The organism is Profundibacter sp. (assembly GCF_965277155.1).
GTDB lineage: Bacteria > Pseudomonadota > Alphaproteobacteria > Rhodobacterales > Rhodobacteraceae > Profundibacter.
Window position 1 is genome coordinate 461,374 of sequence record NZ_CBDIBV010000010.1, and the last position, 222,122, is coordinate 683,495.

The 222,122-nt window shown below is 57.9% G+C and carries 219 protein-coding genes, 3 tRNA genes and 16 pseudogenes (2 of these 238 only partly in view); 95 read left to right on the forward strand and 143 right to left on the reverse strand.

The annotated features are described in order from the left end of the window. From ACQY4M_RS10160 to ACQY4M_RS10175, 4 genes are all read left to right on the forward strand, one after another. Positions 1–742, forward strand: the 3' portion of a protein-coding gene (locus tag ACQY4M_RS10160; RefSeq protein ID WP_428543638.1) for a tetratricopeptide repeat protein. Its footprint begins 611 nt before the window's first position; 742 of the gene's 1,353 nt are visible here — the last part of the coding sequence; the start codon falls outside the window, past its left edge; its stop codon occupies positions 740–742. 113 nt (positions 743–855) lie between these two features. After that, positions 856–2,082, forward strand: coding sequence for an IS256 family transposase (locus ACQY4M_RS10165; protein ID WP_428539582.1), 1,227 nt, complete (start codon positions 856–858; stop codon positions 2,080–2,082). Between the two features lie 125 nt (positions 2,083–2,207). Beyond that, positions 2,208–2,735, forward strand: a complete 528-nt coding sequence (locus tag ACQY4M_RS10170) for a plasmid pRiA4b ORF-3 family protein (RefSeq protein ID WP_428541861.1) — start codon at positions 2,208–2,210, stop codon at positions 2,733–2,735. A 15-nt stretch (positions 2,736–2,750) separates the two neighbouring features. Further along, a protein-coding gene (locus tag ACQY4M_RS10175; RefSeq protein WP_428539245.1) for an IS3 family transposase occupies positions 2,751–3,883 on the forward strand; the annotation gives its coding sequence in 2 pieces (ribosomal slippage) (positions 2,751–3,003 and positions 3,003–3,883; 1,134 coding nt in all). Between the two features lie 61 nt (positions 3,884–3,944). Here the strand turns inward: ACQY4M_RS10175 and ACQY4M_RS10180 are convergent. Next, positions 3,945–4,376 (reverse strand): annotated as a pseudogene (locus ACQY4M_RS10180) (transposase); the annotation flags it as partial. A gap of 45 nt (positions 4,377–4,421) precedes the next feature. On the opposite strand from ACQY4M_RS10180, the gene ACQY4M_RS10185 reads away from it, so the two are divergent. Next, positions 4,422–6,209: an acyltransferase family protein gene (locus ACQY4M_RS10185; RefSeq protein ID WP_428543640.1), complete on the forward strand. Its 1,788-nt coding sequence runs from the start codon at positions 4,422–4,424 to the stop codon at positions 6,207–6,209. Between the two features lie 9 nt (positions 6,210–6,218). Here ACQY4M_RS10185 and ACQY4M_RS10190 read toward each other — a convergent pair whose 3' ends face one another. Both ACQY4M_RS10190 and ACQY4M_RS10195 read right to left on the reverse strand, forming a co-directional pair. After that, the gene (locus ACQY4M_RS10190; protein WP_428543642.1) at positions 6,219–7,247 is read right to left on the reverse strand and encodes an ACP S-malonyltransferase; all 1,029 of its coding nucleotides are present in this window, start codon (positions 7,245–7,247) and stop codon (positions 6,219–6,221) included. Continuing rightward, on the reverse strand, positions 7,244–9,433 hold the full coding sequence (locus ACQY4M_RS10195) for a dehydrogenase E1 component subunit alpha/beta (RefSeq protein ID WP_428543644.1): 2,190 nt from the start codon (positions 9,431–9,433) through the stop codon (positions 7,244–7,246). Before ACQY4M_RS10195 ends, ACQY4M_RS10190 begins: the two co-directional genes overlap by 4 nt. A gap of 105 nt (positions 9,434–9,538) precedes the next feature. On the opposite strand from ACQY4M_RS10195, the gene ACQY4M_RS10200 reads away from it, so the two are divergent. The 3 genes from ACQY4M_RS10200 to amaB all read left to right on the forward strand — a co-directional run bounded on the left by ACQY4M_RS10200 (position 9,539) and on the right by amaB (position 12,776). Continuing rightward, entirely contained in the window at positions 9,539–10,057 is a 519-nt protein-coding gene (locus ACQY4M_RS10200; protein WP_428543646.1) for an Lrp/AsnC family transcriptional regulator, read from the forward strand. A gap of 101 nt (positions 10,058–10,158) precedes the next feature. Beyond that, positions 10,159–11,268, forward strand: coding sequence for a saccharopine dehydrogenase C-terminal domain-containing protein (locus tag ACQY4M_RS10205; protein WP_428543648.1), 1,110 nt, complete (start codon positions 10,159–10,161; stop codon positions 11,266–11,268). Beyond that, positions 11,265–12,776: an L-piperidine-6-carboxylate dehydrogenase gene (amaB, locus tag ACQY4M_RS10210; protein WP_428543650.1), complete on the forward strand. Its 1,512-nt coding sequence runs from the start codon at positions 11,265–11,267 to the stop codon at positions 12,774–12,776. The genes ACQY4M_RS10205 and amaB overlap by 4 nt, the downstream gene beginning before the upstream one ends. Positions 12,777–12,790: 14 nt before the next feature. On the opposite strand, the gene ACQY4M_RS10215 is transcribed toward amaB, so the two are convergent. The 4 genes from ACQY4M_RS10215 to ACQY4M_RS10230 form a co-directional block, all read right to left on the reverse strand. After that, on the reverse strand, positions 12,791–14,749 hold the full coding sequence (locus ACQY4M_RS10215) for a 3-hydroxyacyl-CoA dehydrogenase NAD-binding domain-containing protein (protein WP_428543652.1): 1,959 nt from the start codon (positions 14,747–14,749) through the stop codon (positions 12,791–12,793). A gap of 135 nt (positions 14,750–14,884) precedes the next feature. Next, positions 14,885–14,961: transfer RNA gene (locus ACQY4M_RS10220), tRNA-Arg, on the reverse strand. Between the two features lie 62 nt (positions 14,962–15,023). Continuing rightward, a complete protein-coding gene (locus ACQY4M_RS10225; RefSeq protein WP_428543654.1) occupies positions 15,024–15,155 on the reverse strand; it encodes a hypothetical protein in 132 nt (43 codons plus the stop codon). A 156-nt stretch (positions 15,156–15,311) separates the two neighbouring features. Continuing rightward, positions 15,312–16,355: an IS5 family transposase gene (locus ACQY4M_RS10230; RefSeq protein WP_428539227.1), complete on the reverse strand. Its 1,044-nt coding sequence runs from the start codon at positions 16,353–16,355 to the stop codon at positions 15,312–15,314. A 275-nt stretch (positions 16,356–16,630) separates the two neighbouring features. On the opposite strand from ACQY4M_RS10230, the gene ACQY4M_RS10235 reads away from it, so the two are divergent. Continuing rightward, the gene (locus tag ACQY4M_RS10235; RefSeq protein WP_428539221.1) at positions 16,631–17,674 is read left to right on the forward strand and encodes an IS5 family transposase; all 1,044 of its coding nucleotides are present in this window, start codon (positions 16,631–16,633) and stop codon (positions 17,672–17,674) included. A gap of 69 nt (positions 17,675–17,743) precedes the next feature. Here the strand turns inward: ACQY4M_RS10235 and ACQY4M_RS10240 are convergent, their stop codons facing one another. Both ACQY4M_RS10240 and ACQY4M_RS10245 read right to left on the reverse strand, forming a co-directional pair. After that, positions 17,744–18,199: a cytochrome b/b6 domain-containing protein gene (locus ACQY4M_RS10240; RefSeq protein ID WP_428543656.1), complete on the reverse strand. Its 456-nt coding sequence runs from the start codon at positions 18,197–18,199 to the stop codon at positions 17,744–17,746. Further along, positions 18,192–18,662, reverse strand: a pseudogene (locus ACQY4M_RS10245) (tetrathionate reductase family octaheme c-type cytochrome); the annotation flags it as partial. The pseudogene ACQY4M_RS10245 and the gene ACQY4M_RS10240, both read right to left, overlap by 8 nt. 87 nt (positions 18,663–18,749) lie before the next feature. On the opposite strand from ACQY4M_RS10245, the gene ACQY4M_RS10250 reads away from it, so the two are divergent. Further along, on the forward strand, positions 18,750–19,793 hold the full coding sequence (locus ACQY4M_RS10250) for an IS5 family transposase (protein WP_428539227.1): 1,044 nt from the start codon (positions 18,750–18,752) through the stop codon (positions 19,791–19,793). A gap of 137 nt (positions 19,794–19,930) precedes the next feature. Here the strand turns inward: ACQY4M_RS10250 and ACQY4M_RS10255 are convergent, their stop codons facing one another. The 13 genes and pseudogenes from ACQY4M_RS10255 to ACQY4M_RS10315 all read right to left on the reverse strand — a co-directional run bounded on the left by ACQY4M_RS10255 (position 19,931) and on the right by ACQY4M_RS10315 (position 29,542). Beyond that, the gene (locus ACQY4M_RS10255; RefSeq protein WP_428543658.1) at positions 19,931–20,662 is read right to left on the reverse strand and encodes a hypothetical protein; all 732 of its coding nucleotides are present in this window, start codon (positions 20,660–20,662) and stop codon (positions 19,931–19,933) included. Between the two features lie 93 nt (positions 20,663–20,755). Beyond that, positions 20,756–21,217 (reverse strand): hypothetical protein, encoded by a 462-nt coding sequence (locus tag ACQY4M_RS10260; RefSeq protein WP_428543660.1) that lies wholly within the window; start codon positions 21,215–21,217, stop codon positions 20,756–20,758. 135 nt (positions 21,218–21,352) lie between these two features. After that, positions 21,353–22,576 carry a cysteine desulfurase gene (locus ACQY4M_RS10265; protein ID WP_428543662.1) on the reverse strand — a complete coding sequence of 408 codons (1,224 nt, stop codon included), beginning with the start codon at positions 22,574–22,576 and terminating at the stop codon, positions 21,353–21,355. Further along, on the reverse strand, positions 22,573–23,064 hold the full coding sequence (locus tag ACQY4M_RS10270; protein ID WP_428543664.1) for a YIP1 family protein: 492 nt from the start codon (positions 23,062–23,064) through the stop codon (positions 22,573–22,575). Before ACQY4M_RS10270 ends, ACQY4M_RS10265 begins: the two co-directional genes overlap by 4 nt. Positions 23,065–23,068: 4 nt before the next feature. Continuing rightward, positions 23,069–24,274 (reverse strand): annotated as a pseudogene (locus tag ACQY4M_RS10275) (SufB/SufD family protein); the annotation flags it as partial. Beyond that, a complete protein-coding gene (gene sufC, locus ACQY4M_RS10280) occupies positions 24,265–25,020 on the reverse strand; it encodes a Fe-S cluster assembly ATPase SufC (RefSeq protein ID WP_428543666.1) in 756 nt (251 codons plus the stop codon). The gene sufC and the pseudogene ACQY4M_RS10275, both read right to left, overlap by 10 nt. Before the next feature lie 37 nt (positions 25,021–25,057). Continuing rightward, a complete protein-coding gene (locus ACQY4M_RS10285; RefSeq protein WP_428543668.1) occupies positions 25,058–25,378 on the reverse strand; it encodes a heavy metal-binding domain-containing protein in 321 nt (106 codons plus the stop codon). Further along, positions 25,375–25,635: a hypothetical protein gene (locus ACQY4M_RS10290; RefSeq protein ID WP_428543670.1), complete on the reverse strand. Its 261-nt coding sequence runs from the start codon at positions 25,633–25,635 to the stop codon at positions 25,375–25,377. The genes ACQY4M_RS10285 and ACQY4M_RS10290 overlap by 4 nt, the downstream gene beginning before the upstream one ends. After that, positions 25,632–25,943: a hypothetical protein gene (locus ACQY4M_RS10295; protein ID WP_428543672.1), complete on the reverse strand. Its 312-nt coding sequence runs from the start codon at positions 25,941–25,943 to the stop codon at positions 25,632–25,634. The genes ACQY4M_RS10290 and ACQY4M_RS10295 overlap by 4 nt, the downstream gene beginning before the upstream one ends. A gap of 97 nt (positions 25,944–26,040) precedes the next feature. After that, positions 26,041–26,397 carry a hypothetical protein gene (locus ACQY4M_RS10300; protein ID WP_428543674.1) on the reverse strand — a complete coding sequence of 119 codons (357 nt, stop codon included), beginning with the start codon at positions 26,395–26,397 and terminating at the stop codon, positions 26,041–26,043. Continuing rightward, entirely contained in the window at positions 26,397–27,920 is a 1,524-nt protein-coding gene (sufB, locus tag ACQY4M_RS10305) for a Fe-S cluster assembly protein SufB (RefSeq protein ID WP_428543676.1), read from the reverse strand. The genes ACQY4M_RS10300 and sufB overlap by 1 nt, the downstream gene beginning before the upstream one ends. A gap of 10 nt (positions 27,921–27,930) precedes the next feature. Further along, positions 27,931–28,980: a cysteine desulfurase family protein gene (locus tag ACQY4M_RS10310; RefSeq protein ID WP_428543678.1), complete on the reverse strand. Its 1,050-nt coding sequence runs from the start codon at positions 28,978–28,980 to the stop codon at positions 27,931–27,933. Positions 28,981–29,080: 100 nt separating this feature from the next. Beyond that, the gene (locus ACQY4M_RS10315; protein ID WP_428543680.1) at positions 29,081–29,542 is read right to left on the reverse strand and encodes an Rrf2 family transcriptional regulator; all 462 of its coding nucleotides are present in this window, start codon (positions 29,540–29,542) and stop codon (positions 29,081–29,083) included. 149 nt (positions 29,543–29,691) lie between these two features. On the opposite strand from ACQY4M_RS10315, the gene ACQY4M_RS10320 reads away from it, so the two are divergent. From ACQY4M_RS10320 to typA, 4 genes are all read left to right on the forward strand, one after another. Continuing rightward, positions 29,692–30,345 carry an alpha/beta hydrolase gene (locus tag ACQY4M_RS10320; protein ID WP_428543682.1) on the forward strand — a complete coding sequence of 218 codons (654 nt, stop codon included), beginning with the start codon at positions 29,692–29,694 and terminating at the stop codon, positions 30,343–30,345. Between the two features lie 7 nt (positions 30,346–30,352). Then, complete coding sequence (locus ACQY4M_RS10325; RefSeq protein WP_428543684.1) at positions 30,353–30,568, forward strand: hypothetical protein; 216 nt, start codon at positions 30,353–30,355, stop codon at positions 30,566–30,568. A gap of 133 nt (positions 30,569–30,701) precedes the next feature. Continuing rightward, positions 30,702–31,916, forward strand: coding sequence for an NADP-dependent isocitrate dehydrogenase (locus ACQY4M_RS10330; protein ID WP_428543686.1), 1,215 nt, complete (start codon positions 30,702–30,704; stop codon positions 31,914–31,916). A 138-nt stretch (positions 31,917–32,054) separates the two neighbouring features. Next, positions 32,055–33,875 carry a translational GTPase TypA gene (gene typA, locus ACQY4M_RS10335; protein ID WP_428543688.1) on the forward strand — a complete coding sequence of 607 codons (1,821 nt, stop codon included), beginning with the start codon at positions 32,055–32,057 and terminating at the stop codon, positions 33,873–33,875. A gap of 317 nt (positions 33,876–34,192) precedes the next feature. Here the strand turns inward: typA and ACQY4M_RS10340 are convergent, their stop codons facing one another. Beyond that, positions 34,193–35,419: an IS256 family transposase gene (locus tag ACQY4M_RS10340; protein ID WP_428539582.1), complete on the reverse strand. Its 1,227-nt coding sequence runs from the start codon at positions 35,417–35,419 to the stop codon at positions 34,193–34,195. 190 nt (positions 35,420–35,609) lie between these two features. Here ACQY4M_RS10340 and ACQY4M_RS10345 point away from each other — a divergent pair, with 190 nt between their 5' ends. From ACQY4M_RS10345 to ACQY4M_RS10355, 3 genes are all read left to right on the forward strand, one after another. Continuing rightward, positions 35,610–35,852 (forward strand): hypothetical protein, encoded by a 243-nt coding sequence (locus ACQY4M_RS10345; protein WP_428543690.1) that lies wholly within the window; start codon positions 35,610–35,612, stop codon positions 35,850–35,852. 137 nt (positions 35,853–35,989) lie between these two features. Next, on the forward strand, positions 35,990–36,391 hold the full coding sequence (locus tag ACQY4M_RS10350; RefSeq protein ID WP_428543692.1) for a hypothetical protein: 402 nt from the start codon (positions 35,990–35,992) through the stop codon (positions 36,389–36,391). A gap of 57 nt (positions 36,392–36,448) precedes the next feature. Continuing rightward, complete coding sequence (locus ACQY4M_RS10355; RefSeq protein WP_428543694.1) at positions 36,449–36,928, forward strand: helix-turn-helix transcriptional regulator; 480 nt, start codon at positions 36,449–36,451, stop codon at positions 36,926–36,928. Positions 36,929–36,942: 14 nt separating this feature from the next. Here ACQY4M_RS10355 and ACQY4M_RS10360 read toward each other — a convergent pair whose 3' ends face one another. Further along, positions 36,943–38,262 carry an ATP-binding protein gene (locus ACQY4M_RS10360; RefSeq protein WP_428544485.1) on the reverse strand — a complete coding sequence of 440 codons (1,320 nt, stop codon included), beginning with the start codon at positions 38,260–38,262 and terminating at the stop codon, positions 36,943–36,945. A 43-nt stretch (positions 38,263–38,305) separates the two neighbouring features. On the opposite strand from ACQY4M_RS10360, the pseudogene ACQY4M_RS10365 reads away from it, so the two are divergent. Together ACQY4M_RS10365 and ACQY4M_RS10370 are read left to right on the forward strand one after the other, a co-directional pair. Next, positions 38,306–39,214 (forward strand): annotated as a pseudogene (locus tag ACQY4M_RS10365) (MBL fold metallo-hydrolase). Positions 39,215–39,281: 67 nt separating this feature from the next. After that, positions 39,282–39,356, forward strand: a tRNA-Asn gene (locus ACQY4M_RS10370). 29 nt (positions 39,357–39,385) lie between these two features. Here ACQY4M_RS10370 and ACQY4M_RS10375 read toward each other — a convergent pair. After that, positions 39,386–39,856, reverse strand: a complete 471-nt coding sequence (locus ACQY4M_RS10375) for an Lrp/AsnC family transcriptional regulator (protein ID WP_428543696.1) — start codon at positions 39,854–39,856, stop codon at positions 39,386–39,388. Positions 39,857–40,003: 147 nt separating this feature from the next. Between ACQY4M_RS10375 and ACQY4M_RS10380 the strand changes: the two genes are divergently transcribed. The 3 genes from ACQY4M_RS10380 to ACQY4M_RS10390 all read left to right on the forward strand — a co-directional run bounded on the left by ACQY4M_RS10380 (position 40,004) and on the right by ACQY4M_RS10390 (position 41,022). After that, complete coding sequence (locus ACQY4M_RS10380) at positions 40,004–40,231, forward strand: DUF2849 domain-containing protein (RefSeq protein ID WP_428543698.1); 228 nt, start codon at positions 40,004–40,006, stop codon at positions 40,229–40,231. Between the two features lie 237 nt (positions 40,232–40,468). After that, positions 40,469–40,630: a hypothetical protein gene (locus ACQY4M_RS10385; RefSeq protein ID WP_428543700.1), complete on the forward strand. Its 162-nt coding sequence runs from the start codon at positions 40,469–40,471 to the stop codon at positions 40,628–40,630. A 38-nt stretch (positions 40,631–40,668) separates the two neighbouring features. Further along, entirely contained in the window at positions 40,669–41,022 is a 354-nt protein-coding gene (locus tag ACQY4M_RS10390; RefSeq protein WP_428543702.1) for a TfoX/Sxy family DNA transformation protein, read from the forward strand. A gap of 48 nt (positions 41,023–41,070) precedes the next feature. Here the strand turns inward: ACQY4M_RS10390 and ndk are convergent, their stop codons facing one another. After that, the gene (ndk, locus tag ACQY4M_RS10395; protein ID WP_428543704.1) at positions 41,071–41,493 is read right to left on the reverse strand and encodes a nucleoside-diphosphate kinase; all 423 of its coding nucleotides are present in this window, start codon (positions 41,491–41,493) and stop codon (positions 41,071–41,073) included. Between the two features lie 130 nt (positions 41,494–41,623). On the opposite strand from ndk, the gene ACQY4M_RS10400 reads away from it, so the two are divergent. The 4 genes from ACQY4M_RS10400 (at position 41,624) to ACQY4M_RS10415 (ending at position 46,127) form a co-directional block, all read left to right on the forward strand. Then, positions 41,624–43,471: an ABC-F family ATP-binding cassette domain-containing protein gene (locus ACQY4M_RS10400; protein WP_428543706.1), complete on the forward strand. Its 1,848-nt coding sequence runs from the start codon at positions 41,624–41,626 to the stop codon at positions 43,469–43,471. 112 nt (positions 43,472–43,583) lie between these two features. Next, a complete protein-coding gene (locus ACQY4M_RS10405; protein WP_428543708.1) occupies positions 43,584–44,201 on the forward strand; it encodes a MarC family protein in 618 nt (205 codons plus the stop codon). Between the two features lie 61 nt (positions 44,202–44,262). After that, complete coding sequence (locus tag ACQY4M_RS10410; protein ID WP_428543710.1) at positions 44,263–44,844, forward strand: retropepsin-like aspartic protease family protein; 582 nt, start codon at positions 44,263–44,265, stop codon at positions 44,842–44,844. Positions 44,845–45,083: 239 nt separating this feature from the next. Beyond that, a complete protein-coding gene (locus ACQY4M_RS10415; RefSeq protein ID WP_428539227.1) occupies positions 45,084–46,127 on the forward strand; it encodes an IS5 family transposase in 1,044 nt (347 codons plus the stop codon). A 137-nt stretch (positions 46,128–46,264) separates the two neighbouring features. Here ACQY4M_RS10415 and ACQY4M_RS10420 read toward each other — a convergent pair whose 3' ends face one another. The 3 genes from ACQY4M_RS10420 to ACQY4M_RS10430 form a co-directional block, all read right to left on the reverse strand. Beyond that, complete coding sequence (locus ACQY4M_RS10420) at positions 46,265–46,597, reverse strand: c-type cytochrome (protein WP_428543712.1); 333 nt, start codon at positions 46,595–46,597, stop codon at positions 46,265–46,267. Between the two features lie 168 nt (positions 46,598–46,765). After that, complete coding sequence (locus ACQY4M_RS10425; RefSeq protein WP_428543714.1) at positions 46,766–47,224, reverse strand: DNA polymerase III subunit chi; 459 nt, start codon at positions 47,222–47,224, stop codon at positions 46,766–46,768. Next, entirely contained in the window at positions 47,224–48,693 is a 1,470-nt protein-coding gene (locus tag ACQY4M_RS10430) for a leucyl aminopeptidase (RefSeq protein ID WP_428543716.1), read from the reverse strand. Before ACQY4M_RS10430 ends, ACQY4M_RS10425 begins: the two co-directional genes overlap by 1 nt. A gap of 145 nt (positions 48,694–48,838) precedes the next feature. Between ACQY4M_RS10430 and lptF the strand changes: the two genes are divergently transcribed. The 6 genes and pseudogenes from lptF (at position 48,839) to rsmA (ending at position 56,313) form a co-directional block, all read left to right on the forward strand. Next, positions 48,839–49,972 (forward strand): LPS export ABC transporter permease LptF, encoded by a 1,134-nt coding sequence (gene lptF, locus ACQY4M_RS10435; protein WP_428543718.1) that lies wholly within the window; start codon positions 48,839–48,841, stop codon positions 49,970–49,972. Beyond that, the gene (gene lptG / locus ACQY4M_RS10440; protein WP_428543720.1) at positions 49,969–51,066 is read left to right on the forward strand and encodes an LPS export ABC transporter permease LptG; all 1,098 of its coding nucleotides are present in this window, start codon (positions 49,969–49,971) and stop codon (positions 51,064–51,066) included. Before lptF ends, lptG begins: the two co-directional genes overlap by 4 nt. Continuing rightward, the gene (locus tag ACQY4M_RS10445; protein ID WP_428543722.1) at positions 51,063–53,204 is read left to right on the forward strand and encodes an LPS-assembly protein LptD; all 2,142 of its coding nucleotides are present in this window, start codon (positions 51,063–51,065) and stop codon (positions 53,202–53,204) included. The genes lptG and ACQY4M_RS10445 overlap by 4 nt, the downstream gene beginning before the upstream one ends. Before the next feature lie 23 nt (positions 53,205–53,227). Continuing rightward, positions 53,228–54,448: a peptidylprolyl isomerase gene (locus tag ACQY4M_RS10450; RefSeq protein ID WP_428543724.1), complete on the forward strand. Its 1,221-nt coding sequence runs from the start codon at positions 53,228–53,230 to the stop codon at positions 54,446–54,448. Further along, a complete protein-coding gene (gene pdxA / locus ACQY4M_RS10455; protein ID WP_428543726.1) occupies positions 54,445–55,425 on the forward strand; it encodes a 4-hydroxythreonine-4-phosphate dehydrogenase PdxA in 981 nt (326 codons plus the stop codon). The genes ACQY4M_RS10450 and pdxA overlap by 4 nt, the downstream gene beginning before the upstream one ends. A gap of 56 nt (positions 55,426–55,481) precedes the next feature. After that, positions 55,482–56,313, forward strand: a pseudogene (rsmA, locus tag ACQY4M_RS10460) (16S rRNA (adenine(1518)-N(6)/adenine(1519)-N(6))-dimethyltransferase RsmA). 30 nt (positions 56,314–56,343) lie between these two features. Here the strand turns inward: rsmA and ACQY4M_RS10465 are convergent. The 3 genes from ACQY4M_RS10465 to prfA form a co-directional block, all read right to left on the reverse strand. Next, on the reverse strand, positions 56,344–56,898 hold the full coding sequence (locus ACQY4M_RS10465) for a DUF4167 domain-containing protein (protein ID WP_428543728.1): 555 nt from the start codon (positions 56,896–56,898) through the stop codon (positions 56,344–56,346). 245 nt (positions 56,899–57,143) lie between these two features. Then, positions 57,144–57,974 (reverse strand): peptide chain release factor N(5)-glutamine methyltransferase, encoded by an 831-nt coding sequence (gene prmC, locus ACQY4M_RS10470; protein WP_428543730.1) that lies wholly within the window; start codon positions 57,972–57,974, stop codon positions 57,144–57,146. After that, a complete protein-coding gene (gene prfA, locus ACQY4M_RS10475) occupies positions 57,971–59,026 on the reverse strand; it encodes a peptide chain release factor 1 (protein WP_428543732.1) in 1,056 nt (351 codons plus the stop codon). Before prfA ends, prmC begins: the two co-directional genes overlap by 4 nt. Positions 59,027–59,088: 62 nt before the next feature. Between prfA and ACQY4M_RS10480 the strand changes: the two genes are divergently transcribed. Beyond that, positions 59,089–59,388, forward strand: coding sequence for a hypothetical protein (locus ACQY4M_RS10480; protein ID WP_428543734.1), 300 nt, complete (start codon positions 59,089–59,091; stop codon positions 59,386–59,388). Here the strand turns inward: ACQY4M_RS10480 and ACQY4M_RS10485 are convergent. The 3 genes and pseudogenes from ACQY4M_RS10485 to ACQY4M_RS10495 form a co-directional block, all read right to left on the reverse strand. Continuing rightward, a complete protein-coding gene (locus tag ACQY4M_RS10485; RefSeq protein ID WP_428543736.1) occupies positions 59,314–59,814 on the reverse strand; it encodes a DUF1499 domain-containing protein in 501 nt (166 codons plus the stop codon). The genes ACQY4M_RS10480 and ACQY4M_RS10485 overlap by 75 nt on opposite strands. Beyond that, a pseudogene (speB, locus tag ACQY4M_RS10490) lies at positions 59,778–60,745 on the reverse strand (agmatinase). Before speB ends, ACQY4M_RS10485 begins: the two are co-directional and overlap by 37 nt. A gap of 1 nt (position 60,746) precedes the next feature. Further along, positions 60,747–61,916: a M20 aminoacylase family protein gene (locus ACQY4M_RS10495; protein WP_428543738.1), complete on the reverse strand. Its 1,170-nt coding sequence runs from the start codon at positions 61,914–61,916 to the stop codon at positions 60,747–60,749. Positions 61,917–61,983: 67 nt separating this feature from the next. Here ACQY4M_RS10495 and mazG point away from each other — a divergent pair, with 67 nt between their 5' ends. The 5 genes from mazG to ACQY4M_RS10520 all read left to right on the forward strand — a co-directional run bounded on the left by mazG (position 61,984) and on the right by ACQY4M_RS10520 (position 66,764). After that, positions 61,984–62,793, forward strand: coding sequence for a nucleoside triphosphate pyrophosphohydrolase (gene mazG / locus ACQY4M_RS10500; protein ID WP_428543740.1), 810 nt, complete (start codon positions 61,984–61,986; stop codon positions 62,791–62,793). 126 nt (positions 62,794–62,919) lie between these two features. After that, positions 62,920–63,921, forward strand: a complete 1,002-nt coding sequence (locus ACQY4M_RS10505; RefSeq protein WP_428543742.1) for a Fe(3+) ABC transporter substrate-binding protein — start codon at positions 62,920–62,922, stop codon at positions 63,919–63,921. A 167-nt stretch (positions 63,922–64,088) separates the two neighbouring features. Then, a complete protein-coding gene (locus ACQY4M_RS10510; protein WP_428543744.1) occupies positions 64,089–65,033 on the forward strand; it encodes a nucleoside hydrolase in 945 nt (314 codons plus the stop codon). A 367-nt stretch (positions 65,034–65,400) separates the two neighbouring features. Further along, complete coding sequence (locus tag ACQY4M_RS10515) at positions 65,401–65,829, forward strand: hypothetical protein (RefSeq protein ID WP_428543746.1); 429 nt, start codon at positions 65,401–65,403, stop codon at positions 65,827–65,829. Positions 65,830–65,870: 41 nt separating this feature from the next. Then, positions 65,871–66,764, forward strand: coding sequence for a LysR family transcriptional regulator (locus ACQY4M_RS10520; RefSeq protein ID WP_428543748.1), 894 nt, complete (start codon positions 65,871–65,873; stop codon positions 66,762–66,764). Here the strand turns inward: ACQY4M_RS10520 and ACQY4M_RS10525 are convergent. Then, entirely contained in the window at positions 66,701–66,856 is a 156-nt protein-coding gene (locus ACQY4M_RS10525) for a hypothetical protein (RefSeq protein ID WP_428543750.1), read from the reverse strand. The two genes, ACQY4M_RS10520 and ACQY4M_RS10525, sit on opposite strands and share 64 nt — an antisense overlap. An 81-nt stretch (positions 66,857–66,937) precedes the next feature. On the opposite strand from ACQY4M_RS10525, the gene ACQY4M_RS10530 reads away from it, so the two are divergent. After that, positions 66,938–68,086, forward strand: a complete 1,149-nt coding sequence (locus ACQY4M_RS10530; protein WP_428543752.1) for an IS5 family transposase — start codon at positions 66,938–66,940, stop codon at positions 68,084–68,086. Positions 68,087–68,149: 63 nt separating this feature from the next. Here ACQY4M_RS10530 and ACQY4M_RS10535 read toward each other — a convergent pair whose 3' ends face one another. Next, complete coding sequence (locus ACQY4M_RS10535) at positions 68,150–69,193, reverse strand: IS5 family transposase (RefSeq protein WP_428539227.1); 1,044 nt, start codon at positions 69,191–69,193, stop codon at positions 68,150–68,152. Between the two features lie 35 nt (positions 69,194–69,228). On the opposite strand from ACQY4M_RS10535, the gene ACQY4M_RS10540 reads away from it, so the two are divergent. The 7 genes from ACQY4M_RS10540 to ACQY4M_RS10570 all read left to right on the forward strand — a co-directional run bounded on the left by ACQY4M_RS10540 (position 69,229) and on the right by ACQY4M_RS10570 (position 75,572). After that, complete coding sequence (locus ACQY4M_RS10540) at positions 69,229–70,410, forward strand: hypothetical protein (RefSeq protein WP_428543754.1); 1,182 nt, start codon at positions 69,229–69,231, stop codon at positions 70,408–70,410. Between the two features lie 86 nt (positions 70,411–70,496). Next, a complete protein-coding gene (locus ACQY4M_RS10545; protein WP_428539227.1) occupies positions 70,497–71,540 on the forward strand; it encodes an IS5 family transposase in 1,044 nt (347 codons plus the stop codon). 314 nt (positions 71,541–71,854) lie between these two features. Further along, positions 71,855–72,241: a TadE/TadG family type IV pilus assembly protein gene (locus ACQY4M_RS10550; RefSeq protein WP_428543756.1), complete on the forward strand. Its 387-nt coding sequence runs from the start codon at positions 71,855–71,857 to the stop codon at positions 72,239–72,241. A 15-nt stretch (positions 72,242–72,256) separates the two neighbouring features. Continuing rightward, positions 72,257–73,389, forward strand: a protein-coding gene (locus tag ACQY4M_RS10555) for an IS3 family transposase (RefSeq protein ID WP_428539245.1) whose coding sequence is annotated in 2 segments (ribosomal slippage) — positions 72,257–72,509 and positions 72,509–73,389 — 1,134 coding nt in all. Because the reading frame shifts where the segments join, the coding sequence is not laid out codon by codon here. 284 nt (positions 73,390–73,673) lie between these two features. Continuing rightward, the gene (locus tag ACQY4M_RS10560; RefSeq protein WP_428543758.1) at positions 73,674–74,243 is read left to right on the forward strand and encodes a TadE/TadG family type IV pilus assembly protein; all 570 of its coding nucleotides are present in this window, start codon (positions 73,674–73,676) and stop codon (positions 74,241–74,243) included. 88 nt (positions 74,244–74,331) lie between these two features. Continuing rightward, positions 74,332–75,375, forward strand: a complete 1,044-nt coding sequence (locus ACQY4M_RS10565) for an IS5 family transposase (RefSeq protein ID WP_428539227.1) — start codon at positions 74,332–74,334, stop codon at positions 75,373–75,375. A gap of 65 nt (positions 75,376–75,440) precedes the next feature. Further along, the gene (locus ACQY4M_RS10570) at positions 75,441–75,572 is read left to right on the forward strand and encodes a hypothetical protein (RefSeq protein WP_428543760.1); all 132 of its coding nucleotides are present in this window, start codon (positions 75,441–75,443) and stop codon (positions 75,570–75,572) included. On the opposite strand, the gene ACQY4M_RS10575 is transcribed toward ACQY4M_RS10570, so the two are convergent. Both ACQY4M_RS10575 and ACQY4M_RS10580 read right to left on the reverse strand, forming a co-directional pair. Continuing rightward, complete coding sequence (locus ACQY4M_RS10575; protein WP_428543762.1) at positions 75,563–76,051, reverse strand: hypothetical protein; 489 nt, start codon at positions 76,049–76,051, stop codon at positions 75,563–75,565. The genes ACQY4M_RS10570 and ACQY4M_RS10575 overlap by 10 nt on opposite strands. 61 nt (positions 76,052–76,112) lie before the next feature. Next, complete coding sequence (locus ACQY4M_RS10580; protein WP_428543764.1) at positions 76,113–76,700, reverse strand: TetR/AcrR family transcriptional regulator; 588 nt, start codon at positions 76,698–76,700, stop codon at positions 76,113–76,115. A gap of 97 nt (positions 76,701–76,797) precedes the next feature. Here ACQY4M_RS10580 and ACQY4M_RS10585 point away from each other — a divergent pair, with 97 nt between their 5' ends. The 7 genes from ACQY4M_RS10585 (at position 76,798) to ACQY4M_RS10615 (ending at position 83,309) form a co-directional block, all read left to right on the forward strand. Continuing rightward, positions 76,798–77,091 (forward strand): hypothetical protein, encoded by a 294-nt coding sequence (locus ACQY4M_RS10585; RefSeq protein WP_428543766.1) that lies wholly within the window; start codon positions 76,798–76,800, stop codon positions 77,089–77,091. Positions 77,092–77,169: 78 nt separating this feature from the next. Then, positions 77,170–78,456: a homoserine dehydrogenase gene (locus ACQY4M_RS10590; RefSeq protein ID WP_428543768.1), complete on the forward strand. Its 1,287-nt coding sequence runs from the start codon at positions 77,170–77,172 to the stop codon at positions 78,454–78,456. Between the two features lie 18 nt (positions 78,457–78,474). Beyond that, positions 78,475–79,440, forward strand: coding sequence for a class II fructose-bisphosphatase (gene glpX / locus ACQY4M_RS10595; protein WP_428543770.1), 966 nt, complete (start codon positions 78,475–78,477; stop codon positions 79,438–79,440). A gap of 5 nt (positions 79,441–79,445) precedes the next feature. Then, positions 79,446–80,009: a cysteine hydrolase family protein gene (locus tag ACQY4M_RS10600; protein WP_428543772.1), complete on the forward strand. Its 564-nt coding sequence runs from the start codon at positions 79,446–79,448 to the stop codon at positions 80,007–80,009. Continuing rightward, entirely contained in the window at positions 80,006–81,748 is a 1,743-nt protein-coding gene (gene recJ / locus ACQY4M_RS10605) for a single-stranded-DNA-specific exonuclease RecJ (protein WP_428543774.1), read from the forward strand. The genes ACQY4M_RS10600 and recJ overlap by 4 nt, the downstream gene beginning before the upstream one ends. A 91-nt stretch (positions 81,749–81,839) precedes the next feature. Then, positions 81,840–81,914, forward strand: a tRNA-Glu gene (locus ACQY4M_RS10610). 351 nt (positions 81,915–82,265) lie between these two features. Beyond that, a complete protein-coding gene (locus ACQY4M_RS10615) occupies positions 82,266–83,309 on the forward strand; it encodes an IS5 family transposase (protein ID WP_428539221.1) in 1,044 nt (347 codons plus the stop codon). Between the two features lie 284 nt (positions 83,310–83,593). Here the strand turns inward: ACQY4M_RS10615 and ACQY4M_RS10620 are convergent, their stop codons facing one another. The 3 genes from ACQY4M_RS10620 to ACQY4M_RS10630 all read right to left on the reverse strand — a co-directional run bounded on the left by ACQY4M_RS10620 (position 83,594) and on the right by ACQY4M_RS10630 (position 86,043). Next, the gene (locus ACQY4M_RS10620) at positions 83,594–84,625 is read right to left on the reverse strand and encodes a diguanylate cyclase domain-containing protein (protein ID WP_428543776.1); all 1,032 of its coding nucleotides are present in this window, start codon (positions 84,623–84,625) and stop codon (positions 83,594–83,596) included. Continuing rightward, positions 84,622–85,215 carry a heme NO-binding domain-containing protein gene (locus ACQY4M_RS10625; RefSeq protein WP_428543778.1) on the reverse strand — a complete coding sequence of 198 codons (594 nt, stop codon included), beginning with the start codon at positions 85,213–85,215 and terminating at the stop codon, positions 84,622–84,624. The genes ACQY4M_RS10620 and ACQY4M_RS10625 overlap by 4 nt, the downstream gene beginning before the upstream one ends. Before the next feature lie 141 nt (positions 85,216–85,356). Beyond that, the gene (locus ACQY4M_RS10630) at positions 85,357–86,043 is read right to left on the reverse strand and encodes an HAD family hydrolase (RefSeq protein ID WP_428543780.1); all 687 of its coding nucleotides are present in this window, start codon (positions 86,041–86,043) and stop codon (positions 85,357–85,359) included. A gap of 101 nt (positions 86,044–86,144) precedes the next feature. Here ACQY4M_RS10630 and ACQY4M_RS10635 point away from each other — a divergent pair, with 101 nt between their 5' ends. Together ACQY4M_RS10635 and ACQY4M_RS10640 are read left to right on the forward strand one after the other, a co-directional pair. Continuing rightward, entirely contained in the window at positions 86,145–86,600 is a 456-nt protein-coding gene (locus ACQY4M_RS10635; protein WP_428543782.1) for a MarR family winged helix-turn-helix transcriptional regulator, read from the forward strand. Positions 86,601–86,724: 124 nt separating this feature from the next. Further along, the gene (locus tag ACQY4M_RS10640; protein WP_428543784.1) at positions 86,725–87,942 is read left to right on the forward strand and encodes a SulP family inorganic anion transporter; all 1,218 of its coding nucleotides are present in this window, start codon (positions 86,725–86,727) and stop codon (positions 87,940–87,942) included. Here ACQY4M_RS10640 and ACQY4M_RS10645 read toward each other — a convergent pair. The 5 genes from ACQY4M_RS10645 to ACQY4M_RS10665 all read right to left on the reverse strand — a co-directional run bounded on the left by ACQY4M_RS10645 (position 87,939) and on the right by ACQY4M_RS10665 (position 93,245). Then, entirely contained in the window at positions 87,939–88,373 is a 435-nt protein-coding gene (locus ACQY4M_RS10645) for a sulfotransferase (protein WP_428543786.1), read from the reverse strand. The two genes, ACQY4M_RS10640 and ACQY4M_RS10645, sit on opposite strands and share 4 nt — an antisense overlap. 65 nt (positions 88,374–88,438) lie before the next feature. Continuing rightward, a complete protein-coding gene (locus ACQY4M_RS10650; RefSeq protein WP_428539227.1) occupies positions 88,439–89,482 on the reverse strand; it encodes an IS5 family transposase in 1,044 nt (347 codons plus the stop codon). A gap of 253 nt (positions 89,483–89,735) precedes the next feature. Next, on the reverse strand, positions 89,736–90,692 hold the full coding sequence (locus tag ACQY4M_RS10655; protein ID WP_428543788.1) for a proline dehydrogenase family protein: 957 nt from the start codon (positions 90,690–90,692) through the stop codon (positions 89,736–89,738). Between the two features lie 21 nt (positions 90,693–90,713). Beyond that, entirely contained in the window at positions 90,714–91,019 is a 306-nt protein-coding gene (locus ACQY4M_RS10660) for a hypothetical protein (RefSeq protein ID WP_428543790.1), read from the reverse strand. Positions 91,020–91,049: 30 nt separating this feature from the next. Next, positions 91,050–93,245, reverse strand: a complete 2,196-nt coding sequence (locus tag ACQY4M_RS10665; RefSeq protein WP_428543792.1) for a primosomal protein N' — start codon at positions 93,243–93,245, stop codon at positions 91,050–91,052. Between the two features lie 89 nt (positions 93,246–93,334). Here ACQY4M_RS10665 and fsa point away from each other — a divergent pair, with 89 nt between their 5' ends. Continuing rightward, positions 93,335–93,988, forward strand: coding sequence for a fructose-6-phosphate aldolase (gene fsa / locus ACQY4M_RS10670; protein ID WP_428543794.1), 654 nt, complete (start codon positions 93,335–93,337; stop codon positions 93,986–93,988). A gap of 85 nt (positions 93,989–94,073) precedes the next feature. Here fsa and ACQY4M_RS10675 read toward each other — a convergent pair whose 3' ends face one another. Next, on the reverse strand, positions 94,074–95,117 hold the full coding sequence (locus ACQY4M_RS10675; RefSeq protein ID WP_428543796.1) for a hypothetical protein: 1,044 nt from the start codon (positions 95,115–95,117) through the stop codon (positions 94,074–94,076). Between the two features lie 300 nt (positions 95,118–95,417). Between ACQY4M_RS10675 and ACQY4M_RS10680 the strand changes: the two genes are divergently transcribed. The 4 genes from ACQY4M_RS10680 to ACQY4M_RS10695 all read left to right on the forward strand — a co-directional run bounded on the left by ACQY4M_RS10680 (position 95,418) and on the right by ACQY4M_RS10695 (position 98,464). Beyond that, entirely contained in the window at positions 95,418–96,125 is a 708-nt protein-coding gene (locus ACQY4M_RS10680) for a DUF484 family protein (RefSeq protein WP_428543798.1), read from the forward strand. 2 nt (positions 96,126–96,127) lie between these two features. Continuing rightward, positions 96,128–97,051 (forward strand): tyrosine recombinase XerC, encoded by a 924-nt coding sequence (locus ACQY4M_RS10685; protein WP_428544488.1) that lies wholly within the window; start codon positions 96,128–96,130, stop codon positions 97,049–97,051. Between the two features lie 183 nt (positions 97,052–97,234). Further along, a complete protein-coding gene (locus tag ACQY4M_RS10690; RefSeq protein ID WP_428543800.1) occupies positions 97,235–97,723 on the forward strand; it encodes an N-acetyltransferase family protein in 489 nt (162 codons plus the stop codon). A gap of 39 nt (positions 97,724–97,762) precedes the next feature. Beyond that, positions 97,763–98,464: a CDP-alcohol phosphatidyltransferase family protein gene (locus ACQY4M_RS10695; protein ID WP_428543802.1), complete on the forward strand. Its 702-nt coding sequence runs from the start codon at positions 97,763–97,765 to the stop codon at positions 98,462–98,464. Here the strand turns inward: ACQY4M_RS10695 and ACQY4M_RS10700 are convergent. The 3 genes from ACQY4M_RS10700 to ileS are packed head-to-tail and all read right to left on the reverse strand — an operon-like array spanning position 98,445 to position 102,693. After that, a complete protein-coding gene (locus ACQY4M_RS10700; protein WP_428543804.1) occupies positions 98,445–99,281 on the reverse strand; it encodes an EamA family transporter in 837 nt (278 codons plus the stop codon). The two genes, ACQY4M_RS10695 and ACQY4M_RS10700, sit on opposite strands and share 20 nt — an antisense overlap. Continuing rightward, on the reverse strand, positions 99,278–99,745 hold the full coding sequence (locus tag ACQY4M_RS10705; RefSeq protein ID WP_428543806.1) for a methylated-DNA--[protein]-cysteine S-methyltransferase: 468 nt from the start codon (positions 99,743–99,745) through the stop codon (positions 99,278–99,280). The genes ACQY4M_RS10700 and ACQY4M_RS10705 overlap by 4 nt, the downstream gene beginning before the upstream one ends. Before the next feature lie 53 nt (positions 99,746–99,798). Continuing rightward, positions 99,799–102,693 carry an isoleucine--tRNA ligase gene (gene ileS / locus ACQY4M_RS10710; protein ID WP_428543808.1) on the reverse strand — a complete coding sequence of 965 codons (2,895 nt, stop codon included), beginning with the start codon at positions 102,691–102,693 and terminating at the stop codon, positions 99,799–99,801. A gap of 266 nt (positions 102,694–102,959) precedes the next feature. Between ileS and ACQY4M_RS10715 the strand changes: the two genes are divergently transcribed. Next, on the forward strand, positions 102,960–103,367 hold the full coding sequence (locus ACQY4M_RS10715) for a group III truncated hemoglobin (protein ID WP_428543810.1): 408 nt from the start codon (positions 102,960–102,962) through the stop codon (positions 103,365–103,367). Between the two features lie 61 nt (positions 103,368–103,428). Here the strand turns inward: ACQY4M_RS10715 and ACQY4M_RS10720 are convergent, their stop codons facing one another. Next, positions 103,429–106,110 (reverse strand): DUF2339 domain-containing protein, encoded by a 2,682-nt coding sequence (locus tag ACQY4M_RS10720; RefSeq protein ID WP_428543812.1) that lies wholly within the window; start codon positions 106,108–106,110, stop codon positions 103,429–103,431. Between the two features lie 151 nt (positions 106,111–106,261). Then, a complete protein-coding gene (locus tag ACQY4M_RS10725) occupies positions 106,262–107,587 on the reverse strand; it encodes a hypothetical protein (RefSeq protein WP_428543814.1) in 1,326 nt (441 codons plus the stop codon). A gap of 107 nt (positions 107,588–107,694) precedes the next feature. Here ACQY4M_RS10725 and ACQY4M_RS10730 point away from each other — a divergent pair, with 107 nt between their 5' ends. Continuing rightward, a complete protein-coding gene (locus tag ACQY4M_RS10730; protein ID WP_428539227.1) occupies positions 107,695–108,738 on the forward strand; it encodes an IS5 family transposase in 1,044 nt (347 codons plus the stop codon). Positions 108,739–108,992: 254 nt separating this feature from the next. On the opposite strand, the gene ACQY4M_RS10735 is transcribed toward ACQY4M_RS10730, so the two are convergent. Then, positions 108,993–109,991 carry a YcjF family protein gene (locus ACQY4M_RS10735; protein ID WP_428543816.1) on the reverse strand — a complete coding sequence of 333 codons (999 nt, stop codon included), beginning with the start codon at positions 109,989–109,991 and terminating at the stop codon, positions 108,993–108,995. Beyond that, a complete protein-coding gene (locus ACQY4M_RS10740; protein WP_428543818.1) occupies positions 109,988–111,373 on the reverse strand; it encodes a YcjX family protein in 1,386 nt (461 codons plus the stop codon). Before ACQY4M_RS10740 ends, ACQY4M_RS10735 begins: the two co-directional genes overlap by 4 nt. Positions 111,374–111,555: 182 nt before the next feature. Here ACQY4M_RS10740 and truA point away from each other — a divergent pair, with 182 nt between their 5' ends. Continuing rightward, positions 111,556–112,326, forward strand: a complete 771-nt coding sequence (gene truA / locus ACQY4M_RS10745; protein ID WP_428543820.1) for a tRNA pseudouridine(38-40) synthase TruA — start codon at positions 111,556–111,558, stop codon at positions 112,324–112,326. Here truA and ACQY4M_RS10750 read toward each other — a convergent pair. Both ACQY4M_RS10750 and ACQY4M_RS10755 read right to left on the reverse strand, forming a co-directional pair. Then, complete coding sequence (locus tag ACQY4M_RS10750; RefSeq protein ID WP_428543822.1) at positions 112,299–113,597, reverse strand: amidohydrolase family protein; 1,299 nt, start codon at positions 113,595–113,597, stop codon at positions 112,299–112,301. The two genes, truA and ACQY4M_RS10750, sit on opposite strands and share 28 nt — an antisense overlap. Positions 113,598–113,611: 14 nt before the next feature. Beyond that, positions 113,612–114,208 (reverse strand): annotated as a pseudogene (locus ACQY4M_RS10755) (ABC transporter permease); the annotation flags it as partial. Between the two features lie 105 nt (positions 114,209–114,313). On the opposite strand from ACQY4M_RS10755, the gene ACQY4M_RS10760 reads away from it, so the two are divergent. After that, positions 114,314–115,540: an IS256 family transposase gene (locus tag ACQY4M_RS10760; RefSeq protein WP_428539582.1), complete on the forward strand. Its 1,227-nt coding sequence runs from the start codon at positions 114,314–114,316 to the stop codon at positions 115,538–115,540. Positions 115,541–115,577: 37 nt separating this feature from the next. Here the strand turns inward: ACQY4M_RS10760 and ACQY4M_RS10765 are convergent, their stop codons facing one another. Genes ACQY4M_RS10765 through ACQY4M_RS10775 form a run of 3 tightly spaced genes read right to left on the reverse strand, consistent with a single transcriptional unit; the run spans position 115,578 to position 118,400 of the window. Continuing rightward, positions 115,578–115,847, reverse strand: coding sequence for a hypothetical protein (locus ACQY4M_RS10765; RefSeq protein ID WP_428543824.1), 270 nt, complete (start codon positions 115,845–115,847; stop codon positions 115,578–115,580). Continuing rightward, complete coding sequence (locus ACQY4M_RS10770) at positions 115,844–117,361, reverse strand: ABC transporter ATP-binding protein (RefSeq protein WP_428543826.1); 1,518 nt, start codon at positions 117,359–117,361, stop codon at positions 115,844–115,846. The genes ACQY4M_RS10765 and ACQY4M_RS10770 overlap by 4 nt, the downstream gene beginning before the upstream one ends. Before the next feature lie 46 nt (positions 117,362–117,407). Then, positions 117,408–118,400 (reverse strand): BMP family protein, encoded by a 993-nt coding sequence (locus ACQY4M_RS10775; RefSeq protein ID WP_428543828.1) that lies wholly within the window; start codon positions 118,398–118,400, stop codon positions 117,408–117,410. A 210-nt stretch (positions 118,401–118,610) separates the two neighbouring features. Here ACQY4M_RS10775 and ACQY4M_RS10780 point away from each other — a divergent pair. Next, positions 118,611–119,183 (forward strand): annotated as a pseudogene (locus tag ACQY4M_RS10780) (L,D-transpeptidase). A gap of 154 nt (positions 119,184–119,337) precedes the next feature. Here ACQY4M_RS10780 and ACQY4M_RS10785 read toward each other — a convergent pair. From ACQY4M_RS10785 to ACQY4M_RS10805, 5 genes and pseudogenes are all read right to left on the reverse strand, one after another. Further along, the gene (locus ACQY4M_RS10785) at positions 119,338–120,336 is read right to left on the reverse strand and encodes an ABC transporter ATP-binding protein (RefSeq protein WP_428543830.1); all 999 of its coding nucleotides are present in this window, start codon (positions 120,334–120,336) and stop codon (positions 119,338–119,340) included. 40 nt (positions 120,337–120,376) lie between these two features. Then, positions 120,377–121,216, reverse strand: a complete 840-nt coding sequence (locus ACQY4M_RS10790; RefSeq protein ID WP_428543832.1) for a carbohydrate ABC transporter permease — start codon at positions 121,214–121,216, stop codon at positions 120,377–120,379. Positions 121,217–121,228: 12 nt separating this feature from the next. After that, complete coding sequence (locus tag ACQY4M_RS10795; RefSeq protein WP_428543834.1) at positions 121,229–122,155, reverse strand: carbohydrate ABC transporter permease; 927 nt, start codon at positions 122,153–122,155, stop codon at positions 121,229–121,231. Positions 122,156–122,219: 64 nt separating this feature from the next. Further along, positions 122,220–123,477 (reverse strand): annotated as a pseudogene (locus ACQY4M_RS10800) (ABC transporter substrate-binding protein). A gap of 35 nt (positions 123,478–123,512) precedes the next feature. Continuing rightward, positions 123,513–124,409, reverse strand: coding sequence for an N-acetylmuramic acid 6-phosphate etherase (locus ACQY4M_RS10805; RefSeq protein ID WP_428543836.1), 897 nt, complete (start codon positions 124,407–124,409; stop codon positions 123,513–123,515). A 159-nt stretch (positions 124,410–124,568) separates the two neighbouring features. On the opposite strand from ACQY4M_RS10805, the gene ACQY4M_RS10810 reads away from it, so the two are divergent. From ACQY4M_RS10810 to nagA, 4 genes are read left to right on the forward strand one after another with little or no spacing between them, the layout of a single operon-like run. Next, positions 124,569–125,450 (forward strand): BadF/BadG/BcrA/BcrD ATPase family protein, encoded by an 882-nt coding sequence (locus tag ACQY4M_RS10810; RefSeq protein WP_428543838.1) that lies wholly within the window; start codon positions 124,569–124,571, stop codon positions 125,448–125,450. Beyond that, entirely contained in the window at positions 125,447–126,214 is a 768-nt protein-coding gene (locus tag ACQY4M_RS10815) for a GntR family transcriptional regulator (RefSeq protein ID WP_428543840.1), read from the forward strand. Before ACQY4M_RS10810 ends, ACQY4M_RS10815 begins: the two co-directional genes overlap by 4 nt. Continuing rightward, the gene (locus ACQY4M_RS10820; RefSeq protein ID WP_428543842.1) at positions 126,214–127,245 is read left to right on the forward strand and encodes an SIS domain-containing protein; all 1,032 of its coding nucleotides are present in this window, start codon (positions 126,214–126,216) and stop codon (positions 127,243–127,245) included. Before ACQY4M_RS10815 ends, ACQY4M_RS10820 begins: the two co-directional genes overlap by 1 nt. Further along, positions 127,242–128,408 (forward strand): N-acetylglucosamine-6-phosphate deacetylase, encoded by a 1,167-nt coding sequence (gene nagA, locus ACQY4M_RS10825; RefSeq protein ID WP_428543844.1) that lies wholly within the window; start codon positions 127,242–127,244, stop codon positions 128,406–128,408. Before ACQY4M_RS10820 ends, nagA begins: the two co-directional genes overlap by 4 nt. Here the strand turns inward: nagA and ACQY4M_RS10830 are convergent. From ACQY4M_RS10830 to ACQY4M_RS10845, 4 genes are all read right to left on the reverse strand, one after another. Further along, positions 128,392–129,360 (reverse strand): LysR family transcriptional regulator, encoded by a 969-nt coding sequence (locus tag ACQY4M_RS10830; protein WP_428543846.1) that lies wholly within the window; start codon positions 129,358–129,360, stop codon positions 128,392–128,394. The genes nagA and ACQY4M_RS10830 overlap by 17 nt on opposite strands. A gap of 50 nt (positions 129,361–129,410) precedes the next feature. Continuing rightward, positions 129,411–130,121: an alpha/beta fold hydrolase gene (locus ACQY4M_RS10835; protein WP_428543848.1), complete on the reverse strand. Its 711-nt coding sequence runs from the start codon at positions 130,119–130,121 to the stop codon at positions 129,411–129,413. A 94-nt stretch (positions 130,122–130,215) separates the two neighbouring features. After that, a complete protein-coding gene (locus tag ACQY4M_RS10840; RefSeq protein ID WP_428543850.1) occupies positions 130,216–130,968 on the reverse strand; it encodes an alpha/beta hydrolase in 753 nt (250 codons plus the stop codon). A gap of 43 nt (positions 130,969–131,011) precedes the next feature. Then, a complete protein-coding gene (locus ACQY4M_RS10845; RefSeq protein ID WP_428543852.1) occupies positions 131,012–131,566 on the reverse strand; it encodes a cysteine hydrolase family protein in 555 nt (184 codons plus the stop codon). A 169-nt stretch (positions 131,567–131,735) separates the two neighbouring features. On the opposite strand from ACQY4M_RS10845, the gene ACQY4M_RS10850 reads away from it, so the two are divergent. From ACQY4M_RS10850 to ACQY4M_RS10875, 6 genes are all read left to right on the forward strand, one after another. After that, positions 131,736–132,566: a GlxA family transcriptional regulator gene (locus ACQY4M_RS10850; RefSeq protein ID WP_428543854.1), complete on the forward strand. Its 831-nt coding sequence runs from the start codon at positions 131,736–131,738 to the stop codon at positions 132,564–132,566. Between the two features lie 188 nt (positions 132,567–132,754). Continuing rightward, positions 132,755–134,701, forward strand: a complete 1,947-nt coding sequence (thrS, locus tag ACQY4M_RS10855) for a threonine--tRNA ligase (RefSeq protein WP_428543856.1) — start codon at positions 132,755–132,757, stop codon at positions 134,699–134,701. Positions 134,702–134,908: 207 nt separating this feature from the next. Beyond that, on the forward strand, positions 134,909–135,199 hold the full coding sequence (locus ACQY4M_RS10860; protein ID WP_428543858.1) for a DUF2282 domain-containing protein: 291 nt from the start codon (positions 134,909–134,911) through the stop codon (positions 135,197–135,199). Positions 135,200–135,279: 80 nt separating this feature from the next. Next, positions 135,280–136,140 (forward strand): DUF692 domain-containing protein, encoded by an 861-nt coding sequence (locus ACQY4M_RS10865; RefSeq protein WP_428543860.1) that lies wholly within the window; start codon positions 135,280–135,282, stop codon positions 136,138–136,140. Then, a complete protein-coding gene (locus ACQY4M_RS10870; RefSeq protein ID WP_428543862.1) occupies positions 136,137–136,889 on the forward strand; it encodes a DNA-binding domain-containing protein in 753 nt (250 codons plus the stop codon). The genes ACQY4M_RS10865 and ACQY4M_RS10870 overlap by 4 nt, the downstream gene beginning before the upstream one ends. 2 nt (positions 136,890–136,891) lie before the next feature. Next, positions 136,892–137,431 (forward strand): DoxX family protein, encoded by a 540-nt coding sequence (locus ACQY4M_RS10875; RefSeq protein ID WP_428543864.1) that lies wholly within the window; start codon positions 136,892–136,894, stop codon positions 137,429–137,431. Positions 137,432–137,533: 102 nt separating this feature from the next. On the opposite strand, the gene ACQY4M_RS10880 is transcribed toward ACQY4M_RS10875, so the two are convergent. Both ACQY4M_RS10880 and ACQY4M_RS10885 read right to left on the reverse strand, forming a co-directional pair. Next, positions 137,534–137,908, reverse strand: a complete 375-nt coding sequence (locus ACQY4M_RS10880; protein ID WP_428543866.1) for a hypothetical protein — start codon at positions 137,906–137,908, stop codon at positions 137,534–137,536. After that, positions 137,901–138,239 carry an ArsC/Spx/MgsR family protein gene (locus tag ACQY4M_RS10885; RefSeq protein WP_428543868.1) on the reverse strand — a complete coding sequence of 113 codons (339 nt, stop codon included), beginning with the start codon at positions 138,237–138,239 and terminating at the stop codon, positions 137,901–137,903. Before ACQY4M_RS10885 ends, ACQY4M_RS10880 begins: the two co-directional genes overlap by 8 nt. Before the next feature lie 217 nt (positions 138,240–138,456). Between ACQY4M_RS10885 and ACQY4M_RS10890 the strand changes: the two genes are divergently transcribed. The 3 genes from ACQY4M_RS10890 to ACQY4M_RS10900 all read left to right on the forward strand — a co-directional run bounded on the left by ACQY4M_RS10890 (position 138,457) and on the right by ACQY4M_RS10900 (position 140,651). Beyond that, complete coding sequence (locus tag ACQY4M_RS10890) at positions 138,457–138,666, forward strand: cold-shock protein (protein ID WP_118943196.1); 210 nt, start codon at positions 138,457–138,459, stop codon at positions 138,664–138,666. Between the two features lie 253 nt (positions 138,667–138,919). Further along, positions 138,920–139,129 (forward strand): cold-shock protein, encoded by a 210-nt coding sequence (locus ACQY4M_RS10895; protein WP_118943197.1) that lies wholly within the window; start codon positions 138,920–138,922, stop codon positions 139,127–139,129. A 389-nt stretch (positions 139,130–139,518) separates the two neighbouring features. Next, positions 139,519–140,651 (forward strand): IS3 family transposase gene (locus tag ACQY4M_RS10900; protein WP_428539245.1). Its coding sequence is split into 2 segments (ribosomal slippage): positions 139,519–139,771 and positions 139,771–140,651, totalling 1,134 coding nucleotides; the frame shifts between segments, so codons are not numbered across the junction. 270 nt (positions 140,652–140,921) lie between these two features. Here ACQY4M_RS10900 and ACQY4M_RS10905 read toward each other — a convergent pair. The 6 genes and pseudogenes from ACQY4M_RS10905 to thyX form a co-directional block, all read right to left on the reverse strand. After that, positions 140,922–141,275 (reverse strand): annotated as a pseudogene (locus tag ACQY4M_RS10905) (IS1595 family transposase); the annotation flags it as partial. A 103-nt stretch (positions 141,276–141,378) separates the two neighbouring features. Beyond that, the gene (locus ACQY4M_RS10910; RefSeq protein ID WP_428539221.1) at positions 141,379–142,422 is read right to left on the reverse strand and encodes an IS5 family transposase; all 1,044 of its coding nucleotides are present in this window, start codon (positions 142,420–142,422) and stop codon (positions 141,379–141,381) included. Between the two features lie 63 nt (positions 142,423–142,485). Next, the gene (locus ACQY4M_RS10915; protein ID WP_428543871.1) at positions 142,486–142,620 is read right to left on the reverse strand and encodes a hypothetical protein; all 135 of its coding nucleotides are present in this window, start codon (positions 142,618–142,620) and stop codon (positions 142,486–142,488) included. Positions 142,621–142,685: 65 nt separating this feature from the next. Continuing rightward, on the reverse strand, positions 142,686–143,729 hold the full coding sequence (locus ACQY4M_RS10920) for an IS5 family transposase (protein WP_428543873.1): 1,044 nt from the start codon (positions 143,727–143,729) through the stop codon (positions 142,686–142,688). Between the two features lie 86 nt (positions 143,730–143,815). Continuing rightward, positions 143,816–144,094 (reverse strand): annotated as a pseudogene (locus tag ACQY4M_RS10925) (IS1595 family transposase); the annotation flags it as partial. A 21-nt stretch (positions 144,095–144,115) separates the two neighbouring features. Further along, entirely contained in the window at positions 144,116–145,042 is a 927-nt protein-coding gene (gene thyX, locus ACQY4M_RS10930) for an FAD-dependent thymidylate synthase (RefSeq protein ID WP_428543875.1), read from the reverse strand. A 198-nt stretch (positions 145,043–145,240) separates the two neighbouring features. On the opposite strand from thyX, the gene ACQY4M_RS10935 reads away from it, so the two are divergent. Then, complete coding sequence (locus tag ACQY4M_RS10935; RefSeq protein WP_428543877.1) at positions 145,241–145,669, forward strand: VOC family protein; 429 nt, start codon at positions 145,241–145,243, stop codon at positions 145,667–145,669. Between the two features lie 54 nt (positions 145,670–145,723). On the opposite strand, the gene ACQY4M_RS10940 is transcribed toward ACQY4M_RS10935, so the two are convergent. The 3 genes from ACQY4M_RS10940 to ACQY4M_RS10950 all read right to left on the reverse strand — a co-directional run bounded on the left by ACQY4M_RS10940 (position 145,724) and on the right by ACQY4M_RS10950 (position 147,829). Further along, on the reverse strand, positions 145,724–146,221 hold the full coding sequence (locus ACQY4M_RS10940; RefSeq protein WP_428543879.1) for a MarR family winged helix-turn-helix transcriptional regulator: 498 nt from the start codon (positions 146,219–146,221) through the stop codon (positions 145,724–145,726). A gap of 100 nt (positions 146,222–146,321) precedes the next feature. After that, positions 146,322–147,454 (reverse strand): IS3 family transposase gene (locus ACQY4M_RS10945; protein WP_428539245.1). Its coding sequence is split into 2 segments (ribosomal slippage): positions 146,322–147,202 and positions 147,202–147,454, totalling 1,134 coding nucleotides; the frame shifts between segments, so codons are not numbered across the junction. Positions 147,455–147,568: 114 nt separating this feature from the next. After that, positions 147,569–147,829 carry a succinate dehydrogenase assembly factor 2 gene (locus ACQY4M_RS10950; protein ID WP_428543881.1) on the reverse strand — a complete coding sequence of 87 codons (261 nt, stop codon included), beginning with the start codon at positions 147,827–147,829 and terminating at the stop codon, positions 147,569–147,571. Positions 147,830–147,930: 101 nt separating this feature from the next. Here ACQY4M_RS10950 and ACQY4M_RS10955 point away from each other — a divergent pair, with 101 nt between their 5' ends. The 3 genes from ACQY4M_RS10955 to ACQY4M_RS10965 are packed head-to-tail and all read left to right on the forward strand — an operon-like array spanning position 147,931 to position 149,975. Beyond that, positions 147,931–149,133 carry a pyridoxal phosphate-dependent aminotransferase gene (locus tag ACQY4M_RS10955; RefSeq protein ID WP_428543883.1) on the forward strand — a complete coding sequence of 401 codons (1,203 nt, stop codon included), beginning with the start codon at positions 147,931–147,933 and terminating at the stop codon, positions 149,131–149,133. 11 nt (positions 149,134–149,144) lie between these two features. Then, positions 149,145–149,558, forward strand: a complete 414-nt coding sequence (locus ACQY4M_RS10960) for a hypothetical protein (RefSeq protein WP_428543885.1) — start codon at positions 149,145–149,147, stop codon at positions 149,556–149,558. A gap of 6 nt (positions 149,559–149,564) precedes the next feature. Then, complete coding sequence (locus ACQY4M_RS10965) at positions 149,565–149,975, forward strand: rhodanese-like domain-containing protein (protein ID WP_428543887.1); 411 nt, start codon at positions 149,565–149,567, stop codon at positions 149,973–149,975. Between the two features lie 64 nt (positions 149,976–150,039). On the opposite strand, the gene ACQY4M_RS10970 is transcribed toward ACQY4M_RS10965, so the two are convergent. Further along, positions 150,040–151,386, reverse strand: a complete 1,347-nt coding sequence (locus ACQY4M_RS10970; protein WP_428543889.1) for an MATE family efflux transporter — start codon at positions 151,384–151,386, stop codon at positions 150,040–150,042. Between the two features lie 141 nt (positions 151,387–151,527). Between ACQY4M_RS10970 and ACQY4M_RS10975 the strand changes: the two genes are divergently transcribed. After that, entirely contained in the window at positions 151,528–151,986 is a 459-nt protein-coding gene (locus ACQY4M_RS10975; protein ID WP_428543891.1) for an LIC_13387 family protein, read from the forward strand. A gap of 32 nt (positions 151,987–152,018) precedes the next feature. On the opposite strand, the gene ACQY4M_RS10980 is transcribed toward ACQY4M_RS10975, so the two are convergent. Continuing rightward, on the reverse strand, positions 152,019–152,615 hold the full coding sequence (locus ACQY4M_RS10980) for an SAM-dependent methyltransferase (RefSeq protein ID WP_428543893.1): 597 nt from the start codon (positions 152,613–152,615) through the stop codon (positions 152,019–152,021). 121 nt (positions 152,616–152,736) lie between these two features. On the opposite strand from ACQY4M_RS10980, the gene ACQY4M_RS10985 reads away from it, so the two are divergent. Then, positions 152,737–153,963 carry an IS256 family transposase gene (locus tag ACQY4M_RS10985; RefSeq protein WP_428544491.1) on the forward strand — a complete coding sequence of 409 codons (1,227 nt, stop codon included), beginning with the start codon at positions 152,737–152,739 and terminating at the stop codon, positions 153,961–153,963. Positions 153,964–154,094: 131 nt separating this feature from the next. On the opposite strand, the gene ppk2 is transcribed toward ACQY4M_RS10985, so the two are convergent. Both ppk2 and ACQY4M_RS10995 read right to left on the reverse strand, forming a co-directional pair. Continuing rightward, positions 154,095–155,054 (reverse strand): polyphosphate kinase 2, encoded by a 960-nt coding sequence (gene ppk2 / locus ACQY4M_RS10990; RefSeq protein ID WP_428543895.1) that lies wholly within the window; start codon positions 155,052–155,054, stop codon positions 154,095–154,097. 122 nt (positions 155,055–155,176) lie between these two features. After that, positions 155,177–155,857, reverse strand: a complete 681-nt coding sequence (locus ACQY4M_RS10995; RefSeq protein ID WP_428543897.1) for a D-lyxose/D-mannose family sugar isomerase — start codon at positions 155,855–155,857, stop codon at positions 155,177–155,179. 198 nt (positions 155,858–156,055) lie between these two features. Here ACQY4M_RS10995 and rfbC point away from each other — a divergent pair, with 198 nt between their 5' ends. From rfbC to rfbA, 4 genes are all read left to right on the forward strand, one after another. Further along, entirely contained in the window at positions 156,056–156,625 is a 570-nt protein-coding gene (rfbC, locus tag ACQY4M_RS11000; protein ID WP_428543899.1) for a dTDP-4-dehydrorhamnose 3,5-epimerase, read from the forward strand. Then, complete coding sequence (rfbB, locus tag ACQY4M_RS11005; RefSeq protein WP_428543901.1) at positions 156,622–157,695, forward strand: dTDP-glucose 4,6-dehydratase; 1,074 nt, start codon at positions 156,622–156,624, stop codon at positions 157,693–157,695. The genes rfbC and rfbB overlap by 4 nt, the downstream gene beginning before the upstream one ends. 73 nt (positions 157,696–157,768) lie before the next feature. After that, positions 157,769–158,626: a dTDP-4-dehydrorhamnose reductase gene (gene rfbD, locus ACQY4M_RS11010; RefSeq protein WP_428543903.1), complete on the forward strand. Its 858-nt coding sequence runs from the start codon at positions 157,769–157,771 to the stop codon at positions 158,624–158,626. Next, positions 158,619–159,566, forward strand: coding sequence for a glucose-1-phosphate thymidylyltransferase RfbA (rfbA, locus tag ACQY4M_RS11015; protein WP_428543905.1), 948 nt, complete (start codon positions 158,619–158,621; stop codon positions 159,564–159,566). Before rfbD ends, rfbA begins: the two co-directional genes overlap by 8 nt. Here the strand turns inward: rfbA and ACQY4M_RS11020 are convergent. Genes ACQY4M_RS11020 through ACQY4M_RS11055 form a run of 8 tightly spaced genes read right to left on the reverse strand, consistent with a single transcriptional unit; the run spans position 159,531 to position 168,178 of the window. Next, entirely contained in the window at positions 159,531–160,028 is a 498-nt protein-coding gene (locus ACQY4M_RS11020) for a ferritin family protein (protein WP_428543907.1), read from the reverse strand. The genes rfbA and ACQY4M_RS11020 overlap by 36 nt on opposite strands. After that, positions 160,015–161,022 carry an FAD-dependent oxidoreductase gene (locus ACQY4M_RS11025; protein WP_428543909.1) on the reverse strand — a complete coding sequence of 336 codons (1,008 nt, stop codon included), beginning with the start codon at positions 161,020–161,022 and terminating at the stop codon, positions 160,015–160,017. The genes ACQY4M_RS11020 and ACQY4M_RS11025 overlap by 14 nt, the downstream gene beginning before the upstream one ends. After that, positions 160,947–161,825, reverse strand: coding sequence for a 4Fe-4S binding protein (locus ACQY4M_RS11030; RefSeq protein WP_428543911.1), 879 nt, complete (start codon positions 161,823–161,825; stop codon positions 160,947–160,949). Before ACQY4M_RS11030 ends, ACQY4M_RS11025 begins: the two co-directional genes overlap by 76 nt. A 7-nt stretch (positions 161,826–161,832) precedes the next feature. Beyond that, a complete protein-coding gene (locus tag ACQY4M_RS11035; protein WP_428543913.1) occupies positions 161,833–163,008 on the reverse strand; it encodes an NADH-quinone oxidoreductase subunit D in 1,176 nt (391 codons plus the stop codon). A gap of 1 nt (position 163,009) precedes the next feature. After that, positions 163,010–163,495: an NADH-quinone oxidoreductase subunit C gene (locus ACQY4M_RS11040; RefSeq protein ID WP_428543915.1), complete on the reverse strand. Its 486-nt coding sequence runs from the start codon at positions 163,493–163,495 to the stop codon at positions 163,010–163,012. Positions 163,496–163,549: 54 nt separating this feature from the next. Next, on the reverse strand, positions 163,550–164,191 hold the full coding sequence (gene nuoB, locus ACQY4M_RS11045) for an NADH-quinone oxidoreductase subunit NuoB (protein ID WP_428543917.1): 642 nt from the start codon (positions 164,189–164,191) through the stop codon (positions 163,550–163,552). Between the two features lie 7 nt (positions 164,192–164,198). Continuing rightward, complete coding sequence (locus ACQY4M_RS11050; protein WP_428543919.1) at positions 164,199–165,020, reverse strand: respiratory chain complex I subunit 1 family protein; 822 nt, start codon at positions 165,018–165,020, stop codon at positions 164,199–164,201. Then, positions 165,020–168,178 carry a proton-conducting transporter membrane subunit gene (locus ACQY4M_RS11055; RefSeq protein ID WP_428543921.1) on the reverse strand — a complete coding sequence of 1,053 codons (3,159 nt, stop codon included), beginning with the start codon at positions 168,176–168,178 and terminating at the stop codon, positions 165,020–165,022. The genes ACQY4M_RS11050 and ACQY4M_RS11055 overlap by 1 nt, the downstream gene beginning before the upstream one ends. A gap of 136 nt (positions 168,179–168,314) precedes the next feature. Between ACQY4M_RS11055 and ACQY4M_RS11060 the strand changes: the two genes are divergently transcribed. Further along, on the forward strand, positions 168,315–169,541 hold the full coding sequence (locus tag ACQY4M_RS11060) for an IS256 family transposase (RefSeq protein ID WP_428539582.1): 1,227 nt from the start codon (positions 168,315–168,317) through the stop codon (positions 169,539–169,541). A gap of 12 nt (positions 169,542–169,553) precedes the next feature. Here ACQY4M_RS11060 and ACQY4M_RS11065 read toward each other — a convergent pair whose 3' ends face one another. From ACQY4M_RS11065 to ACQY4M_RS11155, 19 genes are all read right to left on the reverse strand, one after another. Then, complete coding sequence (locus ACQY4M_RS11065) at positions 169,554–169,934, reverse strand: sodium:proton antiporter (protein WP_428543923.1); 381 nt, start codon at positions 169,932–169,934, stop codon at positions 169,554–169,556. Beyond that, the gene (mbhE, locus tag ACQY4M_RS11070) at positions 169,931–170,638 is read right to left on the reverse strand and encodes a hydrogen gas-evolving membrane-bound hydrogenase subunit E (protein WP_428543925.1); all 708 of its coding nucleotides are present in this window, start codon (positions 170,636–170,638) and stop codon (positions 169,931–169,933) included. The genes ACQY4M_RS11065 and mbhE overlap by 4 nt, the downstream gene beginning before the upstream one ends. Continuing rightward, positions 170,628–170,885: a Na(+)/H(+) antiporter subunit B gene (locus ACQY4M_RS11075; protein WP_428543927.1), complete on the reverse strand. Its 258-nt coding sequence runs from the start codon at positions 170,883–170,885 to the stop codon at positions 170,628–170,630. The genes mbhE and ACQY4M_RS11075 overlap by 11 nt, the downstream gene beginning before the upstream one ends. Further along, a complete protein-coding gene (gene mnhG, locus ACQY4M_RS11080) occupies positions 170,882–171,226 on the reverse strand; it encodes a monovalent cation/H(+) antiporter subunit G (RefSeq protein ID WP_428543929.1) in 345 nt (114 codons plus the stop codon). The genes ACQY4M_RS11075 and mnhG overlap by 4 nt, the downstream gene beginning before the upstream one ends. Then, entirely contained in the window at positions 171,226–171,486 is a 261-nt protein-coding gene (locus ACQY4M_RS11085) for a monovalent cation/H+ antiporter complex subunit F (RefSeq protein WP_118943227.1), read from the reverse strand. Before ACQY4M_RS11085 ends, mnhG begins: the two co-directional genes overlap by 1 nt. A gap of 163 nt (positions 171,487–171,649) precedes the next feature. Continuing rightward, positions 171,650–172,693: an IS5 family transposase gene (locus ACQY4M_RS11090; protein ID WP_428539227.1), complete on the reverse strand. Its 1,044-nt coding sequence runs from the start codon at positions 172,691–172,693 to the stop codon at positions 171,650–171,652. A 44-nt stretch (positions 172,694–172,737) separates the two neighbouring features. Then, positions 172,738–173,262, reverse strand: a complete 525-nt coding sequence (locus ACQY4M_RS11095) for a Na+/H+ antiporter subunit E (RefSeq protein ID WP_428543931.1) — start codon at positions 173,260–173,262, stop codon at positions 172,738–172,740. Positions 173,263–173,665: 403 nt separating this feature from the next. Further along, positions 173,666–174,463, reverse strand: coding sequence for a 2-oxo-hept-4-ene-1,7-dioate hydratase (gene hpaH, locus ACQY4M_RS11100; protein WP_428543933.1), 798 nt, complete (start codon positions 174,461–174,463; stop codon positions 173,666–173,668). Further along, a complete protein-coding gene (locus ACQY4M_RS11105; RefSeq protein ID WP_428544494.1) occupies positions 174,460–175,323 on the reverse strand; it encodes a fumarylacetoacetate hydrolase family protein in 864 nt (287 codons plus the stop codon). Before ACQY4M_RS11105 ends, hpaH begins: the two co-directional genes overlap by 4 nt. Positions 175,324–175,325: 2 nt before the next feature. Further along, positions 175,326–176,180 (reverse strand): 3,4-dihydroxyphenylacetate 2,3-dioxygenase, encoded by an 855-nt coding sequence (gene hpaD, locus ACQY4M_RS11110; RefSeq protein WP_428543935.1) that lies wholly within the window; start codon positions 176,178–176,180, stop codon positions 175,326–175,328. Positions 176,181–176,198: 18 nt separating this feature from the next. After that, positions 176,199–177,710, reverse strand: coding sequence for a 5-carboxymethyl-2-hydroxymuconate semialdehyde dehydrogenase (gene hpaE, locus ACQY4M_RS11115; protein WP_428543937.1), 1,512 nt, complete (start codon positions 177,708–177,710; stop codon positions 176,199–176,201). A 67-nt stretch (positions 177,711–177,777) separates the two neighbouring features. Further along, entirely contained in the window at positions 177,778–178,209 is a 432-nt protein-coding gene (hpaR, locus tag ACQY4M_RS11120; RefSeq protein ID WP_428543939.1) for a homoprotocatechuate degradation operon regulator HpaR, read from the reverse strand. After that, positions 178,206–178,619, reverse strand: coding sequence for a 5-carboxymethyl-2-hydroxymuconate Delta-isomerase (locus ACQY4M_RS11125; RefSeq protein WP_428543941.1), 414 nt, complete (start codon positions 178,617–178,619; stop codon positions 178,206–178,208). The genes hpaR and ACQY4M_RS11125 overlap by 4 nt, the downstream gene beginning before the upstream one ends. Before the next feature lie 30 nt (positions 178,620–178,649). Further along, complete coding sequence (locus ACQY4M_RS11130; RefSeq protein ID WP_428543943.1) at positions 178,650–179,885, reverse strand: Tm-1-like ATP-binding domain-containing protein; 1,236 nt, start codon at positions 179,883–179,885, stop codon at positions 178,650–178,652. An 11-nt stretch (positions 179,886–179,896) separates the two neighbouring features. Continuing rightward, positions 179,897–181,381, reverse strand: coding sequence for an aldehyde dehydrogenase (locus ACQY4M_RS11135; protein ID WP_428544497.1), 1,485 nt, complete (start codon positions 181,379–181,381; stop codon positions 179,897–179,899). Between the two features lie 167 nt (positions 181,382–181,548). Further along, entirely contained in the window at positions 181,549–182,592 is a 1,044-nt protein-coding gene (locus ACQY4M_RS11140; protein ID WP_428539227.1) for an IS5 family transposase, read from the reverse strand. Positions 182,593–182,636: 44 nt separating this feature from the next. Further along, positions 182,637–184,151: a tripartite tricarboxylate transporter permease gene (locus tag ACQY4M_RS11145; protein WP_428543945.1), complete on the reverse strand. Its 1,515-nt coding sequence runs from the start codon at positions 184,149–184,151 to the stop codon at positions 182,637–182,639. A 9-nt stretch (positions 184,152–184,160) separates the two neighbouring features. Continuing rightward, positions 184,161–184,691, reverse strand: a complete 531-nt coding sequence (locus ACQY4M_RS11150; RefSeq protein ID WP_428543947.1) for a tripartite tricarboxylate transporter TctB family protein — start codon at positions 184,689–184,691, stop codon at positions 184,161–184,163. A gap of 60 nt (positions 184,692–184,751) precedes the next feature. Then, a complete protein-coding gene (locus tag ACQY4M_RS11155) occupies positions 184,752–185,693 on the reverse strand; it encodes a tripartite tricarboxylate transporter substrate-binding protein (RefSeq protein ID WP_428543949.1) in 942 nt (313 codons plus the stop codon). 170 nt (positions 185,694–185,863) lie between these two features. Here ACQY4M_RS11155 and ACQY4M_RS11160 point away from each other — a divergent pair, with 170 nt between their 5' ends. Further along, positions 185,864–186,637 carry an IclR family transcriptional regulator gene (locus tag ACQY4M_RS11160; protein WP_428543951.1) on the forward strand — a complete coding sequence of 258 codons (774 nt, stop codon included), beginning with the start codon at positions 185,864–185,866 and terminating at the stop codon, positions 186,635–186,637. Positions 186,638–186,668: 31 nt separating this feature from the next. Further along, entirely contained in the window at positions 186,669–188,021 is a 1,353-nt protein-coding gene (locus tag ACQY4M_RS11165; protein WP_428543953.1) for an aspartate aminotransferase family protein, read from the forward strand. Here the strand turns inward: ACQY4M_RS11165 and ACQY4M_RS11170 are convergent. Genes ACQY4M_RS11170 through ACQY4M_RS11180 form a run of 3 tightly spaced genes read right to left on the reverse strand, consistent with a single transcriptional unit; the run spans position 188,018 to position 190,909 of the window. Further along, positions 188,018–188,332, reverse strand: coding sequence for a 2Fe-2S iron-sulfur cluster-binding protein (locus tag ACQY4M_RS11170; RefSeq protein WP_428543955.1), 315 nt, complete (start codon positions 188,330–188,332; stop codon positions 188,018–188,020). The two genes, ACQY4M_RS11165 and ACQY4M_RS11170, sit on opposite strands and share 4 nt — an antisense overlap. 9 nt (positions 188,333–188,341) lie before the next feature. Next, positions 188,342–189,634, reverse strand: a complete 1,293-nt coding sequence (locus ACQY4M_RS11175) for a glutamine synthetase (protein ID WP_428543957.1) — start codon at positions 189,632–189,634, stop codon at positions 188,342–188,344. Between the two features lie 15 nt (positions 189,635–189,649). Beyond that, the gene (locus ACQY4M_RS11180) at positions 189,650–190,909 is read right to left on the reverse strand and encodes a cytochrome P450 (protein WP_428543959.1); all 1,260 of its coding nucleotides are present in this window, start codon (positions 190,907–190,909) and stop codon (positions 189,650–189,652) included. A gap of 82 nt (positions 190,910–190,991) precedes the next feature. On the opposite strand from ACQY4M_RS11180, the gene ACQY4M_RS11185 reads away from it, so the two are divergent. Continuing rightward, on the forward strand, positions 190,992–191,711 hold the full coding sequence (locus tag ACQY4M_RS11185; protein ID WP_428543961.1) for a type 1 glutamine amidotransferase: 720 nt from the start codon (positions 190,992–190,994) through the stop codon (positions 191,709–191,711). 39 nt (positions 191,712–191,750) lie between these two features. Here the strand turns inward: ACQY4M_RS11185 and ACQY4M_RS11190 are convergent, their stop codons facing one another. The 7 genes and pseudogenes from ACQY4M_RS11190 to ACQY4M_RS11220 all read right to left on the reverse strand — a co-directional run bounded on the left by ACQY4M_RS11190 (position 191,751) and on the right by ACQY4M_RS11220 (position 201,736). Further along, on the reverse strand, positions 191,751–195,191 hold the full coding sequence (locus tag ACQY4M_RS11190) for a hypothetical protein (RefSeq protein WP_428543963.1): 3,441 nt from the start codon (positions 195,189–195,191) through the stop codon (positions 191,751–191,753). Positions 195,192–195,238: 47 nt separating this feature from the next. Continuing rightward, positions 195,239–196,363 (reverse strand): annotated as a pseudogene (locus ACQY4M_RS11195) (IS256 family transposase); the annotation flags it as partial. A gap of 129 nt (positions 196,364–196,492) precedes the next feature. Next, a pseudogene (locus tag ACQY4M_RS11200) lies at positions 196,493–196,621 on the reverse strand (ATP-binding protein); the annotation flags it as partial. 54 nt (positions 196,622–196,675) lie between these two features. Next, a protein-coding gene (locus ACQY4M_RS11205; RefSeq protein WP_428539245.1) for an IS3 family transposase occupies positions 196,676–197,808 on the reverse strand; the annotation gives its coding sequence in 2 pieces (ribosomal slippage) (positions 196,676–197,556 and positions 197,556–197,808; 1,134 coding nt in all). 15 nt (positions 197,809–197,823) lie between these two features. Beyond that, on the reverse strand, positions 197,824–198,486 hold the full coding sequence (locus ACQY4M_RS11210) for an ATP-binding protein (RefSeq protein WP_428543965.1): 663 nt from the start codon (positions 198,484–198,486) through the stop codon (positions 197,824–197,826). Next, on the reverse strand, positions 198,483–199,982 hold the full coding sequence (istA, locus tag ACQY4M_RS11215; protein WP_428539289.1) for an IS21 family transposase: 1,500 nt from the start codon (positions 199,980–199,982) through the stop codon (positions 198,483–198,485). Before istA ends, ACQY4M_RS11210 begins: the two co-directional genes overlap by 4 nt. Positions 199,983–200,047: 65 nt before the next feature. Then, positions 200,048–201,736, reverse strand: coding sequence for a hypothetical protein (locus ACQY4M_RS11220; protein WP_428543967.1), 1,689 nt, complete (start codon positions 201,734–201,736; stop codon positions 200,048–200,050). Between the two features lie 60 nt (positions 201,737–201,796). Here ACQY4M_RS11220 and ACQY4M_RS11225 point away from each other — a divergent pair, with 60 nt between their 5' ends. Next, the gene (locus ACQY4M_RS11225) at positions 201,797–202,840 is read left to right on the forward strand and encodes an IS5 family transposase (protein ID WP_428539221.1); all 1,044 of its coding nucleotides are present in this window, start codon (positions 201,797–201,799) and stop codon (positions 202,838–202,840) included. Between the two features lie 151 nt (positions 202,841–202,991). Here the strand turns inward: ACQY4M_RS11225 and nrfD are convergent, their stop codons facing one another. The 10 genes and pseudogenes from nrfD to ACQY4M_RS11275 form a co-directional block, all read right to left on the reverse strand. Next, positions 202,992–204,080 (reverse strand): NrfD/PsrC family molybdoenzyme membrane anchor subunit, encoded by a 1,089-nt coding sequence (gene nrfD / locus ACQY4M_RS11230; RefSeq protein WP_428543969.1) that lies wholly within the window; start codon positions 204,078–204,080, stop codon positions 202,992–202,994. Then, positions 204,077–204,853: a sulfate reduction electron transfer complex DsrMKJOP subunit DsrO gene (dsrO, locus tag ACQY4M_RS11235; protein ID WP_428543971.1), complete on the reverse strand. Its 777-nt coding sequence runs from the start codon at positions 204,851–204,853 to the stop codon at positions 204,077–204,079. The genes nrfD and dsrO overlap by 4 nt, the downstream gene beginning before the upstream one ends. A 363-nt stretch (positions 204,854–205,216) precedes the next feature. After that, complete coding sequence (locus ACQY4M_RS11240) at positions 205,217–205,834, reverse strand: response regulator transcription factor (protein WP_428543973.1); 618 nt, start codon at positions 205,832–205,834, stop codon at positions 205,217–205,219. Next, a complete protein-coding gene (locus ACQY4M_RS11245; RefSeq protein ID WP_428543975.1) occupies positions 205,831–205,998 on the reverse strand; it encodes an ATP-binding protein in 168 nt (55 codons plus the stop codon). The genes ACQY4M_RS11240 and ACQY4M_RS11245 overlap by 4 nt, the downstream gene beginning before the upstream one ends. Beyond that, positions 205,925–206,086 carry a hypothetical protein gene (locus ACQY4M_RS11250; protein WP_428544534.1) on the reverse strand — a complete coding sequence of 54 codons (162 nt, stop codon included), beginning with the start codon at positions 206,084–206,086 and terminating at the stop codon, positions 205,925–205,927. Before ACQY4M_RS11250 ends, ACQY4M_RS11245 begins: the two co-directional genes overlap by 74 nt. 65 nt (positions 206,087–206,151) lie before the next feature. Continuing rightward, complete coding sequence (locus ACQY4M_RS11255) at positions 206,152–207,195, reverse strand: IS5 family transposase (protein ID WP_428539227.1); 1,044 nt, start codon at positions 207,193–207,195, stop codon at positions 206,152–206,154. 44 nt (positions 207,196–207,239) lie between these two features. Further along, on the reverse strand, positions 207,240–208,898 hold the full coding sequence (locus ACQY4M_RS11260; protein ID WP_428543977.1) for a sensor histidine kinase: 1,659 nt from the start codon (positions 208,896–208,898) through the stop codon (positions 207,240–207,242). Between the two features lie 286 nt (positions 208,899–209,184). Further along, positions 209,185–209,523 (reverse strand): hypothetical protein, encoded by a 339-nt coding sequence (locus ACQY4M_RS11265; protein WP_428543979.1) that lies wholly within the window; start codon positions 209,521–209,523, stop codon positions 209,185–209,187. A gap of 198 nt (positions 209,524–209,721) precedes the next feature. Next, positions 209,722–210,045, reverse strand: coding sequence for a hypothetical protein (locus tag ACQY4M_RS11270; protein WP_428543981.1), 324 nt, complete (start codon positions 210,043–210,045; stop codon positions 209,722–209,724). A 2-nt stretch (positions 210,046–210,047) separates the two neighbouring features. Further along, a pseudogene (locus ACQY4M_RS11275) lies at positions 210,048–210,653 on the reverse strand (fumarylacetoacetate hydrolase family protein); the annotation flags it as partial. A gap of 86 nt (positions 210,654–210,739) precedes the next feature. Here ACQY4M_RS11275 and ACQY4M_RS11280 point away from each other — a divergent pair. Beyond that, positions 210,740–211,966 carry an IS256 family transposase gene (locus tag ACQY4M_RS11280; protein ID WP_428539582.1) on the forward strand — a complete coding sequence of 409 codons (1,227 nt, stop codon included), beginning with the start codon at positions 210,740–210,742 and terminating at the stop codon, positions 211,964–211,966. A 68-nt stretch (positions 211,967–212,034) separates the two neighbouring features. Here the strand turns inward: ACQY4M_RS11280 and ACQY4M_RS11285 are convergent. The 10 genes and pseudogenes from ACQY4M_RS11285 to ACQY4M_RS11330 form a co-directional block, all read right to left on the reverse strand. Next, positions 212,035–212,286: pseudogene (locus ACQY4M_RS11285) on the reverse strand (2-hydroxyhepta-2,4-diene-1,7-dioate isomerase); the annotation flags it as partial. A 10-nt stretch (positions 212,287–212,296) separates the two neighbouring features. Continuing rightward, positions 212,297–213,025, reverse strand: coding sequence for an SDR family oxidoreductase (locus ACQY4M_RS11290; RefSeq protein WP_428543983.1), 729 nt, complete (start codon positions 213,023–213,025; stop codon positions 212,297–212,299). 12 nt (positions 213,026–213,037) lie between these two features. Further along, positions 213,038–214,225, reverse strand: a complete 1,188-nt coding sequence (locus ACQY4M_RS11295) for a UxaA family hydrolase (protein ID WP_428543985.1) — start codon at positions 214,223–214,225, stop codon at positions 213,038–213,040. Beyond that, on the reverse strand, positions 214,222–214,536 hold the full coding sequence (locus ACQY4M_RS11300) for a UxaA family hydrolase (RefSeq protein WP_428543987.1): 315 nt from the start codon (positions 214,534–214,536) through the stop codon (positions 214,222–214,224). Before ACQY4M_RS11300 ends, ACQY4M_RS11295 begins: the two co-directional genes overlap by 4 nt. 1 nt (position 214,537) lies before the next feature. After that, positions 214,538–215,587, reverse strand: coding sequence for a Gfo/Idh/MocA family protein (locus tag ACQY4M_RS11305; RefSeq protein ID WP_428543989.1), 1,050 nt, complete (start codon positions 215,585–215,587; stop codon positions 214,538–214,540). After that, positions 215,580–215,909, reverse strand: a complete 330-nt coding sequence (locus ACQY4M_RS11310; protein WP_428543991.1) for an L-rhamnose mutarotase — start codon at positions 215,907–215,909, stop codon at positions 215,580–215,582. Before ACQY4M_RS11310 ends, ACQY4M_RS11305 begins: the two co-directional genes overlap by 8 nt. Next, positions 215,906–217,018, reverse strand: a complete 1,113-nt coding sequence (locus ACQY4M_RS11315) for a mandelate racemase/muconate lactonizing enzyme family protein (RefSeq protein ID WP_428543993.1) — start codon at positions 217,016–217,018, stop codon at positions 215,906–215,908. The genes ACQY4M_RS11310 and ACQY4M_RS11315 overlap by 4 nt, the downstream gene beginning before the upstream one ends. A gap of 4 nt (positions 217,019–217,022) precedes the next feature. Further along, the gene (locus tag ACQY4M_RS11320) at positions 217,023–217,949 is read right to left on the reverse strand and encodes an ABC transporter ATP-binding protein (RefSeq protein ID WP_428543995.1); all 927 of its coding nucleotides are present in this window, start codon (positions 217,947–217,949) and stop codon (positions 217,023–217,025) included. Between the two features lie 65 nt (positions 217,950–218,014). Next, a complete protein-coding gene (locus tag ACQY4M_RS11325; RefSeq protein ID WP_428539227.1) occupies positions 218,015–219,058 on the reverse strand; it encodes an IS5 family transposase in 1,044 nt (347 codons plus the stop codon). 87 nt (positions 219,059–219,145) lie between these two features. Beyond that, a pseudogene (locus ACQY4M_RS11330) lies at positions 219,146–219,334 on the reverse strand (ATP-binding cassette domain-containing protein); the annotation flags it as partial. Between the two features lie 60 nt (positions 219,335–219,394). Here ACQY4M_RS11330 and ACQY4M_RS11335 point away from each other — a divergent pair. After that, positions 219,395–220,438: an IS5 family transposase gene (locus ACQY4M_RS11335; RefSeq protein WP_428539221.1), complete on the forward strand. Its 1,044-nt coding sequence runs from the start codon at positions 219,395–219,397 to the stop codon at positions 220,436–220,438. Positions 220,439–220,630: 192 nt separating this feature from the next. Here ACQY4M_RS11335 and ACQY4M_RS11340 read toward each other — a convergent pair whose 3' ends face one another. Both ACQY4M_RS11340 and ACQY4M_RS11345 read right to left on the reverse strand, forming a co-directional pair. Further along, positions 220,631–221,500, reverse strand: a complete 870-nt coding sequence (locus ACQY4M_RS11340) for a carbohydrate ABC transporter permease (protein ID WP_428543997.1) — start codon at positions 221,498–221,500, stop codon at positions 220,631–220,633. Then, a protein-coding gene (locus tag ACQY4M_RS11345; protein WP_428543999.1) for a carbohydrate ABC transporter permease crosses the window boundary here: on the reverse strand, positions 221,497–222,122 show its 3' portion. The gene runs 271 nt beyond the window's last position; only the last 626 of its 897 coding nucleotides appear in the window; its start codon lies off the right edge, out of view; its stop codon occupies positions 221,497–221,499. Before ACQY4M_RS11345 ends, ACQY4M_RS11340 begins: the two co-directional genes overlap by 4 nt.

Below are 222,122 nucleotides of genomic sequence, written 5' to 3' on the forward strand. Positions count from 1 at the left end.
GGCCCGGCAGATCAAGGATGCCAAGTTGTTTGAAAAGACCCGCATAGCGTCTTGGGAAAAGTTGAATTCTGCCGCACTTGTCGACATTGCCCGTGTTTATCTGGAAAGCGGTGATGTGGAAACCGCCCATTCCTGGCTAAAAAAGATTCCAGAAGGCGAGACCTTTCAAGCATATGAACGGGATAAGCTGTTGGAAGAAATCTACCACAAGCAGGGTGATTCTGAAAAATTGACGGAGCTCCTGTCCCAGAAATTCAAATCCTATCATTCCACCGACACCCTACAGACGCTTCTGGATGTCATCGGTCATGATAAGCGGGATGAAGTTGTTTCTGATGAGGTTGAACAAATTCTGAAAGCAGACAGACTTTGGGAGTCTGATGCTGAATTTCTGATTGCAATCGGAAAGATAAATGAGGCCGAAGTCTATCTTCTGGCACGTGCTGACCAGCTTGATGGAAACCATTATGGCTGTTTGCTTTCACTGGCTGAGGCCATGGAATCGGAAAACCGACATCTCGCTGCCAGCCTGCTGTATCGTAGCCTGCTTGTCTCCATTCTGGAGCGTGGTTACACCAAAGCCTATCCCCATGGCATCCGGTATCTGAAGAAGCTGGACAAGCTGGCGGCAGGTATTTCTGACTGGAAAGAATTTAACCCACACGAAGTTTTCAAAAAGCAGATCATTGAGGCACATGGTCGCAAACGAAGCTTCTGGTCAAAATATGAGGTAAAGAAATGAAGGAACGATTTTATGGTAGTGTCGCGAGTTTGGTGGAAATTCGAGGACGGCGTAATCTCCGGGTGCATCGAAGCCACCCAACCGGCGGCTGGAACCGCCAAGGAGATCACGCCATGACAAAGAATACAGCAACATCGACATCCGCGCTACTGGCCAATGAAGCAGGCTATGACCCGATTGAAGACCGGCTGCGCCAGAACATCCGCGCGACGATCGAGGCGGTTTTCGAAGAGGAGCTGGAGCAGTTTCTGGGCCGTTGCCGGTATGGCCGCAGCGGCGGGGCAAAGGCCGGATACCGCCACGGGCATCGCGAGCGGCAACTGGTCGGAACATTTGGAACCGAAACGGTGCGCGTGCCGCGTGCGCGGATCACAGGCGAGGCCGGCAAGGCCAGAGAATGGCGCTCGAAGGCATTGCCCCGCTACCAGCGGCTGACGAAGAAGGCCGAGGCGCTGATCGCTGCTGTCTACCTTTCGGGCACCAACACACGGCGGGTAAAACGCGCCCTGTTCGGCCTGTTTCAGGGGGCGGTCAGCAAGGATGTGGTGAGCCGCGCCTGGCGCAAGGTGAAGGTGGACTGGCAGGCGTGGTGCGCCCGCAGCCTTGCGGATGAAGACATCGTGCGGCTGATCCTGGACGGCACCGTGATCAAAACGCGGATTGACAGGAAGGCCACCAATATCTCGGTTCTGGCCGCGATTGGCGTGCGCCGGGATGGGCAGAAGGTCTTGTTATCACTGATGAACATGGGCGGCGAAAGCACCTCCGCCTGGCGTCAGTTCATCAACGATCTGGATGCGCGCGGGTTGAAACGGCCCGAATTTGTCATCGTGGACGGGGCACCGGGACTTGAGGTCGCTCTCATTGCCCTCTGGGGTGAAGATCTGCCGATCCAGAGGTGCACGGTGCACAAGCACCGCAACCTTCTGGCCAAGGCACCCAAGCGTATGCATGATGAGTTGACAGAAGATTACCGCGACATGATCTACGCCAAAACACCCGAGGAAATCGCCACCCGCCGCAAGGCATTTCTGCGAAAATGGCGGCTGAAATGCAAGGCCGTCGCTGACAGCTTGGAAGAAGCAGGAGATAAGCTTTTCACCTTCACGCGTCTGCCACAAGGCCAGTGGAAATCGGCCAGAACGACAAATGCGATCGAACGCCTGAACGAGGAATTCCGCCGCCGCATCAAGACCCAGACCGTGCTGCCATGCGCCGAGACCGTGCCGATGCTGCTTTGGGCTCTGATGGCCTCGGGGCAGATCGTCATGCGAAAGGTCGATGGCTGGGAAACGCTCGCTCAGCCCGTCGCCGACGCAACCCTTGACCAAGCCGCCTGACCGGCGCATAACTCAACCCGCTCGGAGGTGCCTGAAATCAATTTCCACCACTTTCGAGACACAACCGATTTTATCTACTGAAAATACAACTGCTTGATATCGAACCGGCAATATGGCGTCGCTTTGTGGTGCCAGCCAGCATCACGCTGGATCGGCTGCACGATGTGATTCAGATTGTCATGGGCTGGACCGACAGTCACCTGCACGAATTTACCATTGGGAAAAAACGCTACACCGAATATCCGGAATCCAAAGAAGACGGGTTGGTATGTGGAAAATACCGGCTTGGAGATTTGATCAAACAGAAAGGCCGAACATTCAGTTATCTGTATGATTTCGGGGACAGCTGGGAACATGAACTTCTCTTGGAGGAGAACCGCTATTTCAATCCTGAATTGAGAACGGAGCTGGCCTGTCTTGAGGGTGAACGGGCTTGTCCACCTGAGGATGTGGGTGGTGTACCCGGTTACTTTGAATTCTGCAACGCCCTGAAGGATCCGAGCCATGAAGAGCACGAAAGCTATATGGAGTGGTCCGGAGGCGATTACGATAGTGAACAATTTGATTCCGACTCGGTAAATTGGGAATTGATGAAATACCTCAGAGGTGGTCGCGGAAATTCGGACCAGTTGTTAAGGTGGATCGACTTATGAGAAAGACGATTCAAAATGACGAAACGAAAGAACCATTCTCCCGAATTCAAAGCCCGCGTTGCGCTTGAAGCAATCCGCGAGGAAATGACGATGGCGGAGCTGTCGAAGAAGTATGGTGTGCATCCAACCCAGATTGGCACATGGAAACGAGCAGCGATTGAAAACATGGCCACGGCATTTTCCAGACGGGGCCGTGATCCTGATCGGGTTGATGAAGCCCAGATTGAGAAGCTGCACTCCAAGATTGGTCAGCTGGTCGTGGAACGGGATTTTTTAGCCAACGCCTCGCAACAGTTGCTCGGGAAGCGAGGCAAAAAATGGTGAGCCGTGAGCATGATCTGAGTGTGCGACGACAATGCGGGCTACTTTCTCTGGCGCGCTCGAACCTGTATTACCAGCCAAAAGGCGAAAGTGCTGAAAATTTGCGGTTCATGACAATAATCGACAAGCAATTCTTGCAGACGCCGTGGTATGGATCACGGCAAATGGCCCGGCACATGCAGCGCCAAGGTTACAAGTGTGGTCGCCACAGGGTCCGCCGTTTGATGCGGCTGATGCGGTTGGTTCCGATCTACCAGACGCCCAACACGAGCAAGAAACATCCGCAGCATAAGATCTACCCGTATCTGCTGCGAGACCTGACGATTGATCGTCCAAACCATGTGTGGTGCGTAGATATCACCTACATTCCGATGCAGCGCGGGTTCCTCTATTTGGTCGCGATCATGGACTGGCACAGCCGCAAGGTTTTGAGCTGGAGATTGTCAAACAGCATGGAGGCAGATTTTTGCGTTGAAGCCCTGAAAGAGGCTATGGCCAAATACGGCAAGCCCGATATCATGAACAGCGACCAGGGCAGCCAGTTCACCGGGTTTGAATGGACGCAGGCGCTGAAAGAAGCCGACGTGAAAATCTCGATGGATGGCAAAGGTCGCTGGGTCGATAACCGGATGATCGAGCGGCTTTGGCGATCCTTGAAATACGAATGCATTTACCTCAACGCATTTGAAACGGGTTCGCAGACCCGCGCCGGGATCGGGAAATGGTTGGCTTACTACAACACCGAGCGCCCGCATTCCACCCACGGAATATTGACCCCGGATGAAGCCTATGACAGAAAAACAAAACCAATGAGTTTGGCAGCCTAAATGAAACCCTGATCCATCTTAAACTGGCTGCTGACTGGTCAAAAAAGTGGGACCACCTCTCCACATCCTTGCTGACCGCCCCCTGAAACAGGCCGAACAGGGCGCGTTTTACCCGCCGTGTGTTGGTGCCCGAAAGGTAGACAGCAGCGATCAGCGCCTCGGCCTTCTTCGTCAGCCGCTGGTAGCGGGGCAATGCCTTCGAGCGCCATTCTCTGGCCTTGCCGGCCTCGCCTGTGATCCGCGCACGCGGCACGCGCACCGTTTCGGTTCCAAATGTTCCGACCAGTTGCCGCTCGCGATGCCCGTGGCGGTATCCGGCCTTTGCCCCGCCGCTGCGGCCATACCGGCAACGGCCCAGAAACTGCTCCAGCTCCTCTTCGAAAACCGCCTCGATCGTCGCGCGGATGTTCTGGCGCAGCCGGTCTTCAATCGGGTCATAGCCTGCTTCATTGGCCAGTAGCGCGGATGTCGATGTTGCTGTATTCTTTGTCATGGCGTGATCTCCTTGGCGGTTCCAGCCGCCGGTTGGGTGGCTTCGATGCACCCGGAGATTACGCCGTCCTCGAATTTCCACCAAACTCGCGACACTACCTCCGTATTTGCCTCCAATATTCTGTTCTATCGCGAAGGTGGTTACTTTGATTTGACTGCAAATGAAAAACCGCTTTTGCATACCTGGAGCCTGGCAGTCGAAGAACAATATTACCTGATTTTACCGATCCTGCTGTTTATCCTTTGGCGGTACGGGCGCAATCGGGCATTTTTCGGCATTACCGTACTTGCACTCCTTAGCCTTGCCCTAAGCGAATGGGGTTGGCGCACCCACCCGACCGCAAATTTCTATCTTGCACCAACGCGGGCCTGGGAATTTTTAGCGGGATCAATGGTTGCCTTCCTAAACACCAACAAGCCTCGGCTACCGGGTAATTTTGCCGCCCTGCTGGGGTTCATTCTGATCCTGTTTTCCGTGTTCTACTTTGATGAAAATACCCCCTTCCCCTCAATCTATGCAATGGCACCTGTCGGGGGGACTGTGCTGATCCTGTTATATGCAAGCCAGGGTACATGGGTTGCACAGCTGTTGTCATTGCGTGCATTTACAACCATCGGTCTGATCAGCTATAGCGCCTATTTATGGCACCAGCCCCTGTTCGCCTTTGCCCGTCTTCATAATCTGCGCCAACCGACCCAATGGGAAATGCTGCCCCTTGCGGGCCTGTCTTTGCCCCTTGCCTATCTTACTTGGCGGTTTGTCGAACAACCGTTTCGGAAAGGCAACTTCGCCAAATCACTTTCCCAAGGTACCATCTTTATGCTGGCCGCAACCACTGGCAGCGCCTTAATTGCTTTTGGTATTTACGGACATTTGAAAAATGGCGTACCCCAAAGATTGAATGACACAGCCCGCTATTATGCCAATTTCTCGCAAAGCAGAAACCCCTATGAGACCTGCCTGCTTAAAATCAGGGACGATTACAGCACCCAGCCCCGCAAAGGGTGTCAGGAATTCACCAACGGCGACAAGATTGACGTCATGTTTATTGGTGACAGCCATTCCCACGCGATTTCCTATCAGGCGCAATTGGCGTTGCAAAAGGTAAATATCTCATCCTATTCAGTGGCTTATGCCGGGTGTATCGGCCTGGAAGGGTATTTCAGGGCCAATACTCCGGACAGTTACCAGTGCAGCAAATATAATCAACACATGTTGGAATACGCCCGCAAGGCAGGCGTAAAAACTCTGGTTATTACGTCCCGTTTCACGCTTTATTGGAACGGTGCAAGGTTTGACAACGGCGAAGGCGGCGTCGAAAGCGGCAAAGGTGCCTATATCGATCTGCTGGAATATCGCGATGAAAACGCTGGCCCCAAGGATCCAGACCGCCGCAACAGGGTTTTGCAATCCTTTCCAGAAAACATTCTTGAACTGACCAAGGAATTCAATGTCGTTCTGGTCTATCCCATCCCCGAAGCAGGCTGGAATGTACCCGAACTGGCAGTAAAAAGAATTCTGGTCGGTCACGAGCAGAATATAGACAATATATCCACTTCGTATCAGGTTTTCGCCCAACGCAACGGGCCGGTTATTGCGGCGTTTGATACATTGAACAGCCCGAACCTTTATCGGGTAAAACCGCATGAATTACTATGCAATACGTTTATCAAACAGCGCTGCATCAATCTGGTTGACGGTATTTCCTATTATTTTGACGATGATCACCTGTCACATGCCGGTGCCCGCCTGCTGGCGCCCTATATTCTGGAACAGGTCAAGCTTGCCCAGGCAAATGAAATCGCCAAGGCAGAAAGCAACCGGTCACGATAGCAGGCAACCTTATCTGGTAGCAAGTTTTCGCTGATCATCACGCCCCATTGCTATCAAAACGGGGTTTTCCAGCTGCCGTTTCTGAAACGCCGCCTTGCTGTCCATCCCGTCCCAGTCAATCGCGATCAGGGATTGCGCAATCGCCCCGCCCAGTGTCGCCCCAGGTCCGGTAACGATAAACACATCCGGCGCAAATTCGCGGGCGGCCACCTGAATAGCGCGGGTAAAATCATAGGTTTCAGTGACTTGCGCCCCAAGGGTATAGGCCCGCAACGCCGCCGCGTCGGTTGCATGGGGCCACCAGATCGCCCCGCGCCCGTCAATCAGCGGGGTTTTCGGGGGGCCGAACAGATCTGCCCCCAACCGCGCACGGCCCTCGGCGGCAACCGGTTCCTGCAAATCCGTATGAAACGCCGCGTGATTTGGCAGGAGCAACGGGTAGCGGTCATAGGCAGGCACGGCGGCCTTAAACGCCTTTAGCCCCGCGTCATTTCCCGCCAGCACCAGCATCCCACCCAGCCGGATCGACACCGCCAGCACGGCCCCGCCTCGTCCGTCGATATCCGCCACAAGCGCCAGCAATTCATTGCGCTTGCCGGGAATTTCCTGCCAGTTGTCGTCAACAAACGGATACAGCACCTGCCCGCCAATAAGATGTTCCTGCATCAGCGTGCCCATGGTGTTGACCACCGCAAACCCCGCCATCGGATCCAGCGCCCCGCCCGCCGCCAGCGCAATATACCAGCCCATCGAATTTCCGGTGACAGCAACGATATCGTAATCCGCCGAAATCGCCTGTGCATCCAGCAGGGACGCAGCATAGATCAAAGGTGAGGCATTATCCCCGCGCGTATGCAGCCGCGCCGAAAATTTTTCCGCCCCGTCCAGCGCCGAAACTGTTTCCTGCCCTTGTGCCGCTCGATAGGCATCAAATTCGGCCAGCAAGGCAGGTGCACCAAAGTGCCGCGAGATATAGCCCAGCTCCGGTGCATTATAGGTGCCGCGTCCGGGGCAGATCAGAACCGCTGTTTTCCTCATTTCGCGCCCTCCAGCAATTCAAGCGCCGCTTGCGCGATACCGTCTGCCGTGGGCAAGGTCGCGCCATAGGCCGGACCCGTAGCGATAAAACAATCCGTCGCTGTGGCCCGCGCGATATTTTCGCGGCCCGCCTCAGTAAACATCGCCATCAAGCCTTCTGACTGGCTGCCGGTTTCGCGGCACTCGTCTACTATCAACACCGATCCGCAAGCCTTTGTTTGTTTTAACAATTCCTCTTTCGGCAACGGGGCCAGCCAGCGCATATCGATCACCCGCAGCTTCACCCCCTTGCCCTTCAGAACCTTCGCCGCCTGTTGCGACAGGTAGAACCCGTTCCCATAGGTCACCATCGCCAGATCCGTGCCCCGCCCCGAAACGCCGACCTGCCCCAGCAGGATGCGTTTATCGGGCGACGGGTAAAGGTGCATCCAGCCCTTGTCGCCCTCGCCATGCAAATCCCGCATCGGATACAGTGCGATCGGTTCCAGAAACACCACCACCCGCTGTTCCTCGCGTGCCAACCGCACGGCTTCGCGCAGCATACATGCCGCATCCGCGCCATTAGACGGGCAGGCAATGATCACGCCGGGAATATCGCGCAGCACGGCCAGCGAATTGTCATTGTGAAAATGCCCGCCAAAGCCGCGCTGGTAACCCAGACCGGCAATCCGCAACACCATCGGGTTGCTGTACTGACCGTTCGAGAAAAACGACAACGTGGCGGCTTCGCCCCTGATCTGGTCCTCGGCGTTGTGCAGATAGGCCAGAAACTGGATTTCCGGCATCGGAATGAAACCGTTATGCGCCATGCCGATGGCAAGGCCTAGAATGGATTGTTCATCCAGCAGCGTATCAATCACCCGATCCGGCCCGAAACGGGTTTGCAGTTTTTGCGTCACGCCGTAAACCCCGCCTTTGCGCCCCACATCCTCGCCCATCACCGCGATTTCGCCATGCTCCAGCATCAGATCGGTCAGCGCCCAGTTGATCAGCCGGTTCATCGCCTGTGGTTCGTCCATTGCCCGCATGTCGCTGCCGAACACTTTGGCACGGTCCGCAGGCGTTGGGCCGTTCGTCGGGGCGCAGTCCCGTTTGGGCGGTATCAGTGACGCCACCACATCGGACGCGGTTTTCAGATGCGGCCGCTTGACGGCACGGGCGGCGATACGGGTGCAGCGGGCTTCGGTTTCGTGATAGATATCAAGGGCTTCGTCACGGGAACAGGCGCCCGTCTCTTGCAATATCCGCACGCTGTGCAGCAGCGGATCATTGGCTTCATCCGCCGCAATCGCCTGTTTGGCGCGATAGGTCGCCTCGACGTCCGATCCCGCATGGCCGTATAGCCGCACGGTTTTCACATGCAGAAAGGCCGGTTTGCGGTGGCGGCGCACATAATCGGCAGCCTGCGCGGCAACACGGTGGGTTTCGGTGATATCCAGCCCGTTGCAATGGAAATAGCGCATTCCCGGCCGGTGCATGAAATTCGCCGCGACCCAACCCTGCGGCGTGGGGGTGGAAATGCCGATGCCGTTGTCCTCGCAGACGAACAGCACAGGCAGGGGAACCGATTGAAAACTTGTCCAGCAGGCAGTGTTGAAGGCCCCCTGCGCGGTGGAATGGTTCGAGGATGCATCGCCAAACGACGCCATCACAATCGCATCTTCGGGCAAGGCGCAGTGTTCGGGCGCATGACGGCGGGCAAGGCCGATGGAATAGGCCGCACCAACAGCCTTGGGCAGGTGGCTGGCGATGGTCGAGGATTGCGGCGGGATGAAAAGCGCCTTTGATCCCAATACCTTGTGACGCCCGCCAGATGTGGGATCATCAGAAGAGGCCGCAAAGCTCAGCAGCATATCCCAGGCGATATTCTGCCCCGGCACCTGCTGGCTGCGCTGTATCTGGAACGCCGCATCGCGGTAATGCAGGAACGCCATATCGGTGGGGCGCAAGGCCTCGGCCACCGCCGCCATGCCCTCGTGCCCGCTGGAGCCGATGGTGTAAAACCCCTGCCCCGCCTTTTGCATCATGCGGCTGGTGCGATCCAATTGCCGCGACAACACCTGACTGCGGAACAGCTCGACCAGTTTTGTGTTTGGCAGGTCGGTAACAACCGGCGCCCCGTGGGGCAAATCATTGGCCGCCACCCGATCCAGAAAATTCTGATGAACAATTGCTGCGCGATCCATATCGTCCCCGTATTGCCGGAATCACCCCTGTTTTGCCCACCCTGGCCTGTTTTCCATCATAAGGCCACTTGCCATTCTACCGGAAATCCCTGCATAATCGACATTATGACGGAAAGATCATCAAAATGGCTAAAGGACGATCTGGACCGGCGGATCGTGCGGGAATTGCAGCGCAACGCGCGGGAATCCACCACCAATATCGCCGCCCGCCTGAATGTGGCGCGCTCTACCGTGCATGAGCGGATCATGCGGATGGAAAAGGACGGTGTGATTGCCGGATATTCCGTTGTTCTAAGTAAAAACCCGTCCGAGGAAAGCATCCAAGTCCTTGTTTTAATGGAAGTTAAACAGCAGGAAACCCGTAAAATCCTGCGTCGCCTTGGCCAATATGCCGAAATCCGTCTGTGCCTGTCGATCAACGGCGAATTCGATCTGTTCCTAAGCATCGAAGCCCCGCGGATCGAGGATCTGGACGTGGTTGTCGATGAAATCGCCGAAATACCGGGGGTGATGCGCACCAAGACGTTTGTGGTGTTCGGCCGTCGTTTTGATCGCGGATATAATGAAACCGCACAGCGAATTGCGGCGCAGTTCATGGATGTGAACACACAATCTGACGGGTAATCCGCCTATTTGACGGCATCCAACCACTTTCCCGCCGGTTTTATCCCTGCCTTTCTCCACAATCAGCCTCCACATTTACCTAAACAGGCAAAACAGGAGAAATGCCCATGTGGAAGGTTTGCATCATCGGTGGCGGCAAGATCGGCCAGACCATCGCCGCGTTTTTGGCGGAATCCCCAAATTACAGCGTGACGGTCGCCGACCGTGATCTGGAGGCGCTGAAAGCCATCGACATGCCCGATGTGGCCATCACCCAGATGGACGCGGGCGACGCGGATGCGGTGGCCAAGGCGCTGGACGGGTTCGACGCAGTGATTTCCGCCGCTCCATTTTTCCTGACCCCCACAATTGCGGCGGGCGCCAAACGCGCCGGTGCGCATTATTTCGATCTGACCGAGGACGTGGCCTCGACCAACGTGGTGCGTGAACTGGCCGAAGGGGCCAACACCGTGTTCATGCCGCAATGCGGTCTTGCGCCGGGTTTCGTCGGCATCGCGGGCGCGCATCTGGCGGCAGAGTTTGACGACATCGACACGCTGTCCTTGCGGGTCGGGGCATTGCCGCTCTATCCCACCAACGCGCTGAAATATAACCTGACCTGGTCAACCGACGGGTTGATCAACGAATATTGCAACCCTTGCGATGCGCTGGTGGATGGCAAGCTGGTAAAAACCGCACCGCTGGAAGATCTGGAAATCCTGTCGGTGGACGGCGTGGATTACGAATGTTTCAACACCTCGGGCGGTTTGGGCACACTGGCCGAAAAACTGCAGGGTAAGGCGCGCTCTGTGTCATACCGCACCATCCGCTATCCGGGTCACCGCGACATCATCAAACTGATGCTGCATGATCTGGGCTTGATCCGCAAACGCGACGTGATGAAGGACATTTTTGAATCCGCCCTGCCCCGCACCGATCAGGACGTTGTGCTGGTCTATTGCACCGCCACCGGCCGGATCAACGGCGAATTGCGTGAACGCTCGCTGATCAACAAAACCGTGGCCCGCAAGGTGAACGGCACCCATTGGGGCGCGATCCAGATCACCACAGCCGCCGGTGTGACCGGCGTGGTCGATATGGTGCGCCACGGGATGCTGCCACAAGCAGGGTTTATCGCACAGGAAGAAGTAAGGTTGCCCGATTTCCTAAGCACCGAATTTGGCCAGCTTTACACCCCCGGCGACATGACAGCATTGGAGAGCGCAGCATGAACAAGCATGTAAACACAGCCGAAACCATTCTGGCCCGCCTTGGGCTGACTGCCGATGTTTTGCAAGGCGGCAACCTGACCGTGACCTCGCCTGTGGACGGGGCCGAGCTGGCGCATCTGGCCGAAACCACGGATATGGACGCAGTGATTGCCCGCGCCAAATCGGCATTCAAACAATGGCGCTATGTGCCCGCCCCGCGCCGTGGGGAACTGGTGCGCCTGCTGGGCGAGGAACTGCGCGCGGCCAAGGATGATCTGGGCGCGCTGGTGTCGCTGGAAGCGGGCAAAATCCTGTCCGAAGGTCAGGGCGAAGTGCAGGAAATGATCGACATCTGCGATTTCGCCGTGGGCCAGTCGCGGATGCTGTATGGCCTGACCATCGCATCCGAGCGCCCCGGCCACCGGATGATGGAAACATGGCATCCCGTTGGCCCTGTCGGCGTGATCAGCGCCTTCAACTTCCCCGTGGCGGTCTGGTGCTGGAACACAGCACTGGCGCTGGTGTGCGGCGATCCGGTGATCTGGAAGCCGTCCGAAAAGGCGCCCCTGTCGGCGCTGGCCTGTCAGGTGATATTCGAGCGCGCGGCCAAACGCTTTGGCGAAGATGCCCCCGAAGGTCTGTCGCAAGTGGTGATCGGCGGGGCGGATGTTGGCGCGGCGATGGTGGCGTCCAGGGACGTTCCGGTGATCTCGGCTACCGGCTCGACCCGCATGGGCCGCGCTGTCGGGCCGGTGGTGGCCGAACGGTTTGGCCGCAGCATTCTGGAACTGGGCGGTAATAACGCGATGATCGTCGCCCCCTCGGCCGATCTGGACATGGCAGTGCGCGCGATCGTGTTTTCCGCGGTCGGCACGGCGGGGCAACGCTGCACATCGCTACGCCGCCTGATCGTGCATGAAAGCATCCGCACTGAACTTGTGGCCAAATTGGTCAAGGCATATGCCAGCCTTCCCGTCGGCTCGCCGCTTGATCCCGCCACGCTGGTCGGCCCGTTGGTGGACATGGAGGCGCTGAAAAACATGCAAGCCGCACTGGCCACCGCCCGTGCCCAGGGTGGTGTGGTGCATGGCGGTGAACAAGTCACGAAAGGCGTGCCCGCCGGTGGCGCCTATGTGCGCCCTGCCATCGTCGATATGCCCGAGCAAAGCGCCATCGTGCAAACCGAAACCTTTGCGCCGATCCTTTATGTGATGGGCTATAGCGATCTGGATCAGGCGATTGAAACGCAGAACGCGGTGCCGCAGGGGCTGTCGTCCTGCATCTTTACCCTGAACATGCGCGAGGCCGAACGCTTTGTTTCGGACACCGGTTCGGACTGCGGCATTGCCAATGTCAATATCGGCCCCTCGGGTGCTGAAATCGGCGGGGCGTTTGGCGGTGAAAAGGAAACCGGCGGCGGACGTGAAAGTGGTTCGGACGCGTGGAAAGCCTATATGCGCCGGCAGACCAACACGATGAATTTCAGTGACGAGCTGCCATTGGCGCAGGGTGTTAAATTTGAAATCTAGGATAACGGCGGGGGCTATTTATCCCCCGCCATAAACATCGGCCCGCCGCGCCAGCGCGGAAAGCCATAGCCGTTGACCATCACCACATCTATCGCCTCGGGTGATTGCGCGATGCCCTCTGCCAAAATTTTGCGCCCCTCGGACTGCATCACGCCGATGATCCGGCCCATGATTTCATCTGCGGATAACGGCACCCGCGTGATCCCCTTGTCCGCGCTGGCCTTGGTGATAATACCTTCCACCAACGGGTCCGGCGCGCCCTTGGGATCGGATGTATAATCATACCACCCCGCCCCCGTCTTGCGCCCGAACCGGCCCAGTTCGCACAGCTGATCGGGAATATCGACATAGCGCATATCGGCAGGGCGCGTCGCCGCCTGACGTTTGCGCATTGCCCAGGCAATATCCAGACCCGCCATATCCTGCATTGCGAATATCCCCATCGCAAATCCGAAATCGCGCATCGCAACGTCCACGTCCTGAGGCAGTGCGCCATCCTCGAGCATATAATCACATTCGCGCCGATAGGCCGACATGATCCGGTTGCCGATAAACCCGTCACAAACACCGGCAGGCACCGCGATTTTGCCCAGACGTTTGGCCAATGCAAAGCCCGTTGCCAGCACATCGTCCGCCACCTTGGGCGGGTGCACAATTTCCAGCAGTTTCATGATATAGGCGGGTGAAAAGAAGTGCAGACCCAGTACACGGAACGGATCCGCCACCGCCTCGGCGATTTCGGCGATATCCAGATAGGATGTGTTGGTGGCCAGCACCGCATCGGGTTTGGTGGACACGTCCAGACGGGTAAACACGTCCTTCTTTACCGTCATATCCTCGAACACCGCCTCGATCACCAGATCGGCATCGCCAAGGGCGGCGTAATCGGTCGCGCCGCTGAAATTGTCCTGCATCCGCGCCAAAGCACCCGCATCAATTAACCCGCGTTTATGGCTTTGGGTCAAGGTATTTTGCACCCGTTCCTGCCCCGCGCTCAGGCTGTCCTGATCGCGTTCTAACATCACCACACGCAGGCCCGCCAGCAAACAGGCTGCTACGATCCCCGCGCCCATCGTGCCGCCGCCAATCACGCCGACCTCATCGAAGGGGCGCGGTTTAACCCCCTTTAATCGCGGCATTTTTCCGGCGGATCGTTCGGCAAAAAAGATATGGCGCAAGGCCAGTGATTGCGGATCATCCTTTAGCTGGAAAAACAATTCACGCTCTTTCGCCAGCGCCTCACCAGCAGGCAAAGCAAGCGCGTTTTCCAGCGCCGTGATGGCCGCCAGCGGCGAATTCTGCCCGCGCGCCCGTTTGGCAATCGCCGCTTTCTGCGCCTCCCAAGCGTCGCTGTCTGGCTGTGCCACCCCCCGCGCCATCAAAGGCTCGACAGTCGCTTCCAGCGCTTCACCCTTGGCAAATTCCAGCGTGGCCTGCGTCAGATCCCCGTCCACAATCCGGTCCACCAGCCCCAGCGATAACGCCTTGTCCGCCGAAACCATTTTACCACCCGCGATCATCTCAAGCGCCGCCGATGCCCCCACCAGACGCGGCAGACGCACGGTGCCACCGGCACCGGGGATCAGGCCCAGATTGACCTCGGGCAGGCCCAGTCTGGCGGATGGAACCGCCAGCCGGAACCGGCATCCCAAAGCCACCTCAAGACCGCCGCCCAAGGCGGTGCCATGCAGTGCCGCGATCCACGGCTTGGAAGCCCCCTCGATCATATCGATCACATCCGGCAAATGCGGCTCCTGCGGCGCTTGCCCGAATTCCCGCACATCCGCCCCTGCAATGAACGTCCGCCCCGCACACAGCAGCACAACGGCCTTCACATCCGCATCCGCTTCTGTCTGCCGAACCGCATCCGCCAACCCCTGTCGAACCGCCTGCGACAGCGCATTTACCGGCGGATTATCGATGGTGACGGTGGCAATGCCATCCTGTTTGCTGATTGTTACCGGCTGTGTCATGCGCGTTCCCCCTGCTTTTGCCAAAGGGGTAGCCAAGGACCGATGACTAATCAAGCATCAAAGAGCTGAGGCCGCGTCACCGGCAATGGACAACTGCGCTTTTGCGCCATTCGCCTATGTCACGCGTAAAGGGAATGGTGCACCCGTCGCGATTCGAACGCGAGACCTCTGCCTTCGGAGGGCAGCGCTCTATCCAGCTGAGCTACGGGTGCCTGTGGCGCGGTTTACGGCAAAGTTGCGAGGGGTGCAAATAGTTTTGCACATCCCGTCTGCTTTAACTGTCTTTCAGCCGCCAAGGCTCGTCATTTTGTAGATAGGCCTCTTCTTCGGGGGACAGATCTATCTCGTCATAACCTGTGATCATCGGTTTTACATGGGCGCGGAAGCCATGACCGATGGTCAGCATATAGAGGGAACCTCTGTAAATTCCCGTTTTCGCCTTCTTCGCGGCGGGGTGGACGGTTTTTCGCCTGTCCCGCCTGATTGCTTCGGATCATAAACCCATTTTCACCGGTTTCAAGCCGGTTTTGGGTATTTCAGGCACACCTCACCCCATGAACCCTTATCCCGGCGCCGCCAGGCCGCATTCGAACTGGACGAAGCGCTTCATGTTGTAGACCAGGTTCATCATCCCGATGCGAAATCGCGCCCGCTTCAGGCCGATGGAGCGGATCAGCTTGCCGCCCATGGAGCGCTCCTGAAAAGCGAATACATGCTCGACCCGGACCCGCACTTTCGAGCGCCTCCGGTTGGCCTTTTGCTGGCGCTCGCCAAGCGGCTTGCCGCGCCTGCCCTTGTGATGGATATGGCTGTGAAGCCCCCGCTCTTCCAGCTCGCTTTCGATCTTTTGCGAGCGATAGGCGCTGTCGGCCCACAGGTCCGATGAGGTGTTGCTCGCATCAATCAGACCGGCAAGCGCCTGGCTGTCATGCACGGCGGCATCGGTGACATCATAAGCGCGGATGAATTTGTGCCGCCGGTCGACATTGATGTGGTTCTTGTAGCCGTAATAGCTCTTGCCGTGCTTCTTCGTCCAGCGCGCATCCACGTCCTTCTGGCGCTTCTTGTGGGGTTTTTCCTCCCACTCTTCAGGCGTTTCGCCCGCCTTGATTTTCTCGTTCTCGTCCCTTTTGTTGTGCTGGCGCGGCGCCGGAACGATGCTCGCATCAACAATCTGCCCGCCCATCGCCAGATAGCCCTTTTCGCGCAGAAAGGCATCGAACTTGTCAAACAGCTCCTTCATCTTCCCGGCCCCGGCCAGCCTTTCACGGTAGGCCCAGATGGTCTTGGCGTCAGGTACGCTGTCTTCAATGCCAAGGCCGAGAAACCGCATGAACGACAGGCGGTCGCGGATCTGATACTCGATCTGATCGTCAGAGAGGTTGTAGAGCTGCTGCAAAACCATCGTCTTGAATATCAGCACCTCATCCCAAGGCGGGCGGCCAGCGTTGGATTTGCGCTGTTCGGGCGGCGTGCGCCATATGGCCTTCAGCTCGTCCCGGTAATCCTCGAACGGCACCATGTCGTTGAGCAACACCAGCGGATCACCAGATTTGTCCAGTCCCGCGTATCGGCTGGAAAGATCAAAAAATCCCATCTGACCCATGACAAAACCCCGTCGGTCGAATCATTTTCATCCTGATGACGATTCTACCCCGTCAGGCCGGATTTTGGGGGATTTTTAGAGGTTCCCTAGAGATGGATAACAACAAAAGCCGTAACAATATAGGCCGCCAGAAGGTGCAAGTTGGCAACGATATTCAGGTAGAAACCGGCATCCGGAATATAGTCCCATAAATTATAAAGACCTCTGCATAACATCGGGATTCCCCCGGGTTGGCCGTTTTGGTAAGCTAGCCGGGAAATCTCTGGGGTGAATAGATGGACCTTTTCCTGCACGAAGCGGCGGCACGGATCGGCGCGGATGACGTTCTGTCGAAGATCGACGCGCTGATGGATTGGAACTCGTTTTTGCCGATCCTGCGGCGCGGTCTGGGGCGCTCGGGGATCGGGCCTCAGGGCTATGATCCGCTGGTTCTGTTCAAGTGTCTTCTGGTTGGCCAGTGGCACGGGCTGAGCGACCCGAAGCTGGAGCGGGCCTTGAAGGTGCGGCTGGATTTCATGCTGTTCTGCGGGCTCGATCTGCACGCGTCGGTGCCGGATGAGACGACCCACTGCCGGTTCCGCAATGCGCTGGTCCGGGGTGGCGTTTACGATGAGCTGCTGGCCGAGGTCTGCCGCCAGATCGAGGCGCATGGGCTGAAGCTGAAAGAGGCTGAGGCGGCGATCATTGATGCGACCCTGATCGCGGCGGCGGCGCGCCCGCGCACCCATATCGACGCCCCGCAGGACCGGGCAGAGGACGGGGCAAGGGAAGGGACGCCGGATGATCCGCCCGAGGTCTCACCCGACGGGGCACAGCTGCATTTCAGCGCCGACCCTGATGCCCGCTGGGTCAAGAAGGGCCGCAAGAGCACGCTCGGCTACAAGGGCTTTGCCCGCTGCGACGAAGAGGGCTTTATCGACAAGGTGCACACCACGCCCGCCAATGCCGCCGAAAGCCCCGAATTCGCCACCATGATCGCGGGCGCAAAGGCGCAGCGGGTGCTGGCCGACAAGGCCTATGCGAGCAAGGCCAACCGCCAGATGCTGCGCGGCAAATACCGCGACGGCATCCTGCGCAAGGCAGCGCGCGGCCGCCCCCTGCGGCAATCGGAGAAACGCTTCAACCGGCTGATTTCGAAACGCCGCTTCCGCATCGAGCAGACTTTCGGCACGATGAAACGCCTCTTCGGCCTGCAGCGGGCGAGATATTTCGGGCGCGCCAGGGTGCATGCCCAGATGGTCATGGCCGCCATCGCGCAAAACCTGCTCAAGGCCGCAAACAGGATCACCCTCAACCCGCAAACCCCCGCAATCGCATAGCCCCAAACCCCGCCACCCGTCTGTCCGCCGGACCCGCAGGGGCGCAAGGTGGGCGGCCGAAATCTTGCTTCAACCGAAAGCCATGGCCTCATGCAGAGGTCTTTTATAGGTCAAATAGAGGATGCCCGTGCTCCAGACCAAAGGGAACACAGCCACTTTCAGGCCGAAATATGACAGACTTTGTAAAGGGTTATACTTGCGCCAGATCATTTTCCGATAAGGGGGTTGTTCGCCTTTGAACACACCATACGCATAGAACCGGACGACCTTGAGCAAACCATCCAGTGTTGGAACAAACTGACGCCAATTGCCTGTTGTAAACAGCCAGAAGGTGGCGAATATCCAAAGGATTAGCAGCAGGATGGCGGCGGCACTGTGGATCATCGCCGCCGGACCGAATGGCAGGATATGATGCAGCCCGTTCAATCCAAGGCCGGTGAATAGCAGGATGAAGATCAACAGGGCTTGCGTCCAATGCCACAACCGTTCAAAGCGCGGGTAAATTTTGACCTGACGTTTACTCATGGCTATCTCCCCTGCTTTTCTTGCTGAACATGCGGATCAACCCGTGGCCGACAACCCCCAGAAAGGCAGCCAGAACCATCAGTATCCCCAGTATCCCCGCCGTCGAATACGGCGCGCGCCATGGCATATAGAATCCGTTCAACCCGTCCAGACGCCCGTCTTCGGCATGGCAGTCCTTGCATTCCAGGGCCTTTTCCGCCGGGGCCACCATATGGGCAATCGGCCAATACATGCGCGTATCGACAAAACCGTATTTGCCGGAATAGTCCGATCCGGCGGCTTTCATACCTGCCTTGATCGCCTTGGCCCAATCGAAATTGGTCCAGAAGGCGGTGTCGGTATCAGGCCCCCAGACGTGGCTATAAGCCAGTTTGTTAAAGCCTGCGTCATAGGCTTGGCGCCCTATCATCCGTTTGAAAGGCCAGATGCGGGAATCCGGATCATCGGCAGAACCGTAAATATGGGGAACCTCTAAAAATCCCCCAAAATCCGGCCTGACGGGGTAGAATCGTCATCAGGATGAAAATGATTCGACCGACGGGGTTTTGTCATGGGTCAGATGGGATTTTTTGATCTTTCCAGCCGATACGCGGGACTGGACAAATCTGGTGATCCGCTGGTGTTGCTCAACGACATGGTGCCGTTCGAGGATTACCGGGACGAGCTGAAGGCCATATGGCGCACGCCGCCCGAACAGCGCAAATCCAACGCTGGCCGCCCGCCTTGGGATGAGGTGCTGATATTCAAGACGATGGTTTTGCAGCAGCTCTACAACCTCTCTGACGATCAGATCGAGTATCAGATCCGCGACCGCCTGTCGTTCATGCGGTTTCTCGGCCTTGGCATTGAAGACAGCGTACCTGACGCCAAGACCATCTGGGCCTACCGTGAAAGGCTGGCCGGGGCCGGGAAGATGAAGGAGCTGTTTGACAAGTTCGATGCCTTTCTGCGCGAAAAGGGCTATCTGGCGATGGGCGGGCAGATTGTTGATGCGAGCATCGTTCCGGCGCCGCGCCAGCACAACAAAAGGGACGAGAACGAGAAAATCAAGGCGGGCGAAACGCCTGAAGAGTGGGAGGAAAAACCCCACAAGAAGCGCCAGAAGGACGTGGATGCGCGCTGGACGAAGAAGCACGGCAAGAGCTATTACGGCTACAAGAACCACATCAATGTCGACCGGCGGCACAAATTCATCCGCGCTTATGATGTCACCGATGCCGCCGTGCATGACAGCCAGGCGCTTGCCGGTCTGATTGATGCGAGCAACACCTCATCGGACCTGTGGGCCGACAGCGCCTATCGCTCGCAAAAGATCGAAAGCGAGCTGGAAGAGCGGGGGCTTCACAGCCATATCCATCACAAGGGCAGGCGCGGCAAGCCGCTTGGCGAGCGCCAGCAAAAGGCCAACCGGAGGCGCTCGAAAGTGCGGGTCCGGGTCGAGCATGTATTCGCTTTTCAGGAGCGCTCCATGGGCGGCAAGCTGATCCGCTCCATCGGCCTGAAGCGGGCGCGATTTCGCATCGGGATGATGAACCTGGTCTACAACATGAAGCGCTTCGTCCAGTTCGAATGCGGCCTGGCGGCGCCGGGATAAGGGTTCATGGGGTGAGGTGTGCCTGAAATACCCAAAACCGGCTTGAAACCGGTGAAAATGGGTTTATGATCCGAAGCAATCAGGCGGGACAGGCGAAAAACCGTCCACCCCGCCGCGAAGAAGGCGAAAACGGGAATTTACAGAGGTTCCCTATGGTTGATCTCGACCGGTTTGGTTGGATCAATCGTGGTTTCCGGCAATGTGTATTCAACCGTGCCGTTGAACCAGCTATAGTAAGGGACAACATTTTCCCCCCACTCGAAATCCCCTTTGGTCGACAGATAGGTGTGTAATTCCTTGCCGTCCCCCTGGGTATACTCCTCGCGTTTGATGATCTTGCCGTTGTCCAGCTGACCGGCGGTTGACCAGTCCCACAGGGTTTTTGTTGCCACCCCGCCACGGGCAAATTCGGGGATGTGGCAGGTCTGACAGGCAACACGGTTGGTGTGGTCATTCAGCTTGATCCCGCGCAGCACCGCCAGCGGGTTCGAAGCGGCAATCGGGTGTGGCCGGTCCGAATGGCAGCTTTCACAGGTGGCGGTTGTGCGGGCCTCGCCGGGTTTGCCTGTGCCGTGAGGATCAATGGCCATCGGATCATACCGGCTGCCCGCGATCTGGTGCTGATCGGCAACATGGCAGGTGGAACAGGTAAAGTTCAACCCGTCCACCGCCATATGCACATCGACGTCTTTTGTTGGCTTATACAACACCGAAGACAGATCGCCGTGCTTTACATTATCGCCGCCCCCGCCGTAAAAGTGGCAGTTGCCGCAGTTATCGCGCCCTGTCGGGCCAACGCTTTGGGCGGCGCGCTTCAGGTCCACAGCCCATGCATTGGCACCGGTGATGGTTTTCAAACCCGCAGGCACAGGGTTCAGCGGCGGATGACCCGCCAGTGTGGCGGCTTTGGTGTATTGGCCTGACCGGTCATGACAGGCCAGACAATCGACTGCGTTGCTCTGTCAGCTGGCCGGTGTAGGCCGTGGCAGGGTTTCATCCCAGCCGGTGCCAACCGTGGATTGGCGCGGCGGCGGGTTCGACATATCGTCCCAGCCATAACCGGCGTGGCAGGATGTACAGCGCGGCTCATTCCCGGCGACATTGCCGCAAAAGGAATTGATCACATGGCGTTTGCCCAGCAGTTGGCCGGTTTTGGGGTTCTCGAATTCCCATTTGAAATGGATCGAGTGTATCATCTGGTCGTCTGCCTCGTTATGGCAGGTCAGACAGGCCGAGGTTACCTCGGGCCCAGATGTGAAATCGCGTTGCAAAATTGCAAATTTGCTATGGTCGGCGGTGCTGGTTGCCCCGATCGGAATTCCCGGTGCATCCGGTGCCGTAGATTGCTGTGCGTGCGCGCCAAAGGTCATTGCCAACAGCATCGCCCCTGCCGTCACACCTTTTTGCCAATCCAGAAAATGCATATCATCCCCTCCCTGCACACCCGAAGGAATCGAGTCAGGTTATAATGCTATCACATTCAGTGTAGCGAATGTGATACATGCAATTCTTTGATGCAGGTCAAATCTAGAATGGTTTTAATTTTAAACTGATAGTTTTTATGCAAACAGCTCGTGACACAGCTCCAGCGCGTCCACCAATATGTCCACCTCGTCGGGGGTGTTATATAGTCCGAAAGACGCCCGCGCTGTGGCCGGAACCCCCAGAAACTCCATCAACGGTTGGGCGCAGTGATGCCCTGCCCGCACAGCCACGCCTTTTTTGTCCAGCACCGTCGACAGGTCGTGCGCATGCGCCGCCCCTTCCATGGTGAACGAGAAAATCGCCCCCTTGCCGGCGGATTGCCCCTGGACGTTCAGCCAGTTCAGCCCATCCAGTCGCGCCCGCGCATAATCGCGCAAATGGCGCTCATGGGCGGCAATGTTGTCCATCCCCAGCGCCATCATGTATTCCAGCGCCACGCCCAGACCGATGGTCTGCACGATACCCGGCGTGCCGGCCTCGAACATCATCGGCGGGTCATTATAGCTGACACAATCACGGGTCACTTCGCGGATCATGTCCCCGCCCCCCATGAAAGGCTGCATTTCGGCCATCCGTTCCTTGCGCACATAAATCGCGCCGGATCCCGATGGGCCATACAGTTTATGCCCCGTAATCGGGTAGAAGTCGCATCCAATATCGGCCAGATCCACCGGCATATGCACCGTGGCTTGCGAGCCATCCACCAGCACCGGAATCCCGCGTGCGCGCGCCTCGTGACAGATGGTTTTCACATCCACCACCGTGCCCAGAACATTCGACATGTGGGTGACGGCAATCAGGCGGGTTTTGTCGCTGATGGCGTCGATCACCTTTTGCGGGTCCAGATCGCCAACCGCATCAATATCGACCCATTTCAGCACCACGCCCATGCGTTCGCGCAGGAAATGCCATGGCACGATATTGGCGTGGTGTTCCATCACCGACAGGATGATTTCATCACCTGCCTTCAGGTTCTTCATCGCCCAGCCGTAGGCGACCATATTGATCCCCTCGGTGGTGCCCGAATTCAGCACGATTTCGCGTTCATCCGCCACATTCAGGAACCGCGCAATGATGCCGCGCACGGCCTCGTATTTGTCGGTGGCCAGATTGGAAAGGTAGTGCAAGCCCCTGTGGACATTGGCATATTCTTCGGAATAACTGCGCGTTACGGCGTCAATCACCACCTGCGGTTTCTGGGCGGACGCGCCATTGTCCAGATAGACCAGCGGCTTGCCGTTGACCTGCCGCGACAGAATAGGAAAATCTTTGCGGATCTCGTTTACATCATATGTCATTTCATTCCCCATTCCGCCTGTCGCAACCCTGCAATCCAGAACCAGACAAATGCCGCAAACCACAGAAACCCGACAATGGTTTGCTGCTGTCCCGGCCCGATAAAACCAGCAACCATACCATGAAACAAGAACAACGGGGCCGAGGCCAGAAAGGCCCAGAACACCGCAATCCGCGCGCCATATCCACTGCCCTGCCCGCCCAGCAGACGCGACACCAGATGCGACACGGCCGCCAGCACATAGAGGATCACCGGCATGATGAACACCAGCGCGATAAAGGCCGAGTAATAGGACAGCGCGCCCTCGCTCTCGGCCCCTTGCAGGTAGGATTCCCGCGATATGCGCGGCCATTGCGCGACAAAGGCCACCACACAGCCCGCCATCGCGATTGACAGCGCAAATGGCTCGCTGCGGCCTTTTTCCAGCAGGCGTTTCACCACCCTGCCCGGCCCGCGATAGGTTGCGACGATGTCCCCCGTCAGCGCCATGACGCTAACCCCTGTGACGGGCCAGCCAGCCCTCGAGACGGGCGCGGATGTCGTCGGCGATTGCCTCGTCCTCGATCTCGTCTATCGCGTCGGCCATGAAGGCGAGCACCAGCATATCCTGCGCGTCCACCTTGGGCACGCCACGCGAGCGCAGGTAATACATTGCCTCGTCGTCAATCGCGCCGGTGGTCGAGCCGTGGCTACACATCACATCATCGGCATAGATTTCCAGCTCGGGCTTGCCAAAAAACTGTGCTTCATCATCCAGCAACAACGATTGGCTCATTTGATAGCCATCGGTTTTCTGGGCGCCCGGTTTTACCAGAATTTTGCCCTGAAACACGCCAGTTGCGCCATTGCGCAGCACCTTTTTGAACACCTGGCGGCTTTCGCAATTCTGGCTGTCATGGGTGATGAACACGGTATCGTCATGCAGAAAATCACCATCCCCCATCGCCGCACCGGCGATATGGGCGATGGCGTCATTACCGATCAGTTCCAGCACAACTTCATTGCGGGTCAGCTTGCCGTTGATCGTCATGGTAAAGCTTTTGAATTTGCTTTCATGCCCAAGGCGGCCAAAAATATGCGTGGCCGCGCGGCGTTCATGGTCGCGCCCCATAGCACGGACATGGTGGAAAGCGCCCTTGTCGGCAATGTCCACTTCCATCACCGAATTGAACCGCGCACCAGCGGGGCCGTTTTCCAGAATGGTCAGATCAGCGCCCTCTTCCACGCGGATAACGTGATGCAGCATCACATCAGAAGCCTCTGATTTACGGACATAAATCATGCTGACAGGTTTTGCCGCCTTGCCTGTGGCACGGATCACCACGCCTTCACGAGCATTGGCGCTGTTCAAGGCGGCCAGCGGGCGGGCAACGGGTTTTTGGCCCGCAGCCTCAAGCGTGCCATAAAGCGCATCAGCCCAGTCTGGCGCGTCTTTCAGCAGGGTAATCTCGATCCCTGCCATCGACAGATCGTCAGAGGCTTGCGCATCAAACACCCCGTCGACAAACACGATTTTCAGCCGGTCGATCGCGTCAAACAACGGGGCTTCGTCCAGATTTAGGATCGCGGCCGGTGCCACATCATCCGTGGTCAGCAGATCGGGGCGGGTGTATTTCCAGTATTCATCGCGGCGCTGCGGCAGGCCCATTGCGTCCAGCCGTTCCTGCGCCTGTTTGCGGGCGGATTCCATCAGGCAACCTCCGCCAGAATATCGGCATAACCGTTGTGTTCAACCTCGAGCGCCAGTTCGGGGCCACCGGATTTGATGATCCGCCCATCAGCCATGATATGCACCACGTCAGGTTTGATATGGTCCAGAAGCCGTTGATAATGCGTGATAACCAGGAACGACCGCTTGCCATCCCGCAGGGCGTTCACCCCTTCGGAAACCAGCTTCATCGCATCCACATCTAGACCGGAATCGGTTTCATCCAAGATGCACATCTTGGGCTCCAGCATCGCCATTTGCAGGATTTCGTTGCGCTTCTTCTCGCCACCAGAAAAGCCCACATTGACGGGACGTTTCAACATATCGGCGTCGATTTTCAGCGTCTTGGCCTTGGCGCGGATCACCTTCAGGAATTCCCCTGCCGACAGCTCCTCCTCGCCCCGCGCCTTGCGCTGTGCATTTACGGCCGTGCGCAGGAAGGTCATGTTGCCAACACCGGGAATTTCCACAGGATACTGGAATGCCAGAAACAGCCCCATTGCGGCGCGTTCTTCGGGGTCCAGCCCCAGCAGGTCAACCCCGTCCAGCGTGGCGGACCCTTCGGTCACCTCATAGCCATCTCGACCCGACAGCACATAAGACATCGTCGATTTGCCCGACCCGTTCGGCCCCATGATCGCATGCACCTGACCAGGCCCGACTTCCAGATCGACCCCTTTCAGGATTTGCTTGTCCTCGTCTTCAAGTTTGACGTGCAGGTTCTTGATTTTCAGCATTTTATTTCCTCAAAGCGCGCTTCGTTTTTGTCCAAAGCTATTCAACGGTTACAGCAGTGCCGGTCGCCGATACCATCAGCATCGAACCGGCCTTGCCCAGTACTTCATAATCCAGATCGACCCCGACAACGGCGTTGCCGCCGGCCGCGGTGGCACGTTGCTGCATTTCCCGCAGGGCGATCTCGCGCCCCTCTTGCAGCTTGGCCTCGTAGGTGCCCGAACGGCCCCCGACAATATCGGTGATCGAGGCGACAATATCGCGCATGATATTGGCCCCCATGATTGTCTCGCCGGTGACGATCCCGTGGTAGGCGGTGATTTTACGGCCCTCGATTGTGGGCGTGGTGGTTGTGATCATTCCTGCACCTCCGGATTGTTCGTATCAGCGGGTTTTTTACGCTCGACCAACCCCACACCCGGCCCCTTTTTATGGGCCAGCCAGACGCAGAATGTGGTGAAAGCCAGCGACGTGCCCTCCGCCGCCCAAATCCCCAGAAACGGCGCAATCACGATGGCCGATATAACCGCCCCTTTGATGAAGGCCATGAAAGCGGTCATCATCAGGCGGATCGGCTCGGGGGGTGGCGGGCGTTTGAGGGTGGGGGCTTCGGTCATTTCGTCACCTTCGGTATTTTCGAGCTTTCCCGCAACATTGCGTCGATCTGTTGTTGCGTCTTGGCCTCGCGTTCTTCAAGCCGCCTTTTTCTTTCGGCTTCTTTGGCTTGACGCATTTTCTTTTCTACATAATTCCCCGCAAGGCGCGATCCGGCGGCAGCAAAAATACCACCAATAATTAGGCTTTGCAGGATTGGCGCATCAAACACCCGTATCAGAATATTCGGCACCACAATCAACGGCACGAGAAAACCGGCGACCCCCGCAAGTTGCAGCCCGGCAGGCGCATTATATTGACCAAAGAACATAACTATTCCATAGCCCCCGCAATCAGACGGGTTTTGTCACAACAGATACTGTCAGTGAAAAGAACCAACTTACCTAGGAATGGCACGCCGAAAATCCTCATTTCGTCACCTTCGGGATATCAGAGTTTTCCCGCAACATTGCGTCAATCTGTTTTTGTTTTTCAGCTTCTTTGACTCTGCGCATTTCCTCGGTTTTTGGAACCAGATGTTTCTGGCGATTGCGAATGATAGACTTCAGCACCATCAGCCCGCTTACCAATCCGGCACCAATGGCAATCAACATGATGGGAACAGGATTCAGATAGTCTGATGCATAGATAAACCCCAATACACCAACCAGAATCGTAACCAACACAAATGCGGGCATGAAAAATGCCCGAACCACACCTACGTGCTCCATATGCAATGGATCATTCGCACGCTGGGGACTGTTATGTTGGTTGCGAAACTGCACTACCCCACCGACCCCTCAAGCGAAATCGCCACCAGCGCCTGCGCTTCCATCGCAAATTCCATTGGCAGGGCCTGCAACACTTCCTTGGCAAAGCCGTTGACGATCAGCGCCACCGCTTCTTCCTCGTCCATGCCGCGCTGGCGGCAATAGAACATTTGCTCGTCATCCACTTTACTGGTCGTGGCCTCGTGCTCCACCCGCGATGAATTGTTCTTCACCTCGATATAAGGCACCGTATGCGCGCCGCATTTATCGCCGATCAGCAGGCTGTCGCACTGGGTATAGTTGCGCGAGTTTTTCGCCTTTGGATGCATCGACACCAGCCCGCGATAGGTGTTCTGCGCCTTACCCGCAGAAATCCCTTTGGATACGATTCGCGATTTTGAATTCTTGCCCAGATGCACTATTTTGGTGCCGGTATCGGCCTGCTGGTAATTGTTTGTAATGGCGATCGAGTAGAATTCGCCCTGCGTGTTATCGCCTCGCAAAATGCAGCTTGGGTATTTCCACGTCACGGCGGATCCGGTTTCAACCTGCGTCCACATCACCTTGGCATTGTCGCCACGGCAATCGGCCCGCTTGGTGACGAAATTGTAAATCCCGCCCTTGCCGTCCTCGTCCCCAGGATACCAGTTTTGCACGGTGGAATATTTCACCTCGGCGTCTTCCTCGATGATGATCTCGACCACCGCGGCATGCAATTGCGCCACATCGCGTTTGGGCGCGGTACAGCCCTCAAGATAGCTGACATAGCTGCCCTTGTCGGCAATGATCAGGGTGCGTTCAAACTGGCCGGTATTTTCGGCGTTGATGCGGAAATAGGTGGACAGCTCCATTGGGCAGCGCACGCCAGGCGGGATGTAAACAAAGGACCCGTCGGAAAATACCGCGCTGTTCAGAGTGGCGTAGAAGTTGTCTGAAACCGGCACCACGGACCCCAGATATTTCTTCACCAGTTCGGGATGCTCGCGGATCGCTTCCGAGATCGAGCAGAAAATTACGCCCGCTTCGGCCAGCTCTTTCTGGAACGTTGTGCCCACGGAAACGGAATCAAACACCGCATCCACCGCCACCTTGCGCCCGTCGGCAGGGGTGGCCTCGGCGCCTTCGACACCGGCCAAAATCATCTGCTCCTGCAGCGGGATGCCCAGTTTTTCATAGGTCGCCAGCAGTTTCGGGTCCACCTCGTCCAGCGATTTCGGTTTGACCTCCATCGACTTGGGGCGGGCGTAATAATAAATGTCCTGAAAATCGATATCGGGATAGTTCACCATCGCCCATTTGGGCTCGACCAGCTTCTCCCACCGCTCGAACGCGGCCAGACGCCATTCCAGCATCCATTCCGGTTCTTCATTCTTTTTTGAAATCAGCCGCACGATGTCGCGGTTCACGCCTTTGGGGGCGTAATCCATCTCGATATCGGTTTCCCAGCCATATTTGTAATTGTCGGCAAGGGTGCGCACCGCATCAACGGTTTCTTCCTCGACGCCCTCTTTCGCAATCATATCGCCTGTTGCAGCCATTTTGTTTCCTTCATCCCGCGCCATGACGCGCCTTAAACTTTTTCGCCGCAGCGCCCCATGCTTTTGCAAAGCGCTGCACATCTTCCTTTGTCGTCGCCGCCCCGATCGAGACCCGGATCGCGCTGGCAGCAATGGTGTCGCCAAACCCCATCGCCTGTAAAACACGACTGGCCCGCACCTTGCCGCTTGAGCAGGCCGAACCGGCAGAAACCGCGAAACCGGCCAGATCCATCTGCATCACCTGTGTCTCGCCTTTCCAACCCGGCAGGGCGAAACAAGAGGTGTTCGGAAGCCGCGCGACACCATTCCCGACAAAAATAGTATCTTTTTCCGATTCTGCCAGCGAAATTTCTAGAATCTTTCTAATTTCCGCAACTTCGTCCCAGATTCCGCGCGCCAAATCTGCCGCTGCGGCCTCGGCTGCCGCGCCAAAACCCGCTATTCCTATGACATTTTCGGTGCCCGCGCGCCGCCCCATTTCCTGACCGCCGCCCTTAACCTGCGCGCTTACGTCGCTGCCCCGTTTCACCACCAAGGCGCCAACCCCTTTGGGCCCGCCCAGCTTGTGCGCGGAAATCAGCGCCATTTCGGCCCCGCACCAGTTGAACGCAAATGGCAGCTTGCCAAAGGCCTGCGTCGCGTCGGTCAACGCCAACCCTTCGGGTAAATCCTGCAACACGCCGGTTTCGCTGTTGGCCACCTGCAACGCTGCCTTGGCCGGATCAGCCACCGTCACCCGACCGTCTGCATCCACCGGCAAATCCGCCGTGCACCATGCCGCCACCGCGTCATGCTCCACCGCGCCGCAATGCATCCCCTTGCCCGCCAGCCCCAGCGCCGCCGCCTCGGTCGCGCTGGCGGTGAAAATCACATCCGCCCCGTCCGCCCCGAACGCCGCCGCCACCTGCGCCCGCGCCCGCGCCACAATCCCCAGCGCCGCACGCCCCTCGAAATGCACGCTGGACGGATTGCCCACCACATCCATCGCCGCAATCATCGCCGCGCGCGCATCGTCCCGCAAAGGCGTTGTCGCGTTCCAATCCAGATATGTCCGCTTCATACGACGGCCCCTCTCTTCTGCTTTTCATAAATACCTCTGCCGGAGGCACCCGCCCCCCGTCAGGGGCGCCCGGGGTGACGCGCGTAGCGCGGCACAAACCCTATTTGTCGTCCACCACCTCGAACAGGTTCGGCACCGCCGGACAGGGTGCCAGTTCGTTGGCAATCACATCCGACAGGCGCGTCTGGTGCAAAAACACGTAAACATGTGCCGACAGCCCTTCCCACAACCGGTTGGTCATCGACTGCGCCTTTGAACCCGACGCCGCCCCCTTGGCCCCCGCCCCTGTGTGCATCGCCGAAACCGTTTCATCCACGGCCACCATCACGTCCGAAATCCGGATCTCGGACGGGTTACGCGTCAGCCGGTACCCGCCGCCTGGCCCGCGTACAGATTCCACCAATTCGGCGCGGCGCAGTTTCACGAACAGCTGTTCCAGATAGGGTAGCGAAATATCCTGCCGTGCCGAAATTTCGGCCAGTGACACCAGCCCGCCATCGGGCTGAATCGCCAGATCGGCCAGTGCAACCATTGCATATCTGCCCTTTGTGCTGAGTTTCATCGCCATTCACCCCCAAATATATTGACCTTCGCCGCCACGACGCTTACTTCCCAATAAACCCCCTGACCGCACTAACCGGTTATGGAAAAGGTCTAAGGTGCCATTGATATACAGTCAACGCGCCCACGCCAGATAAGAGGACGACAAGAATGCCCGAAGTCATATTTCCCGGCCCCGAAGGCCGCCTGGAAGGCCGCTATCACCCGCAAAAGGCCAAAGACGCCCCGATCGCCATCGTTTTGCACCCGCATCCGCAGTTCGGCGGCACAATGAACAACCGGCTGGTCTATAATCTGCATTACACCTTCTACAACATGGGTTTTACCGTGTTGCGGTTCAATTTCCGCGGTGTGGGCCGTAGCCAAGGCGAATATGACCAAGGCGTTGGTGAATTGTCCGATGCGGCCTCGGCGCTGGATTATCTGCAAACCCTGAACCCCAATTCCAAACATTGCTGGGTCGCCGGATTTTCCTTCGGTGCGTGGATCGGTATGCAACTTTTGATGCGCCGCCCCGAAATCACCGGCTTTATCAGCGTATCACCTCCGGCCAACATGTATGACTTCAGCTTCCTTGCGCCCTGCCCGGCCTCGGGTCTGATCATCAACGGCACCGCCGATCGCGTGGCGCCACCGCAGGACACTCAGCTTCTGGTCGAAAAACTGCACGAACAAAAGGGCATCACAATTACCCACCAGGAAATCGAGGGTTCGGGCCATTTCTTTGAGGACGAGCATATGGACACGTTGCAGAACAACGTTGAAACATACGTTCGCCGCCGTCTGACCGAAACCACAAGGTAGCCAAAACATGGGAATTGTCGAAGATCTGGCCGATCAACTGGCCCAGGAGGCCCTGAAAGCGGTCGAGGAACACGATGATGACATGATCATCGACCGTGTTGCCGAAATTCTGGGGGCGGATTCCATCACCACACAAGAGGCCTTTATGACCGCCATTCGCGTTCGCAAGGCTGACAGGCGCGCGCGGGTTTATCTTTCGAAACTGAACAAGCCAAAACCGTGAACCGGAGACATAACTCCCGTTAATGGGTGTGTGGATATAAATATTCGGTATACGACCGCATACAGACTTTCCCCCTGCCCGTCTTTACGCTAGAAGGCCATCAAGCGAATCCATATCAAAACCGGAGCACCCTATGACCAAGATCAAGGTAGAAAACCCCGTCGTCGAACTCGACGGCGACGAAATGACCCGCATCATCTGGGATTTCATCAAGAAAAAGCTGATCCTGCCCTATCTGGACATTGATCTGAAATATTACGATCTGGGCATGGAAGAGCGCGACCGCACGAATGACCAGGTCACCATCGACGCCGCCCACGCGATCCAGAAATACGGCGTCGGCGTAAAATGCGCCACCATTACGCCGGATGAGGCCCGCGTTGAAGAATTCGGCCTGAAGAAAATGTGGAAATCGCCAAACGGCACCTTGCGAAACATTCTGGGCGGTACGATTTTTCGCGCCCCTATCATTTGTAAAAACGTTCCCCGCCTTGTGCCCGGCTGGACCCATCCGATCGTGATTGGTCGCCACGCCTTTGGCGACCAATACAAAGCCACCGATTTCCGCTTTCCCGGTGCTGGCAAACTGACGATGAAATTCGTTGGTGAAGACGGCACCGTGATCGAAGAGGAAATCTATGACGCCCCGTCCGCCGGTGTTGCCATGGGCATGTACAACCGCGATGACAGCATCCGCGATTTTGCCCGTGCATCGCTAAACTACGGACTGAATTTGGGCTGGCCGGTTTATCTGTCGACCAAAAACACCATCCTCAAGGCCTATGACGGCCGCTTCAAGGATTTGTTCCAAGAGGTCTTCGAGCAGGAATTCGAAGATAAATTCAAAAAGGCCGGCATCACCTATGAACACCGCCTGATTGACGACATGGTCGCCTGCGCCATGAAATGGCACGGAAAATTTGTCTGGGCTTGCAAGAACTACGATGGCGACGTGCAGTCGGACACCGTGGCGCAGGGCTTTGGCAGCCTTGGCCTGATGACCTCGATCCTGATGACACCGGATGGAAAAACCGTCGAGGCCGAAGCGGCCCATGGCACCGTTACCCGCCATTATCGCCAGCACCAGAAGGGCGAGGCGACCTCGACCAATTCGATCGCCTCGATCTATGCCTGGACCGGTGGTCTGAAGCACCGCGCCAAGCTGGACGGTAATGACGCCCTGAAGACCTTTGCCGAAACACTGGAAAAAGTGGTTGTCGATACGGTTGAAAGCGGCCAGATGACCAAGGATCTGGCCCTGCTGGTTGGCCCAGAACAGAAATGGCTGACCACCGAAGGCTTCCTTGAGGCCATCGATACAAACCTGAACAAGGCGCTGGCGGGCTAACCCTTACCAAGCTGCAAAAAACAGGGGCGAAGGTGCAATATCCTTCGCCCTTTTTCGTGCTTTCCTACCCATAAGGGCTTTCCTTTGGGGCAAAGGCAGGTTATGCGCGCCCCAAACATCCCTAAAAGGCTTATTCTTATGGACATGCGAAATATCGCTATCATCGCTCACGTTGACCACGGCAAAACCACGCTGGTGGATGAAATGCTGAAGCAATCCGGTATCTACCGTGATAACGAAACCACCGTCGAGCGCGCAATGGACAGCAACGATCTGGAACGCGAGCGCGGCATCACCATCCTTGCCAAGGCCACTTCGGTGGAATGGAACGGCATCCGCATCAATATCGTCGATACCCCCGGCCACGCCGATTTCGGCGGCGAGGTGGAACGCATCCTGTCGATGGTGGACGGGGTTGTGTTGCTGGTGGACGCAGCCGAAGGTCCGATGCCCCAGACCAAATTCGTGACCGCCAAGGCGCTGGCCCTGGGCCTGCGCCCGATTGTGGTTCTGAACAAGGTCGACAAACCCGACGCCGAACCCGACCGCGCGCTGGACGAGGTGTTCGACCTGATCGCCAATCTGGACGCCACGGACGAGCAGCTCGATTTCCCTGCCATGTATGCCTCGGGCCGGTCTGGCTGGGCCGATATGGAACTGGACGGACCCCGCGAAAATCTGGATGCGCTGTTTGATCTGATTATCAAACACGTCCCCGCCCCCGCACAGATCGCCCGTCGGGACGAGCCGTTCTCGATGCTGGCCACCACTTTGGGCGCCGATCCGTTCATCGGCCGCCTTTTGACCGGTCGCGTTGAAAGCGGCACATTGAAGGTAGGCGAGACCATCAAGGCCCTGTCGCGCGAAGGCGAAAAGATAGAACAGTTCCGCGTCACCAAAATTCTGGCCTTCCGCGGGCTGGACCAGAAACCGATTGATGTGGCCGAAGCCGGCGATATCGTTTCCATTGCCGGCATGTCGGCCGCCACTGTGGCCGACACATTATGCGCGCTGGATGTCGATACCGCCATTCCGGCCCAGCCGATTGATCCGCCCACCATCACCGTGACCTTTGGCATCAACGACAGCCCGCTGGCCGGTCGTGACGGCAAAAAGGTGCAGTCGCGCGTGATCCGTGACCGTCTGATGAAAGAGGCCGAAACAAACGTTGCCATTCGTGTCACCGACACGCCGGGCGGCGAGGCCTTCGAGGTTGCAGGCCGTGGCGAATTGCAAATGGGTGTTTTGATCGAAAACATGCGCCGTGAAGGGTTCGAGCTGTCAATCTCGCGCCCGCAGGTTCTGTTTCAGGAAATCGACGGGCAGCGCTGCGAGCCGATCGAGGAAGTCACCATCGATGTCGACGACGAATATTCCGGCGTCGTGATCGAGAAGCTGACCGGCCCGCGCAAAGGCGCGCTGGCGGAAATGAAACCTGCCGGTGTTGGCAAAACCCGCATCATCGCGCATGTGCCATCACGCGGATTGATCGGCTATCACGGTGAATTCATGACCGACACGCGCGGCACCGGTGTGCTGAACCGTGTGTTCCACGAATGGGCGCCGCACAAGGGGTCGATCCCGGGCCGCCGGGCGGGCGTTCTGATCTCGATGGAAAGCGGAGTTTCGGTGGCTTATGCACTGTTCAATCTGGAAGATCGCGGTCGTATGTTTATCGGTGCGCAGGAACAGGTTTATACCGGCATGATCATCGGCCAGCACAGTCGTGAAAATGATCTGGAAGTGAACCCGCTGAAAGGCAAGAAACTGACCAACGTGCGGGCCTCGGGTACGGACGAGGCCGTGCGCCTGACCACCCCGATCACCCTGTCGCTGGAAGAGGCCATTGCCTATATCGACAACGACGAACTGGTCGAGGTCACACCGAATGCGATTCGTATGCGCAAGCGTCATCTGGACCCCCACGAGCGCAAACGCGCCGCCCGTTCCGAAGGCTAAACGCCTGTTCAAAATATGATTTACGGGTTTTGCCCGATTTATAAGCCCCGCAAGTCAATTTGCGGGGCTTTTTTGCGTTTATTCATAAGACACAGGTCTAAACAGCATAAGACCTTTGCTTATGCGGGCCAAAACAGGACCCCGGCGCAATAGAGGATGGCAGCGAAAACCCTTTCATTGACGGCAGTGGCGATCCTGCCGCAGCAAATATTTAACGAGGTTTACCATGAACAAGCTATCACTCACATTCGGGTTGTGTCTCGAAAGTGGTGGAAATTGATTTCAGGCACCTCCGAGCGGGTTGAGTTATGCGCCGGTCAGGCGGCTTGGTCAAGGGTTGCGTCGGCGACGGGCTGAGCGAGCGTTTCCCAGCCATCGACCTTTCGCATGACGATCTGCCCCGAGGCCATCAGAGCCCAAAGCAGCATCGGCACGGTCTCGGCGCATGGCAGCACGGTCTGGGTCTTGATGCGGCGGCGGAATTCCTCGTTCAGGCGTTCGATCGCATTTGTCGTTCTGGCCGATTTCCACTGGCCTTGTGGCAGACGCGTGAAGGTGAAAAGCTTATCTCCTGCTTCTTCCAAGCTGTCAGCGACGGCCTTGCATTTCAGCCGCCATTTTCGCAGAAATGCCTTGCGGCGGGTGGCGATTTCCTCGGGTGTTTTGGCGTAGATCATGTCGCGGTAATCTTCTGTCAACTCATCATGCATACGCTTGGGTGCCTTGGCCAGAAGGTTGCGGTGCTTGTGCACCGTGCACCTCTGGATCGGCAGATCTTCACCCCAGAGGGCAATGAGAGCGACCTCAAGTCCCGGTGCCCCGTCCACGATGACAAATTCGGGCCGTTTCAACCCGCGCGCATCCAGATCGTTGATGAACTGACGCCAGGCGGAGGTGCTTTCGCCGCCCATGTTCATCAGTGATAACAAGACCTTCTGCCCATCCCGGCGCACGCCAATCGCGGCCAGAACCGAGATATTGGTGGCCTTCCTGTCAATCCGCGTTTTGATCACGGTGCCGTCCAGGATCAGCCGCACGATGTCTTCATCCGCAAGGCTGCGGGCGCACCACGCCTGCCAGTCCACCTTCACCTTGCGCCAGGCGCGGCTCACCACATCCTTGCTGACCGCCCCCTGAAACAGGCCGAACAGGGCGCGTTTTACCCGCCGTGTGTTGGTGCCCGAAAGGTAGACAGCAGCGATCAGCGCCTCGGCCTTCTTCGTCAGCCGCTGGTAGCGGGGCAATGCCTTCGAGCGCCATTCTCTGGCCTTGCCGGCCTCGCCTGTGATCCGCGCACGCGGCACGCGCACCGTTTCGGTTCCAAATGTTCCGACCAGTTGCCGCTCGCGATGCCCGTGGCGGTATCCGGCCTTTGCCCCGCCGCTGCGGCCATACCGGCAACGGCCCAGAAACTGCTCCAGCTCCTCTTCGAAAACCGCCTCGATCGTCGCGCGGATGTTCTGGCGCAGCCGGTCTTCAATCGGGTCATAGCCTGCTTCATTGGCCAGTAGCGCGGATGTCGATGTTGCTGTATTCTTTGTCATGGCGTGATCTCCTTGGCGGTTCCAGCCGCCGGTTGGGTGGCTTCGATGCACCCGGAGATTACGCCGTCCTCGAATTTCCACCAAACTCGCGACACTACCCACATTCGTCGCACTGGCCTTCTCGGCTTTCCCCGCACTGGCACAGGACGTGCCTGTCGTAACCAACCCTGCCACAGGCGAGGAAGTTGCCGTGACAGACATTGACATGTCCACACTGACAGACGAGCAAATCGCCGATATTCAGGAACAGGTTGCAGCCATTCGCGAAGATCGTCAGACCTCTATGGAACAGACACGCGAACGTGCCCGTGAGCGCGCTGGCGATATGGGCGCAACGGCTTCAAGCGCCGCTGGTGGCATGGGCGGCGGTGTTGGTGGTGGTGGCATGGGCGGCGGTGCTGGTGGTGGCGCCGGCGGCCCGGGGCGCCCCTAATCTCTTTGCCAAGGGAATGGGTGTCACCTGATTGTCCCATCCCCAGTTGACACCTGCACCCCCCTGCGTGATCTTATCGCATTGCGCAGGGGGAATAGACGCGGGACAACGCAACACTTAACCTCGGGATTCTTGTTATGAAACACGCAATGGTCTGGACATTCATTCTGCTATTGGGCTGGGCCGCTCCGGCCCTTGCACAAAACGATGTCTCCGCACCGGTCGTGCAGATGTTGCAAGACGAGGGCTATAAGGTTTCGGAAGTGCGCCGAACATGGCTTGGACGAATACTGATCGTTGCCAAAAAAGGCCAAACCCTGCGCGAAGTGGTGTTGAACCGCCGCTCGGGGGCGGTCCTGAATGATCAGGTTTTCAACGAGAACTCCGATTCCAATATGCCGTCAAGCCCGACCGGTCCCGGCACACCCGACCCTGGGGGCATGGGAGGGCCGGGTAGCGGCAGTGGTCCGGGTAGCGGCAGTGGTCCGGGCGGCGGCAGTGGTCCGGGTGGCGGCGGTAGCGGCCCCGGAGGGTTCTAGAAAAATGCGCACTCGCACACATAATATCGCCCTCATTCGTCAACAAAGGTTCAGGCGATGTTGAAACACCCCCTGATCGTCTGGCTTCTGGTGGCGCTGCAAATGATTTGCGGCGCCTATTTCCTGTGGGAAATTCTGGCGTCGGTTCTGGGCCTGCCTGTTATCCCCTTGCGTTGGGAACAACGTGAAATCGTTGAAATCGGCGCGACACTGGGGCTGATACTGGGAAGTCTGATGGGGGTCGCACTGGCGATCACCGCGCGGCGTGAAATGCAGCGGGCGAAAACCGCACACCGGCTGACGTCGGGGCAGTTCACCGATGTGGTTCGCGAATATTTTGCCAAACTGGGCCTGACACCGGCCGAAACCGAAGTGGCGTGGTATATCCTGAAAGGCATGTCGATTTCCGAGATTGCCGAGTTGCGCAACACCCGCGAAGGCACGGTCAAAACCCAGGGCACGGCGATTTACAAAAAGGCCGGCGTAAACGGCAAATCGCAATTGATGTCGTTGCTGGTCGAGGATCTGTTGCTCTAGGGCGTAGACACCAGCTAGCGCGCCAGCACCAGATCAACTTTTAGCCCGCCCAGCATTTCGCTTTCCCCCAACCGCAAGGACCCGCCATGTGCCCGTGCAACATCCAGCGCAATCGACAGGCCCAGACCCACACCTGACCCTTTGTTCTGGTTGCGCGCCGGTTCCAGCCGTGAAAACGGTTTCATCGCTTCGTCGCGGTCAGCAGCGGCAATACCCGGCCCGTCATCCTCGACACTGATCACCAGTGTTCGGTCCGTCATCATCACCGACACCACCGCGCGGCTGCCGTAACGCACCGCATTGCCGATCAGGTTTTCCACCGCGCGTAGCACCACCTTGGGACGCAGCATCATTGTGCCTTTGCCACTGACCTTGCCCAGTTCTACAGCCTTGCCGCCCCTGTGCGCATTGCTTATGGCATGCCGGACCAGTTCCAGCGGATCGACCTCCTGCGGCTCTTCCCCGGCGTCGCCTCGGGCGAAATCCAGAAACCCGTCCAGCAGCCCTTCCATATCTGCCACATCCTGTTGCAGATCAGCTATATCATCGCTTTCTTCCATCATCGACAGGCCCAGCTTCAGCCGCGTCAAAGGCGTCCGCAAATCATGGCTGACACCGGACAGCATCATCGTGCGCTGTTCTATCTGCCGGTCAATCCGCGCCCGCATGGCCAAAAAAGCATTGCCCGCCGCCCGCACTTCGGTCGCACCTGTTGGATGAAATGGCACCACCTGCCCCTTGCCGAACGCCTCGGATGCCGCCGCAAGACGTTTGATCGGGCGCAACTGGTTGCGCAGGAAAATAATGGCAATCAGGGTCATCAGGATGCCGGTAAACACCATCAGCACCAGCAGTTGGTGCGGATTGCGAGCCGAAACACGCAACCGGTCAAACACCACTTTCAGGTCGCCAAATCGGGTCTCGATCCAGATCTGAACCAGATCATCATTGCTGAGCAGGTCAACCGCTTTCACCCCTTCGACCCCGCCACGCAGGGTTTTGATCATCGCCCGCCCCGACAGATCGGCAAAGGCGCGGCGCTCTTGCCCGACCTCCGGGGCAGGCAGGGCAATCTCCATCGCCAGCGGTTCTTGCAACTCGGCCAGCCGGTCCACCGCCGTTTCAACATCCGGCGCAGCATTAATCTGGCGCAGCAGATACTCCAGCTCGTGCACCACGCTGGTGGTCATCTGCACCGTCACCGCCTCGTAATACCGCTGGACAAACACAACCGAGACAACCAGTTGCGTCGTCACGATCGGCACCAGAAGGATCAGCGCGGCACGGCCATAAAGGCTGCGGGGCATATAGCGTTTGAGCCATTTAAAGTTCATAAAGGAAACGTAACGGGGCACAGCCACGAGGGGAAGCCGGATTATGACGATGGATGCAGATTTCAACCCGCCTGCCGGTGTGGCCGAGCAACTGGCCCCAAACCTGCGCCGCATCCTTGCGCCCAACCCGTCCCCGATGACATGGCGCGGCACCAACACCTATATCGTCGGACACGGACAAGTGGCGCTGATTGATCCCGGCCCCGCCATCCCCGCCCATCTCGACGCCATCATGGACGCCATCAAAGGCGAGGTGATCACCGCCATCCTTATCACCCACAGCCACACCGACCACTCCCCCCTTGCCCGCCCGCTGGCCGAGGCTACAGGTGCCCCCGTCATGGCCTATGGCGACAGTTCTGCGGGCCGTAGCGACGTGATGGCCGATCTGGTGGCCCGTGGCCTGACCGGCGGTGGCGAAGGCATCGACGCCAATTTTAGCCCCGACCACATCTTGCAGGACAAGGAGGACATCACCGGCCCCGACTGGAGCCTGCAAGCGCTCTGGACCCCCGGCCATATCGGCAACCATCTGTGCTTTGCATGGGGGGATGCGCTGTTTACGGGCGATCATGTGATGGGCTGGGCCAGTTCACTGGTTTAGCCGCCTGACGGGGATCTGACACAGTTCATGGCCTCTTGCGCGCGACTGGCAGCGCGGGATGATGCGGTTTTTCATTCGGGCCACGGCGCCCCGATCACCCAACCTGCAAAGCGCATCCAATGGCTGATCACCCACCGCCAATCTCGCGAAGCGCAAATTCTGGCGGCATTGGGGGACAGACCCGCAACTGTCGCCACCCTGACCAAACAGGTTTATACCGACACCCCCCCCGCCCTTTTCCCGGCAGCCGAAAGAAATGTTTTCGCCCATCTGATCGACCTGACAACGCGCGGGCGCATCAAGCCTTTGAAAACCCTGTCGCAGGATGCGGAATTCATCCGCCTATAGAAAAATGCGTTTTGTTGAAAATCCCTCTGGACGCGCCCCAAACCCGTTGCTATATCCGCCGACATGTTCCGACGTAGCTCAGTGGTAGAGCAGTTGACTGTTAATCAATTGGTCGTAGGTTCGATCCCTACCGTCGGAGCCATCCACCCTTAGAAATCAGGCCACCGCCGCTTATTCGTCACCAACCGGCAGCACCGTCGTCGATTTGATCTCTTCCATCGACAACAACGCCGTGACATTGAAAATTTTCACCTCGGCAATCAGCGCCTGATAAAAATCGTCATAGGCTTTGGCATTCTTCACCCGCACTTTCAGGATGTAATCAATGTCGCCGGCCAGACGATGGGCCTCCATCACTTCGGGACGGGCCTTGAGGGTGGCCAAAAACCGCGCCTGCCAATCCGCATCATGTTCACTGGTGCGCACCAGCACAAAGAAACAGGCCTCAAGCCCCAGCGACAGCGGGTCCAGCAGCACTGTTTGCCGGCCGATCACCCCCGCGGCCTTCAGTTTGCGAATCCGGTTCCACACCGGTGTCTTTGATGACCCCACTTTGCGGGCGATTTCGTCCAAAGACAGCGAAGCATCCTCTTGCAGTTGCGCAAGGATTTTCCGGTCCAGCCCGTCAAGTTGTGCGTTCATTCCAAATCCCCTCTCGAAACGGAACATACGTTCCATATTATTAGCCACACAACCGATATCACCCTTAATTTGTTTGAGATATAGCTGTTTAATAGAACAATATTCTATACTGACATCAAAGCACAACCCCTATTCAAGGAGCCTATGATGACACATCCCAAAGTAATCTCGGCCGTTTCCGTATCTGACGGCGAAACCGTTTACCTGACCTCTTGCGATGCCTGGACCGGCGATATCGCTGTGGCCGAATTGCTGGGGGCCGAGGATTTTGACTGGCGTCTGGCCTTTGCGCGGCGCTTGCGCGAAGTCACTGGGGCAACGTTGGTTGACGCGGTTGTGGGCGAATTCGGTTTTGCCCAACTGGCTGCGGCATAAATCGCACATTCCATCAATAAAACTCTGTCCAGTTTGATCAAACGCCCCGCTGCACACAAGATGTAGCGGGGCGCAATTTTGCCCACACAACGCCGCCACATTCTTGCCCCATTTCATCCCACGAATACCCACAGTGACGTGATCCCCTCTTATCAAACAGCGCCCGAACAACGAGGTGCTTAGGGAGGAGAGAACAGAGGCAACCGGACCCCACTGGTCCCTATCAGGAGCAAGACCATGGCAAGCTATCAGCCAAGTGATGATCAGGCACAATCCAAGCCCGAGCCGCAACCGCGCAAAATCGGCTATGTGACCGAACGTCTGGAAGGGGTGCAAGCCGCCCCGAAGACCGAGGAAAAGCCCAAAGTTCAGCTGATCACAGACTGGGCCAGCATCTAGGGTTTAATTATTGGAACCGAAAAGCTAGGCTTTGGCCTATGCCTGATCCCGTTTCCAGTATCCGCAACCTTTGCCCTGCCTCCGACGCTGTTTATGCGCGGGCGGGGATAACCACGGCGGAGCAATTGCGCGACCTTGGGCCGGATGCGGCCTACACCAAGCTGCTGCAATCGGGCGGCAAACCGCATTTCATCGGCTATTACGCGATGGTGATGGGGCTGCAGGGGCGTCCCTGGAATGATTGTCAGCGGGACGAGAAAAAGGCCCTGCGCGTTCGCTTTGACGCAATCAAGGCCAGTATTTCAGACAATGCACATGACAAAGGCCGCTCCGAACTGGAAGCGGCCCTTGATATGATAGGGGTGATTGATCGGGGCGCTCATCAGCCCTGACGGACTTCTTCGCAGGCAAAGAGCGCCCGACAGGGAGCGATGTGCCGCCTATCCTACGATTTCAAGACCCGAAAAAAAGTATGCAATTTCAACAGCCGCAGTTTCCGGTGCGTCCGAGCCGTGAACCGAGTTTTCGCCGATTGACAGGGCAAATTCCTTGCGGATGGTGCCGTCAGCCGCATCGGCAGGGTTTGTGGCGCCCATAACTTCGCGGTTTTTCGCAATCGCGTCTTCGCCTTCCAGAACCTGCACAACGATCGGCTCGGAGATCATGAATTCGCACAGCTCGTCAAAGAAGGGGCGTTCCTTGTGCACGCCATAGAATTCCTGCGCCTGCGCCAGTGTCAGCTGGATGCGCTTACTGGCAACAACCCGCAGGCCGGCCTCTTCGAATTTGGCAACGATTTTGCCGGTCAGGTTGCGTTTGGTGGCATCGGGTTTGATGATGCTGAATGTGCGTTGAATGGCCATGATGGTCTCTTTCCTGTTTGCGGCAGGCACCTGCCCGCCCCGTGATAATTTCGCCGCCCTGCTAACATGCCAACCGCCCCTTGAAAAGTGGTGATTGACCTTCGCTCAAGCTTTGGTCAATCCGCCCCCCATGTTACGCATCAATGATCTGAACTACGCAATCCAGGGCCGTCCCCTTTTCGAAGGGGCCAATGCCGTGATTCCAACGGGCCACAAGGTGGGCCTGATCGGGCGCAATGGCGCGGGTAAAACCACGCTGTTCAACCTGATCCGTGGCGATATCCCGTCGGAAACCGGCACCATCACCCTGCCCGCCCGTGCCCGCATTGGCGGCGTCAGTCAGGAAGTGCCCGGCAACGAGGTATCCCTGCTGAACACCGTTCTGGCCGCCGATGTGGAACGCGCCGAACTGATGGCCGAATCCGAAACCGCACAGGATCCGCATCGCATTGCCGACATCCACACCCGTCTGGCCGATATCGACGCCTATTCCGCCGAGGCCCGCGCGTCCTCGATCCTCAAGGGTCTGGGGTTTGACGCCGAGGAACAGCATATGCCCTGCTCTGCCTTTTCCGGCGGCTGGCGAATGCGGGTGGCTTTGGCCGCTGTGTTGTTTTCCCAGCCCGATTATCTGCTGCTAGACGAGCCGACCAACTATCTGGATCTGGAAGGCGCGCTGTGGCTCGAGGCCTATCTGGTGAAATATCCGCACACCGTGCTGATCATTTCCCACGACCGCGAATTGCTGAACCGTGCGGTCGGCGCAATCCTGCATCTGGAAAACCGCCAGTTGACCTATTACACCGGCCCCTACGACCAATTCGTGCGCCAGCGCAAGGCACAACGCGAGGTGCAGGCGGCGGCCGCCAAGAAACAGGAAGCCCACCGCGCCCATTTGCAAAGCTTTGTGGACCGCTTCAAGGCCAAGGCATCCAAGGCCAAACAGGCGCAAAGCCGTGTGAAGATGCTGGAAAAGATGGAAACCATCCGCGCACCCGAAGACGCAGCGCGCACCGTGTTCAGCTTTCCGGAACCCGAAGAACTGTCGCCCCCCATCATCGCCACCGAAGGTGTGTCTGTGGGTTACGGTGGCAAAGCGGTTCTGAAAAACCTGAACCTGCGCATAGATCAGGACGACCGCATCGCGTTGCTGGGCAAGAACGGTCAGGGAAAATCCACTCTTGCCAAGCTGTTATCAGACAGACTTCAACCAATGTCGGGCAAAATGCAGACCTCGCGCAAGCTGCGGATCGGCTTTTTCGCCCAGCATCAGGTGGACGAATTGTTCATTGACGAAACCCCGATCCAGCACCTGCGCCGTGAACGCCCGGACGAGGGCGAAGCGCGGCTGCGGGCCCGTCTGGCCGGTTTCGGCCTTGGCCCAGATCAGGCAGAAACCGAGGTCGGGCGCCTGTCCGGCGGGCAAAAGGCGCGGCTATCGCTGTTGCTGGCCACCCTGCCCGCGCCGCATCTGCTGATCTTGGACGAGCCAACCAACCACCTTGATATCGAAAGCCGTGAAGCATTGGTCGAGGCATTGACCGCCTATTCCGGCGCGGTGATCCTGATCAGCCACGATATGCACCTGTTGTCGATGGTAGCGGATCGTTTGTGGCTGGTGAAAGATGGCCATGTCAGTGTCTGGCAGGAAGATCTGGAAGCCTACCGCAAGGATCTGTTGACCAAGGAGGCACCCGACAAGCCCAAAAAGCCCAAAGCCGCCCCCAAACGCGCCAGCCGCGACGCGATCCTTGCCTTGCGCGCCGATGTGCGCAAATGTGAGGAACGGGTCAGTAAACTGAACGAAATGCGCGACAAGCTGGCGAAAAAGCTGGCCGATCCGGCGCTCTATGACGAAGACGCGGGCAACCGCGCCGAGCCGTGGCAGCGTAAATATTCCGAGGTGATGAATGCTTTGGATCGCGCGGACGATATGTGGATTAAGGCATTGGAAAAGCTGGAAAAAGCCGAGAAATGAGCATGTCTCGTTTAAATGAATTCGACAGGCAGCCCGAACGCGGTTGCAATGCAACCGCTGCCTCGGGCTGCCTGCCGAATACTCCTATCCAGTTGCCTCGAGACACGCTCTGATGGATCAAGCCGCCCTGAGAACCGCCTTTATCACCCTGTTCGTGATCATTGATCCGATCGGGCTGGCGCCGCTGTTTGTGGCCCTGACCAAAGGCGAAACCCACAGCCATCGGCGTGGCATTGCCATTCGGGCAACGCTGATCGCGGGTGGGTTGCTGGTGCTGTTCGGCCTGTTTGGCGAGGCGGTTCTGGGCTTTGCCGGTATTTCCATGCCCGCCTTTCGCATCGCGGGCGGTATTTTGTTGTTCCTGACCGCGCTGGACATGCTGTTTGAACGACGCACCAAACGGCGCAAGGGGCAGGCAAGTGCTGCCGATGATCCATCGGTGTTTCCACTGGCCACCCCGCTGATTGCCGGCCCCGGTTCGATCGCCACGATCATCCTGCTGACCGGCGAGGCTGAAGGAAACTGGACCGCCATCGGGGCTGTGATGCTCGTATTGCTGGCCGTGTTGCTGCTGGTGTTTCTGTTTTTCCTGTCAGCCACCCTGCTGGAACGGGCCTTGGGCGATACCGGCACCAATGTTGTCACCCGCCTGCTGGGCATGTTGCTGGCCGCCCTATCGGTCCAATTCGTGATCGACGGGATCACTGCGGTGAATTGGCTTGGAACCTAGCCCTTTTAGAAACGCGCCAGAACACCTATATCTTGACGGTATTCATTTAGAAGGTGTCCACATGGACGGCGATAATCTGGCTCGATTGATCTACCTCGTGCTGCTGGGCAGCGTGATTGGCGGGTATTTCCTAATGGAAAATCGTAAGAATCTGGGGAAAACCGCCCAACAGGCCGCCGTCTGGGGGTTGATTTTTGTCGGTGCTGTGGCCGTGATCGGCCTGTGGGGCGACATCCGCAATTCGGTTGTGCCAACCCAAAGCTATATCGACGGGCAAGCAACGGTGATCGTGCCCCGCGCAAATGACGGGCATTATTACGTCACGCTGGAAATTGATGGCACACCTGTGCGGTTTGTCATAGATACCGGCGCATCCGACGTGGTGCTGACACAGGATGACGCCCGCAATATCGGCATTGATGTCGACAACCTGTTTTTTGGCGGGATCGCCAATACAGCCAACGGCGAAATGCGCACCGCGCGGGTCAAACTGCATAACGTCCGGCTAGGAGAAATCACCGATCTGGTTGTTTCGGCCTCGGTCAATGCGGGAGAAATGGATACATCACTTCTGGGGATGAGTTATCTGCAACGCTATAACAAGATCGAACTGGGTGGCGGCAAGATGATACTGCGGCGTTAGGGTCAGTTCGTCAATTCAACCGGGTTTTCTGACTGTTCCGGTTCGGACTGCGGACCAACACTGGCCAGATAGGCGGCCACATCCGCCCCGCCCTTGCGTTCGCGGAATGTCATGGCGCTGTGGGCTTTGGGATCATTCAGGTATTCCCTTAGGGGAACCTCTAAAAATCCCCCAAAATCCGGCCTGACGGGGTAGAATCGTCATCAGGATGAAAATGATTCGACCGACGGGGTTTTGTCATGGGTCAGATGGGATTTTTTGATCTTTCCAGCCGATACGCGGGACTGGACAAATCTGGTGATCCGCTGGTGTTGCTCAACGACATGGTGCCGTTCGAGGATTACCGGGACGAGCTGAAGGCCATATGGCGCACGCCGCCCGAACAGCGCAAATCCAACGCTGGCCGCCCGCCTTGGGATGAGGTGCTGATATTCAAGACGATGGTTTTGCAGCAGCTCTACAACCTCTCTGACGATCAGATCGAGTATCAGATCCGCGACCGCCTGTCGTTCATGCGGTTTCTCGGCCTTGGCATTGAAGACAGCGTACCTGACGCCAAGACCATCTGGGCCTACCGTGAAAGGCTGGCCGGGGCCGGGAAGATGAAGGAGCTGTTTGACAAGTTCGATGCCTTTCTGCGCGAAAAGGGCTATCTGGCGATGGGCGGGCAGATTGTTGATGCGAGCATCGTTCCGGCGCCGCGCCAGCACAACAAAAGGGACGAGAACGAGAAAATCAAGGCGGGCGAAACGCCTGAAGAGTGGGAGGAAAAACCCCACAAGAAGCGCCAGAAGGACGTGGATGCGCGCTGGACGAAGAAGCACGGCAAGAGCTATTACGGCTACAAGAACCACATCAATGTCGACCGGCGGCACAAATTCATCCGCGCTTATGATGTCACCGATGCCGCCGTGCATGACAGCCAGGCGCTTGCCGGTCTGATTGATGCGAGCAACACCTCATCGGACCTGTGGGCCGACAGCGCCTATCGCTCGCAAAAGATCGAAAGCGAGCTGGAAGAGCGGGGGCTTCACAGCCATATCCATCACAAGGGCAGGCGCGGCAAGCCGCTTGGCGAGCGCCAGCAAAAGGCCAACCGGAGGCGCTCGAAAGTGCGGGTCCGGGTCGAGCATGTATTCGCTTTTCAGGAGCGCTCCATGGGCGGCAAGCTGATCCGCTCCATCGGCCTGAAGCGGGCGCGATTTCGCATCGGGATGATGAACCTGGTCTACAACATGAAGCGCTTCGTCCAGTTCGAATGCGGCCTGGCGGCGCCGGGATAAGGGTTCATGGGGTGAGGTGTGCCTGAAATACCCAAAACCGGCTTGAAACCGGTGAAAATGGGTTTATGATCCGAAGCAATCAGGCGGGACAGGCGAAAAACCGTCCACCCCGCCGCGAAGAAGGCGAAAACGGGAATTTACAGAGGTTCCCTTAGAAAGGCTTTGGGGTTTTGCACCCATTGCGCAATCTTTTCTTCATCCCAGACCAGACCGGCCTGACCGGCAGCAACAACGGAATCGGAATAGGAAAACCCCTCATAGGTTCCGGCCTGACGGCCAACCACCCCATAGAGGTTCGGGCCAACCTTGCCGCCTTTGACAATCACTTCATCCCCGGTGGAAATGCTGTGACAGGATTTGCATTTGTTAAACACTTTTTGACCCGCAGAAACGTCCCCATCCGCAAGGGCAGGCATACCAAAGGCAATGGACAAGATCACGATCATGGTGGGTAGGTTGACAGGTTTCATAACAGACTCGGTTCTGTTGTTGCTGGGCTCAGAGGCTATTTGTTCGCCACAAGGGCGAATGTAAACAGCGATGGATACACAAACCCGTGAGTGATAGATAACTTATTTGTGAAGATATTATCTTGAAATAACAATATGTTACATAATATTTACAAACGGCAATATTTTCTACCGCTCAGCCTTCTTTTCCCAATGTCCGCTTTCTTGGGACCAGTATTGTGCGGAACAACCTGCTTCGGTTAATGCCTTCCATTGCTCGCGCGCCCGCGCAAGGGCCGCTTCGTCATTGCCATCAAACAGGATACTGACCCTTTCCAGCAGGGCCACTTCTTCGGGGGCAATTTCGACCCCGTCAATCGCCAAAACCGCCGTGGGGTTATTGGCTGCCGCCGGATCGGTTGTCAGCAAAACCGGCTGCATCGCGTCATGTTCGCCACCAGTCAAACCGTGCGGCAAAAATCCGTCCTCGCGCCCAAGCCACAGCTTTTCATCAAGCCATTCCATCCGCCTTGAATCCCCCCCCCGCACCGCACAGCGCCAACCGGCAGCCAGCGATTTTTCCAGCAACATCGGCAGCACCACCTCAAGTGGCTGGCGGGTCAGGTGATAGAAGTAAACCGCGCCCATCAGCCCTCCTGCATGTCACGGATCAGCCGGTCCAGCGCCATCACACCCCAGCCGGTTGCACCCTTGGGGGCAAATGTGCTTTCGGTTTTCAGGGAAGCAGTGCCAGCGATGTCCAGATGGATCCACGGCATGTCGTCCTGAACAAACCGTTGCAGGAATTTCGCGGCAGTGATCGACCCCGCAGGACGCCCCGCGCTGTTTTTCATATCGGCAATGCGGGAATCGATCATCTTGTCATAGCTGTCATCAATCGGCATCCGCCATGCGCCCTCGCCTTCGGTTTTGGCGGCCTTCAGAAAGGCGTTGCACAGCGCATCATCGTTGGAGAACACGCCGGCATTGTCATGGCCAAGGCCGACAATAATCGCGCCGGTCAGGGTGGCCAGATTGATCACACCGGCCGGTTTGAACCGGTCTTGCGCGTACCACAGCACATCGGACAGAACCAAGCGCCCTTCGGCGTCTGTATTGATCACCTCGATCGTATCACCCTTCATCGAGCGCACCACATCGCCGGGACGGGTGGCCGCGCCATCTGGCATGTTTTCAACCAGCCCGACCAGACCGACAACATTCGCCTTGGCCTTGCGCATGGCCAACGTGCGCATCACGCCCGACACCACACCAGCGCCGCCCATGTCCATGGTCATATCTTCCATGCCTGCGGCCGGTTTCAGGGAAATGCCGCCAGTGTCAAACACCACGCCCTTGCCGACCAGCGCAAGCGGGGCATCGCCTTTTTTGCCGCCGTTCCATTGCATCACCACCACCTTGGAAGGGCTGCGCGACCCCTGCCCGACCGAAAGCAAAGCGCCCATGCCCAGCTTTTCCAGCTCGGTTTCTTCAAGGATTTCAACCTCTAGCCCCAACTCGTGCATCGCCGCTAGACGCGCGGCGAAATCATCGGTGGTCAGGAAATTGGCAGGCTCGTTCACCAGATCACGAGTGAAAAACACACCTTCGGCCACGGCGGCCATCGGCCCGGCCACGGCGGCCACTTCTTCAGGTTTGGAGACCATAAAGGTGGCCGCGCCGCGTGGGTCGCTTTCCTTGCTTTTATGGATATTGAAATCATATCCGCGCAGGGCGAGGCCCAGTGAAACCTCGGCCGCCTGCCCCAAATTACCGGCCAGAACCAGCACCGTAGATGTGCCTGCTGCCTTGGCAATCACGGCACCGGCCTTGCGGGCGTCCGCTGCCGTCGGGCGGCGTTTCAGTTTCACCACCTGCACCGCATCACAGGCCATGCCCGCCGGATAGGCCAGATCGCGGGCCTCGGCGGTTCTCAGTTTTTCAAACCCTTCCGATTCGACAAACCGTTTCAACGCCCCCTTACACAGCCGGTTCACACGGCGGGCACATTGATCCAGCTGCCCCTCGGGGGTGACAAACACCACCACGCGGCCCTCAGCGGTGCCGATACTATCCAGATCAATTTCCTTGAAGTCTATGTGACGGGGATGGGTCATACTGTTTCTCCTGCTTGCGCGCAAATGGCGGGGTTTTGCCATACATAGCCTTTGCGCACAGATATTGCCAGATAGCAGTTTCACCCGCCGGTTTTATCGGCTAATCTGCGCAGGATTTGAAATGTTCCCGGGGGGGATTTAACGCGTGGCCAGATTCGACAGATATTTACTGTCGCAACTGATGGTGTATTTCGGCTTTTTCGCCCTTGTTCTGGTCATGGTCTATTGGGTCAACCGGGCGGTATTGCTGTTTGACCAACTGATTGCCGATGGCCAGTCGGCAACGGTATTTTTGGAATTCACCGCCCTGACCCTGCCAAATGTAATCCGCATTGTTCTGCCGGTCGCCGCCTTTGCCGGATCGGTCTATGCCACCAACCGCCTTAGTTCGGAAAGCGAATTGGTGGTGGTGCAGGCAATGGGGTTCAGCGGGTTTCGTCTGGCACGGCCTGTTCTGGTGTTCGGGATGATCGTGGCACTACTAACGGGCATCCTATCGCATATCCTTGTGCCGATTTCTGCCGGTTTGCTGGCCGAACGCAGCGCCGAAATACGCGAAAACATCACTGCGCGGTTCCTAACCGAGGGCGAATTCCTTCATCCGACCGATGGCATCACCTTTTATATCCGCGAGATCAGCCCCGAAGGTGAATTACTGGATGTGTTCATGTCCGACAGTCGTGACCCTGATAGTCAGGTCATATACACCGCCAAGAACGCCTTCTTGGTACGCGAGGAAACAGGGCCAAAACTGGTGATGTTTGACGGGATGGCGCAAACTCTTGATACAAAAGGCAATCGGTTGTTTACCACTCGTTTCTCGGATTTTTCCTATGATATCGGCGCCTTGATCAATATTGGCAATCGGGATGGCCGTTCCGTTGGTGAATTATCGACACGCGAACTGCTTTGGCCCACACCGGAATTGGCGAAAGAGGTCAAAGCAAGCCGCGCGTATCTTCTATACTCCGGCCATGAAAGGTTCGCCCAACCACTGCTTGCTGTTGTGACCGCTTTGATCGGGTTTGCGACATTGCTTGTCGGAAACTACAGCCGCTTTGGAGTTATGCGCCAGATATTGGTGGCGATCGTCATTCTGGTTTTGATCAAAGCACTCGATAGTACAATGATCCAGCTGGCCCAACGCGATGATAAACTGTGGGGGTTAGTCTATGTCCCTGTTCTGGTTGGTCTATTAATATCTGCTTTTTTGTTGTGGTTGTCGGAACGACCCGGGCGGTTAAAGCGCATGTTCACCCGTAGCGGGGTAACGGCATGATCCTGTATCGTTATTTCGCTTTTCGCTACCTGAAAGCCTTTGCCGGTGTTTTCGGTGTGTTTGGCGGCATTATGCTGATGATCGACGTGGTTGAACAAATCAACCGTTTTGACAGTGAAGAGGTGGGGATGCCCGAAGTGATACAACTGTCACTGCTGCACCTGCCCTCGTTGATGTATCCAATCTTGCCGCTGGTAACAATTTTGGCCACGCTGGTTCTGTTCCTTGGATTGGCCCGCAGTTCGGAACTGGTTGTAACACGCGCAGCTGGCTGGTCTGGATTGCGCGCGCTTGTTGCGCCGGTCGGGGTTGCATTGGTGTTGGGGATTTTGTCGGTGTCAATATTCAATCCGATTGTTGCCGCGACATCCAAGCAATATGAATCAACAGTCAGCCGCTATGCCACCGGCAAGGAAAGCGTTTTGTCGATCTCGCAAGAAGGGTTGTGGCTGCGCCAGGGCAGCCCCGATGGGCAAACTGTGATCCGCGCAAGCGGGACCAATCTGGATGGTACCAAACTGGTTGATGTCAGTTTCCTGACGTTCACGGCAAACGGCACGCCCATGACACGAATCGAGGCGGGCTCGGCCGAGCTGACCCCCGGCGCCTGGGTGCTAAAAGACGCAAAAAAATGGCCGCTTCTAAGCAGCGCCAACCCCGAACGCGACGCCAAGCTGTTCGATGAAATGGAAATCCCCAGTGATCTGACCCGCGAAGAAATCCGCGACAGTTTCGGCACGCCCAGCTCCATTCCGATCTGGGAATTACCTGCTTTCATTGACCGGTTGGACCGCGCCGGATTTTCCGCCCGTCAACATCGCGTCTGGCTTCAAAGCGAACTGGCCTTGCCGCTGCTGCTGGTTGCGATGGTACTGGTGGGCGCCGGTTTCACCATGCGGCACACCCGTTTCGGCGGCACCGGCCCGATGGTTCTGGGGGCGCTGCTGATGGGGTTCTCGCTGTTTTTCATCCGTAACTTTGCACAGGTGCTGGGCGAAAACGGACAACTCCCCGTCTATTTGGCGGCTTGGAGTCCGCCAATTGCGGCAACCCTATTGGCCTTGGCGTTGATCCTGCATATGGAGGATGGATGACACTACGCGCATTTATCCTTTTGCTACTGGCGGCTCTTACCTTTGGGTCCGCACCGGCTGGTGCACAAACTCCGGATTCGGGGGCCGCAACATTGGTGGCAGACAAGGTCTGGGTTGATGGCAAAGACACGCTGACCGCCGAAGGGCATGTTGAAATCCTCTATGGGGTAACTCGCATCAAAGCCAGCCGCATCATTTATTCCGGCACGGACGGCAGCCTGCAAATTGACGGCCCGATCACCCTGATTGATGGCGATGATATCCTGATACTGGCCAATAGCGCCCAGATGGATGGTGATCTGCGCAACGGTATTTTGCGCGGCGCGCGAATGGTGCTGAACCAGCAAGTGCAACTGGCAGCCGCTGAAATCAACCGTGTCGACGGGCGCTATACCCAGCTTTACAAAACCGTGGCCTCCAGCTGTCAGGTTTGCGCCAACAACCCTGTGCCACTGTGGCAGATCAGGGCGCGGCGGATCATCCATGACCAGCAGGAACGCCAGCTGTATTTCGATGACGCGGTGCTGCAGATCGCCGGTGTGCCGGTTTTCTATCTACCCCGCCTGCGTCTGCCCGACCCGACGCTTAAACGGGCAACGGGATTCTTGGTGCCGACCTTTAAAAGCACATCGCAACTGGGCTGGGGCATCAAAGTCCCCTATTTCATCAAACTTGGGGATCACGCGGATATCACCCTGACCCCTTACCTGAGTGCCGCAACCACAACGATGGAACTGCGGTTCCGACACGCCTTTCGCACCGGGGACATTTCCTTTTATAGCGCCTTTACCCATGATGATATCCGCCCCGGCCAGGACCGCGGGTATTTCTTTGGCCAGGGGCGGTTCGATCTGCCCCGCGATTTCGTGCTGAAATTCAGCCTCGAAACCAGCTCGGATCGAGATTACTTGCTGGACTATGGCTATTCCAACAAGGACCGGCTGGAAAGCGGCATTGAAATCAGCCGCGCCCGCCGTGACGAACTAATTGTCGCCGAGGCACTGCATTATCATTCCCTGCGCGGCACTGAAAACAACGACACCTTGCCGACCGTGGTTGGCAATCTGGTCTATCACCGCCGGTATCATCCGGACAGCATTGGAGGCGAACTGGGCCTGCGGTTTGATGCCCATAGCCATTACCGCACCTCGTCGCTTGCCGGTGACAGCGGGCGCGATTTGACACGGGCCAGTTTCAGGCTGGACTGGAAACGGGGCTGGACCCTGCGCAACGGCATGGTCGCCAGCGTTCTGGGCGAGGTAAATGCGGATTATTACAATATCGAACAAGGGCTGCCCGGTGAATTCAACGGCACCCACATCACCCCCGCCGCAATGGTTGAACTGCGCTGGCCCTTTGTCAAAATCACACGTCTGGGGGCGTCCCATGTGATCGAGCCGGTGGTGCAGCTGGTCTGGACCGACACCAACTCCGTCAATATTCCGGACGAAGACAGCCGTCTGGTGGAATTTGATCAGGCCAACCTGTTTTCCCTGTCCCGTTTTCCCGGCGCTGACCGCTACGAGCGCGGATTTCGCGCCAATGTCGGGGTTACTTGGACCCGTTATGATCCAACCGGCTGGTCACTGGGCCTGACGGTCGGACGGATATTTCGGGAAAAGGATCTGGGCCAGTTTCAGGCAAGCACCGGTCTGTCGGGGCAGAACTCGGACTGGCTTGCGGCTGTTCAATTACAACTGCGTAACAATCTGACACTGACAAACCGCTCGATTTTCGACAACAAATTCAACTTTGCCAAAAATGAAACCCGCCTGACATGGCAGACCGCAAAACTGGGGCTGGACACCAGTTACATCTGGATGGAAGCCGAACCCTATGAAGACCGGCCCAACGACACCTCGGAATGGACCTTTGATGCGGCTTATAAACTGGCCCCGAACTGGACCGGAAAGATGGATTGGCGTTATGATTTCATCGCAGGTGAAGCCGCCTATGCCGGTGTGGGTCTGGAATACCGCAGCGAATGTGTGAAGATTGATCTTTCTCTCTCGCGTCGGTTCACATCATCAGGTAGTCTAACCCCGACAACCGACTTCGGGTTGACGGTTTCGCTGACCGGTTTTGGTTCCGGAAACAGCGGCCGGACATCGGCCCGGCGTTGCCAGACGTATAAATAGGAAGCACGACGGAAATAATGATGATGCGCATATTGACCCTTTGCCTGACATTCACAGGCCTTGTCCTGACCGGATTAGCGGCGCCTGTTTCGGCGCAAAACCTGTTTTCACCGGCTGTAAAAGTCAACGATCAGGTTGTCACCAATTACGAGGTGCAGCAACGGGCGCGGTTCATGACCCTGTTGCGTGCACCGGGCAATGCACTAGAGCAGGCCCTGAAAGGGCTGATTGATGAGCGGTTGCAATCCGCCGCTGCCGCCGCTGCCGGTATCACACCGACGGAAGAAGAAGTGCAGGGCGGAATGGAAGAATTCGCTGCGCGCGCCAATCTGACGGCCGAGCAGTTTGTCAAAGCGCTGGCCAGTGGCGGAGTTGCCGCTGAAACATTCCGTGATTTTGTCAAATCCGGTCTGGCTTGGCGCAGCCTTGTGCGGGCCAAATTCGGCCCTCGTGTTCAGGTTAGTGAAGACGAAATTGATCGCGCCATCGCCCAGACCTCGGGTAAAGGCGGGCTGCGGGTTTTGCTAAGCGAAATTATCCTGCCGGCCAACACCCCGCAGGCCACGGCCGCCAGCCAGAAACGGGCGGAAAAGATTGCGCAAACCACATCGCTTTCGGTGTTTTCAGCCAATGCGCGGCGCTATTCGGCCTCGCCCTCGGCACGGCAAGGGGGGCGTTTGCAGTGGATGCCCCTGTCCAACCTGCCTGCGGCTATTCGCGGCCAGATCCTTGCCTTGTCCCCCGGTCAGGTGACCGCGCCGATTTCGATCACCAACGTGATTGTATTGTTCCAGTTGCGCGCGATCGAGGAAACGGATGTGGCAGAGCCCAAGGATTTGTCTCTGGAATATGCCCAGTATTTCATCGCCGGTGGCCACTCGGACGCTGCCGTGAAAGAGGCCGCGCGGATCAAAGCCAAGGTTGATACATGTGATGATCTATACGGCATCAACAAGGGCAAGCCGGAAGAGTTGTTGCAGATCGATACCCAACCCGTTTCACAAGTACCACAGGACATCGCGCTGGAACTGGCCAAGCTGGACCCGGGCGAGGTTTCAACCCGTCTGACCCGCAACAACGGCCAGACGCTGGTGTTCCTGATGATGTGCGGGCGCACGCCTGAACTGGGCGAAGACGTGTCACGTGATACGATCCGCGCGCAACTTGTGAACCAGCGGCTGCAATCCTATGCGGACGGATACTTGTCCGAGTTGAAAGCCGACGCAACCATCGTTTACCCATGAGCCGCACCCCGATTGCGCTGACCTGTGGCGAACCTGCAGGGGTCGGACCGGAACTGGCCGTGGCCGCATGGCAGCGGTTGGGCGCCGAATTACCATTTTTTCTAATCGGTGATCCGCGGCATTTGCCCGATGGAGTTTCGGCAATTGAAATTGCCGACCCGGCCGAGACCGCTGACGCGGCTCGGCATGGATTGCCCCTGCTGGTGCATGAATTTGCAGCCCCTGCCGTTGCGGGCCAACCTGCACCGGAAAATGCCCAAGGGGTGATCGACGTGATCACACGCGGGGTGGATCTGGTGCAATCGGGAGCGGCTTCGGCGCTGTGCACAGGGCCGATCCACAAAAAAGCGCTAAAGGACGGGGCCGGATTTGCCTTTCCGGGGCACACCGAATTCCAGGCCCATCTGGCAGGGGTGAAACGCGTGGTGATGATGCTGGCCTGTGATCAGTTGCGCGTGGTGCCGGTAACGATCCATATCGCGATCAAAGATGTACCAGCGGCGCTGACGCCCGAATTGCTGGCTGAAAATCTCCGCATCACCGATGCTGCACTGCGGCGGGATTTCGGGCTAAAGGCACCGCGCATCGCTGTGGCTGGCCTTAACCCGCATGCCGGTGAAGGCGGGGCAATGGGGATGGAAGAGATCGAGATGATCTCGCCTTTGCTGGAAAAGTTGCGCGATGAGGGGCTGAAAATAGCCGGCCCCCTGCCCGCCGATACCATGTTCCATGCGCGCGCGCGCAAAAGCTATGACGTGGCGATATGCATGTATCACGATCAGGCGCTGATCCCGATCAAGACGCTGGATTTTGACCGCGGGGTGAATGTGACGCTGGGCCTGCCGTTTATCCGCACCTCGCCTGATCATGGCACGGCATTTGATATTGCAGGCCAAGGGATTGCCAAGCCCGACAGTGTGATTGAAGCGCTGAAGATGGCGGACCGGATGGCGCGGATACGGGCCGATGGACAATAGATTCCATGCGCTCCGCGCGGGGGATATTTATGGAACGATAATGGGGAAACCACGCGATGATTGATAGCCTGCCGCCCCTGCGTGACATCATTGCCACCCATGATCTGCAACCGAAAAAGGCGCTGGGGCAGAATTTTCTGCTGGATCTGAACCTGACCGCCAAGATTGCCCGCCAAGCGGGGGATCTGTCGGGCTGTGATGTGCTGGAGATCGGGCCCGGCCCTGGCGGGTTGACCCGCGGCTTGCTGGCCGAAGGGGCGCGGCGTGTTGGCAGTGGAAAAGGATGCCCGCTGTTTGCCGGCGCTTGAGGAGGTCGCTGCGGCCTATCCTGACCGGTTACAGGTGATCAATGCGGATGCGCTGGAACTGGACGTGCTGGCGCATTTGACACCACCGGTGCGGGTGGTGGCGAACCTGCCTTATAATGTTGGCACGGAATTGCTGGTACGCTGGCTGACGCCGAAAGAATGGCCACCCTATTGGGACAGCCTGACATTGATGTTCCAAAAAGAAGTGGCGCAGCGGATTGTGGCACAGCCGGGCGGCAAGGCCTATGGGCGGTTGGCGATCCTGTCGCAATGGCGCTGTGATGCGCGGATTGTGATGCACCTGCCGCCCGAGGCCTTTACCCCGCCGCCCAAGGTCCATTCGGCGGTGGTGCATATGCAACGGCTGGAGCAACCACGGTATGAGGCGGATGCAGCGGTGTTGTCACGGGTGGTGGCGGCAGCGTTCAACCAGCGGCGCAAGATGTTGCGATCTTCGTTGAAAGGCATATCGCCGGACATCGAGGTGCATCTGGTAGCGGCAGGAATCAAGCCGACCGAACGGGCCGAACAGGTGTCAATCGAAGGGTTCTGTGCCCTGGCCCGCGAAGTGGCAAAATAAACCCCGCTCATTTGAGCGGGGCTTTTGAATTCATTCAGCAGCTTCAGGCGATTCCGGCGGGTTGTCCAGCGGATTGACCTTTGGCTTGCGGGTGCGTTTGCGCGGCTTTGGCTTGCTTTCCGGCGTTTCCACCAGACCGCTGTCCGGTTGCTCGATCGCGGCCATATCGGGCTGCGGGGCCGAGGCCGGATCATTAGGCTGCCCGATTTCCTGATCACGACGGGGCGGGTTTACCTCGCGCTCGGCACGGTTTGCTTCACGCTCGGCGCGCTCGGCGTCGCGTTGGGCTTGCCGTTCGCGTTGCTGGGCCTCATGCGCTTCACGGCGCGCTTCGGCTTCGCGCATCGCTTCGGTCAGCAGACGGGTGTAATGTTCGGCATGTTGCTGGAAATTTTCAGCCGCCACACGGTCATTGGACAAGGTGGCATCGCGGGCCAGCTGATTATATTTATCGATAATCTGCTGCGGGGTGCCGCGCACTTTGCCTTCGGGACCGGAACTGTCAAAGACGCGGTTCTGGTTGTTGCCGTTATTCTGGCGGTTGCGGTTTTTGTTGCCCCGCGAACGTGATTTGGATGATCTCATGGTTAAATTGTATCCAGCCTAATTTGGGCTATTTCGTTAAGGTCTCTGCCGCGCCTCTTGCGTGGGGTTATTCAAACCGGACCCTTGACGATTTATGGTTACTTGCAAAGGGGGAAGCCGATGTATATCCGCCACTTTGCAATTTATTGACTAAACATGCCAACGCCCGATGACAAGTGAAAATTGCGAAACTCTGCATTAATCGGTGTGTTTTCGCCTTATAACAGGCGAATCTTGGCGAAATGTTACGTTAAAACACCAATGACCACACGGTCGCGCCCGTCAATGTCTTGCAGGGTGGTGATTCCATCAAAACCGCCCGCTAATAACAGATCGGAAACGGCACTGGCCTGTGTCGGGCCGATCTCGACCAGCAGGCGTCCTTGCGGGTTCAGATGCTGTGCAGCGCCCGCTGTGATCTCGCGGTAAGCGTCCAGCCCGTCCCCGCCCGGGGTCAGCGCGATCAGCGGTTCCCAGTTGCGGACCTCGGGGGACAAAGCAGCCATTTCATCCGCTGCAATATAGGGCGGATTCGAGACAATAAGGTCAAAACGCCCTTCAATATTATCGAACCAGTCGGAGCGTATATACTGACTGCGTTTTTCCAACCCCAACCGTGCGGCATTCTGTTCGGCGATGTTCAGGGCGGCGGGGCTGGTATCACTGCCCTGCCCTGTGGCTGATCTATTTTCGGCCAATAGCGATAGCAGAATACAGCCCGAGCCGGTCCCCATATCCAGCACCGTTTCAAAGGGAGTGGTTAGCGCGGTTTCCACCAGCAATTCTGTATCGGGGCGCGGGTCCAGAACGTCGGGGGTGACGATAAAGTCGCGGCCGTAAAATTCACGGGTGCCAATGATGTGTGAAACAGGTTTGCGGGCACAACGTTCATCGATTGCCATTGAAAACCGGATCATTGCGTCGTTTGAAACTTCGTCGGGTAAAAGCAGTGCCAGTCGCCCGCGTTCAATACCCAAGATATGCGCCATCAGGATACGGGCATCATTGGCGGCATCGGGCACCTCGGCAGCGCGCAGGGCCTGAATGGCGGCGGCTAGGGCCTCGTTAACCGTCATTGCTCCATCTCGGCCAATAGGGTGGCCTGCGCGTCGGCCTGAAGCGCGTCGATGATTTCGTCCAGATCGCCCTGCATCACCTGATCCAGCTTGTAAAGCGTCAGGTTGATGCGGTGGTCCGACACGCGCCCTTGCGGGAAATTATAGGTGCGGATCCGTTCCGAGCGATCGCCCGATCCCACCTGGCTTTTGCGGTCGGCCGAGCGTTCATCATCGACCCGCTGGCGTTCCAGATCATAGAGCCGTGTTTTCATCACCTGCATGGCGATTTCGCGGTTGCGGTGCTGGGATTTTTCGGAACTGACCACGATCATTCCAGTCGGGATATGCAAGATACGCACGGCGGAATCCGTGGTGTTGACGTGCTGGCCACCGGCGCCAGAGGCCCGCATGGTGTCGATCCGCAGATCATTAGGATCGATCTGGATATCCACATCCTCGGCCTCGGGCAGCACAGCCACGGTGGCGGCCGAGGTATGCACCCGTCCGCCGCTTTCCGTGGTCGGCACACGCTGCACGCGGTGCACGCCGGATTCGTATTTCAGGCGGGCGAACACGCCGTCGCCCTGCACATGGGCGATCACCTCCTTGATGCCGCCCAGTTCGGTGATGTTCTGCTCAATGATCTCGAACTTCCAGCCCTTATTGGTAGCGTAATTCTGATACATCCGCAGCAAATCACCGGCAAACAATGCGGCTTCGTCCCCACCGGTGCCGGGGCGGATTTCGATCATCGCGGGTCGGGCGTCGGCGGCGTCTTTGGGCAGTAGGGACAGTTGCAACGCCTGTTCGACCACCGGCAGGCGTTCGCGCAGGGCGGGCAGTTCTTCCTCGGCCAGCTCTTTCATTTCGGGGTCGGCCAGCATCGCTTCGGCCTCTTCCAGATCGGACAAAAGCTGGCGATACTCCACAACCTGTTCGACCACCGGCTTCAGGTCGGAATATTCACGCGCCAGCGTGGCAATATCAGCCCCCGCATCGCCTTGGGCCATCTGCGCTTCCAGAAATTCGAACCGCTGGGTGATTTGCATTAGTTTGTCTAAAGGAACCATGCGGCTGTCTTGCCTGCCGGATGTGATTTGGTCAAGAGGCGGTTTTGTGATATAATGGTGTTATGAAAAAAATTGCCTTTATTATGGCGGTTTTAGCCGCCCCCACCTTTGCCGACGTGGTTGGTCCCGGAGGCAAGGTGATCGATTGTTACTGCACGGATCAAAAGGGCGAACGGGTTGAACTGGGTCAGACCATATGCCTTGACGTCGGTGGCCGCCGGTTTACCGCCCGTTGCGAAATGTCCCTGAACAACCCGATGTGGCGCGAACAGCAAGAGGGCTGTGACTCATCCAGCCTGATCGAGCGTTTTCAGCGCCTTGACCCAACTGCGCAGCCGCTTGGCGTTAACCCCAAAATCTGACCGGCCATAGCGCAGGCGGCCAAACAGGGTAACGCGGCTGCCCTGTTCGTTCTGCGTCACTGTCACCGTGGTATAATCGGGAAAGCCGAATACCAATGAGCGGGTCACATAAGTAATCATCCCTTCCTCGGCACTGCCCGCCAGATATTTGGTGCGCGGAGTTGACAAGATAACCTGTTGTACCATTTGCCACATCTGCGGCGGCCGCATGTTAAAATCGGCCACAAACAGCGCAGCCCCTGTACCGATCACCGGCGCATCCGGTGTGGCCCCTGTTGGCGGGGTCACATGCACCTGTGCCACATCATCAGGGGCCAGCCGGATATAAACCAGCCCCGAAACGGCAATCAACAACAACAACCAAGCAGTATTCACAACGGCCTTGCGGATCATCCCCTTGCCCTCTTGTTCCAGGCCCACAGGCACATCAGTTCCGTGGCCACATGCGCCCCCGCAATCGCGGTCGCCCCTGTGGTGTCATAGGGCGGCGATACTTCGACCACATCACCGCCCACCATGTTGATCCCCGCCAGATCGCGCAGGATGATAGATGCCTGCGCACTGCTCAGACCACCCCAGACGGGCGTGCCTGTTCCCGGCGCAAAGGCAGGGTCCAGACAGTCGATATCAAAGGTAAGGTATGTCTGGTAATCCCCTAATATTGTTCTGATTTTCTGCGCTGCGGCTTGTGGTCCAATGCTATGCACCTCGCGCGCATCTATGATGTTCACGCCCAAGGTATCCTCGTTGGTGGTGCGGATGCCCACCTGAACCGACCGCTTGGGGTCCACCAGCCCTTCTTTCACCGTCTTGTAGAACATCGTGCCATGATCGACACGGGACATGTCGTCATCTTTCCATGTGTCGGTATGGGCATCGAATTGCAGCAACGAAAGCGGCCCGAACTTCGCCGCATAAGCCCTTAATATCGGGAAGGAAATATAGTGATCCCCGCCCAGACAGAGCGACGCGGCGCCAGCCTCGAGTATCCCGTGACATGCGCGGTCAGGGCCGCCGGAAACGCCGGAATATTGGCATAGTCAAACGCCAGATCGCCGCAATCGACCACATTGTATTCGCTGACCGGATCAATATCCCAGCCATAGGGCGAATCGGGGGCCTGCAAGGCGCTGGCCTCGCGGATCGCCCGTGGCCCCAGCCGTGTGCCGGGCCGGTTGGTGACGGCCTGATCAAACGGCACACCGGTGACGGCCAGATCAACCCCCGTCAGATCCTTGGTATAGCTGCGGCGCAGAAACGATGTGACCCCGCCAAAGGTGTTTTCAAACGACGGCCCCTTGTGCCGCCCCGGCGCAATCGCCGTATCCACCTGATGTTTCGCGTCTTCCAATGCCATGTTACGCCCCCTTTACCGGCTGGCGTGTCTCCACCATGCGGGCAAAGAATGACGCACCAATCGGGGAAATCTCGTCGTTGAAATTATAACCGGTGTTATGCACCCCCGGCCCCTCGCCCTGCCCTAAAAACAGATAGGCCCCGGGACGACGTTCCAGCATATAGGAAAAATCCTCGGCCCCCATTTCAGGCTGCTGGTCGGCCACCACATTGTCGACACCCGATATTTCCGTCGCCACCTTTGCCGCCACAGCCACCTTTTCGGCATCATTCACCGTGGCGGGATAGCCGATGTTATAGGTCAGCGAAACCTCGACATCATAAGCCGCCGCCACGCCTGCGCAAATCGCCTTCAGGCGCTTTTGCACCATCGCCTGCACATCCTTTTCAAAAGTGCGTACCGTGCCGCCGACAAAGGCCACCTCGTGGATGATATTATCCGCACTGCCGGTGTGAATTTGCGTCACCGACACCACCAGTTCCTTGCGGGTATCCAGATTGCGGCTGACGATGGTCTGGATCGCATTCGCCACCGCCACAGCCGCCACCACCGGATCGCGCGTGTCCTGCGGATAGGCACCATGCCCGCCCAATCCCTTGATATTAATCTCGAAATCATCCACCGCCGCCATGATCGGACCGGGCGTGGTGGAAAACTGTCCCAGCGGCAGTTCGGGGATATTGTGCAGGGCGTAAACCTCGCCAATCTCGAATTTCTCCATGATGCCTTCGTCACACATCACCTCGCCGCCGCCGCCGCCCTCTTCGGCAGGCTGGAAAATCAGTGCCACGCGACCAGAAAAATTGCGTGTCTCGGCCAGATAGCGCGCCGCGCCCAGCAACATCGTGGTGTGCCCGTCATGGCCACAGGCGTGCATCCGGCCATCGACCTTCGAGGCATAGTCCAGCCCCGTTTCCTCGGGCATCGGCAGCGCATCCATATCGGCCCGCAGACCAATCGTCGGCCCCTCTCCCTGCCCGTTGATGATCGCCACAAGACCCGTGGTCGCGATCCCCTCGTGAACCTCGTCCACCCCGAATTCGCGCAGCCGCTCGACCACAAAGCGCGCCGTTTCATGGCATTCAAACCCCAGTTCGGGGTTTTCATGCAGATGCCGCCGCCAGCCTTGCATGTCCTTGGTAAATTCCGCGATCCGGTTGACGATGGGCATTGCTGGACTCCTTGCCATTCCTGGTGTGTAACTGACGCACAGTTTCCCCAGATTTGGCGACAGCGCAATGAAAAACGATGACCTGATCCATAACCCCGATGGCGGCCTGCCCCGCCTGCTGGAAATCATGCGCCGGTTGCGTGATCCGAAAACCGGCTGCCCGTGGGATATTGAACAGGATTTCGCCTCTATCGCCCCCTATACGATTGAAGAAGCCTATGAGGTCGCCGATGCAATCGAACGCGGCGACATGGCCGATCTTGAGGGCGAGTTGGGCGATCTGCTGCTGCAAACGGTCTATCACACAGCGATGGGCGAAGAAGCGGGGCATTTCACCTTTGAAACTGTCACCCGCGCCATTGCCGACAAAATGGTCGCCCGCCATCCGCATGTGTTTGGCGATGAAAGCCGCGATAAATCCGCCGAACAGCAAACCGCTGACTGGGAGGCAATCAAAGCCAAAGAGCGCGCCGGAAAGGCCGAAGGTGGCACGCTGGACGGTGTTGCCATCGGCCTGCCCGCCCTGTTGCGTGCGCTGAAACTGCAAAAACGCGCCGCCCGTGTCGGGTTCGACTGGCCCAGCACCACCGAAGTGCTGGACAAAATCGTTGAAGAATCCCGTGAATTGGTCGAAGCCAAGGAAACTCTGCCCCAGGACAAGATCGAGGAAGAATACGGCGATCTGTTGTTCGTGATGGCCAACCTTGGCCGCCATTTGGGCCTTGACCCCGAAGCCGCCTTGCGCGCCGCCAATGCCAAATTCACCCGCCGATTCGAGGCGGTCGAATCTAAACTGGCCGAACGCGGCAAAACCCTGTCCCAATCCGATCTGGCCGAAATGGACGCGCTGTGGGATCAGGTCAAAACCGAAGAATAACCTCATTATCGTTCTTTAAATATCCCCCGCGCGGCAGCGCATGAAAGTTATCTTACTTTTTTAATCAGGTATTGACCTGACGGTTTTACTCGGGTTTATAGACACCATCAACCAACGGAGATTCCCATGTTCAAAACCCTGCGCACCGCCCTGCTGGCCTCCCTTGCTCTGACAACGCCCGCCCTGGCCGAGGTCAACATCTATTCCTACCGCCAGCCAGAACTGATCCAGCCGCTGATGGACAGGTTCACCCAAGAAACCGGCATCCCCGTCAACATCGCCTTTCTGAAAAAGGGCATGATCGAAAAACTGCGGGCAGAGGGCAAACGCTCGCCCGCCGATCTGATCTTTACCGTCGATATCGCCCGCCTCTCGGCTGTGGTAAATGCCGACCTGACCCAGCCGGTAACCTCCGACACCCTGACCGCCAACATCCCTGCCGACCTGCGCGACCCAGATAACCAGTGGTTCGGCCTGACCACCCGCGCCCGCGTGGTGTTCGCCTCGAAAGACCGCGCACCAGAAGGGGTTGCCACCTATGACGAACTGGCCGATCCCAAATGGAATGGCCGCATCTGCACCCGTTCGGGCACCCACGCCTATACCGTAGCGCTGGTCTCGGCCGCGATCTATCACATGGGCGAAGAGGGTGCGAAAACCTGGCTGCAAGGGGTCAAGGCCAACCTGGCCCGCAAACCCCAGGGTAACGACCGCGCACAGGTCAAGGCGGTCTGGGCCGGTGAATGCGACATCGCCCTTGGCAACACCTATTACATGGGCAAAATGCTGAACAATCCCGAACAGGTACCGTGGGCCGAAAGCGTCAATGTAGTCTTTCCGGTGTTCAAGAATGGCGGCACCCATGTGAATGTCTCGGGCATGGCACTGGCCAAATTCGCCCCACACAGGGACGACGCGATCAGGTTGATGGAATTCCTTGCCAGCCCCGAAGCGCAGGAAATCTATGCCGAACAGAACTTCGAATACCCCGTAGCACCCGGCACCAAGCCCAGCGAACTGGTTGCCAGCTGGGGCACCTTCACCCCCGATCCCGTCAACCTTATGGAAATCGCCAAACTGCGCCCCGCAGCTCTGCGGATCATCCAAGAAGTCGATTTCGACGGCTAATTTCCCCCTTCTTCTTTTCTAAAATACCTGCGCCGCAGGCCCACGCCGTCCCCGTCAGGGGGCGGCACTTTGGGTGACGCACCAAAGGCGCGGCACAACCGCATTGCAGGGCTGGACAAGCCGTCAATCCCCCAGCATTGTGCCCCTGAACGACAGGAGCCTTCACCATGACCACCCCGCGCAAAATCATCATCGACACCGACCCCGGACAGGACGACGCCGTCGCCATCCTGTTAGCCCTTGCCAGCCCCGGGGACATCGAGGTGATCGGCATCACCGCCGTTGCCGGCAATGTGCCCCTGCCTCTGACCCACAAAAACGCCCGTATCATCTGCGAACTGGCGGGCAAAACCGATATCCCCGTCTATGCCGGATGCGACCGCCCGCTGGCGCACACTCTGGTCACCGCTGAACACGTGCACGGCAAAACCGGCCTTGACGGTCCAAACCTGCCCGACCCGCAAATGCCGCTCACCGATGGCCACGCAGTGGACTACATCATAGACACCCTGCGCCGTGAACCCGCCGGCACCATCACCCTCTGCCCGATCGGCCCGCTGACCAACATCGCCACGGCCTTTCAAAAGTCCCCCGACATCGTTGAAAAGGTGCAGGAAATCATCCTGATGGGCGGCGCTTATTTCGAAGTGGGCAACGTCACCCCGGCCGCCGAATTCAACATCTATGTCGATCCCGAGGCCGCCGACATTGTATTCAAGTCAGGCGCCCCCATCGTCGTGATGCCGCTGGACGTCACCCACAAGGCGCTAGTCACAAAGGAACGCAACGACGCCTTTCGCGACATCGGCACCCCCGTCGGCATTGCCGTGGCCAAAATGACCGAATTCTTCGAGCGGTTCGACAAGGAAAAATACGGCTCGGAAGGGGCCCCGCTGCATGACCCCTGCGTCACTGCCTATCTGATCAAACCCGAGCTGTTCAAAGGCCGCCATGTGAACGTGGAAATCGAAACCACCTCGACCCTGACCCGCGGCATGACCGTGGCCGACTGGTGGGACGTCACCGATCGCCCTGCAAACGCATTATTCATTGGCGATGTGGATGCCGACGGTTTCTTTACCCTGCTGACCGAAAGGTTGGCGCGACTCTAACCAAGGCTGTATCCGGCGCTGCGCACTGTTAGTAGCTGTCAAATTGCATTCCAATAGTTTTCCGGAAACTGCTTCCGATTAATGAAAATTTACAAGCCAACACCGCATACCTAATAGTGAAAACAGGTGTGCGGTGGAGCCTTTTTTGCACCTTCCGACGTGTGGTTCGGAAAACGGGTTTTGGGTTATCAAATAGGTGTTGTGACGTAGTATGCTTAAAGAGAGCTGCCAGTGTGGTTTGTGCAGTGACACCGACTTCCCGCTACGGGCCTGCTTTCTATCCACATTAAGCAAATCCAAATGTTCCACCGCCACCGCCCCTCCCCTTTCCCGTGCCGTATTAATTGCGTAAACAAGGGTAAAGCCAATGTTTTCACAAGCATCCCTACAACAGGTTTTCTCGCAATTACCCGATGCGCTTTCATATTTCCTGCTGGCCGTTTTGATCCTGGCCTTTCTGCTGCTTATCCTTAAGAGAACCGGCAACAGGCATAAATTTGTCATTCAGCGAAAACGCATCACCTCACCACTTCACGACGGCCTGATCATTGCAAAAGTGAAATACAAACGCCGCAGCGCGCGTTTTCCCTTTCGAATTCTGCTTTTGGCAATCATTGCATTCTGGATCTTCAAAGGTGCCATGCTTTCTTTTCTTGGCCCAACGACATATCAATTGCGTATTGACAAACTGGCGAATGGAACGTCCTTTGAACGCTTCGGGGCCTTGTTTATGGCTGATGATGCGCTAACACGCTTTATCGCCAAACAAATCCCGACAGGCAAAAATAGTAAGTAGTTGGACGCGCAAGATTAACTTAGTAACCAAACTGTCACCCCATGCTTGATAAACGGGTTCTTACATTTATCAGGATTTACGAATGTGGCTCCCTTACTGCCGCAGCCACGTCTTTGCGCCTGTCAGTCTCGGTTGTCGGAAACCACCTGCAACATCTGGAAAATGAATTGGGGATCAAATTGATCCTGCGCACAACCCGCAAGTTGATGCCGACCAGTGCTGGGGCCACCTTTTACCAAGCCTGCAAACGGCTAGAAAAAGAGGCCAGCCATGCCCTTGAAGAACTGTCCAAGGAGGCAATCGAGCCTTCGGGCCGGATCACCATTTCCGCCCCCAGCGGTTTGCTGGAACAGGCGGTAACTCCAATCATCAGCAATCTGGCCGAAAAGCACCCGAAACTGAAACCCGCCTTCATCACACAGGACAACAGTTCAAAGATACTTCAGGATGACGTTGATATCGCGATTTCGGTTTGCGAGCTGAAAGACAGCGATCTGAAATCCTTCCGGATCGGTTCATTCCGCCGGATCCTTTGTGTTTCCCCGAACTACATAAAATCCCGCAAACACATGGATATGAACAACATCCCCCTTGAGGTTTTCCGAAATTGGGACCACTTGGCTCCGACATGGAAAGATCCGGTTTTCAACTATAATATGACCCATATTGAAACCGGCGATCCGTTGCAGTTCACGATTGAATCCACACGATTCACCAATACAACCCTTAGCGCCCATGCTTTGATCCTGAACAATGGCGGCATCGCCGCTTTGCCCGACTATGTTGTGAAGGACGACCTGAAAACCGGAAAACTTGTCCGGTTGCTGCCTGATTACCAGCTTACAAAAACGCCGGTCTATGCCTGCCACCCTTACGGCAACCAGATCCCCGCCCGTGTGCGGCTGTGTCTGGTGGCGCTGACGGGGTTGGTATAGATTCTAGGGAACCTCTGTAAATTCCCGTTTTCGCCTTCTTCGCGGCGGGGTGGACGGTTTTTCGCCTGTCCCGCCTGATTGCTTCGGATCATAAAAAGACCTCTGCATAACATCGGGATTCCCCCGGGTTGGCCGTTTTGGTAAGCTAGCCGGGAAATCTCTGGGGTGAATAGATGGACCTTTTCCTGCACGAAGCGGCGGCACGGATCGGCGCGGATGACGTTCTGTCGAAGATCGACGCGCTGATGGATTGGAACTCGTTTTTGCCGATCCTGCGGCGCGGTCTGGGGCGCTCGGGGATCGGGCCTCAGGGCTATGATCCGCTGGTTCTGTTCAAGTGTCTTCTGGTTGGCCAGTGGCACGGGCTGAGCGACCCGAAGCTGGAGCGGGCCTTGAAGGTGCGGCTGGATTTCATGCTGTTCTGCGGGCTCGATCTGCACGCGTCGGTGCCGGATGAGACGACCCACTGCCGGTTCCGCAATGCGCTGGTCCGGGGTGGCGTTTACGATGAGCTGCTGGCCGAGGTCTGCCGCCAGATCGAGGCGCATGGGCTGAAGCTGAAAGAGGCTGAGGCGGCGATCATTGATGCGACCCTGATCGCGGCGGCGGCGCGCCCGCGCACCCATATCGACGCCCCGCAGGACCGGGCAGAGGACGGGGCAAGGGAAGGGACGCCGGATGATCCGCCCGAGGTCTCACCCGACGGGGCACAGCTGCATTTCAGCGCCGACCCTGATGCCCGCTGGGTCAAGAAGGGCCGCAAGAGCACGCTCGGCTACAAGGGCTTTGCCCGCTGCGACGAAGAGGGCTTTATCGACAAGGTGCACACCACGCCCGCCAATGCCGCCGAAAGCCCCGAATTCGCCACCATGATCGCGGGCGCAAAGGCGCAGCGGGTGCTGGCCGACAAGGCCTATGCGAGCAAGGCCAACCGCCAGATGCTGCGCGGCAAATACCGCGACGGCATCCTGCGCAAGGCAGCGCGCGGCCGCCCCCTGCGGCAATCGGAGAAACGCTTCAACCGGCTGATTTCGAAACGCCGCTTCCGCATCGAGCAGACTTTCGGCACGATGAAACGCCTCTTCGGCCTGCAGCGGGCGAGATATTTCGGGCGCGCCAGGGTGCATGCCCAGATGGTCATGGCCGCCATCGCGCAAACCTGCTCAAGGCCGCAAACAGGATCACCCTCAACCCGCAAACCCCCGCAATCGCATAGCCCCAAACCCCGCCACCCGTCTGTCCGCCGGACCCGCAGGGGCGCAAGGTGGGCGGCCGAAATCTTGCTTCAACCGAAAGCCATGGCCTCATGCAGAGGTCTTTAAACCCATTTTCACCGGTTTCAAGCCGGTTTTGGGTATTTCAGGCACACCTCACCCCATGAACCCTTATCCCGGCGCCGCCAGGCCGCATTCGAACTGGACGAAGCGCTTCATGTTGTAGACCAGGTTCATCATCCCGATGCGAAATCGCGCCCGCTTCAGGCCGATGGAGCGGATCAGCTTGCCGCCCATGGAGCGCTCCTGAAAAGCGAATACATGCTCGACCCGGACCCGCACTTTCGAGCGCCTCCGGTTGGCCTTTTGCTGGCGCTCGCCAAGCGGCTTGCCGCGCCTGCCCTTGTGATGGATATGGCTGTGAAGCCCCCGCTCTTCCAGCTCGCTTTCGATCTTTTGCGAGCGATAGGCGCTGTCGGCCCACAGGTCCGATGAGGTGTTGCTCGCATCAATCAGACCGGCAAGCGCCTGGCTGTCATGCACGGCGGCATCGGTGACATCATAAGCGCGGATGAATTTGTGCCGCCGGTCGACATTGATGTGGTTCTTGTAGCCGTAATAGCTCTTGCCGTGCTTCTTCGTCCAGCGCGCATCCACGTCCTTCTGGCGCTTCTTGTGGGGTTTTTCCTCCCACTCTTCAGGCGTTTCGCCCGCCTTGATTTTCTCGTTCTCGTCCCTTTTGTTGTGCTGGCGCGGCGCCGGAACGATGCTCGCATCAACAATCTGCCCGCCCATCGCCAGATAGCCCTTTTCGCGCAGAAAGGCATCGAACTTGTCAAACAGCTCCTTCATCTTCCCGGCCCCGGCCAGCCTTTCACGGTAGGCCCAGATGGTCTTGGCGTCAGGTACGCTGTCTTCAATGCCAAGGCCGAGAAACCGCATGAACGACAGGCGGTCGCGGATCTGATACTCGATCTGATCGTCAGAGAGGTTGTAGAGCTGCTGCAAAACCATCGTCTTGAATATCAGCACCTCATCCCAAGGCGGGCGGCCAGCGTTGGATTTGCGCTGTTCGGGCGGCGTGCGCCATATGGCCTTCAGCTCGTCCCGGTAATCCTCGAACGGCACCATGTCGTTGAGCAACACCAGCGGATCACCAGATTTGTCCAGTCCCGCGTATCGGCTGGAAAGATCAAAAAATCCCATCTGACCCATGACAAAACCCCGTCGGTCGAATCATTTTCATCCTGATGACGATTCTACCCCGTCAGGCCGGATTTTGGGGGATTTTTAGAGGTTCCCCAAAGATTTTCAACGTTGCCGGCGGTAGTGCTGTTGAGTATCTGACCACGCCTGCGGTTGCTGCAGCAATTGACGGTGTTCAGAAGGTCGAGGTTTCACTGGTGCTCGACGTGTCGGGGTCCATGGGTAATCCATCTGCATCGGGTCGCGACAAGATCGAGGATTTGCAGATTGCTGCGAAGCAGTTTGTCGATGCACTTCTGCTAGACGCCCCGCATGCGGACACATATTCAATCTCGATTGTTCCTTATTCCTTCCAGGTAAGTGCCGGTTCAGCCCTGTTGAACAATATGAATGTATCCAACGAACACAACTATTCATATTGCGTGGACTGGACGACCTCCGATTATAACACCACCGAGGTAAATCAATCTGTGGAACAACGGCGGGCCGGTTTTATCGCTGTTCGTGACTATAGCCGTCATCACTATCAAAACCTGTCTGCTAGCCATTGGTTGTGGAGCTGCCCAACAGCCTCTGATCGTCAAATTCTTCCATTATCCGGCAACCGGACAGCCCTGCGGAACTATATTGATGCTCTTACACCAAGGGGCAACACCTCGACCGAGATGGGGATCAAATGGGGTGCTGCCCTGCTTGACCCAAGCATGCGGCCCGTTGTTGACGATATGATCACCGATGGAACAGTTGACCCGATGTTCTCTGGTCGTCCGAACACCTATGGTGAAGAGGGCATTTTAAAAGTCATCGTTGCCATGACGGATGGTGCCAATACCTATAGCTACGAATTGTTGGATCCTTACCGCACGGGTATGTCCAATGTCTGGCGCCAAGACACGTCAGGTACCGACAGCCGTATCAGGTACTGGGTTTACAATCCCAGCCACAGCGGAAGTAATAAGTACCGGTATTTGAAATACAGTACAGGTGGTAGCCTTAAAATTTCCCAATGGGTCGCTGCCCCCAGCACGGATGCTGAACATCTGTCGATGGCAAAACTGTGGCGCGTTGCAACAACATATTTTGTTGCGGACAGATTGGAATATAAAGCGGGTCTAAGCAAATACGACTGGGGCACAGGAACATACCGCAAATACGGGCCAACCGTAAAAGACCAACGCATGGCTGCGATCTGTGCCGCTGCGAAGGCTAACAATATCCTACTTTAGGGAACCTCTAAAAATCCCCCAAAATCCGGCCTGACGGGGTAGAATCGTCATCAGGATGAAAATGATTCGACCGACGGGGTTTTGTCATGGGTCAGATGGGATTTTTTGATCTTTCCAGCCGATACGCGGGACTGGACAAATCTGGTGATCCGCTGGTGTTGCTCAACGACATGGTGCCGTTCGAGGATTACCGGGACGAGCTGAAGGCCATATGGCGCACGCCGCCCGAACAGCGCAAATCCAACGCTGGCCGCCCGCCTTGGGATGAGGTGCTGATATTCAAGACGATGGTTTTGCAGCAGCTCTACAACCTCTCTGACGATCAGATCGAGTATCAGATCCGCGACCGCCTGTCGTTCATGCGGTTTCTCGGCCTTGGCATTGAAGACAGCGTACCTGACGCCAAGACCATCTGGGCCTACCGTGAAAGGCTGGCCGGGGCCGGGAAGATGAAGGAGCTGTTTGACAAGTTCGATGCCTTTCTGCGCGAAAAGGGCTATCTGGCGATGGGCGGGCAGATTGTTGATGCGAGCATCGTTCCGGCGCCGCGCCAGCACAACAAAAGGGACGAGAACGAGAAAATCAAGGCGGGCGAAACGCCTGAAGAGTGGGAGGAAAAACCCCACAAGAAGCGCCAGAAGGACGTGGATGCGCGCTGGACGAAGAAGCACGGCAAGAGCTATTACGGCTACAAGAACCACATCAATGTCGACCGGCGGCACAAATTCATCCGCGCTTATGATGTCACCGATGCCGCCGTGCATGACAGCCAGGCGCTTGCCGGTCTGATTGATGCGAGCAACACCTCATCGGACCTGTGGGCCGACAGCGCCTATCGCTCGCAAAAGATCGAAAGCGAGCTGGAAGAGCGGGGGCTTCACAGCCATATCCATCACAAGGGCAGGCGCGGCAAGCCGCTTGGCGAGCGCCAGCAAAAGGCCAACCGGAGGCGCTCGAAAGTGCGGGTCCGGGTCGAGCATGTATTCGCTTTTCAGGAGCGCTCCATGGGCGGCAAGCTGATCCGCTCCATCGGCCTGAAGCGGGCGCGATTTCGCATCGGGATGATGAACCTGGTCTACAACATGAAGCGCTTCGTCCAGTTCGAATGCGGCCTGGCGGCGCCGGGATAAGGGTTCATGGGGTGAGGTGTGCCTGAAATACCCAAAACCGGCTTGAAACCGGTGAAAATGGGTTTATGATCCGAAGCAATCAGGCGGGACAGGCGAAAAACCGTCCACCCCGCCGCGAAGAAGGCGAAAACGGGAATTTACAGAGGTTCCCTTTATACAATCGGTTTTGAAGTTTCCAATGATAATGCCCTGAAACTGCAAAGCTGCGCAACAACCTCCGCACACTTCTTCCGCGTGGATGGCGTTAACATTGCCGATGCATTTGCCGAAATCGCGGCTCAGTTGAAAAGCTTGAGACTGGTAAGATGACACATATGTTACGCAACTTGCGGCTTCAGGCACAGCGTCTGCGAGATAGCGAGAGCGGGAACGCGACGATCCAGTTCGTGATTATGTTCCCGATTTTCCTGACGCTGTTTCTGTCATCTTTCGAGTTTAGCATATTGATGCTGCGCCAAACGTTTCTGGAACGATCTGTTGATAAAGTGGTACGGAAATTACGGTTGGGGCAGCTTCCAAACCCCACACATGAAACAATCCGGACCGCGATTTGTGATGGCGCCCCTATTCTGCCGGATTGCATGGATACCCTGCTGGTCGAAATGCGTGTTGTTAGCACGGTAACATGGGCACCGCTGGCAACCGATGTCAGAGGTGGTCGCGGAAATTCGGACCAGTTGTTAAGGTGGATCGACTTATGAGAAAGACGATTCAAAATGACGAAACGAAAGAACCATTCTCCCGAATTCAAAGCCCGCGTTGCGCTTGAAGCAATCCGCGAGGAAATGACGATGGCGGAGCTGTCGAAGAAGTATGGTGTGCATCCAACCCAGATTGGCACATGGAAACGAGCAGCGATTGAAAACATGGCCACGGCATTTTCCAGACGGGGCCGTGATCCTGATCGGGTTGATGAAGCCCAGATTGAGAAGCTGCACTCCAAGATTGGTCAGCTGGTCGTGGAACGGGATTTTTTAGCCAACGCCTCGCAACAGTTGCTCGGGAAGCGAGGCAAAAAATGGTGAGCCGTGAGCATGATCTGAGTGTGCGACGACAATGCGGGCTACTTTCTCTGGCGCGCTCGAACCTGTATTACCAGCCAAAAGGCGAAAGTGCTGAAAATTTGCGGTTCATGACAATAATCGACAAGCAATTCTTGCAGACGCCGTGGTATGGATCACGGCAAATGGCCCGGCACATGCAGCGCCAAGGTTACAAGTGTGGTCGCCACAGGGTCCGCCGTTTGATGCGGCTGATGCGGTTGGTTCCGATCTACCAGACGCCCAACACGAGCAAGAAACATCCGCAGCATAAGATCTACCCGTATCTGCTGCGAGACCTGACGATTGATCGTCCAAACCATGTGTGGTGCGTAGATATCACCTACATTCCGATGCAGCGCGGGTTCCTCTATTTGGTCGCGATCATGGACTGGCACAGCCGCAAGGTTTTGAGCTGGAGATTGTCAAACAGCATGGAGGCAGATTTTTGCGTTGAAGCCCTGAAAGAGGCTATGGCCAAATACGGCAAGCCCGATATCATGAACAGCGACCAGGGCAGCCAGTTCACCGGGTTTGAATGGACGCAGGCGCTGAAAGAAGCCGACGTGAAAATCTCGATGGATGGCAAAGGTCGCTGGGTCGATAACCGGATGATCGAGCGGCTTTGGCGATCCTTGAAATACGAATGCATTTACCTCAACGCATTTGAAACGGGTTCGCAGACCCGCGCCGGGATCGGGAAATGGTTGGCTTACTACAACACCGAGCGCCCGCATTCCACCCACGGAATATTGACCCCGGATGAAGCCTATGACAGAAAAACAAAACCAATGAGTTTGGCAGCCTAAATGAAACCCTGATCCATCTTAAACTGGCTGCTGACTGGTCAAAAAAGTGGGACCACCTCTGTCGTCTGCAAGGATAAAAGCATTGATATCAACGTTACGCCGCCCGGCCCCGGATTTGTCAATGCCGGTGCGGCAAATGAAATGGTACTGGTTCGTGCGTGCTCAGTGTTCAAACCTATATTCCCAACAACACAATTAGGAATGAGCCTGAAACGGACTGATCTTGGCGGTTATGCTTTGGCAGCCAATTCTGCATTTGTGAACGAGCCGAGGTGAGGATGTAAATGTCGTATTTAACGAAAAATATCCGCAATTTCTGGGATGACGAAGCCGGAACGGCCGTCATTGAAACGGCCATCATCTTTCCAATGCTGATGACGACGCTTGTCGCCATGAGTGTCTATTTTAACGCGTTTCGTGTTAAAAGCGTCAACCTGAAAGCGGCCTATACAATCAGCGATATGGTCTCTCGCGTTGTTCCCATTCTGACTCCGGATTTTGTTGATGGCCTGGGGACAATGTACCAGTTCCTTAGCGGGAGCGGAAATCCAACCTGGATCCGTCTTACATTGGTCCGGTTCAAAGACAACGACCCTGCACTCACCTCGGACGACGAATATATTATCGAATATTCCTACGGCACAAATGGCCAACCACCTCATACAGACGCAACTCTGGTTAATATAAAAGACAAAATACCCAAAATGGTGGATGGCGATACTACGTATGTTATGGAAACCCACATGCGTTTTATACCGATGTTCAGTATTGGTTTGAATGAATATGATCTGGACCATGTGATCATGACACGTCCACGGTCGGTCCCGGCATGCTGGCAAACCTGCATTAACTAAAGGGAACCTCTAAAAATCCCCCAAAATCCGGCCTGACGGGGTAGAATCGTCATCAGGATGAAAATGATTCGACCGACGGGGTTTTGTCATGGGTCAGATGGGATTTTTTGATCTTTCCAGCCGATACGCGGGACTGGACAAATCTGGTGATCCGCTGGTGTTGCTCAACGACATGGTGCCGTTCGAGGATTACCGGGACGAGCTGAAGGCCATATGGCGCACGCCGCCCGAACAGCGCAAATCCAACGCTGGCCGCCCGCCTTGGGATGAGGTGCTGATATTCAAGACGATGGTTTTGCAGCAGCTCTACAACCTCTCTGACGATCAGATCGAGTATCAGATCCGCGACCGCCTGTCGTTCATGCGGTTTCTCGGCCTTGGCATTGAAGACAGCGTACCTGACGCCAAGACCATCTGGGCCTACCGTGAAAGGCTGGCCGGGGCCGGGAAGATGAAGGAGCTGTTTGACAAGTTCGATGCCTTTCTGCGCGAAAAGGGCTATCTGGCGATGGGCGGGCAGATTGTTGATGCGAGCATCGTTCCGGCGCCGCGCCAGCACAACAAAAGGGACGAGAACGAGAAAATCAAGGCGGGCGAAACGCCTGAAGAGTGGGAGGAAAAACCCCACAAGAAGCGCCAGAAGGACGTGGATGCGCGCTGGACGAAGAAGCACGGCAAGAGCTATTACGGCTACAAGAACCACATCAATGTCGACCGGCGGCACAAATTCATCCGCGCTTATGATGTCACCGATGCCGCCGTGCATGACAGCCAGGCGCTTGCCGGTCTGATTGATGCGAGCAACACCTCATCGGACCTGTGGGCCGACAGCGCCTATCGCTCGCAAAAGATCGAAAGCGAGCTGGAAGAGCGGGGGCTTCACAGCCATATCCATCACAAGGGCAGGCGCGGCAAGCCGCTTGGCGAGCGCCAGCAAAAGGCCAACCGGAGGCGCTCGAAAGTGCGGGTCCGGGTCGAGCATGTATTCGCTTTTCAGGAGCGCTCCATGGGCGGCAAGCTGATCCGCTCCATCGGCCTGAAGCGGGCGCGATTTCGCATCGGGATGATGAACCTGGTCTACAACATGAAGCGCTTCGTCCAGTTCGAATGCGGCCTGGCGGCGCCGGGATAAGGGTTCATGGGGTGAGGTGTGCCTGAAATACCCAAAACCGGCTTGAAACCGGTGAAAATGGGTTTATGATCCGAAGCAATCAGGCGGGACAGGCGAAAAACCGTCCACCCCGCCGCGAAGAAGGCGAAAACGGGAATTTACAGAGGTTCCCTAAACTCAAAGGCGCCGGAAGTTTCCAGCGCCTTTTTTATTGGTGATTATTTTCTTTTTCAGCCAGCATTGCCGCCAGAATTTCCGACATATACTTGGCCTGTGACGCTGCCGTCACTCCACCAACACCAACCCGTTTGCCAAAGCGCCACCAGATGCCGGGGGCCCAGGCCTTTTGCTGTGAAGTTTTGGTTAGAACGGAAAACCCGTTTGAGGGCTTCAAGGAAAACGAGCCCCGCACAACCCCTGTCATATCCTCGACCCGTGCCAGAACCCGCCCGTTTGTTGTGCGCAATTCGTCCCGTGTCAGCACCACCCCGTGCAGCGTTGCCCGCCGCATCAGTTCGGCTGCCCACAACACCAACCCTCCGATCCCGAGCATTAGAACACGCAAAAACAATGATGAAGGTGGCGTCGCCAAAGCGATATAAACCAATATACCCCCAAGCAAGGCCAGTACAGCCAATCCGGAATAACGTCGGATAGTCGATGGCATAACAGTTGCAATCACTTCAGTATTCGGCATTCCCAACTCCTATGTGGTTGCGTCGGATGTATTGGTTCCATTTACAAATTACGAGAGCCAATCACCCGGCCACAGCCTTGCGCGCCATATCCCAGTATATTTCTTCCACTTTGTCCCGCGACAGGCGTCCGCCCTCGCGATACCATGTGTTCACGCCCGTCAACATCGCAATCAGTGCCATCATTGCCAGTTTGGTATCGGGCACGGCAAATATCCCCGCCTGCTGGCCCTCCCGCAAAATACCTTCCAGCACATCTTCATAGCGCTTGCGTAACCCTTCGATCACCGCGAAATTTTCCTCGGACAGGTTGCGTAACTCCATATAGGCAATGAACACCGCATCCGGTCGATCCAGGTGAAACCCGATGTGGAACCGCACAAAAGCCTCGAGCTGTTCCAATGGCCCCCTGCCCTTTTCCTGCGCCTCCCATGCGGTCAGCAAATCTTGCATATGCCCCTGCATCAGATCAAACAGCAGGCTTTGCTTGTCTGGCGTATAAAGATACAGCGCACCGGCCTGTACTCCGACTTCGGATGCGATCTGGCGCATGGAAACGGCGGCAAACCCGTGACGCGCAAACAGCTTGGACGCCGCTTGCTGTACCCTGGGGCCGGTGATCTGGGAATGGGAACCTGTTTTACGTGCCATAGGCGATGTTTATCTGAACATGCGTTCATTTCAAAGCCCTGCTTGTGCCCACACCACAGAACGCCCTATTATCGGGCAAACATTTCGGGAATCCTCTATGCTGCGTCTTTCACTTGCATTTACACTTGCTGCCCTGCTGGGGGCATGCAGTGATTTCCCGCAACTGGATAATGCGGTTTCCCCCGCTGCCAAAAATGCGCCCTACCCGTCGCTTATCCCAATGGATCAGGCCCTTGCCAATGCACAGGATGTGCAAATCACCGATGAAACCGTCAGCACCCTGAGCGGCCGGATGAACGGGTTGAAGAATCGCGCCACCCGCGCCAAGCGCCCGGTGATCGACACTAAAACCCGCAAGCGCCTGCAAGACGCCATAGATCGCCACAGTTAAGGCCACCTGCCGCGTTGCACAGCACCGCGTTTGCCGCTACAGAATTCAGCAACACAAATTCAGCCGGAGACCCGCAACATGACCGAACCTTTACGCCTTGGAATTGCAGGTCTGGGCACCGTTGGCGCAGGCGTGGTGAAAATCGTGCGTCAAAAGGCCAATCTGCTGGCAACCCGCACCGGCCGCCCTGTGGTGATCACCGCCGTTTCCGCCCGCTCCCGCGATAAGGATCGCGGCGTGAACCTGTCGCAATACGCGTGGGAGGATGACCCCGTCGCGCTGGCCAAACGCGATGACGTCGATGTTTTCGTTGAACTGATGGGCGGTTCGGACGGCTCGGCCAAGGCCGCCACCGAAGCCGCCATTGCGGCGGGCAAGGATGTGGTCACCGCCAACAAGGCGATGCTGGCAATCCACGGTCAGGAACTGGCTGAAGTAGCCGAGGCCGCAGGCCGTGTGATCCGTTTTGAAGCCGCCGTGGCGGGTGGTATTCCGGTGATCAAAACCCTGACCGAAGGTCTGGCCGGCAATCAGGTGGAACGGGTGATGGGTGTGATGAATGGCACCTGTAACTATATCTTGACCCGCATGGAAAACGCCGGTCTGCCCTATGACGAAGTGTTCGAGGAAGCCAATCAACTGGGTTACCTCGAGGCCGATCCGACACTGGATGTTGGTGGCATTGATGCGGCCCACAAACTGGCGCTGCTGGCTTCTGTGGCTTACGGCACTAAAGTTGCCTTTGACGCGGTGGAAATCGAAGGCATCGAACGCATCACCATCGAGGACATCGAACAGGCCGCAGACATGGGCTATCGCATCAAACTGCTGGGCATGGCACAAATGACAGGCCGCGGGTTGGAGCAGCGCATGTCGCCCTGCCTTGTCCCGGCCAACAGTCCGCTGGGCCAGTTGGAAGGCGGCACCAATATGGTGGTGCTGGAGGGCGACCACGTCGGCCAGATCGTGCTGCGTGGCGCGGGGGCTGGCGAAGGCCCCACCGCATCGGCCGTGATGTCCGATGTGCTGGACATTGCCCGTGACATCCGCGTGCCGACATTTGGCCAACCGGCCACCACCCTGTCGGCCGCCAAACCCGCCAAATCCGCCGCCCCTGCGCCTTATTACCTGCGCATGACGCTGCACGATAAACCCGGCGCGCTGGCCAAAATCGCCACAGCCCTTGGCGAAGCAGGCGTATCGGTTGACCGCATGCGCCAATACGGCCACGAAGAATCCACAGCCCCCGTGCTGATTGTCACCCACAAAACAACCCGCGATGCGCTGGACAGTGCGATCCGCAGCTTTGACGCCACCGGCGTGCTGGCCTCGGACCCCGTCGCGATCCGTATCGAAACAGTTTAGCCAACAGGACCCGAACACATGACCAAACAATCCGAATTCCAAGACCGTATGCTTTCGCTGGGTCTGGCCCGCGTTTCCGAAGCCGCCGCCCTTGCCTCGGCCAAACTGATCGGGCGAGGCGATGAAAAAGCCGCCGATCAGGCCGCCGTGGACGCCATGCGCACCCAGTTGAACATGCTGGACATCAACGGCGTGATCGTGATCGGCGAAGGCGAACGGGACGAAGCCCCGATGCTGTTCATCGGCGAAGAAGTGGGCACCGGCAACGGCCCGGGCGTCGACATTGCGCTGGACCCGCTTGAGGGCACAACGCTGACGGCCAAGGACATGCCCAACGCCCTGACCGTGATTGCGATGGGTCCACGCGGCTCGATGTTGCACGCACCCGATGTGTATATGGACAAGCTGGCGATCGGCCCGGGCTACCCCACCGATGTGGTCACCCTTGATATGTCACCTTCTGAGCGCATTGCGGCACTGGCCAAGGCCAAAGGGTGCGAGATAACAGACATCACCGTCTGCGTTCTGGAACGTCCCCGTCATGAGGACATGATCAACGAATTGCGCACAACAGGCGCCGCCATCCGCCTGATCACCGATGGCGATGTGGCCGGTGTAATGCACTGCGCTGAATCCGAAATTACCGGCATCGACATTTACATGGGGTCCGGTGGCGCCCCCGAAGGCGTACTGGCTGCCGCCGCGCTGAAATGCATGGGCGGGCAGATGTATGGCCGCCTGCTGTTTCGCAACGATGACGAACGGGGCCGCGCCGCCAAGGCCGGCATCACCGATCTGGACCGGATCTATTCCCGCGACGAGCTGGTGACCGAGGACGTGATCTTTGCCGCCACAGGCGTGACCGACGGATCAATCGTGCATGGCATCAAACGCGAGCCCGGCTATCTGACCACCGAAACCATCCTGATGCGCAGTAAAACCGGCTCGGTCCGGCGCATGTCATACCGGATCAAAACAAAGTAGAACAAATGGCACAGGCACTGATCCTGATTGATATCCAGACGGGCTTTGACAGCCCGTTCTGGGGGACGCGGAACAATCCGGACGCCGAGGCAAATGCTGCACGCCTGCTTACCCACTGGCGCGCCAAAGGGTGGCCCCTGTTTCATATCCGCCATCTAAGCACCACTGCCGGCAGCCCGCTGGCCAATGGCGCACCGGGGGCCGAATTCAAACATCAAGTGATGCCACGGGGCGGCGAGCCGGTGATCAGCAAACACGTCAATGCCGCCTTTATCGGCACCGATCTGGAGGAACGCCTGCACGGCGTATTTGCCACCGATCTGGTCATCTGCGGGCTGACCACGCCGCATTGTGTATCCACAACCACCCGCATGGCCGCCAATCTGGGGTTCGGGGTGACACTGGCCCATGATGCCTGCGCCGCCTTCGTCAATAATGCGGACATGTCATGGAAACCGGGCGCACCCGCGCTAACCGCCGAGCAAATCCATGACACGGCCATCGCCAACATCCACGGCGAATTCTGCACTGCCATTGATACACAAACCATCCTTGGCGCCCTCGAATGAACGATTTCCTCGGCGTATCCTCCTCGCTGAACGGACGCCGCTGGGTCGGCCCCACATCCGAGGACGACCGGCTGGCCGAGGCGATGAGCCAACAAACCACCCTGCCCCTGCCGCTGTGCCGCATCCTTGTGCGACGCGGGGTGTCCCCCGAGCAGGCAGAAACTTTCCTTGAGCCAACGCTCAAAGACCTGCTGCCCGACCCGCTGACCCTAAAGGATATGGGCCCCGCCGCAGCGCGTTTTCTAAAGGCTCTGCAATCGGGCGAACGCATCGCCATCTTTGCCGATTACGACGTAGACGGCGGCACATCCGCCGCCCTGCTGCTGGATTACCTGCGCCGGATGGGGCGCGATGCAACGCTCTATATCCCTGACCGGATCAAGGAAGGTTACGGGCCGAATGTGCCCGCCATGGAAAAACTGGCACAGGATCACTCGCTGATCGTCTGTGTCGATTGCGGCACCCTTTCACATGAACCGATCGCGGCGGCCAAAGGGGCGGATGTGGTGGTGCTGGATCACCACCTAGGCGGCGAGGTCCTGCCCCCCGCTGTGGCCGTGGTGAACCCGAACCGGCAGGACGAAAGCGGCGATTACGGCCAGCTGTGCGCCGCCGGCGTTGTGTTCCTGATGCTTGTCGAGGTGAACCGCCAGATGCGCAGCACCGGCAAATCCGGCCCTGATCTGATGGCGATGCTGGACCTTGTGGCACTGGGAACGGTGGCCGATGTGGCCCCGCTGACCGGCGTGAACCGTGCGCTGGTGCGTCAGGGATTAAAGGTGATGGCGCAACGCCAACGCATCGGCCTTGTGGCGCTGGGTGATGTGGCACGGATGAACAGCGCGCCAACCCCCTATCACCTTGGCTTTCTGCTGGGGCCGCGCATCAATGCGGGCGGGCGGATCGGACAGGCCGATCTGGGCGCGCGCCTACTGGCCTGCACCGATATGAACGAGGCCCGCGCTATGGCCGACCGACTGGACCAACTAAACACCGAACGCCGCGAGGTCGAGGCACAGGTGCGCGATGTGGCGATGGATCAGGCCGAAACCCGCGGGTTGGACGCGCCACTGGTCTGGGCGGCGGGCGAAGGCTGGCATCCGGGGGTGGTGGGCATCGTTGCCTCGCGCCTGAAAGAGGCCACCAACCGCCCCGCCATCGTGATCGGGCTGGACGGGGACGAGGGCAAAGGCTCGGGCCGCTCCATATCCGGCGTCGATCTGGGCGCGTCAATCCAGCGGCTGGTGGCCGAGGGGCTGTTGCTAAAGGGCGGCGGGCACAAAATGGCGGCGGGACTGATCGTAGCACGCGACCAGTTGGAACCGGCCATGGCGCGGCTTTACGAATTGCTGGACAAACAGGGCGCGGGCGCGGCCGGCCCTGCAGACCTGAAACTGGACGGCATCCTGATGCCAGGCGCCGCCACGGTTGATCTGATCGAGCAGCTGGACGGGGCTGGCCCGTTTGGCGCAGGCGCCCCTGCCCCGCGTTTCGCCTTTCCCGATGTGGAAATCAATTTCGCCAAACGGGTGGGTGACAGTCACCTGAAAGTCACCTTTGGCGATGGTCTGGGCGCGCGGATCGAGGCGATTGCCTTTGGCGCCTTTGACGGGCCGATGGGGGATGCCTTGCTAAATCACGGTGGCGCGCGGTTCCATCTGGCAGGGCGGCTGGAAATCAACACATGGGGCGGACGTCAACGGGTGCAATTGCGGCTTGAGGATGCAATGCGTGTCTAGCCGACAGCGCGCGAATAAAATGCACAATTATCGCAAAAACCCTCTTGCGCCTTGGCGTGACTTTGCCTAGATACGCCTCACGTCACAAAGTGGCCCGTTCGTCTATCGGTTAGGACGCCAGGTTTTCAACCTGGAAAGAGGGGTTCAATTCCCCTACGGGCTACCAGTGATGTGTCTCCCCAGATTTTCGATGCTTTTTCGGGCCAATGGCTTTTGCATTTTTTCGACCCCGCAAAAATATAGGGCCGCCCTGCAGGCAGCCCTCTTCTCACTGGAATATGGTAAGGGTTAGAATACCAAAAAACCCTTAATATTCGCAGTCAGGACATTCCGTATCAATCAACCAACCGCTCGGTCCGGCAATCGTGTCAGGCAGCGTGAAAATCATTGCTTCACGAATAACGAAAACCGCCAGAAAGCTAAGCCCGATCTGATCAAAAAGACCTCTGCATAACATCGGGATTCCCCCGGGTTGGCCGTTTTGGTAAGCTAGCCGGGAAATCTCTGGGGTGAATAGATGGACCTTTTCCTGCACGAAGCGGCGGCACGGATCGGCGCGGATGACGTTCTGTCGAAGATCGACGCGCTGATGGATTGGAACTCGTTTTTGCCGATCCTGCGGCGCGGTCTGGGGCGCTCGGGGATCGGGCCTCAGGGCTATGATCCGCTGGTTCTGTTCAAGTGTCTTCTGGTTGGCCAGTGGCACGGGCTGAGCGACCCGAAGCTGGAGCGGGCCTTGAAGGTGCGGCTGGATTTCATGCTGTTCTGCGGGCTCGATCTGCACGCGTCGGTGCCGGATGAGACGACCCACTGCCGGTTCCGCAATGCGCTGGTCCGGGGTGGCGTTTACGATGAGCTGCTGGCCGAGGTCTGCCGCCAGATCGAGGCGCATGGGCTGAAGCTGAAAGAGGCTGAGGCGGCGATCATTGATGCGACCCTGATCGCGGCGGCGGCGCGCCCGCGCACCCATATCGACGCCCCGCAGGACCGGGCAGAGGACGGGGCAAGGGAAGGGACGCCGGATGATCCGCCCGAGGTCTCACCCGACGGGGCACAGCTGCATTTCAGCGCCGACCCTGATGCCCGCTGGGTCAAGAAGGGCCGCAAGAGCACGCTCGGCTACAAGGGCTTTGCCCGCTGCGACGAAGAGGGCTTTATCGACAAGGTGCACACCACGCCCGCCAATGCCGCCGAAAGCCCCGAATTCGCCACCATGATCGCGGGCGCAAAGGCGCAGCGGGTGCTGGCCGACAAGGCCTATGCGAGCAAGGCCAACCGCCAGATGCTGCGCGGCAAATACCGCGACGGCATCCTGCGCAAGGCAGCGCGCGGCCGCCCCCTGCGGCAATCGGAGAAACGCTTCAACCGGCTGATTTCGAAACGCCGCTTCCGCATCGAGCAGACTTTCGGCACGATGAAACGCCTCTTCGGCCTGCAGCGGGCGAGATATTTCGGGCGCGCCAGGGTGCATGCCCAGATGGTCATGGCCGCCATCGCGCAAAACCTGCTCAAGGCCGCAAACAGGATCACCCTCAACCCGCAAACCCCCGCAATCGCATAGCCCCAAACCCCGCCACCCGTCTGTCCGCCGGACCCGCAGGGGCGCAAGGTGGGCGGCCGATATCTTGCTTCAACCGAAAGCCATGGCCTCATGCAGAGGTCTTTCAAATGTAATTTGTTGCAGTAATTCCATAATACCCTCCGAATCTCTGTTGAAACAGTTTTGCCAAAAATTCGGGGCTTAAAAATGACTGAAACAGGCCGAAATATGTTCATTTTCCTGCGAATAAGGCAATCCCGTGACGAGGGTATTCAACAGAGCACCACAACCACCCTTTTGCCGAATTAACCGGACACAACACCTTCCCCTGGGTCAACTATAACGTTATTTGAAGAAAGCTCTTCGGAGTATACGGTGTAACACGCACGACCTTTGTTTTTTGACGCATATAATGCCAGATCGGCATTCATCAGGATTTTGTCAGCCGTTATCGCCTGATAGCCGTCAGAAACAGCCGTGCCGATACTTGCCGAAATCAGGCAGGGTTTTCCGCCATATTCTATCGGTTCTTCCAATCGCTGGATAATCCGTGCGGCAATTTCATTCAGTTTTCCAATATCCGTCATCCGGTGAAAGACCAGCACGAATTCATCCCCGCCGATGCGCGCCACCAGATCTTCCTTGCGGGTTTCATCAAGCAGGACTTTGGCCACCTGCTGCAACACCCGATCCCCCGCCGCATGGCCCAGCGTATCATTCACCCTTTTGAAATAATCCAGATCCACCTGCATCAGGCCGAATTTCTCACCTGCCTCGACAAAGCGGATCAATACATGGTCCATCGCGCGCCGGTTTTTCAACCCGGTCAACGTGTCGGTAAAGGCCTGTTCCTCGGCCGCGACCTTGGCCCCTTGCAAGCGTGTGTTCAGTTTTCGGGATTCGGCCATCGCTGCCGATTTTGCCTCGAGCAGGTAAAGCATTTCCACCGCCAGATCGGTCGCGGCAAAATCGCTGATGGTCAGATCATAATCGCGGATCGCATCCACAACCGAAATTCCGAACGACATGTCCAGCAGCACCCCGTCGCCCGCGTCAACAGACACCGCTACCGCCTTTAGCGTTGTATTCCGACCGTTTTGAACCACCAGATGCAGCTTTACCCCCTGATTGTTCAGAATATCGGCCACGGCCCCGACATTGCAGGGGCGTCGCACTGTAAAACAGTCAAAGAACAACTGCCCGGCCAAATCGCGCCCGGGAAACAGTTTGGCAACTGTCGCGCCGCATTGCCGGATTGCCCCGTCCGGTGACAACAGCAGGTGCATCGGCATCAACTGCGCCAGATCCGCTGTGGTGATACAGATTTGTCCCATCATACCCCCACTGGTCCGGCCAACCGGAAATCCCGCCCGCCTGAAAAGCTGCTCTGGATCAAGGTGATCGCAATTTCCTCGCATCCGGTTTCGCCATCAATATCCTTCAACAAAACCAGCGCCCCGTAATCATCCGCCATAGCGCGCAGCACCCCGCGCATAACCCGTCCGAACCCTCGGGGTGGCCCTGTGCACACCAGTCGGAAATCATTCCCGTCCCGCCCGCCGTGCAGTGTCATCCTTGGAAGTTCCAGTTCCGGCAAGGCCAGTTTTGCCCGCCCGTTCAGATCATCCAGAGAATGCAGGAATTCGATATAGGTTTCCCCGCCAAACCGCAGTAAACGGCGTAAGGATTCATTGTTGGGGTTGGATACCAGATAGGTGCCCAGATCCTCGAGCAGGGTTTCGCGGGATTTTGACAAACAGTCGGACGCTGCCAACAGCACCACATAGGTCAGCCTGTCATCATAGTCGAGCATCGCCTCGAACCGGTCGAACGGCAAATCAGCACGACTTGCCACGTCCTGCCAGACGGTATTTCCATAAGTGTCGCGCAAGAAACATTCTAGCGAGCGGTTGATCAACCCGTGCATTCATCTCATCCTTGTCTACCGCCCACATTCCTAGAGCAAGATTATTAACAAAACTCCAAGGGGAAATGATCTGCCGGTTTGGCAGGCAAATGACCCGACCGTTATGCCGGGACGACAGGTTCACAATGAAAATTGTGGAGATTACCCCAGCCATGCCGGCAAATGCCCGATGTCCGGCAACACCACTTCGGCGTGCGGGGCCAGTTCATTATGACCGGCAACCCCGGTCAGTACCGCAACCGGCACCATGCCTGCGGCCCGTCCGGCCACCAAATCATGCACCGAGTCCCCGACCATCGCAATGCGGCCCCCCGCCATACCGATATGATCGGCAAAGGCCTGCATCATACCCGCCTCGGGTTTGCCGCCAAAGCCGCTGTCGGATCCAACGATGAAATCGAACATGCCGGAAATCCCCGAGGCCTCGAGATGCGCCCGCGCGGGGGCCTCGCCGTCATTGGTCGCCACACCCAGCTTCAGCCCGCGCGCCTGCAATTCCAGCAGCAGCGGGATCAGCGGCGTTGCCTCGACCATCGGCACCTGTGCCGCAGCTGCATTCAGGCGCACGGTGAGGGTTTCCACGGTCTCGCCCTCAAAGAACGGCAGCAAAGCGGCGGCGATATCGGGCGGGGTGTCGAAAATCACCATCGAGTCGGGGGCGAATTTACTTGTGCGGATGTCATAGCCGATGGCATCCCCCATCCGGGCAGCCAGATCCGTATCTCCTCCGGCTTCGTCCAGCAGCAGGGTTTTGGCCCAGATGCCCCATGTGGCATAGAAATCGAACAGGGTTCCGTCCTTGTCGAACAATATTGCCTGAATATCCATAAATCTTGCGTCCCGTATTGTCCCGCCTGCACCCTGCCCGCAGAGGCGCGGCTTGGCAACAGGAATTGACAGGGTCGCGCCACTGGTTGACAGTGTCAACTATGAAGACAGACACATCATACCGCCTGCACCGATCAATGGGCTATCAACTGACCCTGACCGCCCGAATGCAGGAACGCCGGCTGGACGAGCAGTTGAAAACCATTGGCCTGACCCGGATCACATGGTGCATCCTGCTGGCGGTGCTGAACGAAGGCCTGCCCAACCCGTCCGACATTGCCCGATTTGTCGGCATTGACCGCACCGCCACCTCGCGCGCCCTGCGCCAGATGGAAGCCGACGGGATGATCCGGCGCACCACCGGCAAAGGCGACGGACGCACCACTTTGGTCGTTGTGACAGATAAAGGGTATGATATGCACCGGCAGGCCACCCCGATGGCGCGGGACAATGCGGACCATTGGCTGGGAAAACTAACAGATGCCGAAACATTGGAATTCTGTCGCCTGATGGCCAAATTGCGCGCAGACGAAGATGCTTCGTTAAAACGGTTATGACATTGACTCTGGTTATGTAACAGCTATAGAGGCACCTCGGCAGTTTCTGCCGACCCACCCATAAAATCCGGCAGTTCTTATGCTTCCAAAGATAGTTACGACTCTGCGAGCCTATACTTGGGCTTTGTTCCGCTCCGACCTGATGGCCGGTTTTACCGTTGCCATGGTAGCAATCCCGCTTAGCCTTGCCATCGCCATCGCCTCGGGGGCCGGACCGGAACAGGGGCTGGTGACCGCCATTATAGGTGGTTTTTTTATCTCGCTTCTGGGCGGGAGCCGTGTCCAGATCGGCGGGCCGACCGGCGCGTTTATCGTTGTGATTTACGGAGTGATTGCCGAGCATGGATACGAAGGGCTGGTGTTGGCGACTTTAATGGCTGGCGGGATCATGTTGGTGGCCGGATATCTGAAAATCGGAAATCTGGTGGCTTATGTACCCGGGGCCGTGGTTAACGGGTTTACCATCGGCATCGGTATTATCATCGCCACAAGCCAGATTAAGGATATTCTAGGGTTGCAAATGGGCAAGGTGCCAGCCGATTTTATGGACAAGGTGCCAGCCATATGGGCAGCACGGGACAGTTTCAACACTTCGGCCCTGTTGATCGGCGTTGCCACGATGGTGCTGATTGTTCTGCTACGCCGCGCCGCGCCAAAATATCCCGGTTTAATTGTTGCGGTAGCCATAACCTCGGCTGTTGTGATCTTTGCCAAATTGCCGGTTGATACCATCGCCAGCCGGTTCGGGGAACTTCCACATCACCTGCCAATGCCCCGCTTGCCTGCGATCACCTGGGACAAGGTAAGCGAGCTGTTCCCGTCCGCGATGGTAATTGCTTTTCTGGCCGGTATTGAATCCCTGCTTTCGGCGATGGTTGCAGACCGCATGATCGGTGGATCACACCGCCCCAACGCCGAAGTGGTGGCGCAGGGCGTGGCGAATGTGGCTTCGTCCCTATTTGGCGGCATGCCAGCCACTGGCGCCATCGCACGCACCGCAACCAATGTGCGCGCGGGCGGACGGACCCCCGTGGCCGGTTTGGTCCACGCGTTGGTGATCCTAATATTGATGTTGTTCTTTGCCAATGTCGCGGGGTATCTGGCAATGCCCACAATGGCGGCCCTGCTGATCCTGACGGCATGGAATATGACCGAGCCGCACAAATGGCGTGACCACATGAACGCACGACATTCCGACAAAATAATGCTGCTGACAACCTTGATTCTGACCGTTCTGGTCGATTTAACAACAGCCATCGGTGTCGGGGTCTCGATGGGTCTTGCCATGCGCCTGCGGCGCCGCAAGACCGGGCGGGCAAAATGGTCAGATCCCGAACGCTAGTCGCGTGCCTGCAAATCCGGCCACAACCCTTTGTCCAGCCCGTCAGAAAACGGCTGCAACTGATCCTTCAGCCTTTCCCAACCACCGACCGAACGCCGATGCACCCCTTCGCGCACTTGCCCGACACTTGCGGTGCGCACAGCCGAGGTATTACGCTCGGGGTGGGCCATATCCTTGACCCAGCCAACCCCGCAAAAATCGGCCAGTTTACGACTGGCGGCCTCGACATCGGCCACGATGTCCTCGTAGCCGATTGTCAGGATGCGGTCGGGGAACAGCGCCTGCCAATGTGCCATATACTTCTGGTGCATATTGGCAATCTGCGCCATTGCTTCCAGATCAAAGGGGAACCTCTGTAAATTCCCGTTTTCGCCTTCTTCGCGGCGGGGTGGACGGTTTTTCGCCTGTCCCGCCTGATTGCTTCGGATCATAAACCCATTTTCACCGGTTTCAAGCCGGTTTTGGGTATTTCAGGCACACCTCACCCCATGAACCCTTATCCCGGCGCCGCCAGGCCGCATTCGAACTGGACGAAGCGCTTCATGTTGTAGACCAGGTTCATCATCCCGATGCGAAATCGCGCCCGCTTCAGGCCGATGGAGCGGATCAGCTTGCCGCCCATGGAGCGCTCCTGAAAAGCGAATACATGCTCGACCCGGACCCGCACTTTCGAGCGCCTCCGGTTGGCCTTTTGCTGGCGCTCGCCAAGCGGCTTGCCGCGCCTGCCCTTGTGATGGATATGGCTGTGAAGCCCCCGCTCTTCCAGCTCGCTTTCGATCTTTTGCGAGCGATAGGCGCTGTCGGCCCACAGGTCCGATGAGGTGTTGCTCGCATCAATCAGACCGGCAAGCGCCTGGCTGTCATGCACGGCGGCATCGGTGACATCATAAGCGCGGATGAATTTGTGCCGCCGGTCGACATTGATGTGGTTCTTGTAGCCGTAATAGCTCTTGCCGTGCTTCTTCGTCCAGCGCGCATCCACGTCCTTCTGGCGCTTCTTGTGGGGTTTTTCCTCCCACTCTTCAGGCGTTTCGCCCGCCTTGATTTTCTCGTTCTCGTCCCTTTTGTTGTGCTGGCGCGGCGCCGGAACGATGCTCGCATCAACAATCTGCCCGCCCATCGCCAGATAGCCCTTTTCGCGCAGAAAGGCATCGAACTTGTCAAACAGCTCCTTCATCTTCCCGGCCCCGGCCAGCCTTTCACGGTAGGCCCAGATGGTCTTGGCGTCAGGTACGCTGTCTTCAATGCCAAGGCCGAGAAACCGCATGAACGACAGGCGGTCGCGGATCTGATACTCGATCTGATCGTCAGAGAGGTTGTAGAGCTGCTGCAAAACCATCGTCTTGAATATCAGCACCTCATCCCAAGGCGGGCGGCCAGCGTTGGATTTGCGCTGTTCGGGCGGCGTGCGCCATATGGCCTTCAGCTCGTCCCGGTAATCCTCGAACGGCACCATGTCGTTGAGCAACACCAGCGGATCACCAGATTTGTCCAGTCCCGCGTATCGGCTGGAAAGATCAAAAAATCCCATCTGACCCATGACAAAACCCCGTCGGTCGAATCATTTTCATCCTGATGACGATTCTACCCCGTCAGGCCGGATTTTGGGGGATTTTTAGAGGTTCCCTTAATTTTCATTGCCCTACCCTTACCAACTACACGATCCTATCTGTATACTTTGGCGTGTTCGGGGTAAATATAATAGCGCACAGGCAACCTATGTCTTGCACTGTGATTGCAAAAAACGCGTGGCTGATACTGGTGGCCATTTGGCGGGGCCATGGCCGCCGAAATCAGGAAAACAGCGACCGCATCAACAGCATTGCATTGGCCGGATTTTCCCCGATCCGCCGTGCGGCATGCGGCCACCAGTCACGCCCGAAGGGCACATACAGGCGCACCCGTTCACCTTTGGCAGCCAGCGCCTTGGCCACATCCTCGCGCACGCCCAGCAGCATTTCAAATTCGTATTCTCCGGCTTTCCAGCCATTGGCCCGCGCGGTTTCAATGGTGAAATCCTGCAATGCCGTGTCATGGGTGGCAATGATCGGGTAAAACCCGTTTTCCCGCGCCTGCCGGGACAGCATATCACCAATCAAGGCCCGCGAATTGGCCTTTACGTCGGCCCGTTTGGTAAAGGCAATATCGGACGACGCCGCAAACGCCCCCTTGACCAGCCGCACCCGACTGCCACGTGCGATCTGTGCCTGCAAATCCTGCCGTGTGCGCCGCAGGTAAGCCTGCAGAGTCAGCGCAACGGGCAGGCCCATATCCTGCATCCGGTTGTGCACGGCAATGGTCGGATCATTCAGGCTGGCGTCCTCCATATCGAACATCAGACAGTTCACGCCATCCTTGTTGCCAACCGCCGCCTGCACCGCCTTGGCGATCCGTTCGGCATGGCCCGCCACCACGTCGGGGTCCAGGTGGTGGCCGATCTGGGTGGGGTCAACCGACACATGCACATCCAGCCCCGCCTGCCCCAGTTTGGCGGCAACCTTAAGCTTGTTGTCGATGTTCTGTGTGACCAGATCCCAGTCATCCACATATTCGCCCATGTAGAACAATGAACTGCGGATGCCGTTTTCCGCCAGCAATTCCTGCGCCCGTTCAATTCCGGCGTCAGAACTGTCCCCCGACACATATTTGCCGGACAAAAAACTGGTTGCGCGCGAATGCTGGGCGAAATTCTGAACCCGCTTGGAGCGTGCCAAAGCGATCATCCCCGACTGCCACATTTTACGAAACATCAAAACGCCCCTTTTGCGCGGTTACTTTTTACCCAAACGCCAGCCCGCAAGCAAAACATAGAAAAACAGCACCCCGAACACCACGGTCCCGACAACGCCAATCGCAACCATCGTATCGGCCACCGCCGCCTGTTGCGGCGAGGCGGGGTTGTCGTAGCGGCCAAAGGTCAGCACCTCGAGCGTGCCACGCCCGATCATGCCAAAGGCATCGCGCACACGCCACCAGAAGGCAAACAGGCCCGACCCCAAAGAGCCGCAGAACGTCACCCCCAGCAGGGTGGATCTGTTACGGGCAATAAACCCCTTGGATTGCAGTTTCATCGGCACATCACCCACGCCGGAATGGCGCTGCGCGGATCATAAGAAGCTTTGCGGATCAATATCAATAGCCAGCCGCACGGAATTCGGCACCCGCAATTGCCCGACCCACGCCTTCAATGCCGCCTGCAACGGCACCCCTTTGGCGGCCTTCACCAACAGGCGCACCCGATGCCGCCCCCTGATCCGCGCAATCGGTGCCGGTGCGGGGCCGAAAACCTGCGCCGACACCTGCCGCAAAGGATCGTCGCGGCGGGCCAGCTCGGCAGCAAAATCGAATACCTCGGCGGCATTTTCCGAACTCAGGATAATCCCCGCCATCCGCCCGTAGGGTGGCACGCCTGCCGCCTCGCGTTCGCGGGCTTCGGCTTGCCAGAATGCCTCCTCGTCCCCCGACAGAATGGCGCGGATCACCGGGTGTTCGGGCTGTGTGGTCTGCAACAGGGCCAGCCCCTTCTTTTCCACCCGACCGGCCCGTCCCGCCACCTGCCGCATCAGTTGGAACGTGCGTTCCGCTGCCCGCAGGTCGGACCCTTGCAGCCCCAAATCGGCATCAATCACCCCGACCAGAGTCAGCAGCGGAAAATTGTGCCCCTTGGCCACCATTTGCGTGCCGATGATGATGTCACACCCCCCCGCCGCAATCTCTTCGATCTTTTCTTTCAGCGCGCGGGCCGAGCCGAACAGGTCCGACGACAACACCGCCACACGGGCCTCGGGAAACAGCGCGCGCACCTCTTCATCCAGCCGCTCGACTCCGGGTCCGACGGGGGCCAGCCGCCCCTCGGCCTCGCAGGAGGGGCATTTGTCGGGCATCGGTTTGGTTTCGCCGCACTGGTGGCACATCAGGCGTTTCTGGAACCGGTGTTCCACCATCCGCGCATCGCAATGGTCACAGCCGATCTGGTGCCCGCAGGCCCGACAAACCGTTGTTGGCGCATAGCCACGGCGATTGATAAACAGCAGCGATTGTTCCCCCAGCGCCACCCGCGCCGCCACCGCATCGCGCAAGGATGGCGAAATCCAGCGGCTGGCCGGAATATCCTCGGCCCGCAGATCAATCGCACGCATGTCCGGCATTTGTGCCGCGCCAAAACGCGAGGTCAGCTCGACCCGTTTATATTTGCCCGCCTGCGCATTGGCCCAGGTCTCCAGCGATGGCGTGGCCGAGGCCAGCACCACCTGCGCCGAACACAGCGACGCGCGCAAAACCACCATGTCGCGGGCGTTATAAAGCACGCCTTCTTCCTGTTTGTAGGAGGTGTCGTGTTCCTCGTCCACCACCACCAGCCCCAAATCGCGGAACGGCAGGAACAGCGCCGATCGTGCGCCCACAACCAGCCCCACATTGCCCTCGCCCGCCATTTTCCACAGGCGGCGGCGTTCGGTCATGGTGACGCCGGAATGCCATTCGCCAGCACATGCGCCAAAGCGGTCCTCGACCCGTTTCAGGAATTCCGCTGTCAGGGCGATTTCGGGCAACAGCACCAGTGCTTGCCGCCCCTTGCGCAGACATTCGGCCACCGCTTCCAGATAGACCTCGGTCTTGCCCGATCCTGTAACGCCTTTCAGCAGGGTTGTGCCATAGGTGCCACTGGCCACCCCGTCGCGCAGCACCTCTGCCGCGGTGGCCTGGTCCGGTGTCAGATCCACGCCGTTATAATCGGGATCCAGCGGCGTATAGGGCAGATCGCGCGGGCTGTCTTCTTCCCGCACCACGCCCTGTTTCACCAGCCCCTTGATCACCGAAGGCGATACCCCCGCCTGTTCCGCCAATTCGCCCAGCGTGAACGACAGGCCGCTGTAATCCGCCAGAACCTTCAGCACACGGCGCCGCGCGTCGGTTTCGCGGTCGGGCGCCCCGCAGCCCAGTCGGAACACCTTGCGCATCGCAGGCGGATCGCCCAACCCCGGCGCGCGGGTTGCCAGCCGCAACATCATGGACAGCGGCGTCATGGTATATTCCGCCGCCCGCATCAGAAATTCGCGCATTTCACCGCGCATCGGGGCGACGTCCAGCACGCGGATCACACTGCGCGCTTTCTTCAGGTCAAACCCGCCGCGCCCCTTGCCCCAGACCACACCAATCACCTTGCGCGGACCCAGCGGCACCTCGACAAAGGCCCCAGTCATGCAACCGCCTTCGGGGGCCTTGTAATCCAGCAGCCGGTCAATCGGTTGCGCGGTCAGAACAGCCACCAGCGTGCCTTCGTCGAAAAAACCGTGATCAGACATGCGTTACCCCGCTGTTTAGGGCTTTCTGCCCCTTGCCGGTTGCGCTAGAACGGACAAAATGTCGCAACAAATATGCAAGGGAATTACAGATGCAATTTTTCGTCGATACCGCCGAAGTCGAAGACATCAAGGAACTGAACGATCTGGGCATGGCCGATGGCGTTACAACCAACCCGTCGCTGATCCTGAAATCGGGTCGTGACATTCTGGAAGTGACCAAGGAAATCTGCGGCATCATTGATGGCCCCGTTTCCGCCGAAGTTGTGGCACTGGACGCCGACGAGATGCTGAAAGAGGGCCGCAAGCTGGCCAAAATCGCCGACAACATCGCGGTTAAGGTGCCGCTGACATGGGCCGGCCTGAAAACCTGCAAGGCATTGTCGGCAGACGGCATCATGGTCAACGTCACCCTGTGTTTTTCGGCCAACCAGGCATTGCTGGCTGCCAAGGCAGGGGCGACATTCGTTTCGCCGTTTATCGGGCGTCTGGACGACATTAACATTGATGGCATGGACCTGATCGCCGACATTCGCACGATCTATGACAATTACGGTTTCGAGACCCGCATCTTGGCCGCCTCGATCCGCTCCGTCAACCACATGACGCAAGCCGCCCTGATCGGCGCCGACGTGGCCACCGCCCCGCCCGCCGTGATAAAGAAAATGGCCGACCATGTGCTGACCGACAAAGGGTTGGAAGGGTTCATGAAGGATTGGGCCAAGACAGGTCAGAAAATCCTGTAAGGCACGCAGCTTTGCACAACACGACGGCTAATTCCCCATCTACCGTTGTTTCAAATATCAATGGTAGATGGGACGCGATAAACGCTTAATCAGCAACGGGTTTTGGGCTAATCAGCAGATATTTCCGGCCAATTTTGCTTGCGATCAGGACAAACCTATTGGCAGAATCGCTATAAAATTTTGTGCGCGCACGCAAAAAATGTGGCCAAATGAATTTGAACGCCTTGCCCCCCCTTTCAAACGTATAATACGCCTGACCGGACCATGCCGCAGACAGCGACCCTCCGGTCGGGCTTCCCCAGACCGGCCCGCGCCCTTTGGAAAATTTCTCTTTCAGGAAATGATCCAAGGAGATGCTGGCCTGACCGCCATTCAACGACACGCTGTTTTCTACATCATCGTAACTTGGGGCCGTTGCTTCCACGAAGCTACCGGTTTGGTTTGCCGCCAGATCATCCAACCCTTTGTCCGGAAGACCTGTGTCCAGATCGCGATCCGCCCTGACTTCCAGCCAGCGCCCGTCAACAAAGAAAACATGCGCCTTGATTACTCCGGTCCGGAATTGCCTTTCGTTTAATATCGCATGTTCATCAAAGCGGTAATACTGGCTTTTCTCATGCAGCCCACGGATCAGCCTTTCGGTAACGGGACCATCGGGCGCGTATGCCTCATAGGGAACAAGGATCGTGCTGCCGTCGATTAGAAATGTGTAATACCCCTCTGGTCGCAAGATGTAGTTGTTGAAAATGCGCAGGGGTGCGCCGGTTTGGGTAACCAGCATCTGCCCAAGGGTTTTGTCCAGAACAACGCTGGTCCAATCCCGCTCGGCCCGTATATTTGATGAACTGAAAAATGAAAGAATGACGTGTTTGTCAGGACCAATAACGGCCAAATCCCTGAAATCCCCATACTCGACATTGCTCAAATCCCGGATATTGAAATCATCGTTTGAGGCCATTTCCCTTAAGGGTGCGTAATCGGCCTCCGTCAGGCTGGCCAGCATCTCTTTGGATATGGCGATTTCCTTGGCGATCTTTCTGTCGGCCAGAAAATCGCGACCCTTTACAAATCCAACACCCAAGGAAACGGCGGCAAGGCCAAGCAAGGCAAGTTTGGCAAATCTATTCATTTAAATATTCCACTCCGAACAATGCCCCTGACAACATCGGGGAAACCTTAAAGAAACCGCAAAATAGGCTCCGATACAGACCCTATTGGTAAACGATTGGCAAGCAAGGGGAAAGCGGCAGGGCGCAGGTCCGCCCGATTGCCCTTGTTATTATCTACAGGAAAACCGCACCCCATGGCTCCCCTGTTGTTGCCAAAACACGATCTTGCACCCACTCGGCTCGCCCTTAAAAACCTCATGACTTGGCTTAGAAAATTGGTCTATAGTGCAGAAAATCAAAACAAATACGGCAAGGCAGGCATGACAGACACCGCAAAACAGCTGGAAAAACTGCGCGACAAGCTGATCGCGGAACCGCAGGTTATTCTGGACGATCCGGATCTGATGCAGGCCCTGATTGACGCCAAAGAATCCAAAATGGGCGAAAATGTCGTGGATCTGCGCGGGCTGGCGATGGAGCGGCTCGAGGCGCGATTGGACCGGCTGGAGGACACCCATCAATCGGTGATTGCCGCCGCTTACGATAATCTGGCGGGGATGCAACAGGTGCACCGCGCTATATTACGCATGCTGGACCCTGTCGAATTCGATGACTTCCTGCGCAATCTGGATGGCGAGGTTGCCGATATTCTGAACGTCCATTGCATCCGGCTGGTGCTGGAAACCGCACAGGATGAAAAAGGCGCGGCCCTCAAACAGCTTGGTGATGTGTTAAGCGTCGCCGAATCCGGCTTTGTCGAGGCCTATCTGACCGGCGGCAAAAGCACCCATTCGCGGCAAGTCACCCTGCGCCAGATCCAGCCCGACAATGCGGCCGTTTATGGCGATGCCGCCAGCAGCATCAAATCCGAAGCCGCGTTGAAGCTGGATTTCGGCCATGGCCGCCTGCCCGGCCTGCTGGTCATGGGGGCGGACGATCCGCAGCAATTCAAACCCAGTCAGGGCACTGACCTGCTGGCATTCTTTGCCGGTGTGTTCGAGCAAACCATGCGGCGCTGGCTGTCATGACCCTGAGTGCCATATCCCCTGCCGCGACGGACGCGCTTGCGGAATGGCTGGCCTCGATCAAGGCATTGAACAGTGCCGCCGATAACACCATTGCCGCCTATCAAACCGATGTTCTGGGCTATCTGGCCTTCATAACGCAGCATTTTGGCGAAGAAACCGGCCTTGCCCCGTTGAAACGGGTGCAGGTGCGCGATGTTCGTGCCTGGATGGCACATGAACGCGGGCGCGGTGTGTCCGCGCGATCCTTGGCGCGATCCCTGTCTGCCGTGAAATCCTTTTACCGTTGGCTGGCCGAACGCGAAGGGTTCGATCCCACCGTGATCCTGTCTGCCCGCGCGCCGCGTTTTCAGAAAAAGCTACCCCGCCCGCTGGCCATCGACGCCGCAAAGACGCTGATCGACACGGTGGAAATGCAGTCGGGCAAGGAATGGGTCGCGGCCCGCGATGTGGCGGTGATCACCCTGCTGTATGGCTGCGGGTTGCGCATATCCGAGGCCCTTTCCCTGACCGGTACCGACGCCCCCCTACCCGAGGTGCTGCGCATCACCGGCAAGGGCAACAAGGAACGCATTGTGCCGGTGATTGACGCGGCACGCGTGGCCGTCAACCGCTACCTGCGCGCCTGCCCGCATCCGCTGGAACCGGACGCCCCGCTGTTTCGCGCCATCCGCGGCGGCCCCTTGCGCCCGCGTGCGATCCAGAAGGTGATGGAGGCCACCCGTCTGCAACTGGGCCTGCCCGCCACCGCCACCCCGCACGCCCTGCGCCATTCCTTTGCCACCCACCTGCTGGGCGCAGGCGGGGATTTGCGCGCCATTCAGGAATTGCTGGGCCATGCCTCGCTGTCGACCACGCAGGCCTATACTTCGGTCGATACCGCGCGGTTGATGGAAGTCTATGAAAAGGCGCATCCGAAGGCGCGGTAGCCCTATCATTGACGCAATGCCCCGCCCGCATTACCCTGCCCCTATGACCAAAACAAACGCAACATTCATCACATATTACCCGCGCCCTTCATAGGAGCAGCGGCCAAATCTGATGAAACAACCGCCGCTGGGGCGGTTTTGTTGTTTTTGCGCCCTTCGCGGTAACCCTGAAAGGTGCACCCTATGCCAATCCCGGACCCCACAATCGAGCCCGCGACCAAAGCCGACTTACCCGCCATTCTAGGCATGGCTCAAGCCCTCGCCGCGCATCATGATGACACCGCAGCCGTAACGCTGGCCACCTTAACCCGCGATATACTGGGAACGCCCGCGTGGGCACCCACTTTGGTGGCCCGTGCTGAATCCCGCCCCATTGGCTATGCCACCTTGTGTCCGCTGATCCAGTTGCAATGGGGCGTTCGGGGTATGGAGGTGCACCACCTGTTTGTGCTGCAAGATTGGCGCGGGCGCGGGATTGGGCAACGGTTGATCAAGGCCGCGATGAAAACCGCCGCTGATATAGGGTGCGTCTATATGACAGTTGGCACCCATCCTGATAACCACCCCGCACAACGGCTTTACCAAGCCGCAGGATTCACGCCCCTGCCCGATCGCGGCCCGCGATTCAGCATCCGCCTGAAAGGTCAGGAATCCCCGACCCAAGGCAGTTAACTATTTACAGCCCCCTGCTTTTTCGTCCATGACGGTTTTATGACCACACGTTTAAGCGCCATATTCGTCCACATGTTCACCGCCACCGGTGCGGTGTTGGCCATGTTGGCCATGCTGGCGGCGGTCGATCAGAAATGGGATTTGATGTTCCTGTGGCTGGTGGTTGCGTTTTTCGTGGACGGGATCGACGGGCCTCTGGCGCGCAAATTCGATGTGAAAACCAACGCGCCCGAAATCGACGGGGTTCTGCTGGATCTGATCATCGACTATCTGACCTATGTGTTCATCCCCGCCTTTGCCCTGTTCAAATCGGGCCTGCTGCCCAACTGGACCGGCTGGACGATCATCATCATCATCACCTTTGCCAGTGCTTTGTATTTCGCCGATACCCGTATGAAAACCAAGGATAATTCCTTTTCCGGCTTTCCGGGGTGCTGGAATATGGTGGTGCTGGTGCTGTTCGCGCTACAGCCGAATTACTGGCTGATGCTGGCATTGGTGGTGGGGCTGTCCATCACCATGTTCGTGCCGCTGAAGTTCGTGCACCCCGTGCGCACGGAACGCTGGCGCGGGGCAACCCTGCCGATGGCGCTGGCGTGGACATTTTTTGCCGGCTGGGCGGCGTGGGTCGATTTCCATCCCGAAAGCTGGGCACATTGGGGGCTGGTGGTGACCAGCATCTATCTGATTGGAGCAGGGATTTTGCAACAAATTATCCCGGCTAAATCCGCGTCAGCATAACGCCGGCCACGATCAAGGCCGCTGACAAGGCTTTGACCCGCCCCAGTCTTTCGCCAAACAGCAGCCAGCCGATCAGCACAGCAAACAGGATCGAGGTTTCGCGCAACGCCGCCACCAGTGCAATCGGCGCCTGCGTCATTGCCCAGACCGCAATCGCATAGGCCCCGTAAGAGGCCAGCGCCGCCACCGCGCCCAACCCCCATGACCGCCGGTTGGCGATGAAAACCTGACGACCGCGCAGCGCATAGGCCATGGGCACAAATCCCAGTACATCAAACACGAACAGCCACGCCACATACATCGCCGCATCCCCGGCCACCCGTGCACCCATGCCATCAACCAGCGAATAGGCCGCCGTGGCCATGGCCGAACACAGCGCCAGCGGCACCAGACGGCGGGATTCCCCGTCGGTGAACACGCCGCGAGCCATCATCAGAATGCCAACGCCCAGCAGGGCAATACCAAGGGTTTCATATCCGCTGATCACATCGGATAAAAACAACAGGCTGACCAGCATCACAATCATCGGTGCCGTGCCACGTGCGATAGGGTAGACGCGGCTAAGATCACCATGCTCATAGGCAAAGGCCAAAAAGAACTTATAGGCCGAATGCAACATCCCAGAGCCGATCACCCAGAACCAGACTTCGCCCTGTGGCAACCTTTGTGTCATAGCCACCACAACCCCCACCGCCCCCTCGATAATGGTCATGATCAGCATCGAAGTCAGCTTGTTGCCGCCGGTTTTGATCAGGGCATTCCATGTGGCGTGCAGCAGGGCTGCTCCCATAACGGTTAGGAAAACAAATGTACTCAAATCAGCAACCCGGCCGCCCCTTCATGGCGCAACAGTTGCACTTTCAGCTCGATTCCGGCCAAGCCACCGCCATCGCCGGAAAACCCGCCCAGACCATTTGCACCCAGCACGCGGTGACAGGGTATGATCAGCGGGATCGGGTTGCCGCCGCAGGCCTGTCCTATCGCCTGTGCAGGCGCGTTCAACTGTTTGGCAATATCGCCGTAGGTGACGGTTTCACCATATGGGATGGCCAGCATCGCATCGCAAACGGCTTGCTGGAATTCCGAGCCATTCACCCGCAAAGGCAGGTCGAATTCAGTGCGGGTGCTTGCGAAATATTCGCCGATCTGCGTGGCGGCACGGCGCAGCAACGGGGTGTCGTCGTCGCCCGTTGACCCGCCCCACATCGCAGCCGTGATTGCCCCGTTTTCTTCGGTCAGGGTCATCGGGCCGGTGGGGGTGTCTATGGTTGCAATGGGCATAGGCAACCCTTGCGCAAACGCGGGCCCTTCGCAAGGCCCGCGTTTGATTTGCTTTAGCTTAACGCCGCATCACAACGTCCGCAGACATCCGCATGGCTGTATTTGCCAACATCGGGCAGGATTTTCCAGCACCGCTGGCATTTCTGCCCTTCGGCGCGTTCAAACTCGACGCCCACGCCTTCAACTTCAGGCAAACGGAAGGCCGTATCCGAGATGGGATCATCGGTCAGACGTACGTCCGAGGTGATACAGACATCGGCAAAATCGACCGATTTCACCGCCGCCAGCATATCGGCATCGCGCACATGCACGGTCGGTGCCGCCTCGAGGCTTGCCCCGATCACCTTTTCCCGCCGCTGGATTTCAATCGCCCCGGTCACCACACGGCGCACGCGGCGGATGGCATCCCATTTGGCGGCCAGATCATCGTCTTGCCAATCCACGGGTGTTTCGGGGAAATCTTCCAGATGCACGGAATTATCATCACCTGCGTGACGTTCCAGCCAGACCTCTTCCATCGTGAAGGTCAGGATCGGCGCCAGCCATGTGGTCAATCGCTGATGCAGCATGTCCAGCACGGTCAGCGCCGCGCGCCGGTTCAGGCTGTCGCCATCGCAATAGAGCGCATCCTTGCGGATATCGAAATAGAACGCCGAAAGGTCCAGCGTGGCAAATTCGAACAGCGCACGGAACACGCCCTGAAAATCATAGGCGGCGTAACCTTCGCGCACGACCTTGTCCAACCCGACCAGACGATGCAGCACCCAGCGTTCCAGTTCGGGCATATCGGCGGAGGCCACGGCATTTTCGGGTTTGAATTCACCCAAAGACCCCAGCATGAACCGCATGGTATTGCGCAGGCGGCGATAGCTGTCGGCGACACCTTTCAGGATTTCCGGCCCGATCCGCTGATCTGCGGTGAAATCGACCTGCGCCACCCAAAGCCGCAGGATATCGGCGCCATATTGTTTGACCACGGTTTCCGGCACGATGGTATTGCCCAATGATTTGGACATCTTCATGCCCTTTTCATCCAGCGTAAACCCGTGCGTCAGCACCCCGCGATAAGGGGCATGACCGGTGGTGCCCACCGATTGCAGCAACGAGGAATGGAACCAGCCGCGATGCTGGTCGGTGCCTTCCAGATAGAGATCGGCAATGCCGTCGGGCGAGCCATCCTCGCGGTCCCGCAAAACGAAGGCGTGGGTCGAGCCCGAGTCAAACCACACGTCCAGAATATCGGTGACCAACTCCCATGTGTCGGCATCCGCCACACCCTCAAGGAACCGTTCGCGGGCCCCATCGGCAAACCACGCATCGGCCCCTTCGGCGCGAAACGCCTCGGCAATCCGTGCATTCACAGCCGGATCGCGCAGGATTTCGACCTGCCCCTGTCCGGCATCCCGAATGAAACAGGTCAGCGGCACGCCCCAGGCGCGTTGACGGCTCAGCACCCAGTCGGGGCGGTTTTCCATCATCGCAAACAGACGGTTGCGGCCCGATTGCGGGGTGAATTTAACGTGGTCGATTTCGGTCAGGGCCCGTTCACGGATGGTTTTACCGTTCTGGTCCATGCCGTCATTCAGATCCTTGTCGATTGCCACGAACCACTGCGGCGTATTGCGGAAAATGACAGGCGCCTTGGAGCGCCAGCTATGCGGATAGCTGTGCTTGATCCGGCCACGGGCTATCAGCGCGTTTGCCTCGACCAGTTTATTGATCACGGCGGTATTGGCCTTGCCTTCCTTGCCCTTGCGGTCAAACACCTGCAGACCGGCAAAGAAGGGCACGAATTCCTCGAACGCGGAATCCTCGTTGACGTTATGGGTCAACCGGTCGGTCCAGCCGCGTTTCACGAAGCATTCATAGTCATCCGCACCGTGGCTGGGGGCGGTGTGGACAAAGCCGGTACCGGTCTCGTCTGTGACGTGATCACCGTCGATCATCGGCACGCCCTCGGCATAATCCCAAAAGTCATCCAGATCGGCAAAGGGGTGTTTGCAGACCAGCGGCGCCAGTTCATCCGCCGTAACATCACGCAGGCGGGTAAATTTGGTGACGCGGGATTTCTCCAGCGTATCGGCGGCCAGCGTATCGGCCAGAACCAGCTTGTCCCCTGCGGCTGTCCAGCTTTCTTCCTGGGTGGCGTCCACCTGATACAGGCCATAGGCAATCTTGGGGTTATAGGCCACGGCCTTGTTCTGCGGGATGGTCCAGGGGGTGGTGGTCCAGATCACCGCCGCCGCCCCGTCCAGATCACCACTGGCATTGGTGAAATAGAATTTCACCCAGATCGTGTGGCTGGTATGGTCGTGATACTCTATCTCGGCCTCGGCCAGCGCGGTTTTTTCAACCGGCGACCACATCACAGGCTTGGAGCCGCGATAAAGCGAGCCGTTCATCACGAACTTCATGAATTCCTCGGCGATCACCGCTTCGGAGCTGTAATTCATCGTAAGGTAAGGATCATCCCAGTTGCCGGTCACGCCCAGCCGCTTGAATTCCTCGCGCTGGATATCGACCCAGCCTTCGGCGAACTTGCGGCACTCGCCGCGCAGCTCGTTAATTGGCACGTCGTCCTTGTTCTTGCCCTTGCTGCGATACTGCTCTTCGATCTTCCATTCGATCGGCAGACCGTGACAATCCCAACCGGGGATATAGCGCGCGTCTTTGCCCATCATTTGTTGCGAGCGCACAACCATATCCTTCAGGATCTTGTTTAACGCGTGACCGATGTGAAGATGGCCATTGGCATAGGGCGGGCCGTCATGCAGGGTGAACACGTCGCGGCCCTGCTTTTCGCGCAGGCGGTCGTAAACGCCAATCCGCGCCCAGCGTTCCAGCCAGCCGGGTTCGCGTTTGGGCAGACCGGCCCGCATCGGAAAATCGGTTTTAGGCAGATGCAGGGTGGATTTGTAATCGGGGGTTTCAGGGGTATCGGCGCACATTTGCGGCTTCCTTGGAATTGGGAATTCTATGGGATGAGGGCGGCGCGATCATATCAGACGCCTTTAACCCGGCGGCTCGTCAATACTCAGAGCGCCGGGCAGGTAATTCGTATAATGATCGCGAATATTCTATCCATAGCGCGCGTTATAGGGGGGGAATGCGCAATGGTCCAGTGCGCCGGCACCCCCTTGCGACAAACCGGTCCCTTTTGTTTTGCCAAAGTGCACCCTATCTATACGCCTATAACCATGAATAAAGGCCGATTATGAACACCATGCCCCCCCGTTTTCCGATCACCCCGGAACAGATCGAACTGGTCATGACCCATTTCTATGCCAATGTGCGCAAGGATCCGGTGCTGGGTCCAATCTTTAACGGCCATGTCAAAAACTGGCCCGAACACGAGGCCAAGATCGCCCGTTTCTGGCGCAATGCCATCCTGTTTGAACGCAGCTATGACGGCAATCCGATGATGGCGCATATGCGGGCCGGCGATGTGCGGGCCGATCATTTCGACGTCTGGCTGGCGCTGTTTGACAAGGTGCTTAACGAAAACCTGCCAAAGGAAACTGCGGCTGCGTGGTCGGCGCTGGTGCACCGCATCGGGCGCGGTTTGCGGATGGGGGTGCAGGACGTGCAGAAACCGGCGGACGAAGTGCCGACACTGGGCTAGGCGCTGTTTTCTTCAAAAGAAAACAGGACGAAATCTTTAAAAGATGGGGCGGCAACTGAAGTCAGCTTTCCGCCCCCTCGTCCTTTCCTTTGTCCCACTGCAAGGTCATCCGCCGGTTGACCCAGGCCAGCCCCGACAGGGACAGTCCCAGCCCAAGGAACGATGCCACCCGCGTCAATCCGGTCAGTCCCGACATATCGATCAGGAACACCTTGGCAATGGTCAATCCGATCCCCACCATCGCCGCCTTGCGGATCAGGTCAGAGCGTTTGCCGAAGGCGTAAAACAGCAACCCGACCGAGACCAGCAGCATGGCAATCGTATAGCTATACAGCTCGCCATCCGTTGTGCCCTGATAGGAAACGATCTTGTCTCCTTGCCAGAACCGCCTGATTTCCAGCCCCAGATAAAGCGCCGCCAGCGCCCCTGCGGCCACACCCAACAGGATGCGGAACCAGCGAAACAGGTGGTCAAACCGCAGCGCGACAAAGGCAAACAACAAGGCGGGCAAAAGATAGGCCAGCATCAGGGAATCAAACACAAACGGTCCGTTCACGTTTTCCGACCCCTCCAGCAACGGATTGGCAAATGTCAGGTTCGCCCCCAGTGCCATCAGCCCGACCACGCCAAACACAGCGGCCAGTCCCAACCGGACCCAGCGCATCCAGCCGCCGATTTTCAGCCGATACAGTTGATTGGCCGCCGAAATCAGCCAGATCAGGCCGAAGGCCGCAATCAGCGGGTTGGCATCACTAACATTGTCAAACCGGCGCAGCAACTCGACACTGGCAAATACGCCGATCAGGGTAAACACAGCGGATTCCATCACCACAATCGCCGCCATCCTTTGACGCGCCTGCAACAGATACCACGCCGCCGCAAACAGCAGGATCACTCCGCCATAGCCCAGCAGCACCTCTCCTTGAGGCGCACCATAGGCCCAGATCGGGCCGGGATCGACCACCAGCCGATACCCCGCAACCACCCCGCCAACCTGCACAAACACCGAAAGCAGCCGCAGGTTCAACTGGCGGTCAATCAGCGCCGCCAGCAGCACCATCACCGCAATTGCCAGTGTCAGCGCCACGCTGGACAACATCACCACCAGCGCGAATGTGATCATGGTCATCGCCGCCAGCGCAAAGATCGCCACCCGCCGCCGGTCCTGACCATCCGCTTTGGCGCAACGCAGGGCAAACAGCACCATCACGAAGGCCACAGCCATCCCGTGCCAGGCCCACAGCGCCTGCCCCAGCACCGGCACCGGCTGCCACATCGCATCCAGCGTGGCCACCGCCAAAGGCGCAAACAACGCCGCCCCGCCGGCCCAGACCAGCCGGTATTCCTTTGCCCGCATCCCGCGCCAGAAAATCAGCGCGGATCCGGCCAGCGCCAGTGCAACCAGCCATGAAACATCCCAGGGCGGCGAGGTTTCCGGCAGTCTGTCGCGCCCCGCTGCAAACAGACGATACAAATCGCCACGCCCTTCGCCTTGCGCTAACAAGGTGAACAGAAACGCCAGCGGCAGCAGCACAACCAGATCACGCAACGCAGGTGCGCCTTTGAACCAGATCACCGCGAGGCCCAGCAACACCATGGATGTGATAAGCGCCAGCCAGACATCAAAGGCCCCGCTGGCCTCCATAGCCACCGGCACCGTCATCAGAACCGCCGCCGCAAATCCGCCTGCCGCCACCCGTGTGGGAAACTCCGGCCAGCCCGCCCTGCCCCGCCGAAACAGCGATAGCGAAACCATCTGCCCTTCGTGTGCGGGCCAGAACCGCAATGGTGGCACTGCCGCCGACACAACAGCTGCAATCAGCGCAAAGCCCAGGAAATGTTCCCCGCCTGCCCCCATGTTGAAAATCATCGCCGCCCCGCCATAGGTAAAGATCAACGTCAGAGCCGACACCCACGCCCAGCGTTTGATCGCATCCACCAACATGCCCGCAACCAGGATCAGCGCGAAATAGTAATAGAACAGCCAGCCGTTTTCACTGCTGCCCCCCACCAGAAACGGTGCCGCCGTGGCACCCACAATGCCGACCATTGCCAGCAGCGGGCCGTAAAACCAGCCCAGCACCACCGCCAGTGCCGACACGGCGATCAGCCCGACCAAAGCCATCTCTGGCCCGACCAGCCCGTACATCTGCCGCGCAGCCAGCACACCGGCAAACAGCGCCACCAGCCCCGCGCCGGAAAAGGTCGAGGGCAGATAGGCCGCATGCCCGTCCTCGTCCCCTGCCCGCCTGCGGATCCATTCGCCCGCCGCGATCAGGGCAACGCCCAAAGCAAGCGCCCCCATCACTCGCCAGAACGGGGTCAGATAACCGTTTTCAATGCCGTATTGCACGAAAAATACCCCCGCAAGCGCCATCGAAAGCGCGGCAACGGCCAAAAACCAATTGGCCTGCAACCAGTCCATCAAGGCGGCTGTTTTATCGCGGTTGAACACAAAAGCGCGGGGCTGGGCGGGTTCCGAAGCCGGTTCGGGCCTGTCTGTTTTTGCAGGCTTCCAAGGGGTGCTTTTCGGGGCCACATCCTTGATTGTCACCGGCCCCTGTTCCGGCACATTTTCTGCAACAGGTTGTGGTTCCTCTGGTGGCACAGTCACAGCTTCGGGCCTCTCGCCGGCCTGCAACCCGTCCACACGGTGTTGCAGTTCCGTCATCTTTTTCTTCAGCTTCAGGTGACTGAACAGCAAGTAAAGCGCCAATAATAACGTCGGGACAACCAGTTCCAAAACGAACCCCCAATGAACAACAATTGCCCCAACCTACCCGCGCCCGAACAACCCCGCAAGCATCATCGAACACGTCCGCCGCGTCGCCCATTTCAACCACATCGGCCTCTTCCTGCAACTAGTCACCGATCCCGCGTAGGAACTGTTCAGGTCAGGCGTTTGGCTCGGGGGTATGGGAAAAGTCCATCCTGAACCGGCCCGAATCCAGCATCCGCGCCTTGCAATGTGTGAACGGCTCTTGACGATAATGTGGCAGGGTCTGAAGCTGCTTACAAAACGCCTGTATCTGCGCGCCGATCTGGTTGGCAATATCCGTATCCGGTCGCCCCGTACTGCCATCGTTCAAAACCCAGTAAATTTCAAACCCTGTCCCCGACGGGGATGGCGAACCTGAAAACACGATCTCGTTGGCGCCTTCAGGGAAGATAGACCAGAGCCGCTTGCCAATCTCGCGAAAAATCTTCTGGTCTTCGGTCAATAGATTTTCGTCATTGCGCCGTATGAAATGCCTCTTTTCGGCGCGTTTGAATTTGGCCACACAACGCTTCCAGACCTTTTTCGGGATACCTCCCGCCTCGGCCTCTTCCTGCGACAAATCACTGATCCCGCGCAGGATCAGACCGGGGGCGCTGTCTTCCTCGGGGATATTTGCGGATTCCATTTCAAAATTGGTCACATCGCGCAGGCGTATCTGAAAATGCGTAAACGGCTTGCCCTGAGCAGCGGACAGGGCTTGCAACCGCTGACACAGGTTTGCGATTTTATAAAGCACCTCGTCCGCGGCATCATCTTCGAACCAGTCCTCGGTTCCGTCCTTCAAAACCCAGTGCCCGTCCAGTGTCATCGCCGCAGGAAAGAACATGCCGGACAGGTAGATTTCGACGGCTTCATCCGGCATGATGCCCGCCAGCAAGCGACCGATCTCCTGAAAGATCTGCTGATCCTCGGTCGGCTCGGCCTGTACCACCTGATCCTGTGCGCCCGTCCCATCAATCGCATCATCCAGAACCGGATGATCTGTGCTTTGGGCTATCCTCTGCCCGTCGCCGAATTTGGCCACATGGCTTTCCCAATCTTCGCGGGTGATATAGTGTGCTTTGGCCTCTTCCCAAGTCAGATCACTGACCCGACGCATGTAGAGCTCCATGGCTTCATCCTCCTTGGGGATATTGGCAAACTCTATCTTGAATTCCCCCGAATCCGTCAAATGCCCTTCGCAATGTGTAAATGGTGAGCGTTTGAAACGCGGCAGGGATTGAAGCTGTGCACAAAGATCCATTATTTTATTACTAACATCATTGTATACATCATCGAATCCAAACCAGTCTTTGCGGCCGTCCTTTCGGATCCAATAATCCGTGTAACTGGTAACTCCGGGATAAATCTTTGCCTGGAAAATGAATTCTTTTGCTTCATCCGGCATGGTTAACTTAATCTGGTCACGGATTTGGTTGTAGATTTGTTGTTCGTCCGGCATTTCATTGTCCCGTTGCTGTAGGGAACCTCTAAAAATCCCCCAAAATCCGGCCTGACGGGGTAGAATCGTCATCAGGATGAAAATGATTCGACCGACGGGGTTTTGTCATGGGTCAGATGGGATTTTTTGATCTTTCCAGCCGATACGCGGGACTGGACAAATCTGGTGATCCGCTGGTGTTGCTCAACGACATGGTGCCGTTCGAGGATTACCGGGACGAGCTGAAGGCCATATGGCGCACGCCGCCCGAACAGCGCAAATCCAACGCTGGCCGCCCGCCTTGGGATGAGGTGCTGATATTCAAGACGATGGTTTTGCAGCAGCTCTACAACCTCTCTGACGATCAGATCGAGTATCAGATCCGCGACCGCCTGTCGTTCATGCGGTTTCTCGGCCTTGGCATTGAAGACAGCGTACCTGACGCCAAGACCATCTGGGCCTACCGTGAAAGGCTGGCCGGGGCCGGGAAGATGAAGGAGCTGTTTGACAAGTTCGATGCCTTTCTGCGCGAAAAGGGCTATCTGGCGATGGGCGGGCAGATTGTTGATGCGAGCATCGTTCCGGCGCCGCGCCAGCACAACAAAAGGGACGAGAACGAGAAAATCAAGGCGGGCGAAACGCCTGAAGAGTGGGAGGAAAAACCCCACAAGAAGCGCCAGAAGGACGTGGATGCGCGCTGGACGAAGAAGCACGGCAAGAGCTATTACGGCTACAAGAACCACATCAATGTCGACCGGCGGCACAAATTCATCCGCGCTTATGATGTCACCGATGCCGCCGTGCATGACAGCCAGGCGCTTGCCGGTCTGATTGATGCGAGCAACACCTCATCGGACCTGTGGGCCGACAGCGCCTATCGCTCGCAAAAGATCGAAAGCGAGCTGGAAGAGCGGGGGCTTCACAGCCATATCCATCACAAGGGCAGGCGCGGCAAGCCGCTTGGCGAGCGCCAGCAAAAGGCCAACCGGAGGCGCTCGAAAGTGCGGGTCCGGGTCGAGCATGTATTCGCTTTTCAGGAGCGCTCCATGGGCGGCAAGCTGATCCGCTCCATCGGCCTGAAGCGGGCGCGATTTCGCATCGGGATGATGAACCTGGTCTACAACATGAAGCGCTTCGTCCAGTTCGAATGCGGCCTGGCGGCGCCGGGATAAGGGTTCATGGGGTGAGGTGTGCCTGAAATACCCAAAACCGGCTTGAAACCGGTGAAAATGGGTTTATGATCCGAAGCAATCAGGCGGGACAGGCGAAAAACCGTCCACCCCGCCGCGAAGAAGGCGAAAACGGGAATTTACAGAGGTTCCCTGTATTATGAATTATTTCACGTCTCGGCTGGCCACCATCCACCCGATAAGAAACCTCGAACCGATCCGGCCTGATGCTATTGCCCGTGTAAATCGGCTCAAAGCTACCCGCGCCCGAACAACCCCGCAAGCGCCCGTTTAACCAGCCCCGTCACCGCAGGGCGTTTGGCGTTGATGAAGGGCAGCGGGCGGCAAACCTCCATCGCCGCGACCCCGACCCGTGCGGTCAGCGCGCCGTTGATCACCCCCTCGCCAAACCGGCGCGAGATTTTCGACAACACCCCGCCCCCCGCGATCGAGTGGATCAGGTCATCGCCCACCGCCACAGCACCCGTGGCCACCAGATGGGTCAGCACGCTGCGGGTCAGCCGCCAGTTGCCGATCACGCCGGAGCGCCCGCCGTAAACCTCGGCAATGCGGCGGATCATCCGCAGGTTCGCCGTCAGTGCCACCGCCACATCGGCCAGCGCCAGCGGCACAATCGCCGTTACGGTTGCGACAGACCGCGCGGCGGCATCGATTTCCTTCACCGCTTGCGCATCCAGCGGTTTGACCACCTCGGATTCCGCCAGCGCCAGCAAGCCGTCGGCATCAAACACATCGCCCTTGCGCTCGTTAAAATTAACCCGACCCCAGTCTGTATCCGCCCGCCCTGCATAAAGCGCCATCAAGCGGTCCGTCACATCCCTTGCCGCCTCCAGATCACCCGAGGCCAGTGCCGCCCCCGCCGCCCGATGCACCCGATCCAGCCGTTTCAGACGGGCAAAGCCCAAGGCTTCGCGCAGGGCCATCACCGCCAGCACAGCCAACAACAACACCGTCAGCCCCAGCGCCAGATAGCCCAGATAGGTATTGCGCGCGATCATGCCGGTGACAAAATCCCACGCGGCCACCGACAGGGCAAAGCCGCCCAGCGCCACAACCAGCGACCAGAACCAGCGGGCCAGCCGTGACGGTTTACGCGCCGCGATCTGCGCCAGTGTTTGCATCGCCTGCCCCGTGGGCGCGGAGGAATCGGGCACCGGCGGCGCGGTGGCGGGGGTGATGTCGGGCGTGTCCTGTTCCAGTTCGATCAGCACGGGGCCTGTTGTTTTCTTGGTCATCTCAAATAATCCCCGATCAGAAATTCCGCCGCCTTGTCCAGCCGGATATGCGGCGGCCCCTCGCCCGGTTTCAGGTGCAGGGGTGCTGGGGCAAAGCTCATGATCTGGTAATCCCCGTCCAGCCATTTCTGCGCCCCTTCACGGGCCGGTGACAACAGTTTCGTAGGATCGTCGGGCAATTCACCGGGGTAAAACGCCGCCTGTTTGCCGCTGTCCAGCAGGGTGCCGCGCACGCAGTCCAGCCGCTTGCCATCATGTTCAATCGTTTCCTCGACCGTGGCGCGCAGGGCGGCGATTGACATGGCCGAGGTCAGTGCACCGGAAAAATCCGCCCGATCCCGCGCCTCGCGCAGCATGGCGGTGATGATCGCGGTCAGGCGCGGGTGCTGGCGGTGGTGCAGATGATCCGCCTTGGTGGCGGCAAACAGGATGCGTTCCACCCGATGCACCCCGAACAGAGAGGCCAGAAACCCCACCTTGCCGGGGCGAAAGGCCCTCAGAACATCCCCCATTGCACGGCGCATATCCCAAACCGCCTGCGGGCCACGGTGGATGGCGCCCAAGGCGTCAAGCAGCACCACCTGCCGGTCGATCTTGGCGAAATGATCGCGGAAAAACGGCTGCACCACCTGTTTTTTGTAGGCCTCATAGCGGCGCTCCATCTCGCGCCACATCGAGCCGCGTTTGGAGCTTTCGGGCTGCGCGATCGGCGCAAAAGTCAGCACCGGCGAGCCTTCCATTTCGCCCAGCAACAGGAACCGCCCCGGCGTGCAGTCGGAAAACCCCGCCTCGCGCGCGGCGTGCAGATAGGTGGTGTAAATGGCGGCCAGGTCCTGCGCCCGCGCTTCGTCAAACGCGGCTGTGGCGTCCACATCCTGCGCCAGAAAACCCGCCGCACACTCGCGCCCCCTGATCATCTCCAGCACACCGGCGGACCATTCGGCATAGCTTTTGTCCAGCAGCCCAAGGTCCAGCAGCCATTCACCTGGATAATCGACAATATCCAGATGCACCACACGCGGGCCGGACAGGTTGCCAAGCAGCCCCGTTGGCTGCACCTTCAGCGACACCCGCAGTTGCGAAACGTTGCGGGTGCTTTGCGGCCAATGCGGCTGATCCGCCGTTAGTGCCGCCAGATGTGCCTCGTATTCGAACCGCGGCACCGTATCATCGGGTTGTGGCTGCAAATAGGCCGCCTGCACCGCCCCCGAGGCCGCCCCCAGCAATTGCGGCATCCGCCCGCGATCCAGCAGGTTGGCGACAAGGGATGTGATAAACACCGTCTTGCCCGCGCGGCTCAGGCCCGTCACCCCCAACCGCACCGTTACTTCAGAGCCGATCCAGCCCCCCGTCAAACCGCTTACTACCTCGGATATCCGCAAAATATTCCCCTTGCTTTGCCCATAAGATAGGCGTCCACACGCCCGCTGCCTAGGCCCCATTATCGTTCCATAAATATCCGCGCCGCAGGCATAAGAGTTTTCTGGCCTGCGCCGCAGGTATTTAAGAAAAGAAGAAGCCAAGACCGATTGCCAATTCACGCCCGTCACGCTACCCAAGGGCCATGCCACGTTGTGCTTTGAAAATCGAATACAACGGCGCGCCGTTTTCAGGTTGGCAGCGCCAAAAGGGTCTGCCAACCGTGCAACTGGCCGTAGAGGAGGCTTTGCGCAAGCTGCAACCGGATTTTGACGGTATTCAGGCGGCGGGGCGCACGGATACCGGCGTTCATGCGACCGGACAGGTTGCCCATTGCGATATGGACAAGGTATGGGATCCGTTCCGCCTGATGGAGGCCCTGAATTACCACCTGAAACCCGACCCCGTGGCGATTGTCGATGTGGCTGCGGTTACAGATGACTTCCACGCCCGTTTTTCCGCCCGAGAGCGGCGATACCTGTTCCGGCTGATCAGCCGCCGTGCGCCGTTGGTGCATGACAAGGGGCTGGTGTGGCAGGTGAAACACCCGCTGGATGCGGATGCAATGCAGCGGGGGGCGGATTACCTGCTGGGCCAGCACGATTTTACCACCTTCCGGTCAGTCGGATGTCAGGCGCAATCCCCCGTCAAAACGCTGGACGAATTGAGCATTGAACAAGTCGATTACCCGCATGGCTGCGAATTCCGCTTCCATGTGCGCGCCCGCAGTTTTCTGCACAATCAGGTGCGCAGTTTCGTCGGCACGCTGGAGCGGGTTGGCGCCGGCGCATGGGAGCCGGAAGATGTGCGCGTTGCGTTAGAGGCGTGCGACCGCACTGCTTGCGGTCCGGTCAGCCCGCCACAGGGGCTGTATCTGGCGCATGTGCATTACCCGGAACTGCCTTTCGGCGCATAGTTTGACGCTTCCAGTGTCATCGGCCTGCCGGGCATATCCAGAACATGTTCCACACAAGGTGCGCTGGCAATAATCTTGCCACCACGCACCGTGTTCAGCCGGTGCGCCCGCAGGCGGATCGCCTCGATCGCATCATCGGCCTGAAGGCGGATGAAGTTGGCGTCACAGCCCACCTCAAGCCCGTAGCCATTCAGCCCCATGATCGCTGCGGAATTCACCGTCACCGCATCAAAGCACCAGCGCATGTCGGCGCGGGACGACAGCTGCCCCACATGCAGCCCCATGAAGGCCACATCCAGCATGTCGGCCTTGCCCAGCGAATACCACGGATCCATCACACAGTCCGAGCCAAAGCCAACCGTGATCCCCGCATCGCGTAATTCGCGCACCCGCGTTTGCCCGCGACGTTTGGGGTAGGTATCGTGCCGTCCCTGCAGCATGATGTTGATCAGCGGGTTGGGGATGGCGTGCAACCCGGCCTCGACCATCAGCGGGATCAGTTTACTGACATAGTAATTGTCCATCGAGTGCATCGAGGTCAGGTGCGATCCGGCCACTCGCCCCTGCAACCCCAGCCGCGTGGTTTCATAAGCCAGCGTTTCCACATGGCGGCTGAGGGGGTCATCGCTTTCGTCGCAATGCATGTCCACCATCAGCCCGCGCTTTTCGGCAATTTCACACAGCAGGCGCACCGATTCAGCCCCATCCTGCATAGTGCGCTCGAAATGCGGGATGCCGCCCACCACATCGACCCCGCGATCCAGCGCGCGGGTCAGGTTTTCCAGCGCGGTCGGATCACGCAAAACACCATCCTGCGGAAAGGCAACCAGTTGCAGATCCAGATAGGGTGCGACCTGTTTGCGCACCTCGATCAGCGCATCCACCCCCTTCAGATCATCATCGCAAATGTCCACATGGCTGCGGATCGCGCCGATCCCCATCGCCACGGCCAGATCGCAATAGCGCAAGGCGCGCTCGATAATTTCGTCCACCGTTTGCTGCGGCTTCAACTCGCCCCACAGCGCAATCCCTTCCAGCAAAGTACCCGAGATGTTCATCCGTGGCCGCCCTAGTGACAGGGTGGCATCCATATGAAAATGCGGGTCCACAAAAGGCGGGCAGACCAGTTGCGATTCCGCATCCAGCACGGTGTCGGCCTCGGCATCAATGCTGCGCTCAATTGCTATGATTTTGCCATCCTTGCAGGCGATGCAATATCCCTTGCGGCCATCCGGCAGGGTGGCGTTGGTGACAAGCAGGTCAAATCGCATGGGGTGTGTTCCTTCTATCGGTGGCCCTTGAACCACGGATGCAGCAGGGCGCGGGGGTATTCGGCTTTTCTGGCAACAATCACCAGCGCGATAATCGACAAAACATAAGGCGCCATCAGGAATATCTGCGACGGCACAATCGCGCCCGCCTCGGTTTGCAGGCGCACCTGAAAAGCGTCGAACATACCAAATAACAATGCGCCCAACAGCGCCTTGCCCGGTCGCCAACTGGCAAAAATGACCAAGGCAATACAAATCCAACCCCGCCCGTTTACCATACCAAAGAAGAACGCGTCAAACGCCGACATGGTCAGGAACGCACCGCCCAGCGCCATCAATGCGGATCCGGCCACCACGGCCCCGATCCGCAGCTTGTAAACCGACAGCCCTTGCGCGTTCACCGCATCGGGGTTGTCACCGACCGCCTGCAGGGCCACGCCCAGAGGCGTGCGGTTGATCACCCACCAGACGACCCCGACCATGATCAGCGCCAGCCACGTCATGGCGGTTTGCTGGAATATAACGGGACCAAGGAACGGGATGTCCGAAAGATATGGCACATCCATCGGCTGAAACGGAATGATGCGCGGCGGCGAGGATACATCGGGCAGAATGGTGGTAGTGTCGCGAGTTTGGTGGAAATTCGAGGACGGCGTAATCTCCGGGTGCATCGAAGCCACCCAACCGGCGGCTGGAACCGCCAAGGAGATCACGCCATGACAAAGAATACAGCAACATCGACATCCGCGCTACTGGCCAATGAAGCAGGCTATGACCCGATTGAAGACCGGCTGCGCCAGAACATCCGCGCGACGATCGAGGCGGTTTTCGAAGAGGAGCTGGAGCAGTTTCTGGGCCGTTGCCGGTATGGCCGCAGCGGCGGGGCAAAGGCCGGATACCGCCACGGGCATCGCGAGCGGCAACTGGTCGGAACATTTGGAACCGAAACGGTGCGCGTGCCGCGTGCGCGGATCACAGGCGAGGCCGGCAAGGCCAGAGAATGGCGCTCGAAGGCATTGCCCCGCTACCAGCGGCTGACGAAGAAGGCCGAGGCGCTGATCGCTGCTGTCTACCTTTCGGGCACCAACACACGGCGGGTAAAACGCGCCCTGTTCGGCCTGTTTCAGGGGGCGGTCAGCAAGGATGTGGTGAGCCGCGCCTGGCGCAAGGTGAAGGTGGACTGGCAGGCGTGGTGCGCCCGCAGCCTTGCGGATGAAGACATCGTGCGGCTGATCCTGGACGGCACCGTGATCAAAACGCGGATTGACAGGAAGGCCACCAATATCTCGGTTCTGGCCGCGATTGGCGTGCGCCGGGATGGGCAGAAGGTCTTGTTATCACTGATGAACATGGGCGGCGAAAGCACCTCCGCCTGGCGTCAGTTCATCAACGATCTGGATGCGCGCGGGTTGAAACGGCCCGAATTTGTCATCGTGGACGGGGCACCGGGACTTGAGGTCGCTCTCATTGCCCTCTGGGGTGAAGATCTGCCGATCCAGAGGTGCACGGTGCACAAGCACCGCAACCTTCTGGCCAAGGCACCCAAGCGTATGCATGATGAGTTGACAGAAGATTACCGCGACATGATCTACGCCAAAACACCCGAGGAAATCGCCACCCGCCGCAAGGCATTTCTGCGAAAATGGCGGCTGAAATGCAAGGCCGTCGCTGACAGCTTGGAAGAAGCAGGAGATAAGCTTTTCACCTTCACGCGTCTGCCACAAGGCCAGTGGAAATCGGCCAGAACGACAAATGCGATCGAACGCCTGAACGAGGAATTCCGCCGCCGCATCAAGACCCAGACCGTGCTGCCATGCGCCGAGACCGTGCCGATGCTGCTTTGGGCTCTGATGGCCTCGGGGCAGATCGTCATGCGAAAGGTCGATGGCTGGGAAACGCTCGCTCAGCCCGTCGCCGACGCAACCCTTGACCAAGCCGCCTGACCGGCGCATAACTCAACCCGCTCGGAGGTGCCTGAAATCAATTTCCACCACTTTCGAGACACAACCTAAATGCCAATGCTGCCGCCAGACCGGTAAAAATCAGCGGCGTGGCGCGGGTCAGCATTTCGGTAAAGGAAAAGAGCGAGCCGAAAACGCCGATGAACATCTGCTTGTAGGCTTCCAGTATGGGGGCGCCCGCAAAAGCCAGCGGCAATGCCGCCAGCGCAAGTGCCACCAATGCCGCGATCACCGGAATGGCCATCTGCACCCCGCGCGAAATATTGCCCCGTGGCTCGATCACCATCATGCCGCCTGCCCCGCCATTAACAATCCAATTGCCGCACGATCGCGCGTGTCGGCCTCGATCAACTGCCCGTCGTGCATCACCACGATCCGGTCGGCAAGGCTTAGCACCTCGTCCAGATCCTCGCTGATCAACACCACCCCTGCCCCGCGCTTGCGAGCCTCCATCAAACGGCGCGCCACTTCGCCCGCCGCGCCAAAATCCAGCCCGCGCGTGGGCTGGTTGGCAAGGATCACCAGCGGTTCCTGCTCCAGCACCCGCGCCAGAATAAGTTTCTGGATATTGCCACCCGATAATAGCGCCGCACGGGCGTCAATGCCGGGTCCGCGCACGTCATAGGCTTGCAACAATTCCTCGGCATGTTCGGCAATCCGCTTCTTACGCAGAAACCCGCGTGTTTGCACATCGGGCGCATCCAGCCGTTCGATGATCAGGTTTTCGGCCACTGTCATGCTGCCGACCACGCCGTCATGGTGCCGGTCCTCGGGGATGCGGCCCACATGGGCCTTGATCATGCCCTTGGGCGTGGGCGCGGGCATCACTTTCCCGGCCACGGCGATGCTGCCCTGATCGGGGCGCTCCAGCCCTGAAATGACCTGCGCCAGCGCGGATTGGCCGTTGCCGGAAACGCCGGCCACCCCAACAATCTCGCCAGCCCGCACACAGAGCGACACATCATTCAGGGAATTACGGGTGTTTTCGCGGCACACGGTGATGGATTTCAGTTCCAGCACCGGATCACCCACTTGGCCGTCCTCGCGCTTTGGCAGGGCTGTTTCCTCGCCCACCATCAGGGTGGCAATCTGGTTTTTATCGGCGTCTGCCGTGATCAGCTCGCCCACCTTTTTACCGTGGCGCAGCACGGCGATGCGGTCGGAAAAGGCCAGAACCTCGTGCAGTTTGTGGGAAATAAAGATCACCGACAGACCCCGATCAACCATCTTGCGCAAAGCGATGAACAGGCTGTCGGCCTCTTGCGGGGTCAGCACGGCGGTGGGTTCGTCCAGAACCAGCACGCGGGCGTCGTGAAACAGGGCCTTCAAAATCTCAACCCGCTGGCGTTCGCCAACAGACAGCGCGCCGATCTTTTCATCCAGTGGCGCGATCAGGCCGGAATCCTGCATCAAACCTTCGATCTTGGCCCGCGCGGCGCGGCGGTGGCGGCGCAGGGACAGCAGGTTTTCGGACCCCAGCAGAATGTTATCCAGTGCTGTCAGGTTTTCGGCCAAGGTGAAATGCTGGTGCACCATGCCGATGTGCGCATCAATCGCGGCTTGCGGATGGCCCGGTGGCAGGCGCAGGGGTGTGCCATCCTCGGTGATGATTTCGACATAACCGGCATCCGGCGTGTACTGACCGAACAGCATATTCATCAGCGTGGTTTTGCCTGCGCCGTTTTCGCCAAGCAGGGCCAGAACCTCGCCTTGATGCAGGGTCAGGTCGATGGCGTCATTGGCGATCACATCGCCAAAGCGTTTAGTCAGACCGGCAAGGGTCAGGATAAGGGGTTTGTTCATAATAGGGGGGTGAAGGTGCCGGAAAGTATCCGGCACCTGCGGCCTTTTATTTGTCGGAAACGGGTTCGTCGTTGTTCACTTTGACAACGAAAGACCCATCCAGAATTGCGGCTTCTTTGGCTTTGATGGCTTCCAGCACATCGGCCGGAACAAGGTTTTCATCCACCACAACAGACCCGCCGCCATATTTCATATAGCTGTATTTGCCGTAATCCTCGGCCTTGTAGGATCCGTCGGCAACCGCAGCGATTGCCTTGTCTATGGTCGGTTCCATGTGCCACAGGGCAGAGGAAAGGATTGTGTTCGGATAGTCACCGGATGTGTCGATCACATTGCCAATCGCTTTGACGCCCCGCTCAACCGCGGCATCGGACACACCAAAGCGTTCGGCATACATCACGTCGGCACCAGCATCCATCATTGCGAATGCGCTTTCCTTGGCTTTGGGCGGATCATACCAGCTGCCGATAAAGTTCACGAGGAATTTAACGTCCGGATTGGTTTCCCGCGCGCCATCCATAAAGGCGTTCATCAGACGGTTCACTTCGGGGATGGCATAGCCCCCGACCATGCCGATCACATTGGATTTGCTGGCAGCACCGGCGGCCATGCCCGACAGATAGGCAGGCTCATGGATCCAGTTATCGAACACCGACAGATTGTCGCCTGCTGGCTCGAATGACGAGCCCATCAGGAATGCTGTTTCGGGATAATCTGCGGCCACCTTGCGGGCCGCGCGTTCCAGACCGAAAATTTCACCAACGATCAACTGTTGGCCACCCTCGGCATATTCGCGCATCACGCGTTCATAATCGGTGTTGGCAACGTTTTCGGAATAGACATATTCGATATCGCCGCGTTCTTCGGCGGCAACCAGCGCCTTGTGAATGCGGCTGATCCATTGCTGTTCAACCGGCAGGGTGAATATCCCTGCGACTTTGATTTTTTCGGCCAGTGCGGCACCGGCAGACATCATTGTCCCTGCGGCAATAAAGGACGCTAAAACCGTGCGTCTGCTCCATGTTCTTAAAATTCCCATTGTAACCTCCCAAGTGGCAATATGTCGCAAGGGTGGCTGCATTTTATCAATCGGTCAAGAAATTAGTTGAATCCGATGCGAAAAACTGCGCATTTCCTCACCACTTTGTGATCACGACACCGCTTTACCTACCAGCGCTGGAAGCCCCTATGTGCGCATGAGGCAATTACATTATCGGGCCCGTATCGGGTGAAATAACAGGAGAAACGAATGAGCAACGACAAACCTGAAAACAAGTCACGACGCAAAGTGCTGCTTGGAGCAGCGGCCCTGAGCATATTTCCGGCGCCGGCATTGCTGGCACAGGCAAGCGGCGGGACACGGCGCAATATTTCATCCTTTCGGGTTCCGCGCTGGCAGGACCATTTCGACAATCTGAAAAACGGCGCCATTTTGTCGGATACGGTATCGCGGATGGTGCAGTTCTGGTCCGAGGACGAAAGTGTTTACAAGCTGTACCCCAGCTCTGTGCCGATGACCGATGAATTGACCCGCCGTGGTTATACCCGCGTTATTCGCAAGGTGGTTGGCCCGTCCTAGCGGCCAACAGCATCAATGAAGGCCCGCAATCCAGAGTGGCCAGATTATGTTGGTCCAGGGCCGGACAATCCGCTGGGGACGCATGCGCTGTATCTAAGCTGGCAATATTACCGGATCCACGGCACCAATGACACGCGCAAGATCGGGCGGCGGTCGTCGAACGGATGTATCGGGTTGTATAATAACCAGATTGCCGAATTGTTCGATCTGGCCAAGGTCGGCACACAGGTTAAATTGATTTAGAGCGTATCCGATCCAATAGAAATCAAGTTTTCACCCGGATCGGGTCTGATCTGGGGATTGCGCCGCGCTAACGCGCGACGCCCAACGCGCGCCCCTGAAGGGGCGCGCGTTTTTGCCTGCGGCGCAGGTATTTAGGAAAAGAAGAAGGGGCAGATCAGCGGATACGCTGGCCGTGTTCGTCAAAGAACAGCGCTTTGGCATCGTCAAAGTCGACCCCGACCTTTTGCCCGACATCAAAGCTATACTGGCCAAACAGGCGAAGGGTGATCGTGTCATCCGTATCCAGGTCCACCAACAGGTTGGTTTCCGCCCCGAGCCGTTCGATATGCGTCACCACCCCGGACAGACGACCATTGTCAACGACCGTCAGATATTCGGGTCTGATCCCCAGCACAGTGCCCTTGTCAAATCCATATGCAGCGGCTTTGACGAAATTCATCGCCGGCGAGCCGATGAAGCTGGCAACGAACTGGTTGTCCGGATCATTGTAGATATCCATCGGGCTGCCGACCTGTTCCACCCGCCCGTCACGCAGCACGACGATACGGTCGGCCAATGTCATTGCCTCGATCTGGTCGTGGGTGACATAGACCATCGCGCTGTCAATCGTGCGGTGCAGGTTGGCAATTTCGATACGGGTGTTCATCCGCAGCGCGGCGTCCAGATTGGACAGGGGTTCGTCAAACAGGAACAGGTCGGGTTCGCGGGTAATGGCGCGGCCAATCGCGACCCGCTGGCGCTGACCGCCGGACAGTTCCGCGGGGCGGCGATCAAGGTAGTCGTCCAGTGACAACATGCGGCTGGCCTCGGCCACGCGCGCAGCGATTTCGGATTTATCCATCCTGGCCTGCTTTAGCCCCAGTTCCATATTCCCCTGCACTGTCAGGTGCGGATAGAGCGCATAGGACTGGAACACCATCGCGATGCCGCGTTTGGACGGCGGGGTCGTGGTGACATCGCGGCCCGCGATTTCCACGCTGCCGGATGTGGCATCCTCAAGCCCCGCGATTACCCTAAGCAGGGTGGATTTGCCACAGCCCGACGGGCCGACAAACACCACGAATTCGCCATCCTCGACCGTCAGGTCAATGTCGTGCAGCACTTTGACCGAGCCAAAGGATTTGCAGACTTTTTCCAGTTTCAAAGCGGTCATTTCGTATCCTTCATCAATTCACAATCGCGGGCGGTGTTGTTCATTTTACAGCCCCCGAGGTAATGCCGCGGATCAGTTGCCGCGAGAAAATCACATAGAGCACCAGCACCGGAATAATCGCCATCGACAGCGCCGCCAGAACCGCGTTCCAGTTGGTAACGAACTGGCCGATAAACACCTGGCTTCCCAGCGTCAGGGTTTTGGTGGCCTCGGACGGGGCAAGGATCAGCGGGAACCACAGATCGTTCCAGATCGGGATCATGTTGAACACCGCAACGGTAGCCATCGCCGGACGCACCAGTGGCAGCACCAGCCTGAAAAAGATGGCGTATTCACTAAGCCCGTCAATCCGGCCCGCGTTTTTCAGATCTTCGGATACCTGTTTCATGAATTCCGTCAGGATAAACACCGCCAGTGGCAACCCCTGAGCGGTATAGACCAGGATCAGCGCTGTCAGCGTATTTACCAGCCCGCTGGCCACCATCATTTTCAGGATGGCAACGGTGCCGATGCGGATCGGGATCATGATCCCCAATGCCAGAAACAGCCCAAGCAGAGTGTTGCCCTTGAACCGGTATTCCGCCAGCGCAAAGGCCGCCATGGCCCCGAACAGCAGCACAAAGAACAGCGAAACCACCGTGACGATCAGCGAGTTTTCAAAATACTGGATGAAATCGCCCTGTTTTAGCACCGTATCATAGCCGATGGTCGAAAACGTATCGGGTCCGGGCAGTTGCAGCGGATGACGAAAGATGGCCTTGCGGGTTTTGAAACTGTTGATCAGGATCACAAACACCGGAAACAGGGCCAGCAGCGTATAGGTTAACAAAATCCCGTGGGCGGCAACCGAATGCCAGATATTGCGGCGTGCTTTGTTCATCTGCCCACCCCCCTAGAACTGATACCGGCGCAAGCGGCGCTGGATGGCGAAAAGATACAGGCAAACCCCGACCAGAATGATACCGAACATGGCGCTGGCAATGGTTGCCCCCATGTTGACATCCCCCAACTGCAACTGGTTGCCAAAGAAAGTGCGATACATGAAAGTGCCCAGAATATCGGTGGAATAATTCGGCCCGGCCAACGCCCCTTGCGCGGCATAGATCAGATCGAAAGCGTTGAAATTACCAACGAATGTCAGGATCGAAATAATTCCGATGCTGGGCAGGATCAGCGGCAGTTTGATCTTCCAGAAGGCAGAAAAACCCGTCAGCCCGTCACATTCGCCCGCTTCCAGCACCTCTTCGGGGATCGACAGCAGGGCGGCGTAAATCAGCAACATCGGGATGCCGATAAACTGCCAGACAGAAATCAGTGACAGGGTGGTCAGGGCGTATTCTTCTTTGCCCAGCCACGGGTGGAACAGGCTTTTCAGCCCGACGCTGTCCAGCAGCCAAGGGGCGATGCCCCAAAGCGGCGACAGGATCAGTTTCCAGGCAAAGCCGACAATCACAAAGGACAGGATGGCCGGAACAATCACCACGGTTCGATAAGCGGCGGCAAAGCGCAGTTTGGGCGAGGACAGGATCGCCGCCAGCAGAATGCCAACCGGATTTTGCACCAGCATGTGAATCATGAAAAACCATGAATTGTTCTTTAGCGCATTCCAGAAATGGTCGGCCCAGCGTTCATCACCAAACAGGGTGTTGAAATTCTGCCATCCGACAAAAACCTGTGTGTTGTCCACATCCGTGAACAGCGACATGCGCAAGGTGTTGAAAATGGGGATGATCATAATGGCGGTGTAAATCAGCACTGCGGGTGCCAGGAATACAACGATATGCCACTTGAACCGTGGCTTTGGTTTTACGTCTTGCATGATGTTCCCCTGTGGATGCTCCGGCCGATCTGCGCCGGCCGGAGCCTTGGTCAGTTAAACCGGCCTAGTTTTGCTGTGGTGCATACCAGCTGGCCAGACCTTTTTGCAGACGTTCTGCAGCGGCCTCGGGCGTTTCGGTGCCTTTGATCACATTTGCCGAGGCATTGCCCATTTCTGTTTCCAGATTAGGTGTTCCGCGCGACAGGATCTGGTACGTCGGGCGGATGGTCGAATGACAATCCTTGCGCCAGCTTACAAATTCCTGTGCCAGTGGGTCTTCCAGTGTAACCGGCTCGTTCGAGAGCGAGAAGAAGCCCGGAAGCGCGTTGGAATAGAGCGATGCGAATTCAGGCGACCCAACCCAGTTCAGGAAGGCTTTGGTTTCTTCCGGGTGCTTGGAAGCGGCATTCATGCCCATGCCGATGTCGGTGTGATCCGAGATATAGCAATCCTGACCGGCAACCGGAACTGGTGGCTTGAAAGCACCCATTTCAAAATCGGCCTGCGTGTTAAAGCCGCTGATTTCCCAAGACCCGGCAGGATAGATCGCCGCGCGGCCAAGGGTGAACAGGTTTTGACTGTCCGGGTAGGTCTGGGCTTCAAAACCATCCCCCAGGTAGGCACCCCATTTGGCCAGTGAACGGAACGGATCAACCCAGTCTTTGTCTGTCAGTTTCTGGGTGCCTTTGATCAACGCCAGACGGCCCTCTTCGCCTTTCCAATAGTTTGGACCGATATTATTATCCCATTGTATTGGCTTCCCATTCATCATGGGTGCCCATTGCCATCGGAATATAGGTGCCATCTGCCTTGATCTTGTCCAGCACGGCAAAGAATTCTTCTTCGGTTTGGGGAACAGACAGGCCCAGTTCCTTGAAGGCATCCTTGTTATAGATAAACCCGTGAATTACCGATGCCATGGGCACACAGAATGTGTGCGCGCCGTCATCCGTGCTCTAGGCCGATTTGGCAACATCGGCAAAGTTTGTCATCGCATCCAGATCGGTCAGATCAGCCAACTGGCCTTTTTCATAAATCCCCAATGATTGGTCAAACGGGCGGCATGTGATCAGATCGTCAGCAACGCCACCTTCCAGTTTGCTGTTCAGAGCAGCGTTATATTCGCCCGGGGCTGTGGGAGTGAATTTCACCTTAATGCCAGGGTGCGAGGCTTCGAATGCCGGTATAATTTTGTCCTGCCAGATCGACAGATCCTCGGAACGCCAGCTTTCAATCGAGATCGTCACGTCCTCGGCTGTGGCAGCAAATGCCGAGCCCAGAATAGTGGTCGCCATCAGCGCCAGACCTAGTTTCATTTTCATTGGTTTTCTCCCTTGGTTAATATTGTTTCGCGTCGTCATTCGTAAAATCCACAGGCCTTCAGGGCCGCCCGCAGGTTGCCCTGTGCGGTTTCCAGCATTGCGTTTGCCTGCTCCAGCCCATCCACACCCGCCGCCAACAGCACAGCCGGTTTCACCGCCCCGCTGCTGGCTTGCAAACACGCCGCTGCCTGCGTTTCGCCCACACCGGCAATGGCAGAAACCATCCCCGCCGCGCGTTTGCGCAATTTGGCATTGTCGGCCAGCAGGTTCACCATCATGCCGTCATGCACATGGCCCAGTTTGATTCCCATCAGGGTGGACATCATGTTCAACGCCGCCTTTTGCGCCGTGGCCGCGCCCAGCCGGGTCGAGCCGCCAATCACTTCGGGCGGGGTGGGCAGATATATGGCAATATCCGATGTTGTGAACAAAGGCGCGTCTGCATTGTTAGCTATACCGATAGTGCGCGCGCCCGCCTTTTGGGCCAGTTCGGAAATGGTGCAGGGGTAAGGTGTGCTGCCGCTGGCTGTCACCGCAATCACCACATCGCCGCGCCGGATATCTTTTGCGGCTTGTTCAGCTTCGCAAACATCATCCTCGGTATGACCGGGCATTGCGGCGTCCACCGGCAACCCGCCCGCCATCAACAGGCGGATACGGTCGGGCGCAATGCCGAATGTCCCGCCCAGTTCCAACCCGTCAGCAATCGCCATCAACGCCGAGGAACCGGCCGCCGCATAGACCAGCCGCCCGTCACCGCGCAGCGCATCGGCCATCATATCCGCCGCCGCCGAAATCGGAACCATTGCAGATTCCACCGCTGCAATGGCAGCCTGTTGCCCCGCCAGAACCCGCGCCAGAACAGCCGCTTCCGGCATGGTATCAATGCCGGTAAACTCTGTTGAAACAGCTTCGGTTTTTGGCAACGCCATATGATTCCCCCAAGGATTCTTTTCCAAATAATACCTTTTTAATACCTTTTGTCTATCCCTAATGATTTTGCGCTAAATTACGCCCTACCTCTAATAATTAGCGCATATAGCCCATTTTATGGCCTTCCCTTTTCATAAGAGGTATTATAAAGGTATTATATGTCTGACCAAAACAGAACCATTCTTGTGGGAATCGATGGCGGCGGCACGGGGTGCCGCGTGGCGATTGCCGATGCGGATCGCAATATCCTTGGATCGGCCAAGGGTGGCCCCGCCAATCCGACCTATACCCCGCAAGAGGCCCGCGATAATATCCTGGCCGCGATTGACGCCGCCCGCCTGGATGCAGGGCTGGATCAGGCAGCGATAAACTCCGCCCGCGCCTATGTCGGCCTGGCGGGCATCCGCAATGAAACGGACGCTGAATTTATTGCCGAAATCCTGCCATTTGCACAGGCCAAAGTGGTCGAGGACCGCGCCACCACCGTCACAGGCGCACTGGCTGGCGGGGATGGTGCCGTTGCCGCAATCGGCACCGGATCCTTTGTCGCCCGCAGCAAGGGGGGCAAAACCGGCTACCTTGGCGGTTGGGGGTTCCGGCTGGGCGATCAGGCCTCGGGTGCGTGGCTGGGAAACAGGTTGCTGGAACGGGTGATCCTGTGCACCGAAGGGATCGAGGCCCACAGTGATCTGACCCGCGAAACGCTAGCGCGGTATGACGATGACCCCTACGCAATTTACGAATTCAGCAACGCGGCCACGCCTGCCGAATTCGGTGAACTGGCCCCGCTGGTGGTTAAGGCTGCCAACAAGGGTGATCCGACCGCCACAGCCATGATGCGCGAAGGGGCGGATTACATCGTGAAGGCGCTGAACACGCTTGGCTATAAGCCGGACGAACCCCTGTGCCTGACCGGCGGGCTGGGACCGCATTATACAAATTTCCTGCCCGCGTCCTTTGCCGCGCAGGTCGTGTGGCCCAAAGGCACAGCCCTTGATGGCGCCTTGCTGCTGGCGTCCCGGATGGGGGATGCGCCATGAAGATGGACGAATTCCTGAAGCCGGAAAACTGGCTGGCTCCGGCCTCCGGCCCGCGATACCTGCAATTGCGCCGCCGTCTGGATCAGGCGATCGACAGCGGTTTGCTGCAACCCGACACCCCCCTGCCCTCTGAGCGCGAAATCGCGGCACTAACCGACCTTTCGCGCGTCACCGTGCGCAAGGCCATTCAGGCGCTGGCCGATGACGGCGCGGTGGTGCAACGGCACGGGTCAGGGTCTTTCGTTGCCTCGCGCCCGCCACGGGTGGAACAATCGCTGTCACAACTGACATCTTTCACCGAAGACATGGCGCGCCGCGGGATGGAGACCAAAGCCCTGTGGCTGGAACGCGGGCTGTTCCTGCCCTCGCCCGAAGAGGTGGTCGCACTGGGGCTGAGCGCGGGCGATTCCGTTTCCCGCCTTGCCCGCCTGCGCATGGCCAATGAACGGCCGATGGCGATTGAACGGGCATCCTTGCCCGTCGATATTCTGCCCAATCCGACACTGGTGCAGGAGTCCCTTTATGCCGCGCTGGACGCCAGCGGTCACCGGCCCGTGCGCGCGATCCAGAAAATCACCGCGATCAATCTGGATGACCGCGACGCCGATCTGCTGGATGTCGAACCCCACACCGCCGGATTGAAGATCGAGCGCACCTCATATCTGCCCGAAGGGCGCGTTGTCGAATTCACCCGGTCCATCTATCGCAGCGATGCCTATGATTTCGTGGCCGAACTGCGCCTGTCAAACAGCAAGGGCACCTGATGCAAGATACCATGAGCAAAATGCGCCGCGAGGTGCTGGAAATCCCCGATGCGGTAGACCGCCTGCTGACTCGCGATCTGGGCACGATTGATGCCGCCGCCGACACTCTGCGCCAAACCAACCCCGCCTTTCTGGCCACGGTCGCGCGCGGATCGTCCGACCATGTGGCGACCTATCTGAAATACGCCAGCGAATTGTTGCTGGGGGTGCCGGTGGCATCCATCGGGCCGTCCATCGCCTCGATCTATGATGCGCCGCTGAAACTCAAAGGCGCTGGCTGCATCTCGATCTCGCAATCGGGCAAAAGCCCCGATATCGTGGCGATGGCCCAATCGGCCACGGATCAGGGGGCGCTGACACTGGCCATCACCAATGATCCGGTCTCGCCACTAACCAAGGCCAGCCTGCACACCATCGACATCCACGCCGGACCGGAGTTGAGCGTGGCGGCCACCAAAACTTTCGTCAATTCCGCCGTGGCTGCTTTGTTATTGCTGGCCCGCTGGAAAGGCGACGTTGAACTAACCGCTGCCATCCACGCCCTGCCCGACCAACTGGCGGCGGCCTGTCAAACCCACTGGCCCAACCTGCGCGATGCTCTGGATGGTCATTCCTCGATCTTCACCCTTGGGCGCGGGCCCTCATGGGCCATGTCGAACGAAGCGGCGCTGAAATTCAAGGAAACCTGCCAGATCCACGCCGAATCCTATTCCTCGGCCGAAGTGCTGCACGGCCCTGTGTCCATCGTCGGTGCAGATTTTCCTGTGTTGGGACTTACGGCTGCGGATGCCGCCGAAGACGCCCTGACCGAAGTGGCCGACGCCATCGCCGCCAAAGGGGCAAAGGTGTTCGTGACCTCGGGCAAATGCAAAACCGCCGAACGGCTGGAACACATCCGCACCGACCATCCGCTGACCGACCCTATTTCGCTGATCACCTCGTTTTATGCGATGGTTGAACGCCTTGCCACCGCGCGCGGGATCAACCCCGACACCCCGCGCCACCTGAAAAAAGTGACCGAAACCCGATGACCCTGACCGCCTATACCGGTGCCGACGTTTTCGACGGCCATATCCGCCACAGGAATTCCGCCCTTTTGGTAGACGGGAGCCGCATAGCCGGTGTTGTTCTGGAAGGGGACATTCCCGCAAATGCCGAAATCCACCCCCTTCCCAGCGGCACCATCGCCCCGGGTTTTGTCGATCTGCAAGTGAACGGTGGCGGCGGGGTGTTGTTCAATGACGCCCAATGGGTCGATACCCTGCGCACCATCGCACAGGCACATGCCCGTTGCGGCACCACTTCGCTTTTGCCAACCCTGATCACCGACACGCCCGAACATGTCAGCGCCGCGATTGACGCCGTGGAACAGGCCATTGCAGCCAATGTCCCCGGTATCATCGGGTTGCACATCGAAGGCCCGCATCTGTCGATCGCCCGCAAAGGGGCGCACAACCCCGACCTGATCCGCAAAATGGAGCCGGCGGATGTGGACCTGCTGCTGGATGCTGTGAAACGCTTGCCGATCCTGCTGGTAACGGTCGCGCCCGAAAACGTAACGCCCGAACAGATCGCAACCCTGACCGATGCAGGCGTGCTCATCTCGCTTGGCCATAGTGATGCGCCTTATGACGATTGCAAAACCGCCGCCGCCCACGGGGCCACCTGCGCCACGCATCTGTTCAACGCGATGAGCCAGTTTACCGGCCGCGAACCCGGTCTGGTCGGTGCCGCGCTGGACACCCCGACCCTGCACGCTGGCCTAATTGCCGACGGTATCCATGTTTGTCCCGCCAGTATCCGCACTGCTTTGGCCGCCAAACAAGGGCCGGCAGCGGTGTTTCTGGTGACCGACGCCATGTCCACCGTTGGCTCGGACATCACGGAATTCACTCTGGATGGGCGCACGATATACCGGCGTAACGGGCGGTTGACTCTGGCAGATGGCACATTAGCGGGGGCCGATCTGAATATACCGACAGCCTTGCGGTTCATGACATCCAAAGTCGGCGTGTCACCGGATGAAGCCTTGAAAATGGCCACCTCTAAGCCTGCGAAGATGCTGCAAAACACGCAAGTCGGCCAACTGGTTTCCGATGGTGTTGCCAATTTCGTCCATCTGGATGATGACCTGTACCTAACCGCTGTCTGGCAAAACGGAACGCCGATTTCAGACGTTATTTCAAAACCTTAAGGTCGCGCGCAATCCACGGCAGTGCCTTGATGGCCGGATCGACAATCATTTCCTGCAACAGTGAACGCAGCCGCGCGGCCACATCCTGTGGCATATCCTGCAACACATCCCGACGCGCGGTCAGCGAAATGCTGCGGGTCAGCGGATCAAACGGCAGTTCGATCATCTCCACCGCATCATGGAACCGCCTCGCCCGCAAATATCCCAGAGGCGTCAGGATCGTCCATCCTGCCTGCGCCGCCACCATCGCCATAATCGCGTGATAGCTGTCCAGCTCGAAACGCTGCGCCAGTTTCAAGTTCTGCCGCACCAGATGTGCTGCAATCTGGCGGCCCATGTGGTGACGTTGGGTATACTGGATCAGCGGCAAAGATTTCAGCTGCGCCAACACATCCCCGCCCATGTCGATCATCCCCTTGGGCACCGCGGCGACAAAGGGTTCCACCAGCAACGGATGCACCTCCATCCCGTCCGCAGTGGCCCCCATATCGGCCGCCACAACCACATCCAGCGCGCGGCTGTCCAGCAGGTCGAACAACCGGTGACTGGCGCCGGTTTCCAGCAGAAACTGGCAGCCATGCAATTCCACCGCCATATCCGCCAGAAGGCGCGGGGTGACATCGGCGTCGAAATCCTCGATCATCCCCAGCCTAAACCGCGTTAGCGCCGACATATCCGGCATCGCCAATTCGGCCTGCGCCTGCAAGGCCTCGTCCAGGATCACTTGCGCCCGTTTGCGGAAAATCTCGCCCGAGGGGGTTAGTGACACAGGGCGGGCGTTGCGGTTCAGCAATGTGGCACCCAGTGCGGTTTCCAGATTGGTCAATTGCTGGCTGACAGCTGATGGGCTTGCCTCGAGCCGCCGTGCCGCAGCCGAGATTGATCCTTCATCCGCCGTGGCGATGAAAACCTCTATTCCCCAAAGGGTTATGCGGCCTGTGGTGGCAACCATAATTGGTTATTATCCCCTGTTAATGATGCCAGCCTAGGCGCTTGCAACCCTCAGCGCAACACCAGCGGCGCATCCAGCCATTCATGCAGTGCCGCATTGGTGGCCTCTGCGGCTTCCAGCGTCGGGATATGCCCCGCACCCTCGATGATCCGCAAAGTTCCATAGGGGATCAGTTCCGACATGAATTCGTGACGGCGTGGCAGTGTTAACGTATCTTCTGCCCCGCAAAGCACCAGCGCAGGCATCCGTATCTTGCGCAGGGTTTTCTGCTGGTCGGGTCGACGCTGCAAGGCGCGCGACTGGCGCACGAATTCGCCTTCCCCTACCGCCAGCGCCATATTGCGTACCAGCGCCAGAATATCCCCACGCCGCGGAGCTTCGGCCAGATATTCGGGACGCATCACATCCTGCATCACCTCGTCCAGCCGCCCAGCCATCACGCCAACGATCTGCGGCTCGCGTTCCGCCGCGATCGAGGGTGGTTCGGCTTGTGAATTGGTGCTCATCAGAGCCACCCGCGTCACCCGTTCCGGTGCCCGCCGCACCACCTCCATCGCCACGATCCCGCCCATCGAATGCCCCGCCAGTGCGAAATGCTCTGGCGCGGTTGCCAATACCGCCTGCGCCATTTCCTCGATCGTTTCACATTTTTGCAAACAGGCGATATGCACCGGCCGCTCGCGCGAAAATTCGGTCAGCTGAGGCGCATATATTCGCGCATCGCACATCATTCCGGGGATCAAAAGCAGGGGTTCGGCCATGGTCTCTCGCTCGATTTATTGTTTTGAGGGCACGATAGGCGATTGCCGCGCGTTTGCCTATAGGGGAACCAATGCCAAAAGCGCGGTTTTCTGCCTAACTGGATGCCGCGATCACCTGTTCAACGCTTTCCCTAATCAGGGTCAGACATTCGGGCGTCGAAAACCGATGATCCGCCCCTTTGACCAATGTCAGACGGATATCATCACCCGTTGCATGATCCAGCAGGCGCAACGCCACCGACAGGTCCACATCCGCGTCCGCCGTCCCTTGCAACAGGCGCACCGGAAACGGGAAATCCAGCGGGCCGCGCAACACCAGATGCTCGCGGCCGTCATCGATCAGTTTACGGGTAATGATATAAGGTTCACCATACTCCGAGGGCAACGCCACCTGCCCGTCTCCAATCAATTCCGCCCGCTGTGCGGTGCTGAAATCACCCCACATGCTGTCCTCGGTAAAATCCGGCGCTGCTGCAATTCCAACAATTCCGGCAATTTTTTGTGGTATTTCACGGGCCAGAATGGCACTTATCCAACCTCCCATGCTGGAACCGACCAAAACCTGCGGCCCCTTGCAGCGCGCCTCGATTACCGCGCGCGCATCCTCGGCCCAATCACCAATGCACCCTTCTTCGAACACGCCGGATGACTGCCCGTGCCCCGAATAATCCAGCCGCAGAAATACCCGCCCCTGTGCCTTGGCCCAATCCTGTAGGTAGATCGCTTTGGTGCCTTCCATGTCGGATTTGAACCCGCCCAGAAACACCACACCGGGGCCAGACCCAGCCGTTTGATGATAGGCAATCCGCCGCCCGTTTTCACAATCCAGATAACTTGGCTCTGTCATCGCTTTGCCCCCGTTAATTCCTAAACAGAAGCATAACGCGCAGCTATTCTCCCTGCAATCCGGCAATCACCTGATCTGTCGGCAATAACGCGCCATAACCGGCGGCCAAAGCAGCCATAAATCCGGCATGGACCTGCGCGGCAGGCACTGAAACCCCGTCAAATTCCAGATCGCGGGTGGCACAGGCATCATGGGCCACAGTGCAGCGATACCCCAAATCTGCCGCCGCCCGTGTGGTTGCATCAATGCAAAAATGGCTCATCGCGCCGATGATCACCAGATCGCTTGTGCCCAGTGCCTGCAAACGGTCCTGCAAATCCGTTTCACGAAAACTGTTGGGGAAGTTCTTGGTGATCACCGCCTCGCCACTTTCCGGCGCAACGATTTCATGTATCTCGGCCCCCTCGCTATCCGGTGCAAAGAACGGTGCTGGTTCGCGCAAAATCTCGTGGCGGATGTGGATCACCGGCAATCCCTGCGCCCGAAACACCGCCAATACCCGCGCCGCATTTTCTGCCGCCGCATCTATCCCGACCAGCGGAAATTTCCCGCCGTCAAAGTAGTCATTCTGAAAATCCACTATCAACAAGGCCTGCATCTTTTCGCTCCTTTTCATATCTGCCTGCCCCCATGCTTGCCCTGCCGGACGATTCCCCGTTAGTGTCAAATCTGACATAAACCGCGCCATTTAGGACAACCCATGCCCAACCTTGCCTTGCTCGATTACCCCGGCAGCATCCCTTGCCGCTGTTGCGGGCCTGCAGGAAATGTTCACCTACACCGCGCGGCTGCACCAACGTGACGGCCTGCCATACATCACCCTGACCACCGGTGCGCCGCCCAAAACCAGCCCCGACGCGGTCATCCTGCCGCCCGCCTTTGGCAATGACGCCTACCTGACCCCACCGCAAAACCTGATCCACTGGCTCCGCACACTGCCCGACACCTGCCTGATCGCGTCCACCTGCGCTGGTGCCTTTTACCTTGGCGCGGCGGGCCTGCTGGACGGGCGCAACGTCACCACCCACTGGGCATTGGAACACAAGCTGCAATCGCAGTTCCCAAAGGCCAAAGTCGACACCGGCGAAATCCTGATCCGCGACGGTCGGATCATAACGGCAGGCGGTCTGCTATCGTGGATAGACCTTGCGCTGGAACTAATCGCGCATTTCTCTGGCCCCGCCATCATGCGCGAGGTCGGGCGCCATTTTGTCACCGACACAGGACGCCGCGATCAACGCCCCTACCGCGCCTTTAACCCGCCAATGAACCACGGCGACCGCCAGATCGAGCAGGCCCAGTTCCTGATCGAACGCACCTTTGCCGCGCCAATCCGCATTGCCGAACTGGCCAAAACCGTCGCCCTGACCGAACGCACCTTCCTGCGCCGGTTCGAGCGCGCCACCGGTTTGACACCGCTCACCTATGTGCAACACCTGCGCATCCAGTCCGCACAGCGTGCGCTGGAAAGCACCCCCGCCCCGATCGACCAGATCGCCTATTCCGTCGGCTATGAAAACGCCAATGCCTTTCGCAAACTGTTCAAACGCCACACCGGCCTGTCCCCGTCCCAATATCGCCAACGCCTGAAACGCTGATCCCTTACCGTTCCGAAAATATCCGCGCCGCAGGCAAACCCGAGGCCCCTTCGCGGGGCCGAGATATAAAGCGTTGCGCAGCAACTCCTTTTTGTTGACATCCCCGCCCATTAGCGCGAAACACACCGTCGAACCATACCCGCAACCGGGCGCTTGGTAGGCGCCAAACCGACGAGGAGCGCCAGACCATGGCCCAGATCCAACTCACCTTCCCCGATGGCAATAAACGCGAATTTCCCGCCGGTATCACACCCGCCGAAATCGCCGCCGGTATTTCCAATTCCCTGCGCAAAAAAGCCATTTCTGCCACGGTGAACGGCCAGCACTGGGATTTGCAGTGGCCCATCACTGAAGATGCCCAAATCGCCATCAACACCATGAAGGACGCCGAACCGGCGCTGGAACTGATCCGCCATGACTGTGCCCACATCATGGCCCGCGCAGTGCAGGAAATCTGGCCCGACACCAAAGTCACCATCGGCCCTGTGATCAAGGATGGTTGGTATTACGACTTTGACCGCGAAGAACCCTTTGTGCCCGAAGACCTTGCCCTGATCGAAAAGAAGATGAAGGAAATCATCAACAAACGCGACGAGGTGCGCACAGAAATCTGGGAGCGTGAGCGCGCGGTGCAATTCTACAAGGACAATAACGAGCCTTATAAGGTGGAACTGATCGACGCCATTCCGGGTGACGAGCCTTTGCGCATGTATTGGCACGGCAATTGGCAGGACCTGTGCCGCGGCCCGCATCTGCAAAACACCGGACAGGTGCCGGCAGATGCCTTCAAACTGATGTCGATTGCCGGTGCCTATTGGCGCGGCGATTCCGACCGCGCCATGTTGCAGCGGATTTACGGCGTGGGTTTCCAGAACAAGAACGATCTGAAAAAACACCTGCACATGCTGGAAGAGGCCGCCAAGCGGGACCACCGCAAACTGGGTCGTGAAATGGACCTGTTCCACATGCAGGAAGAAGCGCCAGGCCAGATTTTCTGGCACCCGAATGGCTGGCGTATCTACACTGAACTTCAAGACTACATGCGCCGCCGCCAGAACGGGGCGGGCTATGTCGAGGTGAACACCCCGCAAGTGGTGGACCGTAAATTGTGGGAGGCCTCGGGCCACTGGGAAAAATATCAGGAACATATGTTCATCGTCGAAGTGGACGAGGAACACGCCCGTGAAAAATCGGTGAACGCGCTTAAACCGATGAACTGTCCCTGCCACGTGCAAATCTTCAATCAGGGCCTGAAATCCTATCGCGACCTGCCGCTGCGCATGGCCGAATTCGGATCGTGCAACCGGTACGAGCCATCCGGCGCGCTGCACGGCATCATGCGGGTGCGCGGGTTTGTGCAGGATGACGCGCATATTTTCTGCACCGAAGCCCAGATCGAAGAAGAAACCAAGCGCTTCATCGATTTCCTGTCGCTGATCTACAAAGACCTCGGCTTTGAAGAATTCAGTGTCAAGTTTTCCGACCGCCCCGAAACCCGCGCCGGCTCGGACGAGGTATGGGACAAAGCCGAAGCCGCGCTGATCGCCGCCACCAATGCGGCCGGTTCCGAATACACCCTAAACCCGGGCGAAGGCGCGTTTTACGGCCCGAAACTGGAATTCGTGCTGACCGACGCAATTGGTCGTGACTGGCAATGCGGCACGCTTCAGGTGGATTTCGTGCTGCCCGAACGGCTGGATGCCACCTATATCGGCGAGGACGGTGCAAAACACCGCCCCGTCATGCTACACCGCGCCACGCTGGGCAGTTTCGAGCGGTTCATCGGTATCCTGATCGAAAGCCATGCTGGTAAACTGCCCTTCTGGCTGGCCCCGCGTCAGGTGGTTGTGGCCTCGATCATTTCGGATGCAGATGACTATGTGCATGAAGTCGTCGCCACGCTGAAAGCCGCCGGTGTGCGTGCCGAGGCCGATACCCGAAATGAAAAGATCAACTACAAGGTTCGCGAACATTCGCTTGGCAAAGTCCCTGCCATTCTTGCAATCGGCAATCGCGAGGTCGAGGAACACACCGTTTCCGTCCGCCGCCTTGGTGAAAAGCAGACAAAGGTCATTTCACTGGAAGATGCCGTCAGCAGCCTGTCGCAAGAAGCCAAAGCGCCCGATCTGGCCTAGAACTGTAACAATTCGCCTTCCTGCACTGTAACATTCCAGCGCAGGAGGGTAAAAACCGGCGTTTTCCGCCCAAAACCCCTGACATTTCATAACGCACCCGTGACACACGCCGATGTGAGTGGCCCGTGTGCACTGCTTTTCGTTAGCGTTTCCACATCGCCTACATGAACATGCGATCAAATGGAAACGTAACAAAGGAAGTTCTACATGTCATACCATCTAAAATCCCTCGCTGTTGCCGGTGCTATCGCGGCTGCCCTGACCGCCCAATCGACTACCCCCGCCGCCGCCGGAGCCAAGGAAAAATGCTATGGTGTTGCGCTGGCTGGCCAGAATGATTGCAAAGCAGGCGCAGGCACAACATGCGCTGGCACTTCGAAAGTCGATTATCAGGGCAATGCGTTTTCGCTGGTTCCCGCCGGTACATGTGCCTCGATCGAACTGCCCGAAGGCCGCATGGGTTCGCTCGAAGCGCTGGACCGCGACGTCCCGTCCTAAACCGACCAAAGGCGCCTTTGCAGTACATGCGAAGGCGCCCTTTTTACATCCGGAATTTAAATTCAAGTCAGGGCCACTTCATGCTCGATACGACAGGCACACCGCCCCAAATCCTGCCCAATGCCCCCGGTGTAGGTTATAAACCCCAACATTTCGCCGAGATTATGGAGGATCCAACGCCTGTTGAATGGCTGGAAATCCACGCCGAGAACTATATGGGCGATGGTGGCCGCCCGATTGCCCAACTGCGCCACCTGACCGAACGCTTCCCCATATCGGTGCATGGTGTTGGCCTGTCAATCGGCGGATCCGACCCGCTGGATACCGATCACCTGAAGCGCCTGAAACATCTTTGCGATTGGCTGAATCCGGCCAGCTTTTCCGAACATCTGGCATGGTCCACCCACGAAGGGTTCTACCTGAACGATCTGATCGCCTTGCCCTATACCGAAGAAACCGTGACCCGCGTGGCCGATCATGTGGCGCAGGTGCAGGACGTGTTGGGCCGCAAAATGCTACTGGAAAACCCCTCGTCCTATCTGGCCTTTGCCGAATCTACCTATTCCGAAACCGATTTTCTGGCCGAAGTGGTCGCGCGCACCGGTTGTGGCCTGCTGTTGGATATCAACAACGTCTTTATTTCCGCCACCAACCAGAAAACCGGCGCTATTGATTATATCGATGCCTTCCCGCTGGACCATGTCGGAGAATTTCACCTTGGCGGCCATGATCAGGATACCGATGATGTCGGCGCACCGCTACTGATCGACAGTCACGGGCGCGAGGTGGCTGATCCGGTCTGGGCGCTGTTTGATTATACGCTGTCCAAAACCGGCCCCCGCCCTTCATTGATTGAATGGGACGCCAATGTGCCCGAATGGCCCGAGCTGGCCGCCGAAGCCGCCCGTGCCGCGAACATTCTGGAAAAGGCCCCCGCATGAGCCGACAATCCGAATTCGCACAGGCCATCCTGAACCCTGACCTGCCAGTCCCCGAAGGCCTGCGCAATCCCGAAGGTGCCCCCGCTGGCAAACGCTTTTCCGTCTACCGCAACAATGTTGCTGTCAGCCTGTCCGAGGCGCTCGAGGTCACCTTCCCCGTCATCCGCAAACTGGTTGGTGACGAATTCTTCAAGGCAATGGCGGGCGTTTTCTTGCGCCAGCACCAACCTGACAGCCCCGTCCTGATGTTTTACGGCGCCGAAATGCCCGCGTTTCTGGAAGGGTTCAAGCCCGTTGCCCACCTTGGCTATCTACCTGATATTGCCCGAATTGAACTGGCACTCTGTCGCAGCTACCATGCCGCCGATACCCCGCCGCTTGACCCTGCGGAACTGCAGGCCATCGCCCCTGTCGACCTGCTGAAAATCCACCTGCATCTGGTGCCTTCCGTGCATCTGGTCCGTTCAGAATGGCCTGCAGGGTCAATTTTTCATGCCAACAGTTCGGATGATGCACCCCAACCCGAAATGCACGCCGAAGACGTGCTGGTCACCCGCCCGGAATTCGACCCACAGGTCACCACCCTGCCCCCGGGCGCCGGTGCCTTCATTGCGGCTCTGCTCGACAATGCTCCGCTGGGCAGCGCCCTGAAACAGGCGACGATAAACTCTGGTAATTTTGATCTGACCGAAACACTGGGCCTGCTGCTAACCACCGGTGCAATAGAAAAAATATCCGAAGGGACATAATAATGAACGCGCTGATTTCACTGCACAATTCGATTTTCCGAAAACTCGAATCCGGACTTGGCCCGTGGCTGTTGCCCACACTCGCCCGGTTCACCTTTGCCGCCACATTGCTGATCTACTTCTGGAATTCCGCCAGCCTGAAAATCGGCGATGGGCTGTTTGGCATCTTTGATATCAGCAACGCCTATGGCCAAATCTATCCCCGCGCATTCGAGGCCGCAGGCTATGATAGCGATGCCATGTCCACCTTCCAGTGGCTTGTTACACTGACAGGCACATGGGCCGAATTCATCCTGCCGCTTCTGATCGTGATTGGCCTGTTTACCCGCCTTGCGGCCCTTGGCATGATTGGTTTTATCATCCTGCAGAGCCTGACAGACATCTACGGCCATATGGTCACGGAATATGGCGCCTGGTTCGACCGCGCCCCGGATGGTACCATCATGGACCAGCGGCTGTTCTGGATCGCCATCCTGATGATCCTTGTGATCCGGGGGGCAGGGCCGCTTTCGCTTGACCGCCTGCTACAACGAACCGCTTGATCCTTCCAAATGGCCTAAATATCCGCGCCGCAGGCATCGCGCCCCGACAGGGGCGCGCGGGGCGACGCCGTCAGGCGGCGCAACCGGTTTAAGGCAGAGGTCCTAGTGTTCGTCAGGCTTCACCGCCGCAAGCGCCAACACCCCGCCCAGCGCGCACATGGCAATCGGAAACATCGTAAACGCATTGAAGTGAAACGCGTAATACATCCCCGCAGCAGATATCAGCATCAACCCGCCGCCAATCTGCGCCCGTGATCTCGCCATCGCCCCGCCTGCAATCGCCAGCAAAGGCGCGATAAGCGCCATGAACCGGATCAGCCCGACATTGTCGACCTGCTCCAGAACCCCTTGATCCAATATTTCAGGGGCTTTCTCGCCAACAATATCAATTGCTTGGGTATAGGCATAACTAAAGAACCCGACGATCATACCTATGATCCCGCCAATCACACCCAACATCAACGCCGCATTACGCATTTTTCACTCCCCAATGCTTTTGCTCATCCTTACCCCAACCAAGGGTCAGCAATCCACCCTCTTCCAGAATAACCGGCCGTTTCATCAGGGTCGGGTGTTTGATCATCAACGCCACCGCCCCCTCCTTGCGCTCCTCCTCACTTAGCTTGCGCCACGTGGTCGAGCGCCGGTTCAGCAAATCCTGCCCGAATACCAGATACAACCGCTCCAGTTCCTCGGGGGCAATCACGTCCTTGCGCACATCCACCAGCTCCACTTCGTGCCCCGCCGCCTTTAGCGCCTTTAACGCCCGGCGTGAGGTGTCACAATTCTTTAACCCGTACAGTTTCATCTTATCCTCGCGATTTTTTCACGCACTATAAGCGGACCACTGCCGAGTGCGAGCGCATTTTTCTTGCCTTTTGTCAAAATCACCCTACGATTTTACTCGTGACAACAGGTTTCTTGACGACGCCACCTTTTGCAGGTGCGGCTGAAAGACTGGAGAACTGGCTGCACGACCTGTCCGTAATTTCGCGGGTGGGGGGCTAAATTGACGGAGAAGATTGATGGCGACAGGCATCGTAAAATGGTTCAACACAACAAAAGGGTTTGGTTTTATCGCGCCCGATGACGGCGGAAATGACGTATTTGTACATATTTCTGCGGTCGAAGCGGCGGGAATGACCGGCCTCGCTGACAATCAAAAGATCAGTTATGAAATGATCGAAGGGCGCGACGGGCGCTCCAGTGCAGGTGAGTTGAAACTGCTCGACTAGAAACAACAGCGCGAACAAATTTTCGGGGTGGCCCGCACCAGCAGGCCACCCTTGCTGGTGCGCAAAAACCCGCCATAAACAGATAATTGAAAAGAAATGCTTGTATATTGAGGGGAATACCCCCATGTGTCCCCTGTGACGACAGACTTTTTCTACCCGCTACCTTATCTAAGTGCAGCCGGACGAATGCTAAGAGACTGCAACACCAAGCCGCCGCACGACGCGGGCGGTGTTTTGATAAGGAGATACGGGTATGGCTACTGGCACCGTAAAATGGTTTAACACTACAAAAGGCTTCGGCTTCATCGCACCTGACGAAGGCGGCAAAGACGTGTTTGTACACATCTCGGCTGTTGAGCGCGCAGGTCTGACCGGCCTTGCTGACAACCAGAAAGTTGAATTCGAGCTGGAAGAGGGCCGTGACGGCCGTCAGTCCGCTGGCGCGATTTCGCTGGTTGACTAAGCTTTTGGCGGGCTAACCCCCACCTACAGTTTGAAACACCCCGCAGCCAAAGGCTGCGGGGTGTTTTCATTTTAAACTGATATGCAATGAAACCGGTCTGAAATCAGGCGGTAGTGACCTTGTATCAACCTTTGTGAAATTCATGCTCCAGAGCACTTGCCAGCTTGTTCGCCGCACCTCGTATGGCCGCGGGGATATCGCCGGCATTATTCTTTACACCGACAGATTTTCTACCTTTCGGATGAGCCTCCATAGTGCAGCGCTTGTCATCTGGCCCGCCCTTGTTCCCGTTTTCATCGGAAATCCAAACTTCTACTCGTGTCAGAGGTGGTCGCGGAAATTCGGACCAGTTGTTAAGGTGGATCGACTTATGAGAAAGACGATTCAAAATGACGAAACGAAAGAACCATTCTCCCGAATTCAAAGCCCGCGTTGCGCTTGAAGCAATCCGCGAGGAAATGACGATGGCGGAGCTGTCGAAGAAGTATGGTGTGCATCCAACCCAGATTGGCACATGGAAACGAGCAGCGATTGAAAACATGGCCACGGCATTTTCCAGACGGGGCCGTGATCCTGATCGGGTTGATGAAGCCCAGATTGAGAAGCTGCACTCCAAGATTGGTCAGCTGGTCGTGGAACGGGATTTTTTAGCCAACGCCTCGCAACAGTTGCTCGGGAAGCGAGGCAAAAAATGGTGAGCCGTGAGCATGATCTGAGTGTGCGACGACAATGCGGGCTACTTTCTCTGGCGCGCTCGAACCTGTATTACCAGCCAAAAGGCGAAAGTGCTGAAAATTTGCGGTTCATGACAATAATCGACAAGCAATTCTTGCAGACGCCGTGGTATGGATCACGGCAAATGGCCCGGCACATGCAGCGCCAAGGTTACAAGTGTGGTCGCCACAGGGTCCGCCGTTTGATGCGGCTGATGCGGTTGGTTCCGATCTACCAGACGCCCAACACGAGCAAGAAACATCCGCAGCATAAGATCTACCCGTATCTGCTGCGAGACCTGACGATTGATCGTCCAAACCATGTGTGGTGCGTAGATATCACCTACATTCCGATGCAGCGCGGGTTCCTCTATTTGGTCGCGATCATGGACTGGCACAGCCGCAAGGTTTTGAGCTGGAGATTGTCAAACAGCATGGAGGCAGATTTTTGCGTTGAAGCCCTGAAAGAGGCTATGGCCAAATACGGCAAGCCCGATATCATGAACAGCGACCAGGGCAGCCAGTTCACCGGGTTTGAATGGACGCAGGCGCTGAAAGAAGCCGACGTGAAAATCTCGATGGATGGCAAAGGTCGCTGGGTCGATAACCGGATGATCGAGCGGCTTTGGCGATCCTTGAAATACGAATGCATTTACCTCAACGCATTTGAAACGGGTTCGCAGACCCGCGCCGGGATCGGGAAATGGTTGGCTTACTACAACACCGAGCGCCCGCATTCCACCCACGGAATATTGACCCCGGATGAAGCCTATGACAGAAAAACAAAACCAATGAGTTTGGCAGCCTAAATGAAACCCTGATCCATCTTAAACTGGCTGCTGACTGGTCAAAAAAGTGGGACCACCTCTGTCAGCTTGTCAGATAGACCCCTTAGAGCCTTTTCTAGGGTATCTTCCGAAAATTTCTGCGCGCTCTCAAACCCGTGGACCGCATCGTGGTTGTGCAAGATGATCTGCATCCTCATTTTCCTTTTTTCTATTGTTAACATATAGATATGTGGAAAATTAGTATTTTCAACAAGCGCTGGGATTATCTTTTTATGGGGCTGACCCAGATAACTACTTCAAGTAACGCTTAACCCATTGTCTTAGCTGCAATAACTGAGCTGAAGGGTCACTGTTGTTGAAACGCCACTCGCATTCCTTCAAATATAGCCCAAATTGGGCCTTGGGGACACCGTTAAATCGGCGCATGTGGCGCTTGGCTTGGTTCCAGAAATTCTCGATGCCATTGATGTGGTTGTGACGGTCTGCAAAGAGCTTGGAATGGTTGATGCGAAAGTGGTGGAAGTCTGACACATCCAGCACATTATAACCGCGCCAACAATCGGAATAGACGATGGAATCCGGCACGACTTTGCGCTCTATGATCGGGATCAGAGTGGCGGATTTGGCGTCCGGGATGATCTTGGTAAGACCTCTGCATGAGGCCATGGCTTTCGGTTGAAGCAAGATTTCGGCCGCCCACCTTGCGCCCCTGCGGGTCCGGCGGACAGACGGGTGGCGGGGTTTGGGGCTATGCGATTGCGGGGGTTTGCGGGTTGAGGGTGATCCTGTTTGCGGCCTTGAGCAGGTTTTGCGCGATGGCGGCCATGACCATCTGGGCATGCACCCTGGCGCGCCCGAAATATCTCGCCCGCTGCAGGCCGAAGAGGCGTTTCATCGTGCCGAAAGTCTGCTCGATGCGGAAGCGGCGTTTCGAAATCAGCCGGTTGAAGCGTTTCTCCGATTGCCGCAGGGGGCGGCCGCGCGCTGCCTTGCGCAGGATGCCGTCGCGGTATTTGCCGCGCAGCATCTGGCGGTTGGCCTTGCTCGCATAGGCCTTGTCGGCCAGCACCCGCTGCGCCTTTGCGCCCGCGATCATGGTGGCGAATTCGGGGCTTTCGGCGGCATTGGCGGGCGTGGTGTGCACCTTGTCGATAAAGCCCTCTTCGTCGCAGCGGGCAAAGCCCTTGTAGCCGAGCGTGCTCTTGCGGCCCTTCTTGACCCAGCGGGCATCAGGGTCGGCGCTGAAATGCAGCTGTGCCCCGTCGGGTGAGACCTCGGGCGGATCATCCGGCGTCCCTTCCCTTGCCCCGTCCTCTGCCCGGTCCTGCGGGGCGTCGATATGGGTGCGCGGGCGCGCCGCCGCCGCGATCAGGGTCGCATCAATGATCGCCGCCTCAGCCTCTTTCAGCTTCAGCCCATGCGCCTCGATCTGGCGGCAGACCTCGGCCAGCAGCTCATCGTAAACGCCACCCCGGACCAGCGCATTGCGGAACCGGCAGTGGGTCGTCTCATCCGGCACCGACGCGTGCAGATCGAGCCCGCAGAACAGCATGAAATCCAGCCGCACCTTCAAGGCCCGCTCCAGCTTCGGGTCGCTCAGCCCGTGCCACTGGCCAACCAGAAGACACTTGAACAGAACCAGCGGATCATAGCCCTGAGGCCCGATCCCCGAGCGCCCCAGACCGCGCCGCAGGATCGGCAAAAACGAGTTCCAATCCATCAGCGCGTCGATCTTCGACAGAACGTCATCCGCGCCGATCCGTGCCGCCGCTTCGTGCAGGAAAAGGTCCATCTATTCACCCCAGAGATTTCCCGGCTAGCTTACCAAAACGGCCAACCCGGGGGAATCCCGATGTTATGCAGAGGTCTTTTGGTGTAAACCTTCCCACCCCTTTTTAATATACGGGAACCTCTGTAAATTCCCGTTTTCGCCTTCTTCGCGGCGGGGTGGACGGTTTTTCGCCTGTCCCGCCTGATTGCTTCGGATCATAAACCCATTTTCACCGGTTTCAAGCCGGTTTTGGGTATTTCAGGCACACCTCACCCCATGAACCCTTATCCCGGCGCCGCCAGGCCGCATTCGAACTGGACGAAGCGCTTCATGTTGTAGACCAGGTTCATCATCCCGATGCGAAATCGCGCCCGCTTCAGGCCGATGGAGCGGATCAGCTTGCCGCCCATGGAGCGCTCCTGAAAAGCGAATACATGCTCGACCCGGACCCGCACTTTCGAGCGCCTCCGGTTGGCCTTTTGCTGGCGCTCGCCAAGCGGCTTGCCGCGCCTGCCCTTGTGATGGATATGGCTGTGAAGCCCCCGCTCTTCCAGCTCGCTTTCGATCTTTTGCGAGCGATAGGCGCTGTCGGCCCACAGGTCCGATGAGGTGTTGCTCGCATCAATCAGACCGGCAAGCGCCTGGCTGTCATGCACGGCGGCATCGGTGACATCATAAGCGCGGATGAATTTGTGCCGCCGGTCGACATTGATGTGGTTCTTGTAGCCGTAATAGCTCTTGCCGTGCTTCTTCGTCCAGCGCGCATCCACGTCCTTCTGGCGCTTCTTGTGGGGTTTTTCCTCCCACTCTTCAGGCGTTTCGCCCGCCTTGATTTTCTCGTTCTCGTCCCTTTTGTTGTGCTGGCGCGGCGCCGGAACGATGCTCGCATCAACAATCTGCCCGCCCATCGCCAGATAGCCCTTTTCGCGCAGAAAGGCATCGAACTTGTCAAACAGCTCCTTCATCTTCCCGGCCCCGGCCAGCCTTTCACGGTAGGCCCAGATGGTCTTGGCGTCAGGTACGCTGTCTTCAATGCCAAGGCCGAGAAACCGCATGAACGACAGGCGGTCGCGGATCTGATACTCGATCTGATCGTCAGAGAGGTTGTAGAGCTGCTGCAAAACCATCGTCTTGAATATCAGCACCTCATCCCAAGGCGGGCGGCCAGCGTTGGATTTGCGCTGTTCGGGCGGCGTGCGCCATATGGCCTTCAGCTCGTCCCGGTAATCCTCGAACGGCACCATGTCGTTGAGCAACACCAGCGGATCACCAGATTTGTCCAGTCCCGCGTATCGGCTGGAAAGATCAAAAAATCCCATCTGACTCATGACAAAACCCCGTCGGTCGAATCATTTTCATCCTGATGACGATTCTACCCCGTCAGGCCGGATTTTGGGGGATTTTTAGAGGTTCCCATACCAAAAACGGGAATTTTACCTGCCGCACCACGCCCGCGTTTACCTTTGCGTTTGCCGCCAAAGTAGCTTTCGTCCACTTCTATTTCTCCGCCGAACATAGCTTGGCTTTCCGCCTCCAGCTCATAGGCGATTATCTCGCGCAGGCGTAGAAAATAAAACGCTGCGGTCTTGCGGTTTACACCACACAAACTGGCTGCTGTTCGTGCTGTCGATCCCGAAACAAAATGCTCCGTAAGACGGTCTTGCTTGTAGTGGCTCAGGCGACTCTTTCTCATGCTTCCCATCATAACCTCTTTTTAGGTTATCTGGGTCAGCCCCCTTTTTATTTCCCCCTGAAACTCCCGCCATTCCCCGGCACTCATGCCGGAATTTTCCTGCGTCACCTCTTCGCCCTTCAACATCCGGCGAATACAGTCCATTGCCTTGCCCGACAGGTTGGCCCCGCCCATGCGGTAATCCTCGAACGCGCCATATGCGGCGGGTACCCAATCGGCGACCACCTTGCAGATCGCATCAGCATAGACGCGGATTTCATATTGGGCGTGGCTGTCGGCGCGCAGACGCAGGAAATGGAACAGGTTGTGCAGATCAACTTTCCAGTACCATTGGGTATAGATATTCATCGGCAGGTTCATCCGCGCCAATTCGCGCGCCAGCCCCTGCTGGCCATCGTCCGAGATCATCGCCTCGTAATTGTCATAGGCGCGGTTGCTGTCGGATTTCAGGATTTCCAGCACGCGCGCGGCCTCTTCCCCCTCTAGCGCCACACCCCGGCCCTGATTGTTGACCACTGATTGCGCTGCCAACTGGTCTGGCGCAGGGATATAGAATTCGCGGTCCAGAATGGAATAGCGGGCGGAATATTCGTTTACATTGGCGGTGCGGTGGCGGATCCATTGCCGCGCAACGAACACCGGCAATTTCACATGCAGCTTGATCTCGCACATCTCGAACGGGGTGCTGTGCCAGTGGCGCATCAGGTAACGGATCAGCCCCGCATCATTCTGCACCGATTTCGTACCCTTGCCATAAGACACCCGCGCCGCCTGACAAATCGCTGCATCATCGCCCATATAGTCGATGACGCGGATAAACCCGTGGTCCAGAACCTCATGCGCCTTATACAAATGTGCCTCCATCCCTTCGCTGACCGCACGCAGGGTTTGGCGCGGATTGGCGCGTTGGGCTTCTATTTCGGCAATCTGTTCAGGCGTCAGCGGCATTTGGCGTCCCTTCTGGGCAAAATCTGAAAACGAGTCGGAGATGACTATATCTATGCATCCCGTTTCAGGGAACCACCATATGGCGCCCATATGGCGCATTGTGCGCCTGCGCAGGGGGAATTATTCGCGATCCCCCCTTGCCCAACCCGCGATAGAGGGGTCTTGTGGGGCAAAGCCAATAATCCGAAAGGAAAGTGAATGAAGGTTAAATATCTGCACACGATGATCCGCGTCAAAGATCTGGATGCAACAATGAAGTTCTTTGCCCTGCTGGGCCTGAAGGAAACCAAACGCTATGATAGCGAACAGGGCCGATTCAGCCTGATCTTCATGGCCCCCGAAGGCCAAGAGGATTGTCCGATTGAACTGACCTATAATTGGGATGGTGACGATGGTCTGCCCTCGGACGGCCGCCATTTCGGCCATCTGGCCTATGGTGTCGAAAACATTTATGAAATGTGCCAGAATTTGCAAGATGCCGGCATCACCATCAACCGCCCGCCCCGCGATGGCCATATGGCATTTGTCAGATCACCCGACAATATTTCGGTTGAATTACTGCAACTGGGCGATCGGTTAGAGCCGCAAGAACCCTGGGCCAGCATGGAAAGCACTGGCCACTGGTAGGATCAAACCGGACCGGCAACCCAGATCAGGGCCGCCTGTCCGGGTGCTGCATCGCTAGTAAATATACCTGATCTGGTCGCTCCAGTACCGTTCCATCCGGCGCAGGGACGTGTTGATCGTATCAATCCCGTCATGCCCAAGCACCCCCTTGGCCTCGAGTCCGTCTGCATGCCGTGCAAACAGCCCTGCCACCACATCGCGAATATGTCGCCCCTTTTCCGTCAGGCGCACCCGCACCGACCGGCGGTCGATTTCGCAGCGCTGGTGGTGCATATACTCCATTTCAACCAATTTTTTCAGGTTGTAGGACACGTTCGAGCCCTGATAATAACCGCGCGATTTCAATTCGCCCGCTGTCACCTCGTTATCGCCGATATTGAACAACAACAGCGCCTGAACCGCATTGATTTCCAACACGCCGACCCGTTCGAATTCGTCCTTGATCACATCCAGCAACAGGCGGTGCAACCGTTCCACCATTGCAAGGGTATCCAGATAGCCCGAAATAAATCCCTGCTGGGACTGGGTCATCACGCTTGTATGCATACTCATCATGTCTCTCCGCCGAAAACTGCCTGGCGCCGACACTGACAGAGGTGATCCCACTTTTTTGACCAGTCAGCAGCCAGTTTAAGATGGATCAGGGTTTCATTTAGGCTGCCAAACTCATTGGTTTTGTTTTTCTGTCATAGGCTTCATCCGGGGTCAATATTCCGTGGGTGGAATGCGGGCGCTCGGTGTTGTAGTAAGCCAACCATTTCCCGATCCCGGCGCGGGTCTGCGAACCCGTTTCAAATGCGTTGAGGTAAATGCATTCGTATTTCAAGGATCGCCAAAGCCGCTCGATCATCCGGTTATCGACCCAGCGACCTTTGCCATCCATCGAGATTTTCACGTCGGCTTCTTTCAGCGCCTGCGTCCATTCAAACCCGGTGAACTGGCTGCCCTGGTCGCTGTTCATGATATCGGGCTTGCCGTATTTGGCCATAGCCTCTTTCAGGGCTTCAACGCAAAAATCTGCCTCCATGCTGTTTGACAATCTCCAGCTCAAAACCTTGCGGCTGTGCCAGTCCATGATCGCGACCAAATAGAGGAACCCGCGCTGCATCGGAATGTAGGTGATATCTACGCACCACACATGGTTTGGACGATCAATCGTCAGGTCTCGCAGCAGATACGGGTAGATCTTATGCTGCGGATGTTTCTTGCTCGTGTTGGGCGTCTGGTAGATCGGAACCAACCGCATCAGCCGCATCAAACGGCGGACCCTGTGGCGACCACACTTGTAACCTTGGCGCTGCATGTGCCGAGCCATTTGCCGTGATCCATACCACGGCGTCTGCAAGAATTGCTTGTCGATTATTGTCATGAACCGCAAATTTTCAGCACTTTCGCCTTTTGGCTGGTAATACAGGTTCGAGCGCGCCAGAGAAAGTAGCCCGCATTGTCGTCGCACACTCAGATCATGCTCACGGCTCACCATTTTTTGCCTCGCTTCCCGAGCAACTGTTGCGAGGCGTTGGCTAAAAAATCCCGTTCCACGACCAGCTGACCAATCTTGGAGTGCAGCTTCTCAATCTGGGCTTCATCAACCCGATCAGGATCACGGCCCCGTCTGGAAAATGCCGTGGCCATGTTTTCAATCGCTGCTCGTTTCCATGTGCCAATCTGGGTTGGATGCACACCATACTTCTTCGACAGCTCCGCCATCGTCATTTCCTCGCGGATTGCTTCAAGCGCAACGCGGGCTTTGAATTCGGGAGAATGGTTCTTTCGTTTCGTCATTTTGAATCGTCTTTCTCATAAGTCGATCCACCTTAACAACTGGTCCGAATTTCCGCGACCACCTCTGACCAATAAACGCAAACATTCCGTTAAACTGCGAAAAAACTACGCCAGTTATGATTTGAATGCGAATTTCGAGATGATTTTCAACAGTTCCAGATACTCTGGCGGGGTCTCAACCCGTCCTGTAACCCATTGATACAAATCATGATCATTCTCGGACAGCATCGCGTCATACAGTGTTAACTGCGCCTCGCTCAACGCCATAAGTTCCGTATCACTGAAGGGGCCAAGGATCAGGTCCATCTCTTTTATACCCCGCCGCCATGACCGCATCTTTAGCCGCTTCAGCCGGTCCTGTTTGGATTCGCCCATCTGCTTTGATCCTTTATTGCTGGTCAAACGGTCATATTTCTTGATCCGCTTTCCCGCGCACCCTAAGACATGGGGCAACCATATTCAAACCGGAGTTTACCATGTCTTTCCTGTCCGATACCCTGTCCCGCGTGAAACCGTCTCCGGCGATTGCGGTATCCACGAAAGCGCGCGAATTAAAGGCGGCAGGTGTGGATGTGATCGGTCTTGGCGCGGGTGAACCGGATTTTGACACGCCCGACAACATCAAGGCCGCCGGCAAGCGCGCGATTGACGAAGGCAAGACGAAATACACCGCCCCCGACGGGATGCCCGAACTGAAAGAAGCCATCTGCGCCAAGTTCAAGCGCGACAACGGGCTGGACTATACACCGGCACAAATCAGCGTTGGCACCGGCGGCAAGCAGATCCTTTATAACGCGCTGGTTGCCACCCTGAATGAGGGCGACGAAGTGCTGATCCCCGCCCCCTATTGGGTCAGCTACCCCGATATGGTGCTGCTGGCGGGCGGCACGCCGGTGACGATCGAGGCCAGCCTTGAAACAGATTTCAAGATCACGCCACAGCAGCTTGAGGCCGCGATCACACCGCGCACGAAATGGCTGATTTTCAACTCGCCCTCGAACCCCACAGGCGCCGGTTACACTCGTGATGAATTAAAGGGGCTGACCGATGTGCTGATGCGCCACCCGCATGTCTGGGTGATGACCGATGACATGTATGAACATCTTGTGTTTGACGATTTCGAGTTCACCACCCCCGCCCAGATCGAGCCGGGCCTGTATGACCGCACCCTCACTTGCAACGGGGTGTCCAAGGCCTATGCGATGACCGGCTGGCGGATCGGCTATGCGGGCGGGCCGGAGCACCTGATCGCTGCTATGCGCAAGGTGCAGTCGCAAAGCACCTCGAACCCCTGCTCCATTTCCCAATGGGCAGCGGTCGAGGCGCTGAACGGGCCGCAGGATTTCATTGCCACCAACAACACGGTGTTCGTGCGTCGCCGCAATATGGTGGTAGAAATGCTGAACGCGGCCAAGGGCATCACCTGCCCTACCCCCGACGGGGCATTTTATGTCTACCCCTCGATTGCGGGTTGCATCGGCAAATCAACCAAAGCCGGCACCAAAATCACCGATGACGAGGTTTTCGCCACCGCCCTGTTGGAAGAGGTCGGCGTCGCCGTGGTTTTCGGCGCGGCTTTCGGGCTTTCCCCCAACTTCCGTGTCAGCTACGCTACCTCGGACGCGGCCCTGAAAGAGGCCTGCACACGCATCCAGCAGTTTTGCGCGGATCTGACGTAACGAGGGTTTGAATGGGTAACGAGCTTCCTGATTATTATTTCCGGGTCCGTGAAAACGGGGCCGTAGTGTTTCGCATTGATACCGACAATCGCCAGCGCCGGATCGATATGGACCAGATTGCGGTCATCAACATCAAGAACGGCGAATACAAACCGCACGGTGACCGCACCCTGTCGGGCGACGACCGCACGGCAATTGAAAACTGGATGGAACAGCGCAAGGCCCTGCTGGCCAAACGCGACATCGACGATATCCACCGCGCGGTGGACTATCTGAACATCACCACCCAATGGGTGCAATCCAAAGCCAGCGACGAGCAGCTGGAGGATATAACAGACGCACTGCTTTTGGCGATGCATGACCTGCGCACAGTTCTGGTGCGCAAGAAAGCAGACCGGCTGATGCGCAAGAACAGGGACGACTAGAACACCATGAAGAAAACCGCACAGCAACTGATTGACGAAGCAAACGCCATCGTCGACCAGATTACCCCGACTGACGCCAACGCCCTGCTGGGCAAGGATGGCGTGCTGTTCGTCGATCTGCGTGACATCCGCGAGTTATGGCGTGAGGGCACCATCCCCGGTGCCATGTCCGCTCCGCGCGGGATGCTGGAATTCTGGGTCGATCCGGAATGCAAATACCACCGCAAGGCCTTTGATGACGCTGAAAAACTGGTGCTGTTTTGCGCATCAGCCTGGCGTTCGGCGCTGGCCACCCGTGCCCTACAGGAAATGGGCATGGACAATGTCTGCCACCTTGAAGGCGGCTTTACGGCATGGAAAAACGCAGGCAACGAAATCGCCCCTGTCAAAAACCCCTATCTGGAAAAAGCAAAGTAAGCTCTTCTTCTTGCTCCAAATACCTCCGCCGGAGGCATCCGGCCTAGCAGCGCAAACCAGCGCACTAAATCCGCACGCCCGATGTCCAGAACCGATACATCATCAACACACCGGCCACCCCGAGGCCGACAACCAGACCCAGCCAGACGCCAACCGCGCCCATGCCAAGGGTAAAACCGAACAGATAGCTGGCACTCAGCCCCAGCGGCCAATAGGCGATCGCGGCAATCAGCATAGGCACGCGGGTATCATGTACCCCGCGCAGCAGGCCCAGCGCCACTACCTGCGCACTGTCGGCAAACTGGAACAGGGCAGCCACGGCCATCAGGCTTATGCCAATGCCGATAATCTGCGCCCTTTCCGGATCATCCGGCGCCAAAAACAGCCCGACCAGCGGTTCGGGCACCGTCAGGAAGGTTGCAATCACACATATTGCCACCAGCGCTGACATCCAGATCACCACCAGCGCCCCGCGTTTCAGATTTGCGGCGTCCTTGCGACCAAAGGCCTGCCCTGCCCGCACCGTCGCCGCGTTGGAAAACCCGACCTGTATCATAAAGGTCATCGCCGTCAGTTGCAGCGCAATCCCGTGCGCGGCCAGTGGCATCGTGCCGACCCAGCCCACCATCACTGCCGAGGCCGTGAACAGCCCGCTTTCGGCCAGATTGGTCAACCCGATCGGCCAGCCCATGCGATAGACGGCCGCGAAGGCCTCGCGGTCCAGCCGCCAGAACCGCGAGAACAGGGCGTGTTCCGGCAGCTTGCGGGCGATATAAATCGCCAGCGCCACAAAGGACAGACTGTGCAACGTCACCGAAGCAATCGCCGCCCCGCGCACCCCCAGCTCCGGCGCCCCCCAATTGCCGAAAATCAGCGCGTAATTCAGCAGCGCGTTCAGCCCCACGGCAATCAGCGTGATCCACAACACAATCGCTGCCCGCTCCAATCCGGCCAGATAATTCTTCAACACCATCACCATCAGCGCCGGCAAGGTGCCCCAGCACAAGATCCGCAGATAATCCTGCGCAATTTGCGAGATTTCGGGCTCCTGCCCCATCCATTGCAACACCGTCCCGGACCACCACATCGGCGGCAACACGACCACGCCATAGATCAGTGATATCCACATCCCCATCCGTGTCACCCGGCGCACTTCGCGCCCCTGCCCGCTGGATTCGTAACTGGCCACCATCGGCGACACCGCAAAGGCAAAGCCAGACCCCATGATGAACAGCAAAAACCAGAACGAACTGGCCAGCGTTACCGCCGCCAGCGCCTGCACATTATACCAGCCCAGCATCAACGTGTCGGTCATGGATATGGAAAACTGCGCCAGATGGCTGCCGATCAACGGCAGACCCAGCAACAGTGTAGCGCGGGCATGCGCGCGGTAGGATTTGATGTGTGACATACTACCGGCTTAGGGGAGTTGGACAAGTTCGGCAAGTTAAGTGGAGTGAGAAAATTCACTTTTCCATACGCATACGTATTGACTCGACTCTCTAATCTTTTTACATACGCCACAGTATGGTTTATCCAAAAGGAGTTTTTTTTGAAACTTATTCGCTATATCTATCTTGCCGGTTGCTGGTTGTTCGGGATCTTTTGTGGAGTAGGGCATACAATTTTCGAACTTGGCCCTAAAACACCAGAAACGCTGAAACTTATGGAAACCATACGCGGTTTTCATGTTTCGGTGCCAGGCACCCAGACCAATGCCTATACGCTTACGCTCGGGGTTTCGTTGATAATGGGATTGATGCTGGTGGCCTATGGTGTTGCAAACCTGTTGATCCTGCGCGACACACCCACCCCAGAGTTACCTAAGACCGGCTATCTGTTAATGAACGTGCTGTTTTCAGGAGCCGCATTTATATTGGCCTGGAAATATCTGTTCCTCATACCAATTGCATTTACCGGGCTGGCTGTGCTGTGCTTCGTGATCAGCCTTGGGACAGCCTTGCTCCGCACCATGCCACCCGCCTTGGCTTTGACAAAAGCCCGTAAATAGGCTGACCTGACAGAAGACAATCTACTGTGGTATCAGGCGGGTTTGCGGGCGACCAGATCAATCAGGGCAGAGTCACCCGAATGCCCCTCGCCCTCGTCGACATGACGCCGGTAGGCGCGCAGCTCCAGAATCTCGAAATCGGCAAATGCCATTTGCAGCATTTCCACCGTATACATGTTTTTGGCCTGTGGTGGCCCGCCCGTTCCCAGTTCAACCTGTTCAGGGGTATAGCCATGCAGCATCACCACCCCGCCCGGTTTGACCGCGCGCTTCATGCCCAGAAATATCTGGTCCCGTTGTTCAGGGCCGACAAACTGGATAAAAATGGCAACCACCAGATCATAAGGCACCGCCCCCCAATCCCATTTGGCAATATCGGCCACGTTGAAATCCACCGTCGCCTTATGTGCCAGCGCCAGCGCGCGGGCCTTTTCAACCGCGATGTGCGAGGCATCCATCGCCACCACATCCAGCCCCTGGCCGGCCATATAAACCGAATTGCGCCCTTCGCCATCCGCCACCGCAAGCGCACGCGCCCCCGGTTTCAGATAAGCCGTATGATCGCGCAGAAACTGCGCCGGTTCGGTGCCAAACAGGTAGCCCGGTTTTGAATAGCGTTCATTCCACATAAAAATACCCCGCGCCTTTCTAGGTAGTGTCGCGAGTTTGGTGGAAATTCGAGGACGGCGTAATCTCCGGGTGCATCGAAGCCACCCAACCGGCGGCTGGAACCGCCAAGGAGATCACGCCATGACAAAGAATACAGCAACATCGACATCCGCGCTACTGGCCAATGAAGCAGGCTATGACCCGATTGAAGACCGGCTGCGCCAGAACATCCGCGCGACGATCGAGGCGGTTTTCGAAGAGGAGCTGGAGCAGTTTCTGGGCCGTTGCCGGTATGGCCGCAGCGGCGGGGCAAAGACCGGATACCGCCACGGGCATCGCGAGCGGCAACTGGTCGGAACATTTGGAACCGAAACGGTGCGCGTGCCGCGTGCGCGGATCACAGGCGAGGCCGGCAAGGCCAGAGAATGGCGCTCGAAGGCATTGCCCCGCTACCAGCGGCTGACGAAGAAGGCCGAGGCGCTGATCGCTGCTGTCTACCTTTCGGGCACCAACACACGGCGGGTAAAACGCGCCCTGTTCGGCCTGTTTCAGGGGGCGGTCAGCAAGGATGTGGTGAGCCGCGCCTGGCGCAAGGTGAAGGTGGACTGGCAGGCGTGGTGCGCCCGCAGCCTTGCGGATGAAGACATCGTGCGGCTGATCCTGGACGGCACCGTGATCAAAACGCGGATTGACAGGAAGGCCACCAATATCTCGGTTCTGGCCGCGATTGGCGTGCGCCGGGATGGGCAGAAGGTCTTGTTATCACTGATGAACATGGGCGGCGAAAGCACCTCCGCCTGGCGTCAGTTCATCAACGATCTGGATGCGCGCGGGTTGAAACGGCCCGAATTTGTCATCGTGGACGGGGCACCGGGACTTGAGGTCGCTCTCATTGCCCTCTGGGGTGAAGATCTGCCGATCCAGAGGTGCACGGTGCACAAGCACCGCAACCTTCTGGCCAAGGCACCCAAGCGTATGCATGATGAGTTGACAGAAGATTACCGCGACATGATCTACGCCAAAACACCCGAGGAAATCGCCACCCGCCGCAAGGCATTTCTGCGAAAATGGCGGCTGAAATGCAAGGCCGTCGCTGACAGCTTGGAAGAAGCAGGAGATAAGCTTTTCACCTTCACGCGTCTGCCACAAGGCCAGTGGAAATCGGCCAGAACGACAAATGCGATCGAACGCCTGAACGAGGAATTCCGCCGCCGCATCAAGACCCAGACCGTGCTGCCATGCGCCGAGACCGTGCCGATGCTGCTTTGGGCTCTGATGGCCTCGGGGCAGATCGTCATGCGAAAGGTCGATGGCTGGGAAACGCTCGCTCAGCCCGTCGCCGACGCAACCCTTGACCAAGCCGCCTGACCGGCGCATAACTCAACCCGCTCGGAGGTGCCTGAAATCAATTTCCACCACTTTCGAGACACAACCACCTTTCTATCTACAAGATAAGAACGTCGCGGGGTATTACCAGTGTCTACAACTTCAAAAAACGGTTACCCGCGTTTGCGCTGGTCCGGATGCAGGGACGCCCCCAGAATATGATCGGCCCCATGCACCACATGGCTGGCCCGTCCGACAATCAGCGGATCAGGCTGGCCGACAATCTCGTAATCCTTGTCGGGGTATTCGATCGTCGACAGGAAATGCCGCATCGTGTTGATCCGCGCCCGCTTTTTGTCATTTGATTTTACAATCGTCCAAGGCGCATCGGCGGTGTCGGTGTAAAAGAACATCGCCTCTTTTGCTTCGGTGTAATCATCCCATTTGGAAAGCGACGCCAGATCAACCGGCGACAGTTTCCAGCGCTTCAGCGGATCCTCCTTGCGGCTGTCAAACCGGCGTTTCTGTTCGTCCTGTGTGACCGAGAACCAGTATTTATACAGCTGTATACCGGAGCGCACCATCATCCGTTCGATATCCGGTGTCTGGCGCATGAATTCCAGATATTCCGTCGGCGAACAAAACCCCATCACCCGTTCAACACCAGCGCGATTATACCACGAGCGGTCATAGAAAACCATTTCACCCGATGTCGGCAACTGCTGGATATAGCGCTGATAGAACCACTGGCCGCGTTCGGTATCTGTTGGTTTGTTCAGGGCCACCACACGGGCTTCGCGCGGGTTCAGGTGCTCCATGAACCGTTTGATGGTTCCACCCTTACCGGCCGCATCACGCCCTTCGAACAACAGCACAAATTTCTGGCCGGTGTCATGTACCCATTTCTGCACCTTCAGCAATTCGGCTTGTAACTCGGCTTTGATGTGCTCGTATTCCCGTTTGCCCATCTTTTTGGTGTAGGGGTATTCTCCGGTTTCAAAGGCCTGCCTGATCTTGTCCGGCGTTACCGTCGGAAAAGTGGACGGGGACGCATCGGCCTCTTTGGTGGCTGGCTTGGCCGATGATACGGGCTTGGCCGATGAATTGGATTTAGTTCGGGTAGAGGCTGTCATCGCGCGACTCCTGTTTTGGGGAATATAGTCTGATAATACCTTAAAATGCAGGTTTTGGCTTTGATATGAGTCAATAGAATTCATGCCGGCCCACAGCGGCAAAAAGAGCCGTTAACCCAATGTTATTGCTGATCATCCGGGTAATCGGACACCAACAGATGCAACGGCTTTTCATCCTCCTCCACATCGGTAAAACGCGGGATATCCTGCGCAAAAATATTGTCGCTCCGGTCATCATTCACCGTCGACACCTCGCCCACCAGAACATCCGCTCCTTCGCCCCAGAAGGCATGCCAGACACCCGGCAACAGTGTCACACTTTCCCCCGGCTCCAGAGCCAACCGCCCACCCGCTGCAAACCGTCGTGCGATACCGTCGACCGGAACCGTGACCGTGGCATCCCTGTCGATTGCCCCGCTTTCGTCACTTGCGAACAGCTCCAGCACCAGTTTGCCGCCACCACGGTTGATAATGTCCTCGGCCTTCAGATTGTGCCGGTGCATCGGGCTGATCTGTTCTTTGCGCGAAATCATGATCTTTTCCGCATAAAGCATCCCGCGCCCCTGTTTCAGGTCCGCCAAGCACCCGTTGCGCACCGTAAACAGGAACAGGCCCATATCAGCGAAATTCCCCTGCCCGTAATCGGTGATGTCCCAGCCCATGCCGCGCGCCCGTATTTCTGCCGCTTCACCGGACAGCATCCGTTCGGCGGAATAATAGGCAAATGGTGGCAAAAGGTAGCCGAACGAGCGGATAAACGCATCCGACTCGCGCAGTATCTGGTTTATTTCGGAACGCTTCATCTGATGTGCTTTCTGCTGTTCGGACCAGTCCCCATCCGGTGTTTACCATAGGCATCCGCCCAAAGGCGGGCAACCGCGATCAAACAACCACATATCGTCATAAATTATTAGGATTGCTGGCCTAACAATTGCTGCGAACAGCCCTTTTGTGCGCGACCCGAATATCAAAGTTTACCATTGCAGACGAAAGAAACCCCGATGCAGATCGACCAAACCACCCTTGAGGGGGTCTTGATACTAACCCCGCGCCGGTTTGGCGACCATCGCGGTTTCTTTTCCGAAAGCTGGAACCGCAAGGTGATGGCAGATCACGGCATCAGCTATGATTTCGTGCAGGACAACCATTCGCTTTCACATCAGGCAGGCACGATCAGGGGTTTGCATTTTCAGGCTCCGCCCCATGCTCAGGCCAAACTGGTGCGCTGTGGTCGCGGGGCACTGTTTGACGTGGCCGTGGATATTCGGCGCGGATCGCCCACATTCGGCCAGTGGGTCGGGGTGGAATTATCGGCAGACAACGGCCGCCAGTTGCTGATCCCTGCGGGGTTTTTGCACGGTTTTGCAACCCGCCTTCCCGATACCGAGATCATATATAAATGCACGGATTACTATACCCCTGCCGCAGATGGCGCGGTGCGCTTTGACGACCCCGACATCGGCGTTGAGTGGGGCATTGATCCGGCACAGACCGTGCTGTCCGACAAGGACAGTGCCGCGCCGTGGCTGCGCGATTTTAGAACACCGTTTGTTTACGAGGCTGAAACATGAAAATACTGGTCACCGGCGGGGCCGGTTTCATCGGTTCCGCGGTTGTGCGCCGCGCCATTGCCGACGGGCATCAGGTGGTCAATCTGGACGCGCTGACCTATGCCGCTTGTCTGGACAATGTGGCTGATGTCGCTGGCGATCCAGCCTATGTTTTCGAACATGCCGACATCCGCAACCGCGCGGCGCTGGACGGGATATTCGCCCGCCACAGACCCGACGCGGTGATGCACCTTGCCGCCGAAAGCCATGTGGACCGCTCGATCGACGGGCCGGGGGCCTTTGTCGAAACCAATGTGAACGGCACCTATAATATGCTGGAAGCGGCGCGTACCTATTGGCAGGCGCAGGGCAAACCGGCCGCTTTCCGGTTTCACCATATTTCCACGGATGAGGTTTACGGATCCTTGGGCGCAAACGGTCTGTTCACCGAAGAAACCCCTTACGCCCCCAACAGCCCCTATTCCGCCTCCAAGGCCGCCTCGGATCATCTGGTGCGCGCGTGGCATGAAACCTACGACTTGCCGGTGGTGGTGACAAATTGCTCCAACAACTACGGCCCCTACCATTTCCCCGAAAAACTGGTACCGGTTGTTATTCTGAGGGCCCTGTCCGGCCAGCCAATCCCGATCTATGGCACCGGCAAAAATATCCGCGACTGGCTGTTTGTCGAGGACCACGCCGACGCTCTGCTGACCGTGTTGCAACGCGGACAAAACGGGCGCAGCTACAACATCGGCGGCGAAAACGAGGTGACCAATCTGCAACTGGTGCAAAAGCTGTGCGCGATTCTGGATAGGAAACGCCCTGCGAAAAACCCCTATGCCGATCTGGTCACTTTTGTTGCCGACCGGCCCGGCCACGACCAGCGATATGCGATTGACCCGACCCGCATCCGCACGGAACTGGGCTGGCACCCCTCGGTAACGCTGGATCAAGGGTTGGAAAAAACCGTGCAGTGGTATCTGGACAACCAGCACTGGTGGCGCGCCTTGCAAAGCCGCGAGGGCGTGGGGGAACGTCTGGGAAGGCAACAGACAGCGTCACAAAAGATGGCCGTTTCGCATGGCTGATCACATTCAATTAACCCCCGTCTGCTAACCATCGGAATGAACATATCCGTAACGACACAGGAAACACCGGCACATGCGCATTTTGGTTTTCGGCAAAACCGGACAGGTGGCAACCGAACTGGCCCGACAGGCTGGCGTTGTTAATCTGGGCCGCGATCAGGCCGACCTGTTTGATCCGGTGGCCTGCGCAGCAATCATCAGGGAAACCGATGCCGATGCGGTGATCAACGCTGCTGCCTTCACCGCTGTGGACAGGGCCGAGGATGAAGAAGAACTGGCCACCCTGATCAATGGCACAGCCCCGACGGCAATGGCAAAAGCCGCGGCAAAACGCGGGTTGACGTTTCTGCATATTTCGAGTGATTACGTTTTCAATGGACAAGGTGAACGTCCGTGGCAACCTGATGATACACCGTCCCCACTGGGGGCCTATGGGCGCAGCAAACTTGCGGGCGAAGACGGGGTGCGCACGGCGGGTGGTGCCTATGCCATTCTGCGCACCAGTTGGGTTTTCTCGGCCCATCGGGGAAATTTCGTCAAAACCATGCTGCAACTGGGCAAAACGCACAATTCATTGGACATTGTCTCGGACCAGATCGGCGGACCAACACCGGCCGCCGGAATTGCCACGACTTTGCTGACAATGGCCAAGGCATTTCACAACGGATCGGGGCGATCCGGCATTTATCACTATAGCGGCACACCCGAAATTAGTTGGGCCGGTTTTGCCCGACAGATATATGCCCGCAGCGGCATGAAGGTTGCGGTCAGGGACATCCCGACATCCGCCTATCCGACACCTGCCAAGCGCCCCCTGAATTCGCGCCTGAACGCAAGCACTCTTGCTGCCGATTACGGCATAGACCCGCCCAACTGGCAGGCGGGGCTGAATGATGTATTGAAAGAACTGGGGCAATTGAAAAATGGCTAAACGCAAAGGTATCATTCTGGCTGGCGGCTCGGGCACGCGGCTTTATCCGATCACGATGGGCATCTCGAAACAACTGCTGCCAATCTATGACAAACCGATGATCTATTACCCGCTGACCGCGCTGATGCTGGGGGATATCCGCGAAATCGCGGTGATCACAACAGCTGCGGATCAGCCCCAGTTCCAGCGCCTGCTGGGGGACGGATCGCAATGGGGCATGTCGCTGACCTATATCGTGCAGCCTTCGCCGGACGGGCTGGCGCAGGCCTATCTTCTGGCCGAGGATTTTCTGGCGGGCGCCCCTTCAGTCATGGTACTGGGGGACAATATTTTCTTTGGCCACGGCCTGCCGGAAATGCTGGCCCGTGCGGACAGGCGAAAAACCGGCGGAACGGTTTTCGGCTATTGCGTGGCCGATCCCGAACGTTACGGGGTTGTCGATTTCGACGAGGCCGGAAATGCCGTTTCCGTCGTTGAAAAACCCGATGTGCCGCCGTCAAACTATGCGGTGACGGGGCTATATTTCCTCGACGGAACCGCCCCCGAAAAAGCACGTCGCGTCACCCCGTCAACGCGGGGAGAGCTGGAAATCACCTCGTTGCTGGAAATCTATCTGGATCAAGGCGCGCTGAGTGTCGAGCGCATGGGGCGCGGTTATGCCTGGCTGGATACCGGCACCCACGGCAGTTTGCTGGATGCGGGAAATTTCGTTCGCACGCTGCAACAACGGCAGGGGCTTCAGGTTGGATCACCCGATGAAATCGCTTTTGCCAAAGGCTGGATCAGTCGTAGCGATCTGGCAGAGCAGGCCGACCTGTTTGCCAAGAATGAATATGGTAGCTACCTGTCAGAACTGTATAATTTTGCCGCCCCGCAACCGGCATTGCAGGCCCATTGGCAAAAACTATACCCCGCCGCTGTGGACAATCTGGTAATATAGCGCTTCAAGGTCGTTCTTGTGCTTGATCTCTTCGTTCGCCATGAACTGGAACAGATCGCGCACTGGCCCAGGCGGTGATTTTTCAGCCAATTCGCTATATTGCACCATCGCGATAAATTCCCGCATCATCGCGTATTGCAGGATTTCCTGATCATCTGGGTTTTCGCCCAGCTTGGGCACGTGGATGCCGTCGAAAAACTTGCGATCCACCGTCATATTTTCAATCTCGGCCTGGAGCGCGCCTTCTATATCGCGACGCTTGGCCAATTCCTGCAATTTGGCGATATGCGCTTCTTCCTCGCGGATCAACTCGTGCACGATATAGCGGATGTGCTTGCTGATCTTTGGCAGCAGGTCGGTATAGAAGTCATGCGCGACCTGCTCGACCTCGATCGCCAGATCAATGAATTCCTGAAGGCTGGCATGATGGTGCAACTTGTCGAATTTCTCAATCCTTGGCATCGGTTTCCTCCTGTTCGTTCAATGCGGCATTGATACTGTCAGCCACCGCATGCCCATCAGCCACAGCGTGGATAATATCCGGCCCGTGCACACAATCCCCCGCCGCCCACAGCCAGCTTTGCGAGGTGCGACCTTCGGCATCCACCGACAGGCGGCCACGGTTCCAGTCCAGCGCCTCGGTCAGTTCCTTGCCCAGCAATTCGACGTCGGAGGCCTGCCCGATGGCCTCGATCACCATATTGGCCTTGTGCAGCATTTCGTCCGCTTCGTCATAGCTGGGGGCGAAACGGCCCTGATCGTCAAAGATGGAAACCACTTTCCATGTGCGCAAGCCGCTGATCCGGCCGGTTTTGGTCAGGACAATTTCCTGCGGACCACGGGCATCGAAAATTTCGATCCCCTCTTCGCGGGCTTCCTTCACCTCTTCGGGGTCGGCCATGAAGTGTTGCAGATCCTCAAGCGCGGTCACCGTCAGATCGACCTTGCCGTATTTCTGTTTCTGCAGGCGCGCCATGGATCGGGCGATGTCCATCGCCACGTTGCCGCCGCCGATCACCACGACCTTTTTGGGCACCTTTACTTTAATGCCGTTGGTGATATCACGCAGCAGATCCACCGCTTTGGTCACGTCTTTATGCTCGGTCCCTTTGATGCGGGTCGAACGCCCGACATGCAGGCCGATCGACAACAGTACCGCATCGTAATCCTGCCGCAGCTGGTCCATCGAGATATCTTTGCCCACCCGCATATTATAGCGGATATCGACACCCATTTCGGTGATGATCGACACCTCGTGATCCAGATCGTCATACGGCATCCGGTATTCGGGGATGCCGTAACGGGCCATGCCGCCAGGTCCGGGCTGGGCCTCGAACACGGTGATATCGTGACCCATTTTCACCAGATCAAACGCGGTGGTCAGACCGGCAGGGCCAGCCCCGATGATGGCGATTTTCTTGCCGGTGTCGTCTGCCGTGCCACCGATGATATCCATATATTTCTCGCGGGGCACATTTTCGGTGATGTGGCGTTCAGCCAGCGGATGGCAATCGGCTGGCCCTCGTGACCGACCGAACAGGCATCTTCGCATTTATGGGTGCAGACGCGGCCGCAAACCTGACTGAACGGATTGGTATCATAGAGCAGTTCCAGACCGTGTTCGTAATCCTGATCGCGGATTGCGGCGATGTAGTCGGGGATCGCCATATGCGCAGGGCAAGTGGCCACACACAGCCCGCAGGATACGCAACGATCAGCCTCGACCAGCGCTTCCTCGACCGAATAACCACAGACAATTTCGTCGAAATTGGCAACCCGTTCCTCGGGCTCCATTTCCTGCATTTCAACCCGAGTCATGGGTGTCAGATGCAGGCCCTCGGGACGGTGATAGCCCAGTTCGGCATCATCCCAATCCTTCTTGTCCACACCGGGGGTAAAGCGGAATTCCTCGGGGTCGGCATCGACCCAAGTATAGGCGTTCGACATGGTTAATGATCCGGTCATGCACACATCGACACACAGCGCGCACCAGCAGCAGCGGCCATAGTCGATCCGCGGGCGCAGGCCGGAATCGCCTTCGGCCTGCTCGATTTTCAGCTCGGCAACCATATCAATCGCGCCGTTCTGGCAGATTTCCTCGCAGGTGCCACAACCGATGCATTTATCCAGATCATTCTGGTGAAACCCGCGATAGCGCGCGGCACCGGGGCGGTCATTGATCGGATCGGCAATGGTCACCGGATCGCGAAACAGGTTTTTCCACGCTTTGAAGGGCGAAAGGACGTCTTGAACACTCATCTTTTTGCTACCTTTCAATTTCGGGCGGGTAGGTGTGAAGTGAAACCATCAGGGCGGCAACATCAGAAATATTGGCATTTACGATCATGCGCTCCAACAGGGTCATGGCGTGGGTATAGCTGGGCCCGCGCACGTTGACGCGGCGCGGGAAACGGCTGCCGCCAGTGACAAGGTAAAACCCGTATTCCCCGCGCGAACATTCGCCACGGATATAGGTTTCGCCGCGCGGGATTTGCCAGTGCAGCACGTTGGGCAATTTGGCCATCACCGGCCCCTCACCCGGCATCTTTGCCAGTATCTGGCGCAACTGATCCACCGACATTGCCACATCGCGGCGGCGTACATCGGCGCGGGTGTAGATGTCTGATCCGTGATCGACCACAGGTTCGAAATCCAGTTGGTCATAGACCAGATAGGGCTGATCCTTGCGCACGTCCTTGGCCACACCGGCGGCGCGGGCGTTGGGGCCGGTGATGCCGTATTCGTCGACCCACGCGGGATCGATATAGCCAACCCCGATGGTGCGCCGTTTGAAAACTGCGTTTTTGAACATCACATCGTGAACGTCTTTCAGAACGGCATCCACCTCTTTCAAGGTGGCCTCAAGCCGGTCCTTGAACCCGTCGGGCAGATCATCGCGCACCCCGCCGGGCAGGATGAACATGTGATAGATACGCGCGCCCGTCAGTTCCTCGAAACGGTCCAGCATCAGATCGCGCACATAGGTGGTCCACTGGCCAATCACGCCCTGACCCAATGCACCGGCCTGTCCGCCCAGATACATCAGATAGGAATTGATCCGGCCCATTTCCAAAATCATCGTCCTGATCCAGTGGGCGCGTTCAGGCACCACAACGCCCGACAATTCTTCAATCGCGGCGGCATAGCAGTATTCGTTGAAATCGGGCTCGGGCACGCAGATGCGGCAGACAATGGGAAAGCACTGGATGAAACTGCGCCGTTCCATCAGTTTTTCAAAACCACGGTGCAGGTATCCCACATGCACCTTGCCCTCGACCACTTCGTCACCGCAAACCGTCAGTTCCACCGACATGTTGCCCGTGATGCCGGGGTGGTTGGGACCTTGCCACAGCTTCAGATATTTGCCAGATGACAGGTCAATATCCAGCGTGCCATCGGCCTTTTTGACGGGGTATTTGGATCGGTCGGGTTGAGTGTTCATCTTATTGCCCCCTGTCCGGATAAAGCAGTTCTTTCATGTGGCTGGCGGGGTCTTTGGTGACGCGCCCTTCACGGTGGGCAAAATTTTCCTCGGAATACTTCTTGGTGTCGAAATCGCGCCGGTAGGGGGGGATTTCCTGCCAGCCCTCAAGGATGAATTCCTCGTTCACACGCGGTGATCCGGGGAAATCGATGCCGAACATCTCGCGCAATTCGCGCTGGTAGGTGGCGGCGGTGGGCCAGATGTCGTGGATACTGTCCATGCTGGCGTTTTCACGCGGCAGCATCACTCGCAGGCCCACATCCACATCCGCAGTGCGGTTGCTAAGCAGATAGGTCAGCTGAAACACGTCATCTTCGATCCAGTCAACGGCGGTCAGCAGCACAAGGTGGCTGTAACCCTCGACATCGCGCAGGTGGTGCAGGGCGGATCGCAGATAGCGGCGGTCCAGTGTGATAAAGGCAAGGTTGGCGCGCTGTAGGGTCATTTCCCCTAGCGGTATGATTTTGCCCAGATTTTCATAGAGTTTATGCATCATTCATCACCAGTTATAATCGGGCATATCCCAATCCTTGATCACGGATTTCTGGTTGGCCTTGTACCAGTCGAAATTCTCGGCGTATTTGTTGGCGCCTTCGGCTTTGCCTGCCTTGATGATCTTTTTCAGATCGTTGAAACCGGCCAGCAGGGCCTCGGGGCGGGGCATGCATCCGGCGATAAACAGATCGACCGGCATATAGTCATCCAGCTTTTTGATGGTGTTGTAGCTGTCCCAATACATGCCGCCATTGATGGTGCAGGACCCCAGACCAACCACATATTTCGGGCTTTGCATTTGTTCATAGGCCCGAATGGCGCGTTTCAGGGTTTTGGTGGACAGATAGCCGGAAATCATCAACAGGTTGGCCTGCCGCGGGGTGGGACGCCATTGCACACCGAAACGGTAGGCATCAAAGCGCGGCGTCATCAGGGGGCGCATTTCAATCGCGCCACAACCGGTGCCAAACCCCAAAATCCAGATCGATTCAGCGCGTGCCCAGTTGAACAGCCCTTCAACGATTTTCGAGTATACCGGCAGATGCGCCTTGGGCGCCTCGGCGCAGTAATAGTCCTGTAGCGGTTCCACCGTAAACTCAAAGCCATCCGGCCCTTTGACGACGCGTTTTTCTAGTTCTTCTTTCATAGCGACCTCACACAAGCAGAATGGACAGGATGCCGATCGGCACGGCCCAGATCATGAAAAAACGGATGCTTTGTTCCACACGGAACCGCGGAAACGCGACCCCGACAAAAGCCGAGAACAGATAAAGCAGGAACACCTTGATTGCGAATTCACCCCAACTGGATGCCCCGCCAAAGAACAGGTTCATATAGATGACGATCTTGGCGACCGGAAAAATCACGCGGTTGGTCTGCATCAGGGCCAGATAGGCGCTGTGGTATTCGGTGGGTGGGCCAATCGGGATTTCCTGCGGCGCGATCACCACATCAAACGGCGGGCGCATCATTGATCCAAGGAAGGCCAGCATCGCCGCCACCACCGCCAGCGCGGTGGCAAACACCGCCAGCGTCAGCGGCAATTCCGCCATGGTCACCTGTGACAACCCGCGCGAAATACCGATGGCCGCATGGGGGGAGCCGCTTTCCCCGGCCCCCAGCGCCATGCCAAGGGTGCCGAAAAAGATGAAATACAGCGCAAGGATCAGATCACCCGAGAACGACAGGTTCGAGAACATTTCCGAACCATAAATCGTCGGCACAAACAACAGCAGGCCAATCCCCCCCGTCAACCGGAACACCGGCCCGAGATAGAACATATAGCCATGCGTGATCTTGCTGCGCAGAGCATAGTTTTTCAGCAGGTCGATATAGTTCTGATAAAACGGTATCCCGATCCTGCGCCCCGCCCGCGCACCGATTTTGGCGATGATCGCGGTCATCAGCAGACCATAGTTCAACACGATGAACAGGGTCAGCAGCGAATAGGGGATTTTCATCCATTCAAAAGTCATCAGATCATCCCCCCAAAGATTAGATAGGCCATCACAACAAAGATCAGCATCTGGAAGGCATAGGTCTGACCATTGCCGGTATAGATGCGTCGGCTAAAGTCGCCCAGATTGTGCAGCGCCGTGGCGATGCCGTTCCAGAAGTTGGTGACATAGGGTTGCACCATGAACCCCAGCGCCTTGCGATAGGGCGCATAGAAGTTCCACGCAAAGTGGGTGGTTTCGGGCCGGTAGGGCCGTTCCGCCGAATAGACGATATTGAATTGCTTAACCTTCTGGGCATTGCGGTTCAGGAATATCATCAGCCCCAGCACCACACAGAAGATCACGCCGATCACAATCATGATCGAAACCGGCGCCCAATAGCCGTATTCGCTGGTAATCGCGGGGCCGCTCCAGACCAGTCCGAATTCATTCAGGAAGAACCGGGTCAGATAGGCATCCACCCGCCGCAACGCCAATCCGGGCACCACGGCAAAGCCCAGCAGGAACACCACATAGATCATTTGCGGCAGGATGATCCAGAACGGCGCTTCTTTCAGGCGGCGGTGTTCGTCCTTTAGCTGGCCAAGGAATATCGTATGCACCAGCCGGAACAGATACAGGAAGCCGATAGGACCCGACAGGAAGATCAGGATCATCGGCAGCCGGTGATCGGCCGTCATGATCGCGTTATAGAAAATCCAGCGCCCGCCATAGCCCGACAGCGGCGGCACGCCCGACATGGCGATAATCCCGATCATCACGGCGATGAACGACAGCGGCATCAGGGCAATCAGCCCGCCCATTTTATACATCGCCCGTGTGCCGGTACGTTTGGCCACGCCGCCAACCGACAGGAACAACATGGATTTATAGATGTAGTGGTTGATCACGAACAACAGCGCCATCAGCCAGCCCAGTTTATTCATCAGGGCCAGACCGAACAGCGCATAACCCATCTGCCCGATCGAGGAATAGGCCAGCAAGCGCTTCGCATCCTCCTGAAAGGCGGACATTATGTTGCCCAGCAGTGCCGTGATCGCACCGATCCACAGCAGAACCAGCGTTAAATCGACCGGCCCCAGATGCTGGCGACCCATGGTCATCAGCAGGGTGAACAGCCCGAACAGACCAGCCTTCAGCAACACGCCCGACACCATGGGCGATACATCGGTTTCGGCCTCGGCATGGGCGCCGGGCAACCAGATGTGCAGCCCGATGGCGGCGGTTTTGGTCATGAAACCAACAGCCAGCAGGATGAACACATAGGGGGCCACATCCGCGCGTACATCGGCCAGCGAGGCGATCTCGAACGGGGCCTGCCCGTGTGCCGCCAGCGCAAAGCCGGATAGGATGGCGAACGCCCCGCCCAGCGAAAAGATGATATAGGACAGTGCGTGCGGCTCCGACGCCTTGCCCCGCAGGATCAGGAAGTAAGAGCCGATTGTCAGCATCTCCCACGCTGCGAAAAACGCGAAACTGTTTTCAGCAATGATCAGCAACGCCAATCCGGCATACATCAGCATGGCAGAGGGGTAGAACCCCATGCGCCGCCCCTCGGCATGGAAGCTGGCCAGCAGGATCACGGCACCACCCAACAAGATGATCGATCCAAAGATCAGTTGCAGCGGATCATAGCTGGAATAGCTGGCGATGAAGTAGGCCACCATTCCGGCAATCGCGATGATGTTCTTGATCCGCGCGGGCAAGCCGTCGATCACAAAGAACAGCAATGCAAACATCAGCGGCAGAACCACCAGTAGGTTGTCCCCCGCCAGCGACAGCAGGTTGCGATAGGTCGACATCTCGCCCCAGACATAGGCCAGAACCCAGCCCGCAGCGGCGGCCAGAACCACCACCAGTTCCTTGTGGAACGGGGTATCCTCGGCATAGCGCGGCGCGTCGCGTTTGATCACATAGCCAAACCAGCGCATCAGATAGGTGACCTCGATCAGCGCGCCAAACAGGATCACCGCGACCAGCCAGAAATGGTTATGCGCAATCAGCCCGTGCACCAGTTCCCATTTGGCATAAAAACCGGGGAAGGGCGGCAGACCCGTCAGCATGGCGATAAAGGTGATAAAGATACCAACCATCAGCGGTTTTTCCCGCAGCACGGTCCAGTCTTTCAGATCGCGGGCCTCGAACATACCGGACATCCAGAACAGCCCGGCCTTGGCCACCGCATGGGCCAACAGGATCCCGCCAGCGATGAACAGGTAACTGTCGCCCAGCACCTCGCGCTGACCGATTATGGCCAGCACCAGCCCGACCTGCGCAATGGACGAATAGCCCAGCAAGCGGCGGTCATTATGTTGCGCCAGCCCCATGATGTTCGAGGCGACAAAGGTCAACAGCCCGATGCCGGTTGCCAGTGGCAACCAGGTGGTGCCGCCCATCAGCAGAACTTTGTCCACCGCGAACAATGCGCCGGTGGCAAACACAGCCGAAAACAGGGCTGAAAAACCGGGGTGGGCGGATTCATAAATATCCAGCGCCCAGCCATTGGCGGGAAAGGGTTTTAGTTCCGCAATTAACGCGATCAGAATCAGGAAAAATGCCAAGGCCCCGCCCTGTTTGGCCAGCATATCCGAAGCCGCCATGGTGTCGATGTTCAGGCTACCGCTGGCGTGATAGGCAAAGATGATACCGATCAGCAGGAACACGGTGATGAATTCCGAAACCATCAGGTATTTGAACCCGGCCCCCAGCGCGCGTTTGTCGGTGGACATCAACACCAGACCACCGCTGGCGATCACAACCAGTTCAAGGAACACAAACAGGTTGAACACGTCGCGGGTCAGGATGATGCCGGACACCGCCATCACTGCAATCAGGAACACCGCCATAATACGGCGCCCCAGCCGCAGCATGGTTTGCTGCATATAGATGGCCGAAAGCAGCGCCGTCAGATTGATCAGCAGTAGTCCCGTTGCCTCGGCCAGACCCATTTTAAAGTTGATGGCAAAGGGCGCGGGCGTGCCCGCTGTGGTCACCTCGACAGGGACCGCGCCACCAGCAAAGGCGATCAGCCACAGACCGGGAATCAGGCTCATGAAGGCAAGGGCGGCAAGGGTGATCAGATAGGCGCTCAGGCGCTTTTCCTCGCGCAAAAGACCCAGCAGAAATGCCGCACCCAGACCGGTGGCGATGATAAGAATGATATTTGGCATCACCATTTCAACTCCGTGAATTTGGAAATATCCAGCGTGTGACGGTAGTGTCGCGAGTTTGGTGGAAATTCGAGGACGGCGTAATCTCCGGGTGCATCGAAGCCACCCAACCGGCGGCTGGAACCGCCAAGGAGATCACGCCATGACAAAGAATACAGCAACATCGACATCCGCGCTACTGGCCAATGAAGCAGGCTATGACCCGATTGAAGACCGGCTGCGCCAGAACATCCGCGCGACGATCGAGGCGGTTTTCGAAGAGGAGCTGGAGCAGTTTCTGGGCCGTTGCCGGTATGGCCGCAGCGGCGGGGCAAAGGCCGGATACCGCCACGGGCATCGCGAGCGGCAACTGGTCGGAACATTTGGAACCGAAACGGTGCGCGTGCCGCGTGCGCGGATCACAGGCGAGGCCGGCAAGGCCAGAGAATGGCGCTCGAAGGCATTGCCCCGCTACCAGCGGCTGACGAAGAAGGCCGAGGCGCTGATCGCTGCTGTCTACCTTTCGGGCACCAACACACGGCGGGTAAAACGCGCCCTGTTCGGCCTGTTTCAGGGGGCGGTCAGCAAGGATGTGGTGAGCCGCGCCTGGCGCAAGGTGAAGGTGGACTGGCAGGCGTGGTGCGCCCGCAGCCTTGCGGATGAAGACATCGTGCGGCTGATCCTGGACGGCACCGTGATCAAAACGCGGATTGACAGGAAGGCCACCAATATCTCGGTTCTGGCCGCGATTGGCGTGCGCCGGGATGGGCAGAAGGTCTTGTTATCACTGATGAACATGGGCGGCGAAAGCACCTCCGCCTGGCGTCAGTTCATCAACGATCTGGATGCGCGCGGGTTGAAACGGCCCGAATTTGTCATCGTGGACGGGGCACCGGGACTTGAGGTCGCTCTCATTGCCCTCTGGGGTGAAGATCTGCCGATCCAGAGGTGCACGGTGCACAAGCACCGCAACCTTCTGGCCAAGGCACCCAAGCGTATGCATGATGAGTTGACAGAAGATTACCGCGACATGATCTACGCCAAAACACCCGAGGAAATCGCCACCCGCCGCAAGGCATTTCTGCGAAAATGGCGGCTGAAATGCAAGGCCGTCGCTGACAGCTTGGAAGAAGCAGGAGATAAGCTTTTCACCTTCACGCGTCTGCCACAAGGCCAGTGGAAATCGGCCAGAACGACAAATGCGATCGAACGCCTGAACGAGGAATTCCGCCGCCGCATCAAGACCCAGACCGTGCTGCCATGCGCCGAGACCGTGCCGATGCTGCTTTGGGCTCTGATGGCCTCGGGGCAGATCGTCATGCGAAAGGTCGATGGCTGGGAAACGCTCGCTCAGCCCGTCGCCGACGCAACCCTTGACCAAGCCGCCTGACCGGCGCATAACTCAACCCGCTCGGAGGTGCCTGAAATCAATTTCCACCACTTTCGAGACACAACCCGTGTGACGGCTGGCGAACAGACGCAGCGCATAGGCCAGCATCAGGGCCGTGACCCCAAGGCCGATTACAATCGCGGTCAGAACAAGGGCCTGTGGCACAGGGTCGATAATCAGCGCATTTGCCTGATCAACCGGCACCGCAGCGTCAAGGATGGGGGCTGTGCGTCCAGTCATGTATCCCACCGCCACCAGCACCAGATTGACGCCAGTATTGGCAAGGGTAAAGGCGATGATAATGCGCAGGATATTGCGGTTGTTCAGCGCGCCATACAATCCAATCAGGATCAGCGCAAAACCGCCCGCCATTGCAAGGGTTACAAGGCTCATTTTTCATCCTCCGTCTCGGACAGGCTTAGCAACATCGAGCTGAATTCAGCCCCCACCTTCAGGCCGATCAGGGAATAAATCAGCGGGATGGCACCGGCGGATAACAGCGCCCCGAACCAGCCTTGCGGCAAGAACCGCGCATCCAGAAATCCGCCCGCAAACAGCAGGCCCAGCAGGCCGATGGCCACGAACAGCAATCCGGCGGTGGATTCGATCCGCGAGATCAGGCGATGCGAAAAGCGGCGCATCGGGTCGGTCAGCAACAGCAGCAGAACGGCCGAGGCCACAATCGCCCCGCCCTGAAACCCGCCACCCGGTGTCAGGTGGCCGTTCACGAACACATAGATGCCCAGCAGCAGGATCATTGGTGCCAACAGGCGGCTGCCGGTTTGCAGCAATTCACCGGCGGGCAAGGGTTTGGGGCCGGTCTCGGCCTCCATTGCGCGGCCATGCACCAGCACCAGCGCCACGATGGCGGCGGTCAGGAACAGCACGGTGACTTCGCCCAGTGTATCCAGCCCGCGATAGGTGACGATGATGCCGGTCACGATGTTCTGCGCGCCCAGATCCGGCGCGGTCCGGTTGGCGTAATAGCCGGCAGTCAGGTTCAGGTCGGTGTCGGGCGCATAGCCCGACAGCAACTGGATGAAAATCACGGCCAGACCCGCCAGAAACGCCACAGTCAGCAATCTGTTAGTCATCATCCTGCTCCTCTTTCACGCGGCCCAGCACAAAGAAAAACAAAAAGGTGGTCAGCCCGCTGCCGATCGCCGCTTCGGTCATCGCCACATCGGGCGCCGCCAGCAGCACGAACAAAACCGAGGCCATCAGACTGACCAGCCCCGCCGCCAGAATGGCAACCGGTGTGCTTTTGCTGGCCACGGCCACCGCCGCGCCCCCCAGCATTGCCGCCAGCGCCAAAACGGCCATCAATAGTGTCAGCGTGCTCATGCTTCTTCCCCCTGATCATGATCCTGTTCAAACCGGTCAATGCGGGTGCGGCTGGTTTTGTGAACGTGGGTGCGTTCCGCCGCCCGTGCCAGCACCTGCGAGGACAGCGGGTTGCTGAACAGCAGGAACATGCCGATCAGCAGCAGTTTCAGCGCCCAGTCGGGGTGCATCATGGCAATGCCGGTCAGCGTCAGGATGGTGCCAAGCGTGGTCGCCTTGGTGCCCGCCTGAATACGGTTGAACACATCGGGCATCTGGTTCAGGCCCAGCCCGCCCAGCAGCAAAAACGCTGTGCCGGCGACCAGAACCAGACCGCCCAGAATATCGAATAATAGCCCCATCACGCGCCCCTTTCCAGATAACGGGCAACCACGATCACCCCGAGGAACGACAGCAACGCATAGACCAGCGCCACATCCAGATAGATCACCCTGTCAGCCACCACAGCCGCCAGAATAATGCCGGTGATGGCGATCACGGTCAGCACATCAAAGGCGACCACACGGTCAACCGGCGAAGGGCCACGCAAGAAGCGAAACAGCGCAAGCAAAAATGCCCCGCCCGCCAGAACAGCGGCCAGATATACCAGAAAATCAGCCATAGATTACCTCTAGGGAACCTCTGTAAATTCCCGTTTTCGCCTTCTTCGCGGCGGGGTGGACGGTTTTTCGCCTGTCCCGCCTGATTGCTTCGGATCATAAACCCATTTTCACCGGTTTCAAGCCGGTTTTGGGTATTTCAGGCACACCTCACCCCATGAACCCTTATCCCGGCGCCGCCAGGCCGCATTCGAACTGGACGAAGCGCTTCATGTTGTAGACCAGGTTCATCATCCCGATGCGAAATCGCGCCCGCTTCAGGCCGATGGAGCGGATCAGCTTGCCGCCCATGGAGCGCTCCTGAAAAGCGAATACATGCTCGACCCGGACCCGCACTTTCGAGCGCCTCCGGTTGGCCTTTTGCTGGCGCTCGCCAAGCGGCTTGCCGCGCCTGCCCTTGTGATGGATATGGCTGTGAAGCCCCCGCTCTTCCAGCTCGCTTTCGATCTTTTGCGAGCGATAGGCGCTGTCGGCCCACAGGTCCGATGAGGTGTTGCTCGCATCAATCAGACCGGCAAGCGCCTGGCTGTCATGCACGGCGGCATCGGTGACATCATAAGCGCGGATGAATTTGTGCCGCCGGTCGACATTGATGTGGTTCTTGTAGCCGTAATAGCTCTTGCCGTGCTTCTTCGTCCAGCGCGCATCCACGTCCTTCTGGCGCTTCTTGTGGGGTTTTTCCTCCCACTCTTCAGGCGTTTCGCCCGCCTTGATTTTCTCGTTCTCGTCCCTTTTGTTGTGCTGGCGCGGCGCCGGAACGATGCTCGCATCAACAATCTGCCCGCCCATCGCCAGATAGCCCTTTTCGCGCAGAAAGGCATCGAACTTGTCAAACAGCTCCTTCATCTTCCCGGCCCCGGCCAGCCTTTCACGGTAGGCCCAGATGGTCTTGGCGTCAGGTACGCTGTCTTCAATGCCAAGGCCGAGAAACCGCATGAACGACAGGCGGTCGCGGATCTGATACTCGATCTGATCGTCAGAGAGGTTGTAGAGCTGCTGCAAAACCATCGTCTTGAATATCAGCACCTCATCCCAAGGCGGGCGGCCAGCGTTGGATTTGCGCTGTTCGGGCGGCGTGCGCCATATGGCCTTCAGCTCGTCCCGGTAATCCTCGAACGGCACCATGTCGTTGAGCAACACCAGCGGATCACCAGATTTGTCCAGTCCCGCGTATCGGCTGGAAAGATCAAAAAATCCCATCTGACCCATGACAAAACCCCGTCGGTCGAATCATTTTCATCCTGATGACGATTCTACCCCGTCAGGCCGGATTTTGGGGGATTTTTAGAGGTTCCCTCTAGATATTTCTCGAAACCGGCGACGATACTTTCGGTCGCCGCGTCGATGTCGTCAGATTCAATATTGACCCAGTGGATGTATAGATATTCGTCCTCTATCTCGACGGTCAGGGTGCCGGGGGTCATGGTGATCGAGTTGGCCAAAAGCAGCCGCCCCATTTTGCTTTTCAATCGGGTGCGCACCTTGACGATGCCCGGATTGATCGGCAGGTCCGGCGACAACACAACCCGCGCCAGCGCAATGTTTGATTTCACCAGTTCCTTCAGGAAATATCCGATATAGTTAAAGGCCGCGATGAAGGCCTGCGGTGTGGCGCGAAATTCGTTCAGGAACGACATGCTTTCGCGCAAAAACCAGACAATGGCGAATGACGCCACCAGCCCGATCAACAGGGTATCGGGGGCCAGCGTTCCGTTCAGCAATATCCAGAAGAACAGCAGCGCCGCAAACGGTTTGGTGAATTCCCTGGGTAAGACCATAGTTGCAACTTCCGTTTATCCAAACCGGAAGTTTGCAACGTCCCCTCTTTGTCGATTGCCCACAAAGCGGGGCCAAAACAACCGTGCCTGATCAAAGCAGGCGGCGGGTCAGAATTTCCAATGGTGACCACCGCCACTCTTACCAAGCCATCCGATCTGATGACTATTTTACAAGATCATCATATGCGAATAATCGAATAGCTAGAACGCACAATTGTGCATAGCTGGATTGCGGGCAAAAGTGCAAAAACCTGATCTATATCATTGACCACAGTCAAAATTTTCTGCCACCAATCGGGTTTGGAAGACGGCATTTGTGTTCTTCCTTTAACACAGAACACCGGTGCATAATAATTCATGCAACAGGGGAGGATTACGCCCCTGCGTCAGTCAGAGCATTTATTCAGCCAAATTGGATTTCAACATTTCCATACTTGCCAAAACTGGCATTGATTACTGTCCCTGACTTACATTCTATCGGTCGAATAAAAGACCCCGACAGCACCACTTGACCGGCTTCAAGCCCCTGCCCCAGTTCTGCCAGCCGCTGAACCAGCCAGACAATTCCCGTCACCGGGTCATTCAACACCCCGGCGCCAAGGCCGGTTTCCTCGACCACACCATCCCGCGATACAATCGCACCCAGCCAGCGCATGTCGTGGTCGGGGGGCAAATGCGTGTCCCCCAGCACCAGACCGGCATTTGCGGCGTTGTCAGCGATGGTATCCTGCACCAGACGGCGCGCACCGGTTTCAGGGTTTTGGCGGATGACCCGCGTGTCCAGAATTTCCAATGCAGGGCAAACGTAATCCGTGGCTGCAATTACATCCTCGCGGGTGATCTGCGCCCCCTGCAACGGAGATTTCATCACAAAGGCTATCTCGGCCTCGATCCTTGGTTCGATGAACCGATCAGGGGGGATTGCACCCCCGTTGGGAAAAAGCATATCGTCAAACAACACACCGCTGTCAGGCGTTTCGATCTGCAAGGCCTGCTGCATCGCCCGCGATGTCAGGCCGATTTTCCAACCGATCTGCCGCCGCGCTGTTGCCTGTTTCAAAACCACCAAAGCGTCCTGCACAGCATAGGCATCGGCCAATGTCATTTGTGGATGGCTTTCGCTTAATATCCCGATCTGGCGTCTTTCCTGTTCGGCAGCAAATAGCGATTGCGCCGCTGCGCTGATCTGTTCCGGTGTCATACATCCCCCTCGTCCGCCACGGTATTGCGCAGGGTTCCGATGCCCTGGGCTGTCACTTCGACCACATCCCCCGGTTTTAACCAGACCGGCGGGTCCAGCCGCGCGCCGGCCCCTGTGGGTGTGCCGGTGACAATCACATCGCCCACAACCAGCGTCGTAAAGGTCGAGACATATTCGATGATCTTGCGAAACGAAAACAGCATCCGTGCGGTGTGGTCGCTTTGACGGACCTTGCCATTCACACGGGTTTCCAGCCGGATGTCGGCGATCTGGCTTTCATCACGATAGCGCACCAGCCACGGACCAATCGCGCCGCTACGGTCGAAATTCTTGCCTTGGGTGACGTTGAACTTGGCATGGCGCACCCAATCACGGATTGTTCCTTCATTGCACAAGGTTAGCGCTGATATATGATCCAGCGCATTAGCTTGGGAAATCCGCCGCCCGCCCTTCCCGATCACGATCACGATCTCGCCCTCATAGTCCAGTTGCGGACTTTCCGGCGGGCGGATCAGCGGGGCGTTATGGCCCACAAACGAGCGGGGAAAGCGGATGAACAGCGACGGGTTTGGCAGGGCATCTTTGCCGTCTTTGTATTCCGCATTGCGGTCGGGGTAATTCACGCCAACGCAAATGATCTTTTCCGGCGCGGGGATCGGTATATCCCATGTAAAGTTGCCGTTAGCATGGGTCACATCGCGCCCCTCGGCCGCTTGCGCCACAGCATCCCACGCATCCGCTGCAATCACTTCGCGCAGGGTCGAAAACTCGGGAAAGGCAGGGGAAAGGGCGATCATTCCACCATCGGCAACAGCCCCCCACAGGGCCGCGTCATCCGCACTGAACTGCGCCAGCCGCAGCGTCATGCGGCCCCCGCAGGGCTAAAGGAAATATTGACCTGTCCGGTGCCGGAACTGGGGAAATAGGGTGTGTGCGTGGTGATCTGCCCCGCGTAATCCGCCGCCCCCAAAGCGCCGAACAACAGGGCGGTGTCGTTCATCCCGCATTCGCCTGCGCATTTTTCGGCGTATTCGGGCAGCATGTCCAGAAACTCGGCCCAGCGGCCCTGCTCCCACAATTCCAGCACCCGCAAATCCATCTGGCGGTTGAATTCCCCATTGATCGAATTGATCCCCGCCGCCGATTTGTCATTGGGCCAGAACGCATGGCTAAGGGAACCTGACGCCAGCACAGAAACCTTGCGCCCCGATGCGGCAATCGCCTGTGCCAGCAGGCGCCCCCATTCCAGATTTTCGGCGATCGAGGCAAACTGGTTCACCGCCACCGGCAACACCCGCGCAAAGGAGCCCTCATTGATGAAATGCATCGGCAACAGCGTGCCATATTCCAGCCCCAGATTCTCATCCGTCTGCGCCATCGCCCGCACATCCGCCCCTTGCAGGGTTTCGACGATCAATTCTGCCAGCTCAGGATCACCCTGATAATCGTAATCCAGCCCCGCCAGCATATGCGGCAATTCATGGCTGGTGAAGGTATCGGCATGGCGCGGCTTGGCATTCAGGTGGAACCCCTGATTGACGATCCAGTGGGTGTCAAACACGATGAAGGTTTCGACACCCGCCTCCTGCGCCTCGGTGCGCAAACGGGCATAGCCGTCAATCGCGCTTTGGCGGATACCACGGTATTTCTCAATTGTGTGCGACATCCAGATGGTCGGCACATGTGTGATCTTGGCGGCCTGAACGATTTGCCCCATCAGCTAATTCCCCCTAATTCAGCCGCCCAGTTGCGGGATTTTGCCCGCTGTTGTGGCAAAGGAAACATTCCGCGTTTCCATGTAAAAATCAAACGACCAGTCGCCGCCGTCCCGCCCGATGCCGGATGCCTTGACCCCGCCAAACGGCGTCGGCAGGTGGCGTTTGTTTTCCGAGTTCACCCAGATCATACCCGTTTCCAGCCGCTCCGTCATCCGCAGCGCGCGGGTCAAATCATTGGTCCACAGATAGGCGGCAAGGCCATAGTCGGTGTCATTGGCCATGCGCAGCGCATCGGCTTCGTCCGCAAACGGGATGGCGGTTAGTACCGGGCCGAAAATCTCTTGCCGTGCGATCGCCATATCGTTTTTGGCACCTGTGAACAGGGTCGGCGCAACATAGCAGCCGGTTTGGCCAACCCGCTCGCCGCCAGTGGCTATGGTCGCGCCTTCGGCACGGGCCGTATCGAAAAAGGACATCACCTTGGCCTGATGACCTTGCGAAATCAGCGGGCCAATCACCGTGTTGGGGTCCAGCGGATGCCCCACCTTGATTGCGGCTGCCTTTTTGGCAATCCGCGCGGTCAATTCATCATAGATCGAGGCTTGCACCAACAGCCGCGAGGACGAAGTGCAGCGTTCGCCATTCAGCGAATAGATCATGAAAATTGCGGCCTCGGCGGCACGGTCCAGATCGGCGTCTTCAAAGACGATCACGGGGTTTTTGCCGCCCAGTTCCAGATGCAGCCGTTTCAGCGTGGCCGCCCCTTGCGCCATAATTGCCGAGCCCGTGGCGCTTTCACCAACAAAGGCGATGGCGCGGATCAAGGGGTGTTCGCACAGTGCCTTGCCCACTTCTTCGCCAAAGCCGTTTACAGTGTTCCAGACACCCGTAGGCAGGCCCGCCTGTTCGGCAATTTCCACCAGAATTTTCGCGGTGATCGGTGATAATTCGGCAGGTTTGTGCACCACGGTGCAACCAGCGGCCAAGGCCGGTGCAATTTTCCATGTGGACAGCATGAATGGCGTATTCCACGGGGTGATCACCCCGACAGGCCCCAGCGGAAACCGCGAGGTGACGTTCATCTGGCCCGGTGCATGGATGGATTTGCCATCGCGGGCCTCTATTGCCTTGTCAGCGTAAAAACGGAAGTTTTCGGCCCCGCGAATGGCGGCCTTGGACATAAAGCGGATCGCCTGCCCTGTATCAAGGCTCTCCAACAGTGCGATTTCCTCGGCGCGGTCCTCGATACCGTCGGCAATGGCATGCAGGATATCCCGCCGATCCTTGCCGGACACATCCCGCCATATGGTAAAACCATGCGCTGCTGCCTGTGCCGCCGCGTTGATATCGGCAACAGTGCCACGGGCAACATCGCACAGGCGGGACATATCCACCGGCGTTGTGTTTTCAAAGGTTTCCCCACCGGACGCCGGAACAGTTTGGCCTGCAATATGGTTCTGCACACCGCAGTCCCGCCAGTGTTCCAGATAGGTTTCAGCCGCAGCAATATTGCTTTGAAGTGAAGTCATGACAAATTCCGGTGCAGGGGCAGTTTAATTAACAGGTTAATTAAATGAACCCCGCCCGTCAAGCCACCTAAACCACGTCGCGCTCTACCGCTTCACGAAGCTCGACCAGCAGGTCCAGAAGCTGCTCCATTTTCGCTGCGCCAAAGGCCTGTTCGATCCGTGCGTACACCTCTGCCGCTTGCCCCGACATGGCGTCATATTTCGCCTGCCCTTTGGCGGTGATCCGGACCATCCGGCGGCGGGCATCATTGTCTTCAACCCGTTCAATCAACCCGCGTTCGGTCAGGTTTTTCATGATCCGCGACAGGGACGGTGGCATTAACACGCACATCTCGGACAAGGCACTGGCGCTCAGGGCCTCGCCCTCGGCCAAGGCGCGGATCACCCGCCATTGCTGCACGGTCAGACCGATTTTCTCCAGTTCCTTGCGAAACGGGCGCAAAGTGGCCTCGCGGGCGCGCAACAGCGCGATCGGCAGGGCGCGATCATAATCCTTCATGCGGTGCATTCCTTGATGGCAGCGTGGATGGTGCTCCAGCTTTTGCGGGAAAAGCGGCTGTCGATTTCGACCACTTCAAGGCTAAGGATAAACGGCACATCGTTAACCTGCGGGCGCAACGCGGTTTCGGCAGCAGCATACAGCGTATCGGCAATTCCGGCACGGGTGGTGGCATCACGCCCCTCGCCCAGCCGCAGCACCATATCAAGGAAATGATAGGTCTGCGCCCCGTCCGCAATCGCCTGATGATCGGCCCGAAACCCGCGCACACGGATGCCGCCCAGCGGGCATTGACCACTCGCAACCAGCGCATCGCGCAGGGTTTCGGCCAGACTGTCCAGATCGGCCAGATCCTCTAACCCCTGGGAATATTCGAAACGTAGATGCGGCATGGTTCCTCCTTGAACCATGACCTTAGCGCCACTGTATCCCCCGCGCAATCATGGACGCAGAACCGTGCCTTCATCCATCCAGTTGTCAAACACCGCCAGTGCGCAATCGGCGAATTCGACTTCATTGATATGCGCGTCCAACTCAAGCAAAGTTACATTTGCCGGACAGGCTTTGCGGATTTCATCGACAAAGGCGGCCATGCCTTCGGCGTCATGCAGCGGCGCGCCTTCGCGGTCCCATTCATTACCGCCCTGCATTGGCAGGATCAGGGTGACCGGCCCCTTGGCCCCCGCCAGCCGTTCGCACATCGCCCTTGCCACCTCGCGCCGTTCCTCGGCCCCCAGCAGGATCGAGGACAGCAGGCGATTATGAGCATGCACTTCGCTATCCTTGAAGCGGTCCGGCAAAGGCTGCCAGCCGACCACATCCACCAGATCATAACAGCCTGGTGCGATGATCTGCGGCGTGCCCGTGGCGCCTGCGTTGGTCATCCGGTCAGGGCCGGCAGAAATACTGGACCCCATGATATGGTTGGTCAATTCCTGCGGTGCGAAATCCATCACGGCGGCAAAGGCGCCCTCGGCTGCAAGGCTTTCAAACGCCCGCCCGCCCATGCCGGTGGCGTGAAACACTGCCACCTCGAACCCGCGTTCTTCCAGCGCCGGTTTCAGCGATACCATATAGCGCAAAACGGTCTTGCCAAAGCTGGTCATGCCGATCAGGGGGCGATCCCGTTTGGGGGCCTCGACCGCCCGCGCAGCGCCCAGCACCGCGCCGGCGGCTTGGGACAGGGATGCTTTGCAGACCGAGTTCAGCCCATATAGCCCGCCGGCCCACAGGATCATCTGGATATCTGCCGCAAGGCGTTCCGGCGGGATCAATGGCGAAAAGCTGACCGTGGAAACCACATATTTAGGCACTCCCAGCGGCAATGCCTGACACAGGTCCAACGCCAGATCGGTGCCCATGGTGCCACCCAGCACGATCACCCCGTCAAACGCCCCGCCGCGCCATAATTCAAGCGCCAGCGCCGCAGCACCGCGCGCCATGATCTGCATCGCGGTGTTTTCGTCCCCCGATTCAATCGCCTTTTCAATGCTGCTGCCGCCCGCCTTGGCCACATCATGTTTGGAATAATCCGTGGGCGCCTGCGGGTCACCCAAGACGCTAACATCCATGGTCTGCACCCCGCCCCCTTGGGAACGGATGCGGTCAGCCAAATAGGTCAGTTCGGCATCTTTGGTATCATAGGTGCCCACCACCAGAATGGTCTTGTCGCTCATTTTCCCACCCCCTACAGCTGCATCCATGCGGTTTTCAGATCGTAATATTTATCCATCGCATGCAGTGATTTGTCATGCCCGTTGCCCGATTGTTTGACCCCGCCCAAAGGCACCGTCATATCCGAACCACCATAGGTGTTCACATGAATGATCCCGGCCCGCACATCGCGCACCATCTTGTGCGCACGGCTCAGGTTGCTGGTCCAGACACCTGCCGCCAGCCCGTAATCGGTGCTATTGGCCAGCGCCACGGCCTCTTGATCCGAGGAAAAGCGCGTCACGGCCAACACCGGCCCGAATACCTCTTTCTGGGCGATGGCATCATCGGGCTTTACCCCGGTGACAATCGTCGGTTCCATATACCAGCCGCCGGTGTCTTGCAGGATACGCGAGCCACCCAGTGCGATTTCCGCGCCTTGTTCCAAGGCCCCTGCGACAAAGGCCAGATTGCCCTCAAGCTGGGTCAGGTTGTTCACAGCACCAATCTGGCTGGACAATTCCAGCGGGTCACCCACCTTCATTGCGGCCGAGTGTTTTGCCAATGCTGCTACGAATTCATCGTGGATGCTATCCTCGACCAACAGGCGTGATCCGGCCACACAGACCTGCCCCGCATTGCGGAAAATCGCCATCGCCGAGGTTTTGGCCGCCTGATCCAGATCAGGCGCATCGGCAAAGACGATGTTGGGGGATTTGCCGCCCAGTTCCAGATAGCACCGCTTCAGGTTCGAGCGGGCCGAGTATTCCAGCAAGCGCCGCCCGACCCCGCCTGATCCTGTGAACACCATCACGTCGACATCCATCGACAATGCCAATGCCTCACCCACCACGGACCCTTGGCCGGTGACCACATTGAACACACCATCGGGCAATCCCGCCTCGCTGGCCAGTTCGGCAATCCGCAACAGGGTGAGCGATGCGCTTTCAGCCGGTTTCAACACCACCGAATTGCCCGCCGCCAAGGCAGGGGCCAGCTTCCATGAGCCGATCATCAGCGGGAAATTCCACGGCACAATCGCACCCACCACGCCCACGGGTTCGCGATGAACCAGCCCCAAAACATTGTCCGCTGTCGGGGCGATTTCGCCATACACCTTGTCCAGGGCTTCGGCGTAGTAACGGAAGGTCGCAGCAGCGGACCCGGCTTCGGCCTTTATCGCCATCGAAATCTCGGTGCCATTGTCGCGCACGCCCAGAACGGCCAGTTCCAGCGCATCACGCTCGATCAGATCGGCCAGCCTGTGCAGCACCTTCTTGCGCCCCGCCGGTGCCATCCGCGACCAGCGCCCGTCATCAAACGCCGCCCGCGCCGAGGCCACAGCCCGATCCACATCCGCCGGTGTCGCCCGACAGATCGTGGTCAGTTTTTGTCCGTCGATCGGGGATAATACGTCGAGCGTTTCACCCGAACCTTCCTGCCACGCGCCTTCAATAAAGAGTTTCTGCGGCGGTACATCGTGGTTGCGAAGCTGATTGATGCGTGACTGGTCGACCATTGTTTGGCTTTCCTTTGGGAACCTCTGTAAATTCCCGTTTTCGCCTTCTTCGCGGCGGGGTGGACGGTTTTTCGCCTGTCCCGCCTGATTGCTTCGGATCATAAACCCATTTTCACCGGTTTCAAGCCGGTTTTGGGTATTTCAGGCACACCTCACCCCATGAACCCTTATCCCGGCGCCGCCAGGCCGCATTCGAACTGGACGAAGCGCTTCATGTTGTAGACCAGGTTCATCATCCCGATGCGAAATCGCGCCCGCTTCAGGCCGATGGAGCGGATCAGCTTGCCGCCCATGGAGCGCTCCTGAAAAGCGAATACATGCTCGACCCGGACCCGCACTTTCGAGCGCCTCCGGTTGGCCTTTTGCTGGCGCTCGCCAAGCGGCTTGCCGCGCCTGCCCTTGTGATGGATATGGCTGTGAAGCCCCCGCTCTTCCAGCTCGCTTTCGATCTTTTGCGAGCGATAGGCGCTGTCGGCCCACAGGTCCGATGAGGTGTTGCTCGCATCAATCAGACCGGCAAGCGCCTGGCTGTCATGCACGGCGGCATCGGTGACATCATAAGCGCGGATGAATTTGTGCCGCCGGTCGACATTGATGTGGTTCTTGTAGCCGTAATAGCTCTTGCCGTGCTTCTTCGTCCAGCGCGCATCCACGTCCTTCTGGCGCTTCTTGTGGGGTTTTTCCTCCCACTCTTCAGGCGTTTCGCCCGCCTTGATTTTCTCGTTCTCGTCCCTTTTGTTGTGCTGGCGCGGCGCCGGAACGATGCTCGCATCAACAATCTGCCCGCCCATCGCCAGATAGCCCTTTTCGCGCAGAAAGGCATCGAACTTGTCAAACAGCTCCTTCATCTTCCCGGCCCCGGCCAGCCTTTCACGGTAGGCCCAGATGGTCTTGGCGTCAGGTACGCTGTCTTCAATGCCAAGGCCGAGAAACCGCATGAACGACAGGCGGTCGCGGATCTGATACTCGATCTGATCGTCAGAGAGGTTGTAGAGCTGCTGCAAAACCATCGTCTTGAATATCAGCACCTCATCCCAAGGCGGGCGGCCAGCGTTGGATTTGCGCTGTTCGGGCGGCGTGCGCCATATGGCCTTCAGCTCGTCCCGGTAATCCTCGAACGGCACCATGTCGTTGAGCAACACCAGCGGATCACCAGATTTGTCCAGTCCCGCGTATCGGCTGGAAAGATCAAAAAATCCCATCTGACCCATGACAAAACCCCGTCGGTCGAATCATTTTCATCCTGATGACGATTCTACCCCGTCAGGCCGGATTTTGGGGGATTTTTAGAGGTTCCCCTTTGTTTATAGTCCCGCCATACCCGCACAAAATGCAGGATCAGAACAAGGACAATCATGATGAACAGGATCATTGCGACAGGCCTGTCGATAAAATCAAACGGGGTTTTCACCCGCGCCATTCCGGCGCGCAGCTTGACCTCCATAATGCCGCCCAGAACCATGCCCAGAATGATTGGCACAATTGGCAGGTTCAAACGTTTCAGAACGAACCCCAGCACCCCGAAACCGGCAGCCAGCGCACAGTCGGTGGCGGAATTGCGCAAGGAATAGACACCGACAAAACTAAGCACCAGCACACACATACCTAGGAAACGGTTGGGGATTTTCACCACCTTGATCAGCTGGTTTGTGGCCATCAACAGGAACACCAGCACCAGCACATTCAGGATCAGCAGCGAAATATACAGCGCCACGACAAAATCCATCCGGTTCTGGAACAGGCCGGGGCCGGGGATGACGTTGTGCACATAAAACACGCTCAGCATCATCGCGGTCAGCGCCTCGCCGGGGATGCCCAGCGCCAGCAGCGGCACCATCGCAGCCGCGGGCACGGCGTTATTGGCGGTTTCGGCGGCGATCAATCCTTCGCTGGACCCATGCCCGAAATCCTCGGGCCGTTTGCTGGTTTTCTGGGCGTAGGTGTAGCTCATGAATTGGGCGGTGAATTCGCCCACACCGGGGATCATCCCCATGATCACGCCAAAGGTGGCCGAGACACCCGCCACCCGTGGATGCCGCGCCAACTCGCGGAACCCCTGAAAGAACGAGCCGCGCAATTTGGTCAGTCGCACCTTTTCGTCCTCGCCTTGCAGCAGGATAAACGCCTGTGACAGGGCAAACAGACCCAGCACCACCACAATCAGATTCACCCCGCTCGACAGCCAGCTTTGGTCAAACGTATAGCGTTTGGTGTATTTTACGGGCTCCAGTCCGATGGTGTTCAGCCATATACCGAAACTGGCCAATGCGGCAGCGATCAGGGTTTGGCGGTGGTGTGCTGTCACCACAAGGATGATGCCCAGCAGCGCCGCAAGAAAGATTTCGCGCGACCCGAACATCGGCGCGATTTTGGCCAGAACGGGGGCAAACAGGATCAGGCAGACCACCGAAAAGATACCGCCAAAGAACGAGCTGGAATAGGCCAGCGCGATGGCGCGCCGCGCCTCGCCGCGTGTGGTCATCGGGTAGCCGTCATAGGTGGTCAGCGCGTTGACCGCTGTGCCGGGTGTGTTGATCAGGATCGCGGGGATTGAACCGCCATACATCGAACTACCGTATATCCCCAGCAGCACCGTCAGCCCGACAATCGGGTCCATTGAAAAGGTGGCGGGCAACAGGATGGCAATCGCCACCGCCGGCCCCACCCCCGGGATCGCCCCGATCAACACGCCTCCGATCGAGCCGACAAGCAGTGCAAGCACCACATCCCAGCGGGCCAGAATATCAAGACTGGAAAGGATCAGATCCATCAATCTCCCCTAGAAATTCAAAATGAAAAAGCTGCGCAAACCGCCGGGCAGGTATTCATAAAGCAACCCGCCGGGGATTTTGACCTGCAGAATACTTTTGAAAACCACCACGACCACCACAGCGAAAATCACAGATATCCACAGCATCTTGCGGCTGCGATACCCCAGCCTCCATGCCAGCAGCGGCGCAAAGATCATGGTGACAGGCAGATATCCGGCAATCGGAACGACCCAGACATAAACCAGAAACCAAAGCGCGTATTCCACCGCTTCGAACCAGACGCGGGCCTCGCGCAGGTCATAGCGGCTAAGACGGCAACGTGGCAGGTGTTTCAGATGCAATGCACCAAAAACCGCCATACCGATCACCCCGACCGCAGGCCAGAAACGCGGCTGGGCAAAGAATTTCACCTTGGGCTTCCAAACCGTCTGATCCCCCAGCAACGTCACCAGAATGACCGACAACAGCACAAATCCCAGCGCAAATGCGATCTGTCCGGCCCTGCGGTGTCCGCCGGTCTCCAATGGGTCATCACTCATGGGTAAGCCTCGCGCAGTTCACGGGCCAAGGCAGTTGCGCCTCGGCCCGTGCCATATGGTTTATTCCAGAATCTTGCCGATACGGGCAACGGTTTCCTTATCGGTCGCGATACGGGCCACGCTGTCCTCGGCATTCATCCAGTAAACCAGCGCACCGGTTTCTGCCGCGATTTTCTGGGCGCGTTCGCTCATCACCGTTTTGGCGGCAACGGCTGCGATTTTGTCGCGCACGTCCTGCGGTGTGTCCTTTAACACGAACAAACCGTTCCACAGGGCGATGTCCAATGTCGGGTCCAGTTCGCCAATGGTCGGCGCATCCGGCACCAGTGAAATCCGCTGATCGGTCACCGCGACCAGAACCTTGACACTGTCCAGACAAGACAGGATCAGTTGCAAGGTGGTGTTGATCACATCCGCATCTCCCGAGGCCAGCGTATTGCAATCCAGCGCGTCAAACGCAGCGTCTGATCCCCACTCGAAACCCGCGTTTGCCGCATAGGCTTTGGTCACTTGGGTCGGTGTCAGCACATCACCGAAATGGCCAAGGGCCACGTCGTGATCTTTGGCATAGGCGGCCAGTTCTTCCATGCTGGAATAAGGCGCATCCGCCGAGGTGGCGATCACAAAGGGATAAGTCAGGAAAATCCCGATCGGGTCAAATTTTTCCGGTGTCAATTCATCAATGCCGATTTCATGGCCGATGACCGGTACCGCAGGCACGAAAGATCCAATTGTATAGCCATCCGCGTCGGCGGTCGCCACGTCAACCGCACCAGGGAACGGGCCACCACCGCCGCCGGGTTTGTTCACCACTGCAGCAGCTACCCCATATTCGGCCTGAAAATCCTCGGCGATCATGCGTGTTAACACATCCTCCAGATCGCCCGGCGGCCACGGCACGATGAACGAAACGGGTTTCTCGGGGTACTCGGCGAATGCCGGACCCGCAAGCGTTGCAATGGCAAGGGCCAGCGCCCCGCCCAATAGGCTGGTAGTCTTCATGATGTTCTCCCTGTTCTTTACCCGATTTATTATCGGTTCGCTATTTGAACCAAAGGTTCTGTTTTAGATTGACAGAGGGTAGGTGATTCCGTCAAGTAAAATGAACGACTCGACTTCAATTCGCGGGCCAGCCAGCTTAAAACGGCACCCTCAAACACAACGGACCACTTATGGGAACCACCTCCAAGGCCTTGTCTTTGCTTGAACTTTTCTCGCGCGCAACACCCGAAATCGGGCTAAGCGATTTCGCGCGGCGGGCCGGTATGAACAAGGCAACGACCTATCGATTGCTAAGCGAACTGGCCGCACACGGGTTTGTGGAACAGACCGGATCAGGACGCGAATACCGTTTGGGGCCGGCATTCCTGCGCCTTTCCGCCCTGCGCGAAGCCGCCGTTCCGATGCGCGAAGTGGCGCTTGGCGTGCTGATCGACCTTAGCAAAGCCACCGGCGAAACCGCGCATATGTCGCTGCTGCAAGGCGACTTGCTGACCACGATCGCCTATACCTATTCCGACGCCCACGGCACGCAGGTCCGCATGGAGGACGCCGAAGTGCTGATGCTGCATGCCACCAGTTCGGGGTTGGCTGTATTGGCATTCAGTCCTGCGGAATTTGTTGATCAGGTGTTATCAAAGCCGCTGAAGGCACGCACGCCTGACACCATCACCGACCCGGACCAAATCCGCCCGCAATTGAGCCAAATCCGCCAGACAGGATTTGCCGTTTCGGTCAGCGGGTTTGAACAGGACGTGCATTCACATGCGGTGCCGGTGTTTGACTCGGATTCCGCCTGTATTGGTGCGGTGGCTGTCGCGGCCCCTGTCGCGCGGATGGACGATACGCTACAAACCCTGATCCAGACCGAATTGCTTAGTCACACCACCCGGTTAACCCGCCTGCTTGGTGGTTTTCCGCCAGTGCAATTCCCTGCTGCGGCATGAACAGATTTGACCAACAGAAAGGTGCCTTTAGATGAAGGACTCCAACTTCCTGAAAGAAAACAACGCCCGTTCGATCTGGCATCCGATGGCACATCCCGCCGACAGCCGCGCCAACCCGCCAACCATTGTCACGGGCGCTGCCGGTGTGCGGATCACCGATATAGACGGGCATGAAGTGGTCGATGCAGTTGGTGGTCTTTGGAATGTGAACCTGGGGTTTTCCTGCCAGCCGGTTAAAGACGCCATCGCCGCGCAACTGGACACCCTGCCCTATTATTCGACCTTCCGTGGCACCAGCAACGATAAGGTGATCGAACTGGCCGAAGAACTGCGCGATTTCTTTGCCCCCGACGGGCTAAGCCGTGCCTTTTTCACCTCGGGCGGATCGGACAGCGTGGAAACCGCGCTGCGCCTTGCGCGGCAGTATCACAAGATCAAGGGCGAGCCGGGGCGGGTTAAATACCTGTCGCTGAAAAAGGGTTATCACGGCACCCACACCGGAGGGGCCTCGGTCAATGGCAATGCCAATTTTCGCACCCAGTACGAGCCGCTTTTGCCCGGATGTTACCATATCCCCGCGCCCTATACCTATCGCAACCCGTTCAACGAAACCAATCCTGAACGCCTTGCCCAGCTATGCCTTGCGGCGCTTGAGGACGAGATCGCCTTTCAAGGTGCCTCCACCATCGCGGCCTTTATCATGGAGCCGATCCTTGGCGCGGGCGGGGTGATCCCGCCGCATTCCAGCTTTATGAAAGGCGTGCGCGATATTTGCACCAAAAACGGCATCCTGCTGATCGCGGACGAAGTGATCACGGCCTTCGGGCGCACCGGTTCATGGTCCGGTTCGCGCCATTGGGGCGTGCAACCCGATATGATGTGCACAGCCAAGGCCATAACCAACGGATATTTCCCCTTTGGCGCCGTGATGATCGCCGACGCGATGGCCGAGGTGTTTGAAAATGACAGCAGCGGCAAGGCCGCAATCGGACACGGGTATACCTATTCCGGCCACCCCGTCGGGGCCGCTGCCGCCTTGGCCTGTCTGGCGGAAACCAAGCGTCTGAAAGTGAATGAAAACGCCGCCGCACGCGGGGCGGAACTGTTTGCGGGGCTGCAAGGTTTGGCCGAAAAGCACGACATTATCGGCGATGTGCGTGGCGGGCACGGGTTGATGTGCGCACTGGAACTGGTGTCGGACCGCGCCACCAAAGCGTCGATCGATAAACCCACAATCGCCACCATTCAGGAAACCGCTTACCGCGCAGGGGCGATGATCCGCATCTCGGGGCCAAATGTGATCCTGTCACCACCGCTGGTGCTGGATAGCGCCGATGTGCAAACAATCCTGTCCGCACTGGCCGCAGGGTTTCAGGCTGTTTAGGGCGCCGGCACAATCAGCACCAGACCGTCCAGATCATCCCGCATGGTGATCTGGCAGGACAGGCGCGAATTATCCTGACGCGGGGCCTCGGTTGCGTCCAGTACTGCGTCCTCGAATTCGCCGGGCTTGCCCGTGGCCGCCACCCAATCCGGCGCAACCACCACATGGCAGGTCGCACAGCTCATCGAGCCACCACATTCACCCAGAATATGCGGCACATTTTGCGCCATCGCGGCATCCTTTAGCGTTGTGCCCGCCTCAACTTCGGCGGAAAATTCGTCACCGCCTTCAACCTTCCAAATTACTTTCATCGCTTTTCCTTACACAAAATAGACATAGAAATCGCGCAAGGCATCGCCTTCCAGATCACGCGTCTTTTTCACTTCTTTGCGCTTCATAAAGATGTGGTTGTCCACCAGCATCCGCCCGACGGCATCACCCAGAACGCGATCCGCCTCCAGATCATCCATCGCACGTTTCAGATCAACGGCCGTGCCCTGTTTGGCATCCGTCCGTTCAAACCCGTCGCCGGTTTCCGCCGGACCCAGATCGTAACCCTTCTCCACCCCCAAACGCGCCGCCTGCAACACCGCCGCAACCGCCGTATAGGGGTTGGATGTGGCATCGGCCATCCGGTGCTCCAACCGTGCCTTGGCTCCGCCTTCGCCGGAGATGCGGGTGGTGACACAGCGATGGTCGCCACCCCAGTTCTGCCAATAGCCCGATAAAATACCGGGCTGCATCCGTTGATAGGAATTTGATGTCGGACAAAGCAACCCCGCCAGCCCGCGGTGGTGCTGCATCAGCCCCGCCACACAGCCCCGTCCCAGATCGTTCATATGCTCAGGCCCACCCACAGGGCCATTGTCCAGCGCGTTTTTACCGTCGTCATCACGGAACGAGAAATTGATATGCATCCCCGAGCCACCCGCCTCGGCAATCGGTTTGGGCATAAAGGTCAGCACCACCCCGTGTTCCAGCGCAATTTCCCGCGCCATCAGGCGGAATAATACGATGTCATCCACTGCTTTGACGGCATTATCAAAGGTCAGGGTGAACTCGAATTGCGGGCTGTCATATTCGGCAGTGATCATATCCAGCCGAAAACCCAACTCATCCGCCTTTTCCCAGATCGCATCGGTAAACCGCAGCGGATCGGTGAACGGCCCTGTGCCATAAACCACCCCGCCAGGCGCATCATAGGGCACCAGGCGGCCCTGTTCATTACCGACCATCGCAAAGCACTCCAGCTCGATCCCCACCATCGGCGACAATCCGTGCCCGTCCTGCCAACCGGCAACCGCCCGTTTTAGCGCCCCGCGCGGGCACAGCGGCAATGGCGCGCCTTCGTGATCGTATAAATCCCCCAGCACGATTTTGGTCGCGCGGTCCCAACTGTCGCGGATTTCATCGCCAGACCAGCGCAGTTCCATATCCGGCAGGCCTTGCATCATCATAGCACCCGGTGCGTCCAGCAAATCCTTGTCGTAATGCACCCCGAAGGTCGAGCGGCAGAACCGCGTGTCATCATCACCAATCTTGGATGCAGGCAGGTATTTGCCGCGCATAATGCTCAGGTGGTCACAAAACATCGCCCTTAAACGGTCATTCATCGTCAATTCCTTCCCTTAAAGGGGTGTCACAGAGACGGGCAATTCCTTGATCCCGCCAACGAAATTCGACCGCAGGAACCTGTGTTCCCCCGCCGGTTCAATCGACTTTATCCGCTTGACCAGTTCTTCGAACAATATCCGCACTTCCAGCCTCGCCAGATGCATGCCAAGGCATAGGTGCGGCCCGCCCTTGCCAAAGGAAATATGCTGTGTTGCGGGGCGAAACAGATCGACACGCATCGGGTCATCCATGACTGTTTCATCGCGGTTGCCGGATATCCACCAGAACAACACCTTGTCACCTTTGCGAATGGTTTTGCCGTGCAGTTCGAAATCCCGCGTGGCAGTGCGGCGGAAATATAGCGCGGGCGTGGCCCAGCGGATAATCTCGTCTGCCGCCGTATCCCAAACCGCCCCGCCTTCCTGCATCTGGCCCAGCAATTCCTTCTGGTGTGCCAGCGCCTGAATACCGGCCGCGATGGAATAGCGCGTGGTGTCATTGCCTGCCGCAACCAGCAGACAAAAGAAATTGCGAAACTCCATTTCCGAGATTACTTCGCCGTCCTTGTCCGGTTGCAGGATCATGTGCAACACGCCGTCAGTATCGCCCGTGCGGTTCTTTTCGGCCATCAGTTCCTTGGCATATTCCCACAGTTCCGCGCCGGCGGGCGAATTAAATGGCATCAGGCGAAATTCGTCTGTTTCCATCTTGTCCAGCACATGATCGGTGAAATCGGGATCGGTATTGGCAATCAGCGCATCGCCCTTTTCCACCAGCCACGGTAAATCCGCATCCGGCGTGCCCAAAATCCGCCCCAGCATCCGCATCGGCAGTTGGCGGGCAATTTCCCTGGTGGCGTCAAATTCACCTTTGGCCAGCGCCTTGTCCAGAATTTCGACGCACAGCTCGCGCACCTGTGGCTCGAACTTGGCCATCACTGGCTTGGAAAATGCCTTGGCCACCTTGATGCGGGTTTTCATATGTTCGGGCGGATCGGTTTCCTGAAAGGTGCGTCGTGCCATGTATTCTTCGTGGGTCTGGTCCTCCATCCGGATGCCCTGCGCGGACGAGACCAGATCAAATTGCCGGTTCAATTCCAGAATGTCGGCGTGCCGCGTGATCGACCAGAACCCCTTGCCGCCGGACCAGTCGGTCCAATGCATAGTGTCCTCGGCGCGCAGGCGGGCAAAGGTGTTGTGCGGCGCCCCTTTTGCAAAAGTATCGTGGCTGGATAAATCCGCATGGCCATCATCGGTAGGCTGCCAAACAGTCATCATATTCTCCCTGTCCGTTTTGGGGGTTCCCCCTTTTGCGAACAGTTTATATAACATGTTAAATAAGTAAACGGATGAATCCATGCATCTTGCAATTTTAATGGCCAATACAGACGAAAGTGCCTTTGCTGATCGCCATCCCAAGGATGGTGAAAAGTGGCGCGCGCTGTTGTCTCCGCTGTGTCCGGATTGCAAGTTCAGTGTCTATTCCGTGAAGGACGGTGAATTTCCCGACAGACCGCTAACAGATTTTGACGGCTTGATCGTAACGGGCAGTCCGGCGTCGGTGCTGGACGGGGCACCGTGGCAGGATCAACTGGCGCAAACCATCCGGCAGGCCGAAGCGGACAAGGTGCCCATGTTCGGCGCATGTTTTGGCCATCAGGCAATCGCGCTGGCACTGGGCGGATCGGTTGGCAAGAACGCGGATGACTGGGTTTTTGGCGTGACCGAAACCGAGGTTCACAGCCCCGCACCGTGGATGAACCGGGGCAAAGGCCCGATCCTGCTATACGCCGCGCACGAGGAACAGGTAACCCGCCTACCCGCCAACGCCCGTGTTAATATGGGAAATCAGGACTGTCCCAACGGCGGGTTCACCATTGGCGACCATGTATTCACCACCCAGTATCACCCCGAAATCACACCGCATTTCATGGCGGCCCTGATTGATGAACTGGCCGATATCAAACCACCCGAGGTGATTAAAAACGCCCGCGACAGCCTAACACTTCAGCCTGAAAACGACAGGTTTTCACGCTGGATCATCCAGTTTTTCTCTGGAAAGAAGAAACCGTCATAAACAGGTTCTTCTCGTGATTTACTGGCGCGCAACTTAGGGTCAGGACCTATGAATCTTTCGCACAGCGATGACCGCCGATCCGCGTACAATGTCGCGAAGGTTGGTTCGGTCCAAATCAGGTGTCGGCAATCCGTTGCCCGGCGAGGTGACCACAGCAATCAACATGACATGATCATTGCTGCCTGCAAAATTCAGATCGAGAGAGAGCTTAACCACCCCGGGCGTCCGCGCTTCTACCGGATCAGTTGGATTAAATCTGCCCAAATGCGACAGACCAGCGGGCATCGCCGGGCTATTGCCGCGAATAATTTCCTTTATCGCGGTCCGCCAGGCCGGCGTTATGGCAAAGTCGGAAATAGGCCCTGCCGGTGCCGCTTTTTGCAGGAAAACATCAATGTTCATATCAGCACCTGCAACCGGGATAATGTGCCGGTGATGGGCCATCACAAACACATCGTGCATTGCCTTGGCGTAACTCGGGGTCGAGGCCTGCGCCAGCATTTCGGCTTCATTGGGCATATCGGCGGCCCAAGGGTGGGCTCCCCTCCGCAGAACTATGATGTCCGGACTTTCGTGGAACGTAAGCAACGCATCCGTATGAGGGTCGCGTTGCGTTACGGGCAGTGTCGACCGCCCGGTATCATGCGCGAATGTTCGTATGAACGTGCGTCCGACAGATACCGGCACCGCCGATATATCACGTTCCCACACACCCCGTGAAACAAGTGCGGCACGCAGGTATGTTCCATCAGAATTCTTAAAAACGCTCAAGTCCTGAACCATAGTTTGTGGCAACCCTTCCATTGCAGGTGCCCAGGTCCAGCTTGGGTGCGTGCCACTTTGATCGATCACCCCTTTCCAGACGCCGATCCGGTTTCCCACATAGACAATATCGGGCGCATCGGGATCACAGACAACTGAATGTGCCGCCACCGGAGACCCACCGGTCCCAGTAGCAGGATCAAGGGGGGTATTTCGCAATCCAGTCGGGTACCAACGACCCTGCCCGTTATACCACCAAAGCGTATCATAGTTCGAATCGGCAACCAGATCGCCATTGGAATTTTCTGTCACCTTACCGGTGGTCGAAACATAAAATGTCTCTTGCCCGGCAGGTCCGGCATGCCCGGCAATATCCGTCCACAATGCACCGGGCGGATTAGGCAGATAGGGCACAAAAGGATTGGGCACATCATTGCCGGTTTTCTTGTGCTTGGGCCGATCAACACCGGAATTGGTGCTGATGATTGACTGGTCAAGAGGCGTCCAGACTGGCGGAAGCGCGCCGTCGGGCGAAGCAAAACGGAACAACCTTACCGACCGCTGGCACAAGACCAATATCACAGTGCCAACAAAATTTGCGGCAGCCGAAACGATATTGCCCTCGTTCAGCACCTCGATTGCCAAGACTTTATCCGGGTTGCCGCCTTCGATCAATTGGTCCTGAACCAATAAGGGTGACATGGCCCCCAAGGAATAGGCGTCTGTCATGGTCGGGATCGTTACCCAGTTTGGATTGGCATTATTGTTGGCCCAATCCGCTGTGTACCAAATACGGTCTGTTCCTACAAAAAGACGAGCATTGGGTGCTGGACCGGCTGGCAAAGGCGGCACTGCGGCTGGTGGCACCCCTTGTGCCGTCGCGGCTTGAGAGTAAAAGTTTGCACGGGCATCCTCGAGCAACTCGTTTCCGGCTGCGGTGCGTCTTCTGATGACCGGCCCTCGGGTATCTCCGGTATAGGGTTCAAAATACCACTGCGCATTTACATATTGCGTGATCCTTTGTTGCGGGATTGTCGGGTGGAACAAACAGCCCCCACCGTCACCCTTTTTGATCAGCGTCCAAACCGTATCCCCTATACGCTGAATTGCGCCATTATCCTGCGTTCCAGCTATAAGCGGCCCATCCAAAATCGGATGCGAATTGATATAACCGGGTTCTGCCACCGGCAGGCCCGCGTTCATGGGGCGCGCTGCAGCTTGCATTGCGGCTTCCCACGCAGGTATACTTGCGGCCCTTGCCGGGATACCCGTCGTATCACGCCGGAAAATGCCCCCATCACAACCGACCCAAAGAACCCGGCCATTGCTTATTATCTTGTGAACATCCGGATGAATGCCGTAGCCTGCAAAACTGGCATCATCTGCGGCGCTCGTTTGATTTGCAGCGACAAACCCGGCGCTAAGGACACCTGCAGTGTCGTTTATCTCCAGTTTAAATATTGCGGCATTATAACCGATTTTCTTTTCCGTTGACCCGCCAACCGTGACAACATCCTTACCTGCAACATGCTCCACATCAATTGCTTGGTCATAATAGCTTTGGTTCCCCTCCCCGAGAACAAGATTTGTGCCAGAGAGTTCAACCTTGGAAACGAAAAGCCCAACCGGAAAATCCTGCACCAGACGAATTCGGTCCGGAAGCGGTCCGGACACATCAATTTGCCATAAATGGGCATGGCCTGCATTGGCATCCGTCGCAGACGGCCCGCTGCCTAAAACATACATCCGCTCTGTCGCGCTTTTCACCGGTCCAAGGCTTGTGCGTGCGCCTTGGTCAAGCTGTGGCAAAACGATATGTCTGAAATTTGTAGCCCCATTAGGCGACAAATAAACACCATCCAACGCACCCGCCCCGACCAGAGTGACCCAAAGCCCCTGAGCGTTCCAGACAACATCGGAACAGTAAGCATTAGGGTAGGTTTCAAAGGGGTCGGGGGTAAATTGGATTTCTTGCCAGTTGCTGTCCTCGCTAAAGGCACCAGATCGGGACAAAAGGCCCTTTGACGTGGCGGCGACAAGGTGGGCATCACCTGCAAGGGTCAGAGCATGTCCGGGATTCCGCGCCAAATGAAAAATACCGGCACGCGACAGGTTTTTTGCTTCGCGTTTCCAAGGGTTCTGTCGTTGGTTTGTCAGCGCGTTGGGCAGCGTATCTGCCAGCCGCAATATTCCGATACCCCCCATGCTTCCGCTAGGAGAGTCGTTAATACTTGGATGTGGCTCGCCTGTTCCGATATAGACTATATCCTTTGCCGGATCATCTGCGCCCCCGGTGCGGCCAAATTCAACAAACAGGGCCCCGATTGTGAGGGTAAGATCAGATCGGTCAGCAGAAGGATCCAGTCCCGCACTTCCAATTGGAGTCCATTTTTTACCGGCATTACTGGAATACCAGACACCACCGTTGGCGCTGGCGACATAGACCCGTTGGCCATCAGGGCTGACCTTGATGTCGCGCACCCGTCCGGCCACGATTGGATTGCCATCGGCCTGCCCATTTGTCAGAATTGTCGGGCCAATCGGCAGCCAGGTCCGGTCATCGTCGAAATTCGCCGTGATAACATCGTCCAGCAAATCAAGATTGCCCAACAACCCATCCGGCAGCCCCGAAACATTTTCACGAAGCGCACTTTCCTGCCGATGGATCAAACGATCGGGCGATTTTCCGGATTCTATTGGCCAATCATATCGTGCCATCAGTTGCCTCCCCCGTGAGCTATGCCCAAAAGTTGGTGACGCAGTAATCAGGCGGCATGTTTTTCCTGCTTGATCCCGTCCTTAAATTCAACCCCTTCGATGATTTCCGGCAATCGGAATGCGCCGTCGAGTTTACGCCATTTCTTCTTTGCCGACATCATCAGGCGGAAGGTCATTGCCAAGGCGGTCTTGCGCCCGAGGCAGCCTTTGGTCTTCTTCGTTCGGTGCCGCACGGTGGCAAATATGCTTTCGATGGGGTTGGATGTGCGGATGTGTTTCCAGTGCTCGGCAGGGAAGTCGTAGAAGGTCAGCAGCACGTCCCGGTCCTTGGTCAGCTTCCCCACGGCACGCTCGTATTTCACGCCATAGGCTTCGATGAAGAAATTGAACGCGGCCTCGGCGTCCCGTTTGTTCTCGGCCATCCAGATGTCCTGTAGATGGCCCTTGGCTTTGGCTTGCAGCGACTTCGGCATGGCATTCAGGACGTTGCCGGTTTTATGCACCCAGCAGCGCTGCTCCCGGGTCTCACCGAACACCTCCCGCAAGGCGTTCCAGAAGCCGAGCGCGCCATCACCAACGGCCAGATCAGGGGCTTTTCTGAGGCCACGACGTTGCAAGTCCAGCAGCAGTTCACGCCAGCTCTGGCTGCTTTCTCGATACCCGTCCACGAGGCCCAGAACATCCTTGTTACCCCACTCGTCCGCGCCGATGATCACCAGCATGCATTGCTTGTCAGCATCCGTGCGCGGCTTGAAATAAACCCCGTCGGCCCAGAAATACACATAGCGTTTGGCCGACAGGTCACGCCGGTTCCAACGCTCGTATTCTGCCCACCACTCCGCCTTCAGGCGCGAAATCGTGCTCGATGTCAAACCACCCGCATCAGGCCCCAGAAGGGCCGCCAGTGCTTCGCCGAAATCACCCGTGGAAATACCTTTGAGATAGAGCCAGGGCAACAACTCCTCGACCGACTTTGCCCGGCGCAGATACGGCGGCAGAAGCGTCGAGGTGAACCTGATCTTCTCCGCCCCCGTGCCACGATCACGCACCCGAGGCACATTCACCGGGACAGGGCCGATCCCCGTCATCACCTCGCGCTCCGGCAGGTATCCGTGGCGAACAAGGCGCTGGCGACCGGCCGAATCCCTCAAATGCGCGTGTTGCGCCATCAGATTGTCAATGAGCATTTAAAACTGACCCGGTTTCGGCATTTAAATTTGCCCCCCCCTTTGTGGCGCAAAGCCCCCAGTCGGGCCGCCTTCATGTAGCGAGTCCGTCTGGGGGCTTTGCTTGCGGAACGGCTAGTTTTTTCTACGGCGTTTACTCTGGGCGAACCGGTATGAGGTATTGCCGGTTTCGATGATGTTGCAGTGATGAGTGACGCGATCCAGAAGGGCGGTTGTCATCTTGGCATCCCCGAAGACAGAGGTGGTCCCACTTTTTTGACCAGTCAGCAGCCAGTTTAAGATGGATCAGGGTTTCATTTAGGCTGCCAAACTCATTGGTTTTGTTTTTCTGTCATAGGCTTCATCCGGGGTCAATATTCCGTGGGTGGAATGCGGGCGCTCGGTGTTGTAGTAAGCCAACCATTTCCCGATCCCGGCGCGGGTCTGCGAACCCGTTTCAAATGCGTTGAGGTAAATGCATTCGTATTTCAAGGATCGCCAAAGCCGCTCGATCATCCGGTTATCGACCCAGCGACCTTTGCCATCCATCGAGATTTTCACGTCGGCTTCTTTCAGCGCCTGCGTCCATTCAAACCCGGTGAACTGGCTGCCCTGGTCGCTGTTCATGATATCGGGCTTGCCGTATTTGGCCATAGCCTCTTTCAGGGCTTCAACGCAAAAATCTGCCTCCATGCTGTTTGACAATCTCCAGCTCAAAACCTTGCGGCTGTGCCAGTCCATGATCGCGACCAAATAGAGGAACCCGCGCTGCATCGGAATGTAGGTGATATCTACGCACCACACATGGTTTGGACGATCAATCGTCAGGTCTCGCAGCAGATACGGGTAGATCTTATGCTGCGGATGTTTCTTGCTCGTGTTGGGCGTCTGGTAGATCGGAACCAACCGCATCAGCCGCATCAAACGGCGGACCCTGTGGCGACCACACTTGTAACCTTGGCGCTGCATGTGCCGGGCCATTTGCCGTGATCCATACCACGGCGTCTGCAAGAATTGCTTGTCGATTATTGTCATGAACCGCAAATTTTCAGCACTTTCGCCTTTTGGCTGGTAATACAGGTTCGAGCGCGCCAGAGAAAGTAGCCCGCATTGTCGTCGCACACTCAGATCATGCTCACGGCTCACCATTTTTTGCCTCGCTTCCCGAGCAACTGTTGCGAGGCGTTGGCTAAAAAATCCCGTTCCACGACCAGCTGACCAATCTTGGAGTGCAGCTTCTCAATCTGGGCTTCATCAACCCGATCAGGATCACGGCCCCGTCTGGAAAATGCCGTGGCCATGTTTTCAATCGCTGCTCGTTTCCATGTGCCAATCTGGGTTGGATGCACACCATACTTCTTCGACAGCTCCGCCATCGTCATTTCCTCGCGGATTGCTTCAAGCGCAACGCGGGCTTTGAATTCGGGAGAATGGTTCTTTCGTTTCGTCATTTTGAATCGTCTTTCTCATAAGTCGATCCACCTTAACAACTGGTCCGAATTTCCGCGACCACCTCTGACCGAGACCCATTCACCGAACTCAAGGTTGGTTGTGATGATGATGCTGGTCTTCTCGTAGAGCTTGCTGATCAGATGGAAGAGCAACGCGCCACCGGATTTGGGAAACGGGATGTAGCCCAGCTCGTCGATGATGACGCAGTCCAAAGCCGAGAGCTGCCGGATGATCTTCCCTGCATTGCCGTCGGCCTGTTCCTTGATCAGGGCGTTGATCAGATCGACGGCGTTGAAGAAGCGCGCCTTCTTGCCGTTGTTGATCAGCGTCGTTCCCAGCGCGATGGCGATGTGGGTTTTGCCCGTGCCGGTTCCGCCCACCAGGATGAGGTTATGGGCCTCCTCTGTGAACTGGCCGGTGCAGAATGGTTCGATCTGGGCCTGGGTGAGGGCGGCGGCGCTGTAATCGAAGGTGGCGAAGTCCTTGTGATGGGGGAACTTCGCAACCCTCATTTGATACTGGATGGAGCGCACCCGGCGCTCTACAGTCTCGGCGTCGATCAGTTGCCTTATCGCTGTGGTCAGACTTGGCGGCTTGCGCGCGGACAGCAGATCATGGGCGCAAGCTGCCATTCCATGCAACCTGAGGGCTGTCAGTTGGTCGATCAAGGCATTCATACGGCAACCTCCTCAGCCGAGCACAGGGTCTCATAGCGTTTGCAATCGGCTTCGGGCCGCAAGGTCAGCTGCGGATAAGCGCAGGCATCGCTGAGCGGTGTGATGACCGGTTCCACCAACTGGTTGATCAGATTGATGATGGCGGGCAGCCGCAGGGTGTTTTGTGCCACCGCCAGATTGCAGGCCGTCTCGACCACCTCGATCCCGTGATCCTGTGCCAGCAGGAGCAGGTCGACGAACTCCCGATCCCCGCCTTTACCAGCCATGTAATGTTCCCTGATCCGATGCATGGCCTCGGGCAGTTCCCAGCCCACAAAGGGGGCGCCATTGCGCAGGGCACCAGGCTTGCGGTCCAGCAGGGGAACGTAATGCCAGGGCTCGAAATAGCTGATATTGCGGGTAAAATGACGTCTGTGCTCGGCAATCACATCCTGACCGGAGACCACCACGATCCGGCCGGCATAGGCGCGTAGCGACACATGATGCCCGGCAAAGCGGGAGGGCACGCTGTAGCGATTGCTGGCATATTGAACCAGGCAGGTGGAGCGGACACGGACGGTCTTTTCCACGTAGCCGTCGAAGGCCCGACCCAGGGGGCGCAGTTCGGCGCGCTCGTCTTCGAACACTTCGGTAATCGTGCGATCCTGCTGCTCGGGATGGGGACGCTCTGCCAGATCTTCGCAACGCAGACGCAGCCACGCGTTCAGCGCCTCGAGATCATCAAAGGCCGGTTCGGGAACGAACAACCGGCCCCGCAAGAACTGGACCTGGTTCTCGACCTGTCCCTTCTCCCAGCCCGCAGCGGGCGTGCAGGCCACCGGCTCCATCACATAGTGGTTCATCAAGGCCAGGAACCGGGGATGGAATATCCGCTCCTTCGAGCGCGAAACGTAGGTCACCATGGTCTTGGGGTTGTCGATGATCACCCTGCGCGGAACGCCTCCGTAAAAGGACAGCGCCTGCACGAAAGCATCCAGCACCATCTCCTGGGCTTCACCGGGATAGGCAATCACGAAAGGCTTGCGGCTGTGACACAGGCGGAAATGAGCGACCTTCACCTTCTGCTCGACACCACCCAGTACGACCCGTTCTTCGCTCCAGTCAAATTGCAGCGCGTCACCCGCCGCAAAATGCAGCGGGATAAACGCATCTCCCGAACAGGCCCCGGCGCGCTTCAACTCACGAACAAAACGCTGAACCGGCGAATAGGACCCGGTATAGCCCTCTGCCACAAGCTGCTCGTATAGCTTCTGGGCCGTCCGCCGCTCCCGGCGTGGTCGCCTCGAGTCCTGATCAAACAGTTCCTGCAGCCGAAGATCAAACCCATTGCACAGTTTGTGCCGAACTGGCGGCGCATGGCGCTGGTAGCTCGGCGGATTCTCGTCCTTCAAATACTTCTTGATCGTGTTCCGCGACAGTCCCGTCGCCCGCGCCACAGACCGGATGCTGCGCCCTTCAACCAGCACCCAGCGCCGGATCTTCGATACGCTTTCCATCAATATCACCTGCTCTTTCCTCCGCACAATTTTGCGCGGATGTTAACGAAACAGGTGGGTCAATTTTACTCGCTCATAACCCACCCAAGTGGGTCAGTTTTGCACGCCGATTCACAGCCAAAGGACGGGAACGCCCCGCCCGACACACTGACGCCGCCCTTCCAGTTCCAGCTGCCGATCAACACGTTCAGCATCAGCACCGACCATGCGGTGTAAAACCCGTTGCTGCTCATCATGCCGCCGTGGTTATTGATCGCGGCACGTTTTCCGTGAGAGGTGAATTCTTGCGCCAGTGCCTCGATCATTTCAGGCTTGATGCCGCACAGGTCGGCATATTCGGCAATGCTGAAACGCTGTGCCTCGTCCGCCAGAATTTGCAACGAGGTTTTCACAGCCACCGGCCCGTTTGCCGTTTCAACCGAACCGTCAAAGAACAATTTCGCCGGTGTGGCCAATTGTTTGTGCGAAACAGGAAGGCCCGCATTGTCCAAGGCAACAAAATCCTCGGCCTGTTCCTCGGCCCAACCCATGTCCTTGCCGGTCAGTAATTTTCCGGATTTGACATTGACCAGATGGGTCGCATTTGACCATCCGGCCTCGCCTGTGGCCTTAACGCCAGCAGGACCAGCATTGGACAAGAATGTTGCGTCATAGCGTTCGTTGTCAATGATCCAGCGGATCATCGCCATTGCAAAAGCAGCGTCTGTGCCCGGTTTGATCGGGACCCAGCGGTCGCGGTCATGGGCGGCGTAGCTGGTGGCGTTGGTCAGCACCGGATCAACCACCACATAGTTCAACGCGCCTGTTGTTCTGGCCTCGGCCACCATCCGGCCCGACCGTTTGAACGGTTTGCCTGCATTGCCCGGTGCCGAGCCAAGGAAGATCGCGAATTCGGTGTTTTCAAAGTCGGGTTTGCCGTGGGCGAATTTCTTGAAGTCCCCCATAACAGCACCCGATCCTGCCCGCATGGCAAAGCCGCAGTAAGACCCGTGATGACCATAATTACGGGTACCAAAGCAGTTAAAGGCAAAACGTTTGATGAACTGGTTACGCCCGTCGCCGGTGGCGTGAACCACAGCCAACTGATTGGCCTTGGGACCGTACTCGGGGTTTTCGGGGTCAACAGGCGTTTTCAAATCACGGATTGCGCGCAGGCCTTCGACCGGCCCTTCGCCAAACAAATCGCCGCCATCGACCACTTCTTCAACCAGTTGTTCAAAGGGGATGGATTTCCATTTTCCGGACCCGCGCGGCCCATCGCGTTTCAGGCATTTCAAAACCCGGTGCGGGCTGTTCATTTGCGATAACATCGCGTTGCCGCGTCCACAAGCGGTTGAGCGATGATCCAGCCCGCTTTCACCCTTGCGCGTCAGCGACAACAGCGCCTCGCGCACCGGTGTGCTGTAGGGGATTTGCGCATCCGCCGACAGCGGGTGGTAAGGGTTGCCCGCCACGCGGATCACCTGACCCGTTTCCTTGTCGCTGCGGATACGCAAGCCGCACATGGTGTTACAACCCTGGCACATGGTGAAACTGATCTGTTGATCAGGGTTCATCACCAGATCGCCGGTTTTCGCATCCACACGGTATTCGGGTCCATGGGCGTTGATGGTGATATGGTCCAGCGGCGCGGTGCCGCTGCTGCCGGTTGCCAGCCCCTTGGCCAGACGCTTGCCGGTTTCGCTGTAGCCACCGACAAAGGCCGCGGCCCCGCCCAAAGCAACAGCCCCTTTAAGAAGACCTCTGCATAACATCGGGATTCCCCCGGGTTGGCCGTTTTGGTAAGCTAGCCGGGAAATCTCTGGGGTGAATAGATGGACCTTTTCCTGCACGAAGCGGCGGCACGGATCGGCGCGGATGACGTTCTGTCGAAGATCGACGCGCTGATGGATTGGAACTCGTTTTTGCCGATCCTGCGGCGCGGTCTGGGGCGCTCGGGGATCGGGCCTCAGGGCTATGATCCGCTGGTTCTGTTCAAGTGTCTTCTGGTTGGCCAGTGGCACGGGCTGAGCGACCCGAAGCTGGAGCGGGCCTTGAAGGTGCGGCTGGATTTCATGCTGTTCTGCGGGCTCGATCTGCACGCGTCGGTGCCGGATGAGACGACCCACTGCCGGTTCCGCAATGCGCTGGTCCGGGGTGGCGTTTACGATGAGCTGCTGGCCGAGGTCTGCCGCCAGATCGAGGCGCATGGGCTGAAGCTGAAAGAGGCTGAGGCGGCGATCATTGATGCGACCCTGATCGCGGCGGCGGCGCGCCCGCGCACCCATATCGACGCCCCGCAGGACCGGGCAGAGGACGGGGCAAGGGAAGGGACGCCGGATGATCCGCCCGAGGTCTCACCCGACGGGGCACAGCTGCATTTCAGCGCCGACCCTGATGCCCGCTGGGTCAAGAAGGGCCGCAAGAGCACGCTCGGCTACAAGGGCTTTGCCCGCTGCGACGAAGAGGGCTTTATCGACAAGGTGCACACCACGCCCGCCAATGCCGCCGAAAGCCCCGAATTCGCCACCATGATCGCGGGCGCAAAGGCGCAGCGGGTGCTGGCCGACAAGGCCTATGCGAGCAAGGCCAACCGCCAGATGCTGCGCGGCAAATACCGCGACGGCATCCTGCGCAAGGCAGCGCGCGGCCGCCCCCTGCGGCAATCGGAGAAACGCTTCAACCGGCTGATTTCGAAACGCCGCTTCCGCATCGAGCAGACTTTCGGCACGATGAAACGCCTCTTCGGCCTGCAGCGGGCGAGATATTTCGGGCGCGCCAGGGTGCATGCCCAGATGGTCATGGCCGCCATCGCGCAAAACCTGCTCAAGGCCGCAAACAGGATCACCCTCAACCCGCAAACCCCCGCAATCGCATAGCCCCAAACCCCGCCACCCGTCTGTCCGCCGGACCCGCAGGGGCGCAAGGTGGGCGGCCGAAATCTTGCTTCAACCGAAAGCCATGGCCTCATGCAGAGGTCTTTTTAGTATATTACGACGCGTTGTCATGATCTTGTCTCCTGCTTTGGAATTATTCTGCGGGGATTTCGGAAAGGGGTGCAACGGCTGTGTCAGGGGTCCAGCGCATAACCACGCTTTCAACAATGATCACCACCAGCCACAGGCCGAATATGCCAATGATACCCAGCAATCCGTCCGGTCCTTGTGGCAGGGCATAGTCATAAAACCCGGCACCCGTTTTCGGGATCAACTGCCCGTCGATGAACACGGCCCAGCGCAACAACCATGCCCCGCCCAGTGTGATCAGTCCCAGCAAGGCCCCGAACCATAAATTGCGCGCATAGATGCCAAAGATCGCGCTGATACCGAAGGCCGCCAACAGCTCCCACCCCAGCAATTGCCAATGGGGGGATGCAGAAACCACCGCAAGGGCACGCGCTTCGGGGTTGGTGCCACCGCCTATACCCATCATTAACCAGACCGCACCGGTCAGCAGGGTCAGCAGCGAAAACACCGCCATCACACGGCCCAGATGGGCCCCAGTCGCACGGCGGATTTCTGATCCGTTTTCAGCCAGCACAGTATTCACCAGCAAACCCATTGCGGCACTCGCTGAAATGCCGGAAAAGAAGTAGAACGCGATCAGGGTATAGCTGTTCCACAGGGGGCGTGATTTCACGATCATCACTTCCGAGCCGGTATAAAGCGCTACCAGCAAGGCCAGAAGACCGGTCAGCAATGCCATCGGTTTGATCAACCCGCTATAGTCCCCTGGCCCAAGGCGCAACAAGCGGGGCAGAACCGGGCGCATGACCAGCCAGCCATAGACAATAGAAACCGCAGCAAAGGCCGGCAGGAAATAGGCACCCCAGCTCATCCAGCTCCAGGGGGTGAAGCTGCTGTAGAAATGCCAGAACCGCGCGGGTTGGTGCAGGTCGGCCAGCAAGGCGACAGGCGCAACCACAGCCGCCGACCACATCACCAGAATGTCGATACGGGCAGCATTTTCCCAATCGGGGCGGCGCAAGACCGTCCACATAAGACTGGTCAGGGCCGCGCCAACCGCGATGGCAACGAAAAAGAAATAGGACACAGCCCAGGGCAGCCATGAAATCTCGTGGGTGATATTCACCGTTTCGATGATGTTTGGAACGCTCATGATCTTGCCTCCTCATTCCCCGTGCCGAATTTGTCTTGCAGGGTTTTCAGAATGCCCTGTCCTTCTACTTTGCCTTCAAAGGCGGTTTCCAGACCGATGTAGTAGACATGTGGATCGGTCCCCATTTCAGGGCGCAGCACCTTGAAGGCATCGCCAGCCACGGCCAGCACTTTGCTGATCTCGCTGTCGGGGTCATTCACATCGCCAAAGATACGCGCGCCGCCGGTGCAGGTTTCCACACAGGCGGGCAGCAATCCGGCCTCGACACGGTGCACGCAAAATGTGCATTTGTCGGCGGTGTTGGTTTTCGGGTTGATGAAACGCGCATCATAGGGGCAGGCCTGAACACAATAACCGCATCTAACGCATTGATCCGCGTCCACCACCACGATACCGTCTTCACGCTGGAAGGTGGCCTGAACCGGACAGACCGGCACACAAGGCGGGTTGTCGCAGTGGTTACACAGACGCGGCAGGGTAAAGCTGGCGACGGTCTGGGTTTCGTCATTCACATCCACCACATCATATTGGGTGACAATGGTGCGAAAATCGCCAATCGGCGTCTGGTTTTCCATTGTGCAGGCCACTGTACAGGCCTGACAGCCAATGCAGCGGCGCAAATCGATCGCCATTGCGTAGCGTTTGGATGGATCGCCCCCGTGGCGTTCTGGCGCCAGCGCGGCGGCATCGGCGGGGGCAGCCACGGCGCAACTGACGGCGCCGCAGGTCAAGGCCCCGCTTTTGGTTAAAAAGGAACGACGTGAAATATCCATGGCCCGAAACCCTTTCGAAAACTTAAGTGTTCACGGGCAGGCTAATGTCGGTGCGGTGGATGGGGTATTGGTGCAACCCCCAAGGGGGATAGGGAAAACCCTAGGGTCAGGACCCATTATTCCTGCGCCACTGGTTTGACAGTTTTTTGTGCTGACAAAGCACAATGGCACAGGAATAGTGGTTCTATTTCAAGGCATTGTAACGCTGTCAGCGCGGAAATCCGTCAAATCCTATGGACGCAGTTTTCCCTTCATCCCAGCGGCGCGGGGCGCTTGTAAACAGAACCACTGTTGACGGCGCGTCCCGAACCGCTGATATTTCGGGAAAACAGCGCCAGTGGCGCAGGATTAATGGTCCTGACCCTAGGTTTCGACCTGCGCCCATATCTGGGCCAGCGCAGCGACGCTATCAACCTGCATCTTGTCCATCACGTTGTGGCGATGCAGCTCGACCGTTTTCTGGCTGATCCCCAGATCGGCCGCGATTTCCTTGTTGCGCATTCCACTGCTGACCCGTTCTGCTACCTGTCGTTCGCGGTCGGTCAGGGCGTTAATGCGTTGGCGCAGTTCGGCCTGCTGATCCCGTTCTGCCAACAGGCGGCGGTGTTCCGCCACGGCTTCTTGCACCCGATCCAGCAACACCTGATCGTTGCATGGTTTTTCCAGAAAATCGAACGCCCCCGCTTTGAAGGCCCGCGCCGCCATTGGCACATCGCCATGACCGGTCAGAAAGATCACCGGCAGGCTGCTGTCCAGCCGTTGCAACACCTTTTGCAAATCCAGCCCCGACAGGCCGGGCATACGGATATCCAGCAACAGGCAACCCGGGCGTTTGTCATTGAACCCCGCCATGAAGGCATCGGCCGACACATGGGCCCGACATTCAAGCCCGACCGAACCGATCAACCAGCACAGTGATTTGCGCATCCCTTCGTCATCATCGACAACGTGGATCAGCTGGGGTGCATCTGTGCTGCTCATTCATCATTTCCTTGATCAACCGGCAAGGTAAAGCTGATGCTTAACCCGCCATCAGGATTGTTACCGGCGTAAATCATGCCACCGTGCGATTCAATGATCGAATAGCTGATCGACAGGCCCAGACCCATACCGCTGTTTTTGTCGCTGTTGAAAGGCTCGAACATATGGGAACCTCTGTAAATTCCCGTTTTCGCCTTCTTCGCGGCGGGGTGGACGGTTTTTCGCCTGTCCCGCCTGATTGCTTCGGATCATAAACCCATTTTCACCGGTTTCAAGCCGGTTTTGGGTATTTCAGGCACACCTCACCCCATGAACCCTTATCCCGGCGCCGCCAGGCCGCATTCGAACTGGACGAAGCGCTTCATGTTGTAGACCAGGTTCATCATCCCGATGCGAAATCGCGCCCGCTTCAGGCCGATGGAGCGGATCAGCTTGCCGCCCATGGAGCGCTCCTGAAAAGCGAATACATGCTCGACCCGGACCCGCACTTTCGAGCGCCTCCGGTTGGCCTTTTGCTGGCGCTCGCCAAGCGGCTTGCCGCGCCTGCCCTTGTGATGGATATGGCTGTGAAGCCCCCGCTCTTCCAGCTCGCTTTCGATCTTTTGCGAGCGATAGGCGCTGTCGGCCCACAGGTCCGATGAGGTGTTGCTCGCATCAATCAGACCGGCAAGCGCCTGGCTGTCATGCACGGCGGCATCGGTGACATCATAAGCGCGGATGAATTTGTGCCGCCGGTCGACATTGATGTGGTTCTTGTAGCCGTAATAGCTCTTGCCGTGCTTCTTCGTCCAGCGCGCATCCACGTCCTTCTGGCGCTTCTTGTGGGGTTTTTCCTCCCACTCTTCAGGCGTTTCGCCCGCCTTGATTTTCTCGTTCTCGTCCCTTTTGTTGTGCTGGCGCGGCGCCGGAACGATGCTCGCATCAACAATCTGCCCGCCCATCGCCAGATAGCCCTTTTCGCGCAGAAAGGCATCGAACTTGTCAAACAGCTCCTTCATCTTCCCGGCCCCGGCCAGCCTTTCACGGTAGGCCCAGATGGTCTTGGCGTCAGGTACGCTGTCTTCAATGCCAAGGCCGAGAAACCGCATGAACGACAGGCGGTCGCGGATCTGATACTCGATCTGATCGTCAGAGAGGTTGTAGAGCTGCTGCAAAACCATCGTCTTGAATATCAGCACCTCATCCCAAGGCGGGCGGCCAGCGTTGGATTTGCGCTGTTCGGGCGGCGTGCGCCATATGGCCTTCAGCTCGTCCCGGTAATCCTCGAACGGCACCATGTCGTTGAGCAACACCAGCGGATCACCAGATTTGTCCAGTCCCGCGTATCGGCTGGAAAGATCAAAAAATCCCATCTGACCCATGACAAAACCCCGTCGGTCGAATCATTTTCATCCTGATGACGATTCTACCCCGTCAGGCCGGATTTTGGGGGATTTTTAGAGGTTCCCATATGTTCCAGAGCATCCGCATCCAGACCCGGCCCGCTGTCGCGAATGGTCACGCGCAGGCGTGTATCGTCGCGCTTGTCGCGCTCGCTGATCACATTCAGAATTCGGGGGCCGGTTGCCTGCTGGGCCATAGCCTCGATTGCATTGCGGATCAGGTTGACGGCCACCTGTTCAATCGCCACCCCGTCCACCGAAAGCGGCGGCAGGTCGTGCGCCAGATGACTCTGCACAGTTATATCCGCCTGCCGCAGTTCCGCCCCCAATAGATCAATCGCTTCGGTCAACAGGGCATTGATATCGGCCTGCTTGCGCGGGCTTTCACGATTATCAACAAAGCCGCGGATGCGTTTGAGAACACGTCCGGCGTGTTCGGCCTGATGGGCGATTTCGCGCAAGGGTTCCTCTAGCTGCGCGCTGGTGACACCGTTTTTGATCATCCGCACTGAACCGGCGGCATAATTCGATATGCTGCCCAAAGGCTGATTGATTTCATGCGCCAGCCCCCGCGCCATTTCCCCCAATGTGGTCTGGCGCGACACATGGGCCAGTTCGGCCAGCCGCAGCCGCGCCTTTTCCTGACTTTCCTTTAGCTGGCGGGTGCGTTTGAATACCAGAAATTCGGTGTGCCACACATGCAGAGCGGCCAAAATAACCAAGGCCAGCGCCAGCAGGAACCATCCTTTGTTGCGTTGCAGGAATTCACGAAACACTTGTCCTGCACTCAGGGTGTATGGGCCGATGCGCAAAGATTTAAACAGCTCGGTCACGGGTTGATAGGACAGTGGAATGGTCCAGCTTTGCCCCGCGCCACCCTTGCTTTCCGGTGACATTTTCAGCAGGGCAACCGCAACCCGTTTGGCCAGAATGTGATTTGTCTGGCGCGCCTTGGCAAAAGGCCAGTTGGGATAAAGCGGGCTGGACAGGGCACAGTTGAATCCGTCAACATGTTGCGGATTCAGGATGCGGAAATCGTCCATTTCAATCCGCCCTTCCTGCGCCATTTCTTCCAGCAGACAGGCCCGAACGGTGCCAACATCTGCACGCCCGTTAGCCACCTGCGTAACAATGTTATCCAGCGGAAAACCGGCAAAGGTAACACCTGCCATATCCGTAAAAGGGTCGATTCCGGCCTGTTGCAAAACACCCCAGCCAATCTGGAATCCGCCAAAAGCATCGCGACTGACCCCCAACAGGGTTTTCCCGCGCAGATCGGCCAGCTTGCGGATATCGGATCTGTCAGAGCGGCTGAATATTATCGCCCCGACACTGGCCGCCGGCGCCCCGACCCGCACAGATTCCAGCGTGACCAGCCGCGAGGCCCCGTAGCGCTGCTCCATCTCGATATAATTGCCCGGATTTGTGATAAAGAAATCCAGCTCTTGCGCAACCAAGGCTGCCTCCATACCCTTCAGGCTTATAGGGCGTAATACGATATTATATTCGGGAAATGCAGCCTGAAGGGTCGCACGGGTTGGCTCCCATTGTAGGCGGGCTTTTTCTTCTCCACGCCAAGCCAGCACACCGATGGTTAGCGAAACAGTCGGCGCTGCTATGCATGCAGTGCCAGACAAAACAATCCCGAACAATGTTAGGAATATCCAGCGCCATGCTCTCATAAGTATCCGTTCCAAATACAATAGGTACAGTTGCCACCAATGCACACGAAGTATTGATCAGCAGCATCTTTTTGGCCACAACACATATTGCCTCACGCAATCTCGGGGGGCAAAGATTAGCTCTCGTCTTTTTGCGGGGGATGCTGACATATTGATCCTGTCAAGCGAGAACATGCGTAGTGGCGGAGGGAACGGGACCGGGGGCGAAGGTTCTCTGGAATCTCCCTAAACCGGATCAAAGCGGCTGGATGGGACCTGTGTCCATTCCTCAAGCCTTTCTCATTTGCTAAATGCCGGCGTTGTGCGGGCCAAGTCTCGAGGCCGCGACCGGCGACTTCAGGCTGGCGCCATTGATGCGCGCCATCCCCATGAAGGTCATCAGCGCGTTGATAGGGATCAGCGCGAAAGCCACCTGGCCGCTGCGCGCGAGCTCCAGTACCTCGGCCCAGCGGCGCGGCGTTTCTTCCAGAAGATCGGGGCGAGAGGCCGCCACCGGCGTTGCCGCGTCGATTGCCAGCGCCCATTGGCGGCCATGAAATTCATAAGGGCAGTGCGAAACGCCCACAGATTGCGCCGCCAGCACCGTCAGTCCATCGTCGCGCCCCAACCCGTCCAGCGCCAGCAACTCGCCGCTTTCGGCAACCTATTCCACATGCGGGTGGTCGATCACCATCAGGTCATATTCCGCCGCCATGTCCTCAATCGGGCGATCGGCAAAGGCCTGAAGCGAGCGTTTTTCCACAAGATATTCACGCCGGGATGGGTCTCGCCGTAGCGCGCGGCGGTGGCACCATCGGGTCATAGCCACGGACGTGTGCCCAGGTCATACCGCGCAGGGTAATCTCAGGCAGTTGGTCGCCGCCAGCCCCAGCCCATAGGAGAACACCATCGCCCCGGCCACCAGACGCTTGCCAAACACGCCTTCCTGCCCGGCGAATTCCGCATCCGAGACATACGGGTGGTGGTCCATCACCATCGAGTTGAACAGCATGGACTCGCCCACGGAAATGGTGCGGCGGACCGAGCGGATCTTGTCGCCCAATTCAAAATCTTCGAAGAACCAGTTTTCCGAGTTCCACACCGCAATTGCGGCATGCTCTTCGGGCAGTCCGGGCAGGCCGCGCGCGTGCTTGCCGATTTCAGCCATGATCACATATCATCTATCAGCCTCTGACGCTGCTCGCCCAGGCCGTCGATGCCAAGGCACACAACATCGCCCAGGCGCAGATAGCGCGGCGGGTTCATGCCCAGCCCGACCCCCGGCGGCGTGCCGGTCGAGATGATGTCGCCGGGATGTAGGGTGAAAAAGCGGCTGAGGTAGCTGACCAGATGCGCCACGCCATGAACCATTGTTTTCGTTGATCCGTCCTGCACGCGCTCGCCATTCAGCTCGAGCCACAGATGCAGGTCTTGCGGATCTCCCACCTCATCGGGCGTCACCAGCCAGGGGCCGGTCTGGCCGAAATTGTCGCAGCCCTTGCCCTTGCACCACTGCCCTTCCATTTCCAGTTGAAAGGCGCGTTCCGACACATCGTTGATCACGCAATACCCCGCCACGTGGTCCAGCGCCGTGGCCTCGTCCACATATTTGGCGGGCTTGCCGATGACCACGCCCAGCTCCACCTCCCAGTCGGTTTTTTCCGATCCGCGCGGCACGATGATCGGGTCATTGGGGCCGCAGATCGCACTGGTGGCCTTCATGAACAAGACCGGCTCGGAAGGCACATTCATGCCGCTTTCTAGGTAGTGTCGCGAGTTTGGTGGAAATTCGAGGACGGCGTAATCTCCGGGTGCATCGAAGCCACCCAACCGGCGGCTGGAACCGCCAAGGAGATCACGCCATGACAAAGAATACAGCAACATCGACATCCGCGCTACTGGCCAATGAAGCAGGCTATGACCCGATTGAAGACCGGCTGCGCCAGAACATCCGCGCGACGATCGAGGCGGTTTTCGAAGAGGAGCTGGAGCAGTTTCTGGGCCGTTGCCGGTATGGCCGCAGCGGCGGGGCAAAGGCCGGATACCGCCACGGGCATCGCGAGCGGCAACTGGTCGGAACATTTGGAACCGAAACGGTGCGCGTGCCGCGTGCGCGGATCACAGGCGAGGCCGGCAAGGCCAGAGAATGGCGCTCGAAGGCATTGCCCCGCTACCAGCGGCTGACGAAGAAGGCCGAGGCGCTGATCGCTGCTGTCTACCTTTCGGGCACCAACACACGGCGGGTAAAACGCGCCCTGTTCGGCCTGTTTCAGGGGGCGGTCAGCAAGGATGTGGTGAGCCGCGCCTGGCGCAAGGTGAAGGTGGACTGGCAGGCGTGGTGCGCCCGCAGCCTTGCGGATGAAGACATCGTGCGGCTGATCCTGGACGGCACCGTGATCAAAACGCGGATTGACAGGAAGGCCACCAATATCTCGGTTCTGGCCGCGATTGGCGTGCGCCGGGATGGGCAGAAGGTCTTGTTATCACTGATGAACATGGGCGGCGAAAGCACCTCCGCCTGGCGTCAGTTCATCAACGATCTGGATGCGCGCGGGTTGAAACGGCCCGAATTTGTCATCGTGGACGGGGCACCGGGACTTGAGGTCGCTCTCATTGCCCTCTGGGGTGAAGATCTGCCGATCCAGAGGTGCACGGTGCACAAGCACCGCAACCTTCTGGCCAAGGCACCCAAGCGTATGCATGATGAGTTGACAGAAGATTACCGCGACATGATCTACGCCAAAACACCCGAGGAAATCGCCACCCGCCGCAAGGCATTTCTGCGAAAATGGCGGCTGAAATGCAAGGCCGTCGCTGACAGCTTGGAAGAAGCAGGAGATAAGCTTTTCACCTTCACGCGTCTGCCACAAGGCCAGTGGAAATCGGCCAGAACGACAAATGCGATCGAACGCCTGAACGAGGAATTCCGCCGCCGCATCAAGACCCAGACCGTGCTGCCATGCGCCGAGACCGTGCCGATGCTGCTTTGGGCTCTGATGGCCTCGGGGCAGATCGTCATGCGAAAGGTCGATGGCTGGGAAACGCTCGCTCAGCCCGTCGCCGACGCAACCCTTGACCAAGCCGCCTGACCGGCGCATAACTCAACCCGCTCGGAGGTGCCTGAAATCAATTTCCACCACTTTCGAGACACAACCCTTTCGGCCGCGTGGTCGGAATAATTCAGCCCGATGCACATGAATTTTCCAGTGCCGCCCACGCAGGCACCAAGGCGCGGATTGCCCGCCACTTCGGGCAGGCTTGCAAGGTCAAGTGCGGCCAGCCTGTCCAGATCGGTCAGAACTTCACCGGCAATATCCGGCACTACATCCGAAAGGTCGCGCAACACACCGTTTTCATCAATCGCGCCGGGCTTTTCCGCCCCGCGTTCGCCATATCGTACCAGTTTCATGTGCCTCTCCTCAGTTCGCCCAGCCGCCATCGATAACGTGGGTCTGTCCGGTGGTGAATCCTGCCTCGTCGCTGGCCAGATAGGTCGCCAGCGCTGCAATTTCCTCGGGTTTGCCGATCCGTCCCATCGGCTGGCGGGCAATGAATTCGGCCATCGCCTTATCATAATCGCCGGTGGCGCGCAGACGCTCGCGCAAGGACGGGCTTTCCACCGTGCCAGGGCAGATGGCGTTGCAGCGAATGCCCTGCTGCACATAATCCGCCGCCACCGATTTGGTCAGGCCGATCACTGCGGCCTTGGTGGTGGTATAGACGCAGCGATTGGGCACGCCCTTGATCGAGCTTGCCACCGACGCCATGTTGACGATCGAGCCTGCGCCCTTTTCCAGCATCCCCGGCAGCACCGCGCGGATGGTGTCGAACATCGCCCTGACGTTCAGGGCAAAGGCGAAATCAAGATCCGCCTCGCTGGCTTCCAGAACCGAACCCGCATGCACGAAACCTGCGCAGTTGAACAGCACATCCACCGCGCCCACATCCGCCACCAGCGCATTGATCGCAGCGGTATCGGTAACGTCAAGCGGGCGCACATCGAGCCCCTCGACATCCCTGATCGGGTCGATGTTGATGTCTGTGGCAATTACCCGCGCGCCCTCGTCGCGCATGCGCAGCACGGTGGCCAGGCCGATGCCCGCCCCCGCCGCCGTGGCCAGCACGGTTTTCCCTTGCAAACGTTTCATGTCATTCTCCTTTTATCGGCGCGGCAGACAGGCCGGCCCGATCGGTTCAAAGCTCTTGTAGGTCAGGATGAACTCGCGGTGGCCCAGCGCCTCGGAGGCGGTTTTGGCCCCGCTCGCCACCCCCAGCACGCGATGGTAGATTTCATCGTTCACCTGATCGAGGCTGGCCGTACCCTCGATGATGGCGCCGGCATTGATGTCCATGTCATCGGCGAGATTCCGGTAGGTCTCGGGGTTGGCGCAGATCTTGATCACCGGCCCGATGGCAGACCCCACGACCGAGCCGCGCCCGGTCACGAACAGGGTCAGATGCGCCCCCGAGGCCATCATCTCGACGATCTCGGCATTGTCGGCAATGTTGGGAAAGCCAAAGCGCACCGGCCCGTCGGGCACCACATCCATCAGATAAAGCCCGCCCGCCGGCGGCTGGTCGCCGGGTTTGATCAGGCCGGAAATCGGGCTGTTGCCGCTTTTCACATAGGCGCCCAGGGATTTCTCCTCGATGGTGGAAAGCCCGCCGGTGGCATTGCCTGAGGCAAAACTGCCAAAGCCCAGCGTTTCGTAATAGCGCGCCGCCTTGGCCACGGCGGCGCGCAGTTCCTCCGCCAGTTCCGGCGTTACCGCGCGCTTGGCCATGATGTCTTCGCAACCAATGAGCTCGCCGGTTTCCTCGAAAATACAGGTAGCACCTTCGGCCACCAGCCGGTCAAAGGCGCGTCCGGCAGCGGGATTGCCGGAAATGCCGCTGGTGCCGTCCGAGCCACCGCAGATGGTGCCCACCACCAGTTCCGACACCTCCATCGGCACGCAGGGCTGGGCCGCCAGCGCGCGGGCCTGCTCGGCTACCCATTCCCGGCCTTTGGCGATGGTTGCCGCAGTGCCGCCGGATTTCTGGATCACCAGGGTTTCCACCGGTCGCCCGCTTGCCGCCACCACCTCGGCCAGCCGGGCGCGGTTGAAGCTTTCGCAGCCAAGGCTCACCAACAGCACCGCGCCGACATTCGGATGGGTGCAGAGCCGCTCCAGCATGTTTTGCGCGTAATCATTGGGAAAGCAGCCCGGAAAGCCGATCAGATGCCCGTCCTTGCCGGCGATCTCGCGCGCCACGAAATGCGCGCATTCCACCAGATAGACAACCGCCACCTCGTTGCGGATGCCCTTGCGCCCGTCAGCGCGCGCATAGCCTTGCAGGGCACTCATGCCACTTCCTCCTTGCGGTAATGCGTCGGCGTATACTGGCTGGCCATATTGTGCACATGCACATGCGCGCCGGCCTCTATGTCGGCGGTGGCGCGCCCGATGACCATACCGTATTTCAGCACCGGCGCCCCTTTTGCAATCGGCACTGCCGCCACCTTGTGCGCCAGCGAAATAGCGCTTTGCAGGCGCACCCCTTCGGCCTCGGTTCCGGCGGGAAGCGCGCGCAGGGCGATCAGCACATTGTCTTCGGGGTGTAGGCGCAACAGCTGGTTCACGGTGTATCCTTCATCTTGGCCAGACAGATATGTCATGTCAGGGCTTCCTTGCCAGCGGCGTTGCCGGGGCGGCGCTGCTTGCGTAGCAGGCCTCGACCAGCGCCATGGTGTGCCAGGCGTCTTCCACGCCCGAGACCAGCACGCTTTCCTCGCCGGTGGCGACGCGCTGCAGCTGCGCCATGCGGTGGCCGAAGCTTTCGGTGAACCACGAGCCCTGCAGCGGCACGGTTTTCCAGCCATCGCCGGTATTGATTTCCAGAATGTCGGGCTCGCCCTTTGGGTAGTCGAGATTCACCCCCAGTTGCAGGTAAGCCGCGCCCTTGGTGCCGCAGATGCGGAACTCGCAGGCCTGATGCTTGCGGCCAAAGGCATGGTTGTGGTTGATCGAAAGCGCACAGCGCACCCGGTCGCCATAATCCAGAATGGCCGCTGTGCGGGTGTTGGAGGTGGTGTCATTCGGGTGGCCCAGAGTTTTGGCATGAACCCCCTGCGGCTCGCCCAGGATCGAGCGGATGAAATCGAGGTAGTGGATTGAATGCAGCAGGATCTCGACCCGGGGCAGATCGCGCAGAAATTCCCACAGCCCCCAGGGCGTGTCGAGAGCGATCCAGACGTCGAAATCCACCACCTCGCCCAAGAGGTTCCTGTCGATGGCATCCTTGAGCGCCAGCATCATCGGCGCGAAACGCAGCTGGAAATTCACCGCCGCTTTCAGCTTGCGGGCGCGGCAGATCTGCAGAATTTCGGTGGCCTCGGCCAGATCGCCGCCCATGGGTTTCTGGATCAGAACCGGCGCGCCCTCGGGCAGTTGCGCGAGGATCCCCGCATGCGCGGCGGGCGGCGTGGCCAGGTCAAAGACCACGCCCTTCTGCGCCGCGGCCTCTGCCGCCGTGTCAAAGGCGCGCACCCCGTGCCTGTCAGCCTGCGCACGCGCCTTGGCAAGGTCCGGGTCGTAGATGCCGCGCACCGGAAAGCCTGCCGCCGCGTAGGCCGGGAGATGCGCGTCGGTGACGATGGAGCCAGCACCGAAAATCACGATCGGCAGCGGCCTGGCCGGGCGCGGCCAGCTTTGGGCAAGCTCAATCATGGTGAAACACCTCGGGCATTTCGGCCCAATGCTCGCCTTCGCCGCGGGGCGTAAGCGGCACCTGGCAGGGCCCGCAGACCGCCCACCAGCGCTGGGTTTCGGGATCAGCCGCCATACGCGCCATGTCGGCCTCGAAATCGTCGCCCACATATTCGAAATAGCTGAACAGCAGGTTTTCCGGCTCGCGCAGGAAAATCGTGTAATTGCGGATATTGCATTGCGTGATCATGGCCAGAACGCCGGGCCAGACATCGGCGTGCAGGCGCTTGTATTCCTCGATCTTGTCGGGTTTCAGGGCAATCACCGAACCATGGCGCTTCATGCGGATACCTCTGCGTTGAAATCTTCGATACGGACGGCATTGATCACGTCCATGTCCCAGTCGATACCGACCCCCGGCGCGTCGGAGGGGTAAGCGCGGCCCTTTTCCATGCGCATGCCGGCGCGCGTGAGGCTGTCAAGCTGCGGGATGTATTCCAGCCACGGCGCGTTGGGGATGGCGCAGACCAGGCTCGCATGCAGTTCCATCAGGAAATGCGGGCAAACCGACACATTGAAGGCCTCGGCCATGTGGGCCACCTTGATCCAGGGAGTGATGCCGCCCACGCGGGCCACATCAACCTGCACGATCGAGGCCGCGCCGCTGGCCAGATAATCCTTGAACTGGCTTGGCGAATACATGCTTTCGCCCACCGCCACCGGCACCGATGTGCCCGCCGCCAGCTCGGCATGGGCGGTTACGTCATCAGCGGGCATCGGCTCTTCGAACCAGGCGATATCGAGGTGTTCGAGCATTGCCGCGCGGCGTTTGGCCTCGGACAGGGTGAAGCATTGGTTCGCATCCACCATGATCTCGTAGTCAGGCCCCACCGCTTCGCGCACCGCCTGCAGCCGCACGCGGTCCTCGGCCAGATGCGGCTTGCCGATCTTGACCTTGGAGCCGGAAAACCCCCGCGCCTGCGCCGCCAACGCGTCGGCCACCAGCGTATCGGTATCAATATGCAGCCAGCCGCCCTCGGTGGTGTACATGGGCACCGATTGCCTGGCCCCGCCCAGCATCCGCCACAGCGGCAGGCCCGCGCGTTTGCACCGCAAATCCCACAGGGCAATGTCTATCGCGGCCAAGGCCAACGAGGACACCGCCCCCACCGCCAGCGCATTGATCGAACGCTTGAGGTCAAACCAGATACCGCCGATTTCTTCGGCCTCGCGGCCAAGCAGCTTGCCTATCAGATCATCGCGCAACAGCGCCATGATCGCGCTGCCGCCTTGGCCGATGGTATAGCTATAGCCAAGCCCGCTTTGACCGTCGGCATCGGTGATGCGCACAAACGGGGTTTGCTGGCTGTCAAAAGACTGAATGGCATCGGTGCGCCGGACCTTGGGCGCAAGGTCCACCATAAAAATCTCGACTTTGGTAATGTGGGCCATTGGATTACCTCAACGTTTTGCCTCTGGCGGCGTCAAACAGGTGGCAGCGCGCCATATCGAGATGGAAGGTCAGGTGCTCGCCATCGGCCACTGGGCGGGGTTTGAGCATTTTGGCCTGCACTTCCTGGCCCGCAAGGCGGGTGTAAAGCAGGGTTTCGGTGCCAAGCGGCTCGCTCACCACGACGGGCATATCAATCGCGGGGGATGGTTCGTCCATGTCAAACGCGTGGCGTTCAGGCATCATGTTATCAGCGCGGAACCCGAGGATGATTTGCTGGCCCTCCCTCACGGTCCCGACAAATTCCTGCGGGATCGGCAGAGAAAAATCATCGGCAAAATGCAACGCACCGCTTTTTACTTGCCCTTGCAACAGGTTCATCGGCGGAGAGCCTATAAACGTGGCCACAAAGGTGTTTGCGGGGTGCTCGAACACCTCGGTCGGGGTGCCTTGCTGCTCGATATAGCCATCTTTCATAATCACAATCCGGTCGGCCAGCGTCATCGCCTCCACCTGATCGTGGGTCACATATATGATTGTGGTTTTAATCTTTTGGTGCAGCTTTTTTATTTCAACCCGCATCTGCGCACGCAGCTTGGCGTCTAGGTTGGACAGCGGCTCGTCAAACAGGAACACATCAGGGTGGCGCACAATGGCACGGCCCATGGCCACGCGCTGGCGCTGGCCGCCCGAAAGCGCGCCGGGCTTGCGGTCCATATACTCCTCAAGGCTGAGAATGGCCGAGGCTTCATTCACGGCTTTGTCAATCTCTGCTTGGTCCCGCTTGGCAATTTTCAGCGAAAAGCCGAGATTTTCGCGCACCGTCATATGCGGGTAAAGCGCATAAGGGAACCTCTGTAAATTCCCGTTTTCGCCTTCTTCGCGGCGGGGTGGACGGTTTTTCGCCTGTCCCGCCTGATTGCTTCGGATCATAAACCCATTTTCACCGGTTTCAAGCCGGTTTTGGGTATTTCAGGCACACCTCACCCCATGAACCCTTATCCCGGCGCCGCCAGGCCGCATTCGAACTGGACGAAGCGCTTCATGTTGTAGACCAGGTTCATCATCCCGATGCGAAATCGCGCCCGCTTCAGGCCGATGGAGCGGATCAGCTTGCCGCCCATGGAGCGCTCCTGAAAAGCGAATACATGCTCGACCCGGACCCGCACTTTCGAGCGCCTCCGGTTGGCCTTTTGCTGGCGCTCGCCAAGCGGCTTGCCGCGCCTGCCCTTGTGATGGATATGGCTGTGAAGCCCCCGCTCTTCCAGCTCGCTTTCGATCTTTTGCGAGCGATAGGCGCTGTCGGCCCACAGGTCCGATGAGGTGTTGCTCGCATCAATCAGACCGGCAAGCGCCTGGCTGTCATGCACGGCGGCATCGGTGACATCATAAGCGCGGATGAATTTGTGCCGCCGGTCGACATTGATGTGGTTCTTGTAGCCGTAATAGCTCTTGCCGTGCTTCTTCGTCCAGCGCGCATCCACGTCCTTCTGGCGCTTCTTGTGGGGTTTTTCCTCCCACTCTTCAGGCGTTTCGCCCGCCTTGATTTTCTCGTTCTCGTCCCTTTTGTTGTGCTGGCGCGGCGCCGGAACGATGCTCGCATCAACAATCTGCCCGCCCATCGCCAGATAGCCCTTTTCGCGCAGAAAGGCATCGAACTTGTCAAACAGCTCCTTCATCTTCCCGGCCCCGGCCAGCCTTTCACGGTAGGCCCAGATGGTCTTGGCGTCAGGTACGCTGTCTTCAATGCCAAGGCCGAGAAACCGCATGAACGACAGGCGGTCGCGGATCTGATACTCGATCTGATCGTCAGAGAGGTTGTAGAGCTGCTGCAAAACCATCGTCTTGAATATCAGCACCTCATCCCAAGGCGGGCGGCCAGCGTTGGATTTGCGCTGTTCGGGCGGCGTGCGCCATATGGCCTTCAGCTCGTCCCGGTAATCCTCGAACGGCACCATGTCGTTGAGCAACACCAGCGGATCACCAGATTTGTCCAGTCCCGCGTATCGGCTGGAAAGATCAAAAAATCCCATCTGACCCATGACAAAACCCCGTCGGTCGAATCATTTTCATCCTGATGACGATTCTACCCCGTCAGGCCGGATTTTGGGGGATTTTTAGAGGTTCCCATAATTCTGAAACACCATCGAGATGTTGCGCTCGCGCGGGGGCAGGTCGTTGACCACCTTGTCGCCGATGCGGATCTCGCCGGCGGTTATGTCCTCAAGCCCGGCGATCATCCTGAGCGTGGTGGATTTGCCGCAGCCCGATGGCCCGACCAGCACCACGAATTCATTATGAAGACCTCTGCATAACATCGGGATTCCCCCGGGTTGGCCGTTTTGGTAAGCTAGCCGGGAAATCTCTGGGGTGAATAGATGGACCTTTTCCTGCACGAAGCGGCGGCACGGATCGGCGCGGATGACGTTCTGTCGAAGATCGACGCGCTGATGGATTGGAACTCGTTTTTGCCGATCCTGCGGCGCGGTCTGGGGCGCTCGGGGATCGGGCCTCAGGGCTATGATCCGCTTGTTCTGTTCAAGTGTCTTCTGGTTGGCCAGTGGCACGGGCTGAGCGACCCGAAGCTGGAGCGGGCCTTGAAGGTGCGGCTGGATTTCATGCTGTTCTGCGGGCTCGATCTGCACGCGTCGGTGCCGGATGAGACGACCCACTGCCGGTTCCGCAATGCGCTGGTCCGGGGTGGCGTTTACGATGAGCTGCTGGCCGAGGTCTGCCGCCAGATCGAGGCGCATGGGCTGAAGCTGAAAGAGGCTGAGGCGGCGATCATTGATGCGACCCTGATCGCGGCGGCGGCGCGCCCGCGCACCCATATCGACGCCCCGCAGGACCGGGCAGAGGACGGGGCAAGGGAAGGGACGCCGGATGATCCGCCCGAGGTCTCACCCGACGGGGCACAGCTGCATTTCAGCGCCGACCCTGATGCCCGCTGGGTCAAGAAGGGCCGCAAGAGCACGCTCGGCTACAAGGGCTTTGCCCGCTGCGACGAAGAGGGCTTTATCGACAAGGTGCACACCACGCCCGCCAATGCCGCCGAAAGCCCCGAATTCGCCACCATGATCGCGGGCGCAAAGGCGCAGCGGGTGCTGGCCGACAAGGCCTATGCGAGCAAGGCCAACCGCCAGATGCTGCGCGGCAAATACCGCGACGGCATCCTGCGCAAGGCAGCGCGCGGCCGCCCCCTGCGGCAATCGGAGAAACGCTTCAACCGGCTGATTTCGAAACGCCGCTTCCGCATCGAGCAGACTTTCGGCACGATGAAACGCCTCTTCGGCCTGCAGCGGGCGAGATATTTCGGGCGCGCCAGGGTGCATGCCCAGATGGTCATGGCCGCCATCGCGCAAAACCTGCTCAAGGCCGCAAACAGGATCACCCTCAACCCGCAAACCCCCGCAATCGCATAGCCCCAAACCCCGCCACCCGTCTGTCCGCCGGACCCGCAGGGGCGCAAGGTGGGCGGCCGAAATCTTGCTTCAACCGAAAGCCATGGCCTCATGCAGAGGTCTTTTATGGGCTATGTCCAGATTGATGCCATGCACCACCTCGACCTTGCCATAATTCTTGACCACATTTTTCAGCACAACATTTGCCATGATTCAGCCTTTCACGCCGCCAAAGGTCAGCCCGGAGATAAGATGTTTCTGCACCAGGAAGGTGAGGATAAGCGCAGGGATGATCATCAGCACCGCAAGCGTGCTCATGCCGCCCCAATTGATGGTGAATTCGGAAGTAAAGTCGCGCAGCCCCACCGGCATGGTCTTGGAAAAGGTCGAGCGCGTCAGCTGGCTGGCCAGCGCATATTCGTTCCACGAGGTGAGAAAAGCGAAGATGCCCGCAGAGGCAACGCCAGCCTTGGCCACCGGAAACTCGACCTTCCAGAACGCCTGCCAACGGGTGCAACCGTCAATCTCGGCCGCTTCGGCCAGATCGGGCGGCACCTGGCGGAAAAACCCGTCGATCAGCCAGATGGTAAACGGCACGTTCATTGCCACATAAACCAGGATCAGCCCGATATGGGTGTCGATGAAACCGGTTCGCGCCATGACGATGAACAGGGGCAGCGACAGCGCCACGCCGGGCACCGCGCGGGTCAGCAACAGCCCGATGAAAAGCGCGCTCTTGCCGCGGAAGCGGTAGCGCGCAAAGGCATAGCCGCCCGCCATGCCGATCAGGAGCGCAATCACTGTGCTGGTGACCGAGATGATCAGCGAGTTGGTGAAATACTGCAGCACCGGCACCCCGCCCTGTCCGGCGCCGCCGAACATCGCCCGGTAATTATCCAGGTTCAGCCCGCGCGGCACCCAGACCGGCGGCTTGGCCATGATGTCCACGGTCGGGCGAAAGGAATTGAGCACCACCCACAGCCCCGGCACGCAGATGATCGACATGGCAATGAACAGGGTTACATGATGCAGGATCCGGCGAGCCAAGCCATAGATGCGGTGTTTGCGGTTCTCGTCCATCATCCTGCCATCCCCAGCTCTTTGCGCGCTGTATTGAGTTTGCGGAAAAAGTAGATCGTGAACACAATCGCCAGAACGATCGAGATATAGCCCATGGCGTTGGCATAGCCCATCTTGGCATCGTTATAGCCGGTTCGCCCGATCAGGGTCCAAAGCAGTTCCGTGCGCCCGGCGGGGCCGCCATTTGTCATGATCTGCACGATGTCATAGGCGCGGGCCACATCGAGCGACCTGATTGCCATGGCGATGTAGAGGAACGGCATGATGAAGGGCAGCGTGATGTGGCGAAAGCTCTGCCAGGGGGTGCAGCCATCCACCCTGGCGGCCTCCTGCGGGTCTTGCGGGATCGAAAACAGCCCGGCAAGGATGAGAATGGCAAAGACGCTGGTCGACATCCATATCTCGGCGAAGATGATCGAGAACATCGCCAGCTTTTGATCGACCAGCCAGGGAATTGCGGCCTCGGACAAGCCCAGCGACTGCAGGGCATTGTTCACCAGCCCCACATTGTCGTTGAAGATGAACTTGAACTGGAAACCCACCAGAATGGGCGAAAACATCATCGGAAACATCATGATGGTGCACAGGGCGCGCTGGCCGCGCGTCACCTTGGATACCAAAAGCG

What these genes read in the sequence shown, in the direction of transcription:
- ACQY4M_RS10165 (WP_428539582.1), top strand. Translation starts at nt 856, where the DNA reads ATGACAAAGAATACAGCAACATCGACATCCGCGCTACTGGCCAATGAA.
- ACQY4M_RS10185 (WP_428543640.1), top strand. Translation starts at nt 4,422, where the DNA reads ATGCACCCGGAGATTACGCCGTCCTCGAATTTCCACCAAACTCGCGAC.
- ACQY4M_RS10190 (WP_428543642.1), bottom strand. Translation starts at nt 7,247, where the DNA reads ATGAGGAAAACAGCGGTTCTGATCTGCCCCGGACGCGGCACCTATAAT.
- ACQY4M_RS10195 (WP_428543644.1), bottom strand. Translation starts at nt 9,433, where the DNA reads ATGGATCGCGCAGCAATTGTTCATCAGAATTTTCTGGATCGGGTGGCG.
- ACQY4M_RS10200 (WP_428543646.1), top strand. Translation starts at nt 9,539, where the DNA reads ATGACGGAAAGATCATCAAAATGGCTAAAGGACGATCTGGACCGGCGG.
- ACQY4M_RS10205 (WP_428543648.1), top strand. Translation starts at nt 10,159, where the DNA reads ATGCCCATGTGGAAGGTTTGCATCATCGGTGGCGGCAAGATCGGCCAG.
- amaB (WP_428543650.1), top strand. Translation starts at nt 11,265, where the DNA reads ATGAACAAGCATGTAAACACAGCCGAAACCATTCTGGCCCGCCTTGGG.
- ACQY4M_RS10215 (WP_428543652.1), bottom strand. Translation starts at nt 14,749, where the DNA reads ATGACACAGCCGGTAACAATCAGCAAACAGGATGGCATTGCCACCGTC.
- ACQY4M_RS10225 (WP_428543654.1), bottom strand. Translation starts at nt 15,155, where the DNA reads ATGCTGACCATCGGTCATGGCTTCCGCGCCCATGTAAAACCGATGATC.
- ACQY4M_RS10230 (WP_428539227.1), bottom strand. Translation starts at nt 16,355, where the DNA reads ATGGGTCAGATGGGATTTTTTGATCTTTCCAGCCGATACGCGGGACTG.
- ACQY4M_RS10235 (WP_428539221.1), top strand. Translation starts at nt 16,631, where the DNA reads ATGGACCTTTTCCTGCACGAAGCGGCGGCACGGATCGGCGCGGATGAC.
- ACQY4M_RS10240 (WP_428543656.1), bottom strand. Translation starts at nt 18,199, where the DNA reads ATGAGTAAACGTCAGGTCAAAATTTACCCGCGCTTTGAACGGTTGTGG.
- ACQY4M_RS10250 (WP_428539227.1), top strand. Translation starts at nt 18,750, where the DNA reads ATGGGTCAGATGGGATTTTTTGATCTTTCCAGCCGATACGCGGGACTG.
- ACQY4M_RS10260 (WP_428543660.1), bottom strand. Translation starts at nt 21,217, where the DNA reads ATGCATTTTCTGGATTGGCAAAAAGGTGTGACGGCAGGGGCGATGCTG.
- ACQY4M_RS10265 (WP_428543662.1), bottom strand. Translation starts at nt 22,576, where the DNA reads ATGACATATGATGTAAACGAGATCCGCAAAGATTTTCCTATTCTGTCG.
- ACQY4M_RS10270 (WP_428543664.1), bottom strand. Translation starts at nt 23,064, where the DNA reads ATGGCGCTGACGGGGGACATCGTCGCAACCTATCGCGGGCCGGGCAGG.
- sufC (WP_428543666.1), bottom strand. Translation starts at nt 25,020, where the DNA reads ATGCTGAAAATCAAGAACCTGCACGTCAAACTTGAAGACGAGGACAAG.
- ACQY4M_RS10285 (WP_428543668.1), bottom strand. Translation starts at nt 25,378, where the DNA reads ATGATCACAACCACCACGCCCACAATCGAGGGCCGTAAAATCACCGCC.
- ACQY4M_RS10290 (WP_428543670.1), bottom strand. Translation starts at nt 25,635, where the DNA reads ATGACCGAAGCCCCCACCCTCAAACGCCCGCCACCCCCCGAGCCGATC.
- ACQY4M_RS10295 (WP_428543672.1), bottom strand. Translation starts at nt 25,943, where the DNA reads ATGTTCTTTGGTCAATATAATGCGCCTGCCGGGCTGCAACTTGCGGGG.
- sufB (WP_428543676.1), bottom strand. Translation starts at nt 27,920, where the DNA reads ATGGCTGCAACAGGCGATATGATTGCGAAAGAGGGCGTCGAGGAAGAA.
- ACQY4M_RS10310 (WP_428543678.1), bottom strand. Translation starts at nt 28,980, where the DNA reads ATGAAGCGGACATATCTGGATTGGAACGCGACAACGCCTTTGCGGGAC.
- ACQY4M_RS10315 (WP_428543680.1), bottom strand. Translation starts at nt 29,542, where the DNA reads ATGAAACTCAGCACAAAGGGCAGATATGCAATGGTTGCACTGGCCGAT.
- ACQY4M_RS10320 (WP_428543682.1), top strand. Translation starts at nt 29,692, where the DNA reads ATGCCCGAAGTCATATTTCCCGGCCCCGAAGGCCGCCTGGAAGGCCGC.
- ACQY4M_RS10325 (WP_428543684.1), top strand. Translation starts at nt 30,353, where the DNA reads ATGGGAATTGTCGAAGATCTGGCCGATCAACTGGCCCAGGAGGCCCTG.
- ACQY4M_RS10330 (WP_428543686.1), top strand. Translation starts at nt 30,702, where the DNA reads ATGACCAAGATCAAGGTAGAAAACCCCGTCGTCGAACTCGACGGCGAC.
- typA (WP_428543688.1), top strand. Translation starts at nt 32,055, where the DNA reads ATGGACATGCGAAATATCGCTATCATCGCTCACGTTGACCACGGCAAA.
- ACQY4M_RS10340 (WP_428539582.1), bottom strand. Translation starts at nt 35,419, where the DNA reads ATGACAAAGAATACAGCAACATCGACATCCGCGCTACTGGCCAATGAA.
- ACQY4M_RS10350 (WP_428543692.1), top strand. Translation starts at nt 35,990, where the DNA reads ATGAAACACGCAATGGTCTGGACATTCATTCTGCTATTGGGCTGGGCC.
- ACQY4M_RS10355 (WP_428543694.1), top strand. Translation starts at nt 36,449, where the DNA reads ATGTTGAAACACCCCCTGATCGTCTGGCTTCTGGTGGCGCTGCAAATG.
- ACQY4M_RS10360 (WP_428544485.1), bottom strand. Translation starts at nt 38,262, where the DNA reads ATGAACTTTAAATGGCTCAAACGCTATATGCCCCGCAGCCTTTATGGC.
- ACQY4M_RS10375 (WP_428543696.1), bottom strand. Translation starts at nt 39,856, where the DNA reads ATGAACGCACAACTTGACGGGCTGGACCGGAAAATCCTTGCGCAACTG.
- ACQY4M_RS10380 (WP_428543698.1), top strand. Translation starts at nt 40,004, where the DNA reads ATGACACATCCCAAAGTAATCTCGGCCGTTTCCGTATCTGACGGCGAA.
- ACQY4M_RS10385 (WP_428543700.1), top strand. Translation starts at nt 40,469, where the DNA reads ATGGCAAGCTATCAGCCAAGTGATGATCAGGCACAATCCAAGCCCGAG.
- ACQY4M_RS10390 (WP_428543702.1), top strand. Translation starts at nt 40,669, where the DNA reads ATGCCTGATCCCGTTTCCAGTATCCGCAACCTTTGCCCTGCCTCCGAC.
- ndk (WP_428543704.1), bottom strand. Translation starts at nt 41,493, where the DNA reads ATGGCCATTCAACGCACATTCAGCATCATCAAACCCGATGCCACCAAA.
- ACQY4M_RS10400 (WP_428543706.1), top strand. Translation starts at nt 41,624, where the DNA reads ATGTTACGCATCAATGATCTGAACTACGCAATCCAGGGCCGTCCCCTT.
- ACQY4M_RS10405 (WP_428543708.1), top strand. Translation starts at nt 43,584, where the DNA reads ATGGATCAAGCCGCCCTGAGAACCGCCTTTATCACCCTGTTCGTGATC.
- ACQY4M_RS10410 (WP_428543710.1), top strand. Translation starts at nt 44,263, where the DNA reads ATGGACGGCGATAATCTGGCTCGATTGATCTACCTCGTGCTGCTGGGC.
- ACQY4M_RS10415 (WP_428539227.1), top strand. Translation starts at nt 45,084, where the DNA reads ATGGGTCAGATGGGATTTTTTGATCTTTCCAGCCGATACGCGGGACTG.
- ACQY4M_RS10420 (WP_428543712.1), bottom strand. Translation starts at nt 46,597, where the DNA reads ATGAAACCTGTCAACCTACCCACCATGATCGTGATCTTGTCCATTGCC.
- ACQY4M_RS10425 (WP_428543714.1), bottom strand. Translation starts at nt 47,224, where the DNA reads ATGGGCGCGGTTTACTTCTATCACCTGACCCGCCAGCCACTTGAGGTG.
- ACQY4M_RS10430 (WP_428543716.1), bottom strand. Translation starts at nt 48,693, where the DNA reads ATGACCCATCCCCGTCACATAGACTTCAAGGAAATTGATCTGGATAGT.
- lptG (WP_428543720.1), top strand. Translation starts at nt 49,969, where the DNA reads ATGATCCTGTATCGTTATTTCGCTTTTCGCTACCTGAAAGCCTTTGCC.
- ACQY4M_RS10445 (WP_428543722.1), top strand. Translation starts at nt 51,063, where the DNA reads ATGACACTACGCGCATTTATCCTTTTGCTACTGGCGGCTCTTACCTTT.
- ACQY4M_RS10450 (WP_428543724.1), top strand. Translation starts at nt 53,228, where the DNA reads ATGCGCATATTGACCCTTTGCCTGACATTCACAGGCCTTGTCCTGACC.
- pdxA (WP_428543726.1), top strand. Translation starts at nt 54,445, where the DNA reads ATGAGCCGCACCCCGATTGCGCTGACCTGTGGCGAACCTGCAGGGGTC.
- ACQY4M_RS10465 (WP_428543728.1), bottom strand. Translation starts at nt 56,898, where the DNA reads ATGAGATCATCCAAATCACGTTCGCGGGGCAACAAAAACCGCAACCGC.
- prmC (WP_428543730.1), bottom strand. Translation starts at nt 57,974, where the DNA reads ATGACGGTTAACGAGGCCCTAGCCGCCGCCATTCAGGCCCTGCGCGCT.
- prfA (WP_428543732.1), bottom strand. Translation starts at nt 59,026, where the DNA reads ATGGTTCCTTTAGACAAACTAATGCAAATCACCCAGCGGTTCGAATTT.
- ACQY4M_RS10480 (WP_428543734.1), top strand. Translation starts at nt 59,089, where the DNA reads ATGAAAAAAATTGCCTTTATTATGGCGGTTTTAGCCGCCCCCACCTTT.
- ACQY4M_RS10495 (WP_428543738.1), bottom strand. Translation starts at nt 61,916, where the DNA reads ATGCCCATCGTCAACCGGATCGCGGAATTTACCAAGGACATGCAAGGC.
- mazG (WP_428543740.1), top strand. Translation starts at nt 61,984, where the DNA reads ATGAAAAACGATGACCTGATCCATAACCCCGATGGCGGCCTGCCCCGC.
- ACQY4M_RS10505 (WP_428543742.1), top strand. Translation starts at nt 62,920, where the DNA reads ATGTTCAAAACCCTGCGCACCGCCCTGCTGGCCTCCCTTGCTCTGACA.
- ACQY4M_RS10510 (WP_428543744.1), top strand. Translation starts at nt 64,089, where the DNA reads ATGACCACCCCGCGCAAAATCATCATCGACACCGACCCCGGACAGGAC.
- ACQY4M_RS10515 (WP_428543746.1), top strand. Translation starts at nt 65,401, where the DNA reads ATGTTTTCACAAGCATCCCTACAACAGGTTTTCTCGCAATTACCCGAT.
- ACQY4M_RS10520 (WP_428543748.1), top strand. Translation starts at nt 65,871, where the DNA reads ATGCTTGATAAACGGGTTCTTACATTTATCAGGATTTACGAATGTGGC.
- ACQY4M_RS10525 (WP_428543750.1), bottom strand. Translation starts at nt 66,856, where the DNA reads ATGATCCGAAGCAATCAGGCGGGACAGGCGAAAAACCGTCCACCCCGC.
- ACQY4M_RS10530 (WP_428543752.1), top strand. Translation starts at nt 66,938, where the DNA reads ATGGACCTTTTCCTGCACGAAGCGGCGGCACGGATCGGCGCGGATGAC.
- ACQY4M_RS10535 (WP_428539227.1), bottom strand. Translation starts at nt 69,193, where the DNA reads ATGGGTCAGATGGGATTTTTTGATCTTTCCAGCCGATACGCGGGACTG.
- ACQY4M_RS10540 (WP_428543754.1), top strand. Translation starts at nt 69,229, where the DNA reads ATGACGATTCTACCCCGTCAGGCCGGATTTTGGGGGATTTTTAGAGGT.
- ACQY4M_RS10545 (WP_428539227.1), top strand. Translation starts at nt 70,497, where the DNA reads ATGGGTCAGATGGGATTTTTTGATCTTTCCAGCCGATACGCGGGACTG.
- ACQY4M_RS10550 (WP_428543756.1), top strand. Translation starts at nt 71,855, where the DNA reads ATGTTACGCAACTTGCGGCTTCAGGCACAGCGTCTGCGAGATAGCGAG.
- ACQY4M_RS10560 (WP_428543758.1), top strand. Translation starts at nt 73,674, where the DNA reads ATGTCGTATTTAACGAAAAATATCCGCAATTTCTGGGATGACGAAGCC.
- ACQY4M_RS10565 (WP_428539227.1), top strand. Translation starts at nt 74,332, where the DNA reads ATGGGTCAGATGGGATTTTTTGATCTTTCCAGCCGATACGCGGGACTG.
- ACQY4M_RS10570 (WP_428543760.1), top strand. Translation starts at nt 75,441, where the DNA reads ATGATCCGAAGCAATCAGGCGGGACAGGCGAAAAACCGTCCACCCCGC.
- ACQY4M_RS10575 (WP_428543762.1), bottom strand. Translation starts at nt 76,051, where the DNA reads ATGCCGAATACTGAAGTGATTGCAACTGTTATGCCATCGACTATCCGA.
- ACQY4M_RS10580 (WP_428543764.1), bottom strand. Translation starts at nt 76,700, where the DNA reads ATGGCACGTAAAACAGGTTCCCATTCCCAGATCACCGGCCCCAGGGTA.
- ACQY4M_RS10585 (WP_428543766.1), top strand. Translation starts at nt 76,798, where the DNA reads ATGCTGCGTCTTTCACTTGCATTTACACTTGCTGCCCTGCTGGGGGCA.
- ACQY4M_RS10590 (WP_428543768.1), top strand. Translation starts at nt 77,170, where the DNA reads ATGACCGAACCTTTACGCCTTGGAATTGCAGGTCTGGGCACCGTTGGC.
- glpX (WP_428543770.1), top strand. Translation starts at nt 78,475, where the DNA reads ATGACCAAACAATCCGAATTCCAAGACCGTATGCTTTCGCTGGGTCTG.
- ACQY4M_RS10600 (WP_428543772.1), top strand. Translation starts at nt 79,446, where the DNA reads ATGGCACAGGCACTGATCCTGATTGATATCCAGACGGGCTTTGACAGC.
- recJ (WP_428543774.1), top strand. Translation starts at nt 80,006, where the DNA reads ATGAACGATTTCCTCGGCGTATCCTCCTCGCTGAACGGACGCCGCTGG.
- ACQY4M_RS10615 (WP_428539221.1), top strand. Translation starts at nt 82,266, where the DNA reads ATGGACCTTTTCCTGCACGAAGCGGCGGCACGGATCGGCGCGGATGAC.
- ACQY4M_RS10620 (WP_428543776.1), bottom strand. Translation starts at nt 84,625, where the DNA reads ATGATGGGACAAATCTGTATCACCACAGCGGATCTGGCGCAGTTGATG.
- ACQY4M_RS10625 (WP_428543778.1), bottom strand. Translation starts at nt 85,215, where the DNA reads ATGCACGGGTTGATCAACCGCTCGCTAGAATGTTTCTTGCGCGACACT.
- ACQY4M_RS10630 (WP_428543780.1), bottom strand. Translation starts at nt 86,043, where the DNA reads ATGGATATTCAGGCAATATTGTTCGACAAGGACGGAACCCTGTTCGAT.
- ACQY4M_RS10635 (WP_428543782.1), top strand. Translation starts at nt 86,145, where the DNA reads ATGAAGACAGACACATCATACCGCCTGCACCGATCAATGGGCTATCAA.
- ACQY4M_RS10645 (WP_428543786.1), bottom strand. Translation starts at nt 88,373, where the DNA reads ATGATCCGAAGCAATCAGGCGGGACAGGCGAAAAACCGTCCACCCCGC.
- ACQY4M_RS10650 (WP_428539227.1), bottom strand. Translation starts at nt 89,482, where the DNA reads ATGGGTCAGATGGGATTTTTTGATCTTTCCAGCCGATACGCGGGACTG.
- ACQY4M_RS10655 (WP_428543788.1), bottom strand. Translation starts at nt 90,692, where the DNA reads ATGTTTCGTAAAATGTGGCAGTCGGGGATGATCGCTTTGGCACGCTCC.
- ACQY4M_RS10665 (WP_428543792.1), bottom strand. Translation starts at nt 93,245, where the DNA reads ATGTCTGATCACGGTTTTTTCGACGAAGGCACGCTGGTGGCTGTTCTG.
- fsa (WP_428543794.1), top strand. Translation starts at nt 93,335, where the DNA reads ATGCAATTTTTCGTCGATACCGCCGAAGTCGAAGACATCAAGGAACTG.
- ACQY4M_RS10675 (WP_428543796.1), bottom strand. Translation starts at nt 95,117, where the DNA reads ATGAATAGATTTGCCAAACTTGCCTTGCTTGGCCTTGCCGCCGTTTCC.
- ACQY4M_RS10680 (WP_428543798.1), top strand. Translation starts at nt 95,418, where the DNA reads ATGACAGACACCGCAAAACAGCTGGAAAAACTGCGCGACAAGCTGATC.
- ACQY4M_RS10690 (WP_428543800.1), top strand. Translation starts at nt 97,235, where the DNA reads ATGCCAATCCCGGACCCCACAATCGAGCCCGCGACCAAAGCCGACTTA.
- ACQY4M_RS10695 (WP_428543802.1), top strand. Translation starts at nt 97,763, where the DNA reads ATGACCACACGTTTAAGCGCCATATTCGTCCACATGTTCACCGCCACC.
- ACQY4M_RS10705 (WP_428543806.1), bottom strand. Translation starts at nt 99,745, where the DNA reads ATGCCCATTGCAACCATAGACACCCCCACCGGCCCGATGACCCTGACC.
- ileS (WP_428543808.1), bottom strand. Translation starts at nt 102,693, where the DNA reads ATGTGCGCCGATACCCCTGAAACCCCCGATTACAAATCCACCCTGCAT.
- ACQY4M_RS10715 (WP_428543810.1), top strand. Translation starts at nt 102,960, where the DNA reads ATGAACACCATGCCCCCCCGTTTTCCGATCACCCCGGAACAGATCGAA.
- ACQY4M_RS10725 (WP_428543814.1), bottom strand. Translation starts at nt 107,587, where the DNA reads ATGCCGGACGAACAACAAATCTACAACCAAATCCGTGACCAGATTAAG.
- ACQY4M_RS10730 (WP_428539227.1), top strand. Translation starts at nt 107,695, where the DNA reads ATGGGTCAGATGGGATTTTTTGATCTTTCCAGCCGATACGCGGGACTG.
- ACQY4M_RS10735 (WP_428543816.1), bottom strand. Translation starts at nt 109,991, where the DNA reads ATGACCAAGAAAACAACAGGCCCCGTGCTGATCGAACTGGAACAGGAC.
- truA (WP_428543820.1), top strand. Translation starts at nt 111,556, where the DNA reads ATGCCACGTTGTGCTTTGAAAATCGAATACAACGGCGCGCCGTTTTCA.
- ACQY4M_RS10750 (WP_428543822.1), bottom strand. Translation starts at nt 113,597, where the DNA reads ATGCGATTTGACCTGCTTGTCACCAACGCCACCCTGCCGGATGGCCGC.
- ACQY4M_RS10760 (WP_428539582.1), top strand. Translation starts at nt 114,314, where the DNA reads ATGACAAAGAATACAGCAACATCGACATCCGCGCTACTGGCCAATGAA.
- ACQY4M_RS10765 (WP_428543824.1), bottom strand. Translation starts at nt 115,847, where the DNA reads ATGATGGTGATCGAGCCACGGGGCAATATTTCGCGCGGGGTGCAGATG.
- ACQY4M_RS10770 (WP_428543826.1), bottom strand. Translation starts at nt 117,361, where the DNA reads ATGAACAAACCCCTTATCCTGACCCTTGCCGGTCTGACTAAACGCTTT.
- ACQY4M_RS10775 (WP_428543828.1), bottom strand. Translation starts at nt 118,400, where the DNA reads ATGGGAATTTTAAGAACATGGAGCAGACGCACGGTTTTAGCGTCCTTT.
- ACQY4M_RS10785 (WP_428543830.1), bottom strand. Translation starts at nt 120,336, where the DNA reads ATGACCGCTTTGAAACTGGAAAAAGTCTGCAAATCCTTTGGCTCGGTC.
- ACQY4M_RS10790 (WP_428543832.1), bottom strand. Translation starts at nt 121,216, where the DNA reads ATGAACAAAGCACGCCGCAATATCTGGCATTCGGTTGCCGCCCACGGG.
- ACQY4M_RS10795 (WP_428543834.1), bottom strand. Translation starts at nt 122,155, where the DNA reads ATGCAAGACGTAAAACCAAAGCCACGGTTCAAGTGGCATATCGTTGTA.
- ACQY4M_RS10805 (WP_428543836.1), bottom strand. Translation starts at nt 124,409, where the DNA reads ATGGCGTTGCCAAAAACCGAAGCTGTTTCAACAGAGTTTACCGGCATT.
- ACQY4M_RS10810 (WP_428543838.1), top strand. Translation starts at nt 124,569, where the DNA reads ATGTCTGACCAAAACAGAACCATTCTTGTGGGAATCGATGGCGGCGGC.
- ACQY4M_RS10815 (WP_428543840.1), top strand. Translation starts at nt 125,447, where the DNA reads ATGAAGATGGACGAATTCCTGAAGCCGGAAAACTGGCTGGCTCCGGCC.
- ACQY4M_RS10820 (WP_428543842.1), top strand. Translation starts at nt 126,214, where the DNA reads ATGCAAGATACCATGAGCAAAATGCGCCGCGAGGTGCTGGAAATCCCC.
- nagA (WP_428543844.1), top strand. Translation starts at nt 127,242, where the DNA reads ATGACCCTGACCGCCTATACCGGTGCCGACGTTTTCGACGGCCATATC.
- ACQY4M_RS10830 (WP_428543846.1), bottom strand. Translation starts at nt 129,360, where the DNA reads ATGGTTGCCACCACAGGCCGCATAACCCTTTGGGGAATAGAGGTTTTC.
- ACQY4M_RS10835 (WP_428543848.1), bottom strand. Translation starts at nt 130,121, where the DNA reads ATGGCCGAACCCCTGCTTTTGATCCCCGGAATGATGTGCGATGCGCGA.
- ACQY4M_RS10840 (WP_428543850.1), bottom strand. Translation starts at nt 130,968, where the DNA reads ATGACAGAGCCAAGTTATCTGGATTGTGAAAACGGGCGGCGGATTGCC.
- ACQY4M_RS10845 (WP_428543852.1), bottom strand. Translation starts at nt 131,566, where the DNA reads ATGCAGGCCTTGTTGATAGTGGATTTTCAGAATGACTACTTTGACGGC.
- ACQY4M_RS10850 (WP_428543854.1), top strand. Translation starts at nt 131,736, where the DNA reads ATGTTCACCTACACCGCGCGGCTGCACCAACGTGACGGCCTGCCATAC.
- thrS (WP_428543856.1), top strand. Translation starts at nt 132,755, where the DNA reads ATGGCCCAGATCCAACTCACCTTCCCCGATGGCAATAAACGCGAATTT.
- ACQY4M_RS10860 (WP_428543858.1), top strand. Translation starts at nt 134,909, where the DNA reads ATGTCATACCATCTAAAATCCCTCGCTGTTGCCGGTGCTATCGCGGCT.
- ACQY4M_RS10865 (WP_428543860.1), top strand. Translation starts at nt 135,280, where the DNA reads ATGCTCGATACGACAGGCACACCGCCCCAAATCCTGCCCAATGCCCCC.
- ACQY4M_RS10870 (WP_428543862.1), top strand. Translation starts at nt 136,137, where the DNA reads ATGAGCCGACAATCCGAATTCGCACAGGCCATCCTGAACCCTGACCTG.
- ACQY4M_RS10875 (WP_428543864.1), top strand. Translation starts at nt 136,892, where the DNA reads ATGAACGCGCTGATTTCACTGCACAATTCGATTTTCCGAAAACTCGAA.
- ACQY4M_RS10880 (WP_428543866.1), bottom strand. Translation starts at nt 137,908, where the DNA reads ATGCGTAATGCGGCGTTGATGTTGGGTGTGATTGGCGGGATCATAGGT.
- ACQY4M_RS10885 (WP_428543868.1), bottom strand. Translation starts at nt 138,239, where the DNA reads ATGAAACTGTACGGGTTAAAGAATTGTGACACCTCACGCCGGGCGTTA.
- ACQY4M_RS10890 (WP_118943196.1), top strand. Translation starts at nt 138,457, where the DNA reads ATGGCGACAGGCATCGTAAAATGGTTCAACACAACAAAAGGGTTTGGT.
- ACQY4M_RS10895 (WP_118943197.1), top strand. Translation starts at nt 138,920, where the DNA reads ATGGCTACTGGCACCGTAAAATGGTTTAACACTACAAAAGGCTTCGGC.
- ACQY4M_RS10910 (WP_428539221.1), bottom strand. Translation starts at nt 142,422, where the DNA reads ATGGACCTTTTCCTGCACGAAGCGGCGGCACGGATCGGCGCGGATGAC.
- ACQY4M_RS10915 (WP_428543871.1), bottom strand. Translation starts at nt 142,620, where the DNA reads ATGATCCGAAGCAATCAGGCGGGACAGGCGAAAAACCGTCCACCCCGC.
- ACQY4M_RS10920 (WP_428543873.1), bottom strand. Translation starts at nt 143,729, where the DNA reads ATGAGTCAGATGGGATTTTTTGATCTTTCCAGCCGATACGCGGGACTG.
- thyX (WP_428543875.1), bottom strand. Translation starts at nt 145,042, where the DNA reads ATGCCGCTGACGCCTGAACAGATTGCCGAAATAGAAGCCCAACGCGCC.
- ACQY4M_RS10935 (WP_428543877.1), top strand. Translation starts at nt 145,241, where the DNA reads ATGAAGGTTAAATATCTGCACACGATGATCCGCGTCAAAGATCTGGAT.
- ACQY4M_RS10940 (WP_428543879.1), bottom strand. Translation starts at nt 146,221, where the DNA reads ATGAGTATGCATACAAGCGTGATGACCCAGTCCCAGCAGGGATTTATT.
- ACQY4M_RS10950 (WP_428543881.1), bottom strand. Translation starts at nt 147,829, where the DNA reads ATGGGCGAATCCAAACAGGACCGGCTGAAGCGGCTAAAGATGCGGTCA.
- ACQY4M_RS10955 (WP_428543883.1), top strand. Translation starts at nt 147,931, where the DNA reads ATGTCTTTCCTGTCCGATACCCTGTCCCGCGTGAAACCGTCTCCGGCG.
- ACQY4M_RS10960 (WP_428543885.1), top strand. Translation starts at nt 149,145, where the DNA reads ATGGGTAACGAGCTTCCTGATTATTATTTCCGGGTCCGTGAAAACGGG.
- ACQY4M_RS10965 (WP_428543887.1), top strand. Translation starts at nt 149,565, where the DNA reads ATGAAGAAAACCGCACAGCAACTGATTGACGAAGCAAACGCCATCGTC.
- ACQY4M_RS10970 (WP_428543889.1), bottom strand. Translation starts at nt 151,386, where the DNA reads ATGTCACACATCAAATCCTACCGCGCGCATGCCCGCGCTACACTGTTG.
- ACQY4M_RS10980 (WP_428543893.1), bottom strand. Translation starts at nt 152,615, where the DNA reads ATGTGGAATGAACGCTATTCAAAACCGGGCTACCTGTTTGGCACCGAA.
- ACQY4M_RS10985 (WP_428544491.1), top strand. Translation starts at nt 152,737, where the DNA reads ATGACAAAGAATACAGCAACATCGACATCCGCGCTACTGGCCAATGAA.
- ppk2 (WP_428543895.1), bottom strand. Translation starts at nt 155,054, where the DNA reads ATGACAGCCTCTACCCGAACTAAATCCAATTCATCGGCCAAGCCCGTA.
- ACQY4M_RS10995 (WP_428543897.1), bottom strand. Translation starts at nt 155,857, where the DNA reads ATGAAGCGTTCCGAAATAAACCAGATACTGCGCGAGTCGGATGCGTTT.
- rfbC (WP_428543899.1), top strand. Translation starts at nt 156,056, where the DNA reads ATGCAGATCGACCAAACCACCCTTGAGGGGGTCTTGATACTAACCCCG.
- rfbB (WP_428543901.1), top strand. Translation starts at nt 156,622, where the DNA reads ATGAAAATACTGGTCACCGGCGGGGCCGGTTTCATCGGTTCCGCGGTT.
- rfbD (WP_428543903.1), top strand. Translation starts at nt 157,769, where the DNA reads ATGCGCATTTTGGTTTTCGGCAAAACCGGACAGGTGGCAACCGAACTG.
- rfbA (WP_428543905.1), top strand. Translation starts at nt 158,619, where the DNA reads ATGGCTAAACGCAAAGGTATCATTCTGGCTGGCGGCTCGGGCACGCGG.
- ACQY4M_RS11020 (WP_428543907.1), bottom strand. Translation starts at nt 160,028, where the DNA reads ATGCCAAGGATTGAGAAATTCGACAAGTTGCACCATCATGCCAGCCTT.
- ACQY4M_RS11025 (WP_428543909.1), bottom strand. Translation starts at nt 161,022, where the DNA reads ATGGATATCATCGGTGGCACGGCAGACGACACCGGCAAGAAAATCGCC.
- ACQY4M_RS11030 (WP_428543911.1), bottom strand. Translation starts at nt 161,825, where the DNA reads ATGAGTGTTCAAGACGTCCTTTCGCCCTTCAAAGCGTGGAAAAACCTG.
- ACQY4M_RS11035 (WP_428543913.1), bottom strand. Translation starts at nt 163,008, where the DNA reads ATGAACACTCAACCCGACCGATCCAAATACCCCGTCAAAAAGGCCGAT.
- ACQY4M_RS11040 (WP_428543915.1), bottom strand. Translation starts at nt 163,495, where the DNA reads ATGACCCTACAGCGCGCCAACCTTGCCTTTATCACACTGGACCGCCGC.
- nuoB (WP_428543917.1), bottom strand. Translation starts at nt 164,191, where the DNA reads ATGAAAGAAGAACTAGAAAAACGCGTCGTCAAAGGGCCGGATGGCTTT.
- ACQY4M_RS11050 (WP_428543919.1), bottom strand. Translation starts at nt 165,020, where the DNA reads ATGACTTTTGAATGGATGAAAATCCCCTATTCGCTGCTGACCCTGTTC.
- ACQY4M_RS11055 (WP_428543921.1), bottom strand. Translation starts at nt 168,178, where the DNA reads ATGGTGATGCCAAATATCATTCTTATCATCGCCACCGGTCTGGGTGCG.
- ACQY4M_RS11060 (WP_428539582.1), top strand. Translation starts at nt 168,315, where the DNA reads ATGACAAAGAATACAGCAACATCGACATCCGCGCTACTGGCCAATGAA.
- ACQY4M_RS11065 (WP_428543923.1), bottom strand. Translation starts at nt 169,934, where the DNA reads ATGAGCCTTGTAACCCTTGCAATGGCGGGCGGTTTTGCGCTGATCCTG.
- mbhE (WP_428543925.1), bottom strand. Translation starts at nt 170,638, where the DNA reads ATGATGACTAACAGATTGCTGACTGTGGCGTTTCTGGCGGGTCTGGCC.
- ACQY4M_RS11075 (WP_428543927.1), bottom strand. Translation starts at nt 170,885, where the DNA reads ATGAGCACGCTGACACTATTGATGGCCGTTTTGGCGCTGGCGGCAATG.
- mnhG (WP_428543929.1), bottom strand. Translation starts at nt 171,226, where the DNA reads ATGGGGCTATTATTCGATATTCTGGGCGGTCTGGTTCTGGTCGCCGGC.
- ACQY4M_RS11085 (WP_118943227.1), bottom strand. Translation starts at nt 171,486, where the DNA reads ATGGCTGATTTTCTGGTATATCTGGCCGCTGTTCTGGCGGGCGGGGCA.
- ACQY4M_RS11090 (WP_428539227.1), bottom strand. Translation starts at nt 172,693, where the DNA reads ATGGGTCAGATGGGATTTTTTGATCTTTCCAGCCGATACGCGGGACTG.
- ACQY4M_RS11095 (WP_428543931.1), bottom strand. Translation starts at nt 173,262, where the DNA reads ATGGTCTTACCCAGGGAATTCACCAAACCGTTTGCGGCGCTGCTGTTC.
- hpaH (WP_428543933.1), bottom strand. Translation starts at nt 174,463, where the DNA reads ATGACACCGGAACAGATCAGCGCAGCGGCGCAATCGCTATTTGCTGCC.
- hpaD (WP_428543935.1), bottom strand. Translation starts at nt 176,180, where the DNA reads ATGGGGCAAATCGTTCAGGCCGCCAAGATCACACATGTGCCGACCATC.
- hpaE (WP_428543937.1), bottom strand. Translation starts at nt 177,710, where the DNA reads ATGACTTCACTTCAAAGCAATATTGCTGCGGCTGAAACCTATCTGGAA.
- hpaR (WP_428543939.1), bottom strand. Translation starts at nt 178,209, where the DNA reads ATGAAGGATTATGATCGCGCCCTGCCGATCGCGCTGTTGCGCGCCCGC.
- ACQY4M_RS11125 (WP_428543941.1), bottom strand. Translation starts at nt 178,619, where the DNA reads ATGGTTCAAGGAGGAACCATGCCGCATCTACGTTTCGAATATTCCCAG.
- ACQY4M_RS11130 (WP_428543943.1), bottom strand. Translation starts at nt 179,885, where the DNA reads ATGAGCGACAAGACCATTCTGGTGGTGGGCACCTATGATACCAAAGAT.
- ACQY4M_RS11135 (WP_428544497.1), bottom strand. Translation starts at nt 181,381, where the DNA reads ATGGTCGACCAGTCACGCATCAATCAGCTTCGCAACCACGATGTACCG.
- ACQY4M_RS11140 (WP_428539227.1), bottom strand. Translation starts at nt 182,592, where the DNA reads ATGGGTCAGATGGGATTTTTTGATCTTTCCAGCCGATACGCGGGACTG.
- ACQY4M_RS11145 (WP_428543945.1), bottom strand. Translation starts at nt 184,151, where the DNA reads ATGGATCTGATCCTTTCCAGTCTTGATATTCTGGCCCGCTGGGATGTG.
- ACQY4M_RS11150 (WP_428543947.1), bottom strand. Translation starts at nt 184,691, where the DNA reads ATGAGTGATGACCCATTGGAGACCGGCGGACACCGCAGGGCCGGACAG.
- ACQY4M_RS11155 (WP_428543949.1), bottom strand. Translation starts at nt 185,693, where the DNA reads ATGAAGACTACCAGCCTATTGGGCGGGGCGCTGGCCCTTGCCATTGCA.
- ACQY4M_RS11160 (WP_428543951.1), top strand. Translation starts at nt 185,864, where the DNA reads ATGGGAACCACCTCCAAGGCCTTGTCTTTGCTTGAACTTTTCTCGCGC.
- ACQY4M_RS11165 (WP_428543953.1), top strand. Translation starts at nt 186,669, where the DNA reads ATGAAGGACTCCAACTTCCTGAAAGAAAACAACGCCCGTTCGATCTGG.
- ACQY4M_RS11170 (WP_428543955.1), bottom strand. Translation starts at nt 188,332, where the DNA reads ATGAAAGTAATTTGGAAGGTTGAAGGCGGTGACGAATTTTCCGCCGAA.
- ACQY4M_RS11175 (WP_428543957.1), bottom strand. Translation starts at nt 189,634, where the DNA reads ATGAATGACCGTTTAAGGGCGATGTTTTGTGACCACCTGAGCATTATG.
- ACQY4M_RS11180 (WP_428543959.1), bottom strand. Translation starts at nt 190,909, where the DNA reads ATGACTGTTTGGCAGCCTACCGATGATGGCCATGCGGATTTATCCAGC.
- ACQY4M_RS11185 (WP_428543961.1), top strand. Translation starts at nt 190,992, where the DNA reads ATGCATCTTGCAATTTTAATGGCCAATACAGACGAAAGTGCCTTTGCT.
- ACQY4M_RS11190 (WP_428543963.1), bottom strand. Translation starts at nt 195,191, where the DNA reads ATGGCACGATATGATTGGCCAATAGAATCCGGAAAATCGCCCGATCGT.
- ACQY4M_RS11210 (WP_428543965.1), bottom strand. Translation starts at nt 198,486, where the DNA reads ATGAATGCCTTGATCGACCAACTGACAGCCCTCAGGTTGCATGGAATG.
- istA (WP_428539289.1), bottom strand. Translation starts at nt 199,982, where the DNA reads ATGGAAAGCGTATCGAAGATCCGGCGCTGGGTGCTGGTTGAAGGGCGC.
- ACQY4M_RS11220 (WP_428543967.1), bottom strand. Translation starts at nt 201,736, where the DNA reads ATGTTATGCAGAGGTCTTCTTAAAGGGGCTGTTGCTTTGGGCGGGGCC.
- ACQY4M_RS11225 (WP_428539221.1), top strand. Translation starts at nt 201,797, where the DNA reads ATGGACCTTTTCCTGCACGAAGCGGCGGCACGGATCGGCGCGGATGAC.
- nrfD (WP_428543969.1), bottom strand. Translation starts at nt 204,080, where the DNA reads ATGAGCGTTCCAAACATCATCGAAACGGTGAATATCACCCACGAGATT.
- dsrO (WP_428543971.1), bottom strand. Translation starts at nt 204,853, where the DNA reads ATGGATATTTCACGTCGTTCCTTTTTAACCAAAAGCGGGGCCTTGACC.
- ACQY4M_RS11240 (WP_428543973.1), bottom strand. Translation starts at nt 205,834, where the DNA reads ATGAGCAGCACAGATGCACCCCAGCTGATCCACGTTGTCGATGATGAC.
- ACQY4M_RS11245 (WP_428543975.1), bottom strand. Translation starts at nt 205,998, where the DNA reads ATGTTCGAGCCTTTCAACAGCGACAAAAACAGCGGTATGGGTCTGGGC.
- ACQY4M_RS11250 (WP_428544534.1), bottom strand. Translation starts at nt 206,086, where the DNA reads ATGATCCGAAGCAATCAGGCGGGACAGGCGAAAAACCGTCCACCCCGC.
- ACQY4M_RS11255 (WP_428539227.1), bottom strand. Translation starts at nt 207,195, where the DNA reads ATGGGTCAGATGGGATTTTTTGATCTTTCCAGCCGATACGCGGGACTG.
- ACQY4M_RS11260 (WP_428543977.1), bottom strand. Translation starts at nt 208,898, where the DNA reads ATGAGAGCATGGCGCTGGATATTCCTAACATTGTTCGGGATTGTTTTG.
- ACQY4M_RS11270 (WP_428543981.1), bottom strand. Translation starts at nt 210,045, where the DNA reads ATGGCTGAAATCGGCAAGCACGCGCGCGGCCTGCCCGGACTGCCCGAA.
- ACQY4M_RS11280 (WP_428539582.1), top strand. Translation starts at nt 210,740, where the DNA reads ATGACAAAGAATACAGCAACATCGACATCCGCGCTACTGGCCAATGAA.
- ACQY4M_RS11290 (WP_428543983.1), bottom strand. Translation starts at nt 213,025, where the DNA reads ATGAAACGTTTGCAAGGGAAAACCGTGCTGGCCACGGCGGCGGGGGCG.
- ACQY4M_RS11295 (WP_428543985.1), bottom strand. Translation starts at nt 214,225, where the DNA reads ATGAGTGCCCTGCAAGGCTATGCGCGCGCTGACGGGCGCAAGGGCATC.
- ACQY4M_RS11300 (WP_428543987.1), bottom strand. Translation starts at nt 214,536, where the DNA reads ATGACATATCTGTCTGGCCAAGATGAAGGATACACCGTGAACCAGCTG.
- ACQY4M_RS11305 (WP_428543989.1), bottom strand. Translation starts at nt 215,587, where the DNA reads ATGATTGAGCTTGCCCAAAGCTGGCCGCGCCCGGCCAGGCCGCTGCCG.
- ACQY4M_RS11310 (WP_428543991.1), bottom strand. Translation starts at nt 215,909, where the DNA reads ATGAAGCGCCATGGTTCGGTGATTGCCCTGAAACCCGACAAGATCGAG.
- ACQY4M_RS11315 (WP_428543993.1), bottom strand. Translation starts at nt 217,018, where the DNA reads ATGGCCCACATTACCAAAGTCGAGATTTTTATGGTGGACCTTGCGCCC.
- ACQY4M_RS11320 (WP_428543995.1), bottom strand. Translation starts at nt 217,949, where the DNA reads ATGATCCGAAGCAATCAGGCGGGACAGGCGAAAAACCGTCCACCCCGC.
- ACQY4M_RS11325 (WP_428539227.1), bottom strand. Translation starts at nt 219,058, where the DNA reads ATGGGTCAGATGGGATTTTTTGATCTTTCCAGCCGATACGCGGGACTG.
- ACQY4M_RS11335 (WP_428539221.1), top strand. Translation starts at nt 219,395, where the DNA reads ATGGACCTTTTCCTGCACGAAGCGGCGGCACGGATCGGCGCGGATGAC.
- ACQY4M_RS11340 (WP_428543997.1), bottom strand. Translation starts at nt 221,500, where the DNA reads ATGATGGACGAGAACCGCAAACACCGCATCTATGGCTTGGCTCGCCGG.